This window comes from Streptomyces sp. NPDC007875 (assembly GCF_042868035.1).
GTDB classification, from domain to species: Bacteria; Actinomycetota; Actinomycetes; order Streptomycetales; family Streptomycetaceae; genus Streptomyces; species Streptomyces antimycoticus.
In genome coordinates, this window is record NZ_JBIADZ010000022.1 from 1 (window position 1) to 172175 (window position 172175).

142 protein-coding genes, 2 tRNA genes and 1 pseudogene are annotated in these 172175 nt (G+C 71.5%); 74 read left to right on the forward strand and 71 right to left on the reverse strand.

All coding sequences use genetic code 11. The features are described 5' to 3' along the window. The first annotated feature begins 502 nt into the window (after window positions 1-502). The gene (locus ACFYOY_RS34715; protein ID WP_351889861.1) at window positions 503-1630 is read left to right on the forward strand and encodes an LLM class flavin-dependent oxidoreductase; all 1128 of its coding nucleotides are present in this window, start codon (window positions 503-505) and stop codon (window positions 1628-1630) included. A gap of 2 nt (window positions 1631-1632) precedes the next feature. Here ACFYOY_RS34715 and ACFYOY_RS34720 read toward each other — a convergent pair whose 3' ends face one another. Beyond that, window positions 1633-3618 carry an EAL domain-containing protein gene (locus tag ACFYOY_RS34720; protein ID WP_351889857.1) on the reverse strand — a complete coding sequence of 662 codons (1986 nt, stop codon included), beginning with the start codon at window positions 3616-3618 and terminating at the stop codon, window positions 1633-1635. Window positions 3619-3936: 318 nt separating this feature from the next. Between ACFYOY_RS34720 and ACFYOY_RS34725 the strand changes: the two genes are divergently transcribed. The 3 genes from ACFYOY_RS34725 (at window position 3937) to ACFYOY_RS34735 (ending at window position 7791) form a co-directional block, all read left to right on the forward strand. Further along, complete coding sequence (locus tag ACFYOY_RS34725) at window positions 3937-5202, forward strand: M6 family metalloprotease domain-containing protein (protein ID WP_388591442.1); 1266 nt, start codon at window positions 3937-3939, stop codon at window positions 5200-5202. A 198-nt stretch (window positions 5203-5400) separates the two neighbouring features. Continuing rightward, window positions 5401-7044, forward strand: coding sequence for an AMP-binding protein (locus ACFYOY_RS34730; protein WP_388591444.1), 1644 nt, complete (start codon window positions 5401-5403; stop codon window positions 7042-7044). Between the two features lie 141 nt (window positions 7045-7185). Continuing rightward, complete coding sequence (locus ACFYOY_RS34735) at window positions 7186-7791, forward strand: response regulator transcription factor (protein WP_351889988.1); 606 nt, start codon at window positions 7186-7188, stop codon at window positions 7789-7791. Window positions 7792-7848: 57 nt separating this feature from the next. Here ACFYOY_RS34735 and ACFYOY_RS34740 read toward each other — a convergent pair whose 3' ends face one another. From ACFYOY_RS34740 to ACFYOY_RS34750, 3 genes are all read right to left on the reverse strand, one after another. After that, window positions 7849-9096, reverse strand: a complete 1248-nt coding sequence (locus tag ACFYOY_RS34740) for a histidine kinase (RefSeq protein WP_351889842.1) — start codon at window positions 9094-9096, stop codon at window positions 7849-7851. A 138-nt stretch (window positions 9097-9234) separates the two neighbouring features. Further along, window positions 9235-11610, reverse strand: a complete 2376-nt coding sequence (locus ACFYOY_RS34745) for a TOMM precursor leader peptide-binding protein (RefSeq protein WP_388591446.1) — start codon at window positions 11608-11610, stop codon at window positions 9235-9237. 7 nt (window positions 11611-11617) lie between these two features. Further along, the gene (locus tag ACFYOY_RS34750; RefSeq protein WP_388591447.1) at window positions 11618-11875 is read right to left on the reverse strand and encodes a hypothetical protein; all 258 of its coding nucleotides are present in this window, start codon (window positions 11873-11875) and stop codon (window positions 11618-11620) included. Between the two features lie 181 nt (window positions 11876-12056). On the opposite strand from ACFYOY_RS34750, the gene ACFYOY_RS34755 reads away from it, so the two are divergent. The 5 genes from ACFYOY_RS34755 to ACFYOY_RS34775 all read left to right on the forward strand — a co-directional run bounded on the left by ACFYOY_RS34755 (window position 12057) and on the right by ACFYOY_RS34775 (window position 17623). After that, window positions 12057-12881, forward strand: a complete 825-nt coding sequence (locus ACFYOY_RS34755) for an AfsR/SARP family transcriptional regulator (RefSeq protein WP_059142046.1) — start codon at window positions 12057-12059, stop codon at window positions 12879-12881. Window positions 12882-13162: 281 nt separating this feature from the next. Next, complete coding sequence (locus ACFYOY_RS34760) at window positions 13163-14398, forward strand: FAD-dependent monooxygenase (RefSeq protein ID WP_351889823.1); 1236 nt, start codon at window positions 13163-13165, stop codon at window positions 14396-14398. 93 nt (window positions 14399-14491) lie between these two features. Continuing rightward, window positions 14492-15442 (forward strand): helix-turn-helix domain-containing protein, encoded by a 951-nt coding sequence (locus tag ACFYOY_RS34765; RefSeq protein ID WP_351889817.1) that lies wholly within the window; start codon window positions 14492-14494, stop codon window positions 15440-15442. Between the two features lie 103 nt (window positions 15443-15545). Then, window positions 15546-16274 (forward strand): SDR family oxidoreductase, encoded by a 729-nt coding sequence (locus tag ACFYOY_RS34770; protein ID WP_351889812.1) that lies wholly within the window; start codon window positions 15546-15548, stop codon window positions 16272-16274. Between the two features lie 92 nt (window positions 16275-16366). Then, window positions 16367-17623 (forward strand): nucleotide disphospho-sugar-binding domain-containing protein, encoded by a 1257-nt coding sequence (locus ACFYOY_RS34775; protein WP_351889807.1) that lies wholly within the window; start codon window positions 16367-16369, stop codon window positions 17621-17623. A gap of 99 nt (window positions 17624-17722) precedes the next feature. On the opposite strand, the gene ACFYOY_RS34780 is transcribed toward ACFYOY_RS34775, so the two are convergent. From ACFYOY_RS34780 to ACFYOY_RS34810, 7 genes are all read right to left on the reverse strand, one after another. Beyond that, window positions 17723-17796: transfer RNA gene (locus tag ACFYOY_RS34780), tRNA-Lys, on the reverse strand. 56 nt (window positions 17797-17852) lie between these two features. After that, window positions 17853-18509 (reverse strand): bifunctional DNA primase/polymerase, encoded by a 657-nt coding sequence (locus tag ACFYOY_RS34785; protein ID WP_388591450.1) that lies wholly within the window; start codon window positions 18507-18509, stop codon window positions 17853-17855. A gap of 114 nt (window positions 18510-18623) precedes the next feature. Beyond that, window positions 18624-18989, reverse strand: a complete 366-nt coding sequence (locus ACFYOY_RS34790; protein WP_059142052.1) for a hypothetical protein — start codon at window positions 18987-18989, stop codon at window positions 18624-18626. A gap of 372 nt (window positions 18990-19361) precedes the next feature. Continuing rightward, window positions 19362-20744, reverse strand: coding sequence for an AAA family ATPase (locus tag ACFYOY_RS34795; protein ID WP_388591538.1), 1383 nt, complete (start codon window positions 20742-20744; stop codon window positions 19362-19364). Then, on the reverse strand, window positions 20744-22405 hold the full coding sequence (locus tag ACFYOY_RS34800; protein WP_388591452.1) for a hypothetical protein: 1662 nt from the start codon (window positions 22403-22405) through the stop codon (window positions 20744-20746). Before ACFYOY_RS34800 ends, ACFYOY_RS34795 begins: the two co-directional genes overlap by 1 nt. Continuing rightward, window positions 22396-23706 (reverse strand): hypothetical protein, encoded by a 1311-nt coding sequence (locus ACFYOY_RS34805; protein WP_388591454.1) that lies wholly within the window; start codon window positions 23704-23706, stop codon window positions 22396-22398. Before ACFYOY_RS34805 ends, ACFYOY_RS34800 begins: the two co-directional genes overlap by 10 nt. After that, window positions 23591-24616, reverse strand: a complete 1026-nt coding sequence (locus ACFYOY_RS34810; protein ID WP_388591456.1) for a phosphatase PAP2 family protein — start codon at window positions 24614-24616, stop codon at window positions 23591-23593. The genes ACFYOY_RS34805 and ACFYOY_RS34810 overlap by 116 nt, the downstream gene beginning before the upstream one ends. Before the next feature lie 309 nt (window positions 24617-24925). Here ACFYOY_RS34810 and ACFYOY_RS34815 point away from each other — a divergent pair, with 309 nt between their 5' ends. After that, entirely contained in the window at window positions 24926-25519 is a 594-nt protein-coding gene (locus ACFYOY_RS34815) for a histidine phosphatase family protein (RefSeq protein ID WP_351889784.1), read from the forward strand. Window positions 25520-25533: 14 nt separating this feature from the next. Here ACFYOY_RS34815 and ACFYOY_RS34820 read toward each other — a convergent pair whose 3' ends face one another. Continuing rightward, window positions 25534-26964, reverse strand: a complete 1431-nt coding sequence (locus ACFYOY_RS34820) for a tetratricopeptide repeat protein (protein ID WP_351889779.1) — start codon at window positions 26962-26964, stop codon at window positions 25534-25536. A gap of 187 nt (window positions 26965-27151) precedes the next feature. On the opposite strand from ACFYOY_RS34820, the gene ACFYOY_RS34825 reads away from it, so the two are divergent. Beyond that, window positions 27152-27697: a hypothetical protein gene (locus tag ACFYOY_RS34825; RefSeq protein ID WP_351889773.1), complete on the forward strand. Its 546-nt coding sequence runs from the start codon at window positions 27152-27154 to the stop codon at window positions 27695-27697. A gap of 66 nt (window positions 27698-27763) precedes the next feature. After that, a complete protein-coding gene (locus ACFYOY_RS34830; RefSeq protein ID WP_388591459.1) occupies window positions 27764-28654 on the forward strand; it encodes a spermidine synthase in 891 nt (296 codons plus the stop codon). A gap of 48 nt (window positions 28655-28702) precedes the next feature. Here the strand turns inward: ACFYOY_RS34830 and ACFYOY_RS34835 are convergent, their stop codons facing one another. Next, window positions 28703-28918, reverse strand: coding sequence for a hypothetical protein (locus ACFYOY_RS34835; protein ID WP_308124787.1), 216 nt, complete (start codon window positions 28916-28918; stop codon window positions 28703-28705). A 402-nt stretch (window positions 28919-29320) separates the two neighbouring features. Here ACFYOY_RS34835 and ACFYOY_RS34840 point away from each other — a divergent pair, with 402 nt between their 5' ends. The 3 genes from ACFYOY_RS34840 to ACFYOY_RS34850 all read left to right on the forward strand — a co-directional run bounded on the left by ACFYOY_RS34840 (window position 29321) and on the right by ACFYOY_RS34850 (window position 32619). Continuing rightward, complete coding sequence (locus ACFYOY_RS34840) at window positions 29321-30034, forward strand: response regulator transcription factor (RefSeq protein ID WP_351889757.1); 714 nt, start codon at window positions 29321-29323, stop codon at window positions 30032-30034. Beyond that, complete coding sequence (locus tag ACFYOY_RS34845) at window positions 30031-31425, forward strand: sensor histidine kinase (RefSeq protein ID WP_388591462.1); 1395 nt, start codon at window positions 30031-30033, stop codon at window positions 31423-31425. Before ACFYOY_RS34840 ends, ACFYOY_RS34845 begins: the two co-directional genes overlap by 4 nt. A gap of 138 nt (window positions 31426-31563) precedes the next feature. Beyond that, entirely contained in the window at window positions 31564-32619 is a 1056-nt protein-coding gene (locus tag ACFYOY_RS34850) for a chitinase (RefSeq protein WP_351889748.1), read from the forward strand. Between the two features lie 207 nt (window positions 32620-32826). On the opposite strand, the gene ACFYOY_RS34855 is transcribed toward ACFYOY_RS34850, so the two are convergent. From ACFYOY_RS34855 to ACFYOY_RS34875, 5 genes are all read right to left on the reverse strand, one after another. Then, on the reverse strand, window positions 32827-34509 hold the full coding sequence (locus tag ACFYOY_RS34855; protein ID WP_388591464.1) for a cytochrome bc complex cytochrome b subunit: 1683 nt from the start codon (window positions 34507-34509) through the stop codon (window positions 32827-32829). Between the two features lie 178 nt (window positions 34510-34687). Next, a complete protein-coding gene (locus ACFYOY_RS34860) occupies window positions 34688-36094 on the reverse strand; it encodes a beta-glucosidase (protein WP_351889738.1) in 1407 nt (468 codons plus the stop codon). Between the two features lie 72 nt (window positions 36095-36166). Beyond that, window positions 36167-37081, reverse strand: coding sequence for a carbohydrate ABC transporter permease (locus ACFYOY_RS34865; RefSeq protein WP_351889734.1), 915 nt, complete (start codon window positions 37079-37081; stop codon window positions 36167-36169). Between the two features lie 17 nt (window positions 37082-37098). Continuing rightward, window positions 37099-38124, reverse strand: a complete 1026-nt coding sequence (locus ACFYOY_RS34870; RefSeq protein ID WP_351889729.1) for a sugar ABC transporter permease — start codon at window positions 38122-38124, stop codon at window positions 37099-37101. 7 nt (window positions 38125-38131) lie between these two features. Continuing rightward, entirely contained in the window at window positions 38132-39466 is a 1335-nt protein-coding gene (locus ACFYOY_RS34875; protein ID WP_351889724.1) for an extracellular solute-binding protein, read from the reverse strand. 280 nt (window positions 39467-39746) lie between these two features. Between ACFYOY_RS34875 and ACFYOY_RS34880 the strand changes: the two genes are divergently transcribed. Further along, window positions 39747-40793 (forward strand): LacI family DNA-binding transcriptional regulator, encoded by a 1047-nt coding sequence (locus ACFYOY_RS34880; protein ID WP_351889718.1) that lies wholly within the window; start codon window positions 39747-39749, stop codon window positions 40791-40793. A gap of 74 nt (window positions 40794-40867) precedes the next feature. Here ACFYOY_RS34880 and ACFYOY_RS34885 read toward each other — a convergent pair whose 3' ends face one another. Both ACFYOY_RS34885 and ACFYOY_RS34890 read right to left on the reverse strand, forming a co-directional pair. Beyond that, window positions 40868-42181, reverse strand: a complete 1314-nt coding sequence (locus ACFYOY_RS34885; protein WP_388591542.1) for a glycoside hydrolase family 6 protein — start codon at window positions 42179-42181, stop codon at window positions 40868-40870. A gap of 50 nt (window positions 42182-42231) precedes the next feature. Continuing rightward, window positions 42232-43443: a glycoside hydrolase family 5 protein gene (locus ACFYOY_RS34890; RefSeq protein WP_388591466.1), complete on the reverse strand. Its 1212-nt coding sequence runs from the start codon at window positions 43441-43443 to the stop codon at window positions 42232-42234. A gap of 333 nt (window positions 43444-43776) precedes the next feature. Here ACFYOY_RS34890 and ACFYOY_RS34895 point away from each other — a divergent pair, with 333 nt between their 5' ends. The 3 genes from ACFYOY_RS34895 (at window position 43777) to ACFYOY_RS34905 (ending at window position 47907) form a co-directional block, all read left to right on the forward strand. Further along, window positions 43777-46668 (forward strand): glycoside hydrolase family 48 protein, encoded by a 2892-nt coding sequence (locus ACFYOY_RS34895; RefSeq protein ID WP_388591468.1) that lies wholly within the window; start codon window positions 43777-43779, stop codon window positions 46666-46668. A 128-nt stretch (window positions 46669-46796) separates the two neighbouring features. After that, window positions 46797-47069 carry a hypothetical protein gene (locus ACFYOY_RS34900; RefSeq protein ID WP_351889695.1) on the forward strand — a complete coding sequence of 91 codons (273 nt, stop codon included), beginning with the start codon at window positions 46797-46799 and terminating at the stop codon, window positions 47067-47069. An 88-nt stretch (window positions 47070-47157) separates the two neighbouring features. Continuing rightward, window positions 47158-47907 (forward strand): Clp protease N-terminal domain-containing protein, encoded by a 750-nt coding sequence (locus ACFYOY_RS34905; RefSeq protein WP_351889690.1) that lies wholly within the window; start codon window positions 47158-47160, stop codon window positions 47905-47907. Here ACFYOY_RS34905 and ACFYOY_RS34910 read toward each other — a convergent pair. Next, window positions 47885-48439: an STAS domain-containing protein gene (locus ACFYOY_RS34910; RefSeq protein WP_388591471.1), complete on the reverse strand. Its 555-nt coding sequence runs from the start codon at window positions 48437-48439 to the stop codon at window positions 47885-47887. The genes ACFYOY_RS34905 and ACFYOY_RS34910 overlap by 23 nt on opposite strands. 43 nt (window positions 48440-48482) lie before the next feature. Here ACFYOY_RS34910 and ACFYOY_RS34915 point away from each other — a divergent pair, with 43 nt between their 5' ends. After that, entirely contained in the window at window positions 48483-48842 is a 360-nt protein-coding gene (locus ACFYOY_RS34915) for a helix-turn-helix domain-containing protein (protein ID WP_351889679.1), read from the forward strand. A gap of 86 nt (window positions 48843-48928) precedes the next feature. Beyond that, window positions 48929-49306 (forward strand): MerR family transcriptional regulator, encoded by a 378-nt coding sequence (locus tag ACFYOY_RS34920; protein WP_351889673.1) that lies wholly within the window; start codon window positions 48929-48931, stop codon window positions 49304-49306. 44 nt (window positions 49307-49350) lie between these two features. Here ACFYOY_RS34920 and ACFYOY_RS34925 read toward each other — a convergent pair whose 3' ends face one another. Further along, complete coding sequence (locus ACFYOY_RS34925) at window positions 49351-49953, reverse strand: hypothetical protein (protein ID WP_351889668.1); 603 nt, start codon at window positions 49951-49953, stop codon at window positions 49351-49353. Between the two features lie 157 nt (window positions 49954-50110). On the opposite strand from ACFYOY_RS34925, the gene ACFYOY_RS34930 reads away from it, so the two are divergent. Beyond that, window positions 50111-50326: a hypothetical protein gene (locus ACFYOY_RS34930; protein WP_351889971.1), complete on the forward strand. Its 216-nt coding sequence runs from the start codon at window positions 50111-50113 to the stop codon at window positions 50324-50326. Window positions 50327-50360: 34 nt separating this feature from the next. Here ACFYOY_RS34930 and ACFYOY_RS34935 read toward each other — a convergent pair whose 3' ends face one another. Continuing rightward, window positions 50361-50720: an ATP-binding protein gene (locus tag ACFYOY_RS34935; protein ID WP_388591474.1), complete on the reverse strand. Its 360-nt coding sequence runs from the start codon at window positions 50718-50720 to the stop codon at window positions 50361-50363. A gap of 146 nt (window positions 50721-50866) precedes the next feature. Between ACFYOY_RS34935 and ACFYOY_RS34940 the strand changes: the two are divergent. Further along, window positions 50867-51656 (forward strand): annotated as a pseudogene (locus ACFYOY_RS34940) (DUF5753 domain-containing protein). 146 nt (window positions 51657-51802) lie between these two features. Here ACFYOY_RS34940 and ACFYOY_RS34945 read toward each other — a convergent pair. The 4 genes from ACFYOY_RS34945 to ACFYOY_RS34960 form a co-directional block, all read right to left on the reverse strand. After that, window positions 51803-51875, reverse strand: a tRNA-His gene (locus ACFYOY_RS34945). 111 nt (window positions 51876-51986) lie between these two features. Continuing rightward, window positions 51987-52595 carry an oligoribonuclease gene (gene orn / locus ACFYOY_RS34950; protein ID WP_351889209.1) on the reverse strand — a complete coding sequence of 203 codons (609 nt, stop codon included), beginning with the start codon at window positions 52593-52595 and terminating at the stop codon, window positions 51987-51989. Window positions 52596-52600: 5 nt separating this feature from the next. Next, window positions 52601-53923, reverse strand: coding sequence for a helix-turn-helix domain-containing protein (locus ACFYOY_RS34955; protein WP_059142079.1), 1323 nt, complete (start codon window positions 53921-53923; stop codon window positions 52601-52603). A gap of 497 nt (window positions 53924-54420) precedes the next feature. Continuing rightward, on the reverse strand, window positions 54421-54795 hold the full coding sequence (locus ACFYOY_RS34960; protein WP_351889201.1) for a hypothetical protein: 375 nt from the start codon (window positions 54793-54795) through the stop codon (window positions 54421-54423). A 498-nt stretch (window positions 54796-55293) separates the two neighbouring features. On the opposite strand from ACFYOY_RS34960, the gene ACFYOY_RS34965 reads away from it, so the two are divergent. After that, on the forward strand, window positions 55294-55815 hold the full coding sequence (locus ACFYOY_RS34965) for a universal stress protein (protein WP_093462001.1): 522 nt from the start codon (window positions 55294-55296) through the stop codon (window positions 55813-55815). Between the two features lie 597 nt (window positions 55816-56412). Here the strand turns inward: ACFYOY_RS34965 and glmS are convergent. The 3 genes from glmS to ACFYOY_RS34980 form a co-directional block, all read right to left on the reverse strand. Next, a complete protein-coding gene (gene glmS, locus ACFYOY_RS34970; protein WP_388591477.1) occupies window positions 56413-58245 on the reverse strand; it encodes a glutamine--fructose-6-phosphate transaminase (isomerizing) in 1833 nt (610 codons plus the stop codon). A gap of 96 nt (window positions 58246-58341) precedes the next feature. After that, window positions 58342-58617: a hypothetical protein gene (locus ACFYOY_RS34975; protein WP_037953108.1), complete on the reverse strand. Its 276-nt coding sequence runs from the start codon at window positions 58615-58617 to the stop codon at window positions 58342-58344. 110 nt (window positions 58618-58727) lie between these two features. Continuing rightward, window positions 58728-59636, reverse strand: coding sequence for a DUF4429 domain-containing protein (locus tag ACFYOY_RS34980; RefSeq protein WP_388591479.1), 909 nt, complete (start codon window positions 59634-59636; stop codon window positions 58728-58730). A 103-nt stretch (window positions 59637-59739) separates the two neighbouring features. On the opposite strand from ACFYOY_RS34980, the gene ACFYOY_RS34985 reads away from it, so the two are divergent. Continuing rightward, a complete protein-coding gene (locus ACFYOY_RS34985) occupies window positions 59740-61374 on the forward strand; it encodes a beta-N-acetylhexosaminidase (protein WP_388591481.1) in 1635 nt (544 codons plus the stop codon). A gap of 74 nt (window positions 61375-61448) precedes the next feature. Here the strand turns inward: ACFYOY_RS34985 and ACFYOY_RS34990 are convergent, their stop codons facing one another. The 4 genes from ACFYOY_RS34990 to ACFYOY_RS35005 all read right to left on the reverse strand — a co-directional run bounded on the left by ACFYOY_RS34990 (window position 61449) and on the right by ACFYOY_RS35005 (window position 67431). Beyond that, window positions 61449-62615 (reverse strand): acyl-CoA dehydrogenase family protein, encoded by a 1167-nt coding sequence (locus ACFYOY_RS34990; protein WP_174887363.1) that lies wholly within the window; start codon window positions 62613-62615, stop codon window positions 61449-61451. Between the two features lie 3 nt (window positions 62616-62618). Continuing rightward, window positions 62619-63551, reverse strand: a complete 933-nt coding sequence (locus ACFYOY_RS34995; RefSeq protein ID WP_388591484.1) for a hydroxymethylglutaryl-CoA lyase — start codon at window positions 63549-63551, stop codon at window positions 62619-62621. Further along, entirely contained in the window at window positions 63551-65701 is a 2151-nt protein-coding gene (locus ACFYOY_RS35000; protein WP_388591545.1) for an acetyl/propionyl/methylcrotonyl-CoA carboxylase subunit alpha, read from the reverse strand. Before ACFYOY_RS35000 ends, ACFYOY_RS34995 begins: the two co-directional genes overlap by 1 nt. A gap of 77 nt (window positions 65702-65778) precedes the next feature. After that, window positions 65779-67431 (reverse strand): carboxyl transferase domain-containing protein, encoded by a 1653-nt coding sequence (locus tag ACFYOY_RS35005; protein WP_351889157.1) that lies wholly within the window; start codon window positions 67429-67431, stop codon window positions 65779-65781. Between the two features lie 93 nt (window positions 67432-67524). Between ACFYOY_RS35005 and ACFYOY_RS35010 the strand changes: the two genes are divergently transcribed. The 3 genes from ACFYOY_RS35010 (at window position 67525) to ACFYOY_RS35020 (ending at window position 70546) form a co-directional block, all read left to right on the forward strand. After that, on the forward strand, window positions 67525-68190 hold the full coding sequence (locus ACFYOY_RS35010; RefSeq protein ID WP_388591486.1) for a TetR/AcrR family transcriptional regulator: 666 nt from the start codon (window positions 67525-67527) through the stop codon (window positions 68188-68190). Window positions 68191-68438: 248 nt separating this feature from the next. Next, window positions 68439-69596 (forward strand): acyl-CoA dehydrogenase family protein, encoded by a 1158-nt coding sequence (locus ACFYOY_RS35015; RefSeq protein WP_351889146.1) that lies wholly within the window; start codon window positions 68439-68441, stop codon window positions 69594-69596. Between the two features lie 59 nt (window positions 69597-69655). Further along, a complete protein-coding gene (locus tag ACFYOY_RS35020) occupies window positions 69656-70546 on the forward strand; it encodes an acyl-CoA thioesterase II (protein ID WP_351889140.1) in 891 nt (296 codons plus the stop codon). A 156-nt stretch (window positions 70547-70702) separates the two neighbouring features. Here ACFYOY_RS35020 and ACFYOY_RS35025 read toward each other — a convergent pair whose 3' ends face one another. The 3 genes from ACFYOY_RS35025 to ACFYOY_RS35035 all read right to left on the reverse strand — a co-directional run bounded on the left by ACFYOY_RS35025 (window position 70703) and on the right by ACFYOY_RS35035 (window position 73321). After that, the gene (locus ACFYOY_RS35025) at window positions 70703-71512 is read right to left on the reverse strand and encodes a phosphatase (protein WP_374212261.1); all 810 of its coding nucleotides are present in this window, start codon (window positions 71510-71512) and stop codon (window positions 70703-70705) included. A 115-nt stretch (window positions 71513-71627) separates the two neighbouring features. Beyond that, on the reverse strand, window positions 71628-73019 hold the full coding sequence (locus tag ACFYOY_RS35030) for a DEAD/DEAH box helicase (RefSeq protein WP_351889131.1): 1392 nt from the start codon (window positions 73017-73019) through the stop codon (window positions 71628-71630). A 98-nt stretch (window positions 73020-73117) separates the two neighbouring features. Further along, entirely contained in the window at window positions 73118-73321 is a 204-nt protein-coding gene (locus ACFYOY_RS35035) for a cold-shock protein (RefSeq protein WP_010986199.1), read from the reverse strand. Window positions 73322-73615: 294 nt separating this feature from the next. Here ACFYOY_RS35035 and ACFYOY_RS35040 point away from each other — a divergent pair, with 294 nt between their 5' ends. From ACFYOY_RS35040 to ACFYOY_RS35050, 3 genes are all read left to right on the forward strand, one after another. Beyond that, window positions 73616-73915, forward strand: a complete 300-nt coding sequence (locus ACFYOY_RS35040) for an SCO5918 family protein (protein WP_351889126.1) — start codon at window positions 73616-73618, stop codon at window positions 73913-73915. 152 nt (window positions 73916-74067) lie between these two features. After that, the gene (locus ACFYOY_RS35045; RefSeq protein WP_351889121.1) at window positions 74068-74439 is read left to right on the forward strand and encodes a metalloregulator ArsR/SmtB family transcription factor; all 372 of its coding nucleotides are present in this window, start codon (window positions 74068-74070) and stop codon (window positions 74437-74439) included. A gap of 3 nt (window positions 74440-74442) precedes the next feature. Continuing rightward, window positions 74443-75072, forward strand: a complete 630-nt coding sequence (locus tag ACFYOY_RS35050) for an SRPBCC family protein (protein ID WP_351889117.1) — start codon at window positions 74443-74445, stop codon at window positions 75070-75072. 36 nt (window positions 75073-75108) lie between these two features. Here ACFYOY_RS35050 and ACFYOY_RS35055 read toward each other — a convergent pair whose 3' ends face one another. The 4 genes from ACFYOY_RS35055 to ACFYOY_RS35070 form a co-directional block, all read right to left on the reverse strand. Continuing rightward, window positions 75109-76131, reverse strand: coding sequence for an endonuclease/exonuclease/phosphatase family protein (locus ACFYOY_RS35055; RefSeq protein ID WP_388591490.1), 1023 nt, complete (start codon window positions 76129-76131; stop codon window positions 75109-75111). A gap of 285 nt (window positions 76132-76416) precedes the next feature. Then, a complete protein-coding gene (locus tag ACFYOY_RS35060; RefSeq protein WP_351889106.1) occupies window positions 76417-77676 on the reverse strand; it encodes a HAMP domain-containing sensor histidine kinase in 1260 nt (419 codons plus the stop codon). Window position 77677: 1 nt separating this feature from the next. Continuing rightward, the gene (locus tag ACFYOY_RS35065) at window positions 77678-78496 is read right to left on the reverse strand and encodes a response regulator transcription factor (RefSeq protein ID WP_388591492.1); all 819 of its coding nucleotides are present in this window, start codon (window positions 78494-78496) and stop codon (window positions 77678-77680) included. 44 nt (window positions 78497-78540) lie between these two features. After that, on the reverse strand, window positions 78541-80067 hold the full coding sequence (locus ACFYOY_RS35070; RefSeq protein ID WP_351889095.1) for a M1 family metallopeptidase: 1527 nt from the start codon (window positions 80065-80067) through the stop codon (window positions 78541-78543). Window positions 80068-80382: 315 nt separating this feature from the next. Between ACFYOY_RS35070 and ACFYOY_RS35075 the strand changes: the two genes are divergently transcribed. The 6 genes from ACFYOY_RS35075 (at window position 80383) to ACFYOY_RS35100 (ending at window position 85283) form a co-directional block, all read left to right on the forward strand. Continuing rightward, on the forward strand, window positions 80383-81306 hold the full coding sequence (locus ACFYOY_RS35075; protein ID WP_351889090.1) for an alpha/beta hydrolase: 924 nt from the start codon (window positions 80383-80385) through the stop codon (window positions 81304-81306). Then, on the forward strand, window positions 81299-82567 hold the full coding sequence (locus ACFYOY_RS35080) for an acyltransferase (protein ID WP_351889084.1): 1269 nt from the start codon (window positions 81299-81301) through the stop codon (window positions 82565-82567). Before ACFYOY_RS35075 ends, ACFYOY_RS35080 begins: the two co-directional genes overlap by 8 nt. After that, window positions 82560-83933 carry a sensor histidine kinase gene (locus tag ACFYOY_RS35085; protein ID WP_351889078.1) on the forward strand — a complete coding sequence of 458 codons (1374 nt, stop codon included), beginning with the start codon at window positions 82560-82562 and terminating at the stop codon, window positions 83931-83933. The genes ACFYOY_RS35080 and ACFYOY_RS35085 overlap by 8 nt, the downstream gene beginning before the upstream one ends. Next, a complete protein-coding gene (locus ACFYOY_RS35090; protein ID WP_351889073.1) occupies window positions 83930-84607 on the forward strand; it encodes a response regulator transcription factor in 678 nt (225 codons plus the stop codon). The genes ACFYOY_RS35085 and ACFYOY_RS35090 overlap by 4 nt, the downstream gene beginning before the upstream one ends. Before the next feature lie 87 nt (window positions 84608-84694). Further along, entirely contained in the window at window positions 84695-85144 is a 450-nt protein-coding gene (locus ACFYOY_RS35095) for a glycosyl hydrolase family 65 protein (protein ID WP_351889069.1), read from the forward strand. Window position 85145: 1 nt separating this feature from the next. After that, window positions 85146-85283, forward strand: a complete 138-nt coding sequence (locus ACFYOY_RS35100; protein WP_388591496.1) for a hypothetical protein — start codon at window positions 85146-85148, stop codon at window positions 85281-85283. Window positions 85284-85477: 194 nt separating this feature from the next. Here ACFYOY_RS35100 and ACFYOY_RS35105 read toward each other — a convergent pair whose 3' ends face one another. Further along, window positions 85478-86470, reverse strand: coding sequence for a helix-turn-helix domain-containing protein (locus ACFYOY_RS35105; RefSeq protein WP_351889961.1), 993 nt, complete (start codon window positions 86468-86470; stop codon window positions 85478-85480). A gap of 356 nt (window positions 86471-86826) precedes the next feature. On the opposite strand from ACFYOY_RS35105, the gene ACFYOY_RS35110 reads away from it, so the two are divergent. Further along, window positions 86827-90738 carry an ABC transporter ATP-binding protein gene (locus ACFYOY_RS35110; RefSeq protein ID WP_351889956.1) on the forward strand — a complete coding sequence of 1304 codons (3912 nt, stop codon included), beginning with the start codon at window positions 86827-86829 and terminating at the stop codon, window positions 90736-90738. Between the two features lie 339 nt (window positions 90739-91077). Here ACFYOY_RS35110 and ACFYOY_RS35115 read toward each other — a convergent pair whose 3' ends face one another. Further along, window positions 91078-91521 (reverse strand): hypothetical protein, encoded by a 444-nt coding sequence (locus ACFYOY_RS35115; RefSeq protein ID WP_078641555.1) that lies wholly within the window; start codon window positions 91519-91521, stop codon window positions 91078-91080. A gap of 183 nt (window positions 91522-91704) precedes the next feature. Between ACFYOY_RS35115 and ACFYOY_RS35120 the strand changes: the two genes are divergently transcribed. Continuing rightward, window positions 91705-93108, forward strand: coding sequence for a S28 family serine protease (locus ACFYOY_RS35120; protein ID WP_388591498.1), 1404 nt, complete (start codon window positions 91705-91707; stop codon window positions 93106-93108). 138 nt (window positions 93109-93246) lie between these two features. Then, on the forward strand, window positions 93247-93591 hold the full coding sequence (locus ACFYOY_RS35125) for an SDR family NAD(P)-dependent oxidoreductase (RefSeq protein WP_351889036.1): 345 nt from the start codon (window positions 93247-93249) through the stop codon (window positions 93589-93591). 12 nt (window positions 93592-93603) lie between these two features. Here the strand turns inward: ACFYOY_RS35125 and ACFYOY_RS35130 are convergent, their stop codons facing one another. Next, window positions 93604-95526 (reverse strand): glycoside hydrolase family 3 protein, encoded by a 1923-nt coding sequence (locus tag ACFYOY_RS35130; RefSeq protein ID WP_351889030.1) that lies wholly within the window; start codon window positions 95524-95526, stop codon window positions 93604-93606. Window positions 95527-95761: 235 nt separating this feature from the next. On the opposite strand from ACFYOY_RS35130, the gene ACFYOY_RS35135 reads away from it, so the two are divergent. Then, window positions 95762-96982: a macrolide family glycosyltransferase gene (locus ACFYOY_RS35135; protein ID WP_388591501.1), complete on the forward strand. Its 1221-nt coding sequence runs from the start codon at window positions 95762-95764 to the stop codon at window positions 96980-96982. Window positions 96983-97318: 336 nt separating this feature from the next. Here ACFYOY_RS35135 and ACFYOY_RS35140 read toward each other — a convergent pair whose 3' ends face one another. Continuing rightward, complete coding sequence (locus tag ACFYOY_RS35140; RefSeq protein ID WP_351889018.1) at window positions 97319-98233, reverse strand: LysR family transcriptional regulator; 915 nt, start codon at window positions 98231-98233, stop codon at window positions 97319-97321. A 147-nt stretch (window positions 98234-98380) separates the two neighbouring features. Between ACFYOY_RS35140 and ACFYOY_RS35145 the strand changes: the two genes are divergently transcribed. Continuing rightward, entirely contained in the window at window positions 98381-99307 is a 927-nt protein-coding gene (locus tag ACFYOY_RS35145) for an EamA family transporter (protein WP_351889012.1), read from the forward strand. On the opposite strand, the gene ACFYOY_RS35150 is transcribed toward ACFYOY_RS35145, so the two are convergent. The 3 genes from ACFYOY_RS35150 to ACFYOY_RS35160 form a co-directional block, all read right to left on the reverse strand. After that, a complete protein-coding gene (locus ACFYOY_RS35150; protein WP_351889951.1) occupies window positions 99270-99671 on the reverse strand; it encodes an aldo/keto reductase in 402 nt (133 codons plus the stop codon). The genes ACFYOY_RS35145 and ACFYOY_RS35150 overlap by 38 nt on opposite strands. Window positions 99672-99874: 203 nt before the next feature. Next, window positions 99875-100672 (reverse strand): sugar phosphate isomerase/epimerase family protein, encoded by a 798-nt coding sequence (locus tag ACFYOY_RS35155; protein ID WP_351889006.1) that lies wholly within the window; start codon window positions 100670-100672, stop codon window positions 99875-99877. Between the two features lie 230 nt (window positions 100673-100902). Then, the gene (locus ACFYOY_RS35160; protein WP_351889000.1) at window positions 100903-101763 is read right to left on the reverse strand and encodes a helix-turn-helix transcriptional regulator; all 861 of its coding nucleotides are present in this window, start codon (window positions 101761-101763) and stop codon (window positions 100903-100905) included. Between the two features lie 126 nt (window positions 101764-101889). Between ACFYOY_RS35160 and ACFYOY_RS35165 the strand changes: the two genes are divergently transcribed. Beyond that, window positions 101890-102885 carry an aldo/keto reductase gene (locus ACFYOY_RS35165; protein WP_351888994.1) on the forward strand — a complete coding sequence of 332 codons (996 nt, stop codon included), beginning with the start codon at window positions 101890-101892 and terminating at the stop codon, window positions 102883-102885. Between the two features lie 51 nt (window positions 102886-102936). On the opposite strand, the gene ACFYOY_RS35170 is transcribed toward ACFYOY_RS35165, so the two are convergent. The 3 genes from ACFYOY_RS35170 to ACFYOY_RS35180 all read right to left on the reverse strand — a co-directional run bounded on the left by ACFYOY_RS35170 (window position 102937) and on the right by ACFYOY_RS35180 (window position 105804). Continuing rightward, complete coding sequence (locus ACFYOY_RS35170) at window positions 102937-104082, reverse strand: class I SAM-dependent methyltransferase (protein ID WP_351889946.1); 1146 nt, start codon at window positions 104080-104082, stop codon at window positions 102937-102939. 237 nt (window positions 104083-104319) lie between these two features. Beyond that, complete coding sequence (locus tag ACFYOY_RS35175; protein ID WP_351888989.1) at window positions 104320-104547, reverse strand: hypothetical protein; 228 nt, start codon at window positions 104545-104547, stop codon at window positions 104320-104322. A 306-nt stretch (window positions 104548-104853) separates the two neighbouring features. After that, window positions 104854-105804, reverse strand: coding sequence for a helix-turn-helix domain-containing GNAT family N-acetyltransferase (locus ACFYOY_RS35180; RefSeq protein WP_351888983.1), 951 nt, complete (start codon window positions 105802-105804; stop codon window positions 104854-104856). A 253-nt stretch (window positions 105805-106057) separates the two neighbouring features. On the opposite strand from ACFYOY_RS35180, the gene ACFYOY_RS35185 reads away from it, so the two are divergent. The 3 genes from ACFYOY_RS35185 to ACFYOY_RS35195 all read left to right on the forward strand — a co-directional run bounded on the left by ACFYOY_RS35185 (window position 106058) and on the right by ACFYOY_RS35195 (window position 108335). Continuing rightward, window positions 106058-107281 (forward strand): helix-turn-helix domain-containing protein, encoded by a 1224-nt coding sequence (locus ACFYOY_RS35185; protein ID WP_388591505.1) that lies wholly within the window; start codon window positions 106058-106060, stop codon window positions 107279-107281. 173 nt (window positions 107282-107454) lie between these two features. Further along, on the forward strand, window positions 107455-108048 hold the full coding sequence (locus ACFYOY_RS35190) for a hypothetical protein (protein ID WP_351888973.1): 594 nt from the start codon (window positions 107455-107457) through the stop codon (window positions 108046-108048). Continuing rightward, window positions 108045-108335: a hypothetical protein gene (locus tag ACFYOY_RS35195; protein ID WP_351888967.1), complete on the forward strand. Its 291-nt coding sequence runs from the start codon at window positions 108045-108047 to the stop codon at window positions 108333-108335. Before ACFYOY_RS35190 ends, ACFYOY_RS35195 begins: the two co-directional genes overlap by 4 nt. Window positions 108336-108379: 44 nt before the next feature. Here ACFYOY_RS35195 and ACFYOY_RS35200 read toward each other — a convergent pair whose 3' ends face one another. Further along, a complete protein-coding gene (locus ACFYOY_RS35200) occupies window positions 108380-109429 on the reverse strand; it encodes a LacI family DNA-binding transcriptional regulator (RefSeq protein ID WP_351888964.1) in 1050 nt (349 codons plus the stop codon). Window positions 109430-109612: 183 nt separating this feature from the next. On the opposite strand from ACFYOY_RS35200, the gene ACFYOY_RS35205 reads away from it, so the two are divergent. The 11 genes from ACFYOY_RS35205 to ACFYOY_RS35255 all read left to right on the forward strand — a co-directional run bounded on the left by ACFYOY_RS35205 (window position 109613) and on the right by ACFYOY_RS35255 (window position 121390). Further along, window positions 109613-110770, forward strand: a complete 1158-nt coding sequence (locus tag ACFYOY_RS35205; RefSeq protein WP_351888958.1) for a Gfo/Idh/MocA family oxidoreductase — start codon at window positions 109613-109615, stop codon at window positions 110768-110770. A gap of 7 nt (window positions 110771-110777) precedes the next feature. After that, complete coding sequence (locus ACFYOY_RS35210) at window positions 110778-111752, forward strand: PmoA family protein (protein ID WP_351888953.1); 975 nt, start codon at window positions 110778-110780, stop codon at window positions 111750-111752. A gap of 5 nt (window positions 111753-111757) precedes the next feature. After that, a complete protein-coding gene (locus tag ACFYOY_RS35215) occupies window positions 111758-112516 on the forward strand; it encodes a cupin (RefSeq protein ID WP_351888948.1) in 759 nt (252 codons plus the stop codon). Window positions 112517-112585: 69 nt separating this feature from the next. After that, complete coding sequence (locus ACFYOY_RS35220) at window positions 112586-113875, forward strand: ABC transporter substrate-binding protein (RefSeq protein WP_388591509.1); 1290 nt, start codon at window positions 112586-112588, stop codon at window positions 113873-113875. Then, on the forward strand, window positions 113872-114834 hold the full coding sequence (locus ACFYOY_RS35225; protein ID WP_351888935.1) for a sugar ABC transporter permease: 963 nt from the start codon (window positions 113872-113874) through the stop codon (window positions 114832-114834). The genes ACFYOY_RS35220 and ACFYOY_RS35225 overlap by 4 nt, the downstream gene beginning before the upstream one ends. Beyond that, window positions 114831-115712 (forward strand): carbohydrate ABC transporter permease, encoded by an 882-nt coding sequence (locus ACFYOY_RS35230; RefSeq protein WP_351888929.1) that lies wholly within the window; start codon window positions 114831-114833, stop codon window positions 115710-115712. Before ACFYOY_RS35225 ends, ACFYOY_RS35230 begins: the two co-directional genes overlap by 4 nt. A 6-nt stretch (window positions 115713-115718) precedes the next feature. Further along, entirely contained in the window at window positions 115719-116303 is a 585-nt protein-coding gene (locus ACFYOY_RS35235; protein ID WP_351888924.1) for a hypothetical protein, read from the forward strand. 19 nt (window positions 116304-116322) lie between these two features. After that, a complete protein-coding gene (locus ACFYOY_RS35240) occupies window positions 116323-118119 on the forward strand; it encodes a hypothetical protein (protein ID WP_351888919.1) in 1797 nt (598 codons plus the stop codon). 117 nt (window positions 118120-118236) lie between these two features. Continuing rightward, window positions 118237-119397, forward strand: coding sequence for a Gfo/Idh/MocA family protein (locus ACFYOY_RS35245; protein WP_388591512.1), 1161 nt, complete (start codon window positions 118237-118239; stop codon window positions 119395-119397). Further along, window positions 119394-120563: a dihydrodipicolinate synthase family protein gene (locus ACFYOY_RS35250; protein WP_351888909.1), complete on the forward strand. Its 1170-nt coding sequence runs from the start codon at window positions 119394-119396 to the stop codon at window positions 120561-120563. The genes ACFYOY_RS35245 and ACFYOY_RS35250 overlap by 4 nt, the downstream gene beginning before the upstream one ends. After that, window positions 120560-121390, forward strand: coding sequence for a sugar phosphate isomerase/epimerase family protein (locus ACFYOY_RS35255; protein ID WP_351888904.1), 831 nt, complete (start codon window positions 120560-120562; stop codon window positions 121388-121390). Before ACFYOY_RS35250 ends, ACFYOY_RS35255 begins: the two co-directional genes overlap by 4 nt. Before the next feature lie 244 nt (window positions 121391-121634). Here ACFYOY_RS35255 and ACFYOY_RS35260 read toward each other — a convergent pair whose 3' ends face one another. From ACFYOY_RS35260 to ACFYOY_RS35295, 8 genes are all read right to left on the reverse strand, one after another. Next, window positions 121635-121994, reverse strand: coding sequence for a hypothetical protein (locus ACFYOY_RS35260; protein ID WP_351888898.1), 360 nt, complete (start codon window positions 121992-121994; stop codon window positions 121635-121637). Beyond that, window positions 121991-122623 (reverse strand): SigE family RNA polymerase sigma factor, encoded by a 633-nt coding sequence (locus ACFYOY_RS35265; RefSeq protein ID WP_388591515.1) that lies wholly within the window; start codon window positions 122621-122623, stop codon window positions 121991-121993. The genes ACFYOY_RS35260 and ACFYOY_RS35265 overlap by 4 nt, the downstream gene beginning before the upstream one ends. A 70-nt stretch (window positions 122624-122693) precedes the next feature. Beyond that, a complete protein-coding gene (locus tag ACFYOY_RS35270) occupies window positions 122694-123077 on the reverse strand; it encodes a hypothetical protein (protein WP_388591516.1) in 384 nt (127 codons plus the stop codon). Window positions 123078-123530: 453 nt separating this feature from the next. Continuing rightward, window positions 123531-123926 (reverse strand): D-ribose pyranase, encoded by a 396-nt coding sequence (rbsD, locus tag ACFYOY_RS35275; protein ID WP_351888879.1) that lies wholly within the window; start codon window positions 123924-123926, stop codon window positions 123531-123533. Further along, window positions 123923-124849, reverse strand: coding sequence for a ribokinase (rbsK, locus tag ACFYOY_RS35280; protein ID WP_351888874.1), 927 nt, complete (start codon window positions 124847-124849; stop codon window positions 123923-123925). Before rbsK ends, rbsD begins: the two co-directional genes overlap by 4 nt. 48 nt (window positions 124850-124897) lie before the next feature. Next, entirely contained in the window at window positions 124898-126841 is a 1944-nt protein-coding gene (locus ACFYOY_RS35285; RefSeq protein WP_351888868.1) for a substrate-binding domain-containing protein, read from the reverse strand. After that, window positions 126831-128348, reverse strand: a complete 1518-nt coding sequence (locus ACFYOY_RS35290; RefSeq protein ID WP_351889940.1) for a sugar ABC transporter ATP-binding protein — start codon at window positions 128346-128348, stop codon at window positions 126831-126833. Before ACFYOY_RS35290 ends, ACFYOY_RS35285 begins: the two co-directional genes overlap by 11 nt. A gap of 101 nt (window positions 128349-128449) precedes the next feature. After that, entirely contained in the window at window positions 128450-129466 is a 1017-nt protein-coding gene (locus ACFYOY_RS35295; RefSeq protein ID WP_351888861.1) for a LacI family DNA-binding transcriptional regulator, read from the reverse strand. 197 nt (window positions 129467-129663) lie between these two features. Here ACFYOY_RS35295 and ACFYOY_RS35300 point away from each other — a divergent pair, with 197 nt between their 5' ends. After that, the gene (locus tag ACFYOY_RS35300) at window positions 129664-131907 is read left to right on the forward strand and encodes an ATP-dependent RecD-like DNA helicase (RefSeq protein WP_351888854.1); all 2244 of its coding nucleotides are present in this window, start codon (window positions 129664-129666) and stop codon (window positions 131905-131907) included. A gap of 151 nt (window positions 131908-132058) precedes the next feature. Continuing rightward, window positions 132059-133348 (forward strand): citrate synthase, encoded by a 1290-nt coding sequence (locus ACFYOY_RS35305; RefSeq protein ID WP_059142131.1) that lies wholly within the window; start codon window positions 132059-132061, stop codon window positions 133346-133348. Between the two features lie 682 nt (window positions 133349-134030). Here ACFYOY_RS35305 and ACFYOY_RS35310 read toward each other — a convergent pair. The 3 genes from ACFYOY_RS35310 to ACFYOY_RS35320 all read right to left on the reverse strand — a co-directional run bounded on the left by ACFYOY_RS35310 (window position 134031) and on the right by ACFYOY_RS35320 (window position 137580). Further along, the gene (locus tag ACFYOY_RS35310) at window positions 134031-136394 is read right to left on the reverse strand and encodes a heavy metal translocating P-type ATPase (protein ID WP_388591520.1); all 2364 of its coding nucleotides are present in this window, start codon (window positions 136392-136394) and stop codon (window positions 134031-134033) included. 87 nt (window positions 136395-136481) lie between these two features. Next, window positions 136482-136709, reverse strand: a complete 228-nt coding sequence (locus ACFYOY_RS35315; protein ID WP_351888840.1) for a cation transporter — start codon at window positions 136707-136709, stop codon at window positions 136482-136484. 211 nt (window positions 136710-136920) lie between these two features. After that, window positions 136921-137580: a TetR/AcrR family transcriptional regulator gene (locus ACFYOY_RS35320; protein WP_351888833.1), complete on the reverse strand. Its 660-nt coding sequence runs from the start codon at window positions 137578-137580 to the stop codon at window positions 136921-136923. A gap of 168 nt (window positions 137581-137748) precedes the next feature. On the opposite strand from ACFYOY_RS35320, the gene ACFYOY_RS35325 reads away from it, so the two are divergent. Further along, entirely contained in the window at window positions 137749-140184 is a 2436-nt protein-coding gene (locus ACFYOY_RS35325; RefSeq protein ID WP_388591522.1) for an MMPL family transporter, read from the forward strand. Window positions 140185-140215: 31 nt separating this feature from the next. Here ACFYOY_RS35325 and ACFYOY_RS35330 read toward each other — a convergent pair whose 3' ends face one another. From ACFYOY_RS35330 to ACFYOY_RS35355, 6 genes are all read right to left on the reverse strand, one after another. Beyond that, complete coding sequence (locus tag ACFYOY_RS35330; RefSeq protein WP_351888819.1) at window positions 140216-140425, reverse strand: MerR family transcriptional regulator; 210 nt, start codon at window positions 140423-140425, stop codon at window positions 140216-140218. A gap of 274 nt (window positions 140426-140699) precedes the next feature. Next, window positions 140700-141719 carry a Gfo/Idh/MocA family oxidoreductase gene (locus ACFYOY_RS35335; RefSeq protein WP_351888815.1) on the reverse strand — a complete coding sequence of 340 codons (1020 nt, stop codon included), beginning with the start codon at window positions 141717-141719 and terminating at the stop codon, window positions 140700-140702. Window positions 141720-141783: 64 nt separating this feature from the next. Continuing rightward, a complete protein-coding gene (locus tag ACFYOY_RS35340) occupies window positions 141784-142704 on the reverse strand; it encodes a sugar phosphate isomerase/epimerase (protein ID WP_351888810.1) in 921 nt (306 codons plus the stop codon). 163 nt (window positions 142705-142867) lie between these two features. Next, a complete protein-coding gene (locus ACFYOY_RS35345; RefSeq protein WP_351888804.1) occupies window positions 142868-143767 on the reverse strand; it encodes an ATP-binding cassette domain-containing protein in 900 nt (299 codons plus the stop codon). A 6-nt stretch (window positions 143768-143773) separates the two neighbouring features. After that, complete coding sequence (locus ACFYOY_RS35350) at window positions 143774-144844, reverse strand: ABC transporter permease (protein WP_351888798.1); 1071 nt, start codon at window positions 144842-144844, stop codon at window positions 143774-143776. A gap of 7 nt (window positions 144845-144851) precedes the next feature. Then, window positions 144852-145862, reverse strand: coding sequence for a sugar ABC transporter substrate-binding protein (locus tag ACFYOY_RS35355; RefSeq protein ID WP_388591526.1), 1011 nt, complete (start codon window positions 145860-145862; stop codon window positions 144852-144854). Window positions 145863-146144: 282 nt separating this feature from the next. Between ACFYOY_RS35355 and iolC the strand changes: the two genes are divergently transcribed. From iolC to ACFYOY_RS35405, 10 genes are all read left to right on the forward strand, one after another. Beyond that, window positions 146145-147092: a 5-dehydro-2-deoxygluconokinase gene (iolC, locus tag ACFYOY_RS35360; protein WP_388591527.1), complete on the forward strand. Its 948-nt coding sequence runs from the start codon at window positions 146145-146147 to the stop codon at window positions 147090-147092. Between the two features lie 202 nt (window positions 147093-147294). Continuing rightward, window positions 147295-148182 (forward strand): deoxyribose-phosphate aldolase, encoded by an 888-nt coding sequence (locus tag ACFYOY_RS35365; protein ID WP_351888783.1) that lies wholly within the window; start codon window positions 147295-147297, stop codon window positions 148180-148182. 74 nt (window positions 148183-148256) lie between these two features. Then, a complete protein-coding gene (iolB, locus tag ACFYOY_RS35370; protein ID WP_351888777.1) occupies window positions 148257-149174 on the forward strand; it encodes a 5-deoxy-glucuronate isomerase in 918 nt (305 codons plus the stop codon). Beyond that, window positions 149171-151057 carry a 3D-(3,5/4)-trihydroxycyclohexane-1,2-dione acylhydrolase (decyclizing) gene (iolD, locus tag ACFYOY_RS35375; RefSeq protein ID WP_351888771.1) on the forward strand — a complete coding sequence of 629 codons (1887 nt, stop codon included), beginning with the start codon at window positions 149171-149173 and terminating at the stop codon, window positions 151055-151057. Before iolB ends, iolD begins: the two co-directional genes overlap by 4 nt. A 37-nt stretch (window positions 151058-151094) precedes the next feature. Further along, complete coding sequence (locus ACFYOY_RS35380) at window positions 151095-152591, forward strand: CoA-acylating methylmalonate-semialdehyde dehydrogenase (RefSeq protein ID WP_351888766.1); 1497 nt, start codon at window positions 151095-151097, stop codon at window positions 152589-152591. Between the two features lie 139 nt (window positions 152592-152730). Beyond that, window positions 152731-155463, forward strand: coding sequence for a hypothetical protein (locus tag ACFYOY_RS35385; protein WP_351888761.1), 2733 nt, complete (start codon window positions 152731-152733; stop codon window positions 155461-155463). Window positions 155464-155555: 92 nt separating this feature from the next. Continuing rightward, on the forward strand, window positions 155556-156020 hold the full coding sequence (locus ACFYOY_RS35390; protein WP_388591530.1) for a hypothetical protein: 465 nt from the start codon (window positions 155556-155558) through the stop codon (window positions 156018-156020). Between the two features lie 83 nt (window positions 156021-156103). After that, entirely contained in the window at window positions 156104-158218 is a 2115-nt protein-coding gene (locus ACFYOY_RS35395) for an FUSC family protein (protein WP_351888752.1), read from the forward strand. A 139-nt stretch (window positions 158219-158357) separates the two neighbouring features. Then, complete coding sequence (locus tag ACFYOY_RS35400; protein WP_351888747.1) at window positions 158358-159119, forward strand: alpha/beta fold hydrolase; 762 nt, start codon at window positions 158358-158360, stop codon at window positions 159117-159119. Between the two features lie 103 nt (window positions 159120-159222). Beyond that, window positions 159223-162033 carry an AAA family ATPase gene (locus ACFYOY_RS35405; protein ID WP_351888744.1) on the forward strand — a complete coding sequence of 937 codons (2811 nt, stop codon included), beginning with the start codon at window positions 159223-159225 and terminating at the stop codon, window positions 162031-162033. Window positions 162034-162070: 37 nt separating this feature from the next. On the opposite strand, the gene ACFYOY_RS35410 is transcribed toward ACFYOY_RS35405, so the two are convergent. Both ACFYOY_RS35410 and ACFYOY_RS35415 read right to left on the reverse strand, forming a co-directional pair. After that, entirely contained in the window at window positions 162071-162721 is a 651-nt protein-coding gene (locus ACFYOY_RS35410) for a response regulator transcription factor (protein WP_351888741.1), read from the reverse strand. Continuing rightward, window positions 162714-163958, reverse strand: a complete 1245-nt coding sequence (locus tag ACFYOY_RS35415) for a sensor histidine kinase (RefSeq protein ID WP_351888738.1) — start codon at window positions 163956-163958, stop codon at window positions 162714-162716. The genes ACFYOY_RS35410 and ACFYOY_RS35415 overlap by 8 nt, the downstream gene beginning before the upstream one ends. A gap of 191 nt (window positions 163959-164149) precedes the next feature. Between ACFYOY_RS35415 and ACFYOY_RS35420 the strand changes: the two genes are divergently transcribed. From ACFYOY_RS35420 to ACFYOY_RS35435, 4 genes are all read left to right on the forward strand, one after another. Next, entirely contained in the window at window positions 164150-164695 is a 546-nt protein-coding gene (locus ACFYOY_RS35420; protein WP_351888735.1) for a hypothetical protein, read from the forward strand. A gap of 76 nt (window positions 164696-164771) precedes the next feature. After that, window positions 164772-165272 (forward strand): PH domain-containing protein, encoded by a 501-nt coding sequence (locus tag ACFYOY_RS35425; RefSeq protein WP_351888733.1) that lies wholly within the window; start codon window positions 164772-164774, stop codon window positions 165270-165272. Next, a complete protein-coding gene (locus ACFYOY_RS35430) occupies window positions 165269-166816 on the forward strand; it encodes a PH domain-containing protein (RefSeq protein ID WP_388591534.1) in 1548 nt (515 codons plus the stop codon). Before ACFYOY_RS35425 ends, ACFYOY_RS35430 begins: the two co-directional genes overlap by 4 nt. A 365-nt stretch (window positions 166817-167181) precedes the next feature. Continuing rightward, window positions 167182-172175 (forward strand): type I polyketide synthase (locus tag ACFYOY_RS35435; RefSeq protein ID WP_388591536.1); only part of this gene is annotated, 4994 nt, incomplete at its 3' end.

The window sequence follows — 172175 nt, forward strand, 5'->3', positions numbered from 1 at the left end:
CGCCAGCACCAGGCCCGTGTCAGTCACTACAAACGACGCGGACACAGCCCCTGAGCTGGCCAGCAGTCACGGCAAGCACCGTTGCAGTACTAGGGCCTGTCGTTTGGATCAGGCCGGGCTCGCGGGGTCTGGCACGCGCATCTGCGGCGTTGTCGTCACTCGCCGACGCTCCGCGTCGACTCCCTCCTCCGCCTTGCAGCTGCACGCACCAGACCCCGCTCCCTGATCCGGCCTGATCCAAACGACAGACCCTAGGCCTGTCCGCGCGAGCACGGCACACCGCCGTCGGGTCCGCCGCCACACCTCCTCCCCAGGCGGCGGCGGACCCGGCCGTATATCGGGGGCGGACCCGGCCGTATGCCGTAGGGCGGGGCGGCGGGGGCGGGGAGCGGTGGCGGGGAATAAAGCGGAGCCTTTCTCCGGTTGAATACAGGCGGTAGACGTAGAGGCATACCGAGACAGACGTACGCGCACCGCAGTGCGACCAGGGAGGCGGGCCACCGTGGCCGATGAGCAGGACCGGCGAGACGACCAGCACGACCCCATCCGGGCCCGGGCCCTCGGCAGCGCACCGGTGCCCCTGTCGGTCCTGGACCTCGCGACCGTCGGCAGCGGGGTGACAGCCTCCGAGGCGCTGCGGACCACCACCGAACTCGCCCGGCTCACCGAGCGCCGGGGCTTCCACCGCTTCTGGGTCGCCGAGCACCACTCCATGCCCGGGGTCGCCAGCACCTCCCCGGCGGTGATCCTCGCCCATCTCGCCGCGCACACCGAGCGGATCCGGCTGGGCTCCGGCGGAGTGATGCTCCCCAACCACGCCCCGCTGGTCATCGCCGAGCAGTTCGGCACCCTGGAGGCGCTCGCCCCCGGCCGGGTGGACCTCGGCCTCGGCCGCGCGCCCGGCACCGACGGGGCCACGGCCGCCGCCCTGCGCCGCACCGAACGGCTGCGCGAGGGCGCCGACGACTTCCCCCAGCAGCTCGCCGAGCTGACCCGCTTCCTCGACGACGACTTCCCCGACGGACACCGCTACGCCCGTATCCACGCGGTGCCGGGGCCGGTGCAGGGCACCGTGCCCGGGGGGGTCCAGTCCGCCGACCGGCCCTCGATCTGGCTGCTGGGCTCCAGCGGATTCAGCGCCCGGCTGGCCGGGATGCTCGGCCTGCCGTTCTCCTTCGCCCACCACTTCTCCGCGGCCAACACCGTCCCCGCGCTCGATCTCTACCGCGAGACCTTCCGGCCGTCCGCCGCGCTGGACCGGCCGTACGCCTCGATCGGCGTCTCGGCCTTCGCCGCCGAGGACGAGAAGGAGGCCCACCGGCAGGTGCTCACCGGCGCCCTGGCCATGATCCGGCTGCGCACCGGACGCCCCGGCCTGGTGCCGACGCCCGAGGAGGCCGAAGCATACGAGTTCAATGAGATCGAGCGCGACTTCATCAACAGCTGGCTCGCCAACGTCGAGTACGGCACCCCGGACCAGGTCCGCGAGGGGCTCGACGGGCTGATCAAGCGCACCGGAGCGGACGAAATCAAGATCACGGCCAATGCGCACGGCCGTGACGCCCGTCTGCGCTCGTACGAGCTGATCGCCGATGCCTACGATCTCCCGACGGCGCAGACGGAGGCGTAGCCCTAACCGACGTAGCCCTCACCGGACGCCGGGCAGGTGATCATCGTCTGTATGCGGTCCGGCGGCACCGGACGGGAGTAGAACCACCCCTGTCCCGTGTCGCAGCCGATCCGCCTCAGCCGCTCCGCCTGCTCGGCGCTCTCCACGCATTCGGCCGTCACGGTGAGGCCCAGCCGGTGCGCGAGCTGCACCAGCGCCTCGACGATGGTCTCGTCGGCCGGATTCGGATGCTCCTCGGCCCGGAACCCCTGGACGAACGAGCCGTCCAGCTTGAGCGTGGAGACCGGCAGCCGGCTGAGATAGGCGAGGTTGGAGTAGCCCGTCCCGAAGTCGTCGATCGCGATGGGCACCCCCATGTCGCTGAGCCGCTGCAGCGCCTGCAGCGGACGGCCCGTCGACCCCATCACCGCCGACTCGGTCAGCTCCAGCTGCAGCAGATGTGGCGGCAGCCCGGTATCCGCCAGGATCGTGCCGACATCGGCGACCAGGTCGGAGTCCCACACCTGGCGGACCGCCACATTGACGCTGACCACCAGCGGATGGGTCGGATTGGCCAGCTGCCAGGCGCGGGCCTGGCGGCAGGCGGTGCGCAGCACCCACCGGCCCAGCGGCACGATCGCGCCGTTCTCCTCGGCCAGCGGGATGAACCGGTTCGGCGACAGCCGCCCGAACTGCGGATGGTCCCAGCGCACCAGCGCCTCCACCCCCCGGACGACCCCGTCCCCCAGCCCCACCAGCGGCTGGTAGTCGAGCACGAACTCGTCCCGCTCGACCGCCGGACGCAGGGTGCTGGACAGCGCCTGCCGGGTCATCCGATGGGCGTTGCGCTCCGGATCGAAGAGCGTCCAGCGCGCCTTGCCGTCCTCCTTCGCCCAGTACAGCGTGGTGTCCGCGGCCTGCATCAGCCAGGTGGTGTGGGTACCGGCCGCGGGCCGCTCCACCACGCCGATGCTCGCCGACACCGACAGCCGCTGCCCGCCCACGTCGAACGGTTCCTGCAGGGCGGCCAGCAGCGACCGGGCGAGGTCGCACAGCTGCTCGGTGCCGGTGGAGTTGCGGACCAGCAGGGCGAACTCGTCCCCGCCGAGCCGCGCCACCAGATGGCCGCCGGGCGCGGCGCATTCGGTGAGCCGCTGGGCGACCGCGCCGAGTAACCGGTCGCCGACCCGGTGGCCGAGGGTGTCGTTGACCGCCTTGAAACCGTCCAGGTCGAGATAGCAGAGCCCGATCCGGCCGGTGCCCCCGTGGTCGTAGGTGGCCGCCTCCAGCGCCGAGGTCATCCGCTCGAAGAACAGGCTCCGGTTGGGCAGCCGGGTGACCGGATCGTGCATCTGCAGATGGCGCAGTCGCCCCTGGAGATCCCGCTGATCGCTGATGTCGGCCATCGACAGCAGCAGACTGCAGCTGTCCGGCGCGGGCTCGATGGTGATCTCGGCCCACAGGGCATGGCCGTCGGCGCGCAGCAGGCGCCGGGTGCGGCGCAGCCGCGCGAGACGGCCGCCCAGGACGTCCCGGTACTCCTTCCAGGTGCGCGGATCCTCGCGCAGATTGGCCAGATCCGCCGCGCTGCGGGTGGTCAGCACGGCCGGATCGGTGCCGAGCAGGGCGCCGAGCGCGGGGTTGGCGTCGCGCACCCTGCCCTCGCGGTCGACGACGGCCATGGCGAGGCGCGCCACGTTGAAGGCGGCGCGGTAGTCGCCGGGTGCGGGGCCCGGAGCCGGGTCGGCGCCCGGGGGCGCGCCTGGCGCTGAGGGAGTACCCGGCGCTGGGGGCGTGCCCGGGGCTGGGGGCGCGCCCGGCGCCGACGGCGCGCTGGTGGCCGGGCGAGGTGCGCCGGCGTCCTCCGCAACAGGGAGAACGCTGGGGGTAGCATCACGCTCTGTGATCGTCGGCAGCGTCGCGCCCAGGGCGCGGCCCTGCCCGTCAGGGATTCCGCTCACCGCTCGCTCCCGCGTGGCGTTCGTTGTGTCCAGGTTGTTCGTACGCATCTTGTTGTCTCACACCGGGTGCCGGGCAGACCGTAATTTCCTGCCTGAAGGGGGATTCCCCGCTGGACATGTGCCGATCATAGGGGCTCGTACTCCGGGCGTTCCATCGACGTCATCGCGCTCACCGCCGCCTTGACAATGTGTTTGGTCGTATCTGTTCGACTCTGCGCGGGCCAACAGCCGCTCTGACCGATTGTGACCGTCTGTTACGTACCCGGATCGCGGCCTCTTCACTCGACCAGCCCATCCCAACAGGGCGTACCCCGCCAATTCGCCTCAGGGTGGAGTGGGTGTTCGGACTACGCCCGGGAGGTCGACATGGTGCGTCCTCAGGTACCCGAGGGGGTGCACCGGCAGCCTCGGTTGCGTCGGACCGGGGCCCTGCTGACCTCGTTGAGCGCGCTCATCGCGACCACCGTGGTGGCGGGCCCCGCTGTCGCGGCCGGCCCCGGCGGACCCTGTGACCTGGAACGTACCGACGCCCACCACTCGGAGGGCCTGGACACCTGGAACTCCCGCTATCCGCGCCCGGTGCGCCGATTGGACGCGGCGATGGTCTTCCTGTCGTTCCCGGACGCCAAGCCCAGGGTATCCCCGGCCCGGCTGGCCACCGACCATATCCCCGCGACCCCCGATTTCTTCAAGCGGGCGTCCTACGGGAAGTTCGCGCTGCGGGTGCATCCGCTGCGGCGCTGGCTCACCATGCCCCAGCGCTCCACCGCGTACGCCATACAGCGCGACTGGAACGCCAAGCGCCGCGCCGCGTATCTGCGCGATGCCATCGCGTCCGCCGATCCGCACCTCGACTTCGGCCGCTATGACCTCGTCTATCTGGTCGCCGACCCCGATGCGCCCGGTGTGGACGCCGACGCGACGAAAGTGGTCAACTTCGAAAAGCCACTGCGCGCCGACGGTGTTGATCTGCGCCGTCTGGTCACTGTTTTCGAACACCATCCGCCGGACCGCAATGTCCTGGCCCATGAGACCGGCCATGTCTTCGACCTGCCCGACCTCTACCACCGGCCGAAGGACACCGACGCCAGCGCCGAATGGGACACCTACGTCGGCGACTGGGACCTCATGGGAAGCCAGTTCGGCATGGCACCCGATCCGTTCGGCTGGCACAAGTGGAAGCTGGGCTGGCTCGGCGCGCGCCAGGTGGCCTGCGACCGCGCCATCGGCCCGCGCCGATACACCCTCCAGCCCCTCGCCGCCCCCATGGGGCGGGGCAGGCCCGGCGCCGACACCCGCACCCGGCTGGTCGTGGTCCGCACCGGGCCCACCACCGCGCTGGCCATCGAGGCGCGTGGCGGTCGCGGCAACGACGCGGGCACCTGCACCGAGGGCGTGCTGGTCTACCGCGTCCACAACGACAAGGCGTCGGGCGACGGCCCCGTCCAGGTGCTGGACGGCCACCCCGCCACCTCCGCCTGCTGGAACGAGTCGGTCTACCCCGAACTCGCCGATGCCCCGCTCGGCGTCGGCGACAGCCTGTCGGTCAAGGAGGACTCCGTACGGATCACGGTGGCCGGCCGCGCCGCCGACGGGGGCTGGACCGTCCGGGTCAACCGCCGGGCGCGGTGATGACGGAGCCGCGCCGATGTCCGGTCGCGCCCATGTCCGGTCGGGCCGCTGACGACGCTCCGCAGATGACCGGGTCGGGCCGCTGACGGAGCCGCTCCGCTGGCCGGGGTGCGCTCATAACCGGTGATCAAGTCGGCTTCGAGGTGCCGCTTCGAGACTGTGGGCCCCTTTCCGACGTCGGGCGCCCGGGAGTTGAGAATGCCGCGACACGCGAATCTGGCCGAGGCCCTGAAGGAACGGGCCCTCCGGCACGCCGACGGTACGGCGCTCGCCCACCCCGCCGACGACGGCACCGAACACCGCGTGTCCTACGCCGCGCTCGACGCCCGCGCCGACGCCGTGGCCGCCTGGCTGCGTGCCCGGGACGCTGCCGGCCGCCGGGTGCTGCTCGCCATGGACCCCGGTCCGCACGCCGCGGTGGCGCTGCTCGGCTGTCTGTACGCGGGCGCCGTCGCGGTGCCCGTGCCCGCGCCGTCCGCCTCCCGGACCGATGCCGAGCGCATCGACTCGATCGTCCGTGACGCCGCCGTGGACCTCGTCCTCACCGAGACCGCCCACGCCACCGAGACCTCCCGCAGGCTCTCCCGGGTCGGCCGCGCCGGTCTGACCTGCCTCGCCGTCGACGGACTCCGCCCCGACGCGTACGACGGGGCGTCCCGGCAACCCGTCCGCACCACCGCCGACAGCCTCGCGCTGCTCGCCTACGACTCCGGGCCCGCCACCGCCCCACGTGGTGCCCTGCTCACCCATGGCGGCCTTACGGCGGCCATGGCAGGGCTGCGGCGGACGCTTGGCACCGACCGCCACTCCCGGATCGGCGGCTGGCTGCCCCGCCGCCATGCCCCCGGGCTGATCGGGCAGGTGCTGCATCCGCTGTGGCTGGGCGCCACCGCCGTGACGCTTCCGGCGGAGCCGTTCCGCACCGATCCGCTCGGCTGGCTGCGGGCCATCAGCCGCCACGGCATCACCGAGACCGTCGCGCCCGACATCCTCCACGCCCGCTGCGCCGCCCTCCTCGGCGACGAGCCACCGGCCGGGCTCGACCTCTCCCGCTGGCGCACCGCGCTGAACGCCGGGGAGCCGGTCTCGGCCGGAACCATGGCCGCCTTCCCTCACCGCTGCGCGCCCCTGGGGCTGCGCCCGGGCACCCTGGTGGCCGGATACGTCCCGGCCGAGGGGTCCCCGGTGGCGCTGGCCACGGGGCGCGCACCGGTGCCGGGCGCGGACTTCGCCGTCGTGGACCCGCTGACCGGGCGCCGGCTGCCGGACGGGGCGCCCGGGGAGATCTGGGTGCGCGGCCCCGCCGTCGCCACCGGCCACTGGGGCGGTCCGCCGGACACCGCGCTGCTGTTCGCCGCCCGCGTCGCCGAGGGCCCGGGCGGCTTTCTGCGCACCGGCGACCTCGGCCTTACGGTGAACGGACAGCTCCGGATGACCGGCCGGCTCCGTGACGCGCTCCTGGTGGACGGCCACACCCTGCATCCACAGGACGTGGAGCGCGAACTGCTGCGCTGCGCACGGGCGCTGGGGTCGGCCCGGGTGTTCTGCGCCGGGCCCGGTGCGGGGGCGTTGGTGGTCGTTCAGGAGGTCGTCCGTACGGCGGGCGGGGTGCGCACCGGGCTGCCCCGGCTGGCGGCGCGGATCCGCGCCCTGATCGCGGAGGAGTTCGGCGTCGTGACCGGCGCGCTGCTGCTGGTGCGCCCCGGCACCGTGCGCGGGGCGGGAACCGCCAAGGTGCGGCGCGCCCTGCTGCGCGAGCGCTATCTGCGGGGTGAAGTGCGGGCCCTGCACGCCGAGTTCGGACCGGAGGCGGGTGAGCCCTGCCGGGGTGGTGCGGCATGACAAGGGGGCGCGCGGTCGCGCCCGCGCAACGGGATATGCGTTCGACGGGCGCATTTGCCCGCGAATCTATGGAAGGGTCACGAGAGCGCGGGAATAATCGGCATGCGGGGTGATGACGGGGCGGGGAAAGCAGGGGGCGGGATGGTCCGGGTGCTGATCGCGGAAGACATGCATATGTTGCGCAAGGCCCTGGTCGCCCTGCTGGAATTCGAACCGGATATCGAGGTGGTGGCCGAATTCTCCAACGGCGCCGATATCCTGCCGCGCGCCCGTGAACTCCGCCCGGATGTCGCGGTGCTCGACATCGATCTGCCGGGTATGGACGGGCTCACCGCCGCGGCCGAGTTGAGATCCGCCGTGCCCGAATGCCGCACCATGATGCTCACCAGCCTCGGCCGCCCCGGAAATCTGCGCCGGGCGCTGGCCGCCCATGTCTCCGGCTTTCTGCTCAAGGACAGCAGCCCGGACAAGCTGAGCGAGGCCATCCGCGCCGTCGCCCGGGGCGAGCGGGTGATCGATCCACAGCTGGCGCTGGCCGCCCTGGACGACGGCCCGCAGCCGCTGACCCCACGTGAGCTGGAGGTCCTGCGGTTCGCCGCGAGGGGGGAGGAGTCGGCGCAGATCGCGGCCAAGCTGTTTCTGTCGGTGGGCACGGTGCGCAACTATCTGACGTCCGCAGTGACCAAGCTGGATGCCCGCAACCGGGTCGACGCCATCCGGATCGCCCGCGAGGCGGGCTGGCTGTAGAACGCGTCCGGCCCGCACGCCCGTCAGGTTCTCGCGCCCGTCAGGCCCTCACGCCCGTCACGCCGTCACGGTCGGCCCCGGGCCGTACTCCTCCTTCGAGTCCTTCGAGTCGCGCTCCCGGCCGCTCCGCGGTGGCGCGTCCACGGACACATCCAGCTCCGCCCGTAACTCGAACCAGCCGTCCGGCCGTACGCCCGCGCGCAGCCGTCCGCCGAGGTTCTCCACCCGGACCCGGAGGTTGCCGATTCCGCTTCCGCCGTCCGTGCTGTCGGTGCGCAGGATCGTGGACGGCCGGCCGACCCCGTCGTTGACGAGGGTCAGCCACACTTGGCGCCCGCTCCGCCGTGCCTCGATCGCACAGTGGTCGGCCTTGCTGTGGCGCAGCACATTGGTCAGCCCCTCGCGCAACACGCTCGCCAGCACCGTGTCCACCAGCTCCGGCAGCGGTCCGCAGTCGATCTCGGACGTGGCGCTGATACCCGCCGCGGCCAGCATCGAGCGGGCCGTCGCCGACTCCGCCGACAGCGACATCTTGCGATAGCCGCTGGCCACGGCCCGTACGTCGGCGAGGGCCTGACGGGAGGTCTGCAGGATCTCCGAAAGCTCCTGCTGGGCGCGGGAGTTCTGCCGGGGCACCAGCCGGTGTACCAGCTCGCATTTGAGGGTGATGGTGGACAGGCTGTACCCGAGCAGATCGTGCACATCCCGGGAGAACCGCAGCCGCTCCTGGGCGACCGCCAGCCGGGCCAGCTCCGCCCGGGACCGGGACACCTCGGCGACCAGCCCGGACAGCCGCGAGAGCCCGAAGACCACCAGCCCGGTCAGCGCGGTGGAGACCGAGGTGTAGGCGACCTGGCCCCAGCCGAAGCCGACCTGGAACAGCAGCACATCCGTGCACAGCAGGATGGCCGCGAACGCGGGCCACGCCAGCGCCGGTGCCAGCACCAGCAGCGAGGAGCCGGCCAGAAAGCCCGGCATGCCCAGCCAGGCGTGTTTGAAGACCGCGAAGGGGGCGAAGGTCAGCACCGCCTGGAGCGCCAGCGTCCGGCGCCGTGCGCCGCTGAGCCGGGGCGCGAGGCCGGGGAAGGAGTGCAGCAACTGGAGGCAGAGCAGCATGGTCATCGGCAGCAGCGCCAGCCCGAGCATCGCCGCGTCGACCGACTTGCTCGAACGATTGCCGTCGACCACATAGGTGACGGCCACGGAGAAGTAGCCCACCAGCACGAGGACCGTGATGACGACGGCCAGGCGCGGCGCCAGATTGTCGTGGTGGCGCGGTGGGTGGTTCCCGGCATCGTCGGGCAAGAGGCTCCCCTGCACTCGTCCTCCGGATGGTCGGGCCGGATTGGGCGGCTTGCCCGAGAGTATCCGATCTTTACTCGGGGTGGAGAGGCCGCGTGGAAGGCTCATGGTGTACGCAGAGTTACGCGTTATCACGGGGGATCACAGGAAAAACGGAATCGGGTTGAGATCCGCATAGGGCGTGGGCCCCGGCAGCCGTCCGAGCGCGACCGGGACGTCGAAGAGCCGACCGGGCGCGAACCGGGCCCAGTGCGGGCGCATTCCGGGCACCAGCACCTTGGCCACCGGCAGCCCCACATCCGGCCGGGTCTGGTCCAGCACCAGCAACTCCATCCCGCGTTGCCGCACCAGCTCCCTTACGGCGGCCGGCGCACCGCCCTCCGGGAGGCCGGATATCCCCGGGGGCGGTACGGCGGCCGGATCGGGCGTCAGATACGGGTGGTCGGCCAAGGCCGCGGTACGGAACCAGTGCAGCGCCTCGGGCTCGGCGGCGCCGTAGCCCCCGCCGTCGGCGCGGGCCTCGACCACCGCCGGGAGCATCTGGTTCAGCTCGGCGAAGGCGTGGCACAGCGCGGTGTGCCGGTCGAAGTGGGCGCCGAAACCGAGGGTGATGTCCTCGGCGGGCTTGTCGAGGCGCCGGGAGAGCGCGGCGACCACCGGGATGCCGAAATCCGTGGTGAGGTCCAGGGCCCACACCTCGCGTCGCAACCCCCGGTGGGCGGCGCGCACTTCGGCCAGCCACGGGTCGTCGAAGGCGTCGAGGGCCACGGCGGGCTGCCGGGTGCGGTTGTACCACCACAGGGCGACCGCGTCCCGCTCCACCAGTTCCAGGAAGCCCCGTACGACGGCGTCGGCCAGCGTGCCGCCTGCCGCCGTGCCGTTGGAGTCCGCCCGGCAGCAGCGGTGTCGCGGTGGCTGCGGGGCGCCGTAGTACAGCAGCGCGGTGGGCAGCAGCCGGTGGCGCTCGGCGGTGAGCGACCACACCGGGGTCCAGTCCAGCTCCGCGCCCTCGTCGAACGGATCGCGGATCCGGTGACGCGCGGGGAGGGCAGGGGCGCGGAACTGGCGCGGGTCGAAGAGCTGGACGGTGTCCGGGTGCACCGCGTCGTCCGGGTTCAGATCGCGGTAGCGGGCGCGCTGCCGCGGCTCGTCCCCCTGGAAATGGCCGCTGTAGTGCTCCAGGGCCTCGCACAGCGCGCTCGCCCGCGCCTGTTCGGCGGTGCGGCCCTTACCGTGGGCGGACGCCCGCAATCCCGCCCTTACGGCGTCCAGGCCGCTCTGGGGGCCCGCTCCCGCGTACGAAGGGTGGCGGGCGTGGAAGCAGTTGAGGACGGCGGGGCCGCGCGGATCGCGCCGGATCTCGGTGACCAGCCCGGTGACCGGGTCCACCAGATGCCCGTAGCGCTCCATGATCCGGCGCGGGGAGGTGCCGGTGCCGGTTTCGGCCAGCGGCTCCCGTGGCGACGGCAGCGCCAGGGGCGCCCGTATCCGGGCCGCGACCAGCGCCGGATCGCCACAGCCGGCGCACTGCGGGCGGCGGGAGAGCGGATGGCGGTCCACGGTGGCGGTGAGGCTGTCCAGGATGCGCAGCTCCCGCTGGCCCGGATGCCGGTGCCCGGCCAGCCACTTGGCGGCCTCCAGGGCGGCGAGCTGGAGCGCGGCGGCGCGGCTGGCGGGCAGGGAGGCGGGCGGGCGCGGCACCGGTCCGGGGCGGCCGAGCCGGCGCTGGAGATACGCCTCGGCCTGCCGTCCGCGCCACAGCCGGTCGGCCAGGCAGACCCAGCACGGGTCGTCGGGGGCGCCGAGGAACGGGCCCAGCCACGCCTGGGTGCCCACCGGTTTGACGGGGAGCCAGCGACGGCCGCCGGCGCGGTGCGCGGCGTCCACGGCGGCGAGCCGCGGATCGAGGTAGTCATCGCACACCACAAGGGTGAGTTCTGGGTCGTCATGTTGACGGGGGGCGATTTGACATATCTCTCGCCGAGGGCTAGAGACCCCGGACGCCGTCGGATCGCCGTCCGCCGCCTTCCCGTCCGCCGCTTTCCCGTCCACGGTCCTCAGGTCCGCGATCCTCAGCCCCGCGGCGCGCAGCGCCCGGACCACCTCGCCCGGGTCGGCCGAGCCGAGGACCAGCGGGGCCACGGCGGGGCGGGTGGGCCGGGACGTGGGGGCCGGGGCGGAGCCGCCCGCGGTGTTCAGCCCGGCCAGCTCCCAGTACGCCTCCTCGGGGGTCCAGGCGTGGTCCCGCTCGGAGACCAGCCCGGCCGCGCGGAGGCGGGCGATCACGCGCTCGGCCTGCCCGGCCGGGACCGCACCGGGCGGACCCGCGGCGCCGGCGGGCGCGGCGGCCTCGGTGAGGATGTGGGCGAGGTCCCGCGACCCGTCGAGCAGCGGCGCGAGCGCGGCGATCGCCCGCCCGTGCAGCGCCGTGACCCCGTGCTCGGAGACGAGATACACGGCCTCGCCCGGCACCGGCTCGACCCGCAGATGTGGTGTGAAGCCCAGTTCGCCGGTCATCGGCCGGTCATTCGGCGCCGACGGTGCAGATGCAGATGGCGGGCGCGCCGATGGGCCAGGTGGCGTCGGAGAGGTCCTCGATGACCAGATCGTCGTCCTCGGCGGGCGGCTGAACGGTCTCGGCGGCGGTCCCGGCGCGCTGGGTGATCCTGGCGCGCTCGGCGATCTCGACGACCCCGGTGACTCCGGTGACCTCGGTGTTCTCGGCGGAATGAGCCAGGGTGGCGGGGCTCGTGGACTCATGTGGGACGGGCGTATCGGTCATCGCGGACTCTCTCATCGCCAGGGTGTGAATTTGTCATGGTGCGGCGCTCTGGAACTCATATCGAGCTCGTTACTCCGGCACTGGCCGCACAGGTCGCCCACAAGCGAGGCTCTTAAATGCCTCGGTGGCAGGCCGCGCGGCCAGGAGGCACTTGACGGACCGTTGACGGAGGTACACGACCATGGACATCAAGGTGTTGGGGCCGCTGAGCGTCGAGGCGTGCGGTCAGTCGATCGTGCCCAGCGCGGGCAAGCCGCGCCAGATCCTTGCACTGCTTTCCGTCTACGCCAACCAGATGCTGCCGGTGCCCACTCTTATGGAGGAAATCTGGGGCACGCAGATGCCGCGCAGCGCGCTCACCACTTTGCAGACCTACATCCTGCAGCTGCGCCGAAGGCTGGCCACGGCCTATGGCCCGCAGGCCCCGCAGGCTTCCAAGGACGTCCTGGCCACGCGCTACGGCGGATATGTGCTGGAGGCCCAGCCGGGCGCGGTGGACATCCATGAGTACGACCGGCTGGTGGCCGCGGGGCGGGACGCGCTGGACGCCGGGGACGATGTCCAGGCGTCCCTGCTGCTGCGCGAGGCGCTGGCCGTCTGGCGCGGCCCCGCGCTGGTGGATGTGAAGGTCGGGCCGGTCCTGGAGATCGAGCTGGCCCGTTTGGAGGAGAGCCGGCTCGGCGTCCTGGAGCGCCGTATCGAGGCCGATCTGCGGCTGGGCCGCCATGCCGAGCTGCTCACGGAGCTCACCGAGCTGACCGCCCGTCATCCTCTGCATGAGGGGCTGCACGCCCAGTGCATGGCCGCTCTCTACCGCGCGGGCCGCCCCTGGCAGGCGCTGGAGGTCTACCAGGGGCTGCGCGCCAGACTGGTCGAGGACCTCGGGCTGGAGCCGTCGCCGCGGCTGCAGAAGCTCCAGCAGGCGGTGCTCGCCTCCGACCCGGCGCTCGATCTGGACCTGGACGGCCACTGGCGCCGCCCGGTGCTCGACCTGTTCGCCGCATAGATCAACAGCAAACAGCCAACAGTCCACGGCCGAATAGTCCCCACAGCCCCGACACCGCCCCTCGTCCGGAGCCCCGTAAGTCCCCGGCCAACCGTCCCCGTTCGGCGAACCATCGTCCGGCGAACCATCCCCCCAAGAACGCCCGGCGCCGCCCTTCAGCCGGGCTTGCTACGGCTCCGCTGCCCGATCCCCCCGCGCGGGCAAGCGGAGCCGTAGTGCGTCCAGGGGAGGTCACAGGCGCCCGATGCCCATGCCCTGGAGCTCGACCAGCAGGAGGCGCGATGACGCGCGAGATCGACACCGATGTGTGCGTCGTCGGCGGCGGCCCGGCCGGTCTGGTGCTGGCGCTGCTGATGCTGCGGTCGGGGGCTCGGGTGACCGTGGTGGAGTGCGCCCGCGCGCATCAGCGCGTGTTCCGCGGTGAAATCCTCCAGCCGGGCGCGATGGCGCTGCTGGACGCGCTCGATGTACTCGCCGGCGCACGCGCCCGCGGCGCCCATGAGCACGACCGATTCGTGGTCGTCGAGGGCGAGCGAGTGCTGCTGGAGGCCGACTACCGGCTGCTTGCGGCCCCGTACGACCACCTGTTGAGCGTTCCGCGCCCCCATCTGCTGGATGAGCTCCTCGCCCGCTGCCGCCGCTGGCCCGGCTTCCGCTATTTGCCCGGACGGCGGGCCGGGGCCCTGCTGTGGCGGGAGCAGCGGATCACCGGGGTCATCGCCGAGGGACCGCCGGGCCGCTGTGCCGTACGGGCCCGGGTCGTCGTCGGCGCGGACGGCCGGTTCTCGCGGATCCGGCGGCTGGCGGGCATCGGGGCGGGCCGCGCCGACGCGTTCGCCCAGGATGTGCTGTGGTGCACGCTCATCGCGCCCCGGGAAGAGCCGCCGGTCCGCGATGTGCGGGTGTTCCGCACCGGCGGCGGCCCGGTGCTGGTCTACGGCTCCTGGCCGAACCGGATCCAGATCGGCTGGACCCTGCCGCACCGGCGCTACCGCCATATCGCCGCCCTCGGCCTCGACCATGTCAAGGAGCGGCTGGTGCGTGCCGTGCCGGGGTACGCCACGCTGATCCGCGATCAGATCCGTACCCCGGCCGACCTCGGTGTGCTCGAGGTCTTCTCCGCACGCGCCAAGTGCTGGGTCGCCGACGGGCTGGTGCTGATCGGTGACGCCGCCCATACCCACAGCCCGATCGGCGCCCAGGGCATCAACCTCGCGGTGCAGGACGCGGTGGTGCTGCACCCCCTGCTGGTCCGCGCCCTGGCCGAGGGCGACACCAGCGCCGAGCGGCTGGCGGAGTTCGAGCGGCGCCGCGGGCCCGATATCGCGGCGGTGATGCGGATGCAGACCCTGCAGAGCCGGGCGATCCTCTCGCAGGGCGCGTTCACCACCCGGGTGCGCCCCCGTCTCGCGCGGGCGCTGCGTCGTACGCCGCTCTATCGCAAGATCCTGCAGCGCATGGCCTACGGCAACCCGTCGATCCGCATCGCCGACGCCGGAGTGTGCGGCCGGACATGACAGCCTGGAGCGCGATGGCGGGAAACCCTTCCTGCACCGGCTTCTCGCCACCCCGGTTTCGACCCCCTATGCCGCACCGCCTAGGTTGAGGCCATGCACACTGTCGTGATCCTGGCGCTGGACCAGGTCGTCCCCTTTGATCTGGCCACCCCGATCGAGGTGTTCAGCCGCACCCGGCTGCCCGACGGCCGGGAGCCCTACCGGGTCCGGGTCTGCGGCCCCGCCCCCAGCGTCGACGCCGGGGTGTTCGCCCTCCAGGCTCCGTACGGGCTCGAGGCGCTCGCCGAGGCCGACACCATCGTCGTGCCCGGCCGCAGCGACGCCCTGCTCCCGGTCCCCGACGAGGTGATCGACGCGCTGCGGGACGCCGCCGACCGGGGCACCCGTATCGCCTCGATCTGCTCCGGGGCCTTCGTCCTCGCCGCCACCGGGCTGCTCGACGGACACCGCGCCACCACCCACTGGCTCGCTGGTCCGCTGCTTTCCGAGCTCCATCCGAAGGTCCAGGTCGACCCGGATGTGCTCTATGTGGACAACGGCCAGTTCCTCACCTCGGCCGGCGCCGCGGCCGGGCTCGATCTGTGTCTGCACATGATCCGGCGCGACCATGGCTCCGCCGTGGCCGCCGACGCCGCGCGGCTGTCCGTGATGCCCCTGGAACGGGAGGGCGGGCAGGCCCAGTTCATCGTTCATGACCAGCCGCCCGTACCGCGCGGATCGCTGTTCGAACCCCTGCTGCGGTGGATGGAGGACAACGCCGGACGGGACCTCACCCTCAACGAGATCGCCGCCCACATCGGCATGAGCACCCGCACCCTCAACCGCCGCTTCCGGGAGCACACCGGCACCACTCCGCTCCAGTGGCTGCACCGCGCCCGGATCCGGCAGGCGCAGTATCTGCTGGAGGCCACCACCCACCCGGTCGAGCGCATCGCCACCCAGGTCGGCTTCGGTTCGCCCACCTCCTTCCGGGACCGCTTCAAGCGCGTCGTCGGCACCAGCCCGCACAGCTACCGCTCCGCATTCCAGCGAAACGCGGGATAACCGCCGAGCGGTCCCCTGGGCATCCTCGGGCGCGGGTCGAGGCGGACTCGAGTCACGGCGGCGACCATGGCCTTCTCAGTGGGAACGACCGCGAGGAGCGCCCATGTTGGACCTCGGCCTGGAGGGGCGCACGGTCCTGGTCACCGGGGCCACCGGGGCCATCGGCCGGGCCGCCGCACGCGCCTTCGCGGAGCAGGGCGCCCGGGTGGCGCTCGCCTTCCGGCACCAGCGCGAGGCCGCCGAGGCATTGGCCGCCGAGCTGTCCGGACCGGATCGCGGCAGGGCCTTCGCCGTGCCGTACGCCCTGGACGACGCCGCGTCGCCGCGCTGGGTCGTGGCCGCCGTGGAGGAGCACTGGGGCGGGCTCGACGTACTGGTGGCGGCCGCCCGGCGACGGGGCGCGCGACGCGATCCGCACACCCGGTTCGAGGACGTACCGGAGGAGCACTGGCGGCCGCTCGTCGCCGATGGCTTCGTGCCCGCGGTCCGCACCGTCCAGTGGGCCGTCGCCGGGATGCGCAAGCGCGGCTGGGGCCGGATCGCGCTGGTGGCCTCACCGCAGGCACCGGACGGGGCAGCCGACGGGGAGTTCCACGCGGTGGCGCGGGCCGGGCTGCACGGTCTGGTCCGCGGTCTGGCGGGCGAAGTGGGCGGCGACGGAGTGCTGATCAACGCCGTGTGCCCCGGGCCCACCCCGCCCGACCGGCTGCCTACTCCGCCCGACCGGCCGTCGGCCACCCCCGGGGACATCGCCCGCGCCCTCCTCTTCCTGTGCTCGGCGGCCAACGGCACGATCACCGGCGAAGCGCTGACGCCGACGGGGTGCCGCTGAGCCCGGCGAGGGATGCGATGGGTCGGCTCGGTGTCATGTCCATCGGCCGGGCGGGGCGGTCCGGCCGGCTCGACCTCTGCGGGAGGTGAACCGTGCGCGTCCTCTTCACGACCTGGGCCTCGGGCGCCCATCTCGTCCCCATGGTGCCGCTGGCGCGCGCTCTGCTCGGAGCCGGGCACCAGGTACGGGTCGCGGTGCCGTCCGAATGCGCGGCGGCCGTCGCCCGGACCGGCCTGGTGCCGGTGCAGATCGGTGCCCTGCCCATGGCGGTGGTCAGGGCGCCGGACGCGACGCGGCGCCCGCGCGGCATCTGGCCGACGGACTGGCCGGTGCGGCCCGCCGCGCTCACCCCGGAGCAGCACGGCGTGCTGCGCGCGTTGGGCGATCGGCAGGTGCGGATCGCCGAGGCGATGGCCCAGGGCCTGGTGGCCTTCGCCCGCTGCTGGCAGCCGGAGCTGGTGGTGCATGACGCGAGCGCCTACGCGGGCACGGTGGCCGCGGGGGCGCTGGGGGTGCCCGCGATCGGCCAGCTGTGGGGGAGCGCGGCCGTGCTGCGGCTGGACCGCCAGCGGCTCGAAGGCCCGCCACTGCCCGGCTACGCCCGGCTGATGCGGCGTTACGGCGCCGACCCGGCGCGCGAGCCCGACCTCTGGCTCGACCCCTGCCCGCCGAGCCTCGCGCTGCCCTCGCGGGCGCGGCGGCTGCCGGTGCGCCTCGCTCCGCAGGACGGGCCGTCGCCGCATGAGACGCCGTCGCCTTACGAGGCCCACCGCGCCGGGCCGCACCCCGCGCGCCAGGCCGCCGCGCCGAACGGGCGGCGCGGGCCGGGCGGCCCCAGGCGCTCCGGGCCGGTCCGGGTGTGCGCGGCCTGGGACGACGCCAGTGGCCCGCCGGACGCCGTAAGGGCCGCACTGTGGGCCGCCGAGGCGCGGGGCGTGGAGGTCGTCCGGGTCGGCAGTGCCGCCGAGGGGCGGCCACCCGCCGGGCCGCTGCACCGGGTGCTGCCGGGCTGCCGGGCGCTGCTTCACCAGGGCGGGGGCGCGGCGGTGCTGGCCGCCGCCACGGCCGGGGTGCCGCAGCTGGTCGTCGCGCCCCGCCTCGAGCAGCAGCTGAACGGGGCGCGGCTGGCCCGGGCGGGCGCCGGGATGTATCTGCCCGCCGACGCCCTCGACGGCACGCGGCGCGGGGCGCCGGCGGCGGGCGGTCGGCTGGCCCTGGACCTGTTCACCCTGCTGGAGCAGCCCTCGTTCGCGGCGGCGGCGCACGCCCTGCGGCGGGAGGCGCTGGCGATGCCCGGCCCGGCCGAGGCGGTCCAGGCGGTCACCCGGCTCACGGGCCCGGCGAGGTGAGGGCCGTCGTACGCGGAGGGCCGCCCTCCGTGAAGGACGGAAGGGCCCGAAGGCCACGCGAAAGGCCCCTCACCGAGATGAGGGGCCTTTCGCTGTCTGTGCGCCGCCAGGGACTCGAACCCCGGACCCGCTGATTAAGAGTCAGCTGCTCTAACCAACTGAGCTAGCGGCGCCTGCTGACGTAGGAGACCTTAGCACCCGGACGCCACGGAGTGAAAATCGATAACTTTCAGCCCGGAAAAACGGCGGGTGTGCTGGTCACAGCCGTGCCGACAAGATCACAACCGGCGGCGCGGGCCGCCCTCACACAGGCCCACAGCAGCACCTCGGGACCGGGCAGCCAAGGCTTGCGCACATCGGGCGCGACCAGCCAGCGCGGCGACGGCATGGGGGTGGACTCGCGGGCACCGCACTCCCGGGCGGCGGACTCACGGGTGCCGGTCTCCCGGGCATCGCGCTCCAGGGGCGCCGTCTCCGCCGCATCGGGGTCCGGCGGGAACAGCGGCGGCACGGTCACCGCGTCGCCCCGCCCGTAGCAGAGCAGCGGGGGAGCGGTCGCGCCCCACTCCTCCCAGCCGAGCAGCGCCGGCAGCCGCTGGGCGGTCCCCGGGGTGGTGAAGAGCATGACGCGGCCGCCCCGGGCCGCGACCGGCCCGGTGCCGGGGCCGTCGGTCCATAACCGGCCCACCACCCGGCGGCCGAAGAGCGCGTCCATGCTGATGACGTCGAACGCCGTACCGCACGGCAGCGTCACCGCGGCGGTCGGGGCTCCGGCCCACAGGGCCTGCACACCGCGCGGCGAGGCGCTGGCCGAGGCGAGCCAGTCCGCGCCCGCCGGGGTGACGTAGGCGGCGGTGTGAAGTGCGTCCTGCGGCGTTCTGGTCATGTTTCCACCTTTACCGTCGGCGATGACGGTGTAGAGAGATGCGGCGAAACCGGGACATCGGGTGTCGGCATCGGGTATCTTTCGCCCGCATATGCCCCAGGCTCACGCCTGCCGTCAGTCCGGCAACTCGCCGCTCCGCATCAGCTCACGGCCGAACTCGACCATCTTCTTGGCGTAGTCCTCGGTCCACTCGGCACGCTCGGCGATCACGGCGGGGGTCAGCCGATCGAACCGCCTCGGGTCGGCGAGCTGGGCGGCCGCCATCGCCTGGAACTCCATGGCCCGGTCCGTCGCCGCGCGGAACGCCAGCACCAGCTCCGTCGAGCGGGACAGCAGCTCACGCGGGTCCTCGATCGACTCCAGGTCGAAGAAGTGCGCCTCGTCCGAGGCGGCGGCGGCCGGTTCGAAGAGCAGGGGCGCTGGTTTCAGCCGCCGGGGCGCGGAGCCGTGCCGGCCTTGAGCCGAATCCGGCTCGGGCATGTGATCTCTCCTCCTGGGTCGTGAGGCACCTACGGTTCGCGGTGGTCCTGTTGTCTTCATTGTCGCGCGTAGGGCAAGGGCGCCCCGCCGTACGCCGCCGACCTGGGGTCTCTCCCCACCCCGCCGCCCGCTGAACCATGGCCGGACCGTCGCCCCTGGTGACGCACCGTACGGCCGCCGGGGACGCGTCGCCCTTACGGTCGCCATCGACACGCCGCTACGGCCGCCGCCGACAAGCGCTTACAGCCGCCGCCGACGCGCCGTCACGGCCTTACGGCGGCCATCGACACGCCCTTACCGCGGCGCCGAGACGCCCCTTACCGCGGCGCCGAGACGACCCTGGCGCCGGCCATGGCCGGCGCCAACGCGCCCTTACGGCCGCCATGTCACGCGGTGCTCGGCCAGATGCGCCAGCACCGCGTGGTTGGCCTCCCAGCCGTCCGGGAACTTCACCGTCACGCCCAGCTGCACCGGCTCCGTGGACGGATGCTCGTCCAGCAGTTCGGCCACCCCCGCCCGGCACACCACCACACACGCCTGCCGGTGCCGTGACGTCAGCACGCACAGCCGTCCCGTCTCCAGATGGAAGGCCGTGGCGTCCGGCCGCCCCGACAGCGGGTGCAGAACGACCGTGACCTCGAACTCACGCCCTTGGAGTCGATTGGCGGTGTCGACGGTGACGCCGGAGACCCCGAGCCCCGTCAGCGCCGCCCGGACCGCCGCCGCCTGGTCCCGGTGCGCCGTGCCCACCGCGATCCGGTCGGCCGCGACCGGCAGCGGTTCGTCGGACCGCTCGCTGACCGCCACCGCGCCCCGGTCCAGCAGCCGCCGCACCACCTGGGCCACGGCCGCCACCGCCTCCGGGTCGGTGCGCGGGGTGCGCCGGGCGGGCAGCTCCAGCAGCCCCCAGCCGGACGCGGCGGCCTCGTCCAGCACCCGGTCCGGCCCCGAGCCGTCGGAGGCCACCCCGAAGCTCAGCCGCCGCTCGCCGTGGCCGGTGCCGCTGCGGAAGGGCGTGTACGGATAGAACGCGTCCGAGACCAGCGGCGCGGCCGAGGCCGGAAGCCGCCAGGACACCGGCAGCCGGTGCTGCGGAAGCCGCGGATTGTGCGCGAGCAAGGTGGTGACCGCGCTCGCCGACGGGTCGTACGAAAGCCCCGCCCACTGGTCGGCGCCCACCACGCTGAACGGGTCCAGCTGCCCCGGGTCGCCCACGAACAGCGCCCGCTCGAACAGCCCGGCGACCGCCAGCAGCGCGTCGGAGCGCATCTGGTACGCCTCGTCCACGATCGCGTGCCGCCACGGCTCGACATTCTTGATGTGCGCCCACTTCGCGGCCGTGGAGACGACGATGTCGAGCCCGGCGAGGTCGCCGATCTTCGCGGAGGCGCGGACCGACGCATGACCGTCGAGCACCGGGTCGTACGGATGCGGATCGCTGCTGTGCAGCCGCCCCACCGGAAGCTCGGGGTCCGCCGTGGCCAGCCGGTCCACCAGATCGTCCACCTGGGCGTTGGTCTGCGCGACCACCATCAGCGGCCGCCCGGCGGCGGCCAACTCCCGCGCCGCCCGCACCACCAGCGTCGACTTGCCCGCACCGGGCGGGGAGTCCACGACGACGCCGCGGTCCGCTCCGTGCAGCGTGTCCCGCAGGATCGCCTCGGTCGCGCGCGCCGCCGCGGCCGACGGGTCGAACGGCTCGCCCGCTCGGGCGCGGCCGGCGTGGGCCGCGGCGGCGGCCGGGTCCGCGCCGATCACAGATAGTCCTCCTCGGTCATCGGGTCGGGCTCGAGGCCCTGGGCCGGCGCGGCGGCGTCCGGCGGGCCGCCGTGGGTCCACGGAGTGCTCTCCGCGTCGGGCAGCTCCGGGCCGCCACGCGGGGCGTGCTCGAACAGCGTCCAGCACACCCGGTCGCCCTTCTCGGGCACCGAACCCGGCTCCGGCTGCTTGCCCCGGCCCATCCCGCCGGTCAGCCGCACCACCAGCGCGCGGGCCGGGTCCTCCGCGGCGCCCGAAGCGCCAGCCCCTTCGAGGCCGTCGGACTCGTCGGTGCCACCAGCCTCGTCGGTCTCCGCGAAACCGGCGAACTCCCCGCTCTGCGCCTTGCCGTCGGCCATGACCCGGTGCAGCTTGACCCGCTCGGCCAGATGCGGGCGGTCCTCGGTGCGGACCGTGACCAGCGGGCGTGGGCGTGGCACCTTCGCGTCCGACCAGGCCATCTCCACATCGATCACCTCGCCCGCGAACGCCTCACCGGCCAGCCGCCGCCCCGCCATGACCAGCGGATCGTCCAGCGCCTCATGGGCGTCGAGCTGGGCCTGCGCGGTCTCGCGCGCGGCGAGCTTCTGCGCCGCCGTCACCGCGTCGTCCCGCTTGGGCTGCGGCGGCTCCCCGGCCCGGACCCGGTCCCGGTGGCCGGTGTAGGACCAGCGGTCCCGCTTCCAGCGGTCCGCCACCCGCGCGCCCTCCGGGAGGGCGCGCAGCAGATCCACCCCGCGCCACAGCGCGTCCCAGGTGGGCCGCAGCTGCGACTCGATCAGCCCGCGCAGCTCCGCCTCGGCGAGCCGTAGCCGCGCCTCGCCCCCAGCCACGCCCTGGGACATCTCGGCACGTGCCGCGTCGTAGCGGGACATCGCCGGTGCCAGCAGCTTGTTGTCGAAGGCGGGGTCGGTGGCCGGGCCGGCGGGCGGGCAGCACAGTTGGCCGTCCTCGTCCCGCTCCGACTCCGCCCGCAGCGCCGCCTCCGCCCCCGGTACGCCCTCCGGGGGGTCGATCCAGGCCAGCAGCGAGCCCAGGTGCTGATCCTCCAGATTGCTCTGCCCGGTCGCCCAGTGACGGCTCAGCAGCTCGGTCAGCGACAGCAGCAGAGACGAGCCGGGCACCCGCGACCGCTCCCCGTAGTGGGTCAGCCAGCGGCCGAGCAGCGGCACCCGCGCGGGCGCCGGGAACGGCGTCTCCGGGTCCTGCTCGGCGGTCCGCCGGAACCGCATCGACCGGCCCAGCAGCCGGACGAACGCCACGCCCGCGGCACTCGGCACCAGCAGCTGCGGCGCGTCCGCGCACAGCTCGACCTGGACCGGCACCTTCTTACCGGTCTCCGGATCGGTCTCCTTGCGCTCCTCCAGCTCGACCTGGTCCGCGTACGAGTCCAGATACGGCTGGATCTCCTCCGCGAGCGCGGCGAGGAACGCGAACCGCAGATCGCGGTCGCGCGGCTGGGCCACGATCAGCAGCCGCGGCGCTTCCCGGTCGCTGCCCACCAGCGCCCCGAGCGGCGCCCCCGCCTCACCGGCGGTGGTGAGCGGGACGAATGCCAGCGGGCGCTCCGACAGATGGCGGTGGCGCACAGTGGCCAGGGGCTGGGCCCGCCCCTCCCGGACCGCCTCCATCCGGGCCAGGGTGGTGATCAGCGACATGCCACCGCCTCGGGGCGGGACGCGAGCGCCTCGGCGCGCAGGGCCGCCGCGCGGCGCAGGGCGTCCACGGTGGGGTCGCCGGTGGGGGTGTCGTCGGCGGGACGTTCCATGGCGGCCGTAAGGACGGCGTCCATGGTGGTGAGCCCGCCCAGCTCGCCCCGGACGCCACGGCCCAGCGCCTCGACCCGGCCCGCCGCGCGGGACCGCGTCCGGCAGTGGGCGGCCAGCTCGCACGTGGACAGGCACTCCGGGGCGTACGCCGCGTCCACCGCCTCGACGGCGGCCATCAGCTCCTCGACCGGCCGGGTCGGGGTCCGGCCGTCGTCGGTGAGCCGGAGGTCGAAGGTGGTGCCTTCGGGGAGGGCGGCGGCGATCTCCTCGATCCGGGTCAGCCGGTCGAGCTGCCGCCGGGTGACCGCGAGCTGCTTGCGCACATCGACCATTTCGGCGGTCGGCAGGTTGGAGAAGTCCTTGGGGCAGACGAGCAGCACGTGATGCCGCACCCGGGCCCGCACGGAAGCGGCCTCCGCCGGGGTCACCGAGCCCTCCCGCGCCGCCGCGTCGCCCCCGCCCTCCGGCGGGCGGCCGATCATCGACGCCACCCGCTCCAGCGCCAGGGTGTAGACCGCCGACTGCCGGGCGGCCGCGCCCACCTTGGCCGGGTCGGCGGAGCCGTCCACCATGGGGAAGGACTTGATCTCGACGACCGTCCACGACCCGTCGGGGTGGACCACGACCGCGTCCGGCTCCAGGAACGCGGGCGAGCCCGCGACGTCCAGGCTCACCATCGGATGGTCCAGCAGCGCCCAGCGCCCCGCCTCCGTGGCCTCGCGCAGCGCGAGCGCCGTACGGGCCGTGCGGCCCTGCGGCCCGGGCGCGGTGAGATCGGGGGTGGCGACGGCGCCGGGACCGGGTGCCTCCGAGCCGTCACGCAGCCGCTCATGCAGCAGCCGCACCAGGTCAGCGCCGCCGTCCGCCTTGACCCGGGCCTCGAAGGAGTTGCCGCGCTGATGCGCGAACTGCGACTGCCCGAAGTTCGCGGGAGCCCCCAGCGCCGACGCCAGCGCGCCCTTGTCGACCCCGGCCCCGTCCAGCAGCGCGCGGCGGCGGCAGCCCGGGTTGGCGGCCAGCGCCGCCAGCGCGCGGGCGTCCATCGGATGGGGAACGGTGGCCGGGCCGCGCAGCTCAGCGAGCCGCTGCCGCAGCCCCGTCGCCTGCCGCGGGGGCCGAGCCGTCCGCAGTGGCTCCCCGGCCGCCTCCGGTACTGGCACCGGCTCCCCGGCCGCCGTCGTCCGCGGCACCGTCGGTGCGTTGCCTGTCCGCGCCCCTGCCCTGCTGTCGGGGGATCCGTTCCCGTTCACGCGCCGAAGTCTCGCACTTGTCACCGACATTCGCGGGCACACCCGCGTTTCGGGAGGCGGGGACGGTCTCGCGGGCCGGGCGCAGGCGGGTGCGCAGCGTCTCCGTGAGCCGCAGCGCGGGGCCCGTCAGCAGCGCCCCGAGCCCCATGGCGGCGGCGCCGGCGGCCGCGTCCAGGAAGTAGTGGTTGGCGGTGCCCATCACCACGAGCGTGATCGCCAGCGGATAGGCGACCGCGCCGATCTTGGTCCATGTCGAGCGTCCGTGCCGCCACAGGGCGACGCCGGCCCACAGCGCCCATCCCACGTGGAGGCTGGGCATCGCCGCGTACTGGTTGGTCAGCCCGCCCAGTCCGCGCGGTGCGCTGGCGTCACCGCCCCACCAGCCGTACGAGCCGTACTGCGCCATGGTGTCGACGAAGCCGTGGCTCGCCTCCAGAAGCCGCGGCGGGCACGTCGGCAGCAGCGTGAAGCCGACGAGCCCGATGATCGTGGAGACCAGCAGCCAGGTGCGCAGAAAGCGGTAGTCCGACGCCTTACGGCGCTTCCACATCCACATCAGGATCGCGGGGGTCAGCACATAGTGCAGCGAGGCGTAGGCGAAGTCCGCCGGTATGCCTATCACCGCGTGGGCCGTGAACAGATCATTCAGCGGCGACTCGAAGTCGATGTTCAGACGCTGTTCGAAATGGAGGATCGCCAGACCATGGTCGACGGCGGTGGAAACATCGCCGCGGGCCAGCAGCCGACCGGCCGAGTAGGCGGCGTACACCACCGCTATGAGCGGCAGTTCGGTCCACCAACGGGGCCGACTGCCCTGTGCTGCTCCGGCACGGGGCACCGTATGGGGCATTCGGACGCTCTCCAAAGTTCAGGCGGCCACAAAAAGGCGCGCGGTCAACCGTACGGTGTAGGCGAAGCGACCAACGCACCGCCCCCGTCCGCGAGCGGCGCCCACTGACGGAACCCCCCGGCGGACTCGCGCGCAGCCTGGAAGACGCCAGGAGTGCCCCGGAGGTTGCCTGCCGATCACATGCGCGATGATGGAGGGATGGCGATCGGCCATGTGCCGGTCCCGAAGAGTGCATGAAACCGCAGGCAGCGGCGTGTAATGGCGCACGGCGGCGCGGCGGTGCGGAACCGGTGAAAGAAGGCAGTACCCATGGCCCCACGCATCCTCCTGGCCCGGCACGGACAGACGCGGTGGTCGCTCTCCGGGAAGCACACCGGCCGTACGGACATCCCGCTGCTGGACGAGGGGCGGCGCGGCGCCAAGCTGCTCGGCGAGCGGCTGCACCACGGCCCCTGGGCGGGCCTTCCGGACGTCGAGGTGCGCACCAGCCCGCTGTCGCGGGCGAAGGAGACCTGCGGGCTGGCGGGCTTCGGCGACCGGGCGCGGGAGTGGGACGCGCTCCTGGAGTGGGACTACGGCGCGTACGAGGGGATGACCCCCGCCGAGATCAAGGCCACCCGGCCCGACTGGCTCATCTGGCGCGACGGGGTGCCCGAGGGCGAGTCGATCGCCTCGATCGAGGCGCGGGCCGACGAGGTCGTGGAGTGGGCGCGCTCGGCCGACCGCGATGTGCTGGTCTTCGCCCACGGCCACATCCTGCGGACGCTGGGCGCCCGTTGGCTCGGCCATGACGCCTCCTTCGCCGCCCGTATCCGGCTCGATCCGACGTCCCTGTCGGTGCTCGGCTGGGCCTACGGCGAGCCTGCCATCGAGCGCTGGAACGACACCGGCCATCTCGACTGAGAGCCGAACCGGCGTCAGACCGGGCAGGCGCGGCCGGCCGCCTCATGGCGGGTGACGGCCGCCTCATGGCGGTCGAGGAAGTCCGCGACCACCTCATCGCGACCGTAAGGACGCAGTATCCGGGCCGTGTCGTCGAGCATCCGGCGGATCCGCGACGACTTCACCTGGTCCAGCAGGCCCAGGGCCCGGCCAGCCGCGGCGGCGGCCGCGTCCGGCGCGCCCCCGGCCACCAGATCGCTCGCCAACTCCGTGGTGAACAGCGCGATATTGCGCGTGAAGTGCGGGTTCTGGAGGGCGACCGCGCGCCGGGCGTGCTCCACGGCGCGCTTCCAGTCGCCGAGCGCCGACCAGCACTGCGCCTCCAGCCCCTCCAGTTCGGCCTCCCCGAAGAAGCTCATCCACTCCGGGTCGGCGTCGCAGGGCCCGCGCCCGAACTGCGTCCGGGCCCGCAGTAGCGCCCGCTCACAGCCGCCCCGGTCGGGCAGCCAGGCGAGCCCCCCGGCCTCGCGCAGCGCGAGCAGCGACAGCAGCCGCGGCGAGGCGAGCCGCTCGGCGACCCGCTGGGCCGCCTGCGCCGCCCGTACGGCCTCGCGGGGGCGGCCGGCGTCGCGGGCGAGGAAGGCGGTGTTGCAGAACGCGTGCGTCTCCAGGGCGGCGTCGCCGGAGACCCGCGCGGTGGCCAGGGCCTCGGCGTAGTGGGACCGCGCGTCGGACAGCCGCCCGGAGTCATGGGCCAGCCAGCCCACCGAGATGGCCAGTTCACCGGCGCCCGCGAAGAGCCGCTCGGCGATCGAGCGGCTGTAGCCGCCCGCGTCGAGCAGCGCGTAGGCGGCGCTCAGCGGCTTGGCGGTGTGCGCATAGAGGGGATCGGCGCCGTGCCGGTCGTCCAGTAACCGGATCCGCCGTACGGCCTCCTCCACGGCGGCGGCCTCGGCTTCCCCCACTCGCCGCCCCGCCCGCCGGGGCGGCGTTCCGGCCCGGGGCGCGGCGGCCACGGCGGCGGCCGCCGCCCCACCGGCCATGAACGAGCGCCGTAGCAGTTCGCTCTCCTCGAAGATGTCGACGGTCCCCTTGCCCCGGGGCTCGGGAGGCCCGGGGCGCGGGCCGGGGACGGATACGGGGACCGACAGGGGTACGGGTACGGGAGGGCCCGCGGGGCCGCGGGCCTGGTGGCCGCGGACCGACTCACGGGAGGCGAAGCCGAGATCCGTAAGGGTGCGGCCGGGGAACATATGGCGGAAGACCCGCTCGTAGGCGTAGTTGGGGCAGCGGATCGCCCCCGACTCGACACGGCCGATGTAGCGGGCGTCGCAGGAGACCTGCTCCCCGATCTCGAGGGCCGCACGGCGCACGGACGCCGCGAACTCGGAGGGCGAGAGCTGTCCGCGCAGTCGGCGGAACGCGGTGTTCGGCCGGGGAGGCGGGGGCTCCGGAAGCGGCGTCATGCTGTGCCTCTCCCTTGGTGATGCCAGGTGGGCGGGGGAGAACCGTACCGGCTGCGAGATCTCCGACACTCGGAGATTTCCGGCAAACATCACATCTCGCCCATGATCTGCCATGAACTGCCATCCTTTACGGCGGCATTCGGCCGTAGCCGTTGACACCGCCGCGCGTTGAATCAGGTGCGACCCGATGAAGAGGGAGGCCGGAGTGGACATCAGCCGCTCGCGGACGACTGCCCAGCACCCCCAGCGCCAGGACTGCGATCTCGTCACCGTGCCCGCCCGCCAGGGGCTGGAGGCGGTGGACATCCTGCGTCGTGCGTGCGACGGGCTCGGTCCCGTCCTGCATGACAACGCCTGCGACACCCTCGGCTTCCTGGTACCGCCCGGAACGGCGGACGGCTGGGATCTGCCGGGCTCGGCGTGCACCCAGACATCGGGGCGTGGAATCCGGATAAATATCGGCTCCGGCACCGGCGCACCCGCCGAAGCCGGAGACACCCGATCCGCGGAGACCCGAGCCGGGGACACCCCGTCCGGAGACGCCGCCTACGGAGACGCCGAAGCCGGAGACACCGAATCCGGAGCGGCCGGGGACGACGCGCCGCCCGGCATCGGCACCGGCTGGCTGGTGCCGCCCGGCGCGGCGTACACGGTCGCCACCGACCCCGCCGAGCTCCGGGCGGCGCTCGGCGAGGCGGCCCGCACGATCGAGGCCGTCGACCGCTGCCAGTGAGGCGGTGACCATCCGCCCCTCCCTCCCGGCGACCGGCTGTCAGTGGTCCGCCGCATACTGGGACACATGGCGAAAGGCACGAACAAGCGAGCCGCGCGCGGGCGCGGAGCGGCGCGGGGGCGCAGCCCCGAGCCGGTCACCGCATCCGTCGACGGGGGGCTCGCCGAGCTCGTGCCGGACCGGGACCGGCCGCGCGGCTGGACGCTGCTGCTCGACGGCAAGCCGCAGTCGCATGTGGATCTCGACGACCCCGCGTATCTCGACTTCGAGTACCAGCGCAGATTCGGCCACCTCGCCGATCTCGTCGCCCCTCCCGGCCGCCCGCTGCACGCGGTCCATCTGGGCGGCGGCGCCTTCACGCTCGCCCGCTACATCGCGGCGACCCGCACCCGCTCCACCCAGCAGATCATCGAGATCGACGCCCCGCTCGTCCAGTTCGTCCGGAGTGAGCTGCCGCTGGACCCAGGTGACCGGATACGGGTGCGCGGCGCCGACGCCCGGGCCGGGCTCGCCAAGGTGCCCGACGGCTGGGCGGATCTGATCATCGCGGATGTCTTCAGCGGGGCCCGCACGCCCGCCCATCTCACCAGTGTGGAGTTCCTCGCCGAGGTGCGGCGCGCCCTGCGCCCGGACGGGTGGTACGCCGCGAATCTCGCCGACGGTCCGCCGCTGGCCCATCTGAAGGCTCAGATCGCCACCGCCCGCGCCGCGTTCGCCGAGGTGTGTCTGACCGCCGACCCCGCCCTGCTGCGCGGCCGCCGCTTCGGCAATGCCGTGCTGCTGGCCGCCGACCGCGACCTGCCGCTGGCCGAGCTCACCCGCCGGGCAGCCGGAGATCCGCACCCCGCCCGGGTCGAACACGGGCGCGCGCTCGCGGACTTCACCGGTGGCGCGGCCCCGGTCACCGACGCGACCGCCGCCCCCTCCCCGGCCCCGCCGCCCGCCGTCTTCACCTGAGCGGAGCGGACCGGCAGCGAGCCTGAGCGGACCGTCAGCCGGCCCCCGCTAGTGCTCGTCGATACGGACCTGCGGCGGGCCGTCATGCCACGTGCAGAAGATCGTGGTGGTGTCGGCCCCGGAGACGAAGTCCACCCGGATCCACTCGCTCTGCTTCCACACCTGCATCTGCCATCCGCCGTCCGGTGTCGCCGAGACCAGATCCGCCGACGCCGCCCGGATGTCGAAGACCGCCCGGCCGCCCTTGGCCGGATAGCTGCGCACCTCTCCGCTCTCCTCCGGCCGCGCCGTTTCCTTCCGGGGCGGCGCCTGCGTCGGCTTCCGGGTGCGCCCGGCAGAACCGGACCCCTCGTCCTTGTCCCGATCGGCCCCCGCATCCGCCCCAGGGCGTGAGGCCGAGGGCGGGGAAGAGGGTGAAGTCGCCGAGGGCGACGGCGGTTTGGGCCGGTGCGTCGAGGAGGACCAGGCCCCGGTCGCCGAACGGGAGCCGTCCGCGATCGGCAGCGCGCGCGGCGGATCGTAGGCCGTTCCGGTCAGGACGGTCCGCACGCCGTACCACGACAGCGTGACCGCGGCGCCGGTTGCGAGGACCCACGCCAGACATTGGACCAGACCTCTTCGCATCTTCCCCATCTTGCCTCACCCGAATGGCGTACGGTGCCGCTCATGGCAAGTGTGCTCGTCGTCGAGGACGACCAGTTCGTACGCTCAGCCCTCATACGGCAGTTGACCGAGGCGTCCCATACCGTGCGCAGCGTCGGCACCGCCCTGGAGGCGTTGCGCGAGGTGGCACAGATCGGATTCGACGTCGTCATTCTGGACCTCGGCCTGCCCGATCTGGACGGGGCGGAGGCGCTCAAGATGCTGCGCGGCATCACCGATGTGCCGGTCATCGTGGCCACCGCCCGTGACGACGAGGGCGAGATCGTCCGGCTGCTCAACGACGGCGCCGACGACTACCTGGTCAAGCCGTTCTCCGTGGCGCATCTCTCGGCCCGGATGACCGCCGTGCTGCGCCGCGTCCGCGGCGGCGGGCCGGGCGAGCCGGGCCGTGCGGCGGCGCCCCCGGCGGTGCTCCGGGTCGGCGGGCTGGCCGTCGATCCGCTGCGCCGCCAGGCCCAGTTGGACGGGATGACGCTCGATCTGACCCGGCGGGAATTCGATCTGCTGGCCTATCTCGCCGGGCGGCCCGGCGTCGTGGTGCCGCGCAGGGAGCTCCTCGCCGAGGTCTGGCGGCAGGCGTACGGGGACGACCAGACGATAGACGTCCATCTGTCCTGGCTGCGCCGCAAGCTGGGCGAGACGGCCGCCCGGCCGCGCTATCTCCACACGCTGCGCGGGGTCGGCGTCAAGCTGGAGCCCCCGGCGGAGCCCACGTGAGATGGGCCCTGGTCAAGGTCTGCCTGGCGGTCACCGCGATGGTGGTGGTCGCCTTCGCCGTACCGCTCGGCCTCGTCGTCAAGGAGCTGGCCCGGGACCGGGCGTTCGCCGACGCCGAGCGGCAGGCCGCCACCATCGGCCCGGCGCTCGCCATCACCACCGAGCGGGCGCGGCTGCAGCGCGCCGTGGCCAGCACCCAGGCGGGCGGGGACGGTCGGATGGCGGTGCATGTCCCCGATGAGCCGGGCGAGCCGGGGAGCGGCTACGATCTCGGCAAGAGCCGTGCGGCCAAGGGCGAGCTGACCACCGCGCGGCGGCTCGGCCGCGCCTCGGTGTCCGCCGCGCCCGGGGGCTACGCACTGCTCCAGCCGACCGCGCTGAGCAGCGGTCAGGTCGCGGTTGTGGAGGTGTATGTCCCGCGGGGGGTGGTCACCAGCGGGGTGACGACGTCCTGGCTGGTGCTGGCGGGCGTCGGCCTCGCGCTGATCGTCGGCGCGGTCGCCACCGCCGACCGGCTCGGCACCCGGCTGGTGCGTCCGGCCGGGCGGCTCGCCGCCGCCGCCCACGACCTGGGCCATGGCGAGCTCGGGGTGCGGGTCCCGGAGGACGGCCCGGCCGAACTCCGGGCGGCCGCCGCCGCGTTCAACTCCATGGCCGACCAGGTGGTCCAGCTGCTGGCCGGTGAGCGTGAGCTGGCCGCCGACCTCTCCCACCGGCTCCGTACGCCGCTCACCGTGCTGCGCCTCAACGCCGCCTCGCTGGGCGAGGGACCGGCGGCCGACCAGACCCGCGCCGCCGTCGCCCAGTTGGAGCGCGAGGTCGACCAGATCATCCGTACCGCACGCCAGCAGAAGACGCACACGCCCTCCGGCTGTGACGCCTCCGAGGTGATCCGGGACCGGATGGAGTTCTGGTCCGCGCTCGCCGAGGACGAGGACCGTACGGTGCGGCTGGCGGGGGTCGACCGGACCGTACGGGTGCCGGTCGCCCGCCCCGAACTCGGCGCCGCGCTGGACGCCCTGCTCGGCAATGTCTTCCGGCACACGCCCGAGGGCACGGCGCTGGCGGTGGACGTCCACAACGGCGAGGACAGTGTGATCATCCTGGTCTCCGACGCGGGCCCCGGTATCGCCGACCCGGCCGCGGCGCTCCGCCGCGGCCACGGCGACGGCGGCCCCGGCTCGACCGGCCTCGGCCTGGACATCGTGCGCCGGGTCGCGGAGTCCACGGGCGGCGATCTGCGGATCGGGCGGTCGGTGCTGGGCGGCACCGAGGTACGGGTGTGGCTCTCGCTGAACGGCGTCGGCTCCGCGGACCCGGGACAGCGTCGGCGCGGCCGTAAGCGGAAGACCCGGGGCCGCACCCGGCCCAAGGAGCCCGCGGAGCATTAATCGCCGCCGATGGGTTCCTTAAGGCAGCCATAAGATCCATGGCCGGTGCACGGATCCTGCCGTTTGTCCGACTTCCCCTCGCTAGCGTGGCGCCCGCACCATCACCCCCCACATCCGCACAGCGAAGGCAGGGACCTGATGAGCAGCACGCACCGTCGCAAGGCGAGCCGGACCACCAAGGCGATCGGCGCGACCGCCGCCCTCGTCGTGGCCGGTGGCGCGGCGTTCGCGCTCAGCGGGGCGGCGAACGCGGGCACCGTCTCCGAGAAGCCCGCCGCCTCCGAGAAGGCCGCCGCGGCGGCGAGCGGCGGCTTCGCCCCGTACATCGACACCTCGCTCTACCCCGCCTACGACATGGTGGGCACCGCCGAGAAGACCGGCGTCAAGCAGTTCAACCTCGCCTTCATCACCTCCGGTGGCGGCTGTACCCCCAAGTGGGGCGGCGTCACCGAGGTCGGCGACGACGCGGTGGCCAAGCAGACCGAGCAGCTGCGGGCGGCCGGCGGCGACGTCCGGGTCTCCTTCGGCGGCGCGTCCGGCTCCGAGCTGGGCCTGGCCTGCACCTCGGTGGACGAGCTCGCCGCGGCCTACGGCAAGGTCGTGGACACCCTCAAGCTCACCAAGGTCGACTTCGACATCGAGGGCAGCGCGCTTCCGAACAAGGAGGCCAACACCCGCCGCGCCCAGGCCATCGCCAAGCTGCAGCAGAGCAACCCCGACCTGGACGTCTCCTTCACCCTGCCGGTGCTCCCGACCGGCCTCACCCAGGACGGTGTCGATCTCGTCGCCGACGCCAAGAAGAACGGGGTGAAGGTCTCCGCCGTCAACATCATGGCGATGGACTACGGAGCCTCCTTCGACGACGACATGGGCCAGTACGCCATCGACGCCGCCACGGCGACCCAGGGCCAGATCAAGGGCGCCCTCGAGCTGAGCGACGACGAGGCGTGGAAGGCCGTCGCGGTCACCCCGATGATCGGCGTCAATGACGTCAAGAACGAGATATTCAAGGTCGACGACGCCTCCCAGGTGGTGGAGTTCGCCAAGTCCAAGGGGCTGGCCTGGCTGTCGATGTGGTCCGCGACCCGCGACAAGCAGTGCCCCAGCCCGCAGGACACCGCGTCGCCGACCTGCAGCTCGATCGACCAGGAGGAGTTCGCGTTCACCAAGGCGTTCGGCGCCTACAACGGCTGAACGGGTGACGTCGGCTGACACCGGTGCGGCCCCACACCGCCCGTCAGCCGCATAACCCGCGGGGCCGGTCAGCCCCATAAGCCCCACCATCACCACCCCCCACGGCACCCCCCCCACACGGCGGGGCGCGGACGGAATCCCCACCCGCCGCGCCCCGCCGGTTCCGTCGTCCTGGGGCCTGTCTGGCGGATCCCGGCCAGAAGGACCCTAGGGGCGCTGGGGCTCCTCGGCCCGCTCCGCCTCCTCATGCTCCTCGTGCTCCGCCACCTGCTCCCTCGTGGGCTTGGCGATCTGGCCGTTGATACCGAAGTAGCTCCGGGACAGCGAGACGCGCAGCCTCTCCTTGAAGGAGAGCTTGCGGGCGACTCCGGCCGCGTCGACCGTCGGCGGCAGCTCCAGCGGCTCGTACTGTTCGTACGCGGTCATCGTGTACTTCTCCGCCGGCGACAGCGGCTCGTGCACTTCGACGAACTCACCGTGCGGCAGCCGTTCGATGATGCCGGTCTCACGGCCGTGCAGCAGCAGCTCCCGGTCCTTGCGCTGGAGGCCGAGACAGATCCGCTTGGAGATGATGAAGACCACGACCGGCACCACGAAGAAGCCGATCCGGCAGGCCCAGGTGATCGCGTTGATCGACAGATCGAAGTGGGTGGCGATGAGGTCGTTCCCGCCGCCCAGCAGCAGGACCCCGTAGAGGGCGACCCAGGCGTTGCCGAAGGCGGTGCGGGTCGGGGCGTTGCGCGGGCGCTGGTTCAGATGGTGCTCGCGTCTGTCCCCGGTGATCCATGCCTCCAGGAAGGGATAGAGCCAGATCACCAGCAGCACCGTGGGGAAGACCAGGAAGGGGATCAGTACCCCGAGCACCAGGGTATGGCCCCAGAGATTGATCTCCCAGCCCGGCATCAGCCGGATCAGCCCCTCGGAATAGCCCATGTACCAGTCGGGCTGGGCGTCGGTGGACACCTGGTCGGGCCGATAGGGGCCATAGGCCCACACCGGGTTGATCTGGGCGATGGCCGACATCAGCGTGGTGACGCCGAAGACCAGGAAGAAGAAACCGCCGGACTTGGCCACATAGACCGGCCAAAGAGGCGGCCCCACGATATTCATGTTCTTCCTCCCGGGCCCCGGGAGATGCGTGTGCTTGTGGTAGACGAGCAGGATCATATGGAGCGCCAGCAGCCCGAGCATGATGCCCGGGATCAGCAGTACGTGCACGGTGAACAGCCGTGGCACGATCGCCGTTCCCGGGAATTGGCCGTCGAAGAAGAAGAACGACAGATAGGTGCCGACGATCGGGATCGACAGGATCGCGCCCTCCATGAAGCGCAGACCGGTGCCGGACAGCAGATCGTCGGGCAGTGAATAGCCCATGAAGCCGTCGAACATCCCGAGAATCAGCAGACCGGCGCCGGAGAGCCAGTTGATCTCGCGGGGTTTGCGGAAGACGCCGTTGTAGAACGTCCGCATCATATGGGCGAGCATGCTGGCGATGAAGATGATCGCCGCCCAGTGGTGGACCTGCCGCATCAGCAGGCCGCCGCGCACATCGAAGCTGATGTCCAGGGTGGACTTGTACGCCTGCGACATGCGGATGCCGTTCAGCGGCGTCCACCGGCCGTCGTAGACCACCTCGTTCATCGCCGGTTTGAAGAACAGGGTCAGATAGACGCCGGTCAGAATGATGATGATGAATGTGTAGAGGGCGATCTCGCCGATCAGGAAGGACCAGTGATCGGGGAAGACCTTGCGCAGATTGGCCTTGGCCATCTTGAAGAGGCCCACCCGACCGTCGAACCAGTCGGCGAGGGCCTCGCCTTTTCCGGCGGGCGCGCGCCGACCGGATCCCTCATCGCGGAACCTCTGGCGGCGCTCCGGAAATGCTCTCATGTCTCAATGGGTTTACCAGGCATTCTCAAGGGATGACGGCGCTCTTCGGCCGGGTGGATCAGGGTGTAACCCCTTTGAAGGAAGAACGCACCGGCCCGGTTGCGCCCCTGTGCGCCGTCTCGACTGCCATCCGCGGCGCCGCCCGCCCCCCAGCGGGCGGCGCCGCGGAAGCAGGTCCCTACGCCGCCGGAAGCTCTCCGGTGCGGGCCACCTGGGCATACCAGCGGGCGCTGGACTTCGGCACCCGGGCCTGCGTCTGATAGTCCACGTAGACCGCGCCGAAGCGCTTGCTGTAGCCGTACGCCCATTCGAAGTTGTCCATCAGCGACCACAGGAAATAGCCGCGCAGATCGGCACCGTCCGCGATGGCCTGGTGGGCGACGGCCAGATGGTCCTGGAGGTACTCGATCCGCCGCGGGTCGTGGACCGCGCCCTCCGCGTCCGGCTTGTCGTCGAACGCGGCGCCGTTCTCGGTGATGTACAGCGGTACGCCCGGCGCCTCACGGGTGTAGCGCATCAGCAGGTCGTGCAGTCCGGTCGGGTCGATCGTCCAGCCCATCTCGGTGCGCTCGCCCGGCGTCTGGTGGAAGGCCACCTGCTCCGAGCCCGGCCAGGGGGAGTGGGTGCTGGCGCCGTGGCCGTCGTGGCGGGCGGGCGAGCCCTCGTTGTCGGTGCCGGCTGCTACCAATGACGGTGTGTAGTAGTTGATGCCCAGCGCGTCGAGGGGGTGCTTGATGACGGCCAGATCGCCGTCCCGGACGAACGACCAGTCGGTGATCGAGGCGGTGTCCTTGATCAGGTCGGTGGGGTACGCACCGCGCAGCAGCGGCCCGGTGAAGACGCGATTGGCCAGCGCATCGATACGCCGCGATGCGTCCAGGTCCTCGGGCTTGTCGCTGAGCGGCCGGACCACGGCCGGGTTGAGGCTGATGGCGATCTGGGCGCGGGCGGGGAGCGCGGCGCGCAGCGCCTGGGCGCCGAGACCGTGGGCGAGGTTGAGATGGTGGGCGGCGCGCAGCGGGGCCAGCCGCTCGGTGCGGCCCGGGGCGTGCACCCCAGAGCCATAGCCCAGGAAGGCGCTGCACCATGGCTCGTTGAGGGTGGTCCAGAACTCGACACGGTCGCCGAGCGCCCCGGCCACGATGCCCGCGTACTCGGCGAACCGCTCGGCGGTCTCGCGCTCCGGCCACCCGCCCGCGTTCTCCAGCTCCTGGGGGAGGTCCCAGTGGTAGAGGGTGAGCACCGGCTGGATGCCCGCGCCCAGCAGCTCGTCCACCAGCGAGCGGTAGAAGTCGAGCCCGCGCTGGACGGCCGGTCCCCGGCCGGTGGGCTGCACCCGTGACCAGGACACCGAGAAGCGGTACGCCGCCAGGTTCAGCTCCGCCATCAGCCGGACGTCCTCGCGGAACCGGTGGTAGTGGTCGACGGCCACATCACCGGTGTCACCGGCGAGCACCTTGCCGGGGGTGTGGCTGAAGGTGTCCCAGATGGACGGGGTGCGGCCGTCCTCCTGGGCTGCGCCCTCCACCTGATAGGCGGCCGAGGCAGCGCCCCACAGGAATCCGGGCGGGAAGGTAAGAGTCATGGAAGCGCTCCCATTCGAGGTCGTGGGGAGGGGGAAACGGGGAGGGAGGACTGAGTGGTGGTGGCGGGCCGCTCAGCCCTTGACCGCGCCCTGCATGATGCCGCCCACAATCTGCTTGCCGAAGAGGACGAAGGCAATCAGCAGCGGCAGGGTGCCCAGCAGCGCCCCCGCCATGATCAGTGATTGATCCGGGGTGTACCCCCGGCTCAGACCGGTCAATGCCACCTGCATGGTCGGGTTGCCGTTCTGCGTGAGCGCGATGAACGGCCAGAAGAAGTCGTTCCACGATTGGACGAAGGTGAGCATTCCCAGCACCGCCATCGCCGGACGCGCCGCCGGAAAGACGACATGCCAGATGATCCGCAAGCTGCTCGCGCCGTCCATCCGCGCCGCCTCGATCAGCTCGGTCGGCAGCGCCTGAGAGAGGTACTGCCGCATGAAGAAGACCCCGAAGGCGCTGACGAGTGTCGGCACGATGACCGCCTGGAGCTGGTCGGTCCACTCCAGCTTGGCCACCATCATGTACAGCGGCACGACGCTGAGCTGGGGCGGCACCATCATCGTCCCGATGGTGAGCATCAGCAGGATGTTCTTGAATCGGAAGCGCAGCTTGGCGAAGGCGAAGCCCGCGATGGTCGAGAACAGCACAGTCGACGCTGCGACCGTGCCCGCCACCACCGTCGTGTTGAGCAGCGCGGTGCCCATGTTGGCGCCGTTCCACGCCTTGTCCAGGTTGTTGAAGAGGTTGCCGCCGAACCACAGGGGAGGGGGTGTCTGGGCCAGCCGGGTGTTGGTGCGGGAGGCGGCGATGGCGGTCCACACCAGCGGGAAGAGCGAGCCGATGGTGAACAGGATCAGCACGGCGTAGGTGATCTTGCCCCCGTGCAGCTGCCTGCCCGCTCGGCTGCGGCTCTTTCCGCCCCGCGGAGTGGTGCGCGCGGGAGCTGCCGGATCGAGTGTCTGCCGGGAAGAGACAGTGGCGCTCATGGTTCTCCTCGTCTCCCTCACTGGCTCTTTCGCAGCCGTCGCGCGAACAGCGCGTTGGCCGCGGCGATCAGCAGCAGGATCAGGAACATCGTCCAGGCGATGGCGGAGGCCCGGCCGAGGTGCAGGTTCACCCAGCCCTGCTCGTACATGTACAGGCCGAGCGTCTGGTACTGGTGATCGGCGCCGCCGGTGGCCGTCCCCGCGGTGTTGAACAGCAGCGGCTCACCGAAGATCTGGGTGGCCCCGATCGTGGAGACGACGACCGTGAAGAGGATGGTGGGCCGCAGCGACGGGACGGTGACATGCAGGAACTGCTTCCAGCGCGAGGCCCCGTCCAGCGCCGCCGACTCGTACAGATCGTTCGGCACGGCCTGCATGGCGGCCAGGTAGATCAGCGCGTTGTAACCGGTCCACCGCCAGATGACGATCGTGGAGACCGCGATCTGAGAGGTCCAGGTGCCGTTCTGCCAGTCGATGCCGTCCAGTCCGACCAGTCCCAGAGACCAGTTGACCATGCCGTAGTCATGCCCGAAGAGCAGCGCGAACACCAGGGCGGCGGCAGCGACAGAGGTGGCGTACGGGGTGAGGATCGCCACCCGGAAGAACATCGAGGCGCGCAGCCGGTAGTTGAGCAGATGCGCGATCCCGAGGGCCATCAGCAGCTGGGGAACGGTGGAGATCACCCCGATGGTGAAGGTGTTCCGCAGCGCTTTCCAGAAGAACTCGTCTTCCCACAGCCTGGAGTAGTTGTGCCACCCCGCCCACTCCATATGGGTGGGGTTGGTGAGCTCCACTTGGTGCAGCGAGGCCCACCCCGTGTAGAGCAGGGGGAAGAGGCCGAAGGCGGCGAAGAAGACGAAGAAGGGGGCGACGAAGGCGTACGGGCTCCATCGCACATCCCAGCGGTAGCGGCGGCTGCGCCGGTCACGACGCCGCTGCTCGGCCGGGTCGGGCGCCGGCGCGGTCGCGGCGCGCGGGGCCGCGCCCCCCTGCCCTGCGGGGGGCGCGGCCGTATCAGGGGTGAAACCGGAAGGTGCGGTCATGTCCGGGTCACTGGTCCAACGCGTTGTCGTTCGTCTTGATCGCGGCCTTCCAGCCTTCGTCGGCGGACTTGCCCTGCTGCTCGACCTGGAGCAGGCCGACATCGGTGAAGTTCTGCTTGATGACGGCGTCCTTCGGGCCCAGGACCTGCGTCGGACTGTCCTTCGCGGCCTGGGAGAAGATCTTGCCGATGGGCGCGTTGTTGAAGTACGGGAGCTTGGCGTCGGCCACCTGCGGCAGCTCGTACGCGGCCTGGGCGCTGGGGAAGCTCGCCTGCTTCTCGAAGAGCTTGGCCTGCTGCTCGGGCGCGGTCAGCCAGGTAGCGAGCTTGACCGCCTCGTCCTTGTTCTTCGCCGCCTGCGGCACGGAGAGGAAGGAACCGCCCCAGTTGGCGGGCTGAGGGGCGGCTGCGACGTCCCACTTGCCCTTGTACTTGTCCCCGGCGTACTCCTTGATCTGGCCGAGCATCCAGGCCGGGCAGGAGACGGTGGCGAACTTGCCGTTGGCGAGCGCCTGCTGCCAGGGCTTGGTGAACTCCTGGAGCCCCGCGGAGAGTTTGGACCCGGACGCCTCGGTCGCCAGCTTCCACGCCTTCTTGACGGCCGGGCTGTCCTTGTAGATGGGCTTCCCGCTCTTGTCGTAGTAGACCTCCGAGCCGCCGGAGACCGCCGCGTTGAACAGTCCGCCGGCCGAGTCCAGGAACGCGGCTCCGCGCGGCGCCTTCTTCGCGTAGTCCTTGCCGGCGTCGAGGTACTTCTGCCAGTCGCCCGCCCAGAGCTCGGAGACCGCGTCACGGTCGGCCGGGAGCCCGGCCTGCTGGAAGAGGTCCTTGCGGTAGCAGATCGCCATCGGGCCCACGTCCGTGCCGAGGCCGATCGTCTTTCCGTCCTTGGCGGTGGCCTGGGCCCACTTCCAGTCGAGGAAGTTCTCTTTTTTGACGCCGTCCGCCTTCGAAAGATCAACGAACTTGTCGGCCTGGGTGGTGGTGACCTCATTGATGTTGCCCACCTCGACCGCCTGGATATCGGCGAGCCCGCTGCCCGAGCCGAGATGGGTGAGCAGCTGCGGGTAGTAGTTCGAGGCCGGGTCGATCACATTCTCTTCGATCTTGATATCCGGGTGCAGCTTTGTGTACTCGTCATAGAGCCCGGCCTGTTTGAAACCCATGACGCCGTAGGTGCCGACGGTCACGACCGTCTTGCCCTTGCTGTCGCCGCCGCCGGACGAGCCGGCGGATCCGTCGTCGCCGTCATCGGCGCAACCGCTGAGCAGCCCGGCTCCGAAAGCGGCGACGGCCGCGAGGACCACGGCTCTGCTGCGGTGACTACCAGTGTTCCTGCGCATTCCGTCCTCCTAGCGCCCGGCCCAACGGCTTCCGGCCAAAAAGTACTGATACATGGCTCTTTGAGATGCATCGAGTCGGGTGGGCATCGTGCGGGTTGTGTATGGCTCAGGTACGGTGGGAGCGCTCCCAGCTGTGATGTGTTGAAGGGTCGCGGCTCCCCGCTGGGGTGTCAAGGGAGTGCGCGAAACAACTTCCCGAAACCACACTGCTGTTGAATGTCTCCGCAGCCGCCCATTTGGGGGGTTGGAGCTGCTGGGCATGGACGGCTGGAGGCGCGATATGGCAGGAACGCGGCGGCATGGCGCGGGGCGGGGACGGCCGACCCTCGAGGAAGTGGCGGCCCGCGCCGGAGTCGGCCGCGGCACCGTCTCCCGCGTGATCAACGGTTCGCCGCGGGTCAGCGACCGCACCCGGACGGCCGTCGAGCAGGCCGTCGCCGAACTCGGCTATGTGCCCAACCGGGTGGCCCGCGCGCTCGCCGCCAACCGTGCCGACGCAGTCGCCCTGGTCATCCCCGAGCCCGAGACCCGGCTCTTCGCCGAACCGTACTTCTCCGACATCATCCGCGGTGTCGGCGCCGAGCTCGCCGACACCGATCTGCAGCTGCTGCTGACCCTCATCCGTACCCCCAAGGAACGGCAGCGGCTCGCGGACTACCTCTCCGCGCACCGGGTCGACGGAGTGCTGCTGGTCTCCGTGCACGCGGACGACCCGCTGCCGGACCTGCTGGAGCGGATCGAGATGCCCGCGGTGCTCAGCGGCCGCCGCTCGGCGCATGAGTCGGTCCCGTACGTCGACTCGGACAACACCGGAGGCGCCCAGTCCGCCGTGGAGCACCTCATCGGCCGCGGCCGCTCGACCGTCGCCACCATCACCGGACCGCTGGACATGTATGTCGCGCAGTGCCGCCTGGAGGGCTACGGCGCCGCGGTCCGGGCGGCGGGCCGGGAGGTGGAACCGGAGCTGGTGGCGTCCGCGGACTTCACCGAGGAGGGCGGCCGCCGGGCCATGCGCCAACTGCTCGACCAGCGTCCGGACCTGGACGGGGTCTTCGCCGCCTCGGACGTGATGGCCGCGGGCGCCCGGCAGGTGCTGCGCGAGAGCGGGCTCCGCGTCCCGGACGACGTGGCGCTGGTCGGCTTCGAGGACTCGGCCGTCGCCCGCCATATGGACCCTCCGCTCACCAGCGTCCGGCAGGCCACGGAGGAGATGGGCCGGGCGATGGTGCGGGTGCTGCTGGAGGAGATCGAGGGGCTGTCGGACCGCACCTCCAAGCGGCCGCAGATGGTACTTCCTACCCAGCTGGTGCGGCGGGAGTCTTCCTGAGGGGCAAAGCATGTGGGGCCGGTGGTCGCATTTCGCGCGACCACCGGCCCCACCTCAGGGGACGGACCGTGCGTTTACAGCGCCGGGTAGGCGTTCTTCAGCAGCTCCTGGAACTGGGCCGAGAACCAGTGGCCCGACAGCGGAGCGTTCGCCAGCGCACCCGACATGTTGTTGCCATTGCGCGGGTTGCCGGTGTACGTCGGGTCGCACATCCGGTCGAAGCCCTTGCCCTCGTCGTTCGGGATCGAGGAGCTGGAGCCGTCCGACTCGCCCGGAGGCTTCATCCACACATACGCGTCGATCCCGGATGCCGGTGCCGCCTTGGGCCGCTCACCGAGTCCGGCGCCGGACTGGTTGCACCAGTTGCCGATGTGGATCCGGCGGTCGTAGCGCCCGCCGTTGACGTACGTGTCCACGTCCGTCTTCGCGCCGGGGCCGCTGGGCCGGGCCGAGCCGCCCCAGCCGTTGCGGGAGGTGTCGATCAGCGCGCCGATGTTGCTCGGGAAGCCGACGTTGACCAGTTCCTGGCGGAACGCCTGGGCGTAGGAGAGCTCGTCCACGTACTGGTTCCAGTCCACCCACTTCGACTGGCGCACGGTGGTCCCGTTGACCGAGTCGTTGACGGTGAAGTTGTTCTCCTTCAGCGCGCTGTAGTTGGCCGTGTTGACGATGATGCCGGCCATCTTGTCGACCGTGCTGCCCTCGGCCGTCGCCGCCTGCTTGATCACCTGGGCGGTGGGGTTGAAGTTGCTGTCCCAGCCGATCCAGCCGTGGTGCCCGGCGTCCACGTAGTTGTAGACGTTGCCGATGGAGCCCAGCTTGTTCAGGGCGTAGCCGACGCCCTTCACATAGTTGCCGTTGGCCTTCATCGTGTCGCACTCGGGGGTCGCGGTGGCGCTGCCGCCGGTGTTGGTGACCAGGTTGGGCAGCGAGTCGACCTCGATCGTGGTGACGATCCGCAGATTGGAGTTGGCGTACTTCGACTCGGAGAGGATCGATGCGATCGGGTCGATGAACTGCGTCTTGTACTTGTCGATCTCGGTCGGGCCCAGCTCGCCGTTGGACGCCAGCGCGGAGCAGTCACGGCCGGGCAGGTCGTAGACCACTAACTGGACGACGGTCGGGCTGCCGCTGGACTGCTGCAGCGCCTGGTCGAGGTGGGCGCGCAGCCCCATCGCGCCGCCCGTGCCGTTGATCGCGGCGATCCGGTCCAGCCAGATGCCGGTCGGCTGGTTGGAGATCTTGCTGCCGCCGGGTTCGGCGGCGGCCTTGGCCGACCAGTCGGGGTTCACATACACCTTGGCGCCCGCGTACGGGTTGTCGACCTTCGCGGCGGCCGCCCTGCCGCTGTCCACCTGGGCGGACGCCACACCGGTCAGCGCCCCCATGGTCAGCGCGGAGGCGGCGAGCAAAGTGCCCGCCATTCGGATTCTGCGGCTCATTGCATTCCCTTCAGGTGATCACGGAGTCCCACGCCGAAGTTGGTCGGCGTGCCGTTGTAATCGCTGATCAGAGACGGGCCCGAGGAACAGTCCCAGGTGTTCCAGGTCCAGCCCAGATACGAGGCGCCCTTGGCGTCCAGCCAGGCCATGACCCGGTCGATATAGCCGTGGGAGCAGGTGTTCTCGCCGATCTCGCCCGCCACGAACGGGACCTGGGCGATGACCGGGGCGAGCTGTTCGTTGAAACAGCTCTCGCTCGAGCAGGTGTTGAAGTTGTAGGTGTGCCAGGCGGCGGCGAGGTTGCCCGCCGGGTCGTTCGGCTTGTACGTCAGCCATTGGCGCAGATCGTTGGAGTAGGCGACCCCCGGGATCAGGACCAGGTTCTTGGCGCCCGCGGTCCTTACGGCGTTCAGCAGGCTCTGCATCCCGGCGACCTGGAAGTCGATTCCGGGGCAGCTCCCGCCGTCGCGCCAGCACTTCCACGCCGCCGTGAGGCCGGAGGTGGCGCGGTCCGGGAACGGCTCGTTGAACAGGTCGAAGACCACGGCCTGGTCGCTCTTGAAGGTCTGGGCGACCGAGGTCCAGAAGGCCGGGGTGTACTGCGCGTTCGGCATCGGCTTCTGGCAGGTGGCGTACTCGGTGCCGGGGCAGTGGCTGTCCCCTCCGGTGTAGGTGCCGTGGGACCAGTGGAGTTCGACGATGGGCGTGATGCCATGGGCCTCCAGCCGGGTGACGAGTGCCTTGACCGCCGCGATGTAGTTGGCCCCTCCGTAGGCCGGGTTGATATGGGAAAGGCCCAGCCAGCACTCCTCGTTGAGCGGGATCCGGACCGCGTTGACCTTCCAGTCCGCGATGGCCTTGACGGAGGCGTCGTCCACGGGGCCGTCGAAGATGCCGTGTCCCTGGACGCACATGAACTCACCGCCGGAGCGGTTGACACCCAGCAGCCGCCGGGTGGCGCCGTTCTCGTCGACCAGCTTGTTGCCCGAGGCGCGCAGCTTCGGCGGTGCGGCGTTCGGGCGGAGCGGCTTCGACGGCTTCGCCGGCTTCGACGGCATGGACCGTGCGTCGGCGGGGGCGACCGACGCGGTGGTCGTGGCCGATGCGCTCGCCGCCGAGGCGGTGGCGGTGGTGGGCACCAAGGCGGTGCCCACCACGGATAAGACCGCGGCGGCCACCAAGGCATAAAGGCGCGGGGGTGCTCGCATGGAGCGACTCCTTGAGGTCCAAGCGCCGTTCGATACGGCGCAGACTGCTGGAACCGCTCCCACTGGTTGAAGTGAAGGTAGCGCTCGACGGGCTCATGTCAACAGTTCCCGTTCACGGAATTATCGGTAGAACACCTCTGAGCACCCGGTGTTGTTCAAAGACTTGACACCTCATCAGGCTGACACGAACCTTGGGAGCGCTCCCACTGGTTCGCACTTTCCCCCACCACCCGCACGAACCGCGAGGAGGTCCCCCCGATGCGCGTACAGCGTGGCTCGCCCTTATCAAGGGCACGACTTTCAGGGGCACGACTTTCAGGGACACGACGACGCATGAGAAGGCTGGTGACCGCCCTGGCCGCCGCGCTCTCGCTCCCCGTGGCCATGACCGCGGCGGGCGGCGCCGCCCCCGCGCACGCCGCGGCGGTCCAGTGCGGGGTCGACTACAAGACCAACGACTGGGGCTCCGGCTTCACCGCCGACCTCACCCTCACCAACCCCGGCACCGACGCCATCGACGGCTGGACCCTGACCTACACTCACGCCGGCAACCAGAAACTGAGCAATGGCTGGAACGGCAGCTGGTCGCAGTCCGGCAAGACCGTCACCGTCACCAACGCCGGACACAACGCGAAGATCGCGGCTGGGGGCAATGTCACCACCGGCGCCCAGTTCACCTACAGCGGCACCAACGCGGCCCCCACCTCCTTCGCCGTCAACGGCGTGGCCTGCCGGGGCGCCCATCAGCCGCCCATCGCGGTGCTGAGCAGCCCGTCTCCCGGCGCCGTCTTCACCTCCGGCGGCACCGTCCCGATGACGGCCACGGCCGCGGCGGCCGACGGGGCCACGATCACCAAGGTCGAGTTCTACAGCGACACCAAGCTCCTCGGCACCGACACCACCTCCCCGTACGCCTTCGACCACAAGGACGTCCCGGCGGGCGACTACTCGCTCTACGCCAAGGCGTACGACAGCCAGGGCGCCTCCGCCGAGTCCACCCCCGTCGGCATCCATGTGGCGGCCGGTCCCGCGCTGGTGGCGAGCCCCGGTCAGCTCGGGGTGCAGCAGGGCAGGAGCGGGACGTTCGGCGTCAAGCTGTCCACCAAGCCGTCAGCGAACGTCACCGTCTCCGTCGCCCGCACCACGGGCAACACCGGGCTGACGATCTCCTCGGGCGCCACCCTCACCTTCACCCCCGCCACCTGGGACACCGCCCAGCAGGTGACCGTGGCCGCCGCCGACAGCGGCACCGGTGCCGCCACCTTCACCGCGACCGCCGCCGGCCACACCAAGGCCGAGGTCACCGTCACCCAGCTGGCCGCCGCGAAGGTCTACGACGCCCGCTTCCTGGACCTTTACAACAAGATCACCGCACCCTCGGCGGGCTACTTCTCGCCCGAGGGCGTTCCGTACCACTCGGTGGAGACCCTGATCGTCGAGGCCCCCGACCACGGCCATGAGACGACCTCCGAGGCGTACAGCTATCTGATCTGGCTGCAGGCGATGTACGGCAAGGTCACCGGCGACTGGTCCAAGTTCAACAACGCGTGGGACATCATGGAGAAGTACATGATCCCCACCCACGCCGACCAGCCCACGGGCGGCTTCTACAACGCCTCCAAGCCGGCCACCTACGCGCCCGAATGGGACCAGCCCTCCCAGTACCCCTCCCAGCTCAACGGCAATGTGCCGGTCGGCAACGACCCCATCGCCGCCGAGCTGAAGAGCGCGTACGGCACCGATGACATCTACGGCATGCATTGGATCCAGGACGTCGACAACGTCTACGGCTACGGCAACGCGCCCGGCAAGTGCGAGGCGGGCCCGAGCGACACCGGCCCGAGCTATGTCAACACCTTCCAGCGCGGCCCGCAGGAGTCGGTCTGGGAGACCGTGACCCAGCCCACCTGCGACGGCTTCAAGTACGGCGGCAAGAACGGCTATCTGGACCTGTTCACCGGCGACGCCGCGTACGCCAAGCAGTGGAAGTTCACCAACGCCCCCGACGCCGACGCCCGCGTCGTCCAGGCCGCCTACTGGGCCTCGGAGTGGGCCAAGGCCCAGGGCAAGGGCGGCCAGATCTCCGGCAACATCGCCAAGGCCGCCAAGATGGGCGACTATCTGCGCTACGCGATGTACGACAAGTACTTCAAGAAGGTCGGCAACTGCGTCGGCGAGACCGGCTGCGCGGCGGGCAGCGGCAAGAACAGCTCCCACTACCTGCTGTCCTGGTACTACGCCTGGGGCGGCGCCACCGACACCTCCGCGGGCTGGTCCTGGCGCATCGGCTCCAGCCACGCCCACGGCGGCTACCAGAACCCCATGGCGGCCTGGGCCCTCAGCTCGTACGCCGACCTCAAGCCCAAGTCCGCGACGGGCGCGAGCGACTGGTCCACCAGCCTCAAGCGCCAGCTGGAGTTCTACCGCTGGCTGCAGTCCAGCGAGGGCGCCATCGCGGGCGGCGCCACCAACAGCTGGCAGGGCCGCTACGCCACGCCGCCGTCGGGCAAGTCCACCTTCTACGGCATGTACTACGACGAGAAGCCCGTCTACCACGACCCGCCGTCCAACCAGTGGTTCGGCTTCCAGGCGTGGTCCATGGAGCGGGTCGCGGAGTACTACAACCGCACCGGTGACGCCTCCGCGAGGACGGTCCTGGACAAATGGGTCAAGTGGGCGCTGTCCAAGACCACCGTCAACGCCGACGGCACGTACCAGATCCCGTCCACCCTCCAGTGGTCCGGCCAGCCCGACACCTGGAACGCCTCCAGCCCCGGCGCCAACGCGAGCCTGCACGTCACCGTCGCCGACTACACCAACGACGTCGGCGTGGCGGCCGCGTACGCCAAGACCCTGTCCTACTACGCCGCCAAGTCCGGCGACACCCAGGCCAGGGACACCGCGAAGGCGCTGCTGGACGGCATGTGGAACAACTACCAGGACGCCCTCGGGATCGCGGTCCCCGAGTCCCGCGCCGACTACAACCGTTTCGACGACCCGGTCTACGTCCCCAGCGGCTGGACGGGGACCATGCCGAACGGCGACAAGATCGACGCCGGCTCCACCTTCCTGTCGATCCGCTCCTTCTACAAGGACGACCCGGCCTGGTCGAAGGTCGAGGCGTATCTGAAGGGCGGCGCGGTGCCCAGCTTCACGTACCACCGGTTCTGGGCCCAGGCGGATATCGCGCTGGCGATGGGGTCGTACGCGGACCTCTTCGAGTAGTGGCTTTCCGTGCCTGACCGGCGGGGCTCCCGGACCCGGGGGCCCCGCCGCGCGTGCGAGGGGGACGGGCTCACGCATCCGGCGTTTCCGACGTGCGATGTGAGGGCGCGGGGAGCAGCCTGGGACATATGACCGAATCCCAGGCCCCGCGCATTCACCGGCCTCCGATCGTGGTGCTCGGCGTGCAGCAGAACGACCCCCCGTACCGTCTGGTCGAGATCGCCGGCGAGCTGGCGGGCAAGGCGCACTCGGTCCTGGACGTCATCGAGATCGCCCGGGAGGCCGGCCTGGACGACGTCGATCTGGACGATCCGGATGTGGTCCGGTGGGTGGGCGGCGACAAGTTCACGTGGACGTCGTTCTGGCCCCCGCATCGCTCGCGCCACGAGCACCGCGGCTAGGCGGACCGCGCGGGGCCGGGTTCGGACGATGTGGAATTGCTGTCAACCCAACGTTGACGCCCCCCGAGTGTCAACCTATGGTTGACACATGACGAAACCAGTCGGGCTCAGTCATCCCGTACGCCTCGACGACCTGATCGAGGCCATCAAGAAGGTCCACACCGACGCTCTCGAGCAGCTCACCGACGCGGTGATCGCCGCCGAGCACCTCGATGAGGTGGCCGACCACCTCATCGGCCACTTCGTGGACCAGGCCCGCCGCTCCGGCGCGTCCTGGACCGACATCGGCAAGAGCATGGGGGTGACGCGGCAGGCGGCCCAGAAGCGCTTCGTCCCCAAGGCGCCCGGCGAACCGTCGGACCTCGACCCCAACCAGGGTTTCAGCCGCTACACCCCACGGGCGCGGAACGCCGTGATGGCGGCGGCGAACGAGGCCCGCGCGGCCTCCAACGGCGAGGTGTGCCCCGAGCACCTGGTCCTGGGCCTCCTCCACGACCCGGACAGCCTCGCCGTGAAGGCGATCCTCGCCCAGGGCGTCCTGCTCGACACCGTCCGCCGGGCGGCCACCGAGGCCCTTCCCCCGGCCGCCCAGGAGGTGCCCGAACTCATCCCGTACGACGCGGGCGCCCGCAAGGTCCTGGAGCTCACCTTCCGCGAGGCCCTGCGGCTGGGCCACAACTACATCGGCACCGAGCACATCCTCCTCGCCCTCCTCGAACACGAGGACGGCGCGGGCCTGTTGACCGGGCTGGGCGTCGACAAGGCCACCGCCGTGGACACCCTCACCAAGGCGCTGACCCGAATCGCCGAGGCCATCAAGGACGAGATGGAGGGGTGACCGAGCGGCCCTCGACGGCCCAACGGCGGGGGTGCGGCGGCCGGAACAGCGCTGCTGTGCCGGTCAAGCTGAGGACGCGCCTGACCACGCCACTCGGAGAGCGGACGGTGACCGTCTTGCCGTGTGCGAGCGCCTCTCGGCGAAGCCTCAGCAGCGCATTGAGGCCCGAGCAGTCCCAGAACCTCACCGCTCTCAGGTCCACGTCGACACCCTCGGCGGAAGCGAGGAGGGCTGTGCGCAGGGCGGCGGACACGGCAGGGGCGGTCTCGTAGTCCACTTCCCCCCGGATCACGACAACCTTCCGGGGTCCCTCCTGGTAGCTGTCGGTGATGAGGGCGGGCGGGGGCGTGGCCGCGGGGCGCGACGGCGCCGACCCGGCCGATGCCCCGGGCGCCGCATCATGCACCGGCCGGTACGGCGAACGACGCCCGGGCTCGGGCGTGGAGACGTCTCGGGCGTGCATCTGTCTCTGGCTCCCCTCAAGTCGCCGCACCGGCATCACACGACTTGCTTTACACGAAGCATAATTCATGTTTCTGGATGCGTCATTATCGCTTCGGCAATATCATGAGCGCATGGGAGGAGTGCCTGAATCGCACACTGGATGGACGTTCCTGACCAACCACGCCCGCGTGCTGGCCGCGATCGCCGACGATCCGAACGTGCGGATCCGCGAGATCGCCGCGCACTGCAGGCTGACGGAGCGCGCCGTCCAAAAGATCATCGTCGACCTGGAGCAGGACGGGTATCTGTCCCACACCCGTGAGGGGCGCACGAACACGTACCGCATCGAGCCGGGGAAGGTCCTGCGCCACCCGGCCGAGGCCGGACTCCCCGTGGCCTCGCTCCTGTCCCTGCTCCTCGAGGACGAGGCCCGGCGCAAGCAAGCCGACGGGTCCCTCGGCGGCGGAAACCCGGACCCGACGGCGCACTGACGCTCCTGCCCCACCGGGATCCGGCCCTGCCGCCCGACACCTCGACTACTCTGAAACGACCCTTGACGTCAGAGGTAGGAGTCACGGTGCGCATCGGTGAACTCGCCGCCCAGGCCGGCGTCAGTGTGCGAGCGCTGCGCTACTACGAAGAGCAGCACCTGCTCACCTCGGAGCGCAGCCCCAGCGGCCAGCGCCACTACCCCGACACCGCGGTCGCGCACGTCCTGATGATCCAGTGCTTCTACGCCGCGGGCCTGTCCAGCAAGACCATCCGCGAACTCGTCCCCTGCATGCACACCGGCGTCGCCACCCCCTCCATGCGCGCCCGCCTGACCTCCGAACGCGACCGTATGAACGCCCAGATCGCCGACCTGGCCAAGGCCCGCGACCACCTGGAGGCCCTCATGACCGCGGCCGACGGCATGGTCGACGGCGAGACCCGGTGCGCCCCGCTCAGCGCTTGATCCACCGTAGCGGCGGCGCGGGAGCAGGCAGGGCAGACGGCCGGTCAGCGGCGGGCGGCGCTCCCGCCGTGGTAGCCGAGTTCGAGGTAGCGGGTGCGGGTGCTCCAGGAGCCGAGGTCAGGCGTGTTGGCCAGGACGTCGTGACAGCGCGAGGCGCCGGAGGCCGCCTTACCGGAAGGGGCCCCCGGGTCACACGCGGGGCGCCCGGCCCAGAGCCGCACCCCCGACCGCGCCTCGGACTCGCGGACCGGCTCCCACAACCCCACCGAGAACATCCCGGCGAGCTGGTGCATGGCGATGAAGCCGACGATGCCGTCCTCGGGGTCCGAGGGGTCCGAGCGCTCGGTGAGGGCATGCCACAGGAAGTACGGGTTCGGTAGCCGCACGTCGGGCTGGAAGCGGTAGACGAGCCGGTCCAGCCTGATCGAGCCGATGCGCGGCAGCTTTATCCGGTTGAGCGGGACGACCTCGCGCTTGCCGCCGTTCCAGGTCAGCTTCTCGTTACGGCCCATGTAGCCGGGCTCGCTGTAGAACGTGACGTAAAGGCGTTCCCTGCGGTCAGGCCGCCGGTTGTGCAGCATGCCCGCGCCGACGGCGCCGCCCACGGACGCCAGGCCCGCCAGGAGGATTCTGGTCTTGCGCTTCATCGGGACGCGACACCTCGCTTCTGACCGGACGACCGCCTTCATCATGTGCCACGCCGAGGAGGCCCTTCATGGTTCCCCGCATCCCGCCGCCCGGCCCAACCTCAGCCACCTCTCTCTCCAGTGAGACGATCACGAGGACCGTATGAACGAATGCAGGGTGGGGAACGTGGCTGTTCTGGTGCTGCTCGGCCTCCTGACGCTTGCCGTCGGCGGATGCGCGTGTGTGGTGTGGGCGGAGCGTGGCGGGCCCCGCTGGGCCTGCGTGGTGGCGACCATGACGCTCGCCGCGGGGGAGCTGCTACGGCGCTCCGGGAAGAACCGACGCCGAAGCCTGAACCGGACCAGCGGTGACGGTGGCAGTGGCGGTGACTAGGGTTCCCCTGGATGCGGGGTCGGGGTGCCTATGATCAATCGCACTTCAGCTCCCCCCAGACCTGCTTGCCCCAGAGGTACCGGTCCGTCCCCCATCGGTCCGTGAGGGCGTCGACCAACAGCAGCCCCCGGCCTCGGGTGTTGTCGCCGTTGGAGTCCGTCCGCAGGAAAGGAACATTGCGGGACCGATCCACGACGCCGAGGCGGACGAATTTCTCGGACGGTCGGGTGACGACGACCCGGATCGACTCCAGACGGGCATGGTCGACGGCGTTGGAGACCAACTCGGTGATCACCAGCGCGGCGTCCTCGACCAGGTCCTCCTGGTCCCAGGCGGCCAGTGCGGTCCGCTCCAGCTTGCGGGCGACTTCCGCGCTCGCCGGTACCCGGCGCATGGTCTGGGAGCATCCGGGGTGCTAGTCGCTGCCCCGATACTCACCCCGGCCTCCATGGCGCACCGATGCGATCGTCAGCGGGGCTGCGAGCCGGGACCGACGTCCGGGACGATGAACCCCCGGATCAGCCCTTGGGCTTGGGGATGATGACGATCGGGCCGCCGTCGTCCGAGTGCTGGCACTTCGCGGCCACGGCGACGAGGACGCACGCGAAGACATCCCGCATCGAGAACGCACCCACTCCGCCGACACCGGACGACGTCCGCCGCTGGTGCCGGTCCTGCGGCGCTGAGGACCAAGCCGCCGACATCATCGCTCAATCGCGGGATGCCGAATCGCTGTATGTCGAATGGCGGCGCAAGGTACGTGCGGGCCTGAAGCGTCTGCAGGCCAGCTACGTGGAGCTGTACCAGTCGACGGAGCTGTTCCGGATCTACTCGCCCACCCTGGTGCCCCGGCCTGCTGCGGGCCGAGGGGTACGCGCGCGCTCTGCTGTCCGCCAACGCCCGTCTGCTCGACATTCCCGACGATGCCGAGGACGCTGCCGCCGCACGCCTTGAACGCTCGCGGGTCATTCACCAGCCGGGACACCGGTTCGTCATGCTGGTCGAAGAGGGCGTTCTGCGCTACCAGTTGGGTGACGAGGACGCGATGGCCGCGCAGCTTGGTCACCTGCTTACCGCTGGGGCCCTTCCGGCTGTGTCGTTGGGGATCATCCCCAGCGCGACGCGGGGGCGCGTCCTCTGGCCTCAAGAGCTGTTCCACGTTTACGACGACACCCTTGTGCCGGTCGAGCTGCTGTCAGCGCGGGTCCAGGTCACCCAGCCCTCGGAGATCGCGCTGTATCTGAAGGCGTTCGAGGAGTTGCGCAGCATGGCCGTGTACGGGGCCGAGGCGCGGGGATTGATCCTGAAGGCCATCGAGGCCCTGCGCTGACTCCGGGTGCGACAAAAGCCCCCGCCCGGCCCGGAGGCCAGAAGGGAGGGCCCTTCTCAAGATCCCGGGTGGTCACCAGTTGGCCACGGGGAGAGACGAAAGTGGCCGCTGTCCCGTTCTCACAGGTCAGCAGCCACTTCGTAGAGGGTGAGTAACGGGACTCGAACCCGCGACATCCTGGACCACAACCAGGTGCTCTACCAGCTGAGCTATACCCACCATGACCGGCGCTTTCCGCACCGGCCGAGAAAAAGTGTACAGGGTCCGAAGGGGTGCTCGCTCCCGGCTTTCGGGGTGTCGGGAGCGAGCACCGGGTCGGGCCGGCCCGGGTCAGGCCTGCCGGGCGGGCAGGACGTGCTTGGCCGCGATGGTCTTCGCCGTGTCCGAGTCCGGGCCGGGCGCCGGGACGAAGATCGCTTCACGGTAGTAGCGCAGCTCGGCGATGGACTCGTGGATGTCCGCGAGCGCGCGGTGGTTGCCGTTCTTCTTGGGGCTGTTGAAGTAGGCCCGCGGATACCAGCGGCGGGCCAGCTCCTTGATCGAGGAGACGTCGACGATCCGGTAGTGGAGGTAGCTCTCGAGCGTCGGCATGTCCCGGAGGAGGAAGCCCCGGTCGGTGCCGACCGAGTTTCCGCACAGCGGGGCCTTGCCGGCCTCGGGGACGTGCTCGCGGATGTAGGCCAGGACCTGGTCCTGGGCGTCCTCGAGCGTGGTCCCGCCCTCGAGCTCGGCGAGCAGGCCGGAGGTGGTGTGCATGTCGCGCACCACCTCGGGCATGGTGACCAGCGCTTCTGCGGGGGGCCGGACAACGATGTCCACTCCCTCGCCCTGGATGTTGAGCTCGGAGTCCGTGACCAGCGCGGCCACCTCGATAAGCGCGTCGTTCGCCAGCGAGAGCCCGGTCATCTCGCAGTCGATCCACACCATGCGATCGTTCATACGTCTCACCCTACGGGGCGTTCCCGCTGGCCGGGCAGGGACGGACGGCCCGGTGCGCGGCCCGCGGCCTGTTCGGGCAGGCGTGGGGCGTAGGCGTCCGACTCCGGTTTGCCAGGGTCCGGATGCGGAGCGTGATGGTGGTGCGGAGGATGCCCCGAGTGACCGGTGGGACCGCCGGGCGCGCCCTGTCGCCGCAGCGGCAGGGAGTGGTCGCCCGAGCGGGGTTCGATCACCTCGGCGCGGTCGGGCCGGTCGGCCCGCTCCAGCCGCTCCAGGCGGTCGGGGCGGTCCGTACGCTCCGCCGGCCCGCCTTGGGGCCTGCGGGCGCGGTACGCGGCCCGGTAGGCGGCCGGGGAGGACCCCAGCTGCCGCCGGAAGTGCCCGCGCAGCGCGACCGGTGAACGGAAGCCGCAGCGGCCGGCGACCTCGTCGACGGAGTAGTCGGAGGTCTCCAGGAGCCGCTGCGCCTGCAGCACCCGCTGGGTGATCAGCCACTGCAGTGGAGCGCTCCCAGTGAGCGAGCGGAACCTGCGGTCGAAGGTTCTGCGGCTCATATAGGCGCGGGCCGCCAGGGCCTCGACGTCGAACTGCTCGTGCAGATGCTCGAGCGCCCACGCCACCACCTCGGCGAGCGGATCCGCCCCGATCTCCTCTGGTAACGACCTGTCCAGATAGCGCTCCTGCCCTCCGCTGCGGCGTGGCGGGACGACCAGGCGCCGGGCGAGGGCGCCGGCGGCGTCCGCGCCGTGGTCGGTGCGCACGATGTGCAGGCACAGATCGATCCCGGCGGCGGTGCCCGCCGAGGTCAGTACGTCGCCGTCGTCGACGAAGAGCTCGCGGGGGTCCACATGGACCGACGGATAGCGTTTGGCGAGCGTCGGCGCGTACATCCAGTGGGTGGTCGCCGGGCGGCCGTCCAGCAGCCCGGCGGCGGCCAGTACGAAGGCCCCGGTGCACAGGCCCACGATCCGCGCGCCCTCCTCGTGCGCGCGGCGCAGCGCGTCGAGCGCGGCGGCCGGTGGCGGCTGGGTTATCGACCGCCAGGCCGGTACGACGACGGTGCCGGCCCGGGAGAGTGCCTCCAGGCCGTATGGTGCGGTCAGTTCCAGTCCGCCAGTCGTTCGCAGTGGCACATCTTCGCCCGCGCACACCAGCAATCGGTACCGAGGGACTCCGGCGTCCTGCCGGTCGATACCGAAGACGGAGAGCGGGATGGAGCTTTCGAAGATGGGGCCGCCGCTGAACAGCAGCACCGCGACGATTTCTCGTCGCCGGCGTCCGGAGAGCTTGCGCGAGGTCTCCGGTACGGTCGTGGAGTCCTGGCTCATGGCACTAAGCCCCCCTCGGTGGTCGCGTCCTCTCGGTCCTGCACGTTTCCCCTCGGTCCTGAACGGTTCCCCCGCCGGTCATGGCCAAGATCGAATCTACTGTGTCGCGTGTGGTCGCCGTGACCAGTTCACCACCCGCCACTATGTCGACATGGGAACTTGGCGCGAAGCATTCGATCACGAAGCGTTGCACTCGTAGCCCTCGCTGTGAAGTACGCCTTGTGCGGACACCCACTTCCCGTAGGGGGTACGTGCGCCGCGGACCCCTTTCCACGCTGGCCGGACGGGTGTTGAGCACGGCGTTTGCCAAGGGAAGAAGTGTGGCCCGAAGTTGGCTTAAAACAAGCGGGCGCATGCGTACGGATGCGTCATGCGACCGGCGTACGGCCGGCTCGTACATCCTCCCGGCTCGAGCGACGCTCCAGCGGCGCTCCATCGGCGCTGAGTGTACGGAGCGCTACGGACCGCGTCCTCGGCCTCGGGGCCTTCGTGCGTCCTCAGACGCGGCGGCCGCCCCGGTGCGCGCCGATCCCCGTACGGCCGTGGCGGCCCCGGTGCGGGCTGGCGCCGTCCGCGTCCAGCCGGGCCGCGGTGCGCTCGGAAAGGCGCAGCAGGGCGCGGCTGGCGGCCGTCACGGCGGCGAGGCCCGCACCGGCCCCCAGGGCGCCGCCGACCGGTAATCCGCACATGAGCAGGACGACGGGGACCACGGCGCAGCCGAAGGCCGCCCAGCGGATCACCTCGCTCACCGCGTCGCTAGCGGTGGGCTGGACCGGGGCTCGAGCGGGGCTTGGAATATGGGGCCGTCCGGGTGTCCCGGCCGTGTCGCCGGGGATGCCGCCGGGGGCGTCGTACTCGCGGGCGACGGACACGGGCAAGGCTCCTCTCGAGCGGCCGGCGAGATGTCGGCAGGGCGCTCCGCGCGGGGGTGGGGAGGGGCGGCGGGCCGGGGATCCGGGCAGGTGAGCGGGGCGCGCCGGGGCCGCCGTACCGGCTGCCGCTACTACAACGCCCGGCCCGCCCCCAGGTCACTGCCGGGCGGCCGCGCGGCGTGCCGCGGCGGTCCGGCCGGGCCGGGCACCGGGCCGGGGCCCGGGCGTGGCGGGGACCACTTGGGGCATTGCGTTACGGGCCGCCCTCCGGCATGCTCCGGGGAACGCTTCGGGCGGCTCCGCTCCCGTGGCTACCTCTGGGCAGGTGGTGAATGCCGCCGTACCCTTGGGGGTAAGGGCTTGGAAAGATGAATCCCGGACGGATTTCGACCCCTCGAGATCGTCCCCGAGCTCCAGCGGAGCTCAAGTCCCCCGACAACCCCCAACCTGAGCCCCCGCCGATCCCTCCGCACGAGGACATCCTTCGCCGAGACACCGATGGCCGGTCACGAAATCCCCGAACCCGCGGACCGCAAGCGGGTCGCCGATCACATGGCGACCCCCGAAGCGGCGGAAGAAACACGTCATTCCTGCGATCCAGCGTTCCAGCACGGTGTTGTGGTGGGATTCGACGGTTCCACGTCGAGCGAGCGCGCCCTCGCGTACGCCATCGGCATGGCCCGGCGCTCAGGCTCAGGGCTGATCATCGTCCACGTGGCCAACCGGCTGCCGACGACGGTGTGGGCGGGCTGTGAGCCGCCGGTCTTCGTCGACGTCCCCGATCACCGCACCGAGGTGCTGGGGCTTGAGCTGGCCTGCGCCGATCATCTCTCCGAGGTGCCCTGGATCCTCGTCGAGCGTGGCGGGGACATCTGCCATGAGCTGGAGGAGGTCGGCCGGGAGTACGCGGCCGACGCCATTGTGGTGGGCTCCACGCACGGGCTGGTGGGGCGGATCTTCGGCTCGGTCGCGGGGCGGCTCGCACGGCGGGCGCAGCGGCCCGTCATCGTCATCCCCTGAGCGTCGGCTGGGCGTCCCTTGGTTCTCTCCTGGCGTCCGCGGGGCATTCCCCGGGCGTCCCCTGACGTCCGCCGGGTGTCCCCCGGACGTCCGCTGAGCATCTCCTGAGTGTCACCGGGTGTCTCCTGGTGCCTCAGAGCGCTCCAGGCGCTTCACATGTCCCCGAGCGCCCCTGAGCGGCTCCTGCGGGCCTTCCCGGCCCCTCCAAGTCCCCGAGTCCTTGCGTGCCGTGCCTCCGGCGGCTGTTCGTCAAGCGCGGTTGTTCAGCCCAAAACCTCTGCCGTCGGCACGACTTGGCCCGGACGCCTGGAACCGGACACCCTCAACTCCCCTTGACCGCAGGTGAGATGGCGTCAAGTTCATCTTGACAACGGACAAACCTACCCGTGCGTAGAGGTGGATTGTGCGTTTGTGAGGGGTACAAAACGTTCGATCGTGCTGGCGCGCGGGAAGTGACGGTTCCCGCGCGTCGGCCAGCCGCCGGCGTAATAGGGCGACGTCGGCGAAGGGGAGGCGGCCCCCGCGTGCGTGGTGGCACACGCGGGGGACCGCCAAGGGGTTCGTGGAGGATTCGCCGAGGTCGCGTGGGGGTGCGGGCTACTCGACCGTCACCGACTTGGCGAGGTTGCGGGGCTTGTCGATGTCCCGGCCGAGCGCCAGCGCCGTGTGATAGGCGAGCAGTTGGAGCGGGATGCCCATGAGGATCGGGTCGAGCTCCACCTCGTTGCGGGGTACCACGATCGTGTGGTCCGCCTTCTCCTGCTCCCGGTGGGCGACGGCCAGGATCCGGCCGCTGCGGGCCTTGATCTCCTCCAGCGTCGCGCGGTTCTTCTCCAGCAGGTCGTCATCCGGCAGGACCGCCACGGTCGGCACCTCGGGCTCGATCAGCGCGAGCGGCCCGTGCTTGAGCTCGGAGGCCGGGTACGCCTCAGCGTGGACGTAGGAGACCTCCTTCAGCTTCAGGGACGCCTCGCGCGCCACCGGGTAGCCGCGGACCCGCCCGACGAACATCATGCTCTTTGCGTTCGCATATTCCGCGGCGAGCTTTTTGATCTCTTCCTCGCCGCTCAGCACCTCGGCGATCTGCTCGGGCAGCTTGCGCAGCCCGGCGATGATCCGCTTGCCGTCGGCGACCGAGAGATCGCGGATCCGGCCCAGGTGGAGGGCGAGCAGCGCGAAGGCGACGGCGGTGTTGGTGAAGCACTTGGTGGAGACGACACACACCTCCGGGCCCGCGTGGACGTACACCCCGCCGTCCGTCTCCCGGGCGATGGCGCTGCCCACGACGTTGACGACGCCGAGCACCCGCGCGCCCTTGCGCTTGAGCTCCTGGACGGCCGCCAGGGTGTCGTAGGTCTCGCCGGACTGGCTGACCGCGATGTAGAGGGTGTCCGGGTCCACGACCGGGTTGCGGTAGCGGAACTCGCTCGCGGGCTCCGCGTCCGCCGGGATCCGGGCCAGCTCCTCGATCAGCTGGGCCCCGATCAGGCCCGTGTGGTACGCCGAACCACAGCCGAGGATCTTGACCCGGCGCACCCCGCGCGCCTCGCGGGCGTCCAGGTTGAGCCCGCCCAGCCGGACGGTGGAGAAGCGGTCGTCGATCCGGCCGCGCAGCACCCGGTCCACGGCGTCGACCTGCTCGTGGATCTCCTTGTGCATATAGGTGTCGTGGCCGCCCATGTCGTACGACTCGGCCTCCCACTCCACGGTGGTGGGGGAGGTGGAGGTGCGGCTGCCCTCGGTGGTGTAGGTGCGGTAGTCGTCGGCCTTGAGGGTGGCCATCTCGCCGTCGTCCAGGGTGACCACCTGGCGGGTGTGGCTGACCAGCGCGGCGACGTCGGAGGCGACGAACATCTCCTTCTCGCCGATGCCCAGCACCACCGGCGAGCCGTTGCGGGCGACGACGATGCGGTCGGGGAAGCCGGCGTGCAGTACGGCGATGCCGTAGGTGCCCTCGACCATCGAGAGCGCGTGGCGGACCTTCTCCTCCAGAGTGGGCGCCTGGGAGCGGCCGATGAGATGGGCGAGCGCCTCGGAGTCGGTGTCGGAGGCCAGCTCGACGCCGTCGGCGGCCAGCTTGTCGCGCAGATCGGCGGCGTTGTCGATGATGCCGTTGTGGACGACGGCGACCTTGCCGTCCGCGTCCAGATGCGGATGCGCGTTGGTGTCATTGGGCGCGCCATGGGTGGCCCAGCGGGTGTGGGCGATCCCGGTGGTGCCCGCGAACCGCTTGGGAAGCCTGGCCTCCAGCTCGCGGACCCGGCCCTTGGCCTTGGCGGTCTTCAGCCCGGCGCTCTGGGCGCCCTTGGCGGGCTTGCCCTGGATCGCGATGCCCGCGGAGTCATAGCCGCGGTACTCCAGGCGCTGCAGCCCCTCCAGCAGCAGCGGCGCCACATCGCGCTTGCCGATGTATCCGACGATTCCGCACATGGTGTTCAGGCCCTCCCATTGATCGCTCGTGCATGCTCGTGCTCGTGTCCGGCGGTGGCGGCCGCCCTCGTGGAGTGGCGCCGTGGACCGGCGCCGTCAGCCGTAGACGATGCGGCGCAGCTGGCGCAGCGAGAGTTCGGGCGGGGCCACCGCGCGGTACGGCAACTCGGCCGTGATCCGCTCGAAGATGTCCGCGTTGGTCAGCCCGCCGGACTGCAGCTCGCGGTGGCGGCGCCGGACGAACTCCTCAGTCGTCTCGTCGAAGTACGCCAGTACGTCCAGCACCACCCGGCCCGCCTCGCCGCGGCTGAGCGGCGTACTGCGGACCAGGTGGTCGATCAGGTCATCGTGGGACATTCGGCGGTCGAGCATCCGTTGATACTGCGATGCGGCGAAGTGTTTCGCAACATTCCTGCCCGATATCGGGCAGGAGTGGGCCTCAATGGCGAGAAAACCGCTCCTTGATGACGCGAGCCCGTGTCTCAGGCGCCGGAAAAGCGGCGGAGCACGGCCTGTTTGGCGGTGGTGAACTCCGCCTCGGTGAGGATCCCGCTCTGGTGAAGATCGCCGAGTTCGCGCAGCCGTCGCAGCAGGACGTCGTGATCCACGCCACCCTCGTCGCCTGCGGCGGGCGGGATGCCCGCGGGCGGCCCGGGGGCGGGCGGCTGGGCGGGGAGTGCCTTCGCCGGGGCGCCCGGATGCGGCATCCGCGCGATGACGGCCGCCGCGACCAGCGCCATCAGCGGATCCTTCTTGAAGCCGTACAGCACCACGGCATGCGGGTCGTACTTGGGCGCGGCCGTCGCCGTGGCCTTCGCCACGACGAAGCGGAGATAGCCGTTCTCCAGCCCGGCCGCCGGGACCCACTCCACCAGCTCCAGGTCCGGCAGGAGGATCGTGCGCGGGCCGCCGGACTTCTTCGACTCCTCGGTCTTCCAGTTCCAGTCCAGCCGGATCCGCTCACCGTCGAACGAGGCCGTGGCGTCGCCCGCCGAGGCCGAGACCGGCACCGGGGGGCCGGGCAGCACATAGTGGTCGCAGGGGCCGGGCGGCACCTGATCCAGGGCCAGGCCCTGGCGGACCTCGTCGACCAGATACTCGGCGAGATCCCTACGCTCCGGTTCCACCGAGAGCTGATACGGATCGGCGGCGTCCGGCAGCTTGCCGCCGGTGGTCTGCAGCAGCGGGTCCGCCCCCTCGCGCAGCCGCAGCCGCAGCCGGCCCGACTTGCGCCCCGGCTCATAGGCGGCACCGGCCAAGGCCACCAGGGGGACCGTCAGTTCGCCGAGCGCCTGCCGTACGGCGTGCACACTGCGGTCCCGCCCCGGGACGATCCGGATCGCTTCCCCGTCAAAGCTCCAGGCGCCATCGCGCTGGGTGATTTCCGCCATGCGGGGAATTCTGACAGGCCCACAGCGACACATTGGTCTACACCTTGACCGCAACTGGGCGCCGCGGTACCCAAGATGCCACGTTGCGTTGAAGGGACCCCCTGTGAGACGACGTCGTGCCCGACTTCTGTGTTCCCTCCTGCTGACGGTGGTGGCCGGGGCGGGGACCGCAGCCTCCTCCGCCTCCGCCGCTCCGGCTGCTCCCTCGTCCTCCGCTCCGGACGCCGCGGCCGCCCCGACCCCCCTGGACCGGGTCGTGCCCGCACCCGCGTCCGTACGGCCCGCGGCGGGCTCGTACACGATCCACCCCGACACCCCCATCCGGGTGTCCGGCTCCGACGGCTCGGCGCGCTCGGCACGCCGGGTGGCCGACTACCTCGCGACGGTGCTGCGCCCCGCCACCGGCTATCGGCTGCCCGTCACCGCGCGGGCGGGCGGCGACGGCATCCGGCTGCGGCTGACGCCCAAGGCCGCCGCGGTGTCGAAGCTGGGCGCGGAGGGATACCGGCTGGAGGTGACCGGCCGCGCCATCACCGTCACCGCGCGCGGCTCCGCGGGGCTGTTCCACGGCGTCCAGACGCTGCGGCAGCTGCTGCCCGCGTCCATCGAGCGCACCACCCGGCAGGCGGGCCCCTGGCGGATCTCCGCCGGCACCATCACCGATGAGCCGCGGTATGCCTGGCGGGGCGCGATGCTCGATGTCTCCCGGCACTTCTTCGGCGTGGACCAGGTCAAGCGCTATATCGACCAGCTGGCCCTCTACAAGATCAACAGGCTGCATCTGCACCTCTCGGACGACCAGGGGTGGCGGATCGCGATCGATTCCTGGCCGCGGCTGACCACGCACGGCGGCTCCACCCAGGTCGGGGGTGGCCCCGGCGGCTACTACACCAAGGACGACTACCGCGAGATCGTGAGCTACGCGGCCAGCCGTGAGCTGACCGTCGTCCCCGAGATCGACATGCCGGGCCACACCAACGCGGCGCTCGCCTCCTACGCGGAGCTGAACTGCGACGGCGTCGCCCCGCCGCTCTACACCGGCACCGAGGTCGGTTTCAGCTCGCTGTGCGTGCCGAAGGACGTGACGTACGACTTCGTGGACGACGTCATCCGCGAGCTCGCCGCGCTCACCCCCGGCCCCTACCTCCACATCGGCGGGGACGAGGCCCACTCCACCAGCCATGAGGACTATGTGGCCTTCATGGACCGGGTACAGCCGGTGGTCGCCAAGTACGGCAAGACGGCGATCGGCTGGCATCAGCTGACCGGTGCGCATCCCGCGAAGGGGGCGATCGCCCAGTACTGGGGGACGGACGGGAGCGAGAAGGAGGTCGCGGAGGCGGCCAAGGCGGGCACCCAGCTGATCCTCTCACCGGCCAACCGGGCCTATCTGGACATGAAGTACGACGCCAACACGCCGCTGGGGCAGAACTGGGCCGGGTACGTCGAGGCGAAGCAGTCCTACGACTGGGACCCGGGCACCTACATCAAGGACGCCCCGGCGTCCTCGGTGCTCGGTGTCGAGGCGCCGCTGTGGTCGGAGACCCTCGAGACCAGCTCGCACATCGAATACATGGCCTTCCCGCGTCTCCCCGGCATCGCCGAGCTCGGCTGGTCGCCCGCGAGCACACATGACTGGGAAAGCTACCGGGTCCGGGTGGCGGCGCAGGGTCCCCGCTGGGACGCCATGGGCATCACGTACTACCACTCCCCGCAGATCCCCTGGCCCACGAGCTGAGCTTCTTCCGGCACGGTGCCGGTGCCGGGGCTGGGTCCCGGGGGCGCTGCCCCCGGGACCCACTCCGTGGTGGCTCAGCTCGCGAAGCCCAGCTCCCGCGCGATCAGCATCCGCTGGACCTCGCTGGTGCCCTCGCCGATCTCCAGGATCTTGGAGTCGCGCCACATCCGGGCCACCGGATATTCGTTCATGAAGCCGTAGCCACCGTGGATCTGGGTGGCCTCGCGGGCGTTGTCCACCGCGATCTCGGAGGAGTAGAGCTTCGCGATCGACGCCTCCTTCTTGAACGGCTCGCCGAGGACGAGGCGGGAGGCCGCGTCCCGCCAGGCGACCCGGGCCATATGGGCGCGCATCTCCATATCGGCCAGCTTGAACTGGATGGCCTGGTTGGCGCCGATGGGGCGGCCGAACGCCTCGCGGGTCCTGGCGTACGCCACCGACTCGTCCACACAGCCCTGGGCGAGCCCGGTGGCCAGGGCGGAGATCGCGATCCGGCCCTCGTCCAGTATCCGCAGGAACTGGGCGTAGCCCCGGGCCTCGGCGCCCAGCAGATTCGCGGCCGGGACCCGGCAGTCGGCGAAGGACAGCTCGCGGGTGTCCGAGGCGTTCCACCCCACCTTGGAGTAGGGGGCGGCCACGGTGAAGCCGGGGGTGCCGGACGGCACGATGATCGAGGAGATCTCGGGGCGGCCGTCCTCCTTGCGGCCGGTGACGGCCGTGACGGTGACCAGCGCGGTGATGTCCGTACCGGAGTTGGTGATGAAGCACTTGGTGCCGTTGATCACCCACTCGCCGGTGGCCTCGTCCAGCCGGGCCGTGGTGCGGGTGGCGCCCGCGTCCGAGCCGCCGCCGGGCTCGGTCAGGCCGAACGCGCCCAGGGTCTCCCCGGAGCAGAGCCCCGGCAGCCAGGTGCGCTTCTGCTCCTCGGTGCCGTAGAGGAAGATCGGCATCGCGCCGAGCGAGACGCCGGCCTCCAGGGTGATCGCCACCGAGGAGTCCACCCGGGCCAGCTCCTCCAGGGCGAGGCAGAGCGCGAAGTAGTCCCCGCCCATGCCCCCGTACTCCTCCGGGAAGGGCAGGCCGAACAGGCCCATCCGGCCCATCTCGCGGACGATCTCGTACGGGAACTCATGGTGCTCCCAGTACTCCCCGATCTTGGGGGCGACCACATCATGCGCGAACGCCTCGACGGTGCGGCGCAGTTCCTCGTGTTCGGGGGAGAGTCGGTGGTCGATCGGCATGGCTCAGGTCTCCTTCTGGGAGAGGGCGCGGACGGTGCGGGACGGGCTGGGCCGGCCCAGATGCCGGGCCATCCACACGCTGGTGGCGGTGAGACGGCCGATGTCGACCCCGGTCTCGATGCCGAGGCCGTCGAGCATCCACACGAGGTCTTCGGTGGCGAGATTGCCGGTGGCGCTCTTGGCGTAGGGGCAGCCGCCGAGGCCACCGGCGGAGGCGTCGACGGTGGTCACGCCGTGCTGGAGCGCGGCGAGGGTGTTGGCGAGTGCCTGGCCGTAGGTGTCGTGGAAGTGCACGGCCAGCCGGTCGTTGGTGACGCCCGCCTCGTTGAGCGTGGCCAGCAGCTCCCGCACATGGCCGGGGGTGGCCACGCCGATGGTGTCGCCGAGGCTGATCTCGTCGCATCCCATGTCCAGCAGGCGGCGGCTGACCGAGACGGTCTGGGAGATCGGGACCTGCCCCTCCCATGGGTCGCCGAAGCACATCGACAGATAGCCGCGCACGGCCACGCCCGCGTCCTTGGCCTTGGCGACGACCGGCTCGAACATCTCCAGCGCGCCGTCCACCGTGCGGTTGAGATTGGCCTTGGCGAAGGACTCCGTGGTGCTGGCGAAGACGGCGATCTCGCGCGCGCCCAGCGCGAGGGCGCGGTCGAGACCGCGCTCATTGGGCACGAGCACGGGGAGCCGGGCGGCCACATCGTCGATCAGCGGCATCAGCTCCTCGGCGTCCGCCAGTTGGGGCACCCACTTGGGATGGACGAAGCTGGTGGCCTCGATGGTGGTGAGACCGGCCTCGGCGAGCCGCCGGATGAACTCGGCCTTGATGGCCACCGGGACCAGCGCCTTCTCGTTCTGCAGCCCGTCCCGCGGGCCCACCTCATAGATCCGGATCCGGGTGGGCAACCCGGGGGCCGGGACGGTCATGGGGAGGGTCATCACTCACGCTCCTCGCTCTCGTGCGGGGTGACGACGGCCAGCAGCTGGTCCATGGCGACCGTGCTGCCGGGGGTCACATCGAGCTCGGTGACGGTGCCGTCGTGCGGGGCGGAGATGAGGTGCTCCATCTTCATCGCCTCGACCACCAGCAGGCCCTGACCCGCGGTGACATCATCGCCGACCGCTGCCTTCACGACGGTGACGGTGCCGGGCATGGGCGCGGTCAGCTCCCCGGCGTGGGCGGCGGAGGCGCCTCCGCGCAGCGCCTCCTCCACGGGGTCGTGCCCGACCACGCGCCAGGTGTCCCCGTCCCGCCCCAGCCAGTGGCTCGCGCCGTGCGCGGCATGGCGGAAGCGGTGGGTGACCCCGCCGAGGTCCAGCAGCACGGAGCTGTTGTCCACGGCGACGAGCCGCGCTCGCACGGCGGCACCCGCGTCGGTACCGGGGACGGGGGCTGCGGCGTCGTCGGGCTGCTCGATGCGTACCTCCGCGTCGTGTGCGCGGCCGCGCACACGGACCGTCACCGGGGGGTGGCCCGCTACGCGGAGGCGGTGGACCGTCCAGGCGGGATCGCCGCCGAGGCGCCAGCCGGTCGGCACCGAGAACGGATCGACCCAAACGTCCGCGGCCGGGCCGCCGAGGCCGGATCCGCCAGGCTCCGGGCGCCCGCCGGATCCGCCGCCACGCGGAGCCGCGGGCTCCAGCGCCGCCTGGCGCAGCAAGGCCGCCGCCGCGTAGATCTCCTCCGGTATGGCCGGCGGGATCAGCGAGGCCGCCGCGCGGTCGACCAGGCCCGTGTCGAGCTCGCCCGAGGCGACCGAGGGGTGGGCGGCCAGACGGCGCAGAAAGCCGGTGTTGGTGTCCACGCCCAGGACGGTCAGGGAGCCGAGGGCGGCGCGCAGCCGGCGCAGGGCGGTGGGGCGGTCGGGGCCGTGGGCGATGACCTTGGCGAGCATCGGGTCGTAGACCGTGCCGACCTCGGTGCCCGCGCTCAGCCCGGAGTCGACCCGCACCCCCTCGCCCTCCGGCTCGTCCAGCGCCAGCACGGTGCCGGCCGAGGGCAGGAAGTCCACCCGGCCGTCGGCAGTCGCGCGGGCGGTCTCGGCGCAGATACGGGCCTCCACCGCATGCCCGCTGAAGCCGATCTCGTCCTGCTCGAACGGCAGCGGCTCGCCCGCGGCGACGCGCAGCTGCCACTCCACCAGGTCCAGACCGGCCTGGCCGCCGACGGACACCGTCAGCTCGGTGACCGGATGCTCCACCTGGAGGCGGGTGTTCATCTCCATGAAGCAGTACGCGGACGGATCGTCGCCCGGCACGATGAACTCGACCGTGCCCGCGCCCACATAGCCGCACGACCGCGCCGCGGCTACCGCGGCCTCGCCCATCCGCGCCCGGGTGGCCTCGTCCAGCAGTGGGCTGGGCGCCTCCTCGATGATCTTCTGATGGCGGCGCTGCAGCGAGCACTCGCGCTCCCCGAGGTGGACCGCGTGCCCCTGGCCGTCCGCCAGCACCTGGATCTCGATATGCCGGGGCCGGTCGATCCAGCGCTCCACCAGCAGCGTGTCATCGCCGAACGCCCCGCGCGCCTCGCGCCGTGCGGCCGCGATCTCGTCGGCCAGCAGTGCCTCGTCGCGGACGAGCCGCATGCCCTTGCCGCCGCCGCCCGCCGAGGGCTTCAGCAGCACCGGCATCCCGATCTCCCGCGCGGCGGCGGTGAGCTGGTCGTCCGTCAGCCCGCTGCCCGAGGAGCCCGGCACCACCGGCACCCCGGCCGTGTGCACGGTCTCCTTGGCGCGGATCTTGTCGCCCATCAGCTCGATGGCCCCGGCGGGCGGCCCGATGAAGGCCAGGCCCGCGTCGGCGCAGGCGCGGGCGAACGCCCCGTTCTCCGCGAGGAAGCCGTAGCCGGGGTGGACGGCCTGGGCGCCGGTGCGCGCCGCGGCGTCCAGCAGCCGCTCGATGGACAGATAGCTCTCCGCGGCGGGGGCGGGGCCGATCCGCACCGCCGTGTCCGCCTCGCGCACATGGCGGGCGTCCGCGTCCGCGTCGCTGTAGACGGCGACCGAGCGCACGCCCAGCCGCCGCAGGGTGCGGATGACGCGCACGGCGATCTCACCGCGGTTGGCCACCAGCACGGTGCCGAACATCGCGGGCGACGGGCTCGCCGCACGCGGACCACTTGTCGAGCTCACTGGGCTCTTCGGGCTCATCTGGTGCATCCCCCTCACATCCGGAAGACGCCGTAGCCGGGCGCCGCGGGCTCGGTGGCCGTACGGCCGGGCAGCGGTGCGTTGGCGCAGGCCGTAAGGGCGAGGCCGAGCACCGTGCGGGTCTCCAGGGGGTCGATCACACCGTCGTCCCACAGCCGGGCGGTGGCGTAATACGCGTTTCCCTGCGCCTCGTACTGCTCGCGGACCGGGGCCCGGAACGTCTCCTCCTCCTCGGCGCTCCACTCCTCCCCGCGCGCCTCCATCTGGTCGCGCTTGACGGTGGCGAGCACGGAGGCGGCCTGCTCACCGCCCATCACCGAGATCTTGGCGTTGGGCCACATCCACAGGAAGCGCGGCGAATAGGCGCGGCCGCACATCGAGTAGTTGCCCGCGCCGTAGGAACCGCCGATCACGACCGTCAGTTTGGGGACGCGGGTGCAGGCCACGGCGGTGACCATCTTGGCGCCGTGCTTGGCGATACCGCCCGCCTCATAGCTGCGGCCCACCATGAATCCCGAGATGTTCTGCAGGAAGACCAGGGGGATGCCGCGCTGGTCGCACAGCTCGATGAAATGGGCGCCCTTCTGGGCCGATTCGGAGAACAGGATGCCGTTGTTGGCGACGATGCCCACCGGGTGACCCATGATCCGCGCGAAGCCCGTGACCAGCGTGGTGCCGAACTCGGCCTTGAACTCGGCGAACCGTGAGCCGTCCACCAGCCGCGCGATGACCTCCCGCACGTCGTACGGCGTGCGCGAATCGACCGGAACCGCCCCGTAGAGCCCCGCCGGGTCGACCGCGGGCTCCTGGGAGGGCTCCAGCGCCCACGGTGGCGACCCCTGCCGCATCGCGGACGGCGGCAGGGTGGCGACGATGGAGCGGACGATCCGCAGCGCGTGGGCGTCGTCCTCCGCCAGATGGTCGGTCACGCCCGAGACCCGGGAGTGGACCTCGCCGCCGCCCAGCTCCTCCGCCGAGACGACCTCCCCGGTGGCCGCCTTCACCAGCGGCGGCCCGCCCAGGAAGATCGTGCCCTGGCCGCGCACGATCACGGCCTCGTCGCTCATCGCCGGGACGTACGCCCCGCCCGCTGTGCAGGACCCCATTACTGCCGCGACCTGCGGAATCCCGGAGCCGGACAGCCGCGCCTGGTTGTAGAAGATCCGCCCGAAGTGGTCGCGGTCGGGGAAGACCTCGTCCTGCATGGGGAGGAAGGCGCCGCCGGAGTCGACCAGATAGACGCACGGCAGGTGGTTCTCCAGCGCGACCTCCTGGGCGCGCAGATGCTTTTTCACCGTCATCGGGTAGTACGTGCCGCCCTTGACGGTGGCGTCATTGGCGACCACGACCACCTCACGGCCGGCCACCCGGCCGATCCCGGCGATCACCCCCGCCGCGGGGGCCTGGCCCTCGTACATCCCCTCGGCGGCGAGCGGGGCCAGCTCCAGGAACGGGGAGCCCGGATCCAGCAGTGTGTCCACCCGGTCGCGCGGCAGCAGCTTGCCGCGCGCGGTGTGCCGCGCCCGCGCCCTCTCCCCGCCGCCGAGCCGCGCCACGGCCAGCTTCTCGCGCAGCCGCGCGGCCAGCTCGCGGTGCGCTGCCTCATTGGCCTTCCAGGCGTCGGACGCCGGGTCGGCGCCGCTGTGCAGCGCCGGTGCCTGCTCCATGGCTGCGAGCCCCCTCGCTCGGTACCGTTAGTGAACGTTAACTAGTTACCACCAGGTTAACGACCACTAACCCGGCTGTCTAGAATCGATTTCATGAGCACGCAAGCAGCCGCCCCGGCCCGTCGCGAGCAGATCCTCAAGGAGGCCGCCCGCCTCTTCGCCGAGCGCGGCTTCCACGGCGTCGGCGTCGATGAGATAGGTGCCGCGGTCGGCATCAGCGGCCCCGGTCTCTACCGCCACTTCCCCGGCAAGGAGGCAATGCTCGCCGAGCTGCTGGTCGGCATCAGCGGCCGGCTGCTGACCGGCGGCAAGCGGCGCGCCGCCGAGGGGGAGGGGGCCGGGCTCGCCCCCGCCGAGGTGCTGGACTCGCTGATCGAGGGCCATATCGACTTCGCCCTCGACGACCGCCCGCTGATCATCCTCCACGACCGCGAGCTGGACCGGCTGCGGGACACCGACCGCAAGCTGGTGCGCTCGCTCCAGCGGCAGTACGTGGAGTTGTGGGTCGAGGTGGTGCGCGAGGTCTACCCCCGGCTCGCCGAGGCCGAGGCCCGCGCGTGTGTCCACGCCGTCTTCGGGCTGCTCAACTCCACGCCCCACCTCGGCCGCCCCGGCGCCCTCCCGGGGCGCACGGCCACCGCCGCCCTGCTGCACCGCCTGGCCCTCGGCGCCTTCGGCGGTGCCCACGGGGTGGATGGCCGGGCGAGTGAGCCGAAGGGGCGCGCCGCTGTCGACGAGGAGAGCGCGCGCAGGTCCTGAGGGGCGAAGGGCCGAGCGCGGTCGAGTCGTCGACAGCGGCTGAGGCCCCCGGCGGGGGCACCTCCCAGCGGTAGCTGGGGGAGAACCGGGCCCCTGTAAGAGGGGCTGGACAGGCCCGGTGACTCGCGGGTAGCTTTCACTGAGCAAGCGCTTAGGTGAGTGTCGCCAAGCTATCAGTTGAGGAATCACGACGGCGGTCGGCCGGTCCGCGGAGCGGCGGCGGCTCAGCCGTAAGGAGGGCCGCGCCAATGCGCCGCACGGTGTTCAACGAGGACCACGAGGCGTTCCGGGAGACCATCCGCGACTTCATCGCGGCCGAGGTCGTGCCGTACTACGACCAGTGGCGGGAGGCCGGCCAGGCCCCGCGCGACTTCTACAAGAAGCTCGGCGAGCTGGGTGTGTTCGGCATCGAGGTGCCCGAGGAGTACGGCGGGGCGGGGGAGACCAGCTTCAAGTTCAACGCCGTCATCACCGAGGAGACCGCCCGCGCCGGGGTCAGCTTCGGCGGCAGCAGCGTGCACACCGCGCTGTGCCTGCCGTACCTCCTCAAGTACGCCAACGAGGAGCAGAAGCAGCGCTGGCTGCCCTCCTTCGTCACCGGCGACCTGATGACCGCCATCGCCATGACCGAGCCCGGCGCCGGCTCCGACCTGGCGGGCATGAAGACCACCGCCAAGCTCTCCGAGGACGGCACCCACTACGTCCTCAACGGCGCCAAGACCTTCATCACCGGCGGCGTCCTGGCCGACCGGGTGCTGGTCTGCGCCCGCACCGCTCCGGCCACCCCCGAGGACCGCCGCGGCGGCATATCCATCCTCGTGGTCGACACCAAGAGCGAGGGATACGCGGTCGGCCGCAAGCTGGAGAAGCTGGGCCTGAAGACCTCCGACACCGCAGAGCTCTCCTTCACCGACGTCAAGGTGCCGGTGGAGGACCTGCTGGGCGAGGAGGGCAAGGCGTTCGGCTACCTCACCCACAATCTGCCGCAGGAGCGCCTGGGCATCGCCGTCGGGGCGTACGCACAGGCCGCGGCGGCCGTCCGGTTCGCCACCGAGTACGTCCGGGACCGCACCGTCTTCGGCCAGGCGGTCGCGTCGTTCCAGAACACCAAGTTCGTGCTCGCCGACTGCCAGTCCGAGGTGGACGCGATGCAGGCGGTCGTGGACCGGGCCCTGGACGCGCACGACGCCGATGAGCTGACCGCCGCCGACGCCGCCTCCGCCAAGCTCTTCACCACCGAGCGCGCCGCCGTCGTCATCGACAAGTGCCTGCAGCTCCACGGTGGTTACGGCTACATGATGGAGTACCCCATAGCCCGGCTGTACGCGGACACCCGCGTCAACCGGATCTACGGCGGCACCAGCGAGGTCATGCGGTCCATCGTCGCCAAGTCGATGGGGCTGTGACGACCGTCATGAGCTGCGGCAACAGGACCGCAATCCAGGTCTGCAAGACTGCTTGAACCATGAATGACGCACTTCAGAGCCTTCTCGATCTGCTCGATCTCGAGCAGATCGAGGAGGACATCTTCCGTGGCACCAGCGACGCCGCCCCCCTCGTACCGCGGGTCTTCGGCGGTCAGGTCGCCGCCCAGGCCCTGGTCGCCGCGGGCCGCACCGTCCCCGAGGACCGCTCGGCGCATTCGCTGCACGCGTACTTCCTGCGGCCCGGCGACCCCGGGGCGCCCATCGTCTACACCGTCGACCGGATCCGGGACGGCCACTCCTTCACCACCCGCCGGGTGGTCGCCGTCCAGCACGGGCAGCCGATCTTCCACCTCTCGGCCTCCTTCCAGCTCTACGAGGACGGCCTCGAGCACCAGGAGCCGATGCCGGACGTACCGGACCCGCTCACCCTGCCCACCGCCGATGAGCTGCTGCCCCGCTATGAGCATCTCTTCGGCCCCGGGGTGACCCAGCGGATGCTCCAGGCGCGGGCCGCGATCGATCTGCGGTACGTGGACGAGCCGCCCTTCGGCAGCGTCGGACGGCCGCGCGAGCCCAAGTCGCAGGTTTGGTTCCGGATCAACGGCAAACTGGACGGCGTTGCCGACCACCCCCTGCTCCACGTCTGCCTGGCGACCTATGTCTCCGATATGACGCTGCTGGACTCCATCCTGCTCGCCCACGGGCGCGGCGGCTGGGCGGTCGGCGACATCGTCGGGGCCAGCCTGGATCACGCCATGTGGTTCCACCGGCCGTTCCGGGTGGACGACTGGCTGCTGTACGACCAGGAGAGCCCCTCCGCGTCCGGCGGACGCGGCCTGGCCAAGGGCCGTATCTTCACCGCCGACGGGCGGCTGGCCGTCTCCGTGATCCAGGAGGGGGTCATGCGGGTGCCGCGCGAGAAGAAGTGAGCGCGGCGGGCGGCGGGGCCGCCCGTCCACCAGACGGCCCGGGCCCATCAGACGTCCGTAAGGACGTCAGACGTCCGTAAGGACGGTCCGGGCCCGCCGGGAGCCCGCGGGGGCGGCCAGGGCGCGCCGGGCGCCTGCCGCGGCGGCCGGGCGCCGTCAGAACTGGGCCGACAGCCCCGCCGCGTCCAGCAGGTACGCCGTCATCGGGTCGTAGAACCGCGGGTTGGTGACGTGGTCGTCCAGCGGGACCACCACCGACAGCGTGCCCTCGGACTCACCGAGGAAGAGCGCCGGGTCGTTGCAGTCCGCGTAGCCGACCGCGTCGATGCCCCGCTGCCCCGCGCAGCCCGCCCAGCCGTGGTCGGCGACGACCAGATCGGGCAGCGGGCGCCCCTCGTGGGCCAGCCCGTCGAGGATCGCCGCCATGGGCGCGGGGGAGTGGGTGTGCCACAGCGTGGCGCCCCGCTCCAGCATCGCCACATCGCAGAACTGGAAGACGTACCCCTCGTCCGCCTGCAGCCCGCCCGGGATCTCCACGATCTCGCAGCCGGCGGCCCGCAGTGCCGCCGCCGTGGCCCGGTGGACCTCCAGCAGCCCGCCCGGATGCCCGGTGGCGAACAGCACCCGCTCGTTCGCCTCCGCCGCCTTCCGGAGCACCGAGGCCATCCGGTCCAGCGCGCCGACCGTCAGCTCCGGGTCGATCGTGTCCTGCCCCGAGCGGTACTCCGGGTCGTCCACCACGCCGCACCGCTCCGCCATGACCGCCAGCACGTCCTGCTCATCGGTCCAGCGGTCGCCCAGCTCCAGGCCGAGCCAGTAGTGGCGGTCGCCGTTCGCGAGCTTGCGGTAGTGGGAGAGGTTGTTCTCACGAGGAGTGGCGACATCGCCCGCGATGCGCGTACGGATGAGGTGGTCGATCAGTTCGGCACGGCTGGGCACGGCGCTGGGTATCGGCATGTGCCCCATTGTCACCTCTCCGACGGGGGAATGGGGACATCCGCCGCCGGTCGGGCGTGATGCGACCATGGCGAAATTCCGGATGCCGGCCCGGACGGCCGCCGCCCGGGCCCCCGTATCGGGCCTAACGGCCCGGGCGACGGCTCCGGGCGGAGCGGCGGGGGGCGCCGGGACGGCGCGCACGCTGCGGTTGGGGCTGGGGCGCGCTGATGATCACGGGCACGCCGGAGGGTTCCTGGGCGCCGGTGATCCGGGTGAGTTCGGGGTCGGCGGAGTGGACCTGGGCGGTCTGCGGGGTGATGCCCGCGTCGGCCATGAGACGGCCCATCTCCCGGCGCTGGTCCGGGGTGACCAGCGTGATGACGCTGCCGGATCCGCCCGCACGGGCCGTACGGCCGCCACGGTGCAGATAGTCCTTGTGGTCCGCGGGCGGGTCGACATTGACCACGAGATCGAGATCGTCCACATGGATGCCCCGGGCCGCGACGTTCGTGGCCACCAGCGCGGTGACATGGCCGGACCTGAACTGGTCCAGGGTCCGGGTGCGCTGCGGCTGGGACTTGCCGCCGTGCAGCGCGGCCGCCCGTACGCCGCTGGTCAGCAGATGCCGGGTGAGCCGGTCGACGGCGCGCTTGGTGTCCAGGAAGAGGAGGACGCGGCCGTCCCGGGCGGCCACCCGGGTGACGACGGAGCGCTTGTCGGTGTCCGCGATGTGCAGGACGTGGTGCTCCATCGTGGTGACGGCACCGGCGGACGGGTCGACCGAGTGCACGGCCGGATCGTCCAGGAACTGGCGCGTCAGCTTGCTGATGTCATGATCGAGGGTCGCGGAGAACAGCAGGCGCTGACCGTCGGCGGGGACCTGCCGCAGCAGCCGGGTCACCTGGGGCAGGAAGCCCATGTCGGCCATCTGGTCGGCCTCGTCGAGGACGGTGGTGCGCACCTGGTCCAGTCGGCAGTCGCCGCGTTCGATCAGGTCGTAGAGGCGCCCGGGGGTCGCGATGACCACCTCCGCGCCATTGCGCAGGGCATCGGCCTGGCGGTTGATCGACATGCCACCGACCACCGTGGCCGCGCGCAGCCCCAGCCGCCGGGCATAGGGGGTGAGCGCCTCGGTGACCTGCTGGGCCAGCTCCCGGGTGGGGACCAGCACCAGTGCGAGGGGGCGGCGGGGCTCCGCGCGCTGCCCGGCGGTGCGGGCCAGCAGGGCGAGGCCGAAGGCGAGGGTCTTGCCGGAGCCGGTGCGGCCACGGCCCAGTACGTCCCGGCCGGCGAGCGCGTTCGGGAGGGTGGCCGCCTGAATGGGGAACGGCACGGTGACGCCCTGCTGCGTCAGCTCCGCGATCAGCTCCTTCGGCATGTCGAGCTCGGCGAAGGAGGTGACGGCGGGCAGCACCGGAGTGGAGCCGGGCGCCAGGGCGAATTCGCTTGCGCCGGATGAGCGGGGGCGCCCACTGGCGGCGGAACGGGAGGGTACGGGTTTTTTGCGGCGGTGCGAGCGGGTGGATCGGCTCAACGCGGTGCCTTTCCGCTGGGCGTGGTCTGTGGAAATGCGTACGAGCCGGGGCTCGCACCCCTTCAGGTGCGGGCCCCGGCTCGTGACAGGCGCTGCTATCAGGCGGGAACGATGTTCTCGGCCTGCGGGCCCTTCTGGCCCTGCGTGACGTCGAAGGTCACCTTCTGGCCTTCCTGCAGCTCACGGAAGCCCTGGGTGGCGATGTTCGAGTAGTGGGCGAAGACGTCGGCGCCGCCGCCGTCCTGCTCGATGAAGCCGAAGCCCTTTTCCGCGTTGAACCACTTCACGGTGCCAGTAGCCATGTCATTCTCCTTTACTTGGGATCGGTCTGGAACGCGCAGGAAACGCGTCCCAAGTCGCCGAAATGACCCCATCCGGAAATGACCGGCAGAAACAAAAAATGCGCCGGACGCTACATATCGTCAGGCGCACACAAGTCCATGGGTACCAAAACTGCAACTAGTAAGGACCCTATCACGTGCCACCACGGAACGGCGGGAACCACGTGGGCGATTTTTGCCGTCGGGCCGTGCCATCCCGCTTCGAGGTGTGACACGCTGGTCGTTCCGGCTCCCTTCTCTCCCCGTTGAGGCACTATGCGCTGCATCATCGCCAATTTCGCCTTCGACCTGACCGCGCGCGAGGTGACGGACGCGATGAGCGGCGTCAGCCCTGAACCGATCACCGGCCCATCGGTCCAGATCGGCCGCCGTGCCTACCCGGTCAAGCAGGTCGGCGCCGTGATCACCCGCCAGGATCGCCGCGACTTCACGGCGGGCGAGGTGATCCGCGCCATGACACGCCTCGGCTTCACCTGTCACCCGGCGCCCGCGGTCGCGACGGCCGACCCCGTCGAGGCCGCCTCCGACCTTCTGGGGAAGCCGCTGGAGGGCTGACGCCCACCGGCGCGGCGCGGGCGCGGTAAGGGTGTCGAGAACGCGCTGACCTCCCGCGCTTCCGCGAGTGAGCGGAATCATCGGCCGTCCATGGCGGCCATGAGTGAATTTAAGCGTTGACTTATATAAGCGGCGACTGGCATAGTCCTGGCGTGCACGCACTCGATGTCCTCGGAGACCCCGTTCGGCGCCGGATATTGGAGCTGCTGGCCGCGGGGGAGCGATCCTCCGGCGAGGTCAGCACCGTGATCCGGTCCGAGTTCGGCATCTCGCAGCCCGCCGTGTCACAGCATCTGCGGGTGTTGCGGGAGGGCGGATTCGCCTCCGTGCGGGCAGAGGGCACAAGGCGGTTATACGCCGTCGAGGCCGCGCCCCTGCGGGAGGCCGACCGGTGGCTGGACCAGTTCCGGGGCTTCTGGGAGCAGCGGCTGGACGCGCTGGGGACCGAACTGGCGCGAGGCAAGCGGCAGCGGCGGCTCGATCAGGGGCGCGGCGGCGACAGTCGAACCGGTGAGGAAACATAAGTCATGAGCGAGATCGTCGACCAGATCAACGACGTCCACCGCGAGGTCGGCACCCGTGAGGTGCCCGACGGCGAGGCCCGTACCGTCCTGCTGCGGCGCACCTACGACGCCGCGATCGAGGACGTATGGGACGCGTGCACCGATCCGCAGCGGATCAGCCGCTGGTTCCTGCCGGTGAGCGGCGACCTGAAGCTCGGTGGCCACTACCAGCTGGAGGGCAACGCGGGCGGCGAGATCCTGCGCTGCGAACCCCCGCGGCTGCTCACGGTGAGCTGGCTGTTCGGCGAGAACCCCGGCTTCAGCGAGGTCGAGGTGCGGCTGAGCGCCGAGGGCGAGGAGCGGACCGTGTTCGAGCTGGAGCATGTCGCCGTCGTACCGCCCGAGATGTGGGACCAGTTCGGTCCCGGCGCGGTCGGCGTCGGCTGGGACGGCGCACTGCTCGGCCTCGCCCTGCATCTGGCGGGACAGACGCCCGCCGACCCGGCGGCATGGCAGACCTCGGACGAGGCGCGGGAGTTCATGACCCGCTCCAGCGCGGCCTGGGGCGCGGCGTACGAAGCCTCGGGGGCGCCGGCGGAGGTCGCGGCCGCCACGATGCGGGCGACCACGGAGTTCTACGTACCCCAGGGGTAGCCGCAGGGGCCCGCCGCGAGGGTGACTCGGGGCAGGTCACAGCTTCAGCCGTGCCGCCACCGGCAGGTGATCGCTGTCGGTGGCGGGCAGTGTCCAGGACGAGCGCGGCTCCACGCCGCGGACGAGTATGTGGTCGATCCTCGCCACGGGGAACGACGCGGGCCAGGTGAGACCGAACCCGGCGCCCGCCTCGCTCTGGGCCGAGCGCAGTGGCGAGGTGACGGCGGACAGCGCCCGGTCGTCGAGGGTGCCGTTGAGATCGCCCACGAGCACGGTGCGCTCCCGTGGTTCGGCGCGCAGGGCGGTGCTGAGGCGGCGCGCGGCGGCGTCCCGAGCGGCGGCGGTGAAGCCCGAAGCGGGGCTGAACCGGACCGACAGCAGATGGGCGACGAAGACGGTGACCGGCCCCTTGGGCGTCCGCACGACGGCGCGCAGGGCGCGCGGCCAGGGCGCGATGTCCACGGTCCGGGAGGCGTCGACGGGGTATCTGCTCCACAGCCCGACCGTGCCCCGCACGGTGTGATACGGGTACGCGCCGGCCAGCGTGCGCTCGTACTCCGCTGTCGCGGCGCCCAGTTCCTCGAGCGCCAGCACATCGGCGCCGGAGTTCGCGAGGGCGCGGGCGGTGCGGGCGGGGTGCGGGTTGTGCTCGTCGACGTTGTGGGACACCACGGTCAGGTCTCCGCCGTCCGCCCGTTTGTCGAGGAGCATCCCGCCGAAGAGCGAACTCCAGATGAGCGCGGGCAGAACGACCGCAACGGCGGCGGTCGCGGACCGGCGGACGAGGGCACACAGCAGCAACAGAGGCACGGCCAGACCGGTCCAGGGCAGGAAGGTCTCGACGAGACTGCCGAGATGGCCGACCTGGTTGGGGATAGCGGCGTGGCCCAGCATCACCAGCGCGGCCACCAGCGCGAGCCCGGCGATGGCCCGGCCCCGACGCCAGACGCCGGGATCGGTCGCGGCGTGCGTGGTGGGCTGGGGCGCGGCGCTCGTGTCGGGTTCGGGCGGGGGAGTGGGGGCCTGTCGTGCGGAAGGGGCGTCGAGAGGTGTTGCCATGGTGGCCTCACCGGGTCCCGGATGTGGTCGTCGGCCACCACCGTCGTACGGCCTCGAGCGGCCGCGGCGGCCTCACCGCGCGCGGGCCGGATACCCCGGGCACGCGGGGTACGCGGGGAGTGCGATCAGGGAACATGCGCAAGGCGCCTCCAGGGTGGTTGACGTGCTGCGGTCGCACGTCAACCACCTTGGCCGGGGCGGATCTCCGCGAGGCCGTGGCCGTGGATCCGGAACCGCTCGGCCGGTCATCCGTCGTGTATCGAGCCGTGTATCGACTCCGTCGCGTCAGCCCGTCGGCGGCAGCCGCAGCGTGACGACGGCCCCGCCGTCGGCGGCGTTCGAGAAGAGCAGCGACGCGCCGATGACCCGGGCCTGGCCCGAGGCCACGGTCAATCCGAGGCCATGACCGCGGCCACGCTCGGCCGCGCCGGTGCGGAAGCGCTGCGGCCCTTCCGCGAGGAGGCTGTCGGGGAAGCCGGGGCCGTGGTCGCGGACGACGACCGTCGTTCCCTCCACTGTGACCTCGACCGGCGCGGCGCCGTGCCGATGGGCGTTACTGAGCAGGTTGGCGAGGATCCGGTCGAGCCGGCGCGGGTCCGTCCCGACCACCACGGGCGCGGCGCCGACCGCGAACCGCGCGTCGAGGCCGGTGCGGGCCAGCGAGCCCCGGACCAGGTCGGGGAGGGCGACGGGCCGCAGGTCGGCGCGTTCCACACCGGCGTCGAGACGGGAGATCTCCAGCAGGTCCTCGACGAGGGTGCGCAGCACCCGGACCCGGTCCCGCACAAGATCGGTGGCTTCGCTCTCGGGGAGCAACTCGGCCGAGGTGACCAGGCCCATCAGCGGGGTGCGCAACTCGTGCGCGACATCGGCGGTGAAGCGCTGCTCACTGCGCAGCCGGTCCCGCAGGCTGTCGGCCATGGAGTCGACCGTGGCCGAGATCTCGGTGATCTCGTCGCCCGCCCGGCCGCCCACCTCGGTCCTGGCGGCCAGGTCGCCCGAGGCGATGCGCCGTGCGGTGCGCGCCACCCGCCGCAGCCGCCGGTTGGGGAGTTCGGCGGCGAGGGTGGACAGCGGCACGATGACGGCCAGCGCGGCCAGCGAGTACTTCCACATGTGCCGGTCCAGGGCGCGGCGGCTGAGCTGGTCGGACGTCATGTCGATCGCGATCGCCGCCAGGCGGCCACCGGACAGCCGCCGCCCGGCCCACATCCGCGGTTGGTACGGGTTGCTCTCGTCGTATACGGCAGCGCTTCCCCGGGCCCGGACCATCCGCACCAGTTTCGGCGGCATCTCGCCGGGGGTGTGCACAAGGGCGTCGGACCCGCTTCCACCGCCCGGGGCGAGGGCGGTGTCCAGGGCGGTGTACGCCTTGCCGGCGCCCTCGTTCATGGACCGCTCGTACGTGCTGTGGTGCACCAGAAGGCCGACCGTCAGCGCGATGCCGCAGCACGCCGCGGCCACCAGCAGGGCGATCTTCCAGCGCAGCGAGCGCCAGTTGAGCAGGGCGCGTGGCCGGGTGAGCAGGGCACGGGACGTTCCCACGTCAGCGCCTCAGCTTGTAGCCGAAGCCGCGGACCGTCTCGATCCGCCCGGCGCCGATCTTCTTGCGCAGCCGCTGCACACACAGGTCGACAACGCGGCTGTCGCCGTCCCAGTCGTACTCCCAGACGTCGCGCAGCAGCGTCTCCCGGTCCAGGACGATGCCGGGGTGCGCGGCGAACTCCAGCAGCAGCCGCAGTTCGGTGGGCGCCAGCGCGATCGGCTCACCGGCCAGGAACACCTCCAGGCCCCCCGTGTCGATGGCCAGGTCCCCGAAGCGGAGCCGGGCGCCGTGGTGGTGGCGCGGGCCGGGCTGGGGACCCGGCCCGGAGCCGGCCGCCGCCGGGGCGGCCGGATCCGCTGACACCGCGGCCGGTGGATGGGTGGCCGATGGGCAAGTGGCCGGTGAAGAGGTGGCCGGTGGATACGTGGCCCGCCGCAGCAGCGATCGGATCCGGGCCACCAGCACCGCGGTGTCGACCGGCTTGACGACATAGTCGTCGGCGCCCGCCTCCAGGCCGGATATGACGTCCAGATCGTCGCCGCGCGCCGACATCATCAGGATCGGGTCCACGCTGGTCTCCCGGATCCGGCGGCACAGCCCGATGCCGTCGAGCCCCGGCAGCATCACGTCCAGCAGCAGCAGATCATGCCCGCCCGCCCGGAACAGTTCGAGACCGGTCAGCCCGTCACCGGCCGTGGACACGCGGTAGCCGTAGCGCTCCAGAGCCATCGCGACCGACCTGCGGATCACCTCGTCGTCCTCCACGAGGAGGACCGTGATGGGCAGGGGACCACCGCCACCGGCGGCTGTATGCGACATTCTCACCAACCTGTGCGAAGGGGGACTCCCATCATGCCGTTATGTCACGAGCTCTTCGGCGGCTCCGGGGCCACCCAGTCCGGGTGGCCCGCCATGGGCGGAGTCTTCTCGTCGTACAGCCAGCTGTTGATGTACGCGGTGAAGTCCCGGCCGCTGATCTCGTTCGCCACCGCGATGTAGTCCCGGGTGTCGGCGTTCCTGCCCCGGTACCGGTCGAAGAAGGTCCGCTCGATCTTCTTGAAGACGTCGTCACCGACCTGGTGGCGCAGCCCGGCGAGCATCAGCACACCCGCGTTGTTGCCGCCGACCAGCGCGTCGATGGCCTCCTTGGGCCGGTTCGGAGGGCCGCTCGCGGCACGGCTCTCGGGGTCGAACTCGTACCGCGCCTTGAGCACGGTGTCCAGGTCCCGCCAGCCCTGATCCACGGTGTAGAGCAGCTGGTAGTAGTCGGCGTGGCCCTCGCTGATCCAGTTGGTGTCCCAGTTCGAGACCGCGAGTGCGTCCCCGAAGTACTGATGCACCATCTCGTGGACCATGGTCGGTTCGAGCTGCTCCGCCGGCCCCTGGAGGTTCTCGACGGCGAACGTGGACAGGGTCGCCGATTCGAAGGCCACTCCCAGATAGCCATCGGGCACCCCGAGCACCCCGTAGGTCTCCAGCGGGAACGGCCGGCCGAGCTCCTTCTCGAACCAGGAGAGCTGGTCCGGGATGCGGTCGACCAGCGGCTTGGCCGCCTCGTACGCGTCGGTGTCGACATAGCTGCGCAGCGGCAGCCCGTGGGGGCCGCGGCCCCGGATCTCCTTGTAGTGCCCGACACCTACCTGGACGACCTGGGTGGAGATCTCGTCGGCGGTCGAGAAGACGGTGGTGGCGTCGTCGCCCGACGTCGTCCGTGAGCGCAGCGTCCCGATGCCCACGGCCTGAAGGTCCTTCGGCGCGGTGACGCGGAAGGTGAACCGGGCCTTGTCGGTCGGGTAGTCGTTGGCGGGGAAGAACATATGCGCCCGGTCCGGCTGGCCGAACACCACGAAGCCGTCCTTCTTGTTCACCCACGGGGTCAGGCGCGGCGCGGGGCTGGTCGGGTCGCCGGGCCGGGTCCGGTTGTCGTTCCGGTCGACGCGGTAGGCGATGTTCACATCGAACGGCCGGCCCTTGCCGAGCGCCTGCCGCGGCGTGATGTCCAGCTTCTCATCCGCCTTGTCCACGGTGAAGCGGGCCGGCTCGCCCTGGACGGTGACCGTCTTGATCTCATCTACGGCCGCGTCGAGGCTGAACCGGGACAGCGCCTGGGTGGCGGTGGCCCGGAGCCGCACGGAGGAGTCCATCAGCGTGGTGCCGGGCCGGTAGGTGTAGCCGACGTCGTACGAGCGGACGTCGTACCCGCCGTTGCCCAGATACGGCAGCAGCCGGTCACCGGCGCTCCGGGCGCCGGGGGAGGCCGGAGCGCCCGCGGGGGCACCGGCCCAGCCGGGCGGGCCGGCGGCGACGGTCGCCATCGCCGCCGTCGAGGCCGCCATGGCCATGAGCACGGTACGGCGGCGGCGCGCCCGATGGGTGGGGGCAGGGGACATCGTGACCTCCTACGGTGAGACCGGTGCGCCGCATCGGCGCACCGGCGTCACCTTGGGCGAAGGAGATCTCCCCTTCGGCGGAGCGGGGCCTCCGGGGCCGCTCGGCTGGGCATCAACCACGTATCAGCCGTCACCACCTATCAGCCGTGGACCCGGGCCCATCGCGGCGTGGATGGCGACACCGCACCGGCCCGACCCCCTACCCGTAGTACCTGGGGACTACCCCGCGGATGCACTCCCCGGTGGGACGCCAACCACACGGCCGACTCCATAACTTCCGTACTCACACCACCTGTCGGTACGGAAGGAACAGCCATGGCGTCCCGTCTTCGCCGCACCCTGCTCGCGGCGCTCGTCACCACTTCGGTGGTGGTGCCCCTGATGGGGGCCGCAGGGCCGAGCGAGGTGCCGGCGCCCGCACCCGTGGCACTGGGGCCCGTGAGCGTCCAGGGGCTGGATCACCGGTACGCGGCCAACCGGGAGGGGATCGCGGCGGCCGAGGCGATGGCGGCCCGGCACGGGGACCGCGCGCGGGAGCGTGCGCTGCGAAAGATGCGGAAGCCGTCGCGGCACTTCCTGTCCTTCGACGGACGGGACGGCGGCCGCGCCGTCGAGGTGTACGGGGACCTGGGCCGCGCCACGCGCGTCGCCGTGCTGGTGCCCGGTTCGGACACCAACCTGGAGACGTACGACCGGTTCCGGGCCGGGGCTCTCGCGCTCAGCCATCAACTCGGCAGCCGTACCGCGGTCGTCGGCTGGCTCGGGTACAAGACGCCGGGCACCGTGGCACCCCAGGTGCTGACCACGGGCCGGGCCGCCGGGGCGGCCCCCCGACTGGCCGCATTCGTAAGGGAGTTGAACGCGGCCCAGCCCCGGGCCCGGATCTCGCTGCTGTGCCACTCCTACGGTTCGGTGGTCTGCGCCCGGGCCGCGCGGGGGCTGAACGCCGCGGACATCGTCCTGTACGGCAGCCCCGGTACGGGATTCGACGACGCCCGGCAGCTGCACACCCGGGCCACCGTCTGGGCCGGGCGGGGCGGGAACGACTGGATCGGCGGGGTGCCGCATGTGCGGATCCGGCTGCTGGGCACGACCGTCGGCTTCGGGACCGATCCCGTCTCCGGGCGGTTCGGGGCACGGAAATTCGACGCGGGGGACGTCGGGCACAGCGACTATCTCAAGCCCGGATCCGCCGCTCTGGCGAGCATGGGCCGGATCGTGGAGGGCCGCTATGCGTAACATCTTCCGTACGCGTGACACGGTCCGTACGCGTGACACATTCCGCTTGCGTGATCTCGTCCGGCGGATCGACGCCGCCACCCCGCCCGACCGCGACCGTGCCGTGGACGCCCTGCGGGCCGTCGCCATCCTCGGCGTGGTGCTCGGCCACTGGCTGGTGACCGCCCTGGTCGCCGACAGCGGCACCCTGCGCGCGGCCAGCCCGCTGCTGTACCAGCCCGAACTCACCCCCGTATCCTGGGCGTTCCAGACCCTCGCGGTGTTCTTCCTGGTCGGCGGGCAGATGGGTGCCAAGAGCCACGCCTGCGCCCGCGCCCGGGGCATCAGCTACCGGCGGTGGCTGCGCGCCCGGCTGGCCCGGCTGTTCCGGCCCGTCGCCGCCGTGCTCGCCGTGTGGGCCGTGGCGGCGGGGGCGATGCTCGGCTCCGGGGTGAGCCTGCTGACCGTGCACACGCTGCTCAAACTCGTTATGTCCCCGCTGTGGTTCCTGCTGGTCTACGCGGTGCTCACGGCCGCGACCCCGCTGGTGGCGCGGCTGCATCCACTGTGGCCGCTCGCCGTCGTGCTCCATGTCGACCTGATCCGGTTCGGCTTCGGCGGCCCGGCCTGGCTCGGCTGGATCAATCTGGCGGCGGGCTGGCTGGTCCCGTACTGCCTGGGCGCCACCTGGGGCCGGGGCATGCTGCGCGGCCGTACGGCCGGGTGGGTGCTGCTGACCGGGGGCGCGGTGGTCACCGCCGGGCTCGTCCTGCTCGGCGGCTATCCGGCGGCGATGGTCGGGGTGCCCGGCGCCCCGGTCTCCAACCTCAACCCGCCCACCCTGGCCGCCGTCACCTTCGGTCTCGCCCAGTGCGGCGCGGCCCTGCTGCTCCGTGGCCCGCTTCGCCGGGTGATGGCGCGGCCCGCCGCGTGGGCGGCGGTGGCGCTGGTCAACCTCTCCGCGATGACCGTGTTCCTGTGGCACCAGACCGCGATGATGGCGGTGAGCGTGACCACGCTGCGGCTGTACGGGCCGCTGCCCGGGCTGCATACCGTGCCCGACGGCCTCGGCTGGGTGCTGGCGCGGCTGTGCTGGCTGCCGGTGTTCGCGGGGGCGCTGCTGATCTGCTGGGCGGCGTTCCACACGTACGAGGCGGGGCGGCCGCGCAAGGGCGGTGGCGGGGTCGTCCGCGGTGGTGGCGTCGTCCGCGGTGGGAGCCGCATCGTTCGCGAGGGACGTTCGGCCCGGGAGGCCCGGCATGTGGAGAAGCCCAGTGTCTAAAGTCAAGGGCATGACGGGCGGGCGGATGGCGGACCGGCTGGCGGAGGGGGCGCGCGCCCTGCCGCGCACGATGGGCGAGGGACTGCGGGCGGCGCCGGGCATCCTCCGTGCGGACCTGTGGACGATGGCGCGCGACCCGCTGCCGCGGATGCGCTGGCTGGGCCGGCTGCCCCATGGCCATGTGGTGTTGTTCGCGGTGCTCATGGCCTGGCTCAGCATGGCGCAGTTCCAGGAGCCCGCCCGCCCGGGGACGGCCCAGGACCCGGTGCCCCTGATCGGTCTCGTGGTGCTCGAAGCGCTGGCCGTCCAGCTGGCGCTGACCCGCCCGATACCGGCGTGGTGGCTCTCGACCGCCATGCTGTTGGTGACGGCACTGGCGGTGGACGGCCGTGTCCCCGAATATGTGCTCTACCCCTGGAACTACGGCCAGATCGCGCTGCACACCGTCGTGCTGCTCCTCCTCGCGCTGCGGGTCCGCCCCCGGATCGCCGCCGAGGCGCTGATCCTGACCCTGCTGGTGGGGGCGGTCACCGCGGCCCTCGCCACCCGGCCCCACACGGACGGCCTGGACGAGGCGTTCGTGTCCTTCACCACCGCCGTGGTGGTGGGCGCAGCGCTGCGGGGCCGCCGGGTGGCGCGGAGGCGGCTGGTCGAGCAGGAGGAGCTCACCGCGGAGGAACGGGCCCGGCGCACCCTGCTGGAGGAGCGCAACCGCATCGCCCGCGAGCTCCACGACGTGGTCGCCCACCACATGTCGGTGATCTCCATCCAGGCGCAGGTCGCCCCGCACCTGGCCGAGAACCCCAGCGACGACCTCAAGGAGAACCTCGCGGGCATCCGCCAGAACGCCGTCGAGGCGCTGGCCGAACTGCGCCGCGTGCTGGGCGTGCTGCGCTCCGAGGACGCCCTGGCCGACGGCGCCCGGCACGCCCCGCAGCCCACTCTGGACCGGCTGGACGAGCTGGTGGGCACGGTGCGCGGGACCGGAATCACGATCCTTACGGATGTCACCGGGGAGCGGCGGCCGCTGCCGCCAGGTGTCGAGCTGTCGGCGTTCCGCATCGTGCAGGAGGCGCTGAGCAATGTGATGCGGCACGCGCCGGGCGCCCAGGCGCGGGTGGAGCTGGGGTACCAGCGGCGCGGGCTCACCGTCCGGATCGTCAACACGACCCCGGACCGGCCCGCCCCGCCCTCGCCGGGCGCCGGGCACGGGCTGCTCGGGATGCGGGAGCGCGCTGCGATGCTAGGGGGTGAGCTGACCACCGGCCCGACGCCGGACGGCGGTTACGAGGTGACCGCCGTACTGCCCACGCACCGCCCCGACCCGTCCACCGCCGCGACCGAAACCGCCGAGGACCCCGCATGACGACGACCATCCGCGTCCTGATCGCCGACGACCAGATGATGGTCCGCCAGGGCTTCACGGTGCTCCTCAACGCCGAACCGGACATCGAGGTCGTCGGCCAGGCCGTGGACGGTGCCGACGCCATCGACCAGGTCGCCGAGCTGTCCCCGGACGTGGTCCTGATGGACATACGGATGCCGGGAGTCGGCGGTATCGAGGCCACCCGCCGGCTCACCGAACCCGCCGGGGCCACCGTCAAGATCCTGGTCCTCACCACCTTCGACCTCGACGAGTACGTCTACGAGGCGCTGCGCGCGGGCGCGTCCGGGTTTTTGCTGAAGGACGCCTCGGCGGATGAACTGGCCCATGCGGTACGGGTGGTGGCGGCCGGGGACGCGCTGCTGGCGCCGAACATCACCAAGCGCCTGATCGGCGAGTTCTCCCGGGTGAGCGCCGCCGCCCCGCGCGGTCCCCTCCGGGACCGGGTGGGCGATCTGACGGAGCGCGAGACCGAGGTGCTCACTCTGATCGCCCAGGGGCTGTCGAACGCGGAGATCGCCGCACGGCTGGTGGTGGCCGAGCAGACCGTGAAGACCCATGTGAGCCGGATCCTGTTCAAGCTGGGGCTGCGCGACCGGACCCAGGCGGCGGTCTTCGCGTATGAGACGGGGCTGGTGCGCCCGTCCTCGTTCTGACGGGCCCGCCCTTCCGGCTCCCCGGCGCATGACTTCCTCACCGGTAAGGGCGGCTTTCTGCAGGTTTTCACCCACGGTCCGACCGGGATGCGGATGGGCGAGGACGGTGTGCGGCTCGACCCGATGCCGCCGCCGCAGCTCCACGACGGCGTCACCCTGCGGGGGCGGCACTGGCGGAGCCGCGCCTACGACGTGGCCATCGGCCCGCACCGGACGACCGTAAGGCTGACCGAAGGCGCGCCGATGCGGATCGAGACCCCGCGGGGCGGAGCGCAGCTCGTGAGCCGGGGCGCGCCCGCGGTGCTCAAGACCCGCCGCCCCGACCTCGAGCCGACCGACAACGTCGCGCGCTGCGGGAAGGCGACGACGAGCACGGAGGAGCCCGGGATGTACGCGGGCGCCGCCGTGGACGGCGACGCGGCCACCGCCTCTGGGTCCCCGACGCGGCCCAGGCACGCTCACGGCCGATCTCGGCCGCGCCGTGCGCCTGGCGAAGGTCGGCCCGGAGTGGACCCGCACCCGGCCCGCCTCCCATGAGGTGCGGACCTCGCTCGACGGCCGCCACTGGCGCGAGGGGACGACCGGCCCGGCCCGCTTCGTGCGCGTCACCGTGCGGTCGGCGGACGACAAGAAGCGCGCGGGCATCGAGGAGTTGCGGGTGACCCGGGCCAAGTGACGCCCTGGGCGGCCGGGATGGCGCGATCCATGGACATGCGATCCATGTACGGAGGATGGGATCCGTGCGCAGCGGGTGCGGTCCGTGCATGGAGGATCAAGGCACTGTGCACAGGATGCCAATGACATCCCGGCCCCGCTCGGCCCATGCTGATCAGTGACGGGTGAGCAGGGTTACCACGGGGGGAGCCCCGCTCACCTGTTCGTCCACAGCGCCGTATGGCGGAAGTCCCGTGGGGGGACGCCATAGGCGCCGCGGAAGGCACGGCTGAAGTCCGCGGCGTGGCTGAAACCCCAGCGGGCGGCGATGGCATGGATGGGGGTGTCGCCCAGAGCGGGATCGGCGAGGTCGCGGCGGCAGCGTTCCAGGCGCTGGGCGCGGATCCACGCGGAGACCGTGTGCCCCTGCTCCTCGAAGAGGCGGTAGAGGTACCGGAGCGAGATGTGATGGGCCGCGGCGATCGACGCCGGGGTGAGCCCCGGGCTGTGCAGGTTCTGCCGGATGAATTCCTCGATGCGTAACCGCAGGGTGCGCCGACGGCTCTCGGGGGTGAGCCGGTGCTCGGCGCGCGCCTCGGCACCGGCGTCCAGCTCATGCGCGAGCAGCGCGTTGAGCAGATCGACGGCGACGGTGCCGAGGCGCGGTGCGTCGGCCGGGCCGTAGCGGTCGGATTCGGCGGCCAGCCGGATGAGGAAGTCGGCGAGCATGGCCCCGATGCCGGACCGCCCGGACAGCCGCTGCCCGAGCAGCCGGTTGAGCTCGGCCGCCGGGAACGGCAGCAGTGAGGGGTGGAGGGTGATCGTCATCCCGTCGACCCTGCCGCGCTCGCACACCGCCAGATACGGCGTGGAGGTCGAGGTGAGCATGAGCTGCCGGGCGCCGACCGTGGCTTCGATGTCCCCGTGGCGCACATCGCTCTCACCGCGCAGGGTGAGCCGCAGATGGTAGAGCTCCGGGTCGGAGCGCCGGATATGGGCCGCCGTCCGCTCGTTCCGCAGTGACGGTACGGAGGTGGAGGTCAGCATCACCTCGCCGAGGCTCACTCCGCCCCGTACGCTCGCGCGGAAGTCGTGCTCGTGGTCGCTGCGGAGCTCCATCGGGATCGCAGTCAGCTCGCACAGGGCGCGCCAGGCCGCGAATCGCTCCGCGGGCGGGATGTCGTCGATCTGGAGCCCCGTCACGATCATCACCCTTTCGCCGTACGGTGGTGAGCTTTTCGGTGGACGCGACCTTAGACAGCCCTGCCAAGTGTTTGATGAACGGTCCGGTAGTGAACAGTCCGCTTTTGGGCGATTCCGCGAACGCGTATCCGGGCGGGGTGGAGCGGGCCGAGGGGCGGCCCGGCCGGATGTGACCCGGTCCGATTGTTGCTGAAGGATGAAATCCGCACATCAGTGTGTTGGTGCCGTCCGGAAGCGTGTGCGGATCGGGAGGTCAACGGGTGGCGGACGTAGCGACGGGCGCAACGGATGAAACGGGCAAAAAGGATACGGGCGGGCCGGATGCGGACGGGCCGGATACCGGGCAGGGCTGGGTAAGGCGGCTGTTCGGCTACTGCTGGCTGTACCGCAAGGATGTGCTGCTCGCCCTGGGTGCCTCGCTCGCCGGAATGGCGGTCATGGCGCTCGTCCCGCTGGTGCCGAAGCTGATCATCGACGATGTGATCGTCCAGCAGGACCGGTCGCTCGCCCCCTGGGCCACCCTGCTGATCGTCGCCGCCCTCGTGGTGTACGTCCTCACCTACATCCGCCGCTTCTACGGCGGACGGCTCGCCCTCGACGTCCAGCACGCCCTGCGCACCGAGATGTACGCGTCCATCGCCCGCTTCGACGGCAGACGGCAGGACAACCTCTCCACCGGCCAGATCATCGGCCGGGCCACCAGCGACCTCCAGCTGATCCAGGGCCTGCTCTTCATGGTGCCGATGATGATCGGCAACATCCTCCTCTTCCTGGTCTCGCTCATCGTGATGGTGACGCTCTCGCCGCTGCTCACCGTCGTCGCCCTCGCTGTCGCCCCCGCCCTGTGGATCCTCGCCTCGCGCAGCCGCATCCGGCTCTTCCCGGCCACCTGGTACGCCCAGGGGCAGGCGGCCGCCGTCGCGGGTGTCGTCGACGGGGCGGTGACCGGTGTCCGGGTGGTCAAGGGGTTCGGGCAGGAGGCGCAGGAGACCGACAAGCTGCGGGCGGTCGGCCGCCGGCTGTTCGCCGCCCGGCTGCGGACCGTACGGCTGAACTCCCGCTACACCCCCGCCCTGCAGGCCGTCCCGGCCCTCGGCCAGGTCGCCATGCTGGCGCTCGGCGGCTGGATGGCCACCCGCGGCCAGATCACCCTCGGCACCTTCGTGGCCTTCTCGACGTATCTCGCCCAGCTCGTGGGCCCGGTGCGGATGCTCACGATGCTCCTGACCATCGGGCAGCAGGCGCGGGCCGGGGTCGAGCGGGTCTTCGAGCTCATCGACACCGAGCCGGTCATCGACGAGCGCCCAGGCGCCAGGGAGCTTCCCGAGGACGCCCCGGCGACGGTCGAGTTCGACCGGGTGAGCTTCGGCTACGACCCCGGGCGCCCGGTGCTCTCCGAGGTGTCCCTGCGGATCGAACCGGGCGAGACCCTCGCCGTCGTGGGCGCCTCCGGAAGCGGCAAGTCGACGCTGTCCATGCTGCTGCCGCGCTTCTACGACGTGTCGTCGGGCGCGGTGCGGATCGGCGGCCACGATGTGCGGGAGCTGACGTACGACTCGCTGCGCGGCGCGGTCGGGCTGGTGCCGGAGGACAGCTTCCTCTTCTCCGACACCGTGCGCGCCAACCTCGCCTACGGGCAGCCGGACGCGAGCGAGGAGCGGATCCGGGCCGCCGCCCGCGCCGCCCAGGCCGACGGCTTCATCTCCGCGCTGCCGCACGGCTATGACACCGAGGTCGGCGAGCAGGGGCTGACCCTCTCCGGCGGCCAGCGCCAGCGGCTGGCCCTGGCCCGCGCGATCCTCACCGATCCCCGGCTGCTCGTCCTCGACGACGCCACCTCGGCGGTGGACGCGCGCGTCGAGCACGAGATCCACGAGGCGCTCCGGGGCGTCATGGCGGGCCGTACGACTCTGCTGATCGCCCACCGCCCCTCCACGCTCGCCCTCGCCGACCGCATCGCGGTCCTGGACCGGGGCCGGGTCGTGGACGTGGGCACCGACGAGGAGCTGAGGGCGCGGAGCGCCGTGTACCGGCGGCTGCTGGCGGACGACGCCCAGCCCGCCGCCGCCCGGGGCGGGGACGATCCGAAGCACGCGGTGGGCCTCGCCGGAGCGTTCGCCGGGGAGTCCGCGGCGACGGCGCTGGTCGAGCCCTGTCTCGACGGTGAAAAGCACGGAGACGGCGAGCAGGTGGCGGAACTGCCGCCGCACGGGGACGGCGGCCAGGTGGCGGAACTGGTGCCGCACGGGGACGGTGACCACGTGGCGGAACTGCTGCCGCGCGGCGGGGACGACCCCGAGCATGCCGACGGCTGCCCCCGGCCCGGCGGGGTGACCCCGGAGCTGTGGGTGCGGCCCGATGGTGACGGCCGTAAGGACGACACGGCGGCCGGGTCCGGGGCGGCGGCCGTGGCCGGGCCCGGGATCGCGGGGGCGCTGTCCGGGATGCCCGCCACTCCCGAGCTGCTCGCCAAGGTCGCCGCCCTGCCGCCCGCCACCGACACCCCCGACATCGACGAGGAGCAGGCCGCCCGCCCCGAGGAGACGTACGGGCTGCGGCGGCTGCTGCGCGGCTTCGGGGCGCCGCTGGCGGTCGCGCTGCTGCTCGTCGCCGTGGACGCGGTCGCGGGGCTGCTGCTGCCCGTGCTCATCCGGCACGGGATCGACCAGGGCGTCCAGCGGCTCTCGCTCGGGGCCGTGTGGGCCGCCTCCGGGCTCGCGCTTCTGGTCGTTCTCGTGCAGTGGGCCGCCCAGATCGGCGAGACGCGGATGACCGGGCGAACCGGTGAACGGGTGCTCTACGCACTGCGCGTCAAGATCTTCGCGCAGCTGCAGCGGCTCGGCCTCGACTACTACGAGCGCGAGCTGAGCGGCAAGATCATGACGCGGATGACCACCGACGTCGACGCGCTGTCCACGTTCCTCCAGACCGGCCTGGTCACCGCCGTCGTCAGCCTGCTGACCTTCTTCGGCATCCTGGTCGCGCTGCTCATCATCGACGTGGGCCTCGCGCTGGTGGTCTTCCTGACCCTCCCGCCGCTCATCATCGGCACCGTGGTCTTCCGGCGCCTCAGCGTCAAGGCGTACGAACTGGCCCGCGAGCGCGTGAGCGTGGTCAACGCGGATCTGCAGGAGAGCGTGGCGGGGCTGCGGATCGTGCAGGCGTTCCGGCGCGAGCGGTCCGGCCGGGAGCGGTTCGCGGCGCGCAGCGACGCCTACCGCCAGGCGCGGCTGCGCGGTCAGCGGCTGATCTCGGTGTACTTCCCGTTCGTCCAGCTGCTGTCGTCCGTGGCCTCCGCGCTGGTGCTCATCGTGGGCGCCGGGCGGGTCGGGGACGACACGCTGACGGCCGGCGCTCTGGTGGCCTATCTCCTCTACATCGACCTGTTCTTCGCCCCCGTCCAGCAGCTCTCCCAGGTCTTCGACGGCTATCAGCAGGCATCGGTGTCACTGGGCCGCATCCAGGAGCTGCTGCGCGAGCCCACCACCACACCGGTCGCCGACGACCCGCGCCAGGTGCGCACGACGCGCGGCGAGATCGCCTTCGACGATGTGCGGTTCCGGTACGGGGACGACGAGGAGGCGCTGGCGGGCATCTCGCTCACGATCCCCGCGGGGCAGACCGTGGCGTTCGTCGGGGAGACCGGGGCCGGGAAGTCCACCCTGGTCAAGCTGGTGGCCCGGTTCTACGACCCGACCGGGGGCGCCGTGCGGGTGGACGGCGTGGATCTGCGCGAGCTCGACCTCGCCGGGTACCGCGGCCACCTCGGGGTGGTCCCGCAGGAGCCGTATCTCTTCGCCGGGACGGTGCGCGACGCCATCGCCTACGGACGGCCCGGCGCGAGCGACGCGGAGGTGGAGGCCGCCGCGCGGGCGGTCGGCGCCCATGCCATGGTGGCGTCGCTGGACGGTGGCTATCTGCACGAGGTCTCCGAGCGCGGGCGCAATCTCTCCGCCGGGCAACGGCAGTTGATCGCGCTGGCGCGCGCCGAGCTGGTGAACCCTGACATCCTGCTGCTCGACGAGGCCACGGCCGCGCTCGATCTGGCCACCGAGGCCCTGGTCAACCAGGCCACGGACCGGCTGACGGGACGGCGCACCACGCTGGTCGTCGCGCACCGGCTGACCACCGCCGCTCGTGCGGACCGGGTGGTGGTCCTGGACCACGGCCGGGTCGTCGAGGACGGCACTCATGAGGAACTGGTGGCGCGGGACGGCCGGTACGCCGCGCTGTGGCGCACGTTCATGGGCGAGACGGCCCCCGCGACCGTCTGAGCGCGCCGCTGGAAGTGCTCCGACCTGCCGTCGATCGTCTGCGGCGCCGTCGTGGCCGGTCGCGCCCACGCGGCGGAGCCGCACATCGACACAGCCCCGCGCCCCTTCAGGGCGTCTCCCGAGCCGCGGCCGACTTCCGGCGATCCGCCGAGAGCGCCACTTGGAGCCCGCCGAGAGCTCGCCGGTGGCCCCGCCGTCGCGTGGGCCCTTCGTCGCGTGGCAGCGCGGCGGATGGGCCCGCGTCGCAGGGGCCTGTGGGTGGTGTGGTGCGGTGTGCACCCGGTCATCCGCCGTACGGCGGTGACGCTCAGCGTTCGCCCGCTGTTACGTACGGTAACATCACGGTTCCATGCCGCTGGCCCTCGCTATGGCCTCCACCTCCCGCCGGTCCTGCTCCCGCTGCTCCGCCTCGGCCGCCACCCGCTGCTTGTGGCGGTGCAGGAAATCGGGGTCCCCGGCCCGCTCCTGAGGCACCAGCACCTTCATGCCCTTGGCGTGCGGGCTGTCGCCGAGGTCGACCACCACCCGCTCGTCCTGGGAAGTGAGCAGGCCGAACAGCACCAGCAGCTCGGCCTGGAGAGCGGGGGTGAACAGCTCTTTCTCCTCCGGCCCCATACCGAGCTCGTACGTCCCCCCGCGGACGGCCGGTGAGGTGCTCAACTCGCGCAGCAGCCGCATCAGCAGCTCGAGCGAGCGGGGATCGATTCGTTCCTGCAATTCGTTCAGATACCGCGTCAGCCGCTCGGCCCGTTCACTCCGGTCGTGCCGTTCGTCTCGGTCCATACAGGCAGCATGAGCCATCACAGCCCGCTACGAAAGAGGGCGACGGTAACAACTCTCCGTATTCGGCGTCGTGTTGGAGCATCGACGACCTCTGGCGACCCGAGTGTGTGCCCGGATAGGTTCTCGGCGGCCTGTGCGAATTCTCGGGCCACAAGGGTCATCACGGCAACAAGGGGAGGGTGCATGCGCAAGATGCTCAGATGGCTGGTGGCGCTCGCGATACTGATGGGGGCGGTCGGTGCGGGCGCCGGAGGCGCGTCCGCGGAGCCGGCCGCCCCCGCTCAGCCGGACATCAAGGAGCGCGTCCTGGCGATTCCCGGAATGCGTTTCGTGGAGGAGCAGCCCTACGAGGGCTATCGCTTCCTCGTCTTCACCTACGCCCAGCCGGTGGACCACCGGCATCCCTCCAAGGGCACCTTCCAGCAGCGGTTCACCCTGCTGCACAAGGCCACCGACCGGCCCACGGTCTTTTACACCTCGGGCTACAACGTCACCACCGCACCGCGCCGCAGTGAGCCGACGCAACTGGTGGACGGCAACCAGGTGTCCATGGAGTACCGTTTCTTCACTCCCTCCCGGCCCCAGCCCGCCGACTGGTCCAAGCTGGACATCCGGCAGGCCGCGAGCGACCAGCACCGCCTCTACCGGGCCCTGAAGCCCATCTACGGCAAGAAGTGGCTGGCCACCGGCGGCAGCAAGGGCGGTATGACGGCCACCTACTACCGCCGCTTCTACCCGCACGACATGGACGGCACCGTCGCGTATGTCGCGCCCAATGACGTGGTCAACAAGGAGGACTCCTCCTACGACCGCTTCTTCGCGGGCGTCGGCACGGCCGAATGCCGCACCAAGCTCAACGCGGTGCAGCGCGAGGCGCTGGTGCGGCGCGACGAGATCGTGAAGCGCTACCAGAAGTGGGCGGACGACGAGGGGCAGACCTTCACCGTCGTCGGCAGCGCCGACAAGGCGTACGAGAACGTGGTCCTGGACCTGGTGTGGGCCTTCTGGCAGTACCACCTGCTGAAGGACTGCGCGGATGTCCCCGCCCCGACCGCGTCGACCGACGAGCTGTACGGCTTCATCGACGAGATCTCGGGTTTCTCCGCCTACACCGACCAGGGCCTGGAGACCTACACGCCGTACTACTATCAGGCGGGCACCGAGCTCGGCTCGCCCACCTTCAAGACCCCGCACCTGGACGGGCTGCTGCGCTACCCCGGCATCTACGCCCCGCGCAACTATGTGCCGCGCGACATCCCGATGCGGTTCAAGCAGGGCGTGATGCGGGACGTCGACAGCTGGGTGCGGCATGACGCACGGCGGATGCTCTTCGTCTACGGCCAGAACGACCCGTGGGGCGCCGAGCGCTTCCGGGTCGGCAAGGGCGCCAAGGACTCTCATGTCTACACGGTCGCCGGCGGCAACCACGGCTCCAGCATCGCCCAGCTGACGGGCGAGGAGAAGGCCGAGGCCACCGCGGAGGTGCAGCGGTGGGCGGGCGTCAGCCCGACCAGCAAGCCGCTCGCCCGGCATGACGCCAAGCTGGACCGCCGCGAGGTCGAGCGCCGACCGGTGCTGAGGCCGTAACGGAGCCCATGCGCGACGGAGCCCATGCGCGGGCGAAGGGGGGGTGTCCGCCCCGGCGGGCACTCCCCCTTCGCGGGCAAACTGGATCACGTCTCCATCCCTATCCGCACCCGTGGACATGATCCGAAGGACACCACGATGGACCTGAAGCTGACGGGCCGCCGGGCCCTCGTGACCGGTTCCAGCTCCGGGCTCGGCGCGGCGATCGCCCGGCTGCTCGCCGCCGAGGGCGCCGATGTCGTGGTGCACGGCCGGGACGAGGCCCGGACCCACGGGGTGGCGGAGGAGATCGGCGCGGCCGCCGTGGCGATCGGCGACCTCGCCACGGACCAGGGGCCGCGCGCGACTTCGTGCCCAACGACATCGGCCGATTCGGTCGCCCCCGAGGAGATCGCGGGCGCCGTCGCCTATCTGGCCGGTCCCTACGGCGCCTACGTCAGCGGCGCCACGCTCCGCGTGGACGGCGGCACGTCCGCTCGGTGATCTGACCGGCGCTCAATACCCCAGCCCGTGCCCGATCGGGTACAGCACCCGGGACGGGTCGTCCGCGCGCCGCACCGCGACCGGCAGCTTGCCGCGCGGGGTGACCCGCCCCGCGATCACCCGGGCGGCGGCGCGCAGCTCCACATCCGTCCAGCAGTACGTGGCCAGCGACGCCCCGGGCTCCGTGCCGCGTCCGCCCAGTCGCGCGATGTCGTACGGATCGCGCAGCGCCAGATGCACCACCGGCACCCCGGTGGCCACCAGCCGTGCGACCAGGGTGCGCTGGGCGGATCCGGAGGCGATGTCGTACGTCGCCACGATCACCGCGTCCCGCCCCCGCGCCGCCGCGACTGCCGCCTCGATCCGTTCGGGCGAGGGGCCGGGCGAGCTGGCCGTGCCGGTGGGCAGCGCCTTGGCCGCGAAACCGAGCCCGGACAGGGCGCGGGCCAGGACGGCCGTCGGCGGGCCACCGGTGCCCGAGGGCGCGGCGGCGTCCACCCCCACCACCAGCAGGTCGTGATGGCGGCCCGGTGACAGCGGCAGCAGCCCGCCGCGGTTGGTGATCAGGGTGGTGGTGCGCTCGGCGATCCGGTCCGCGGTGGCCCGGTGCTCCCGGGTGCCCACCGTGCGGTTGACCGTGCGGTCGCTGGTGTACGGATCGTCGAACAGCCCCCGGCGCGCCTTGAGTTCCAGGATGCGCCGCAGTGAGCGGTCGATCCGGTCCTCGTCGAGCTCGCCCGCCCGGACGGCCTTGCGCACGCCCTCGAAGGCGCGGGGCAGGCTCGGCGGGTTCAGCAGCTGGTCCACCCCCGCCTTGAGCGCGAGCACCGGCACCCGGTCGTCGCCGTACTTCTTCCGCACCCCCTCCATGCCGAGCGAGTCGGTGACCACCACCCCGTCGTAGTCCAGCTCCTCGCGGAGCACACCGGTGAGGATGGGGCGGGAGAGCGTGGCGGGGTCGTCGGCCGGGTCGAGCGCGGGGAACAGCAGATGCGCCGTCATGATCGAGTCGATCCCGGCCTCGATCGCGGCGCGGAACGGCGGCGCGTCCAGCCGCTCCCACTCCTTGCGGGAGTGGGTGATCCGCGGAAGGCCGACATGGCTGTCCACGGAGGTGTCGCCGTGGCCGGGGAAGTGTTTGGCGGTGGCCGCGACCCCGGCGCTCTGGTAGCCCTCCACCTGGGCCGCCACCAGCCGGGCCACGGCCTTCGGATCGGCCCCGAAGGAGCGCACGCCGATCACCGGATTGGCGGGGTTGACGTTGACGTCCGCGATCGGCGCGTAGTCCTGCCGGATGCCGAGCGCGGCCAGCTCCGCCCCCGCGGTGCGGGCGGCCGTACGGGCGTCGGCGGCGCTGCCGCCCGCGCCGAGCGCCATGGCGCCCGGGAACAGCGTGGCGGGCGCGCCGACCCGGGCGACGGTGCCGTACTCCTGGTCGGTGGAGAGCAGGACGGGGACGGGCACGGAGGCGGCCAGCGCGGCCTTCTGGATGCCGTTGGAGAGCGCGGCGACCTGGTGGGGGTCGCGGATGTTGTGCGCCCAGCGGATGTACATCACCCCGCCCACGTGGTACTTCGCGATCAGCTCGGCGGCGTTGTCGACGCCGATGTCCTTACGGTTGGCCGCGATATCGGCGGGGTCGGGGTGGGTGGCCGAATGGCCGTACACCCGCATCACGAAGAGCTGGCCGATCTTCTGGTCCAGCGTCATCCGGCCGATGAGCTCGTCGATCCGCCGGCGGTCGCGCTCCTGGTCCCGGCCGGGCCCCGTGGTGGCTCGTGAGGGCGTCACGGAAGGGCCGCCGGAACCGGCGGTGGTGCGGCGCGCGGGGGCCGCGGGCGCGGGGGAGCTGTTCGTCGGCGCACTGCAGGCACCGGCCGCGGCGGCGGCCAGGGTGGCGGTGAGCAGGGCGCGGCGGGACGTCGTCGTGTGCACCCGCACTCCTTCCATGGGACGTTCGGAGGGGGCGGCCGAAGGTGGTGCAGGACACGCTGGGACACAAAGCGCGGCCGGGTCAAGGAGAGTTGGACTTTCTGACGGCCCGGAAGCGTAAAGGAAAAGACTCGTTAAAGACCGGGATCTGGTGCTCGTGCGAAACCGGCGCTAATGTATCGATCGGGTATGCGCACTATTTGTATGAGGCATCCGTTCTCGCTTAGGTTCCGTTTTCATGACCCTATCGACGGGTGCCAAGCCCCCCACACATATCGCCATGTTCGGCATCGCGGCGCACGGGCACGTCAACCCGAGCCTGGAGGTGATCCGCGAGCTGGTGGCACGCGGCCACCGGGTTACCTACGCCATCCCCGAGTCGTTCGCCGAGAAGGTCGCCGAGACCGGCGCCGAGCCGAAGACCTACACCTCGGTCCTCCACGGTGAAAATGTGCCGGGTGCCAGGGGCTCCGATCTGATCGACTACATCGAGCCGTTTCTCACCGAGGCGGAGCAGGCGCTGCCGCAGCATCTGGCGGCCTACGAGGGCGATGAGCCGGATCTGGTGATGTACGACGTCACGGCGTACCCGGCACATGTCCTCGCCCATCGCTGGGGCGTGTCCGCCGTCGAGCTGGCGCCCAGCTTCGTGCCCTGGGACGGGTACCGCGAAGAGGTCTTCGAGCCGATGTACGCGCAGCTGCGGTGCTCGGAGCGCGGCCGCGCCTACTACGCGCGCTACCGCGCCTGGCTCGACGACAACGGACTGGCCGGCACCGACCCCGACCGGCTCATCGGCCGCCCCAGCCGCTGTGTCGCCCTCATCCCCGAGCTGCTCCAGCCCAACGCCGACCGCGTCGACCCGTCCGTCTACAGCTTCGTCGGCGGCTGCCAGAGCGCCCGCCGCGACGTGGCGGAGTGGCGCCGCCCGGAGCGGGCCGCCGAGACCGACCGGATCCTGCTGGTCTCGCTCGGCTCGACCTGGACCAAGGAGCCCGGCTTCTACCGCGCATGCGTCGCGGCGTTCGGCGACCTGCCGGGGTGGTACGTGGTGCTGCAGATCGGCGAGTTCGTCGATCCGGCCGACCTCGGCGAGATCCCCGCCAATGTCGAAGTGCACAGCTGGATACCGCAGTTGAGCATTCTGCGGAAGGCCGACGCCTTCGTCACCCACGCGGGTGCGGGCGGCGCCCAGGAGGGGCTGGCCTGTGGGGTGCCGATGGTCGCCGTACCGCAGGCCGTCGATCAGTTCAGCAACGCGGACACGCTGGAGGCGCTCGGGGTCGGCCGCCATCTGCCCAAGGAGGAGGCCACCGCGTCGGCGCTGCGCAAGGCCGTGCTCGACCTGGTGGACGACCCCGAGGTGGCCGCCCGCTGCGCCGCGCTCAAGGTGCGGATGGCCGCCGAGGGCGGACCGGACCGCGCGGCGGACCTGATCGAGGCGGAGCTGCCCGTCTGACGGCTCCCCGTCCGACGGCCGTCGTAAGGGCGGACCGTGCCCCTTGGGGCCAAGGGCGGACCGTGCCCCCTCGGGCGCCGCCGACGCTCTGGGAGGGGTGTCGCGTCGGCGGCGGGGTGCTGCTGGCCGCGGGCGGTGGAGAGGTGGTCAGCGACGCAGTCAGCGGCGAGGCCGATTACCGCCATGCGGAGACTCCCCATCAGCACACCGCTTCGACGCGTGGCGGCCCGCGCCGGTTCCGCGCAGGGTGTGCGGAGCGCGGATCGGCGAGGAGGGGGCGTGCGCGCCCCAAGGGGGAGCATTGGGCGGCCAGTTGAGCCGGTGCCCTGCCGGTGCTCAGGCCGTGCGCTGCGCCCAGAGGCCGCCCAGCAGCCGCACCGTTTCGGTGATGGCGGGGCGGCGGGCCGCGCCGGTGCGCCACAGGGCGTACAGCCGCCGCACCGGGACCGGCTCCAGAGACAGCGCCAGCACCCCGTCCGGCAGCGGACCGCGCCCCAGGCGGGGCATGAGGGCGACGCCGAGACCGGCCGCCACCAGGGCGATCTGGGTGTGGTTCTCCGCCGCCTGATACGCCAGGTCCGGCTCATGGCCCGAGGCGCGCAGCGTACGGACCAGCCAGTCGTGGCACACCGACCCGGGCGGCTGGCAGATCCACCGCTGGCCCGGCAGGTCCTCGCGGCGCAGCGTCCGCCGTGCGGCCCGCTCGGCCAGCGGATGTCCGGCCGGGACGAGCAGATCGCACAGATCGTCGCCGATGACCGACCGTTCCTGCCCCTCCGGGGCGGGCAGCGGGGCGATGTCCCAGTCATGGGTCACCGCCAGGTCGATGACCCCCTGCGCCACCAGGTCCGCCGACAGATGTGGATCCACTTCGAGCAGCCGGGCGTCCAGGGAGGGATGCTGGGTCACGAGCGCGGCCAGTACCACGGGCATCAGTCCGCGCGCCGCCGACGCGAAGGCGCCGATCACCAGCCGGCCCGTCGGCTGTCCGCGTCGCTCCTCCAGGGTGGTCTCGGCCTCCTCGACGATGGCGAGCAACTGCTGGGCGGTGGCGGCCAGATGCCGGGCCGCGTCGGTCAGCGCGATGCCCCGGCCCTGCCGCTCCAGAAGGGTCGTCCGGGTCTCCCGCTCCAACTTGGCGATCTGCTGCGATACGGCGGACGGGGTGTAGCCGAGCGCGATCGCGGCGGCGCTGACCGAGCCGTGTACGGACACCGCGTGCAGCGCCCGCAGCCGGGCCAGATCCAGCATGGGCTCTCCCCTCACACCTTTGGTCGTTACCGCAGCTCTGACCGGTCCTGCATCTTTAACCGGTCCTGCATCTTTAACCGTTACTGCATCCAAGCATGAAGACATCCGCGCTGGTGCTACAAGGTCCCGGCACCTGATCCTCGACCCATGCGACCTGTGCACATAGCCCTCGCCGTGCTGGTCACGGCCCTGTGGGGGGTCAACTTCGTGGTCATCGAGGTGGGCCTCGACCACTTCCCGCCGCTGCTCTTCTGCGCCCTGCGATTCCTGGTGGCCGCGCTGCCCGCCGTCTTCCTGGTCGGCCCGCCGAGGGTCGCCTGGCGATGGATCCTGGGGGTGGGGCTGGCCCTGGGCGTGGCCAAGTTCGGGCTGCTGTTCATCGGGATGCACGAGGGGATGCCCGCCGGGCTGTCCTCGCTGGTGCTGCAGATCCAGGCGGTGTTCACCGCGCTGTTCGCGGCCGTCGTGCTCGGCGAACGCCCCGGTCGGCGGCGGCTGCTGGGCATGGCCGTCGCCCTCGCCGGGATCGCGGTGGCCGCCGTGGACGAGGGCACCTCGGGGCCGCTCATCGGCTTCGTCCTCGTCGTCGCGGCGGCCGCCTTCTGGGGCGTCTCCAACGTCCTCACCCGCAAGGCGGCGCCGCCCGATGCCCTGAACTTCATGGTGTGGGTGAGCGTGGTGCCCGTACTGCCGCTGCTCGGGCTCTCGCTGATGTTCGAGGGCGCGCGGCCCGATCTCGACGCGCTGAGCAGGCTCGACTGGGCCGGAGTGGGCGCGATCGTCTACGTCGCCTGGGTCACCACCGTGTTCGGCTTCGGGGTCTGGGGCTTTCTGCTGCGCACCTACGACGCCTCGACGGTCGCGCCCTTCTCACTGCTGGTGCCGGTCTTCGGGATGTCCTCGGCGGCGCTGGTGCTGGGGGAGGGGATCAGCGCAGCGCGCTGGCTGGCGGCGGCGCTGCTGGTGGGCGGCGTGGCCCTGACCTCGCTCCCGCGCATCCGGGCACGGCGCCTCCGGCGCGGCGGCGGGGTAGCGGTCAGCCCTCCCGAAAAGGCCGCGACGGGACTCCGTTGACCGTGGTGCCGGCCTGCGCCAGGTTGACCCCGCTGGTCTCCAGGAAGCCCAGCGGGAAGGGCAGCTCCGGGGCCGTCAGAGCGCCGAGCGCCGACACCTGCGCGTCGGAGAGCTCGACGGACAGGGACACGAGATTGCTGTGCAACTGGGCGAGGTCGCGGCAGCCGTTGATCGTCGAGGTCACCTCCGGCCGACGGCGGACCCAGGCGATGGCCACGGCGGAGACCGGCACATCCTGCTCCTGCGCGATCTGCCGCAGCAGGTCCAGCAGGGCGAAGGTGTTCTCGGTGAGTTGCTCCCCGGTGGTCCCCCACTCCGCGCGCCCCGCCCCGGCCGGCTTACGGGGCGTACGGGACTGGACCAGGTGTCAGCCTCCGTCCGCCGACCCCGTACGGTGAATGCCCCGCAGTCCGGATTTCCTTCGCGAGAGTACGCACATGCTCGGCCAACAGGGCATCGATCCTCTGTCGCACGTTCTCGACCTCACCGGAGCCCGGTGCGACCTCACCGGCCGGCTGGTGGCGAGCGGCCCCTGGGCGCCGGTCGTGCGGTCCGTCCCGCCCGGCCTCAGGCCGCGTCGGTCAGCAGACGTAGGAGGTGCTCCCGGCCCGGGGCCAGCAGCTCCGGGAACTCCCGGGCCTGCGGATACCACCGCTTCTCGTACTCCCAGCACAGCCAGCCGTCCCAGCCCTCGCGGCTGAGCAGCTCCACGCACTCGGTCAGCGGCAGCACCCCCTCGCCCAGCGGCAGCGGGGTGGTGTCATCGGCCGAGGCGATGTCCTTGACCTGGACGTAGCCCAGATGCGGGAAGAGCGCCGGATAGCTGGTGGCCGGGTCCTCACCGCCCAGCCAGGTGTGCATCACATCCCAGATCGCCCCGACGTTGCCATGGCCGACGAGCCCGAGGACGCGGGCCGCGTCGGCGCCCGTCCGATGCGAGTCGTGGGTCTCCAGCAGCAGCCGTACCCCGAGGTCGGCGGCGCGAGGAGCGGCCGCCGCGAGCCGCCGGGCGGCCGTGGCGTCGGCCTCCTCCGGGCTCTGGTCCCCGCCGCCGGGGAAGACCCGGACATGGCGGGCGCCCAGGTCGTGGGCGAGCTCCAGCAGCTCCCGCAGCCCGGCCAGCACCGGCTCGTCCGGCCCGGCCTGGGCGGCGCGCACATAACCGGCGACGGTGAGGATCTCGATCCCGGCGTCCCGGAACTCCGCCACCACCCGGGCGCGTTCGTCCGCCCCGATGCCCGGGTGCACCGGCTCCTCGGGGTGGGCGCGCAGCTCCACGCCGTGGTACCCGGTCCCGGCGGCGAGCCGGGCGACGTCGGACATGGGCATACCGGGGACGCCGAGAGTGGAGAAGGCGAGCTTCATGCGGGCTCCCTTGATGGGGGTCGTGCGGTTCGTGGGGATCTTCCTGCCCTTCATCCCGGACGCTAAGCAGGGGCATGAGTCGGGTCAATCCTGACCTCACGCCTACGGCGTGTCCCGGCGGGTAGCCAGGCCGTGGCCCCACCACCCGGGCCTGCGGGCGCCCGGTACCACGGCCACTTCGCCGACCGGACCGCCGAAACCACCAGCCGGTGCCCCGTGGGTCGGCCGCTTCACCGGATCGGCGTGTCCGTTGACCCCGTGGGGAATTCCTCGATGCCGAGTACCTGAAGAAGCTGCAGCCGCTCGCGGGTCTCGGCGTCCGCCGGGGTGAGGACCAGCAGCAGCTGGCCCTGGTCGGGAGTGACCAGGGTTTCGCAGTCCAGCACCAGGCGGCCCACCCGCGGGTGCAGCAGGGTCTTGCGGTCGGCGCGCCGGACCGCCACCTCGTGCTCGGCCCAGAGCCGGCGGAAGTCGGCGCTCGCGGTCCGCAACCGGTCGATGAGTCCGGTGACCGTGGGGTCGCCGGACCGGCGGCCGGCGGCCGCGCGCAGGTCGGCCACGAGCTGGCGGGCGTGGCGCTCCCGCTCCTCGGGCGGGGCGACGGCGCGTTCAGCGGGGTCGGTGAACCATCGGTAGGCGATGTAGCGCCGGTCGCCGGCGAAGCCGGTGTGGTCGCCGGTCAGAAGGACGGCCGCACGGTTCTGGGCGAGGACCTCGCCCAGGTCGGACAGGACCAGGGCCGGGTTGTCGCCGAGCAGGTCGAGCATGCGTATCAGACCGGCGCGCGCCAGGCCGGCCACCCCGTCCGCGGGCGGGGGCTGGTGGCCGGCCAGGTGGAACAGGTGGTCGCGCTCGTCCTCGGAGAGGCGCAACGCCCGGGCCAGCGCGCCGAGCAGCTGGGGCGAGGGCTGACTGCTGCGGCCCTGCTCCAGGCGGACGACGTAGTCCACCGACATGCCCGCGAGCATGGCCACCTCTTCCCGGCGCAGGCCGCTGGTCCGGCGCCGGGGGCCGTCGGTGATGCCGACCTCGGCCGGGCGGATCGCCTCGCGGCGGCGGCGCAGGAAGTCGGCGAGCTGGTCACGTTCCATCTCCCCAGGGTCCCTCGCGGCGGGCGAACCATCCAGGGAGCGGCTCTCCCCTGATGAACGCTCCGCTCCCATGGGGCGCGGCGCGGGCGCAGGGTGGGTGACAGATCGACGACGAAGGAGAACGCGATGCAGACGCGAACCCTGGGCAGCACCGGCCCGGCCGTTTCCACCTTGGGCCTGGGCGCGATGGGCATGTCGGGCGCTTATGGCGCCGCCGACCGCACGGAAAGTATCGCCACCGTGCACGCCGCGCTGGAGGCCGGCGTCACGCTGATCGACACCGGCGACTTCTACGCCATGGGCCACAACGAGCTGCTCCTCGCCGAGGCGCTGCGCGGCCGCGATCGCGACAGCTACACGCTGAGCGTCAAGTTCGGCATGCTGCGGGGGCCGGGCCCCGGGGCCGGTGGGCATGACGGCCGTCCCGAGGCGGTGAAGAACTTCCTGGCCTACTCGTTGACCCGGCTGGGCACCGACCACATCGACATCTACCGTCCCGCCCGGTTGGACCCGGCGGTACCGATCGAGGAGACGGTGGGCGCGATCAAGGAGATGATCGACGCCGGGTACGTACGGCACCTCGGCCTCTCGGAGGTCGACGCGGCGACGATCCGCCGGGCGCACGCCGTGCACCCGGTCGCCGACCTGCAGATCGAGTACTCGCTGATCTCCCGCGCGGTGGAGGCGGACGTCCTGCCCACGCTCCGTGAGCTCGGCATCGGACTGACCGCGTACGGCGTCCTGGGCCGCGGCCTCATCTCCGGGCACTGGACCGCCGGCCACACCGCCGGCCCCGGCGACGCCCGCGCGTTCAGCCCGCGGTTCGCGAGCGAGAACGTGGAACACAACCTCGCCCTCGTGGACGCGCTGCGCCGGGTGGCCGAGGCGAAGGAGTGCACCGTCGTCCAACTGGCCATCGCCTGGGTCTGTGCACAGGGCGAGGACATCGTGCCGCTGGTCGGCGCCCGCACCCGCGAGCGGCTGGCCGAGGCGTTGCCCGCGACGGAGCTGACCCTCACCGCCGACGACCTCGCCGAGATCGAGAAGGCGATGCCACGGGGCGCGGCGCGCGGCGACCGCTACCCGTCCGCGTTCATGTCCAGCCTCGGCGTGGGGAACTGAGTCGGGCTCTCCGGCGCGCTCGCTCTGGCGCGGGCATGCGGTGGCGCTCGCTCAGCCCGCCTTCAGGCGCCACAGCGATGTGACCTCCGCCGCGCGGGCCGTGTGGAGGGGGTCGGTGGGGTCGGAGGCTCGGGGGTGGGTGGGGCGGATGTCCAGGCGGTCCGCGACCGTCAGGCCCGCCGTGGCGAAGGCGGCCAGGAGTTCGGCGCGTGGCCGCAGGCCGAGGTGTTCGGCGAGGTCGGAGAGGATCAGCCAGCCCTCGCCGCCGGGGGTCAGATGCCCGGCCAGCCCGTTCAGGAAGCCGCGCAGCATACGGCTGGACGGGTCGTAGACCGCGTATTCGAGTGGTGAGGAGGGCCGGGCCGGGACCCAGGGCGGGTTGCAGACGACCAGCGGGGCGCGGCCCGGCGGGTAGAGGTCGGCCTCGACCACCTCGACCCGATCGGACAGGCCCAGGCGGGCCGCGTTCTCGCGGGCGCACCCCAGCGCCCGCGCGTCCTGGTCGGTGGCCACCACCCGCTGGATGCCGCGCCGGGCGAGGACGGCGGCCAGGACGCCGGTTCCGGTGCCGATGTCGAAGGCCAGTTCGTGCGTGGGCAGCGGGGCCTCGGCCACCAGGTCGACGTACTCGCCGCGCACCGGCGAGAAGACCCCGTAGTGCGGATGGATGCGGTCCCCGCCCAGCGCCGGCACCTTGACGCCCTTACGGCGCCACTCATGCGCGCCGATCAGCCCGAGTAACTCCGGCAGCGAGATCACCGACGGGTGCCCGCTCGCCGGGCCGTACGCCTCGGCGCACGCCTGCCGTACGTCCGGCGCCCGGCGCAGCGGAATGCCGAAGTCCGGGTCCAGCGGCACCAGCAGCATGCCCAGCAGCCGGGCCCGCCGGGACTGCGCCTGGCGGTGCCGGTGGAACGCCTCGGCCGGTGACGCCGCCGGGCCCCGCCGCTCCTTGGCCCGGCGTGGGCCGCGGTCGATCCGGCGCGCCAGCGCCGTCAGCAGCTGACGGGCGCCCTGGTAGTCGCCGCGCCACAGCAGCGCGGTGCCCTCGCAGGCGAGGCGGAGGGCGGTGGCGACGGGCATCCGGTCGTCCGCCACCTCGATCCGCCGGGGCGGCGGCGCGCCGTTCTCGGAGCGCCAGTGGGCGGTCCGGGTCCGGCCGTCCTCGGTCCACTCGATGACCTGCTGGGTACTCAGGGGTACACCCTTTGCTCTTGTGCCGTTCCGACGCGCCGCACGGGTGCGTCGTGTGGACGTTCCTCGTGCGATGTCCGCGTGCTGTACGGGCCTGCGTATGCGCCGATCCTTCCCGTACGGGGCCCGCCCGCGCGAGCGGATTTCCGGTCGAGGTGACGCCTCGTCACCTGTGCGGCCGGGAAGGGCACCCGTCGGAGGGGACGCCGGTTGGCTGCTTGACGGCCGGCTCGGGGCGGCTCAGGACGCGCCGGCCGCTGTCACCTTGCCCTTCTCATCGGTGACGGCGGCGTCCAGGAGTGCGCTCGTGTCCGTCCCGAGGTAGACCAGGCTCTTCGAGTCGAAGACCCAATACCCGCTCGTGGTCCTGGAAGGCTTCGTGCGGTGGGCATATGTGAGGCCGATCCCGGTCCGGCCCGCGCCGTCCTTGACGTTCTCCACGACGCGGACGTCCGGCAGCTTGGCCACGGCACGGTAGAGCGCGGCATGGAGATCGGGCAGCAGGGTGGCCTGATCGAGGATCGCCCCGACGTTCTACGGGGTCCGGAGGGTGGGAGTTTGGCGAGCGCGGCCTGGTGTCTTCGCTGATCTGCGGCACAGCATGTTGTGCTCAGCGCTCCGCCGGATGTGCCATGACGCGTGCCGTCGTTCGTCCGCGGCGCCGTCGTGGCTGGTCGCGCAGTTCCCCGCGCCCCTTGGCGGCGCTGCTGAACCGCGCCCGACTTCACCAGGTCCGCTTGGCCGCGTACGGCGCATCCCCCGGACCGCAGGCCGTCAGCCGTGCGCCGAGCCCTGGAGCGCGAGCCGCCAGTCCTGCCCGACCAGGGGCGAGCCATAGCCGCGGTGCGGCTTCTCGGCGATCAGCTCGAACCCGGCCCCCTCGTAGATCCGGCGGGCGGAGGTCAGGACGTCATTGGTCCACAGCACGAGATCGCGGTAGCCCGCCGCGCGTGCGAAGTCGACGCACGTGCCGACCAGCCGCTCGCCGAGCCGCCGCCCCCGCGCCTCCGGTTCGACGAGCAGCAGCCGCAGCCGGGCCGTATCGGGCCGCTCGTCCCGGACGCACATCACCGACCCGACGGGGCGGCCGTCGAGCTCCGCGATCCACGCCCGCTCACGGGCCGGGTCATGGCCCGCGCCGAACTCCCCGACGATCCGGGCCACCAGGGCCTCGAACTCGGTGTTCCACCCGAACTCCCGGGCGTATACGGCGCCGTGGCGCTGCACGATCCAGCCCAGGTCGCCCGGCTCCAACCCGCGCAGCCGCACCTCGGGCTCGGCCGGACCGGTGAGCGCGTGCCGCGCGGTCGCCAGCGCCTCCCGCAGCCGCCCCAGCTCGTTCCGGGGGACCTTGGCCAGCAGCCTGGTCACCGCCTCGCGCGACCGCCGGTCCAGATCCTCCGCCGCCGCCCGGCCCTCGGCGGTGAGCAGCACCTCCTGGAAGCGGGCGTCGCGCTGGTGGCGCTCGCGCGTCACCAGGCCCCGCTCCTCGAACCGGCTCAGCGTCCGGCTCAGATGCGCGGCGGTGACGCCGAGGTGCTCCCGGAGGGCCGAGACATGGGTGCGCTCCCGCCGCGCCAGCTCGTAGAGGATGCGGGCCTCGCTCAGCGTGTACGGGGTGTTGAGCTGCCCGGGGTAGTCGAGGACGCCGATCAGGCGGGTGTACATCCGGTTGAAGTCGCGGACCTCGTCCACGGCCAGATCGAGATTGTCGCGCGGGCCCATCAGGCACCCCTCCGTACCCCTGTGTCGATTTCGCTTGATCTCATAGTTGCGCCAGATCAAGTATTTGGGAAGAGGGGGGTCCTCTCCCGGGGGAGGCAGATGTCGGTGGCGACCGCAACGCCAACGCGCTTCGAGTTCGTCCCGGCCTGCGGGGCGGGCGAGAGGCTCCTTCGGGTGCCCCACGCCTGCTGGGCTCCCACGGCTCCCCTCTCCGGGCGTACCGTGACCGAAAGACCTTCCGGTGGGGGGACAGATGATGAGCAGCAAGTCCATCGGTGACCGCCTCGGCGAACTCCGGCGCTACCGCGACGTCACCCAGGAAGAGCTGGCGGAACGGTCGGGCGTTCACGTCGACACCATCCGGAAGCTGGAGCAGAACGTCCGGCAGTCGGCGCGCCTGGGCACTCTCCGGAAGTTGGCGAGGGCCCTCGATACCGAGCTGGATCGACTACTGGGACAGCCCACCGTGACCACAGAACTCCCTGACGACGACGGCGGGCTGATCGCCTTGCGTGACGCCATCCAGGACATCAGCGCCCTGCCGGGTGTATCTGCCGACGATCTCGACGAGGATCCGCCTGCGGCAGACGACTGGATGCGTCAGGTCCGGGCGGCCACCACGCTCTACTGGGAAGGCGGGTACAGCGAGCTCGCCGGCTCGCTGCCGCTTCTGCTCCGTGACGGGCGTGCCGTGGCCCGGGAGGCGACCGGCTCGCTCGCCGAACAGGTCTGGAACCAGCTCGCGCTCTCGTACCAGCTTGCGGCCAGCCTCGCGACGCAGGCTGGTCATGTCGACTGGGCTTTCGAGGCCGTGGCGAAGCAGTTGCAGGCAGCCCAGCGCGCGTCCGATCCGCTGATGGAGGGGATGGGCGTCTCCACGCTGTCGTGGGTGCTGCTGCGGCAGGGCCGGTGGGAGGAGGCGCAGTCGGTCGCCGAGCGGAAGGCGGACGCGCTGGAGCCGTCCATGCGGCGCGGCACGAGCGCTCAATACGCGGTGTACGGCAACCTGCTGGTGGCGGCGGCCACGCCTGCCGCGCGCCAGGATCGCAAGGCCGACGCCGATCAGTACCTCAACTTCGCCGAGGCTGCGGCTGTCCGGTCCGGGGCCGTGCGCACCTACGGCACTGCCTTCTCTCCGGTCGACGTCAAGACGCAGATCGTCAACGTCGTCATGGCGGGCAGCGAGCCCGAGCCGGAGAAGGCGCTGGAAGCCTCCGAGGATGTGCGCCGCGATTTGATCAAGCGCCCGGTGCACCTGGCCGCCCACCGGTTGGACGTGGCCCAGGCTCAATATCAGATGGGCGACAACGAGGGAGCGCTGGACACGCTGCTGGAAGTGGAAGCCGACCAGCCCGAATGGATCCGGTATCAGATGCTCGCGCGGGCCACGGTCTTGGAGATGCGCGAGGAGGAGAGGCGGCGGAACACCCGGCTCCGGGGGCTGGCCGCCCGACTGGGGGTTGAGCCCGCTCTCTGACTAGGACGTGACGTCGTACTTGCTCCGGCATTGGGCCAGCGCCTGATGCGCTTCGTCACTGGGCTGTGATCGCACGCACACCTAGCGTGATCCACATCGCGGCGGCGTCGACCCTTGCTCCCGCCAGGAACCTGTTCGGCGCCGCCCCTCGCAGATCAGCAGGGGAGCCCGACATGACGACCAGAGCCTTACCGTGGACACCGCCGCCCGCCATGGATGTCCAGGCGTTACCCGCAGGCAAGTGGTGGGATGCCGTACGGGCCGCGCCGACCGTCGGGGAACGTGCCTTAAAGCTCCTCGGCGACGAGAACGGCGCCGTCATCCAGGACAAGTACGGCACCCTGTACTGGCTCGTCGCGGTGGGCTCGGCCACGAGCTGGCATCTGCGGCAGGTGCGGGTCCTGACCGAGCTGGCGGACGAGTGCAGCTACCTCGGCGTGCCGCCCAACTCCTGGACCACGCGGCCAGGCACCCATTGGCGCGTGCCGCTCTCGGTCGACCACTACCTGACCGACGCCTGGAAGCTGTGGGGAGCGCTGGCCGAGGCCGACCGCGTCGAACTCGGCCCCCTCCCACAGGGGCGCCAGACCTGCTACCGCTGCGAGCTGCCCACCGACGAGCCCGTCATCGTCGACGTCCAGCACGGCGGCAGCGGACCCGGCCGCACGGTGTACGCCTGCCCGACCCACGCCCTGGCCCACCGGCGCGACCCGGTCGCCGAGGCCGCCGCCATGCGCCGCGCCCGCGAACGGGGGCACACCCGGTGACGGAGGACGAGCGCACCGAGCGGGAGCGGATAGCGGAACTGCGGACCCCGGGCCGGAAGTGGGTCTTCGGCCAGCTCCAGGGCTGGAACTGCGCCCTGTGCGCGGCACGCCTCTACGCGGACCGGCCGATCTGCACGGTGGAGGTGGACTACGGCAGCGTCACCGAGACGTACCGGCTGTACGTCTGTGCCCCGTCGTGCGAGACGGCCCGCACCGCACAGCGCCCCACCCCGCCGGACGGCGACCACCCGGTGATCCGCGCGCCCCGCCAGCGGACCGGCGCATAGCCGGCCTCGTACCGAGGAGACCCGCCCCGCACGGAGTGCATTGCTCAGCCGCGTGGCGGGGCCGTCGAGGCGCGCGCCATCAGTTCGGCGCGGACCATCGCCACCCCGCCCGGCGGCTGCGGCTCGCGGCCCAGGGCCAGGCGCCCGGCCCGGGCGCCCGCCTCGTGCAGGGGCAGTCGCATCGTGGTGAGGGCAGGGACCGCGTCCGCGCTGAAGGGAAGGTCGTCGAAGCCCGCGACCGAGACGTCCTCGGGGATGCGCAGGCCCTGGTCGCGCAGGGCGGCGCAGACGCCGAGCGCGATGGTGTCGTTGGCGGCGACTATGGCCGTCAACCCCCGGTCGCGGCGCAGCAGTTCGAGGGTCGCGTCATAGCCGGAGGCCCGGTCGTACAGGCCGTGCACGGTCAGCCGCTCCATGTCCTGGTCCTCTCGGGCGGCGCTGAGCGCCGCCCGGTGGCCCTCCAGCCGGTGGCGGGTCGTGGTGCGCTCGGCGGGGCCCGCCACATAGCCGATGCGGCGGTGGCCGAGGGTCAGCAGATGTTCGGTGAGGCGGCGGGCGCCGCCGCGGTTGTCGAAGGTGAGGGTGGTCGCGTCCTCGATCGGCGGGCGGCCGCACAGCACCACCCGGGTGCCGGACGCGGCCAGCCGCGACGCCTTGGTGGCCACGGCGGCGGCGTGGTCGGGGTGCTCGACCGCGCCCCCGGTGAGCACGACGGCGGCGGCGCGCTGCCGCTGCAGCAGGGTGAGGTAGTTCAGCTCGCGCTCGGGCGAACCACCGGTGTTGCAGATGACCGCGAGCTTCTCGGCGCTCCGGCCCGGTTCGCCCGCCGGTGCGCCCATCTCGGCCTGTACGGCGCCCGCCATGATGCCGAAGAAGGGGTCCGCGATGTCGTTGACGAGTACCCCGACCAGATCGGAGGTGGCGGCGGCGAGAGCGCTTGCCGGACCGTTGACCACGTACTCCAGCTCATCGACTGCGCGCAGCACCCGGGTCCGGGTCGACTCCGCGACGGGGTAGTTGCCACTCAGGACGCGCGACACGGTGGCCGCCGAGACCCGAGCCCGTGCCGCCACATCGGCCAGGGTCACTGCCATGTTTCCTCCGTTGGATGGTCACCCGATGGTCACCTTCTGGGACACCGCGCGCACTGGTTGGCGCCCCCATGCTCTCACTCCATGAGCGGCGCGATTCTGCCGTCCAGGGTCTTGTCCTGTCATCCGGACCATGCCTAGGGTCCTCCCCAGCAAGCGCTTACCCCCGGCGAGGAGCCTCAGCCCATGGCCGCAGCAGCCACCGCCCGTATCCGTGCCGCAGTGGTCGGCACCGGAGCCATCGTCACCGGCAGCCATTTGCCCGCACTACGTGATCACGCCGACCGTGTGGACCTCGTCGCCGCCGTCGACGTGGCCGCCGATCGGCTCGACGCCTTCCGCGCCACGGCGGCCGAGGGGGGCGTCTTCGCCGTCACCGGCTACCCCGATGTGGCGGCCATGCTGGAGGCCGAGCGCCCCGACCTGGTCCTCATCGGCACCCCGCCCTCCCTGCACCGCGAGCAGACGGTGGCCGCGCTGAAGGCCGGCGCCTGGGTGCTGTGCGAGAAGCCGCTGTGCCTCTCGCTCGCCGAGTACGACGAGATAGCCGCGGCCGAGCGGGAGGCGGGCGGCCCGTACGCCTCGGTGGTCTTCCAGCACCGCTACGGCTCGGGCGCCGTCCACGCCCGCGAGCTCCTGGCCGAGGGCGCCCTGGGGCAGCCGCTGGTGGCCCACTGCCAGACCACCTGGCACCGCGACACCGCCTATTACGCGGTGCCGTGGCGCGGCCGCTGGGAGACCGAGGGCGGCGGCCCCTCCATGGGCCACGGCATCCACCAGATGGATCTGCTGCTCCATCTCCTCGGCGACTGGACGGAGGTCCGCGGCATGGCCGGACGGCTGATCCACGCGGTGGAGAGCGAGGACGTGTCCACCGCGCTGGTGCGGTTCGCGAACGGCACCATGGCCACCGTCGTCAACAGTGTGCTCTCCCCGGACGAGGTCAGCCGGATCCGTATCGACTGCGCGGACGCCACCGTCGAGCTGACCCACCTCTACGGCCACCGCAACGACGACTGGGTCTACACCCCCGCCCCGCACGTCCGTGACGAGCCCGCCCGGCAGCAGCGCTGGCGCACCCCGGCCGCCGATCTGCCCAGCTCGCACGGGGCCCAGCTGTCCGGGCTGCTGGACGCGATGCGCGACGGCGTACGGCCGCCCGGCAGCGGCCAGGACGCCCGCCGCACCCTCGAGTTCATCGCCGCGCTCTACAAGGCGGCCTTCACCGGGCAGCCGGTGCGCGCGGGCGAGATCGTGCCCGGTGACCCGTACTACGACGCCATGCACGGCGACCACCCCGACTGGGCGCCGAAGGCAGCGACCGCCACCACCAAGGAGAGCTGAGGCCGCCATGACCCAGCGCATCACCGTCACCCACACCCACGGCGAACAGATCTCGGTCGCCTCCGGCGGCGTCGAGCTGATGGCCTACGTCTACCGGCCCGACCCGGAAGCCTTCGAGGCCCGTAAGCCCTACGCCCACCCGCTGCGCACCCTCGCCGGAAACGCGGTCTCCGGCTACCGGCCCAGTGACCACCGCTGGCACAAGGGCCTGCAGATGACCTCCAGCCATCTGTCCGGCCAGAACTTCTGGGGCGGCAACTCCTACCTCGGCCCCGAGCAGGGCTACCAGCACGTCGAGGAGCGCGTCGGTTCGATGCGCCACGACGGCTTCGAGGAGTTCGCGGTCGCGGACGACCGGCTGCGCTTCGTGGAGACCCTCACGTGGGTCGCCAATCCTTCTGTACAACACAGCGGCGGCCAGGAGTGGGCGCGCGAGGTGCGCACCATCGAACTCCACTCGGTGGAACCGGAGGAGGGCACCTGGGCCCTGGACTGGTCCATCCAGCTCACCAACATCCGCGGCGAGGCCCTGCACTTCGGCTCCCCGACCACCGCCGGCCGGGAGATGGCCGGGTACACCGGGCTCAACTGGCGCGGCCCGCGCGACTTCACCGGCGGCGACGTGATCGGCCCGGACGGGCGCGGGGGCGAGGGCGAGAAGGGCGCCTCGGACCTGATGGGCACCCCGGCCGCCGAGGCTCCCTGGGTCGCGTTCACCGGTGAGCACGACGGCGTGGACGGGCACTCCACGCTGCTGTTCGCGCACGCGCCGGAAAACCTCGACGACACGGCCGCGATCCACGCCTCCCACTGGTTCGTGCGCTCCGAGCCGATCCCCTCGGTCGCCCCCTCCTGGGCGTTCTTCGAGGAGTTCGAGCTTCCGCCGGGGGAGTCCTTCGGCTACCGCTACCGGGTGGTGGTCGCCGACGGCGCCTGGGACCGGGCGCGCGCCGAGGGCTACCTCAAGAACCACGGGTGGTGAGCGGGATGGCCCAGTCGTCCGAGATGTTCGCCCCGCTGCCCGGTGGCGTGGGGATGTCCCACATCAGCGCGTACGAGTGGGAGGCCGCCGACGGGGTGTGCGGCGGCAGCCCCCATCTCCATCTGGCCTGCACCGAGGCGTATGTGGTCACCGCCGGACGCGGCGCCGTGCAGACGCTGACCGTCGGGGACGGCTTCACCGAGACCCCGCTGGAGCCGGGCGCGGTGGTGTGGTTCACCCCCGGCACGGTGCACCGGATGGTGCAGGGCGGCGGCCTCAAGGTGACCGTGCTGATGCAGAACAGCGGGCTGCCGGAGGCCGGGGACGCCGTCTTCACCTTCCCGCCCGAGGTGCTGGCCGACCCCGAGCGGTACGCGGCGGCCGCCGCGCTGCCCGCCAAGGAGGGGCCGGAGGCCGACGCGGCCGCCCGGCGCCGCCGGGACCTGGCGATCGAGGGCTATCTGACGCTGCGGGCCGCCGCCGAGAAGGGCGACGACGGACCGCTGCGCGCCTTCCACGAGGCGGCGGTGCGGATCGCCGGGCCCAAGGTGAAGGAGTGGGAGCCGCGCTGGCGGGACGGGGCGCTCGCCGCCGCGCGGCGCACCGGAGAGCAGCTCGCCGCGCTCGCCGCGGGCGACCCCTCGCATCTGGCCGAGGCGCGGGTCACCGCGACCGGGCCCAGTCGCCGGGGCGGCTACGGCATGTGCGGCCGCCGGGACGAGTACGAACTGCCCGGTGTCACTCTCCCGTACTACGGCGAGTAGTCGCCGTAGAACACCACCACGCACGCTCATACGCTCAACGGACAATTCAGGAGGGAGGTCGGCTCCGGTATGCGCAGAAACAGGACAACGGCGTCCTGCGCCCTGGCTCTCGTGCTCACGCTCGGGGGGACCCTCACGGGCTGCGGCGGCGACGGCGGCGGCGGCTCGGGCGGCAAGGTCAGCCTGCGGTTCACCTGGTGGGGAAACCCCGACCGGGCCGCCCGCACCGAAGAGGCCGTGGCGCTCTTCGAGAAGCGCCACCCCGACATCGACATCAGCACGTCCTTCGCGGGCTTCGACACCTACAAGGCGAAGCTGGCCACGCAGGCGGCGGGCGGCGACGCCCCCGATGTGATGCAGCTGGACTACCGGCAGATCAACCAGTACGCCACCTCCGGCATCCTGCTGAACCTCGGCAAACACCCCGAGCTGCGCACCTCGGAGATCGACAAGGGGCTGCTGGCCACCGGGGTGGTGGACGGCAAGCAGTACGCGCTCCCGGTGGCCCGCGGCACCGAGACGATGGCGTACGACGCCACGCTGTGGCGCAAGGCGGGCGTCCCCGCCCCCACCCTGACCTGGACCTGGAACGACTGGGCCGACGCGATGCGCAAGCTGGCGGCGTCCCCGGCGACGAAGGGGCGGGTCGGCTCCACCGACCCGGGCCAGAGCGAGGACGTCTTCGAGATCTGGCTGCGCAGCCGGGGCAAGTCCCTCTACACCAAGGACGAGAAGCTCGGCTTCACCGCCGACGATCTGACGCGTTACTGGGAGTGGTGCACGAAGCTCCGTAAGGAGGGCGCGGTCTCGTCCGCCGAGCAGACCACCCAGATGGACGGGACGGTGGAGAACACCCCGCTGGGCCGGCTGAAGTCCGTCTCCGACTTCAACTGGGACGCCCCCGTCAGCGGCTATTCGGCCATCGTCGGCGAGGGGCTGAAGCTGGCACCGTTCCCGGTCGGCGAGGACGGCACCCCCGGGCAGTACTTCAAACCGTCCATGTTCTTCGGCGCCTCGGCCAAGACCGGACACCCCAAGCAGGCGGCCCAGTTCATCGACTTCCTGCTCAACGACAAGGAAGCCGGCGCCATCCTCGGCGCCTCCCGCGGCATCCCGGCCAACGACGCCCTCCGGGAGGGCGTCCTGCCCAAGCTGGAGGGCTTCGACCAGGTCATCTCCACCTACCAGAAGCAGTTCGAGGGCAAGCTGAAGGACCCGCCGCCCGCGCCGCCCAAGGGTGACACCTCCCTGCAGTCCACCTTCTCGCGCGACTACGACCAGGTCAGCTACGAGCGCATGTCGCCGCGCGAGGCGGCGGAGAACTACATCACCGAGGCGAAGGCGGAGCTGAGGCAATGACCGCGACCGCGACCCGCCCCCAGGACGCCGCGCCCCCCGCCACCGGCGGCAAGCGGGCGCCGAAGCGCGAGCGGCAGGGGGCCGCCTGGGTGTTCCTGTCCCCATGGGTGCTCGGCGCCGCCGTGCTGACCCTGCTGCCCATGGCCGTGTCCCTGTATCTGTCGTTCACCGACTACGACATGTTCGACGCGCCCCAGTGGATCGGCTTCCGCAACTACACGCAGATGTTCACCGAGGACCCCCGCTACTGGCGGTCGGTCATCACGACCCTGACGTATGTCGTGATCGCGGTGCCGCTGCAGCTCGCCATGGCGCTCGCCGTCGCCATCGCGCTGAAGTCGGTCAAGCGCGGCAAGGGCTTCTACCGCTCGGCGTTCTACGCGCCCTCGCTGCTCGGCGCGTCGATGTCCATCGCCCTGGTCTGGCGGGCGATCTTCAACGACGGCGGCTCGGTGGACAATCTGCTCTCCGGCATGGGCATCGACATCGGCGGCTGGATCAACAAGCCGGGCTGGGCCATCCTGTCGGTCGCGCTGCTGACCATCTGGCAGTTCGGCGCCCCCATGGTGATCTTCCTGGCCGGGCTTCAGCAGATACCCGTGGAGCTGTACGAGGCCGCGGCGGTCGACGGGGCCTCCTGGTGGCGGCAGTTCCGCTCCATCACCATCCCGATGCTCTCCCCGGTGCTCTTCTTCAACCTGGTGCTCCAGATGATCCAGGCGTTCCAGGTCTTCACCCCCGCCTTCGCGGTCAGCGCGGGCAAGGGCGGACCCGCCGACTCCACGCTGGTCTACACGCTCTACCTCTACGACCGCGGCTTCACCGCCTCCCATATGGGCTACGCCTCCGCCATGGCCTGGGCGCTGCTGCTGGCCATCGGCGTCGTCACCGCGGTGCTCTTCCGGACCTCCCGGGCCTGGGTCTTCTACGCCAACGACAACACCGAGGGGGGCCGATGACCACCGCCCCGATCTCCACCGCCCCGGTCACCCCGGCGGCGCGGCGGCGGCCCGCGGGCCGGATCGCGCTGCACGCCTGCCTGATCGCCGTGCTGCTGGTGATGCTCTATCCGCTGGCCTGGCTGCTGGCGACCTCGTTCAAGCCCGCCGACGAGGTCATCGCCAGCCTCAAGCTGCTGCCCAGCCACTTCGAATGGAGCAACTACTCCACCGCCCTGGACGGGGTGAACGAGGTCAGCGTCGGACGGCTGCTGTGGAACTCGCTGCTCATCGCGTGCGGTGCGGTGCTCGGCAACGTCATCAGCTGCTCGCTCGCCGCGTACGCCTTCGCGCGGCTGCGGTTCAAGATGCGCGGTCCGCTCTTCGCGTTCATGATCGCGACGATCATGCTGCCGCACCACGCCATCCTCATTCCGCAGTACATCATCTTCAACCAGCTCGGCATGGTGAACACGTACTGGCCGATGATCCTGCCGAAGTTCCTGGCCACCGACGCCTTCTTCGTCTTCCTCATCGTGCAGTTCATGCGCGGACTGCCGCGTGAGCTGGAGGAGGCGGCGCGGATCGACGGCTGCGGGCCCTTCCGCTCGTTCTTCAGCGTCATCCTGCCGCTGACCCGGCCCGCGCTGATCACCACCGCGATCTTCACCTTCATCTGGACCTGGAACGACTTCTTCACCCAGCTCATCTATCTCTTCGAGCCGGAGAAGTTCACCCTGACCCTGGCCCTGCGGTCCTTCGTGGACGCCTCCAGCCAGTCGGCCTTCGGCCCGATGTTCGCGATGTCGGTGTTCGCGCTGCTGCCCATCGTGCTCTTCTTCCTCGCGTTCCAGCGGTTCCTGGTCGAGGGCATGGCCAGCTCCGGACTGAAGGGGTGACCGGCCATGGACACCGCCACCAAACGTGAGCCCGGCGAGCTGTTCGGCCCGCGCTTCGCGCTTTTCGCCGACGTCCTGGCGGTGGGCCTGGCCGCGGCTGCCGCCTCGCTGCCGCTGATCACCGCCCCGGCCGCCATGTCCACGGCCTGCGCGGTCCTGGACCGGCGGGTGCGCCAGGACGCGCCCACCACGGCGGGCGGCTACCTCCGCGCGCTGCGACAACGGCTGCGCACCGGCGATCTGCTGGCCGGGGCGGGGGTGCTGGCCGGCGGCGTCCTGCTGCTGTTCAACGCGCTCGCGGCGGGCGCGGGGCTGCCGGGCGCGGTGGTCTTCCGGCCCGCACTGCTCGCCGTGGCCGGACTGCTCGCCGTCGTCTATCTGCGGGCCTGCGCCCGCCCCGAGTCGGCGACGAGCTGGCGTACCGCGCTGCGCTCGGCGGCGTACGACAGCGTGCGCAGGCCCCGGGCGAGCGCCGTGCTGCTGCTGGCCGTCGCCACCGCCGCGGTCTGCGCCTGGGCCTATCCGCCGCTGCTCTTCCTCGTCCCCGGCCCCCTCGCGATCGCCGCCAGAGCCACGGAGCACCATCTATGAGAGCCACGGAGCACCACCTATGACACCCCTGCCCCGCCGTCACTTCCTCGCCGGGACCGCCGTCGCGGGCGGGCTGCTGGCCGTCGGCGCTCCGGGGGCCGCCTCGGCCGCGGGCCGGGTCGACAAGCCGTTCCTGGCCCTGCTCACCGAGGCGGCCGACGCCCGGGTGGCCGAGGTCGTGGACGGGCTCGACGCGGTCCTCGACCAGTTGAACAACCTCGGCCAGGCCCGCCCCGCCGCCCGGAGTCTGCGGCTGCTCACCTCCGTCCACGTGTGGGGCGACGCCGCCCACCACCACGACGGCGCGCTGATCGCGCCGATGACCCGGCTCGTGGCCGCGCTGGCCGCCGCCCAGTTCGACGACGGCCTCTACGACCAGGGCGCGGTCCACTCGCCCCCGGACACCGCCTTCTCGATCGTCGATCTGGGCCTGGTGTACGGCCTGCTGGACGCGGACGGGCACACCGGCACCCGGGCGATCCGCGCCACTTTGAAGACGGTCCTGCTCAAGGCGGGCAAGGGCCTGTCCACCGGCGGGGTGCACACGCCCAACCACCGTTGGAAGGTGTGCGCCGCGCTGGCCCGGATCAACTCCTTCTGGCCCGACGCGCGCTACACCCGCCGTATCGACGCCTGGCTGGCCGAGGGCATCGACCAGTACGACAGCGGCCAGTACAGCGAGCGCAGCGCCACCTACGCGCCCATCGTCACCAACCCGTCGCTGCTGACCCTCGCCCGGCTCACCGAGCGCCCGCGGCTGTACGACCCCGTGCGCCGCAACCTGGAAGCCACCCTTTACCTCCTGGAGCCAGGCGGCGAGGTGGAGACGGTGCATTCGCGCCGCCAGGACCAGAAGACCCTCAAGCATCTGTCCGAGTACTGGCTGCAGTTCCGTGCGCTGGCGCTGCGGGAGCGGGACGGGCGGTTCGCCGCCGTCGCCGCCACCATCCAGCGGCGCGGGGCGGACCAGACCTTCGACGAGACCCCGCTCGGGGACTTCCTGGCCGAGGTGCTGGACCATCCGGAGCTGGCGGCGCCGCTGCCCAAGGCCACCGGGGCGCCCGGGGAGTTCACCTTCCACGACCGGGACTGCGGGCTGGTGCGGATCGCGAAGGGGGACACCCGGACCACCGTCTTCGGCGGCACCGACTTCCCCGACGTCCACGCGATCTCCTCGGGCCTGTCCACCAACCCGACGTTCTTCAAGTGGCGCAAGGGCGCGGCCATCCTGGACTCGCTCCGGCTGTCCCCGCAGTTCTTCTCGCTCGGCCACTTCCGGGCCGAGGACGTGGAGGCCACGGCGGACGGCTGGCGGCTGTGGGCCGAGGTGCGGGCCGGATATCATCTGCCGCTGCCGCCCCAGCACCGCCGTCCCGACGGGCGGTATCCGCTGACGGACGACGGCCGGTTCTGGTCCGCGATGGACTTTCCGCACCGCCCCAAGGAGTGGCGCACCCTGCGCACCGAGGTGCGGATCGCGGCGGCCGACGGCGGCTGGAACCTGGACGTCGAGATCGGCGAGTCCGAGGTCCCGTTCGCCCTCGAACTGTGCTTCCGCAGCGGCGGAAAGCTGACCGGGGTCGACTCCGTGCCCGGCCAGAAGGACACGTATCAGCTGGTCAAGGGGTACGGGACGTATGCGGCGGGCGGCGACGTGATCACCTTCGGGCCCGGCAACGGCAGCGGCCCGCGCCAGCCCGCCGTCGTGGACTCCGGCGAGCGCTACAGCTGGATGGGCGGCGATCTGACCCCGGCGGGACAGCGGGTCCTGATCACCGGGCGTTCGCCCCTGCGCTATCGGCTGACGCTGCGCTGAAGCGCTGACTGTCCCGCGTTCGCCTCCGTGTTCGCTCTGTACAGGGGCGGGGCGGGGCGGTTAGCGTTAGTGCTTAGAAAGCGCTTACTGTTACTCGCGGTGAGGAGAAGAACCCACGTGACACGCAAGACAGTGCGGATCGCCATGAACGGTGTGACCGGCCGGATGGGCTACCGCCAGCACCTCGTCCGCTCTCTCCTCGCCCTTCGCGAACAGGGCGGCCTGGACCTCGGCGACGGCACCGTGCTGTGGCCCGAGCCGCTGCTCGTCGGCCGCCGGGAGCACGTGCTCAAGGAGATGGCCGAACGCCACGGCCTCGACCCGGTCGCGGACGTCTCGACCGATCTGGACGCCGTGCTCGCGGACGACCGCGTCGACATCTACTTCGACGCCCAGGTCACCGCCGCCCGCGAGGAGGCCATCAAGAAGGCCGTCGCGGCGGGCAAGCACATCTACACCGAGAAGCCGACCGCCACCGGACTGGCGGGCGCCCTGGAGCTGGCCCGGCTCGCCGAGGCGGCGGGCGTCAAGCACGGGGTCGTCCAGGACAAGATCTTCCTGCCGGGGCTGCTGAAGCTCAAGCGGCTCATCGACGGCGGTTTCTTCGGCAGGATCCTCTCCGTGCGCGGCGAGTTCGGCTACTGGGTCTTCGAGGGCGACTGGCAGAGCGCCCAGCGGCCCTCCTGGAACTACCGGTCCCAGGACGGCGGCGGCATCGTCGTCGACATGTTCCCGCACTGGGAGTACGTGCTGCACGAGCTGTTCGGCGCCGTGCGCACCGTCCAGGCGCAGGCCACCACCCACATCCCGACCCGCTGGGACGAGCAGGGCAAGCCGTACGAGGCCACCGCCGATGACGCGGCCTACGGCGTCTTCCAGCTCGAGGGCGGCGCCATCGCCCAGATCAACTCCTCCTGGGCGGTCCGGGTCAACCGCGACGAGCTGGTCGAGTTCCAGGTCGACGGCACCGAGGGGTCGGCCGTCGCGGGGCTGCGCAACTGCCGCGCCCAGCACCGCTCGGCCACCCCCAAGCCGGTCTGGAACCCCGATCTGCCCGCCACCGAGTCCTTCCGCGACCAGTGGCAGGAGGTGCCGGACAACGAGGAGTTCGACAACGGCTTCAAGGCACAGTGGGAGCTCTTCCTGCGCCATGTCGCGCTCGACGAGCCCTGGCGCTGGGACCTGCTGGCCGGGGCGCGCGGCGTCCAGCTCGCCGAGCTGGGCCTGAAGTCGTCGGCCGAGGGCCGCCGCCTCGACGTACCGGAGCTGAGCCTGTGACCGTCCACCTCCCCGCGCCGGGCGGCACGAACCGCCCCTACGAACCCCGCACCGAGCCGCTGTCGCTCACCCCCGGGGCCCCCTTCACCTCCCGCGTCGTCTTCTCGGCCGCCCATGTGGTGGCCGACCCGTACGCCGATGTGACCCCCGACAGCCCGGCCGCCGTCGACTGGGACGCCACCCTGGCCTTCCGCCGTCACCTGTGGTCGCACGGGCTGGGCGTGGCCGAGGCCATGGACACCGCCCAGCGCGGCATGGGCCTGGACTGGGCGGGCGCCGCCGAGCTGATCCGCCGCTCGGCGGCCGAGGCGAAGGCGGTCGGTGGCCGGATCGCCTGTGGCGTCGGCACCGACCAGCTCTCCACCACCGAGATCGGCTACCCCTACAGCGTGGCCGAGGTCCGGGCCGCCTACGAGGAACAGCTGGCCGTCTGCGAGGAGTCCGGCGCACAGGCCATCCTGATGGCCTCGCGCGCCCTGTGCGCCGTGGCCAAGGGCCCCGAGGACTATCTCGAGGTCTACGGCCATCTGCTCCGCCAGTCCGCCGAGCCGGTGATCCTGCACTGGCTGGGCCCGATGTTCGACCCGGCGCTGGAGGGCTACTGGGGCAGTACCGACCTGGACGCCGCCACCCGTACCTTCCTCGACGTGATCGCCGCCCACCCCGACAAGGTCGACGGCATCAAGGTCTCCCTGCTGGACGCCCAGCGCGAGATCGACCTGCGGCGCAAACTGCCGGACGGGGTGCGCTGCTACACGGGCGACGACTTCCACTACCCCGAGCTGATCGAGGGCGACGACCGGGGCTTCAGCCACGCCCTGCTCGGCATCTTCGACCCGCTGGGCCCGCTGGCGGCCGAGGCCGTGCGCAGGCTGGACACGGGTGACGCCGCCGCCTTCCGGGCCCTGCTGGACCCGACGGTGGAACTCTCCCGCCACCTCTTCCAGACCCCGACCCGCTACTACAAGACGGGCGTGGTGCTGCTGGCCTGGCTGGCGGGCCACCAGACGCACTTCACGATGGTCGGCGGCCTCCAGTCGGCCCGTTCGCTGCCGCATCTGGCGCGGGCGTACGAACTGGCGGACGGGCTGGGCCTGTTCCCGGACCCGGCGCTGGCGGAATCCCGGATGAAAGACCTGCTGTCCGTGTACGGAGTCACCCGATGAGCGCCTTGTCCCGGCTGAGCCTCAACCAGGAAACGATCAAGCAGTGGTCGCTGCCCGAGCTGGCGGAGGGCTGCGTCAAGGCGGGCGTCACGGGCGTGGGCCTGTGGCGCGAGCCGGTCCAGAAGTACGGCGTGGAGGCGGCCGCCGAGCTGGTGCGGGGCGCGGGCCTGACCGTCACCAGCCTGTGCCGGGGCGGCTTCTTCACCGCGATCGAGCCCGAGGCACGCGCCACGGCACTTGCCGACAACCGTAAGGCCATCGACGAGGCCGCCACCCTGGGCACCGACACCCTCGTCCTGGTCTCCGGCGGCCTCCCGCCCGGCAGCCGCGACCTCTTCGCCGCCCGCGAGCGCATCGCCGACGCACTGGGCGAGCTGGCCCCGTACGCCGCCGACCACGGCGTCCGCCTGGCCATCGAGCCCCTGCACCCCATGTACGCCTCCGACCGCTGCGTGGTCTCCACCCTCGCCCAGGCCCTCGACCTGGCCGAGCGCTTCCCGGCGGACCAGGTGGGGGTGATCGTGGACACCTACCACCTGTGGTGGGACGACACCGTGGCCGCCCAGATCGCCCGCGCGGGCGCGGGCGGCCGCATCGCCGCCTTCCAGCTCGCCGACTGGATCACGCCCCTCCCGGAGGGCGTCCTCCTGGGCCGGGGCCAACTCGGCGACGGATCGGTCGACTTCCGCTGGTTCCGCGAACAGGTCGACGCCACGGGCTACACCGGCCCGATCGAGGTGGAGATCTTCAACCCGGACCTCTGGGCCCGGGACGGCGCGGAGGTCCTGGCGGAGGTCGCGGACCGCTACCGCGACCTGGTCCTCTGACACCCGCCGTCCGCTATCGCTACCTGGTCCTCCGACATCCGACGTCCGCCACCGACCTGGGCCGGGGGCACCGCCGCGCGGGCGCGATCCGACGTCGGACGTCCGCGCCCCGCGCCCGGGTCACGCCGGGCCGGCATCGCCGCCGCTCTCGCCGGTGGCGCTTTTTGCCACGAGTGGGCACGTCGGAGCGGGTCGCCTGGTGCCCGCGGGCTGGTCGGGACGAGACCCATGAGAGGCGACCGCGTCAGCGTTGGGTGGCGGCGGAGGTCGAGGTCGGGGTTCCGGGCGGTGAGGTGGGGGAGGGCCGGGTCGGAGTCCCCGTGTTGGACGAGGGGACCGAGGTGGCCGGAGGGGAGGTGCGGGGGTCGCGGGCGGGCGGGGCCGGGCGGTTGTCCTCGGGGGAGCCGGACAGCAGCAGGAAGGTCACGGCAGCTGCCGCTGCCGCCGCCACGGCGACGGCGGACACGACCCGCCGGATCCGCCGGGTGCCCCAGGCCGGGCCGGTGGGCGGCCGGTACGGGGACAGCTCGTGGGCGTCGATGAGCCGCGCACGGGCGTCGAGCGCGGCGCGCAACCGTTCCTCGACGGGTGGGGGAGTGCTCATCGGGCCGCCTCCAGCAGCTTTTCCAGAGTGACGAGCGCACGGCTCGCGGTCGACTTCACGGTGCCTCGGGAGACGCCCAGCGTTTCGGCTATCTGGGCCTCGGTCAGCTCCGACCAGTAGCGCAGCACCAGCACCTCGCGCTGGCGGGCGGTGAGTTCGGCCAGCGCGTCGAGGACCTGCCGGTGTTCCTCGGCGAGCAGCAGCGGCTCGTCCACGGGCGCTCCCGGCCCCTGGTACGGCGGGGTGTAGGCGCGCGCCGTACGCCGTCGGCGCAGCACCGAGCGGGCGGCGTTGACCACGGCGGTGTGCAGATAGGCGTGCGCGTCCTGGAGGCTGTCCAGCCGTGAGCCGTGCCGGCGGCAGACCGCGGCGAAGGCGTCCTGGACCACGTCCTCGGCGGTGTGCAGGTCGTCCACCAGGAAGACCGCCAGCCGGATCATGTCCAGCCGCCGGGCCTGGTACAGATCGGCCAGCGTGGGGCCGGGCTCCCCGTCGCCCCGGCCGCCCACCGGCCTCAGCGCCCGCTGCCGCCGCCCGGCGCGCCCCCGCTCCACCGGCGGCGTCGAGGCGGTCGTCCGGGCGCGGCGGAGCAGCCGGGTCCACCAGGGCAGGCCAAGAGTGAGCTGCATCGTCCTCGTTCACCTCATCGGTGGGGCGGGGCCGGCTCCGGAACCGGCCCCGCCCCATCCGTGGTTGCGGCTAGCGACCGGCCTTGGTGGGCGCGGGCTTGGTGGGCTCCGGTGCGCTGGTGGGCGGCTTGGTGGGCGCGGGCTTGGTCGGCTCGGGCGCGCTGGTGGGCGGCTCGGTGGGCGCCGGCTTGGTCGGCTCCGGCAGGCTGGTGGAGGGCGGGGTGGGCGCCGGCTTCGTGGGTTCGGGCTTGCTGGTGGGCGGCTCGGTGGGCGCGGGCTTGGTGGGCGCGGGCTTCGAGGTTGCCGCCGGGGCCGGCTTCGCCGGGCCGGAGTGGTCGCCGGTGGCCGCCTGAGCGGCGATGCCCCCGCCCACGATCAGGGCGATGCCGGCGGCCGACCCCAGGATCCAGGGGCGCAGACGGCGGTTGGGCTTCTTGGCACGGTCGTGCTGCATACGGAACGACTCCCGGAAGGATTGAGCGAACGCTGATGGGGAGGCGCGCCCCGAGGGCCCGAAGGACCCGTTCCGGAACCCGCCTTCACCCCACCAGACGTGCGGCCCCACCCGAGGTTGTCGCGCCCCGGAAAAAATTTCGCGACCGCGCTTCCGGGGGCCTGCGCCCCGTGTCCCCGAGCCGACGCTTCCGTGCCGCGAGTTGACGCCCGGCCCTGCCCTGAGCCGACCGTCCCCGTGCCCTGAGCTGACGTCACGTAACGGATCGATAACTACCGGAAACCGTGCAACCGTTCCCGCCCCTGGCGGGTCGTATCTGGCATCGGGCTTCCCGGGGAGGATCCGGGGGGATTGAGAGGAAGCCCTGTGGAGGGGGAGACGAGGGGCTCGGCCTTGGCCGAGCCCCTCGAAACGTCTCGCCCCGTGCCCCGGGACGACCGCGCATCGCACGCCTCAGAACGGCACCCCGCAGCGCAGCAGCACATTCGCGTACGGCCGCGCCTCCCCCGTACGCACCACGAGCCTTGCCCGTCCCGTCATCGTCTTGAGCTCCTCGTGCGGGACCAGATCCAGCGCGGGAGCCGGGAAGAGGCGGTCGAGCAGGGCGGTCGCCTCGGGGTTGTGGCCGCGTACCTCCCGCGCCGCCGTGGCCCGTTCGACCACCAGCTCGTCCAGCAGCCCGGTGAGCACCCGCTCGAACGACGGCACCCCGGCCGTGAAGGCGAGGTCCACCACGAACGGCCCGTCCGGTATCGGAAGGCCCGCGTCGCACACCATCACCGTGTCAGTGTGGCCCAACAGGGCGATGCCCGCGCTCAGATGGCGGTTGAGGATCCCGGATCGCTTCACAGTGCCGCCACCTCCCCGGCGCTCGGGAAGGACGCCTGCGCCCCGGCCCGTGTCACCGCGGCGGCGCCCACGCGCACCGCGAACCGGACCGCGGTCGGCAGGTCGTCGCCGACGCCGAGGCGCCAGGCGAGCGCGCCGGTGAAGGCGTCCCCGGCGCCCGTGGTGTCCACGGCCGTCACCGCGGGACTGGGCACCAGCACCGTACGGTCGCCGTCGGCGACCAGCGCGCCCTCGGCGCCCAGGGTCACCACGACCGAGCGCGGACCGCGCGACAGCAGGGCGTCGGCCCACTCCTCGGGGTCGTCCGAGGAGCCCACTGGGGCGTCGCTCAGCAGGAACCGCGCCTCGTGCTCGTTCACCACCAGCGGATCACAGGCGGCCAGCACATCGGTGGGCAGCGGCGCGGTCGGCGAGGGGTTGAGCACCACCCGCGGCCCGGGGCGGCCGCCGATGCCCGCGCTCGCCGTGCGGACCACCTCGGCGACCGTCTCCAGGGGGATCTCCAGTTGCAGCGAGACCACCCGCGCCGCGGCCAGCAGGCTTGCCGCGGCCCGGACGTCGCCGGGTGTCAGCCGGGCGTTGGCCCCTTGGGAGACCACGATGCTGTTGTCACCCGAGGGGTCCACCGTGATCAGCGCGACCCCGGTGGGCGCGCCGCCGACGAGGACCCCGACGGTGTCGACCCCGGCCGTCCGCTGCGAATCCAGCAGCAGCCGGCCGTAGTCGTCGTCGCCGACCCGGGCCAGCAGCGCCGTCCGGGCCCCCAGCCGGGCGGCGGCGACGGCCTGGTTGGCGCCCTTGCCGCCCGGGTGGACCGCGAGGTCGGACCCGAGGACGGTCTCGCCGGCCCCGGGGCGGCGGTCGACTCCGATCACCAGATCGGCGTTGGCCGACCCCACGACCAGCAGGTCGTAGTCGTGCATCCGCACGTCCTTTCGTTTGTCACTTCGCAGTGACGACCTTCACCGGTGTCACTTCGCAGTGACGACCTTCACCGGCACCTTCACCGTGCCGTCGATCTTCTGCCCCTTGGCCGCCTTGACGGCGTTGCGCACCACCATCCGGCCCAACTCCTTCGGCTGCTGGGCGACGGTCGCGGCGAGGGTGCCGTTCTCGACGGCCTTGAGCCCGTCCGGGGTGCCGTCGAAGCCGACGACGTCGACGGACTTGCCCGCCTTGGAGCCGAGCGCCTTGACCGCGCCGAGCGCCATCTCGTCGTTCTCGGCGAAGATCCCGTCGATGCCCGGGTGGCCCTGGAGCAGATTGGTGGTCACATCCAGTCCCTTGGCCCGGTCGAAGTCGGCGGTCTGCTTGCCGACGACCTTGATGTCCGGGTACGCCTTGAGTCCCTCCGCGAAGCCCTTACCGCGCTCACGCGAGGCGGAGGTGCCGGGGGTGCCCTGCAGCACCAGGATCGTGCCCTTCTTTCCGAGCCGCTCGGCGAGCGTCTTGGCGGCCAGCTTGCCGCCCGTGATGTTGTCCGAGGCCACCAGGGTCGCGATCTCGGCCTTGTTGACGCCACGGTCGGCGGCCAGCACCGGGATGCCCGCCTTGTCGGCGGCCCGGACGGACGGGCCCGCGGCATCGGAGTCGACCGGGTTGATGATGATCGACTTCATGTTCTGGCTGGTGAAGTTCTGGATCTGATTGGCCTGCTGGGAGGCGTCGTTCTGGGCGTCGGTGACCGTAAGGCTGACCCCGGCCCGCTTGGCCTCCTCCTGGGCGCCCGCCTTCAGCTGTACGAAGAAGGGGTTGTTGAGGGTGGAGACCGAGAGCCCGACCTTGGTGGACGCGCCCCCGGAGGAGCCGGAGCGCCAGACGGAGGCGCCGAGGGCGATGGCGGCGACGACCACGGCGGCCAGCGCGAACTTGCCCGCGTTGACGGCCTTCTTACGGCCGCCACCGGACGATCCGCCCGCCGCGGCCCCAGGCGCGCCCGGGGCGGCGCCGGCGCGCCGGCGCAGCGTGTCCAGCAGCACCGCGAGCGCGATGACCACACCGATGACGACCTGCTGCCAGAAGGGGGAGACCTCCAGCAGGTTGAGCCCGTTGCGCAGCACCGCGAGGATCAGCGCGCCGATGAGCGTGCCGGACGCCTTACCGACGCCACCGGACAGGCTCGCGCCGCCGATGACCACCGCGGCGATCGCGTCGAGCTCGTAGCCGACGGCCGCCTGCGGCTGGGCGGAGGACAGCCGGGAGGCGAGCACGATGCCCGCGACGGCCGCGAAGCCGCCGGAGAGCGCGTAGATGACCAGCTTCTGGCGGGTCACCCGGATCCCGGAGAGCCGGGCGGCCTCCTCGTTGCCGCCGATCGCGTACATCGCGCGGCCCGCGTACGTACGGCCCAGCACACCCGCGGTGATCAGCCCCATGCCGATCATCACGAGCACCGGGATGGGCAGCCAGCCGCCGATGGTGTCGCCCAGGCCGGACATCGAGTCGGGGATCGGTATCGGGCTGCCCTGGGAGATCACCAGGGCCAGGCCGCGGCCGATCGACAGCATCGCGAGCGTGGCGATGAACGGCGGCAGCTTCCCGAAGGAGACCAGCGCCCCGCTGACCAGACCGCAGGCGACACCGGTGGCGACGGCCAGGAGCGCCGCGAACCACACCGGCAGCCCCTGTGAGGTCGCCGACCAGGCGAGCACGGTGGCGGACAGCGCGGCCACCGAGCCGACCGACAGATCGATCCCCGCGGCGACGATGACGAAGGTGACGCCGAAGGCGAGGATCGCGGTGACCGCCGCCTGGACGCCGACGTTGAGGAGATTGCCGGTGGTGAGGAAGTCGCCGGAGAGCAGCGACATGGCCGCCACCAGCAGCACCAGGGCGCTCAGGGCGCCGTTGTCGAGCAGCACGCGGCGCAGCACCGCCGAGCCCCCGGGGTCCTTCGTAAGCGTGTCAGTGGCCACGGGAGCCCTCCTTTTCGTTGCCGCCGACTCCTTCGTCGGCGCCCTTGACGTCCTTCACTGCCAGGGCCATCACGGCGTCCTGGGTCGCTTCTTGCGCGGTCAGCTCGCCCGAGATCCGGCCCTGGGCCATGACCAGGACCCGGTCGCTCATCCCCAGCACCTCGGGCAGATCGCTGGAGATCATCAAAACGGCGTGGCCGGACGCGGTGAGTTCGTTGATGAGCTGGTAGATCTCGACCTTGGCGCCCACGTCGATACCGCGGGTCGGCTCGTCGAGGATCAGCACCTTGCTGTCGGCGAGCAGCCACTTGCCGATGACGACCTTCTGCTGGTTGCCGCCGGAGAGGGTGCGCACCCGCTGGTCGAGCCCGGCCATCCGGACGGCCAGCCGCTCGGCGACACCGGCCGCCGCGCTGCGCTGGGCGGCTCGGTCGACCAGCCCCGCGCGGGTGGCGGCGCGCAGCGTGACCAGGCCCAGGTTCTCCTGCACGGTGCCGTCCAGGACCAGGCCCTGGCCCTTACGGTCCTCGGGGACGAGGCCGATCCCGGCCCGCATGGCGGCCACCACGTCATGGCGGGCCAGCGGGCGGCCGAGCACCTCGACGGAGCCGGAGTCGTACGGGTCGGCGCCGAAGAGCGCCCGGACGACCTCCGTACGGCCCGCGCCGACCAGCCCGGCCAGGCCCACCACCTCCCCGGCGCGGACGTCGAAGCCGATGTCCTGGAAGCTGCCGTTCCGGGTGAGCCCCCGGACCTTGAGCAGGGGGTCGCCGGCGTCCGTGCGCTCCCGTGGGTACTGCTGCTCGATGGAGCGGCCCACCATCAGCCGCACCAGCTCGTCCTGCTCGGTGGTGGCCGGGACCTGGGTGACGCTGCGGCCGTCGCGCAGCACGGTGACGCGGTCGCCCAGGGCGGCGATCTCCTCCAGGTGATGGGTGATGAAGACGACGCCCACCCCGTCCGCGCGCAGCGTGCGCACGATCCGGAAGAGCTTGTCGACCTCCTCGGTGGTGAGCACGGCGGTTGGCTCGTCCATGATCAGGACGCGGGCGTCCAGGCTCAGCGCCTTGGCGATCTCCACCATCTGCAGCCGGGCGATGCCGAGGTCCCGGACGCGGGTCCGGGGCGCGACGTCCACCCCGACGCGGGCCAGCAGTTCGGCGGCGCGCTCGTCCATGGCCTTGCGGTCGATCATGCCGAAGCGGCGCGGCTGGCGGCCCAGGAAGATGTTCTCGGCCACGGTGAGGTCCGGGACGAGGTTGAACTCCTGGTAGATGGTGGCGATCCCGAGCCGCTCGGCGTCCTGCGCGCTGTTGATGCGCACCGGGCCGCCGTCGACCAGGATCCGGCCCCCGTCGGGGCGGTGCGCGCCGGAGAGCATCTTGATCAGCGTGGACTTGCCCGCGCCGTTCTCGCCCAGGAGGACGTGCACTTCGCCCCGGCGCAGATCGAAGTCCACCCCGTCCAGGGCGATCACCCCGGGGAAGGTCTTACGGACGCCCTCCATACGCAGCAGCTCCGCCCCGGCGGCACCCGTGGGCGTCCCGGTGTCGCCCGTGGGCGTCCCGGCGTCACCCGCGGACGGGCCCCCGGTGTTCGGGGTCTGGCTCATGGCTTGCTCCCTTCGGGCTCGCCGCACGAGCGGCGGGTGACCAGACGGGCGGACAGGGTCACCGACTCGGCGGGCCGCCCCTCGACGAGGTCGATCAGCGCGCGTACGGCGGCATGGCCGAGCGCTCCGGTCGGCTGGGCGACGGCGGTGATCGGTGGATCGGTGTGGACGAACCAGGGGATGTCGTCGAACGCGGCGAGCGCCACATCGTCCGGCACCCGCAGCCCCCGCGCGCGGACCTCGTCCATCGCGCCGAGCGCCATCAGGTTGTCCGCGGCGAAGATCGCGTCCGGGGGGTGCGGCAGATCGAGGAAGCGGGCGGTCGCCCGGCGGCCGCTGTCCGCCTGGAAGTCCCCCTGGCCGATGTGGTCCTCGGACAGCGCCAGACCGAACTCGCGCAGCGCGGAGCGGAAGGCGTCCACCCGTTCGCGGCCGGTCGTGGTGGCCGCCGGGCCCGCGATGATCGCGAGCCGGCGGTGTCCCAGGGCGCACAGATGGTCCACCAGATCGCGGATGGCGGCCCGCCCGTCGGTGCGGATCACCGGCACCGCGTCCAGGCCCTCGCCCTCGATCCAGCGGTCGACGAAGACCATGGGGGTGCCGGCGCGGGCGGCGGCCAGCATCATCGGGGAGCCGCCGTCGGTGGGGCTGACCAGCAGGCCGTCTATGCGGCGGTCCATGAGGGTGCGCACATGGTGGTCCTGCAGTTCGGGCCGCTCGTCGGCGTTGCCGATGATCACGCTGTAGTCCAGCTCGCGGGCGGCGTCCTCGACCGAGCGGGCCAGCTCGGTGAAGAAGGGATTCAGCACATCGCTGATGACCAGCCCCAGGGTCCGGGTCTGATCGGTGCGCAGCGAGCGGGCCACCGCGTTGGGGCGGTAGCCGAGGTCGGCGACCGCGGCGAGCACCCGTTCACGGGTGTCCAGGCGAACGGAGGGGTGGTCATTGAGCACCCGTGAGACCGTCGCGACGGAGACCCCGGCGCGCCGCGCCACGTCCTTGATGGCCGGCATCGTCCACCTCCTTGTGGAATCGATTACATGGATTGGAATCGATTACATCGACGGAGGCAAGGGGTCGGTCGCTGGTGAAACCGGATCGTGATATTCCGCTGTGGGATCCGCGGCCCCGTTCTTCCCCGAGGGGGCTGTCCACGGGCGTTGTCCACAGGCCCGAACCGCCTGTCGGCTCCCGGCGGTACGGTCGAGGCATGCTCAAACTCGCGGTGGTCGAAGGGGTCCTGGAGCGGATTACCTACGCCAATGAGGAGAACGGCTATACGGTCGCGCGGGTCGACACCGGCCGGGGCTCCGGCGATCTGCTGACCGTGGTCGGCTCGCTGCTGGGCGCCCAGCCGGGCGAGTCACTGCGGATGGAGGGCCGTTGGGGTTCCCATCCGCAATATGGCAAACAGTTCACCGTCGAGAACTACCAGACCGTCCTCCCCGCCACCGTCCAGGGCATCCGGCGCTATCTCGGCTCGGGGCTGATCAAGGGCATCGGCCCCCGGATCGCCGACCGGATCACCGAGCACTTCGGCGTCGACACCCTCGATGTCATCGAGGAGCGGCCCGAGCGGCTGGTCGAGGTCCCGGGCCTCGGCCCCAAGCGCACCAAGATGATCGCCGCCGCCTGGGAGGAGCAGAAGGCCATCAAGGAGGTCATGGTCTTCCTCCAGGGGGTGGGCGTCTCCACCTCCATCGCGGTGCGGATCTACAAGAAGTACGGCGACGCGTCGATTTCGGTCGTGAAGAACGAGCCGTACCGGCTGGCGGCCGACGTCTGGGGCATCGGCTTCCTCACCGCCGACAAGATCGCCCAGTCGGTCGGCATTCCCCATGACAGCCCCGATCGGGTGAAGGCCGGTCTGCAGTACGCGCTGTCCCAGTCCGCCGATCAGGGCCACTGCTATCTCCCCGAGGAGCAACTCATCTCGGACGCCGTGAAGTTGCTCCAGGTGGACACCGGTCTGGTCATCGACTGCCTGGGGGAGCTCGCGGCCGAGGACGAGGGCGTGGTGCGCGAGCCGGTCCCGGGCCCGGCGGACGGCGAGCCGGTCTCCGCGGTCTATCTGGTGCCCTTCCACCGCGCCGAGATCTCCCTCGCCGGTCAGCTGCTGCGGCTGCTGCGCACCCAGGAGGACCGGCTGCCCGCCTTCGGGGATGTGGACTGGGGCAAGGCGCTGAGCTGGCTGGCGGGCCGCACCGGCACCGATCTGGCGCCCGAGCAGAGCCAGGCGGTGCGGCTCGCGCTGACCGAGAAGGTGGCGGTGCTCACCGGCGGGCCGGGCTGCGGCAAGTCCTTCACCGTGCGGTCCGTGGTGGAGCTGGCCCGCGCCAAGAAGGCGAAGGTGGTGCTCGCGGCGCCCACCGGCCGGGCGGCCAAGCGGCTGTCCGAGCTGACCGGCGCCGAGGCGTCCACCGTCCACCGGCTGCTGGAGCTCAAGCCCGGCGGGGACGCGGCGTATGACAGGGACCGTCCGCTCGACGCGGATCTGGTGGTGGTCGACGAGGCGTCGATGCTCGATCTGCTGCTGGCCAACAAGCTGGTCAAGGCGGTCCCGCCCGGTGCCCATCTGCTCTTCGTCGGGGATGTGGACCAGCTGCCCAGCGTGGGCGCCGGGGAGGTGCTGCGCGACCTGCTGGCCCCCGGCAGCCCCGTCCCGGCGGTGCGGCTCACCCGGATCTTCCGCCAGGCCCAGCAGTCCGGTGTCGTCACCAACGCCCACCGGATCAACGAGGGGGTGCCTCCGGTCACCCAGGGCCTCTCGGATTTCTTTCTCTTCGTCGAGGACGACACCGAGGAGGCCGGGCGGCTCACGGTCGATGTCGCGGCCCGCCGCATCCCCGCCAAGTTCGGTCTCGACCCCCGCCGTGACGTGCAGGTTCTGGCCCCCATGCACCGCGGCCCGGCGGGCGCGGGCACGCTCAACGGACTGCTTCAGCAGGCCATCACCCCAGCCCGCCCGGACCTCGCGGAGCGCCGCTTCGGAGGCCGGGTCTTCCGGGTCGGCGACAAGGTGACCCAGATCCGTAACAATTATGAGAAAGGGGCCAACGGGGTCTTCAACGGCACGGTTGGCGTCGTCACCTCACTCGACACCGATGAGCAGCGGCTGACCGTCCGGACGGACGAGGACGAGGAGGTACCGTACGACTTCGACGAGCTGGACGAGCTGGCTCATGCCTATGCGGTGACCATCCACCGGTCACAGGGCAGTGAGTACCCGGCCGTCGTGATTCCGGTGACCACCGGGGCCTGGATGATGTTGCAGCGCAACCTCCTGTACACGGCGGTGACCCGTGCCAAGCGCCTTGTCGTGCTGGTCGGCTCGCGCCGCGCGCTGGGGCAAGCGGTGCGCACCGTCTCGGCGGGGAGGCGCTGTACCGCGCTGGATCACCGACTCGGCGGCGATGTGACAGCCGAGCGTGTCAAGAGGGTTTCCGAACGATGACGAACGGGGCAGGATGGCCGTGAAGGCGGCACTGAGTGCCGCCAAAAGGCTCTTCAGCCGACCCCGAGTGCACGTTCTCTACCCGAGTAGGGGAAGGTGGGGGGAGTCAGGGCACCTCGAAGAAGAGAACCAGACGTCGGTGAGGGATGACGTGAGCGACAACTCTGTAGTACTGCGGTACGGGGACGGCGAGTACACCTACCCGGTGGTCGACAGCACCGTCGGCGACAAGGGCTTCGATATCGGCAAGCTGCGTGCCCAGACCGGTCTGGTGACCCTGGATTCCGGTTACGGCAACACCGCCGCGTACAAATCCGCGATCACCTATCTGGACGGTGAGCAGGGCATCCTGCGCTACCGCGGCTACCCCATCGAGCAGCTGGCGGAGCGCGCCTCCTTCCTGGAGACCGCCTTCCTGCTGATCAACGGGGAGCTGCCGACCGTCGATGAACTGGCGGCCTTCCGTGGGGAGATCACCCGCCACACGCTCCTGCATGAAGACGTCAAGCGGTTCTACGACGGTTTCCCGCGGGACGCCCACCCGATGGCGATGCTGTCCTCCGTGGTCAGCGCGCTGTCGACCTTCTACCAGGACAGCCACAACCCCTTCGACGAGAAGCAGCGCAACCTCTCGACGATCCGGCTGCTGGCCAAGCTGCCGACCATTGCCGCTTATGCGTACAAGAAGTCGGTCGGCCACCCCTTTGTCTACCCGCGCAATGACCTGGGCTATGTCGAGAACTTCCTCCGGATGACCTTCTCGGTCCCCGCGCAGGAGTACGAGCTCGACCCGACCGTGGTCTCCGCGCTCGACAAGCTGCTGATTCTGCACGCCGACCACGAGCAGAACTGTTCGACCTCCACGGTCCGGCTGGTCGGCTCCTCGCAGGCCAATATGTTCGCCTCCATCTCGGCGGGCATCAACGCCCTGTGGGGCCCCCTGCACGGCGGCGCCAACCAGTCCGTGCTGGAGATGCTCGAGGGCATCCAGGCTTCGGGCGGCGACGTCGACACCTTCATCCGCAAGGTGAAGAACAAGGAAGACGGCGTGAAGCTCATGGGCTTCGGGCACCGCGTCTACAAGAACTTCGACCCCCGGGCGAAGATCATCAAGTCGGCGGCGCACGATGTCCTCTCCGCGCTCGGCAAGTCCGACGAGCTGCTCGACATCGCGCTCAAGCTGGAGGAGCACGCCCTCGCGGACGACTACTTCGTCGAGCGCAAGCTCTACCCGAACGTGGACTTCTACACCGGTCTGATCTACCGGGCGATGGGCTTCCCGACCGAGATGTTCACCGTGCTGTTCGCGCTCGGCCGGCTGCCGGGCTGGATCGCCCAGTGGCACGAGATGATCAAGGAGCCGGGCTCCCGCATCGGCCGCCCGCGCCAGATCTACACGGGCGTCGTCGAGCGCGACTTCGTCCCGGTCGAGGAGCGCTAAGGGCGCCTTGGAGCCTCAGGGCGCTCGGCCCCCTCGGGGACCTGACTGAAAGGGGTCGGATGCGGCAGCGCATCCGACCCCTTGGTTTCTTCTGGCCGGGGGCACCTCCCAGCGGTTGCTGGGGTACACCGAAGGGCGCCGAAGCGCATCCGGGTGCTTGGTCTTGCCGGCGAGTGAGCCGAAGGGGCGCGTCGCTGTCGAAAGGGAGAGCGCGCAGGCCCCTGAGGAACGAAGGGGCCGAGCACGGTCGACCGTCGACAGCGGCTAAAGCGCCCCGGAGGCGAACCGAACCTCAAAAAAGCAGAAGCGCCCCGCTTCCGATCCCCCCACGGGTCGGAGCGGGGCGCTTCCCTTGCCCCGGAGCGGATTCCCCCCACGGGATCCGGCCGGGCGTCTACGGGCCCTTGCGGGCCGTATGGTGACGCGATCCGCCGGGACGCGTACCTACGGGAGGGCCGCTCAAAGCTCCCCGAGTACGTCGTCCCGGCTACGCGTAGCGGGATGCGTCCCCCAAGACGAATCCCCACCGTCCCATTAGACTCGCGACCCCCCTCGATGGTTACGTTGGGTTGTCTGTGATCTGCGTCTCTTGCCATATGGGCCATAAAAGGGCAAGAGCCTCGATTTGAAGATCGAGGCTCTGCCGTATGGGTGTTGTGCGGCTTATGGGGACTTGGTGAATCTATGTGGACGCTGTGAAGGTCCGCAGTCGCAGACTGTTCGTCACCACGAACACGGACGAGAACGCCATGGCGGCTCCCGCGATCATAGGATTCAGCAGTCCGGCGGCCGCGAGCGGGAGCGCGGCGACGTTGTAGCCGAAGGCCCAGAAGAGGTTGCCCTTGATGGTGACGAGCGTCCGGCGCGCCAGCCGGATCGCGTCCGCCGCCACCCGCAGGTCGCCCCGGACCAGTGTCAGATCCCCGGACTCGATGGCCGCGTCCGTGCCCGTGCCCATCGCGAGCCCGAGGTCGGCGGTGGCGAGGGCGGCCGCGTCGTTGACCCCGTCGCCCACCATGGCGACCGTACGGCCCTCGTCCTGCAGCCGCTTCACGACGTCCACCTTGTCCTGGGGCAGTACCTCGGCGATGACGTCGTCGATGCCGACCTCGCGGGCCACCGCCTCGGCGACGAGCCTGTTGTCGCCGGTCAGCAGTACCGGGGTGAGGCCGAGGGCTCGTAGCTGAGCGACCGCCTCGGCGCTGGTCTCCTTGATGGCGTCGGCCACCAGGAGGATGCCGCGCGCCTTACCGTCCCAGGCCACCGCGACCGCCGTCTGCCCCTCCGACTCGGCCGCCGCTTTGGCGGCCGCCAGGTCCTCGGGCAGTTCGATGGCCCATGCGCCGAGCAGCTTCTCGCGGCCGACCAGGACCGCGTGCCCGTCCACCGTGCCCTGGACGCCGAGGCCGGGCTCGGACCGGAAGTCCGCGGGCGTCGGGAGGTCGCCGATCCGCTCGGCCGCGCCGTCCGCGATGGCGCGCGCGATCGGGTGCTCCGAGGCGTGCTCCAGGGCGCCCGCGAGCCGCAGCAGCTCTTCCTCGTCCACACCGGGCGCCGTGACGGTCCCGCGCAGCCGCATCTGCCCGGCCGTCACCGTGCCGGTCTTGTCCAGGACGACGGTGTCCACCCGGCGGGTCGACTCCAGCACCTCCGGCCCCTTGATCAGGATGCCCAGCTGGGCGCCGCGGCCGGTGCCGACCATGAGCGCGGTCGGGGTGGCCAGGCCCAGGGCGCAGGGGCAGGCGATGATCAGGACGGCCACGGCCGCGGTGAAGGCGGCGGCCGTCTCGCCCGTGGTGAGCAGCCAGCCCAGCAGGGTGCCGACGGCGATCAGCAGCACGATCGGCACGAAGATCCCCGAGACCCGGTCGGCGAGCCGCTGTACCTCGGCCTTGCCGTTCTGCGCGTCCTCGACCAGCTTGGCCATGCGGGACAGCTGGGTGTCCGCGCCCACGCGGTTGGCCTCGACCACGATCCGGCCGGCCATGTTGACGGTCGCGCCCGCCACCGCGTCGCCGACCACCACGTCCACCGGCACCGATTCGCCGGTCAGCATCGAGACGTCCACGGCGGAGGAACCCTCGACCACCGTGCCGTCGGTGGCGATCTTCTCGCCGGGGCGCACCACGAAGCGGTCGCCGACCGCCAGCTCGCCGACGGGGATCCGCACCTCATGCCCGGCCCGTCGCCCATCACCGCCCTCAACGGGGAGCGCTTCGCGCTCGCCCCCCTCGTACCGCAGCACGGCCACGTCCTTGGCGCCGAGCTCCAGGAGCGCGCGCAACGCCGCGCCCGCCCGCCGCTTGGACTTCGCCTCCAGGAAGCGGCCCAGCAGGATGAGGGTGGTCACCCCGGCGGCCGCCTCCAGATAGATCGAGGACGACCCGTCGGCCCGGGAGACGGTGAGATCGAAGCCGTGGCGCATTCCCTGCATGCCCGCGTCGCCGAAGAACAGCGCCCACAGGGACCAGCCAAGGGCCGCGAGAGTGCCGATGGAGACCAGGGTGTCCATGGTGGCCGCGCCGTGCCGGGCGCCGGTCCAGGCGGCCTTGTGGAAGGGCGCGCCGCCCCAGACGACGACGGGCGCGGCGAGGGTGAGCGAGAGCCACTGCCAGTTGTCGAACTGCAGCGACGGCACCATCGCCAGCACCACGACGGGCAGGGACAGGGCGAGGGAGACGAGCATGCGGTGGCGCAGGGGGTCCGGTCCGGCCTCGCCGGGCGGGTCGGCCTCCGGTGCGCCGGCCTCCCCGGGGTTGCGGGGCTCGGGCACGGCGGGGCGCGGTTCCTCGGCGGTGTACCCGGTTTTGACGACGGTGGCGATCAGGTCGGCGACCTCGATCCCCGCGCCGTAGGACACCTTGGCCTTCTCGGTGGCGAAGTTCACCGTGGCGGTGACGCCGTCGAGGCGGTTGAGCTTCTTCTCGATGCGCGCGGCGCAGGACGCACAGGTCATACCGCCGATGGCGAGCTGGACCTGCGAGGGCCCGCTGGTCGTCGCCGTGGTGTCGGCGGCGGCCCGGGCGGGGGGTGCCGTGCTGGTCATGTCTGGTCTCCTGGGAGGAGGGCCGGGCCGTACGGCGACTGTATGAGCAGGGCGGTACGGTCCGGCGGAGGTTTGGTGGCGGCTCGCTCAGGCCGCCCGGCCGGTGAGCTCGTAGCCCGCCTCGTCCACGGCGGCGCGGACGGTCTCGTCGTCCAGCGGAGCGGCCGAGATCACGGTGACCTGGCCGGTGGACGAGGCGGCCTTGACGGAGGTGACGCCGTCGAGGGCGCCGATCTCCTCGGCGACGGCGCCTTCGCAGTGGCCGCAGGTCATACCGGTCACCTGGTAGACGGTGGTGACAGCCTCGGAGCTCATGGGGTTTCTCCTGTGTGGGGTGAGCGTGACGGTCGGTGCGCAGGAGGCACCGGAATGCCTCAGCGTCTCCTGACGCTCCCCACTTTATACCCCTAGGGGGTATCGATGGAAGCCGATGGTGCGCCGGTCCGTGACGGGTGGGTTGCGCCGGCGCGCACTCTTCCCCGGTCCGGGCGGGGTGAGGGGTGGGGGAGAGGGGGTGGCGCGGGGGTCAGGGGCGGGCGCCGACTCCCTCGGTGCCGAGCACCGGGGCGAGATAGCCGTACAGAGCGGTCTTCAATTCCGCGACGTACGCCTCCCGTTCGGCGCCCTCATGGCCGAGGATCAGCGTCAGTCCGGCCTTGAACAGGGCGAACGCCATGGTGGTGGTGTGGGCGCGGCGCTCGGGGGAGAGGCCGGGATTGCGGACGCCGATCAGCTCGCTGATGCGTTCCTGGATCGAGTCGTGCAGTTCGGCGTGTTCTTCGAGGAGCCGGCCCGGTGTGTCGGAGGACTGGATCAGGGCCAGGAAGACCGGATTCGCGCAATTGAACTCGATCATCGGGTCGAGGACCGTGTCGAGCAGTTCGCGGAGGGGCAGTCCGGCGTTCTCGGGCGTGAAGACCGTCCCGTGGGTCTCCATCATCCGGCGGTTGAGGCGCTCGCCGAGCTCGACGGCGATGGCCTCCTTGTTCGGGAAGAACTGGTACAGCGTGCCGGGGGAGACCCCGGCCTCGCGGGCGATGGCGTTGGTGCTCGCCGAGGTGTAGCCGGTGCGGCAGAAGACATGGGCGGCGGCGTCGAGCAGCTGCTGGATCCGGCGCTCACCGCGCGCCTGCCTGCGGCGCGGCTTCGCCGTTTCGTCGCGCTGATCCGCCTTGCTCTCGCTCACCTGTTTTCCCCGGCTCTCCGTGTTCGATTGACAAACACGAGCGCCCGCTCGCATTCTTGAGAAACGCGAGCGGTCGCTCGTGTTTACCGCCCATGGTAATCAGCGACCCGTGCTGCCTACGGACGTGTGGGTGGCGGCATGGGGCACAGGTGAAGGGGACACCGCGCCATGACCGATGTCAACCGCCCACCCGGGGACCGGATCGGAGGGTGGACGCGCCTGGTCACCGCGCGGCCGCGGCTGTCCCTCCTGATCGCCCTGCTCTTCACGGCGCTGGCCGTCGTGGCCGGGAGCGGGGTCGCCGACCGGCTGGGAAGCGGCGGCTGGGAGGACCCGGCGGCCGAGTCCTCGTATGCCACCAAGGCACTGGAGAAGCGCTTCCCCGCCTCCCAGCCCAATCTGATCCTGCTCGTCGACAGCGGTGGCAGGACCGTGGACGATCCGGCCGTCGCCGCCGAGGCCCGGGCCCTCGCCAAGAAGCTCTCGGACGAGCAGGCGGTCACCGGTGTCACCTCGTACTGGGCCACCGGCGCGCCCTCGCTGCGGGCCCGTGACCGGGGCGAGGCGATCATCGCCGCGCGGATCGTGGGCGACGAGTCCACCGCCGGCAAGACGCTGGAGCGCATAGCGCCCCATTACCGGGGCGCCCATGGCCCGGTCGAGGTGTCGGTCGGCGGGATGGTCGCGGTCCGCCATGAGCTGCAGACCACCATCCAGGAGGATCTGCTGCGGGCCGAGATGATCGCCCTGCCCATCACCCTGGTGCTGCTCGTCATGGTCTTCGGCAGCGCCGTGGCCGCCCTGCTTCCGCTCGGCGTCGGCATCATCGCCATCCTCGGCACCGACGCGGTGCTGCGCGGGCTCACCGAGTTCACCGATGTCTCGGTCTTCGCGCAGAACCTGACCACCGCGCTCGGCCTCGGACTCGCCATCGACTATGCCCTGTTCATCGTGCGCCGCTTCCGGGAAGAGCTGGCCCAGGGCGCGGAGAAGCTGCCCGCCGTCGCGACCACGCTGCGCACCGCCGGGCGCACCGTGCTCTTCTCGGCGCTGACCGTCGCCGCCTCGCTCGCCGCCATGCTCGTCTTCCCGCAGTACTTCCTGCGCTCCTTCGCCTATGCGGGGATCGCGGTGGTGCTGATCGCCGCCACCGCAGCCCTGGTGGTCCTGCCCGCGACGCTCATCCTCCTGGGGGACCGGGTCAACGCACTGGACCTCACCCGGCTGCTGCGCCGCGGCCGCCCGGCCCGCGGGGGTGGGTCCGGAGCGGGCTGGGCGAGGCTCGCCCGCCTGGTGATGCGGCGCGCCCCGCTGTTCGCGCTGGCCACCGTCGCCGGTCTGGTCGCGCTCGGGCTGCCGTTCCTGAGGGTGGAGTTCGGCACCGCGGACGACCGCCAGCTCCCATCGAGCGCCGAGTCCCATGTAGTGCAGCAGCACATCCGGGAGGGGTTCCCCGGCGGTCCCGGGGGCGCGGTGGAGGTCCTCGCCGAGGGCGGGACCGGCACCAAGGCCCTCGCCGACTACAGCGCCAAGGTCTCCGCCCTCCCTCAGGTGCTGCGGGTGGACGGCCCGGCGGGCCGGTTCGCGGACGGGCGGCGAGTGGCCGAGCCGGGGCCGGCGGAGGCGGCGCGTCTGGCCGGTGGCTCGGCCGACATCACCGTGCTGCCCAAGGGCGAGGCCGTGGACGCCGCCAGCCAGGACCTGGTGCGGACGATCCGTGCCCAGGAGTCGCCATTCACCACCTCGGTCACCGGCACCGCCGCCGTCCTGGTGGACACCAAGGACTCCATAGGCGACCGGCTGCCCTGGGCCGCCGGCATCATCGTCGCCGTCACCCTGCTGCTGGTCTTCCTGCTCACCGGAAGCGTGCTGATACCGATTCAGGCGGTGCTGCTCAACGCGCTCAGTCTGACCGCGATGTTCGGCGCGGTGGTGTGGGTCTTCCAGGACGGGCATCTGTCCGGTCCGCTCTCCTTCACCACCTCCGGCGATATCGAGACCACCCTGCCCGTCCTGATGTTCTGCGTCGCCTTCGGGCTCTCCATGGACTACGGGGTCTTTCTGCTCTCCCGGATCAAGGAGGAGTACGACCGCACCGGAGACCATCAGGCGGCGGTCGAGTTCGGACTGCGGCGCACCGGCGGCTTGATCACGGCGGCAGCGCTGATCCTCGCCGTGGTGATGGTGGGCATCGGCACCTCGCGGGTCACCAACACCAAGATGCTGGGGCTGGGGATCGCCCTGGCCGTGTTGATGGACGCGATGGTGGTGCGCGGTCTGCTGGTGCCGGCGGTGATGAAGCTGACCGGCCGGGCCACCTGGTGGGCCCCTGGCCCGCTGCGCCGACTGCACACCCGGTTCGGGCTGAGCGAGGGGGAGTCCGCTCCCGCCGGAAGCCGTACGGACGCCGGGACCGGCACCGGCACCGGCACCGGCACCGGCACGGATGCCGCCACCGGCAGCGACGCCGACGGCCGGTGCGGGGGCAAGGGCGGGTCTCGCGGCCATAAGGGGTCTCACGGCAAGGACGGGTCTCACGGTGAGGACGGGCTGCGCGGAGAGGCGGACACGGCGCGGGACCGGGTGAGCACGGGCCGCCGCTAGCGGATCACGGGAATACGGCACCGCGGCGCCGCTAATCCTTGGCGTCCCGCCGGGCGCGGCGGTTGCCAGGTCTGCGGGCCACCCAGGAGCGGATCGTATCCGCGTACCAGTACGGTTTGCCGCCCTCCACCAGATCGGGGGGCGGCAGCAGGCCGTGCTTCCGGTAGGACCGCACGGTGTCGGTCTGCACACTGATATGCGCGGCGATCTCCTTGTAGGACCACAGCCTCCGGTCGGTCATCTCTTATGCCCTTCCGCAGGTCGTCGCGGCCACGGCCCAGTGGGGTCGTCGGGGGAGCCGCGGCGCGCCTGCTCACGCTCCATCAGCCTGTGCCCGGGTCAACGACGCTGAGTGACGGTCGGCCAGGGGCTGTTGAGCACCTGTGACGTAGACGTGTGGAGATGTGACGGCTGTGACGCACGAGTGACGCACCGGACGATGGCCCCGCTGTCATGGCGACAGCGGACCGGCCGCGTGGAAACGGCCGGTCCGCTGGGCGTCAGCTGGTGAGGCGTCAGCTGTAGAAGGCGGGGCGCTCGATCATCTCGACGGCCGTGCGCTCACCCGTGGCCTGGGCCCGGACCCCGGCCTCGCTGACGGCGGTCGCGGCGTAGCCGTCCCAGGTGCTGGGGCCCTCGACCTCCCCGCGCCGGGTGGCGTTGACCCACGCCTGAACCTCACGGTCGTACGCCTCCTCGAAGCGGGCCACGAAGTCGGGGGCGATCTCCCCGCCCCAGGTGCCGGGCCGGTTGACCAGCATGCCGTGGGCGTCGCCGACGCGGGCGGTGCCCCGTTCGCAGACCGCCTCCGCCTGGACCTGGTAGCCGAAGCCGCAGGTGGCGAAGATCTCCACATTGACGATCGCACCACCGGTGGTCTCGAAGACCACCAGCTGGGGGTCGCTGAGCGGCTCGGGGGACAGCGAGCTGGGGGTCGGCTTGAGCACGGTGACCGCGGCGATCTCCTGCTCCAGCAGCCAGCGCGACTGGTCCATCTCATGCACCACCGAGTCGGTGATCATCATCTCGTTGGTGAAGTACGAGTGCACCGAGGCGTTGCGGTGGCGGCAGTGCAGCAGCAGCGGGCGGCCCAGCTCGCCACCGGCCAGCAGCGCCTTGAGCTTCATGAACTCGGTGTCGTAGCGGCGCATGAAGCCCACCTGGACCCGGCGGTGGCCGAGCTTCTGCTCGGCCTCCAGCACCCGCAGCGCGGACGCGGAGTCCGGGGTGAGCGGCTTCTCGCACAGCACCGGCAGATCGCGCTCGAACGCGCTGAGCAGTGCGGCCTCGTGCGCGGGTCCCGGCGAGGCGATCAGCACCGCGTCCACGCCGGGGGCGGCCATCGCGGCGGCCGGGTCGGTGAACGCCTGACAGCCGTCGGCGGTGTCGGCGACCGCCTTCGCCCGCGCCTCGTCGATGTCGACCACGGCGGCCACCCGGGCGCCGCTGATCACCTCGTTGATGCGGCGGACATGGTCGGCGCCCATCTTGCCGGTCCCGATGACGGCGACCCCGAGCGTTCCCTGCTGCGTCATAGGCTGATCTCTCTTCTCTCTCTGCTCTCTGGACGGTTCGACGGCCCGTGGGGGCGAAGGGAGGTCAGGCGCCGCAGGAGCGCAGGAAGCGCCGGGTGCGCTCGGCGATGGGGAAGGGCTGGTCGGGCGGGCAGGGGTACATGTCCTGCTCGACGATGGCGAACAGGTCCACATCCAGCCTCTGGGCCGCGCTCAGGACCGGTCCCAGCTCCGGAACGCCGTTCGGCGGTTCGCACATGACCCCGCGCTGCACGGCGGGGCCGAACGGCACCTCGTTCTTGACCACATCGGCGAGGATCTCCGGATCGACCTGCTTGAGGTGGAGATAGCCGATGCGCTCGCCGTAGGTCTCGATCAGCTTGACGCTGTCGCCGCCGCAGTAGGCGTAGTGGCCGGTGTCCAGGCAGAGGTTGACCAGATCGGAGTCGGTGGCGTCCAGGAAACGGGCCACGTTCTCCTCGGTGTCGATATGGGTGTCGGCATGCGGGTGGACGACGATGTCGAGCCCGAAGCGCTCCCGCACCTCACGGCCGAGCCGCTCCATCCCGGTGGACAGATGGCGCCACTGCTCGGCGGTGAGCGTCGGGGGCTCGATCAGCTCGGCGGTCTTGTCGTCACGCCAGAAGGAGGGGATGACCACCAGGTGCTTGGCGTTCATCGCCCGGGTCAGCTCGGCCACCTGGGAGACATGCTCCCAGGTGGCGTCCCAGACCTCGGGGCCCCGATGCAGCGAGGTGAAGATGGTGCCCGCCGATACGGTGAGGCCGCGCCGGCCGGTCTCCTCGGTGAGCCGGGCCGCGTCGGTCGGCAGATAGCCGTACGGCCCCAGCTCGATCCACTGGTAGCCGGCCTCCGTGACCTCGTCGAGGAAGCGCTGCCAAGGGACCTGCTGGTCGTCGTCGGGGAACCACACGCCCCAGGAGTCGGGGGCCGAGCCGACCCGGATGCGGTCCAGGGCGGGTGCGGGGGAGGCGTCGGCAGTCATGGCAGAGGGTCTCCTCGGTGTGCTGGGGTGCCCGCGTCGTACTGTTTTGGGCAGCTTCACCGGCCGGGCGGGCGGCCGTCAAGAGTTCGTCAGGACATTCGGACGTCTTGTCAGGGGAAGGACATCCGGAGGATGGCGTCCTGTCAGGGGGGAAGGCGTTCGGTCAGGCGGAAGGGGCGGTCACCTCCTCGGGCAGCTCATCCACATCGACCCCGCGGACTTGGGCCAGCTCATGCTTGAGTGCGGCCAGTTCGGCGCCGCCGGCCATGTGGTTGGTGAGCTCTTCGAGGCTGACGTCCTCGCGCGCCGCGTTCAGCTCCAGGGCGCCGAGCCTCAGCACCGCGAAGTGATCGCCGACCATATAGGCGTGGTGCGGGTTGTGGGTGATGAAGATGACGCCGAGCCCGCGCTCGCGCGCCGCCGCGATGTACTTGAGCACGACACCGGACTGCTTGACGCCGAGCGCCGCGGTCGGCTCGTCCAGGATCAGCACCCGGGCGCCGAAGTGGACCGCCCGGGCGATCGCCACGGACTGGCGCTGGCCGCCGGAGAGGGTGCCGATGGGCTGTTCGAGGTTGTCGAGGTGGATGCCCATGGCGGACAGCTCCTCGTCGGTGATCTTCTTCATCCGCTGGATGTCCAGCCGGCGCACCGGCCAGGGGCCGCGGGTCAGCTCGGAGCCGAGGAAGAAGTTCCGCCATACCGGCATCAGCGGCACGGTGGCCAGGTCCTGGTAGACGGTGGCGATGCCCAGCTTCAGGGCGTCACGCGGGTTGTTCAGTTGTACCGGCTCGCCGTCGACGAGATACTCGCCCTCGTCGTGCTGGTGCAGCCCCGAGATGATTTTGATCAGGGTGGACTTACCGGCGCCGTTGTCGCCGAGCACGCAGGTCACCCGGCCCGGCCGGACGGCCAGGTCGATGCCCTCCAGGGCGCGGACGTTCCCGTAGAGCTTGCCCACGCCCCGCAGCCGGACCACCGGCTCATCGGCCGGTGCGGCTCCGGTGGCGCTGGTGGGGCTGGCGGGGTTGGCGGTGCTGTCCTTGGGGTCCTTCGTTGCCATTTCCGATCACCTCCTGGCGGCCTGACGGCGCACCCACAGATTGACGAGGGTCGCGAGCAGCAGCATCACGCCGACGAAGAACTTGAACCAGTCGGGGTTCCAGTTGGCGTAGACGATGCCCTGGTTGACCATGCCGAAGATGAAGGCGCCGAGGACCGCGCCGATCGCCGAGCCGTAGCCGCCGGTGAGCAGGCAGCCGCCGATCACGGCCGCGATGATGTAGTAGAACTCGTTGCCGACGCCCTCGCCGGCCTGCACGGTGTTGTACTCGAAGAGCAGATGCATGCCGACGAACCAGGCCGCGAAGCCCACCGTCATAAAGAGGGCGATCTTGGTGAGGTTCACCGGTACGCCCACGGCCCGTGCGCTCTCCTGCGAACCACCGGCCGCGAAGATCCAGTTGCCGAACTTGGAGCGCAGCAGCACCCAGGTGGCGATGGCGGCGAAGAGCAGCCACCACAGCACCGTGATCTTCACATTGACGCCGAAGACGCCGATCTCGGAGGCGAAGAGCGACTTGGCCTGGTCGAAGCCGTCCATGTCGGTGATGGAGTCGGTGGCCACATTGTCGGTCAGCAGCTTGGTGATGGCCAGGTTGGCGCCCTGCAGCATCAGGAAGCTGGCGAGGGAGACCAGGAAGCTGGGCAGCCCGGTCTTGATCAGCAGCAGTCCGTTGATCAGCCCCACGGCGAGCGAGACCAGCAGGGCGACGATCACGCCCACCCAGACATTGGCGGTGAGCTGGAAGCTGAACATGCTGGCGGTCAGCGCCGAGGAGGTGACCGCGACCCCGGCCGAGAGGTCGAACTCACCGCCGATCATCAGCAGGGAGACGGCGAGCGCCATGATCCCCATGGTGGACGCCTGGTAGAGGACGGTGGCGAAGGAGTCGGCCTGGCGAAAGGTGGGGGCGACGGCGAAGAAGAAGAGATAGACGCCGATGGCCGCGACCAGCGCCCCGATCTCGGGGCGGGCCAGCGCCCGCCGGGCCAGCGAGCGCTCGGCGGTGCGGCTCTTCGGCGGGGCGGCGGGGGAGGCGGGCGGGGTGGCGGCCGCCGGGGTGGCGGTATGGGTCATGGCGGGGTCACCGCGTTCCGTTCTTGGCGAACGTGGCGATGGTGTCCACGTTCTCCTTGGTGACGAACGCGGGCCCGGTCAGCACGGGCTTCTCCCCGCCGCCGCTGAAGTTGCCGTTGTTCTTGAAGAGCCACAGGGAGTCGATGGACAGATAGCCCTGGAGATAGGGCTGCTGGTCGACGGCGAACTGGACGTCGCCGCTCTGGACGGCGGAGACGAGGTCCTTGTTGAGGTCGAAGGTGGCGACCTTGGCCTTGCCCCCCGCGTCCTTGGCGGACTGGACGGCGGTCAGGGCGAACGGGGCGCCCAGGGTGACGACATAGTCGATGCTCGAATCCTGCTTGAGCTTCGCGGCGATCGTCGACTTGACCGACGGCATGTCGGTGCCGTTGACGTAGAGGGTGTCCGTCTTGCCCTTGAAGGTCTGCTTCACACCCGCGCAGCGGGCCTCGAGGGCGACATGGCCCTGTTCCTGGATCACACAGATGTTGTGCTTGGCGCCGATCTCGTTGAGATGCTTGCCGAATGCCTGGCCCGCGATGTTCTCGTCCTGGCCGAAGTACTCCAGCAGACCCATGTCCTTCCACTGCTCGAGTCCGGCGTTGAAGGCGACGACCGGGATCCCGGCCTTCTTCGCCTTGGCTATCACGCCCTTCATGGCGTCGGGCTTGGCGAGGGTGACGGCGATGCCGTCGACCTTCTGGTTGATGGCGTTCTGGATCAGGTTGGCCTGGTCGGCTCCGCTGGGGTTGCTGGAGTAGACGAGGTCGACGTTGTCCTTGGCCGCCGCGGACTTGGCGCCCTTGCGCACGGTGTCCCAGAAGGTGTCGCCGGGGGCCGCGTGAGTGATCATCGCGATCCTCAGCCGCGGGGTGTCGGCCTTGCCGGCCGCGATGCCGGAGTCGGCTTCCTGGGCCTTCTTGCCGCCCTGGCTGCTGCAGCCCGCTGCCAGGAGGACGGCTGCGGTGGCGAGTGCGGCGAGGCCCGCTCTGTGGTGTCGATTGAGTCTGAGGTCCATCCGTTCCAGCACCTCTCAAGGCAGGTCCGTCGAGTTGGCACGGCCGTTGCAGAACGGGAGCCAACTCCCCGCGACTGTCCTCTGTCAAGGCTTTGTCATGACAACATTTCATCTGGACGTAACGACGCGATAACGCCCCCTGTGGCCCCGGATGATTACGTCAGTATGTAAGGACAAAGCCTTGACAGTGGCTGGGGGACACGTCTAGACCTGAAGGGCCGGGGCACCTCCCGGAGTTCTGTGCACCAGACCCTGAGCTGCGTCTTTCCCGAAGGGGCAGGCATGAGTGAGCCGTACGACCTGATCACGATGGGCCGCATCGGAGTGGACCTGTATCCGCTGCAGACCGGTGTGCCATTGCCGCAGGTCGAATCGTTCGGAAAGTTTCTCGGCGGCTCGGCGACCAATGTCGCGGTCTCCGCGGCCCGCTTCGGCCGCCGTTCCGCGGTGATCAGTCGCACCGGGGCGGATCCGTTCGGCGACTACATTCACCAGGAGCTGCGGGCCTTCGGGGTGGACGACCGTTTCGTCACCCCCGTCGAGCAGTACCCCACCCCGGTCACCTTCTGCGAGATCTTCCCGCCCGACGACTTCCCGCTGTACTTCTACCGCCGCCCCAAGGCACCCGATCTGGAGATCCACTCCGATGAGCTGGACTTCGACGCCATCCGCGCCAGCCGGATCTTCTGGATGACCGGCACCGGGCTCAGCGAGGAGCCCAGCCGCACCAGCACCCTCGCCGCGCTCGCCGCCCGCGCCAAGGGCGGCACCACCGTCTTCGACCTCGACTGGCGGCCGATGTTCTGGGCCGACCCGGAGACCGCCCGGCCCTTCTACGCCGAGGCGCTGCGCCATGCGACCGTCGCCGTCGGCAACGTGGACGAATGCGAGATCGCCACCGGTGCGCGCGAGCCCAAGGCATGCGCGCAGGCGCTGCTGGACGCGGGCGTGGAGCTCGCCATCGTCAAACAGGGCCCCCGCGGGGTGCTCGCCGTGCACCGCGACGGCACCACCGCGGAGGTCCCGCCCGTCCCGGTCGAGGTGGTCAACGGACTCGGCGCGGGCGACGCGTTCGGCGGCGCCCTGTGCCACGGGCTGCTCTCGGGCCGGCCCCTGGAGCGCGTCATGCGGTACGCCAACGCGGCGGGCGCCATCGTCGCGTCCCGCCTCGCCTGCTCCTCCGCGATGCCCACGGAAGCGGAGGTCGAGGCCCTGCTGGGCGGGGGCTGACCCAGGGCCCAGCGGCAAGGCCGTTGGCTGCCCATCGTTACGGGATGTCCCCGTCAACCGGCGAGTGAGCCGAAGGGGCGCGTCGCTGTCGTAAGGCAGCGCGCGCAGGGAGCGAGGAACGAGCGACCGAGCACGGTCGACCGTCGACAGCGACTGGAGCGCCCCGGAGGCGAACCGAGCCTCGAAAAGGAGGAGCAACACCTTGAGTATCAGCGTTTCGGACCTTGTGACGGTGCGGAGCCGCCACCCGGAGGCCATCGCCGAGGCGGCCGACCGCCGGGTCCGCCGCCCCCTCATCGGTGACAGCGGCCGTCTGATGATCGTGGCCGCCGATCACCCGGCGCGCGGCGCCCTCGCCGTCGGTGGCCACAAGCTGGCCATGGCCAACCGGGTCGATCTGCTGGAGCGGCTGTGCCTGGCGCTGTCCCGTCCCGGGGTCGACGGGGTGCTCGCCACCGCCGACATCCTCGAGGACCTGCTGCTGCTCGGCGCCCTCGAGGGCAAGGTCGCCATGGGCTCGATGAACCGTGGCGGCCTCGCCGGGGCCTCGTTCGAGCTCGACGACCGGTTCACCGGGCACCGCCCCCAGGACCTGACCCGGCTGCGCTTCGACGCCGGCAAGCTGCTGCTGCGCATCGACTACGACGACGCCGGTTCGCTGACCACCATGGCCACCACGGCCCGCGCCATCGACGAGATGGCCGAGCGGCGGCTCCCCGTCTTCGTCGAGCCGTTCATCTCCCGGCGAACGGGCGGAAAGGTCGTCAACGATCTGAGCCCCGAGGCCGTCACCAAGTCCATAGCCATCGCCTCCGGCCTCGCCGGAACCTCCGCCTACACCTGGCTGAAGGTGCCGGTCACCAACGACGCCGACGAGATGGCGGCGGTGATGGAGACCAGCACCCTGCCGGCGGTGTTGCTCGGCGGCGACGTGGGCAAGTCTCCGCAGGACCAGGAGGAGGCGTACGAGAAGTGGCGCAAGGCGCTGGGGCTGCCGACCGTGCAGGGGCTGGTCGTCGGGCGCTCGCTGCTCTATCCGGCGGAGGGCAGCGTCGAGACCGCCGTGGACACTGCCGTCGGCCTGTTGTGACGCGCGACGAGACGTGACGCTTCGACATGTGACGCTACGAGACGTGACGCTACGGAAGGCAGAGACTTCACGCCATGACCACCACTGATCCGTTCCCCGGCTTCCATGTGCAGGCCGGCAAGGCGGCCGACGGCCCCTACGCCGTGGACATCACCCCCGAGCGGGCCGGCTGGGGCTACTCCAGCCTGCGGGTTCTCGAGCTGCCGCCCGGCGGTTCGCACTCCCTGGCCACCGGTGACAGCGAGTGGATCGTGCTGCCGCTGAGCGGCGGCTGCACAGTGATCGCCGAGGGCGAGGCCTTTGAACTGCACGGCCGGGAGAGTGTGTTCAGCGGGGTGAGCGACTTCGTCTACCTGCCGCGCGACTCCCACGCCCAGATCGCCAGCGGGGCGGGCGGCCGCTTCGCGCTCACCGGCGCCCGCTGCGAGCGGCGGCTGCCCGCGCGCTACGGACCGGCCTCCGCCGTCCCCGTCGAGCTGCGCGGCAGCGGCAACTGCTCGCGCCAGGTGAACAACTTCGGCGCGGCAGGCGTCTTCGCATGCGACAAGCTCATCGCCGTCGAGGTGCTCACCCCGGGCGGCAACTGGTCCTCGTACCCGCCGCACAAGCACGACGAGTGCCGCCCCGGCGAGGAGAGCGAGCTGGAGGAGATCTACTACTTCGAGATCGCCGAGGCCCACGGCAACGAGGGCATCGGCTATCAGCGGGTCTCCCCGTCGGGCCGCGGCCGCGGCACCGACGTCCTCGCCGAGGTCCGCTCCGGGGACACCGTCCTGATCCCCGACGGCTGGCACGGCCCCTCCATCGCCGCCCCCGGCCATGACATGTACTACCTCAACGTCATGGCGGGCCCGGAGGAGGAGCGCGCCTGGCTCATCTGCGACCACCCCGACCACGGCTGGATCCGCTCGACCTGGCCGGACCAGCCCGTCGACCCCCGTCTGCCCCTGTATCAAGCACCCGATTCCGCACCCGCTGGAGACCCACGATGACCGCTTCGGCAGTGCGCCGCCTGACCGTCGCCCAGGCACTGGTGGAGTTCCTGGCCCACCAGTACACCGAGCGCGACGGGCGGCGGCAGCGCCTGATCAACGCCACCTGGGGCATCTTCGGCCACGGCAATGTGGCCGGGCTCGGCCAGGCGCTGCTGGAGTCCGGACCGGACACCATGCCGTATCTCCAGGGCCGTAACGAGCAGGCGATGGTGCACGCCGCGGTCGGCTACGCCCGCCAGAACAACCGGCTCGCCGCCCAGGCCGTCACCACCTCCATCGGCCCCGGCGCCACCAACCTCGTCACCGGCGCGGCGCTCGCCACCGTCAACCGGCTGCCGGTGCTGCTGCTGCCCGGCGACATCTTCGCCACCCGGCCCGCCGACCCGGTGCTGCAGCAGCTCGAAGTCCCGTACGCGGGCGACATCTCGGTGAACGACGCGCTGCGCCCGGTCTCCCGCTACTTCGACCGGGTGATGCGCCCCGAGGCGCTGATCCCGGCCGCGCTGCAGGCCATGCGGGTGCTGGCCGACCCGGCCGAGACCGGCGCCGTCACCCTGGCCCTTCCGCAGGACGTCCAGGCCGAGGCGTTCGACTGGCCCGAGGAGTTCTTCGCCGACCGGGTCTGGCATGTCCGCCGCCCCGCTCCCGAAGCGGCCGAGGTGGCCGCCGCCGCGCACACGATCCGCGCCGCCCGCCGGCCGCTGATCGTCGCCGGCGGCGGGGTCCATCACAGCGAGGCCGAGGACGCCCTGCGCGCGCTCGTCGACGCGACCGGCATCCCGGTGGCCTCCACCCAGGCGGGCAAGGGCTCGCTGCGCTACGACCACCCCGCCGACATCGGCGGGATCGGCCACACCGGCACCGCCGTCGCCGACGACCTCGCCCGCAGCGCCGACCTGGTCATCGGCGTGGGCACCCGCTACAGCGACTTCACCACCGCCTCCGCGACCCTGTTCGCGGACCCGGCCGTGCGCTTCCTCAACCTCAACATCACGCCGTTCGACGCCCACAAGCTGGGCGCCACCACCGTGGTCGCCGACGCCCGCGCCGCGCTCGAGGCGCTCACCGCCGAGCTGGCAGGCCACCGGGTCGAGGAGACGTACGAGGCCGAGTACCACACCGGCAAGGCCGCGTGGGAGCGCCGGGTGGACGCCGCCTACGCCGCCGGGGACGAGACCGCCCGCCCGTCCCAGACCCAGGTGCTGGGCGCGCTGGACGCGGTCGTCGGCGACGAGGACGTGGTGATCAACGCGGCGGGTTCGCTGCCGGGCGACCTCCACAAGCTGTGGCGCGCCCGCTCCCCGCGCCAGTACCACCTCGAATACGGCTACTCCTGCATGGGATACGAGATCCCCGGCGCCATCGGCGTACGGCTCGCGGCGCCCGCCACACCGGTCTGGGCGCTGGTCGGCGACGGTACGTATCTGATGATGCCCACCGAGATCGTCACCGCGGTCCAGGAGGGCATCAACATCAACATCGTGCTGTTCCAGAACCACGGCTACGCCTCGATCGGCGGTCTTTCGGAGACCACCGGCGCCGAGCGCTTCGGCACCGCCTACCGCTACCGGGCGGCCGACGGGCAGTACACCGGCGATCCGCTCCCGGTCGATCTGGCCGCCAACGCCGCCTCGCTGGGCATGGACGTGCTGCGCGCCAAGAGCGTGGGCGAGCTGCGCGAGGCGCTGGCCGCGGCGCGCGCCTCGGACCGGCCCACATGTGTCTATGTGGAGACCGAAACGGCCGACACAGTGTCCGGCGCACCCGAGGCACAGGCGTGGTGGGATGTGCCTGTCGCCCAGACCGCGACCCGTCCGGCCGCCGTGAAGGCCCGCGAGGACTACGACCGGCAGGCCGCCGCACGCCGCCGCCACCTCTGACGTTTCTGACGTTGTTCGAGAGAAAGGCTCCGCACCCATGAAGACCGTCAACCACTGGATCGGCGGAAAGACCGTCGAGGGCGCGACCGGCGCGTACGGCCCGGTCTACAACCCCGCCACCGGCGCTCAGGACACCCAGGTCGCCCTGGCCTCCGTGGAAGAGGTCGATGCGGCCGTGGCCGCGGCCAAGGAGGCGTTCCGCTCCTGGGGCACGGTGTCCCTGTCCAAGCGCACCGCGATCCTCTACAAGTACCGCGAGCTGCTGGACGCCCACCGCGACGAGATCGCCGAGCTGATCACCGCCGAGCACGGCAAGGTCCACTCGGACGCGCTGGGTGAGGTGGCCCGTGGTCTGGAGATCGTGGAGCTGGCCTGCGGGATCGCCGAGAAGCTGAAGGGCGAGCTGTCCACCCAGGTCTCCACCGGGGTCGATGTGTCCTCGATCCGCCAGCCGCTCGGGGTGGTCGCGGGCATCACGCCCTTCAACTTCCCGGCGATGGTGCCGCTGTGGATGTTCCCGGTGGCCATCGCCTGCGGCAACACCTTCGTCCTCAAGCCCAGCGAGAAGGACCCCTCGGCGTCCCGCCGGCTGGCCGAGCTGGCCACCGAGGCGGGGCTGCCGGACGGGGTGCTCAATGTCGTCCACGGTGACAAGGTGGCCGTCGACCGGCTGCTGGAGCACCCGGACATCGCGGCCGTCAGCTTCGTCGGCTCCACGCCGATCGCGAAGTACATCCAGTCCAGGGCCATCGAGCACGGCAAGCGGGTGCAGGCGCTCGGCGGTGCCAAGAACCACATGCTGGTGCTGCCCGACGCGGACCTGGACTTCGCCGCGGACAACGCCATCAACGCGGCCTACGGCTCGGCCGGTGAGCGCTGCATGGCGGTCTCCGTCGTCGTCGCGGTAGGCGACATCGGCGACGACCTGGTGAAGAGGATCGCCGACCGGGCCGCCCGGCTGCGCATCGGCCCCGGGAACGACCCGGCCTCCGAGATGGGCCCGCTGATCACCAAGGAGCACCGCGACAAGGTCGCCGGTTATGTGCACGGGGCCGCGGCCCAGGGCGCCGAGGTGGTCGTGGACGGCACGGGATACAGCGTCGAGGGTCACGAGAACGGCTTCTTCATCGGCGTCTCGCTGCTGGACAAGGTCCCGCCGACGGCCGACGCCTACCGTGACGAGATCTTCGGCCCGGTGCTGTGCGTGGTGCGCGCCGAGACCTACGACGAGGCCATCGAGCTGATCAACAGCTCCAACTGGGGCAACGGCACGGCCATCTTCACCCGCGACGGCGGCGCCGCCCGCCGCTTCCAGCTGGAGGTGGAGGCGGGCATGGTCGGCGTCAATGTGCCGATCCCGGTGCCGGTGGGCTACCACTCCTTCGGCGGCTGGAAGGACTCGCTCTTCGGCGACCACCACATCTACGGCAACGACGGGGTGCACTTCTACACCCGCGGCAAGGTCGTCACCACCCGCTGGCCGGAGCCGTCGGAGGAGGTCGGCATCAACCTCGGGTTCCCGAAGAACCACTGAGGCGTATGTGACGTGTGATTCGCACGTTTGAGTGGTTTCCCCGCCCCCTGCCGGACCCGGTCCGGCAGGGGGTTTCGCCGTCGCGGGGGCCGGGGATCCCAGGCCCACGGAGCAAACGGGGGAAATCGGGGGTGGCGACGTGCCTGGGTTCACGGAAGGAGAAGGGGCCGAGGAGTTCATCGAGGCGCTGGGGAGCGCCGTGGTGCCCCGGGACCGCAGGGCCAAGGCGCGGGATCTCTTGCCGCCCGTGCTGCTGCTCGCCGACGGCGAGCGGGCGGCGGTCCACGCCCATCAGGCGATGCGGGGGCTGCGCCGGATGCTCCATCCCGACGGCGCCAAGCGGGTGCCGCACGCGGCGCTCGGCCCCGATGAGATCCGCGACGCCGCCGGGCGGCGGCCGCTGACGCTCGACCTCGGCGGGGAGCTGTGCGTCGATGTACCCCGCCGCACCGGCCGCCTGCGGCTCACCGACTTCTTCCTGACGCGGGACATCGTCGAGCAGGCGCTGGACCCGCGGGCCCCCGAGCCGGATGGCCGCGCGCTGCGCGACCACTGCTACGCACAGCGGATCGCACGAGGGCCGCTGCTGCGGGCGTTGTGGGCGCTCGGCGGCGAAAGCGCCGAGGGCGGCACGGCGGGGCCGGGGTGGGTCGCGGAGCTGCGCCGGCTGCTGGTGCGCCCCCTCTTCCAGCTGCTGCCGCGCTGGTGGTGGGGGCGGCGCCGCACCCGCCTGCTGCTGCGCTCCCCCCGGCGCGGCTGGTACGCCGACTGGCGGCGCATCAGCCATGGCCGCACCGCCGAGGACTTCTTCGAGAACGCCGCGCGGCTGCTGCGCGCCGAGCGCGGACGGGACCGGGAGGCGGCGGTCGGCCGGTGGGAGGAGCTGCTGCTGCACGCGCTGCTGGCGGATCTGCGGCGCGCGGCGCGGCCGGGCCGGATCTCGCCCTGGCGGCGCCGGCGGCGCACCCGGTGTGTCTTTCTGCTGGAGCTGCCGGAGGACGCCGCCGGTGCGGCGGCCGGGGAGCGCTTCCTGGAGCGGTACGCAGAGGCCGCCCGGGACACCCGGTGCGCGGCGGTCGTGGTGGTGGCCGTCTCCCCGGCGGACGGGGCGGGAGTGTCCTCGGCGGGCGGAGCGGCCTCGTCCCCGGCGGGCGGGGCGGCCGCAGGGGAGAGCGGTGGACTGGGCCGCGCGGCCGCCAGGCTGCGCGGCGCGAGCGGGATGCCGTCGCGGGCGCCCCGGCCGCTGCGGGCCGCGCTGCCCGCACCGGTGCCGGAGTCGGAGGGGCTGGACCTCGACCCCGTCTCGCCGCGCACCTTCTGGCTCGGCCCGGCCGCCGAGCTGACCCTGACCGGGGTGGTGGTGGCGGCCCTGCTCAGCGCCCCGGGCGTGTGGCTGCTGGACCGGGTCACGGCCGAGCCGGACCGCGGCTGTCTGGGCGGCGCGTCCAGCGAGGTCGTCGCGGGCCGGCCCGAGCTGAGCGCGGACTCGCCCCGGAAGCAGTACGAGGACGCCCGGCGGCTGATCCGCGAGGAGAACGCACGGGTGGACCGCGAGGTCGGGGACGGCGACGGCACCGCCCGTACGGTGGTGCACATCGGCTCGGACGTGGCCGCCGACCAGGAGGGGCAGCGGTACAACGCGGCGGTGCCCGAGCTGCGCGGAATCGCGCTGGCCCAGCGCGCGCTGAACGACGAGGCGCGCAACGACTCCCAGAAGGTGTGGCTGCGCATCGACAGCCGTAACGCGGGGGACGACTTCGCCAACGCGCCGCGCATCGCCCGCCAGGTCGCCGAGGACGCCCGGAAGAAGGGCTCCGGGATCATCGGCGTGGTGGGCTTCTCCAAGAGCCTGAAGCAGACCCAGGAGGCCGTGCGGATCCTGGGCGGGGCGCGGATCCCGGTCGTCGGCACCACGGCCACGGCGGATCTGATGCAGGTGAACGGGTACTACCGCAGGGTGGCGCCCACCGACAGCCGTGAGGCCGCGGTCGAGGCCGACTTCGCCCGCCGGGGCAACATCATGGACGACGGCACCGGGAGCTGCTCCCCGGCCCGCGCCGCCGTGGTCGTCAAGGACCCCCGGGATCTGTACAGCGATGAGATAGGGACGCTGTTCGCCGAGCGGTTCGGCGCCCGGCCGTTCACCCTGGAGTACACCCCCGGCGGCCGGTCCGGCGGTGTCGCCCAGGGGCCGGGGCAGGACGGTGTCGCCCGTAAGGACAGCATCGGCGAGCTGGCCGACGCGGTGTGCGAGCGCGTCATCGCCAACCCCCGTACGGTCGTCTACTGGGCCTCCCGCGCCCTCCAGTTCAGCGCGTTCCTCGACGACTTCGGGGACAACACGGCGTGCGAGGGCAGAAAGCTGACGGTGCTCGGCGGCAATGACCTCACCACCGCCGCCCTCGCCGGTGAGTACGCGGACCGGCCCTGGCTGCGGCTGTACCACACCGTCCATGTGCTGCCCGCGGGCCATCCACGGCTGAGCGATATCGCCAAGAAGTTCAACGCCGACTACGCCCGGGACTTCGGATCCCATGACCTGTGGCGCGACGACGGGCGGGCCGCCCTGGCGTACGACGCGATGCAGCTGATGGCCGAGGCGGCCAACCGGGCCTTCCGCAGCACCGACAACGTGGAGCGCTCCAATGTACAGATCGGCCTCGACAACGGCATCCGGAAACAGGGCGCCAGCGGCTATCTGGACGTCGGGCGGGGCCGCTCGGTGCCCCGGGACAAGCCGCTGGTGATCCTGCACCACACCGACCGGGGCTCGGAGCCGGTGCTGTACTGCGGCGCGTTCACCCAGAATCCGGCCGGGCGGGCCACGCACTGGGGGCCGCAGGAAAAGTTCTCCTGTCCCAGGGACAGTTGAGCAACCATTCGCGGGGCTGAAGGGTCTTCTTGGGTGCTCGCCCGTATAAGGGCCGAATCATCGATGCAAGACCGTATACAGGGGGATTTTTCATGTCTGTTGTGATGCGCTCACTTCGCTCCCATGCCGCGGTGGCCGGCGGCTGTGTGGCCGCGCTCGGCCTCGGATTCGCGCTGGCCGCCGGGTCGCCCGCCTCGGCCGCCGCGCAGACCGACCCGAACGGCCGCTACACCGCCGAGGAGATCCACCACTTCCTGGAGGGCTTCTACGGGAACCACGGCCCGCGCCCCTGGGAGCGGGAGCACCTGGTCTCGGACCAGCTCAAGGAGCAGGCCGCCCAGACGCCCGACTACGACCTGCTGCTGTGCGCGCAGAACGAGCCGGAGGACATCGAGGTCGGCGAGGTGACCACGGCCCAGTCCGCGCGGGTCGGCTGGGCGACCATCACCACCCGCTGGGGCCAGGAGCCGGAGCCCCGCACCTTCACCGCCTATGTGGACCTCGACGGCAGTCGGCCGCTCCAGCTCCTCCAGGTGGACTGCGAGCCCGGGGACTGACCCCCGCCAGGGGCCGGACCCGGGGGAATCCAGAGCGGAACGGTTGGTTCAGTTCTCCCGGGGCCACCCCGTAGTCTCGCCGCATGACCTGGTCGCACGCGTTGAAGGAGACCGCCCGGACCGGCCTTGCGATCGAGCGCACCCGGACGGAGCCGCTGGTCGCGCTCCGCGGTGCGTGCGGGGTCGCGCTCGTCATCGGGATGGCGCTGTGGCTCGGCTCGCCGACGCTCGCCGTCTCGGCGGCCTTCGGCGCCTTCTCCGCCGGGGTCGCCACCTTCCAGCGCAGTTGGCGCCCCCGCCCCTGGCTGGCGCTGGCCGCCGCGGCCGGTCTCGCGGTGAGCACCTTCCTCGGCTATCTGGCCGCCACCCACACCTTCACCTTCGTCATCATGCTCGCCGTATGGACGCTGATGACGGGCATGTCATGGGCGGTCGGCCCGGTCTCCGGGCTGGTCTCCACCCAGATGGTGGCCGTCATGCTGATCACGGTCACCCTCCCGACCTCGACCCTGGGCGCCCTGGGGCACGCCTTGCTGGTCGGGCTCGGCGGCGTGGTGCAGGCCGCGCTGATCGTGCTCTTTCCGGTACGCCCGTGGGGCGTGCAGCGCGACGCCCTCGCGGACGCGCTGGCCGCCGTCGCGGACTACGCCCGCAAACTGCGCTACGAGCCGGTGGCGCACTTCGACCCCAAGCCGCTGATGGAGGCCCGCAGCGCCGCCGCCCTGACCCCCCGTCAAGCCCGGCGGCGGCCTAGGCAGCTGCGCGGCTACCGGCTGCTGGCCGAGCGGATCCGGCCGGTGCTCGCCTCGCTCGCCGACCCGGTGGTCGGCGCCCCCGAGGAGGGGCCCGAGCGCGACCGGGTGCGGGAACTGCTGGCCGCCACGGGCACCGTGCTGGACGCGGTGGCCCACGCCATCCGCCACGGCACACCGGTGCGGGTGCCCTCCGACGCCATGTCCGTCCTGCGGATGCCGGAGGACGGGCCGAAGCTGAGCGGGGCCGCCCGCCGTGCCGCGCTGCGGCTCCTCTCGCTGGTGGCGGACGTGGTGGAGGCGTCCGATGAGCCGGTGGAGGAGGTGTCCGCCGAAGGCCGCACGGTCCACCGCTTCCTGCCCCGCCCCGGTATCCCGGGCACCGTGACCATGGCGCTGCGCTCCATCCGCCGCGAGGCCCGCTGGTCCTCGCCGGTACTGCGCCACGCGGTGCGCCTGTGCGCGGTCGACGTCAGCGGCTATCTGCTGAGCACGGCCCTGCCGCTGGGGCACTCCTACTGGGCGCCGCTGACCTCCACGATGGTGCTGCGGCCGGACTTCGCCCAGACGTACTCCCGCGGCGTCGCCCGCTTCCTGGGCACTTTGGCGGGTGTGCTGGTCGGCGGCGGGGTGGTGGCACTGGTCCACCCCGGCTCCTACCTGAGCGCCGGGCTGGCCGTGGTGTGCGTCCTGGCGATGTACCTGCTGCTGCGCACCGGTTTCATCGTGACCTCGGCGTGCGTGAGCGCGTACGTGGTCTTCCTGCTCAGCATCGCGGGCGAGGCATGGAGCCAGACCGTGCAGGCGCGGGTGGCGCTGACCCTGCTCGGCGGGTTGCTGGCGATGGTCGCGTACGCGGTCTTCCCCGCCTGGGAGACACCGCGGCTGCGGGACCGGCTCGCGGACTGGCTGACCGCGAACGGCTCCTTCGCCACCGCCGTCTTCGACGCCTACGCCCGCCCCGCCGACCGCCGCCCCCGCCAGGTGCGGGACGCCCTGCTGGACGCCCGCGCTGCGCGGGCGGCCTGGGAGCAGAGCGAGTCACAGGCCCATCGGGAACCGGTGCGCCACCGCGGACTGTCGCGGCGGGCGGCGCGGGCGGCGCAGACGGCGCTGTCCACGATGGGACGAGTCGTCATGCTGCTGGAGGCGCATCTGCCGGAGCGTGACGCGGCGCCGTCCGAAGGGGCCGGGGACTTCGCCGCGGCACTGCGGCAGGCGATGCCGAAGGCGGTCGAGGCGGTACGGGAGCGGCGGCCGCTGAACTGGGAGGCGGTGCACCGGTCGCTGGAGCGGTGGCGGCAGAGGGCGGGGGACCGTCCGGGGGTGGCGCTGCGCGACGCCGAGCAACTGGTCGACGCCCTGGACGATCTGGCGGAGGCGCTCAGCAAGAGCGCGAGACAGTCACGCACGCCCCGGGACCCCGGTCAAGGAGAATCCCCCTAGACTAGGGGTGCCCCCTACATCAAAGGGCGTGTTAATCATGAGGGGGCAGTACTGTGCCGAGGTGCCCTGGATGCGCGCCCGGTAGGCTCTGCCGTCTGTCCGCACGGATTGTCTGACGAGTGAAAGAACTTCCCAACGCATGGGTGCACAGCGAGAAGACAGCGTCTGGATACGACGATTCCATCCGGCGCCCGAGAGCCGCGCCCGTCTGATCTGTCTGCCGCATGCCGGTGGTTCGGCGTCGTTCTTCTTCCCGATGTCCCAAACGCTTTCGTCGTCCGCGGATGTCCTGTGCGTGCAGTATCCGGGGCGTCAGGACCGGCGTCAGGACCCGCTGATCGAGAACATCGGTGAGTACGCGGACGCCATCGCCGCGGAGTTGAAGCCGTGGCTCGATCTCCCGGTCGTCTTCTTCGGGCACAGCATGGGCGCCGTTCTCGCGTTCGAGGTGACCCGGCGGTTGGAGGAGGCGGACGCGGAGTTCTCCGCGCTCGCCCTCTTCGCCTCGGGCCGCCGGGCGCCCTCCCGTTACCGCGATGAGAATGTGCACCGGCGCGATGACGACGGCGTCGTACGCGAGATGAAGCTGCTGAGCGGCACCGATTCGCGCGTCCTCGGAAATGAGGAGATTCTGCGCATGGCGATGCCGGCGATCCGCGGTGACTACAAGGCGATCGAGACCTACCGCTCGGCGCCCGGCGCCTCCGTCCGCTCGCCGATCACGGTGCTGACCGGCGACAACGACCCCAGGACCAGCCTCGAAGAGGCGGAGGCGTGGCGGTCGCACACCACCGGCGCGTTCGACATCCGGGTGTTCCCGGGTGGTCACTTCTTCTTGGCCGGGCATCAAGAGCCGATTATGAGTCTCGTCGCGGAGAAGCTTTCGGGGTCGAGACCCTGACCCGGGCGCTTCAGGAACCTGGCCGACGTACTGGAAAACACCACTCGTCACGCTTGTTGCCCCCGGCGGTCCGTTGGGGGTATCAGGTGGCGTTCATCGGGGGATGAATTCTTTGCCTGCGAACCTCTTCGAATGGGAGAACCACCTCTCCGCCCTGCGCGAAATGCTGCGCGGCGCGACACAGGGCAGAGGTCGGCTGGCTCTGGTCAGCGGCGCGGTGGCCAGTGGGAAGACCACGCTGCTGAACACCTTTGCCGAACAGGCCATCGAAAGCGGCGCGTTGCTCCTGGAAGCGACCGGTTCGAGAGCCGAGAGGGACCTCCCGTTCGGGATTGTCCGGAAGATTTTCGACAACGGCGCGATGCCCTCCGATGTGCGATCCGAAGTGATCGCACTGCTTGACGGAAACGGCCTGGAAAGCACCGCCGCGGGACGCATGCACGTGATGTCCCAGATTTCCTCGGTGCTGCTGCGGATGGTCGACGATCGCACTCTTGTCGTCCTCGTCGACGATGTGCACTGCGGCGACGATCAGTCCCTGCAATTCCTGCTCCACCTGGCCCGCCGGGTGCGTCAGGCGAAGGTTCTCATCGTCCTCACCGAATCCCCCCGGCTTCGTCAGGAACAGTTCACCTTCCATGCCGAACTGCTCCGCCAGCCCAACTGCGTACGCATGCGGCTGCACATGCTCACCGAGCCGGGCGTCGCCGAGGCGCTGTCCGGCTCGCTGTCCGCCACCGTCGCCGCCCGCCTCGCCCCCGAGTGCCACCGAGTCTCCGGTGGCAACCCGATGCTGCTGCGCGCCCTGCTGGAGGACTGGCGGACCGTTGGTGAGCACGGCGAGGCCCAGCAGCGCCCCGCGCCCGGTGAGGCGTTCGCCCACGCCGTCCTCGGCTGTCTGCACCGGGGCGAGCCCGAGGTGCTGGAGGTCGCCCGCGGGGTCGCCGTCCTCGGCGACGCCCGCTCCCCGCGGCTGCTCGGCCAGCTCCTCGACCTGAGCGTCAGCACGGTCCAGCAGGGCGTCCAGGACCTGCACCAGTGCGCCATCCTGGAACACAACGCCTTCCGCGACGAAGTGGCCCGTACCGCGGTGCTCGACGCGACCCCCGCGACCGCCCGCGACGCCCTGCACGCCCGCGCCGCCCGGCTGCTGCACGTCGACGGCGCCTCCGCCCTCGACGTCGCCCGCCAGCTGGTCTCCGCCCGGCAGGACGCCGAGCGCTGGACCGTCCCCATCCTGCGCGAGGCCGCCGAATTCGCCTTGGTCGAAGAGGAGTTGGAGTTCGCGCTCCGCTGCCTCGAACATGCCCACCACGCCTGCGGGCCGGGCCCCGAGCGCACCGCGCTCAAGGCCCGGCTGGTCAGCATCGCCTGGCGGATCGGCCCGGCCGCCGCCGAGAGCCATCTGCCGGAGCTCATCGCGGACGCCGAGCGGGGCCGGCTCGCCCCGCGCGATGTCGCCCCGATCACCTCCTACCTCGTCTGGTCGGGGCGGCTGGACGCGGCGGCCGACGCCGTCGCCGCGCTGGCCCGCTCGGCCGGCACCGGCGACGACCCCGCGATGACCGCCGCCGTCTCCGCCTCCGCCCAGTGGCTGACGATGCTCAGCCCCCCGCTGCGCGACCGCCTCCCCACCGTCGGGACCGGCGTCACGGCGGCCACCGGCGCCCCCCGCGACATGGCCTACCTGGCCTACGCCCACGCCGCCGCCACCATGTCCGCCGCGCTCACCGAGGGCCAGGCCGACCGGGCCGTCACCGAGGCCGAGCGGGTCCTGCAGCGCCACCACCTGAGCGACAGCACCCTCCAGCCGCTGGTCGTCGCGCTGCTGGCGCTGGTCCTGGCCGGCCGGCTCGACCTCGCCCTGTCCTGGTGCGAGCGGCTGCTGGGCGAATGCTCCGCCCGCCGCGTCCCCACCTGGCAGGCGCTGCTGTCCGCCGTACGGGCCGAGATAGCGCTGCGCCAGGGCGATCTGCAGGTCGCCGCGCACCAGGCGCGCACCGCGATGTCGCGGATCTCGGTCCAGGGCTGGGGCGTGGGCATCGGGCTGCTGCTGTCCACCCTGATCCAGGCCGAGACCGGGATGGGCCACTACGACGAGGCCATGGCGCTGCTCGAACAGCCCCTGCCCGACGAGCTCTTCCAGACCCTCCCCGGGCTGCTCTACCTGCGGGCCAGGGGCCGCTGCCATCTGGCCACCGGCCGCTACCACGCCGCGCTCGGCGACTTCACGGCCGCCGGTGAGCTGATGGACGCCTGGCGGATGGACATGCCCCTGCTGACCCCCTGGCGGGTGGACGCCGCCGAGACCTGGCTGGCCCTCGGCGACCCCAAGCGCGCCCGCGCGCTGGCCGAGGAGCAGCTGCGGCTGGGCCCGGAGGACGCCCGGCTGCGCGGCGCCCTGCTGGTGGTCCTGGCCCGCACCGACGAGCTCAAGCGCCGGGTGCCCCGGCTCAAGGAGGCCGTCGAGATCCTGGAGGGCGGCGACGACCGCATCCAGCTGGCCATCGCCCTCGGTGAACTCGGCCGCGCCTACCGGTCGCTGGGCGACTTCAACCGGGGCCGGGTGTTCGTCCGCAAGGCGTGGCATGTGGCCAAGACCTGCGGCGCCGATCCGCTGTGCCGTGAGCTGATGCCCCGCCACGCGGACGCCGGTGAGTTCGCGGCGGCCGCCGCCCAGCCGGGCCAGGGCGCCGAGCAGCAGCGCGATGTGGAGGCGCTGACCGAGGCGGAGGTGCGGATCGCGGTGCTGGCCGCGCACGGCAACACCAACCGGGAGATCGCCTCCAAGCTGTTCGTCACCGTGAGCACGGTGGAGCAGCACCTGACCCGCATCTACCGCAAGCTGAACGTCAAGCGGCGCCGTGACCTGCCCGCGAAGCTCTCGGACAGCAGCCTGACCGGGACGGTGTAGAGGGGTACCCGCGGTCGTCAACCCCGCCCCGGCCGCGCTAGCTCAAATACCCGTGCTCCATCGCCTTCATCACCGCGGCCGTACGGTCGGAGACGCCGAGCTTCCGGTACGACCGCAGCAGATGCGTCTTGACCGTGGCCTCGCTGACGAACAGCTCGGCGCCGATCTCGGCGTTGGTCAGCCCCCGGCCGACCAGCCGCAGCACCTCGCGCTCACGGCCGGAGAGCGGGGACGGCTCGACCGTCCGGGAGCGGAAGAGCTTGCCCGCGAGGGACGGGGTGAGCACCGTCTCGCCACGTGCCGCGGTCTGCACCGCGTCGATCAGCTCCTGGCGTGAACTGCCCTTCAGCAGATAGCCCGCGGCGCCCGCCTCCACCGCGCGCAGGATGTCGGAGTCGTCCTCGTACGTGGTCACGATGACCACCTTGCAGCCCGGCACCTGCCGCAGGATCTGCCCGGTGGCCTCCACCCCGTCCATCCCGCCCATGCGCAGATCCAGCAGGGTGATGTCCGGCCGCAGCGCGACCGCCTGGACCACCGCCTCCTCACCGGAACCGGCCTGCCCGACCACCGTGATTCCCTCGGCGGACTCCAGCATGGCGCTCAGCCCCTCCCGCACCACGGGATGGTCATCGGCCAGCAAGACCCTGATGGGGCCGCTCGGATTGCCCGGCACACTCTCAGCCACTCACTGCCTCCCCGCTCAGCGCCGTCACCGGCACGCTCACCTCCACGGTGGTGCCCCGTCCGGGGCTGCTGGTGACGGACGCCACCCCGTCGATCTCCTCCACCCGGGCCTGCATTCCGCGCAGCCCGTAGCCTTCCTGGGTGCCGTCCGGGGTGAACCCCTCGCCGTCGTCACGGACCAGCAGCCGGACGCCGCCCTGGTCGAAGACCACGATCACATCCACCGTACGGGCCTGTTTGGCGTGTTTGCGCACATTGGCGATGGCCTCCTGCACCGTGCGCAGCAGCACCACGCTCACCGCCATCGGCAGCGACTTCTCCTCGCCCATCACCGAACACCGCACCTCCAGGCCGGTCTCGGCGATCAGCCCCTCGGCCTGCCGGCGCACCGCCTGGGAGAGCGAACCGCCGCGCAGCGCGGGCGGGGTGAGGGCGGCCACGAAGTCACGGGCCTCGGCGAGCGACTCCTTGGCCACCCGCCCGGCCAGCGACAGATGGTTCACCGCCTGGTCCGGGGCGTCGCGCACCTCCGACTCGGCGGCCTGCACCAGGCTGATGATGCTGGTCAGGCCCTGCGCCAGGGTGTCGTGGATCTCCCGGGCCAGCCGCTCGCGTTCGGCCGAGATACCGGCCTCGTGGGAGAGCCGCGCCACCCGCTCCCGGCTGCGCTGCAACTCCTCGATGAGCTGCCCGCGCCCCTTGCTCTGCCGCACCACCCGCTTGATCCACAGCCCCAGCAGCATCGACAGTGCGATGCTCAGCAGCGAGATGGGCAGGACACCCAGGACGCTCAGCCCCAGGTCCTCACCGATGAACGCCACCACCAGCACGGGGCAGAGATTGGCCACCATGGCCAGCGCCACCGCCCAGATCATCGGCAGGCTCATGATCAGCATCGGGATGACGGCGAACAGCGCGAACGCGCCGACGAGGTTGAACGCCGTGGTGATGCAGAAGAGCGTCACCAGACCCGCCGCGAACACCAGGTTCCGCGGGCCGTAGGTGTCCTCGATCATCAGCGTCCGGCCGACCGCCGCGTACCACGGCACGCACAGCGTCAGCGCGGCGATCGGGATGGAGTGGCTGGCCTGGGAGCCACTGGAGAGGAAGAGCAGGATCGCGGTGACGAGATAGGAGACGGCGAAGAAGCCGTCCCACAGGCCGAACCAGCGGGTGCCGGACTCGGGACCGTAGTACGCCCCGGTCTGCGAGCCCTCCCCCGGAGAGTGATTGCGCACGGGCTCAGTACTACCACGCGTGTCCACCGTGTCCACCGGACGGTTGACAGCCAGAACCCACCGTTCAGTCGTCTCGCGTCGGCCGGCCCGCTTCTAGCGTTGAGCTAGGTGGGACGGAGAGTCGTCACACCGCCTGCACATCACCCTTTTTGGCTTGGAGAACGTCCCGTATGCCACAGATGAGCCAGTTCATGTCCGCACTGATCGCCAGTGGCACGATCCTGATCATCATCCTGGCGACCGACATCGGCCGCCGCCGCATCACCACGATGCGGATGGTGCGCTCGGTCATCGCCGTGGCCATCGTCATCGCGATCTTCGTCGAGTCCTTCCCGACCAAGGGCAACGACCTCTCCCTGCAGCTCGTGGGCGTCGGTACCGGTGTCATCTGCGGTCTGATCGCCGGAGTGCTGCTGCCCGCCTACAAGGACGCCACGTCCGGTGACCTCTACACCATCGGTGGCATCGGCTACGCCCTGGTGTGGATCGTCCTCTCCGGCGGACGCATCCTCTTCGCCTACGGCGCCGAGCACTGGTTCACCATGGACCTGGTCAAGTTCTCCATCGACTACAAGATCAGCGGTCAGGACACCTACGCCAACGCCTTCGTCTTCATGTCGCTGGCCATGGTGCTGACCCGTACCGCCGTGCTGCTGGCCAAGATGCGCAAGCTGAAGGGTCAGGACACCGCGAGCGGTCAGCTGCCGCAGCAGACCACCACCGGTGCGTCGGTCTGAACCGCCTGATTTCATAGTCCACCAACCCCGCCGGGCCCGCCCCGGCACCCGTCAGACGCAAGAGCAGGGTGAAGCAGTGGAACGCCATGACAACCTGAGGCTCCGACCGCCTCGGCACCGGGTCGACCGCCGTGCGATCGGCTGGTGGACCGTGCAGTCCGCCGTCTTCGCCCTGCCTCTGCCGCTCGTCTTCGGGATCCTGTGGGCCTCCATCCCCCCCACGCGTGAGTTCTTCATGTGGGCCACGCTGATCTCGCTGGTCCCCGGGCTGCTCTACATGGCCGTCATGCCGGCCTGGCGCTACCGGGTCCACCGCTGGGAGGCCACCAACGAGGCGGTCTACGCGGCCTCCGGCTGGCTCTGGCAGCAGTGGCGGGTCGTTCCGCTCTCCCGGGTCCAGACCGTGGACACCCTGCGCGGCCCGATCCAGCAGATGTTCGGGCTCTCCGGCGTCACCGTGACCACCGCCTCCGCCGCGGGCGCGGTGAAGATCAAGGGCATCGACCACAAGATGGCGTCGGACCTGGTCGAGTACCTGGCCAAGTCCACCCAGGCCGTCCCGGGAGACGCCACATGACGTCGGACACCACCGTGCGGCCGCCCTCCCACGCGGCCGGCCAAGACTGGGGGCGGCTCAACAGTCGGCTGCTCCTGGTCAACCTGTCCATCCTCGCCGCACCGGTGGCCATGTTCCTGGCCAGCCTCGCGGTCACCGGCGGGGACACCAACCTTCAGGTCATCATCACCCTCGGCTCGCTGTTCGTGACCTTCCTGGTCATCAGCGGCATCGGGCTGATGCGGCTGTTCACCACCCGCTACCGGCTCACCGAGGACCGCTTCGAGCTTCACACCGGTCTGCTCTTCCGCAGCGAGCGCTCGGTCCCGATCGGCCGCATCCGCGGTGTCGACCTCACCGCCAACCCGGTCCACCGGATCTTCGGCCTCACCACCCTGCGGATCGACAGCGGGGACCAGAGCGACGCCGCCGCGCGCAGGCTCGCCCTCGACGGCATCACCAAGGCCGAGGCCCTGGAGCTGCGCAGCCGGATCATCGCCCTGCGCGACGCCGGCCAGGCCCGGGCGGTGGCCGACAGCGACGGGGTGCTCAGTCGGCTCGACTGGTCCTGGCTGCGCTACGGCCCGCTGACCCTCTGGGGCGTGGGCGGTGTCTTCATCGCCGCGGCCAGTGCGTACCGCACCCTGAGCGAGCTTCAGGTCAACCCGCTCGACCTCGGCATCATCAAGGACCTCGAGAACCGGTTTGGCACCATTCCGCTCTGGTACGGAGCCCTGCTGGCCGCCGTCCTCATCGTGGTCCTCGGCATGATCGGCTCCACCGCCACCTTCATCGAGAACTGGGCCGGTTATGAACTGCGCCGCGAGGACGGCGGGATCCTCCGCATCCGCCGCGGACTGCTGGCCACCCGCTCCGTGAGCATCGAGGAGCGCCATCTGCGCGGCCTCGAACTCGTCGAGCCCATCCCGCTGCGCTGGGCCAAGGGCGCCAAGCTCAACGCCGTCGCCAGCGGCCTGGGCAACCAGGAGGACAACCGCAGGCGCCGCGCCCTGACCCCGCCCACCCCGCGCGGCGAGGCCCTGCGGGTCGCCGCCGAGGCGCTGCCGACCGGCCCCGGTCTGATCGAGCGCAAGGGGCTGCTCCCGCACCCCAGGGAGGCCCTGCGGCGCCGGATCAACCGCGCCCTCATCTGGTCGGTCCTGATCGCGGCCGTCCCGGTGGGCCTGGGCCTGTGGCTCGGCTCCTGGCTCGTCATCACCGGCGCGATCACCGGTGTGGTGCTGGTGCCGGTTCTGGTGGCGTTCGCCTTCAACGCCTACCACAGCCTCGGCCACCTCCTGCGCGGCCGCTTCCTGGTGATGTGCTCCGGCGCGTTCGCCCGCCGCACCGTCGCCCATCAGCGTGAGGCGATCATCGGCTGGAAGTTCTCCCGGACGCCGTTCCAGCGGCGGGTCGGGCTGATCACCCTCGGCGCCACGACCGCCGCCGGTGAAGGCGCCTACCACGTGTACGACCTGACCGAAGGCCAGGGAATCGCCCTCGCAGAGACCGCGGTACCGGGGCTGCTCGCTCCGTTCATCGAGAGAGCCCCCGACCGCGGCTGACACCACCCCGAGACCAACTGGCGATCCCCCGAGAGGTGGAGGGGCGGACCGAAAGGCCGCCCCTCCACCTCTGAACCCCTCCACCTCTGAACCCCTCCACCTCTGAAGCCCCTCCACCTCTGAAAAACTGAATACTGGGCGCACTATTTGCTCGAGATCCTTGTCGTCACCGGAATTCTCATGCACTCTGGTGAATTAAGCGTGGCCATTGCGCGATGCCCCTCGGATACGGGACCCCAAAGGGATGATAGGGGTCCATAGGGGGTTTGAAGGGGTTTCTAGCCGCCCTGCCCTGTGTAAAGCTGACGTACGGTCTTGGTGTTATGTCTGCGAGGGTAATGGGGCGCGCGATGGTGAGTGAGTCCGTGGATTTCACGCCCGAGCACACCGAAATGGGGGGCACGAGCCCCGAAGGAGCGTCCCCGTGGCGGGATCGGCTCGCCAAGATCCCCGAGGCCGAGCGCGCCGAGGCTCTCACCGCCTGGGTCGGCGAGATCGTCGAGCAGGCCCTCAAGGACAAGGCGCCGGATGTCCTCGACCCCGAGCGTCCCTTCCTCGACCTGGGCTTCGACTCCCTCGCCACCGTTGATCTGCACGCCCGGCTGACCGCCGCCACCGGACTGCGGCTGCCCGTCACCCTCGCCTTCGACCACCCCACCCCCGCCGACCTCGCCCGCCATGTGCGCGCCGAACTGCTGGGCGAGAACGACGGCTCGGGCGCCTCTCCGGCCGATGCCACAATGGGCCCGATCGCCGCCGACGAGCCCATCGCCATTGTCGGAATGAGCTGCCGATTCCCCGGTTCGGTCGGCTCTCCCGAAGAACTGTGGGAAATCGTCGCGGGCGGAAAAGACGTCATCTCCGAATTCCCGGTGACTCGGGGATGGGATCTCGCCGGGCTTTACGACCCCGACCCGGACAAGGCAGGCAGCAGCTATACCCGCGAAGGCGGATTCCTGCACGACGCCGATGAGTTCGATCCGGCGTTCTTCGGCATTTCGCCGCGCGAAGCCCTCGCGATGGATCCGCAGCAGCGGCTGCTGATGGAGACCTCCTGGGAGGTCTTCGAACGCGCCGGAATCGACCCCGCGACCCTCCGGGGCGGCCGGGCCGGTGTGTTCGTCGGCGCCGAGACCCAGGACTACGGCCCCCGGCTGCACGAGGCCGAGCAGGGCTTCGAGGGCTATCTGGTCACCGGCAACGCCGCCAGCGTCGCCTCCGGCCGGATCGCCTACACCTTCGGCTTCGAAGGCCCCACCGTCACCGTCGACACCGCGTGCTCCTCGTCCCTGGTGGCGCTCCACCTGGCCGTCCAGGCGCTGCGCGCGGGCGAGTGCACCATGGCGCTCGCCGGTGGCGCGGCCGTCATGGCCAACCCCGGCTCGTTCATCGCCTTCAGCCGCCAGCGCGGCCTCGCCGCCGACGGACGCTGCAAGCCGTTCGCCGCCGCCGCCGACGGCACCGCCTGGGGCGAGGGCGTCGGCATGCTGCTCGTCGAACGGCTCTCGGACGCCCAGAAGAACGGCCACCGGGTCCTCGCCGTCGTCCGCGGCACCGCCATCAACCAGGACGGCGCCAGCAACGGACTCACCGCCCCCAGCGGCCCCGCCCAGCAGCGCGTCATCCGCCAGGCCCTCGCCAACGCCGGACTCTCGTCCGGTGAGGTCGACGTCGTGGAGGCCCACGGCACCGGTACGACGCTGGGCGACCCCATCGAGGCCCAGGCGCTGCTCGCCACCTACGGCCAGGAGCGCGAGGCGGACCGGCCGCTGTGGCTCGGCTCGCTCAAGTCCAACATCGGGCACACCCAGTCCGCGGCCGGTGTCGGCGGCATCATCAAGATGGTCATGGCGATGCGCCACGGCGTCCTGCCGCGCACCCTGCACATCGACGAGCCGACCCCCCATGTCGACTGGACCGCCGGTGAGATCGAGCTGCTGACCGAGGCCCGGGCGTGGCCGGAGAGCGACCGCCCGCGCCGCGCGGGCGTCTCCTCGTTCGGCATGAGCGGCACCAACGCCCACGCCATCATCGAACAGCCCCCGGTCGACAGCGAGGAGCGAAGCGAAGCCGAGGACCCCGACGGCGAGGGCTCCGCGGAACCCGCCGTCCTGCCCTGGACCCTGTCCGCGAAGACCGCGGACGCCCTCCGCGGCCAGGCCGAGCGGCTGCACACGCTGCTGGAGGCCGACCCCGGGCTCGCCCTCACCGACATCGGCCACTCCCTGGCCACCACCCGCGCCACCTTCGAACAGCGCGCCGTGCTCCTCGCCGGCGACCGCGACGGCTTCCTCTCCGCCCTGCGCACCCTCGCCGAGGACGGCGACGGACCGACCGTCGTCCGCGGCGCCCCCGCCGCCGGAAAGCTCGCCCTGCTCTTCACCGGACAGGGCAGCCAGCGCCTCGACATGGGCCGCGAGCTCTACGGCGCCTACCCCGTCTTCGCCGAAGCCCTCGACGACGCCTGCTGGTACCTCGAGGAACAGCTCGAACACCCGCTGCTCGACGTGCTCTTCGCCGAGGAGGGCAGCTCCGAGGCCGCCCTCCTGGACCGCACCGACTACACCCAGCCCGCCCTGTTCGCCGTCGAGGTCGCGCTCTACCGCCTCGTCGAGTCCTGGGGACTGCGCCCCGAACTGCTCGCCGGACACTCCATCGGCGAGCTCGCGGCCGCCCATGTAGCCGGTGTGCTGTCCCTGGAAGACGCCGCCGCGCTGGTGGCCGCGCGTGGTCGTTTGATGCAGGAGCTTCCGGCCGGTGGCGCGATGATCGCGGTGCAGGCGTCGGAGGACGAGGTGCTGCCGCTGCTCGCCGGAGGTGAGGACCGGATCGGCATCGCCGCCGTCAACGGCCCCCACTCCGTCGTCGTCTCGGGCGAGGAGGACGCGGCGCTGGAGATCGCCGCGGCCTTCGAGGAGCGGGGCCGCAAGACCAAGCGGCTCACCGTCAGCCACGCGTTCCACTCCCCGCTCATGGACGGCATGCTCGCCGAATTCCGGCGCGTCGCCCAGGTGCTGGACTACGCACCGCCGCGCATCCCCGTGGTCTCCACCGTCACCGGGCGCCTCGCCACCGCCGAGGAGCTGTGCTCGCCCGAGTACTGGGTGCGCCATGTCCGCGAGGCCGTCCGCTTCCTGGACGGGGTGCGGACGCTGGCCGACAAGGGCGCCACCACCTTCCTGGAGCTCGGTCCCGACGCCGTGCTCACCGCCATGGCCCAGGACTGCCTGCCCGACGCCGACGGCACCGCGTACGCCGCGACGCTGCGCGGCGGGCGCCCCGAGGCCGAAACCCTGACCGCGGCCGTGGCGCTGGCGTACGTCCGGGGCAAGAAGGCCGACTGGGCCGCCCCGTACGCCACCACCGGCGCCCGCACGATCGACCTGCCCACCTACGCCTTCCAGCGCCAGCGGTACTGGCTCAACGCCCCGGCCCCGGCCCCGGCCGGATCGGCGGAGGCTGCCGCGTCGGGCTCGGCCGTCGATGGGCGGTTCTGGGATGTGGTGGAGCGCGGGGATGTGGCCGCGCTGGCGGCGGAGCTGGCGGTGGATCCGGGGGTTTCGCTGGGTGAGGTGTTGCCTGCGTTGTCGTCGTGGCGGCGGCAGGAGTCGGTGCGTTCTGCGGTGGATGGTTGGCGTTACCGGGTGGTGTGGAAGCCGGTGACGGGGCGGTCGGCGGCCGGGGTGTTGGGTGGCTGCTGGGTGGTTGTGGTCCCGGTGGAGGGGGCCGGGGGTGTGTGGGCCTCGGGTGTGGTGCGGATGCTGGCCGGGCGTGGTGTGGATGTGCGCGTGGTCGAGTCGGACGCGGCGGATCGGGCTGGGATCGCGGATGAGCTGCGTGGGGCGGTGGGCGACGCCTCGGTGACGGGTGTGGTGTCGCTTCTGGCGGTGGCCGAGGGTGAGACGGGTCTGTTGCGGACGGCTGCGTTGGTGCAGGCGTTGGGTGATGCGGGTGTGGGTGCGCCGTTGTGGGTGGCGACGCGGGGTGCGGTGTCGGTGGGGCGTTCGGATGGTGGGGTGAATCCGGGTCAGGCCCTGGTGTGGGGGCTTGGCCGGGTGGCGGCGTTGGAGCTGCCGGAGCGGTGGGGTGGTCTGGTCGATCTGCCGGAGTCGGTGGATGAGCGTGCGCTGGGACGGTTGGCGGGTGTGCTGGCCGGGGCCGGTGGCGAGGATCAGGTCGCGGTGCGTGGCTCGGGTGTCTTCGGACGCCGGCTGGTGCGGGCGGCCGCGGCGGGGTCCGCAACGGGTCCGGCCTCCGAGGGCTCCTGGTCGCCGGGCGCCGGTTCGGTGCTGGTGACCGGTGGCACGGGTGCGCTGGGTGCGCATCTGGCTCGCTGGTTGGTGGAGAACGGCGCCGAGCACGTGGTGCTCACCAGCCGCCGGGGGATCGACGCCCCGGGTGCGGTGGAGCTGCGGGATGAGCTGGCGGCCTCGGGTGCTCGGGTGACCGTTGCCGCGTGCGATGTGGCGGACCGGGACGCGCTCGCGGAGCTGCTGGCCGGGCTGCCGGAGGAGCTTCCGCTCACCGCTGTCGTCCATGCGGCCGGTGTGCTCGACGACGGCGTACTGGACTCGCTCACGTCCGAGCGGTTCGCCTCGGTGCTCCGCGCGAAGGCCGACGCCGCGCGCCATCTGGACGAGCTGACGCGCGACCTCGACCTTTCGGCGTTCGTCCTCTTCTCCTCGATCACCGGGTCGGTGGGTGCCGCCGGGCAGGGCAACTACGCGGCGGCCAATGCCTACCTGGACGCGCTGGCCGAGCTGCGCCGCGCCGAGGGCTTGCCCGCCACCTCGATTGCCTGGGGCCCGTGGGCCGACTCCGGCATGGCCGGTGACGACGCCATGGAGCGGCGGATGCGACGCGAGGGCATGCCGCCGATGGCGCCCGAGTCCGCCGTTGCCGCCCTGCGGCAGGCGCTGGACCTCGATGACACCGCCGTGACGGTCGCGGACATCGACTGGGAGAACTTCGCCCGCACCCTCACCGCCGTACGGCCGAGCCCGCTGATCGCCGAGCTGGCGGCGGAGGCCGGGCCGCGCGCCGCGACCGGCGCCGAGGCTGGAAAGGTCGTCACCGACGCCGACTCCGCCACCCCGCTCGGCGAGCGCCTGAGCGGCCTTCCGAAGGCCGAACAGGACCGTGCGCTGCTGGAGCTGGTGCGTACGCAGGTGGCGTCGGTGCTGGGGCACGGCGGGGCCGAGGCGGTCGAGGCCGGGCGGGCCTTCAAGGAGCTGGGCTTCGACTCACTGGCCGCGATCGAGCTGCGCAACCGGCTGAACGCGGCGACCGGCCTGCGGCTGGCCGCCACGCTCATCTACGACTACCCGAACGCCACCGCCCTGGCGGACCATCTGCGGAC

Coding starts and splice junctions, on each gene's coding strand:
- ACFYOY_RS35160 (WP_351889000.1), bottom strand. CDS start 101,763: ATGGAACGTGACCAGCTCGCCGACTTCCTGCGCCGCCGCCGCGAGGCG.
- ACFYOY_RS35000 (WP_388591545.1), bottom strand. CDS start 65,701: ATGTTCGGCACCGTGCTGGTGGCCAACCGCGGTGAGATCGCCGTGCGC.
- ACFYOY_RS34815 (WP_351889784.1), top strand. CDS start 24,926: ATGGCCCCACGCATCCTCCTGGCCCGGCACGGACAGACGCGGTGGTCG.
- ACFYOY_RS35340 (WP_351888810.1), bottom strand. CDS start 142,704: ATGACTGCCGACGCCTCCCCCGCACCCGCCCTGGACCGCATCCGGGTC.
- ACFYOY_RS34825 (WP_351889773.1), top strand. CDS start 27,152: ATGAAGAGGGAGGCCGGAGTGGACATCAGCCGCTCGCGGACGACTGCC.
- ACFYOY_RS34890 (WP_388591466.1), bottom strand. CDS start 43,443: ATGCGAGCACCCCCGCGCCTTTATGCCTTGGTGGCCGCCGCGGTCTTA.
- ACFYOY_RS34910 (WP_388591471.1), bottom strand. CDS start 48,439: ATGAATTATGCTTCGTGTAAAGCAAGTCGTGTGATGCCGGTGCGGCGA.
- ACFYOY_RS34810 (WP_388591456.1), bottom strand. CDS start 24,616: ATGCCCCATACGGTGCCCCGTGCCGGAGCAGCACAGGGCAGTCGGCCC.
- ACFYOY_RS35355 (WP_388591526.1), bottom strand. CDS start 145,862: ATGGACCTCAGACTCAATCGACACCACAGAGCGGGCCTCGCCGCACTC.
- ACFYOY_RS34765 (WP_351889817.1), top strand. CDS start 14,492: ATGCACACTGTCGTGATCCTGGCGCTGGACCAGGTCGTCCCCTTTGAT.
- ACFYOY_RS34915 (WP_351889679.1), top strand. CDS start 48,483: ATGGGAGGAGTGCCTGAATCGCACACTGGATGGACGTTCCTGACCAAC.
- ACFYOY_RS35400 (WP_351888747.1), top strand. CDS start 158,358: ATGGGTGCACAGCGAGAAGACAGCGTCTGGATACGACGATTCCATCCG.
- ACFYOY_RS34860 (WP_351889738.1), bottom strand. CDS start 36,094: ATGACTCTTACCTTCCCGCCCGGATTCCTGTGGGGCGCTGCCTCGGCC.
- ACFYOY_RS34850 (WP_351889748.1), top strand. CDS start 31,564: ATGAGCAGCACGCACCGTCGCAAGGCGAGCCGGACCACCAAGGCGATC.
- ACFYOY_RS35260 (WP_351888898.1), bottom strand. CDS start 121,994: ATGAGCACTCCCCCACCCGTCGAGGAACGGTTGCGCGCCGCGCTCGAC.
- ACFYOY_RS34770 (WP_351889812.1), top strand. CDS start 15,546: ATGTTGGACCTCGGCCTGGAGGGGCGCACGGTCCTGGTCACCGGGGCC.
- ACFYOY_RS35055 (WP_388591490.1), bottom strand. CDS start 76,131: ATGGCAACACCTCTCGACGCCCCTTCCGCACGACAGGCCCCCACTCCC.
- ACFYOY_RS34955 (WP_059142079.1), bottom strand. CDS start 53,923: ATGAGCCAGGACTCCACGACCGTACCGGAGACCTCGCGCAAGCTCTCC.
- ACFYOY_RS34905 (WP_351889690.1), top strand. CDS start 47,158: ATGACGAAACCAGTCGGGCTCAGTCATCCCGTACGCCTCGACGACCTG.
- ACFYOY_RS35065 (WP_388591492.1), bottom strand. CDS start 78,496: ATGTCGCATACAGCCGCCGGTGGCGGTGGTCCCCTGCCCATCACGGTC.
- ACFYOY_RS35010 (WP_388591486.1), top strand. CDS start 67,525: ATGAGCACGCAAGCAGCCGCCCCGGCCCGTCGCGAGCAGATCCTCAAG.
- ACFYOY_RS35115 (WP_078641555.1), bottom strand. CDS start 91,521: ATGGACCGAGACGAACGGCACGACCGGAGTGAACGGGCCGAGCGGCTG.
- ACFYOY_RS34840 (WP_351889757.1), top strand. CDS start 29,321: ATGGCAAGTGTGCTCGTCGTCGAGGACGACCAGTTCGTACGCTCAGCC.
- ACFYOY_RS34895 (WP_388591468.1), top strand. CDS start 43,777: ATGAGAAGGCTGGTGACCGCCCTGGCCGCCGCGCTCTCGCTCCCCGTG.
- ACFYOY_RS35265 (WP_388591515.1), bottom strand. CDS start 122,623: ATGCAGCTCACTCTTGGCCTGCCCTGGTGGACCCGGCTGCTCCGCCGC.
- ACFYOY_RS35220 (WP_388591509.1), top strand. CDS start 112,586: ATGCGCAGAAACAGGACAACGGCGTCCTGCGCCCTGGCTCTCGTGCTC.
- ACFYOY_RS35300 (WP_351888854.1), top strand. CDS start 129,664: ATGCTCAAACTCGCGGTGGTCGAAGGGGTCCTGGAGCGGATTACCTAC.
- ACFYOY_RS35345 (WP_351888804.1), bottom strand. CDS start 143,767: ATGGCAACGAAGGACCCCAAGGACAGCACCGCCAACCCCGCCAGCCCC.
- ACFYOY_RS35090 (WP_351889073.1), top strand. CDS start 83,930: ATGACGACGACCATCCGCGTCCTGATCGCCGACGACCAGATGATGGTC.
- ACFYOY_RS34800 (WP_388591452.1), bottom strand. CDS start 22,405: ATGTCGCTGATCACCACCCTGGCCCGGATGGAGGCGGTCCGGGAGGGG.
- ACFYOY_RS35255 (WP_351888904.1), top strand. CDS start 120,560: ATGAGCGCCTTGTCCCGGCTGAGCCTCAACCAGGAAACGATCAAGCAG.
- ACFYOY_RS35325 (WP_388591522.1), top strand. CDS start 137,749: ATGACCGATGTCAACCGCCCACCCGGGGACCGGATCGGAGGGTGGACG.
- ACFYOY_RS34935 (WP_388591474.1), bottom strand. CDS start 50,720: ATGCGCCGGGTACCGGCGAGCGCGGAAGTCGCCCGCAAGCTGGAGCGG.
- ACFYOY_RS35015 (WP_351889146.1), top strand. CDS start 68,439: ATGCGCCGCACGGTGTTCAACGAGGACCACGAGGCGTTCCGGGAGACC.
- ACFYOY_RS35165 (WP_351888994.1), top strand. CDS start 101,890: ATGCAGACGCGAACCCTGGGCAGCACCGGCCCGGCCGTTTCCACCTTG.
- ACFYOY_RS34745 (WP_388591446.1), bottom strand. CDS start 11,610: ATGACCGGCGAACTGGGCTTCACACCACATCTGCGGGTCGAGCCGGTG.
- ACFYOY_RS34990 (WP_174887363.1), bottom strand. CDS start 62,615: ATGCCGATCGACCACCGACTCTCCCCCGAACACGAGGAACTGCGCCGC.
- ACFYOY_RS35225 (WP_351888935.1), top strand. CDS start 113,872: ATGACCGCGACCGCGACCCGCCCCCAGGACGCCGCGCCCCCCGCCACC.
- rbsK (WP_351888874.1), bottom strand. CDS start 124,849: ATGCACGACTACGACCTGCTGGTCGTGGGGTCGGCCAACGCCGATCTG.
- ACFYOY_RS35310 (WP_388591520.1), bottom strand. CDS start 136,394: ATGACCAGCACGGCACCCCCCGCCCGGGCCGCCGCCGACACCACGGCG.
- ACFYOY_RS35380 (WP_351888766.1), top strand. CDS start 151,095: ATGAAGACCGTCAACCACTGGATCGGCGGAAAGACCGTCGAGGGCGCG.
- ACFYOY_RS35120 (WP_388591498.1), top strand. CDS start 91,705: ATGCGCAAGATGCTCAGATGGCTGGTGGCGCTCGCGATACTGATGGGG.
- ACFYOY_RS34820 (WP_351889779.1), bottom strand. CDS start 26,964: ATGACGCCGCTTCCGGAGCCCCCGCCTCCCCGGCCGAACACCGCGTTC.
- ACFYOY_RS35210 (WP_351888953.1), top strand. CDS start 110,778: ATGACCCAGCGCATCACCGTCACCCACACCCACGGCGAACAGATCTCG.
- ACFYOY_RS35155 (WP_351889006.1), bottom strand. CDS start 100,672: ATGAAGCTCGCCTTCTCCACTCTCGGCGTCCCCGGTATGCCCATGTCC.
- ACFYOY_RS34760 (WP_351889823.1), top strand. CDS start 13,163: ATGACGCGCGAGATCGACACCGATGTGTGCGTCGTCGGCGGCGGCCCG.
- ACFYOY_RS35105 (WP_351889961.1), bottom strand. CDS start 86,470: ATGATCGTGACGGGGCTCCAGATCGACGACATCCCGCCCGCGGAGCGA.
- ACFYOY_RS35430 (WP_388591534.1), top strand. CDS start 165,269: ATGACGTCGGACACCACCGTGCGGCCGCCCTCCCACGCGGCCGGCCAA.
- ACFYOY_RS35080 (WP_351889084.1), top strand. CDS start 81,299: ATGCGTAACATCTTCCGTACGCGTGACACGGTCCGTACGCGTGACACA.
- ACFYOY_RS34830 (WP_388591459.1), top strand. CDS start 27,764: ATGGCGAAAGGCACGAACAAGCGAGCCGCGCGCGGGCGCGGAGCGGCG.
- ACFYOY_RS35295 (WP_351888861.1), bottom strand. CDS start 129,466: ATGCCGGCCATCAAGGACGTGGCGCGGCGCGCCGGGGTCTCCGTCGCG.
- ACFYOY_RS35020 (WP_351889140.1), top strand. CDS start 69,656: ATGAATGACGCACTTCAGAGCCTTCTCGATCTGCTCGATCTCGAGCAG.
- ACFYOY_RS34880 (WP_351889718.1), top strand. CDS start 39,747: ATGGCAGGAACGCGGCGGCATGGCGCGGGGCGGGGACGGCCGACCCTC.
- ACFYOY_RS35180 (WP_351888983.1), bottom strand. CDS start 105,804: ATGGGCCCGCGCGACAATCTCGATCTGGCCGTGGACGAGGTCCGCGAC.
- ACFYOY_RS35140 (WP_351889018.1), bottom strand. CDS start 98,233: ATGCTGGATCTGGCCCGGCTGCGGGCGCTGCACGCGGTGTCCGTACAC.
- ACFYOY_RS35035 (WP_010986199.1), bottom strand. CDS start 73,321: ATGGCTACTGGCACCGTGAAGTGGTTCAACGCGGAAAAGGGCTTCGGC.
- ACFYOY_RS35005 (WP_351889157.1), bottom strand. CDS start 67,431: ATGGAGCAGGCACCGGCGCTGCACAGCGGCGCCGACCCGGCGTCCGAC.
- ACFYOY_RS35230 (WP_351888929.1), top strand. CDS start 114,831: ATGACCACCGCCCCGATCTCCACCGCCCCGGTCACCCCGGCGGCGCGG.
- ACFYOY_RS34900 (WP_351889695.1), top strand. CDS start 46,797: ATGACCGAATCCCAGGCCCCGCGCATTCACCGGCCTCCGATCGTGGTG.
- ACFYOY_RS35395 (WP_351888752.1), top strand. CDS start 156,104: ATGACCTGGTCGCACGCGTTGAAGGAGACCGCCCGGACCGGCCTTGCG.
- ACFYOY_RS35330 (WP_351888819.1), bottom strand. CDS start 140,425: ATGACCGACCGGAGGCTGTGGTCCTACAAGGAGATCGCCGCGCATATC.
- ACFYOY_RS35235 (WP_351888924.1), top strand. CDS start 115,719: ATGGACACCGCCACCAAACGTGAGCCCGGCGAGCTGTTCGGCCCGCGC.
- ACFYOY_RS35350 (WP_351888798.1), bottom strand. CDS start 144,844: ATGACCCATACCGCCACCCCGGCGGCCGCCACCCCGCCCGCCTCCCCC.
- ACFYOY_RS35145 (WP_351889012.1), top strand. CDS start 98,381: ATGCGACCTGTGCACATAGCCCTCGCCGTGCTGGTCACGGCCCTGTGG.
- ACFYOY_RS35075 (WP_351889090.1), top strand. CDS start 80,383: ATGGCGTCCCGTCTTCGCCGCACCCTGCTCGCGGCGCTCGTCACCACT.
- ACFYOY_RS34965 (WP_093462001.1), top strand. CDS start 55,294: ATGGCCGGTCACGAAATCCCCGAACCCGCGGACCGCAAGCGGGTCGCC.
- ACFYOY_RS35095 (WP_351889069.1), top strand. CDS start 84,695: ATGCGGATGGGCGAGGACGGTGTGCGGCTCGACCCGATGCCGCCGCCG.
- ACFYOY_RS34855 (WP_388591464.1), bottom strand. CDS start 34,509: ATGAGAGCATTTCCGGAGCGCCGCCAGAGGTTCCGCGATGAGGGATCC.
- ACFYOY_RS34980 (WP_388591479.1), bottom strand. CDS start 59,636: ATGGCGGAAATCACCCAGCGCGATGGCGCCTGGAGCTTTGACGGGGAA.
- ACFYOY_RS35070 (WP_351889095.1), bottom strand. CDS start 80,067: ATGTCCCCTGCCCCCACCCATCGGGCGCGCCGCCGCCGTACCGTGCTC.
- ACFYOY_RS34720 (WP_351889857.1), bottom strand. CDS start 3,618: ATGCGTACGAACAACCTGGACACAACGAACGCCACGCGGGAGCGAGCG.
- iolC (WP_388591527.1), top strand. CDS start 146,145: ATGAGTGAGCCGTACGACCTGATCACGATGGGCCGCATCGGAGTGGAC.
- ACFYOY_RS34725 (WP_388591442.1), top strand. CDS start 3,937: ATGGTGCGTCCTCAGGTACCCGAGGGGGTGCACCGGCAGCCTCGGTTG.
- glmS (WP_388591477.1), bottom strand. CDS start 58,245: ATGTGCGGAATCGTCGGATACATCGGCAAGCGCGATGTGGCGCCGCTG.
- orn (WP_351889209.1), bottom strand. CDS start 52,595: ATGAACGATCGCATGGTGTGGATCGACTGCGAGATGACCGGGCTCTCG.
- iolD (WP_351888771.1), top strand. CDS start 149,171: ATGACCGCTTCGGCAGTGCGCCGCCTGACCGTCGCCCAGGCACTGGTG.
- ACFYOY_RS35420 (WP_351888735.1), top strand. CDS start 164,150: ATGTCCGCACTGATCGCCAGTGGCACGATCCTGATCATCATCCTGGCG.
- ACFYOY_RS35200 (WP_351888964.1), bottom strand. CDS start 109,429: ATGGCAGTGACCCTGGCCGATGTGGCGGCACGGGCTCGGGTCTCGGCG.
- ACFYOY_RS35290 (WP_351889940.1), bottom strand. CDS start 128,348: ATGGAGGGCGTCCGTAAGACCTTCCCCGGGGTGATCGCCCTGGACGGG.
- ACFYOY_RS34925 (WP_351889668.1), bottom strand. CDS start 49,953: ATGAAGCGCAAGACCAGAATCCTCCTGGCGGGCCTGGCGTCCGTGGGC.
- ACFYOY_RS35315 (WP_351888840.1), bottom strand. CDS start 136,709: ATGAGCTCCGAGGCTGTCACCACCGTCTACCAGGTGACCGGTATGACC.
- ACFYOY_RS35390 (WP_388591530.1), top strand. CDS start 155,556: ATGTCTGTTGTGATGCGCTCACTTCGCTCCCATGCCGCGGTGGCCGGC.
- ACFYOY_RS35240 (WP_351888919.1), top strand. CDS start 116,323: ATGACACCCCTGCCCCGCCGTCACTTCCTCGCCGGGACCGCCGTCGCG.
- ACFYOY_RS35335 (WP_351888815.1), bottom strand. CDS start 141,719: ATGACGCAGCAGGGAACGCTCGGGGTCGCCGTCATCGGGACCGGCAAG.
- ACFYOY_RS35215 (WP_351888948.1), top strand. CDS start 111,758: ATGGCCCAGTCGTCCGAGATGTTCGCCCCGCTGCCCGGTGGCGTGGGG.
- ACFYOY_RS35190 (WP_351888973.1), top strand. CDS start 107,455: ATGACGACCAGAGCCTTACCGTGGACACCGCCGCCCGCCATGGATGTC.
- ACFYOY_RS34790 (WP_059142052.1), bottom strand. CDS start 18,989: ATGCCCGAGCCGGATTCGGCTCAAGGCCGGCACGGCTCCGCGCCCCGG.
- ACFYOY_RS34865 (WP_351889734.1), bottom strand. CDS start 37,081: ATGAGCGCCACTGTCTCTTCCCGGCAGACACTCGATCCGGCAGCTCCC.
- ACFYOY_RS34730 (WP_388591444.1), top strand. CDS start 5,401: ATGCCGCGACACGCGAATCTGGCCGAGGCCCTGAAGGAACGGGCCCTC.
- ACFYOY_RS35125 (WP_351889036.1), top strand. CDS start 93,247: ATGGACCTGAAGCTGACGGGCCGCCGGGCCCTCGTGACCGGTTCCAGC.
- ACFYOY_RS35025 (WP_374212261.1), bottom strand. CDS start 71,512: ATGGGGCACATGCCGATACCCAGCGCCGTGCCCAGCCGTGCCGAACTG.
- ACFYOY_RS34995 (WP_388591484.1), bottom strand. CDS start 63,551: ATGACCCTCCCCATGACCGTCCCGGCCCCCGGGTTGCCCACCCGGATC.
- ACFYOY_RS35135 (WP_388591501.1), top strand. CDS start 95,762: ATGACCCTATCGACGGGTGCCAAGCCCCCCACACATATCGCCATGTTC.
- ACFYOY_RS35205 (WP_351888958.1), top strand. CDS start 109,613: ATGGCCGCAGCAGCCACCGCCCGTATCCGTGCCGCAGTGGTCGGCACC.
- ACFYOY_RS34875 (WP_351889724.1), bottom strand. CDS start 39,466: ATGCGCAGGAACACTGGTAGTCACCGCAGCAGAGCCGTGGTCCTCGCG.
- ACFYOY_RS34750 (WP_388591447.1), bottom strand. CDS start 11,875: ATGACCGATACGCCCGTCCCACATGAGTCCACGAGCCCCGCCACCCTG.
- ACFYOY_RS35405 (WP_351888744.1), top strand. CDS start 159,223: ATGAATTCTTTGCCTGCGAACCTCTTCGAATGGGAGAACCACCTCTCC.
- ACFYOY_RS34975 (WP_037953108.1), bottom strand. CDS start 58,617: ATGCTCGACCGCCGAATGTCCCACGATGACCTGATCGACCACCTGGTC.
- ACFYOY_RS35185 (WP_388591505.1), top strand. CDS start 106,058: ATGATGAGCAGCAAGTCCATCGGTGACCGCCTCGGCGAACTCCGGCGC.
- ACFYOY_RS34885 (WP_388591542.1), bottom strand. CDS start 42,181: ATGGGGGCGCTGACCGGTGTGGCGTCCGCCCAGGTGGACAGCGGCAGG.
- ACFYOY_RS34870 (WP_351889729.1), bottom strand. CDS start 38,124: ATGACCGCACCTTCCGGTTTCACCCCTGATACGGCCGCGCCCCCCGCA.
- ACFYOY_RS34755 (WP_059142046.1), top strand. CDS start 12,057: ATGGACATCAAGGTGTTGGGGCCGCTGAGCGTCGAGGCGTGCGGTCAG.
- ACFYOY_RS35270 (WP_388591516.1), bottom strand. CDS start 123,077: ATGCAGCACGACCGTGCCAAGAAGCCCAACCGCCGTCTGCGCCCCTGG.
- ACFYOY_RS34735 (WP_351889988.1), top strand. CDS start 7,186: ATGGTCCGGGTGCTGATCGCGGAAGACATGCATATGTTGCGCAAGGCC.
- ACFYOY_RS35040 (WP_351889126.1), top strand. CDS start 73,616: ATGCGCTGCATCATCGCCAATTTCGCCTTCGACCTGACCGCGCGCGAG.
- ACFYOY_RS34785 (WP_388591450.1), bottom strand. CDS start 18,509: ATGACCAGAACGCCGCAGGACGCACTTCACACCGCCGCCTACGTCACC.
- ACFYOY_RS35050 (WP_351889117.1), top strand. CDS start 74,443: ATGAGCGAGATCGTCGACCAGATCAACGACGTCCACCGCGAGGTCGGC.
- iolB (WP_351888777.1), top strand. CDS start 148,257: ATGACCACCACTGATCCGTTCCCCGGCTTCCATGTGCAGGCCGGCAAG.